220 protein-coding genes, 4 tRNA genes and 1 pseudogene (2 of these 225 cut by a window edge) are annotated in these 230,686 nt (G+C 55.0%); 90 read left to right on the top strand and 135 right to left on the bottom strand.

Features of this window, described 5'->3' with window-relative positions; all coding sequences use genetic code 11:
* From A11S_RS05895 to A11S_RS05935, 9 genes are all read right to left on the bottom strand, one after another.
* On the bottom strand, positions 1 to 368 hold the 5' portion of the coding sequence (locus tag A11S_RS05895; protein ID WP_015467583.1) for a deoxynucleoside kinase. 313 nt of this gene lie to the left of the window's left edge; the window shows 368 of its 681 coding nt (coding positions 1-368); the start codon lies at positions 366 to 368; its stop codon lies off the left edge, out of view.
* Between the two features lie 180 nt (positions 369 to 548).
* Entirely contained in the window at positions 549 to 1,049 is a 501-nt protein-coding gene (locus tag A11S_RS05900) for a hypothetical protein (RefSeq protein ID WP_015467584.1), read from the bottom strand.
* Positions 1,050 to 1,122: 73 nt separating this feature from the next.
* Complete coding sequence (locus tag A11S_RS05905) at positions 1,123 to 2,286, bottom strand: class I SAM-dependent methyltransferase (RefSeq protein ID WP_015467585.1); 1,164 nt, start codon at positions 2,284 to 2,286, stop codon at positions 1,123 to 1,125.
* Position 2,287: 1 nt separating this feature from the next.
* Positions 2,288 to 2,710: an acyl-CoA thioesterase gene (locus A11S_RS05910; protein WP_015467586.1), complete on the bottom strand. Its 423-nt coding sequence runs from the start codon at positions 2,708 to 2,710 to the stop codon at positions 2,288 to 2,290.
* On the bottom strand, positions 2,707 to 3,312 hold the full coding sequence (locus A11S_RS05915) for a deoxynucleoside kinase (RefSeq protein ID WP_015467587.1): 606 nt from the start codon (positions 3,310 to 3,312) through the stop codon (positions 2,707 to 2,709). Before A11S_RS05915 ends, A11S_RS05910 begins: the two co-directional genes overlap by 4 nt.
* Before the next feature lie 9 nt (positions 3,313 to 3,321).
* Complete coding sequence (locus A11S_RS05920; RefSeq protein ID WP_015467588.1) at positions 3,322 to 4,590, bottom strand: pyruvate dehydrogenase complex dihydrolipoamide acetyltransferase; 1,269 nt, start codon at positions 4,588 to 4,590, stop codon at positions 3,322 to 3,324.
* Between the two features lie 15 nt (positions 4,591 to 4,605).
* The gene (locus tag A11S_RS05925) at positions 4,606 to 6,018 is read right to left on the bottom strand and encodes a pyruvate dehydrogenase complex E1 component subunit beta (protein ID WP_015467589.1); all 1,413 of its coding nucleotides are present in this window, start codon (positions 6,016 to 6,018) and stop codon (positions 4,606 to 4,608) included.
* Positions 6,019 to 6,045: 27 nt separating this feature from the next.
* Complete coding sequence (gene pdhA / locus A11S_RS05930; RefSeq protein WP_015467590.1) at positions 6,046 to 7,074, bottom strand: pyruvate dehydrogenase (acetyl-transferring) E1 component subunit alpha; 1,029 nt, start codon at positions 7,072 to 7,074, stop codon at positions 6,046 to 6,048.
* Positions 7,075 to 7,199: 125 nt separating this feature from the next.
* Positions 7,200 to 7,514, bottom strand: a complete 315-nt coding sequence (locus tag A11S_RS05935; protein WP_051054887.1) for an FtsB family cell division protein — start codon at positions 7,512 to 7,514, stop codon at positions 7,200 to 7,202.
* A gap of 276 nt (positions 7,515 to 7,790) precedes the next feature.
* Between A11S_RS05935 and A11S_RS05940 the strand changes: the two genes are divergently transcribed.
* Positions 7,791 to 8,246: a DMT family transporter gene (locus tag A11S_RS05940; RefSeq protein WP_015467592.1), complete on the top strand. Its 456-nt coding sequence runs from the start codon at positions 7,791 to 7,793 to the stop codon at positions 8,244 to 8,246.
* 102 nt (positions 8,247 to 8,348) lie between these two features.
* Here A11S_RS05940 and eno read toward each other — a convergent pair whose 3' ends face one another.
* Together eno and kdsA are read right to left on the bottom strand one after the other, a co-directional pair.
* The gene (gene eno / locus A11S_RS05945; RefSeq protein WP_015467593.1) at positions 8,349 to 9,662 is read right to left on the bottom strand and encodes a phosphopyruvate hydratase; all 1,314 of its coding nucleotides are present in this window, start codon (positions 9,660 to 9,662) and stop codon (positions 8,349 to 8,351) included.
* A 10-nt stretch (positions 9,663 to 9,672) separates the two neighbouring features.
* Complete coding sequence (kdsA, locus tag A11S_RS05950) at positions 9,673 to 10,518, bottom strand: 3-deoxy-8-phosphooctulonate synthase (RefSeq protein ID WP_015467594.1); 846 nt, start codon at positions 10,516 to 10,518, stop codon at positions 9,673 to 9,675.
* A gap of 407 nt (positions 10,519 to 10,925) precedes the next feature.
* On the opposite strand from kdsA, the gene A11S_RS05960 reads away from it, so the two are divergent.
* Positions 10,926 to 11,699, top strand: a complete 774-nt coding sequence (locus tag A11S_RS05960) for an N-acetyltransferase (protein ID WP_235067405.1) — start codon at positions 10,926 to 10,928, stop codon at positions 11,697 to 11,699.
* Between the two features lie 38 nt (positions 11,700 to 11,737).
* Here the strand turns inward: A11S_RS05960 and A11S_RS05965 are convergent, their stop codons facing one another.
* Genes A11S_RS05965 through tpiA form a run of 3 tightly spaced genes read right to left on the bottom strand, consistent with a single transcriptional unit; the run spans position 11,738 to position 14,561 of the window.
* Positions 11,738 to 13,363 (bottom strand): CTP synthase, encoded by a 1,626-nt coding sequence (locus tag A11S_RS05965; protein WP_015467596.1) that lies wholly within the window; start codon positions 13,361 to 13,363, stop codon positions 11,738 to 11,740.
* Positions 13,364 to 13,367: 4 nt separating this feature from the next.
* Positions 13,368 to 13,742 (bottom strand): preprotein translocase subunit SecG, encoded by a 375-nt coding sequence (gene secG / locus A11S_RS05970; RefSeq protein WP_015467597.1) that lies wholly within the window; start codon positions 13,740 to 13,742, stop codon positions 13,368 to 13,370.
* Positions 13,743 to 13,796: 54 nt separating this feature from the next.
* Complete coding sequence (gene tpiA, locus A11S_RS05975) at positions 13,797 to 14,561, bottom strand: triose-phosphate isomerase (RefSeq protein WP_015467598.1); 765 nt, start codon at positions 14,559 to 14,561, stop codon at positions 13,797 to 13,799.
* Between the two features lie 436 nt (positions 14,562 to 14,997).
* Between tpiA and A11S_RS05980 the strand changes: the two genes are divergently transcribed.
* Positions 14,998 to 16,920 (top strand): peptidylprolyl isomerase, encoded by a 1,923-nt coding sequence (locus tag A11S_RS05980; RefSeq protein WP_015467600.1) that lies wholly within the window; start codon positions 14,998 to 15,000, stop codon positions 16,918 to 16,920.
* 57 nt (positions 16,921 to 16,977) lie between these two features.
* Here A11S_RS05980 and A11S_RS05985 read toward each other — a convergent pair whose 3' ends face one another.
* Positions 16,978 to 17,964 (bottom strand): divergent polysaccharide deacetylase family protein, encoded by a 987-nt coding sequence (locus A11S_RS05985; protein ID WP_235067407.1) that lies wholly within the window; start codon positions 17,962 to 17,964, stop codon positions 16,978 to 16,980.
* 262 nt (positions 17,965 to 18,226) lie between these two features.
* Between A11S_RS05985 and lexA the strand changes: the two genes are divergently transcribed.
* Complete coding sequence (gene lexA / locus A11S_RS05990) at positions 18,227 to 18,931, top strand: transcriptional repressor LexA (RefSeq protein ID WP_015467603.1); 705 nt, start codon at positions 18,227 to 18,229, stop codon at positions 18,929 to 18,931.
* A 112-nt stretch (positions 18,932 to 19,043) separates the two neighbouring features.
* Here the strand turns inward: lexA and A11S_RS05995 are convergent, their stop codons facing one another.
* Complete coding sequence (locus tag A11S_RS05995; protein ID WP_235067410.1) at positions 19,044 to 21,179, bottom strand: ComEC/Rec2 family competence protein; 2,136 nt, start codon at positions 21,177 to 21,179, stop codon at positions 19,044 to 19,046.
* 72 nt (positions 21,180 to 21,251) lie between these two features.
* Between A11S_RS05995 and gltX the strand changes: the two genes are divergently transcribed.
* From gltX to A11S_RS06010, 3 genes are all read left to right on the top strand, one after another.
* A complete protein-coding gene (gene gltX, locus A11S_RS06000; protein WP_015467605.1) occupies positions 21,252 to 22,643 on the top strand; it encodes a glutamate--tRNA ligase in 1,392 nt (463 codons plus the stop codon).
* Positions 22,644 to 22,704: 61 nt separating this feature from the next.
* On the top strand, positions 22,705 to 23,943 hold the full coding sequence (locus A11S_RS06005) for a M48 family metalloprotease (protein ID WP_148285112.1): 1,239 nt from the start codon (positions 22,705 to 22,707) through the stop codon (positions 23,941 to 23,943).
* A gap of 166 nt (positions 23,944 to 24,109) precedes the next feature.
* Positions 24,110 to 25,414, top strand: coding sequence for a citrate synthase (locus tag A11S_RS06010; protein ID WP_041803016.1), 1,305 nt, complete (start codon positions 24,110 to 24,112; stop codon positions 25,412 to 25,414).
* Between the two features lie 35 nt (positions 25,415 to 25,449).
* Here the strand turns inward: A11S_RS06010 and lpxB are convergent, their stop codons facing one another.
* The 30 genes from lpxB to A11S_RS06160 all read right to left on the bottom strand — a co-directional run bounded on the left by lpxB (position 25,450) and on the right by A11S_RS06160 (position 58,899).
* Positions 25,450 to 26,706, bottom strand: coding sequence for a lipid-A-disaccharide synthase (gene lpxB / locus A11S_RS06015; RefSeq protein ID WP_015467608.1), 1,257 nt, complete (start codon positions 26,704 to 26,706; stop codon positions 25,450 to 25,452).
* On the bottom strand, positions 26,703 to 27,545 hold the full coding sequence (locus A11S_RS06020; protein ID WP_015467609.1) for an LpxI family protein: 843 nt from the start codon (positions 27,543 to 27,545) through the stop codon (positions 26,703 to 26,705). Before A11S_RS06020 ends, lpxB begins: the two co-directional genes overlap by 4 nt.
* A gap of 2 nt (positions 27,546 to 27,547) precedes the next feature.
* Entirely contained in the window at positions 27,548 to 28,354 is an 807-nt protein-coding gene (lpxA, locus tag A11S_RS06025) for an acyl-ACP--UDP-N-acetylglucosamine O-acyltransferase (protein ID WP_041803018.1), read from the bottom strand.
* A gap of 126 nt (positions 28,355 to 28,480) precedes the next feature.
* On the bottom strand, positions 28,481 to 28,945 hold the full coding sequence (gene fabZ, locus A11S_RS06030; RefSeq protein ID WP_015467611.1) for a 3-hydroxyacyl-ACP dehydratase FabZ: 465 nt from the start codon (positions 28,943 to 28,945) through the stop codon (positions 28,481 to 28,483).
* A 15-nt stretch (positions 28,946 to 28,960) separates the two neighbouring features.
* The gene (gene lpxD / locus A11S_RS06035) at positions 28,961 to 29,977 is read right to left on the bottom strand and encodes a UDP-3-O-(3-hydroxymyristoyl)glucosamine N-acyltransferase (RefSeq protein ID WP_015467612.1); all 1,017 of its coding nucleotides are present in this window, start codon (positions 29,975 to 29,977) and stop codon (positions 28,961 to 28,963) included.
* Positions 29,978 to 29,983: 6 nt separating this feature from the next.
* Positions 29,984 to 30,652 carry an OmpH family outer membrane protein gene (locus A11S_RS06040; protein ID WP_015467613.1) on the bottom strand — a complete coding sequence of 223 codons (669 nt, stop codon included), beginning with the start codon at positions 30,650 to 30,652 and terminating at the stop codon, positions 29,984 to 29,986.
* A 27-nt stretch (positions 30,653 to 30,679) separates the two neighbouring features.
* Positions 30,680 to 33,001, bottom strand: a complete 2,322-nt coding sequence (gene bamA / locus A11S_RS06045; protein ID WP_015467614.1) for an outer membrane protein assembly factor BamA — start codon at positions 32,999 to 33,001, stop codon at positions 30,680 to 30,682.
* Positions 33,002 to 33,024: 23 nt separating this feature from the next.
* On the bottom strand, positions 33,025 to 34,416 hold the full coding sequence (rseP, locus tag A11S_RS06050) for an RIP metalloprotease RseP (protein ID WP_015467615.1): 1,392 nt from the start codon (positions 34,414 to 34,416) through the stop codon (positions 33,025 to 33,027).
* A 24-nt stretch (positions 34,417 to 34,440) separates the two neighbouring features.
* The gene (gene dxr / locus A11S_RS06055; RefSeq protein ID WP_015467616.1) at positions 34,441 to 35,613 is read right to left on the bottom strand and encodes a 1-deoxy-D-xylulose-5-phosphate reductoisomerase; all 1,173 of its coding nucleotides are present in this window, start codon (positions 35,611 to 35,613) and stop codon (positions 34,441 to 34,443) included.
* The gene (locus A11S_RS06060) at positions 35,610 to 36,302 is read right to left on the bottom strand and encodes a phosphatidate cytidylyltransferase (RefSeq protein ID WP_041803020.1); all 693 of its coding nucleotides are present in this window, start codon (positions 36,300 to 36,302) and stop codon (positions 35,610 to 35,612) included. The genes dxr and A11S_RS06060 overlap by 4 nt, the downstream gene beginning before the upstream one ends.
* 69 nt (positions 36,303 to 36,371) lie before the next feature.
* The gene (locus tag A11S_RS06065) at positions 36,372 to 37,091 is read right to left on the bottom strand and encodes an isoprenyl transferase (RefSeq protein ID WP_015467618.1); all 720 of its coding nucleotides are present in this window, start codon (positions 37,089 to 37,091) and stop codon (positions 36,372 to 36,374) included.
* A gap of 16 nt (positions 37,092 to 37,107) precedes the next feature.
* On the bottom strand, positions 37,108 to 37,656 hold the full coding sequence (frr, locus tag A11S_RS06070) for a ribosome recycling factor (protein WP_015467619.1): 549 nt from the start codon (positions 37,654 to 37,656) through the stop codon (positions 37,108 to 37,110).
* 28 nt (positions 37,657 to 37,684) lie between these two features.
* Entirely contained in the window at positions 37,685 to 38,443 is a 759-nt protein-coding gene (gene pyrH / locus A11S_RS06075) for a UMP kinase (RefSeq protein WP_200860105.1), read from the bottom strand.
* Between the two features lie 239 nt (positions 38,444 to 38,682).
* Positions 38,683 to 39,606: a translation elongation factor Ts gene (gene tsf, locus A11S_RS06080; RefSeq protein ID WP_014102883.1), complete on the bottom strand. Its 924-nt coding sequence runs from the start codon at positions 39,604 to 39,606 to the stop codon at positions 38,683 to 38,685.
* An 83-nt stretch (positions 39,607 to 39,689) separates the two neighbouring features.
* Positions 39,690 to 40,475, bottom strand: a complete 786-nt coding sequence (gene rpsB, locus A11S_RS06085; protein ID WP_015467621.1) for a 30S ribosomal protein S2 — start codon at positions 40,473 to 40,475, stop codon at positions 39,690 to 39,692.
* Positions 40,476 to 40,736: 261 nt separating this feature from the next.
* The gene (ung, locus tag A11S_RS06090) at positions 40,737 to 41,408 is read right to left on the bottom strand and encodes a uracil-DNA glycosylase (protein WP_015467622.1); all 672 of its coding nucleotides are present in this window, start codon (positions 41,406 to 41,408) and stop codon (positions 40,737 to 40,739) included.
* A 3-nt stretch (positions 41,409 to 41,411) separates the two neighbouring features.
* Entirely contained in the window at positions 41,412 to 44,861 is a 3,450-nt protein-coding gene (dnaE, locus tag A11S_RS06095; RefSeq protein ID WP_321162772.1) for a DNA polymerase III subunit alpha, read from the bottom strand.
* 70 nt (positions 44,862 to 44,931) lie between these two features.
* A complete protein-coding gene (locus A11S_RS06100) occupies positions 44,932 to 45,612 on the bottom strand; it encodes an ABC transporter ATP-binding protein (RefSeq protein ID WP_015467624.1) in 681 nt (226 codons plus the stop codon).
* The gene (locus A11S_RS06105; protein WP_015467625.1) at positions 45,605 to 46,846 is read right to left on the bottom strand and encodes a lipoprotein-releasing ABC transporter permease subunit; all 1,242 of its coding nucleotides are present in this window, start codon (positions 46,844 to 46,846) and stop codon (positions 45,605 to 45,607) included. The genes A11S_RS06100 and A11S_RS06105 overlap by 8 nt, the downstream gene beginning before the upstream one ends.
* 27 nt (positions 46,847 to 46,873) lie before the next feature.
* Entirely contained in the window at positions 46,874 to 47,476 is a 603-nt protein-coding gene (locus tag A11S_RS06110; RefSeq protein ID WP_015467626.1) for a hypothetical protein, read from the bottom strand.
* Positions 47,477 to 47,548: 72 nt separating this feature from the next.
* Positions 47,549 to 49,036 (bottom strand): proline--tRNA ligase, encoded by a 1,488-nt coding sequence (gene proS / locus A11S_RS06115; RefSeq protein ID WP_015467627.1) that lies wholly within the window; start codon positions 49,034 to 49,036, stop codon positions 47,549 to 47,551.
* 61 nt (positions 49,037 to 49,097) lie between these two features.
* Positions 49,098 to 50,048, bottom strand: coding sequence for a hypothetical protein (locus A11S_RS06120; protein WP_015467628.1), 951 nt, complete (start codon positions 50,046 to 50,048; stop codon positions 49,098 to 49,100).
* Between the two features lie 15 nt (positions 50,049 to 50,063).
* Positions 50,064 to 50,315, bottom strand: a complete 252-nt coding sequence (locus A11S_RS06125) for a DUF1467 family protein (protein WP_015467629.1) — start codon at positions 50,313 to 50,315, stop codon at positions 50,064 to 50,066.
* Between the two features lie 44 nt (positions 50,316 to 50,359).
* Positions 50,360 to 52,069, bottom strand: coding sequence for a ribonuclease J (locus A11S_RS06130; protein WP_015467630.1), 1,710 nt, complete (start codon positions 52,067 to 52,069; stop codon positions 50,360 to 50,362).
* Between the two features lie 40 nt (positions 52,070 to 52,109).
* Complete coding sequence (locus A11S_RS06135; RefSeq protein ID WP_015467631.1) at positions 52,110 to 52,844, bottom strand: biotin--[acetyl-CoA-carboxylase] ligase; 735 nt, start codon at positions 52,842 to 52,844, stop codon at positions 52,110 to 52,112.
* 3 nt (positions 52,845 to 52,847) lie between these two features.
* Positions 52,848 to 54,296, bottom strand: coding sequence for an NADH-quinone oxidoreductase subunit NuoN (gene nuoN, locus A11S_RS06140; RefSeq protein WP_200860118.1), 1,449 nt, complete (start codon positions 54,294 to 54,296; stop codon positions 52,848 to 52,850).
* A 98-nt stretch (positions 54,297 to 54,394) separates the two neighbouring features.
* On the bottom strand, positions 54,395 to 55,933 hold the full coding sequence (locus A11S_RS06145) for an NADH-quinone oxidoreductase subunit M (RefSeq protein ID WP_015467633.1): 1,539 nt from the start codon (positions 55,931 to 55,933) through the stop codon (positions 54,395 to 54,397).
* 26 nt (positions 55,934 to 55,959) lie between these two features.
* Entirely contained in the window at positions 55,960 to 57,957 is a 1,998-nt protein-coding gene (gene nuoL, locus A11S_RS06150) for an NADH-quinone oxidoreductase subunit L (RefSeq protein WP_015467634.1), read from the bottom strand.
* A 6-nt stretch (positions 57,958 to 57,963) separates the two neighbouring features.
* Positions 57,964 to 58,272 carry an NADH-quinone oxidoreductase subunit NuoK gene (nuoK, locus tag A11S_RS06155; RefSeq protein WP_041803022.1) on the bottom strand — a complete coding sequence of 103 codons (309 nt, stop codon included), beginning with the start codon at positions 58,270 to 58,272 and terminating at the stop codon, positions 57,964 to 57,966.
* A gap of 21 nt (positions 58,273 to 58,293) precedes the next feature.
* Positions 58,294 to 58,899 carry an NADH-quinone oxidoreductase subunit J gene (locus A11S_RS06160; RefSeq protein WP_015467636.1) on the bottom strand — a complete coding sequence of 202 codons (606 nt, stop codon included), beginning with the start codon at positions 58,897 to 58,899 and terminating at the stop codon, positions 58,294 to 58,296.
* 215 nt (positions 58,900 to 59,114) lie between these two features.
* Between A11S_RS06160 and A11S_RS06165 the strand changes: the two genes are divergently transcribed.
* On the top strand, positions 59,115 to 59,627 hold the full coding sequence (locus A11S_RS06165; protein ID WP_015467637.1) for an acyloxyacyl hydrolase: 513 nt from the start codon (positions 59,115 to 59,117) through the stop codon (positions 59,625 to 59,627).
* Positions 59,628 to 59,686: 59 nt separating this feature from the next.
* Here the strand turns inward: A11S_RS06165 and A11S_RS06170 are convergent, their stop codons facing one another.
* The 30 genes from A11S_RS06170 to A11S_RS06315 form a co-directional block, all read right to left on the bottom strand.
* Positions 59,687 to 60,400, bottom strand: a complete 714-nt coding sequence (locus A11S_RS06170) for an RluA family pseudouridine synthase (RefSeq protein WP_015467638.1) — start codon at positions 60,398 to 60,400, stop codon at positions 59,687 to 59,689.
* A 32-nt stretch (positions 60,401 to 60,432) separates the two neighbouring features.
* Complete coding sequence (locus tag A11S_RS12055; RefSeq protein WP_015467639.1) at positions 60,433 to 60,894, bottom strand: hypothetical protein; 462 nt, start codon at positions 60,892 to 60,894, stop codon at positions 60,433 to 60,435.
* 163 nt (positions 60,895 to 61,057) lie between these two features.
* Positions 61,058 to 61,543, bottom strand: a complete 486-nt coding sequence (nuoI, locus tag A11S_RS06180) for an NADH-quinone oxidoreductase subunit NuoI (protein WP_014102905.1) — start codon at positions 61,541 to 61,543, stop codon at positions 61,058 to 61,060.
* A gap of 12 nt (positions 61,544 to 61,555) precedes the next feature.
* Complete coding sequence (gene nuoH / locus A11S_RS06185) at positions 61,556 to 62,563, bottom strand: NADH-quinone oxidoreductase subunit NuoH (RefSeq protein WP_041803028.1); 1,008 nt, start codon at positions 62,561 to 62,563, stop codon at positions 61,556 to 61,558.
* 18 nt (positions 62,564 to 62,581) lie between these two features.
* Entirely contained in the window at positions 62,582 to 62,941 is a 360-nt protein-coding gene (locus tag A11S_RS06190) for a hypothetical protein (RefSeq protein WP_015467641.1), read from the bottom strand.
* Between the two features lie 10 nt (positions 62,942 to 62,951).
* Entirely contained in the window at positions 62,952 to 65,009 is a 2,058-nt protein-coding gene (gene nuoG / locus A11S_RS06195; protein ID WP_015467642.1) for an NADH-quinone oxidoreductase subunit NuoG, read from the bottom strand.
* Positions 64,997 to 65,740, bottom strand: coding sequence for a hypothetical protein (locus A11S_RS06200; RefSeq protein ID WP_015467643.1), 744 nt, complete (start codon positions 65,738 to 65,740; stop codon positions 64,997 to 64,999). Before A11S_RS06200 ends, nuoG begins: the two co-directional genes overlap by 13 nt.
* The gene (gene nuoF / locus A11S_RS06205) at positions 65,737 to 67,029 is read right to left on the bottom strand and encodes an NADH-quinone oxidoreductase subunit NuoF (RefSeq protein WP_015467644.1); all 1,293 of its coding nucleotides are present in this window, start codon (positions 67,027 to 67,029) and stop codon (positions 65,737 to 65,739) included. The genes A11S_RS06200 and nuoF overlap by 4 nt, the downstream gene beginning before the upstream one ends.
* Positions 67,029 to 67,682: an NADH-quinone oxidoreductase subunit NuoE gene (gene nuoE, locus A11S_RS06210; RefSeq protein WP_015467645.1), complete on the bottom strand. Its 654-nt coding sequence runs from the start codon at positions 67,680 to 67,682 to the stop codon at positions 67,029 to 67,031. The genes nuoF and nuoE overlap by 1 nt, the downstream gene beginning before the upstream one ends.
* Before the next feature lie 20 nt (positions 67,683 to 67,702).
* Positions 67,703 to 68,137, bottom strand: coding sequence for a hypothetical protein (locus A11S_RS06215; protein WP_015467646.1), 435 nt, complete (start codon positions 68,135 to 68,137; stop codon positions 67,703 to 67,705).
* Entirely contained in the window at positions 68,137 to 69,357 is a 1,221-nt protein-coding gene (locus A11S_RS06220) for an NADH-quinone oxidoreductase subunit D (protein ID WP_015467647.1), read from the bottom strand. The genes A11S_RS06215 and A11S_RS06220 overlap by 1 nt, the downstream gene beginning before the upstream one ends.
* Entirely contained in the window at positions 69,357 to 70,028 is a 672-nt protein-coding gene (locus A11S_RS06225; protein WP_015467648.1) for an NADH-quinone oxidoreductase subunit C, read from the bottom strand. Before A11S_RS06225 ends, A11S_RS06220 begins: the two co-directional genes overlap by 1 nt.
* A 21-nt stretch (positions 70,029 to 70,049) precedes the next feature.
* On the bottom strand, positions 70,050 to 70,625 hold the full coding sequence (locus A11S_RS06230) for a NuoB/complex I 20 kDa subunit family protein (protein WP_015467649.1): 576 nt from the start codon (positions 70,623 to 70,625) through the stop codon (positions 70,050 to 70,052).
* 6 nt (positions 70,626 to 70,631) lie between these two features.
* Positions 70,632 to 71,003 carry an NADH-quinone oxidoreductase subunit A gene (locus tag A11S_RS06235; protein WP_041802527.1) on the bottom strand — a complete coding sequence of 124 codons (372 nt, stop codon included), beginning with the start codon at positions 71,001 to 71,003 and terminating at the stop codon, positions 70,632 to 70,634.
* 226 nt (positions 71,004 to 71,229) lie between these two features.
* Complete coding sequence (locus A11S_RS06240; RefSeq protein WP_015467651.1) at positions 71,230 to 74,307, bottom strand: inverse autotransporter beta-barrel domain-containing protein; 3,078 nt, start codon at positions 74,305 to 74,307, stop codon at positions 71,230 to 71,232.
* 169 nt (positions 74,308 to 74,476) lie between these two features.
* A tRNA-Asp gene (locus A11S_RS06245) sits at positions 74,477 to 74,553 on the bottom strand.
* A 126-nt stretch (positions 74,554 to 74,679) separates the two neighbouring features.
* Positions 74,680 to 76,053, bottom strand: coding sequence for a hypothetical protein (locus tag A11S_RS06250; RefSeq protein WP_235067414.1), 1,374 nt, complete (start codon positions 76,051 to 76,053; stop codon positions 74,680 to 74,682).
* A 228-nt stretch (positions 76,054 to 76,281) separates the two neighbouring features.
* Positions 76,282 to 77,766 (bottom strand): hypothetical protein, encoded by a 1,485-nt coding sequence (locus tag A11S_RS06255; RefSeq protein WP_015467653.1) that lies wholly within the window; start codon positions 77,764 to 77,766, stop codon positions 76,282 to 76,284.
* Positions 77,767 to 77,924: 158 nt separating this feature from the next.
* Positions 77,925 to 79,397, bottom strand: a complete 1,473-nt coding sequence (locus tag A11S_RS06260; RefSeq protein WP_081604764.1) for a hypothetical protein — start codon at positions 79,395 to 79,397, stop codon at positions 77,925 to 77,927.
* Positions 79,398 to 79,534: 137 nt separating this feature from the next.
* Positions 79,535 to 80,656 carry an alanine dehydrogenase gene (gene ald, locus A11S_RS06265; RefSeq protein WP_015467655.1) on the bottom strand — a complete coding sequence of 374 codons (1,122 nt, stop codon included), beginning with the start codon at positions 80,654 to 80,656 and terminating at the stop codon, positions 79,535 to 79,537.
* A gap of 110 nt (positions 80,657 to 80,766) precedes the next feature.
* On the bottom strand, positions 80,767 to 81,486 hold the full coding sequence (locus tag A11S_RS06270) for an Lcl domain-containing protein (RefSeq protein WP_148285113.1): 720 nt from the start codon (positions 81,484 to 81,486) through the stop codon (positions 80,767 to 80,769).
* 92 nt (positions 81,487 to 81,578) lie between these two features.
* Complete coding sequence (locus tag A11S_RS06275; protein WP_015467657.1) at positions 81,579 to 83,540, bottom strand: hypothetical protein; 1,962 nt, start codon at positions 83,538 to 83,540, stop codon at positions 81,579 to 81,581.
* Positions 83,541 to 83,723: 183 nt separating this feature from the next.
* Positions 83,724 to 83,798 (bottom strand) — tRNA-Val (locus A11S_RS06280).
* 147 nt (positions 83,799 to 83,945) lie between these two features.
* The gene (locus A11S_RS06285) at positions 83,946 to 84,221 is read right to left on the bottom strand and encodes an HU family DNA-binding protein (protein ID WP_014102923.1); all 276 of its coding nucleotides are present in this window, start codon (positions 84,219 to 84,221) and stop codon (positions 83,946 to 83,948) included.
* Positions 84,222 to 84,405: 184 nt separating this feature from the next.
* A complete protein-coding gene (lon, locus tag A11S_RS06290; protein WP_041802530.1) occupies positions 84,406 to 86,829 on the bottom strand; it encodes an endopeptidase La in 2,424 nt (807 codons plus the stop codon).
* A 237-nt stretch (positions 86,830 to 87,066) separates the two neighbouring features.
* On the bottom strand, positions 87,067 to 87,717 hold the full coding sequence (gene clpP / locus A11S_RS06295) for an ATP-dependent Clp endopeptidase proteolytic subunit ClpP (RefSeq protein ID WP_014102925.1): 651 nt from the start codon (positions 87,715 to 87,717) through the stop codon (positions 87,067 to 87,069).
* Between the two features lie 168 nt (positions 87,718 to 87,885).
* Entirely contained in the window at positions 87,886 to 89,250 is a 1,365-nt protein-coding gene (tig, locus tag A11S_RS06300) for a trigger factor (RefSeq protein ID WP_041802532.1), read from the bottom strand.
* Positions 89,251 to 89,350: 100 nt separating this feature from the next.
* A tRNA-Leu gene (locus A11S_RS06305) sits at positions 89,351 to 89,435 on the bottom strand.
* Between the two features lie 65 nt (positions 89,436 to 89,500).
* The gene (locus A11S_RS06310) at positions 89,501 to 91,006 is read right to left on the bottom strand and encodes an NAD(P)H-hydrate dehydratase (RefSeq protein WP_015467661.1); all 1,506 of its coding nucleotides are present in this window, start codon (positions 91,004 to 91,006) and stop codon (positions 89,501 to 89,503) included.
* Positions 91,007 to 91,042: 36 nt separating this feature from the next.
* Positions 91,043 to 91,118: transfer RNA gene (locus tag A11S_RS06315), tRNA-His, on the bottom strand.
* A gap of 299 nt (positions 91,119 to 91,417) precedes the next feature.
* Here A11S_RS06315 and glnA point away from each other — a divergent pair.
* Entirely contained in the window at positions 91,418 to 92,848 is a 1,431-nt protein-coding gene (gene glnA / locus A11S_RS06320; RefSeq protein WP_015467662.1) for a type I glutamate--ammonia ligase, read from the top strand.
* A gap of 74 nt (positions 92,849 to 92,922) precedes the next feature.
* On the opposite strand, the gene A11S_RS06325 is transcribed toward glnA, so the two are convergent.
* Positions 92,923 to 94,056 carry a hypothetical protein gene (locus tag A11S_RS06325; RefSeq protein ID WP_015467663.1) on the bottom strand — a complete coding sequence of 378 codons (1,134 nt, stop codon included), beginning with the start codon at positions 94,054 to 94,056 and terminating at the stop codon, positions 92,923 to 92,925.
* Complete coding sequence (locus tag A11S_RS06330) at positions 94,053 to 94,436, bottom strand: acyl-CoA thioesterase (RefSeq protein ID WP_015467664.1); 384 nt, start codon at positions 94,434 to 94,436, stop codon at positions 94,053 to 94,055. The genes A11S_RS06325 and A11S_RS06330 overlap by 4 nt, the downstream gene beginning before the upstream one ends.
* 123 nt (positions 94,437 to 94,559) lie before the next feature.
* On the opposite strand from A11S_RS06330, the gene parE reads away from it, so the two are divergent.
* The 3 genes from parE (at position 94,560) to A11S_RS06345 (ending at position 99,022) form a co-directional block, all read left to right on the top strand.
* Positions 94,560 to 96,599 carry a DNA topoisomerase IV subunit B gene (gene parE, locus A11S_RS06335; RefSeq protein WP_015467666.1) on the top strand — a complete coding sequence of 680 codons (2,040 nt, stop codon included), beginning with the start codon at positions 94,560 to 94,562 and terminating at the stop codon, positions 96,597 to 96,599.
* A gap of 177 nt (positions 96,600 to 96,776) precedes the next feature.
* The gene (locus A11S_RS06340) at positions 96,777 to 97,364 is read left to right on the top strand and encodes a hypothetical protein (RefSeq protein WP_148285114.1); all 588 of its coding nucleotides are present in this window, start codon (positions 96,777 to 96,779) and stop codon (positions 97,362 to 97,364) included.
* An 80-nt stretch (positions 97,365 to 97,444) separates the two neighbouring features.
* Positions 97,445 to 99,022 (top strand): intermembrane phospholipid transport protein YdbH family protein, encoded by a 1,578-nt coding sequence (locus A11S_RS06345; RefSeq protein ID WP_015467669.1) that lies wholly within the window; start codon positions 97,445 to 97,447, stop codon positions 99,020 to 99,022.
* 7 nt (positions 99,023 to 99,029) lie between these two features.
* On the opposite strand, the gene A11S_RS06350 is transcribed toward A11S_RS06345, so the two are convergent.
* Positions 99,030 to 101,270 (bottom strand): LPS-assembly protein LptD, encoded by a 2,241-nt coding sequence (locus A11S_RS06350; protein WP_081604765.1) that lies wholly within the window; start codon positions 101,268 to 101,270, stop codon positions 99,030 to 99,032.
* 142 nt (positions 101,271 to 101,412) lie between these two features.
* Positions 101,413 to 102,903, bottom strand: a complete 1,491-nt coding sequence (locus A11S_RS06355) for a DEAD/DEAH box helicase (protein ID WP_015467672.1) — start codon at positions 102,901 to 102,903, stop codon at positions 101,413 to 101,415.
* Positions 102,904 to 103,174: 271 nt separating this feature from the next.
* Between A11S_RS06355 and A11S_RS06360 the strand changes: the two genes are divergently transcribed.
* Together A11S_RS06360 and A11S_RS06365 are read left to right on the top strand one after the other, a co-directional pair.
* On the top strand, positions 103,175 to 103,450 hold the full coding sequence (locus A11S_RS06360; RefSeq protein WP_015467673.1) for a hypothetical protein: 276 nt from the start codon (positions 103,175 to 103,177) through the stop codon (positions 103,448 to 103,450).
* Positions 103,451 to 103,558: 108 nt separating this feature from the next.
* On the top strand, positions 103,559 to 103,798 hold the full coding sequence (locus A11S_RS06365; RefSeq protein WP_015467674.1) for a hypothetical protein: 240 nt from the start codon (positions 103,559 to 103,561) through the stop codon (positions 103,796 to 103,798).
* Positions 103,799 to 103,810: 12 nt separating this feature from the next.
* On the opposite strand, the gene A11S_RS06370 is transcribed toward A11S_RS06365, so the two are convergent.
* Complete coding sequence (locus tag A11S_RS06370; RefSeq protein ID WP_015467675.1) at positions 103,811 to 104,773, bottom strand: small ribosomal subunit Rsm22 family protein; 963 nt, start codon at positions 104,771 to 104,773, stop codon at positions 103,811 to 103,813.
* Positions 104,774 to 104,961: 188 nt separating this feature from the next.
* Here A11S_RS06370 and A11S_RS06375 point away from each other — a divergent pair, with 188 nt between their 5' ends.
* The 3 genes from A11S_RS06375 to mprF are packed head-to-tail and all read left to right on the top strand — an operon-like array spanning position 104,962 to position 108,826.
* On the top strand, positions 104,962 to 106,167 hold the full coding sequence (locus A11S_RS06375; RefSeq protein ID WP_015467676.1) for a glycine C-acetyltransferase: 1,206 nt from the start codon (positions 104,962 to 104,964) through the stop codon (positions 106,165 to 106,167).
* A gap of 2 nt (positions 106,168 to 106,169) precedes the next feature.
* Complete coding sequence (gene tdh, locus A11S_RS06380; protein WP_015467677.1) at positions 106,170 to 107,198, top strand: L-threonine 3-dehydrogenase; 1,029 nt, start codon at positions 106,170 to 106,172, stop codon at positions 107,196 to 107,198.
* On the top strand, positions 107,189 to 108,826 hold the full coding sequence (gene mprF / locus A11S_RS06385) for a bifunctional lysylphosphatidylglycerol flippase/synthetase MprF (RefSeq protein ID WP_158497193.1): 1,638 nt from the start codon (positions 107,189 to 107,191) through the stop codon (positions 108,824 to 108,826). Before tdh ends, mprF begins: the two co-directional genes overlap by 10 nt.
* A gap of 68 nt (positions 108,827 to 108,894) precedes the next feature.
* On the opposite strand, the gene A11S_RS06390 is transcribed toward mprF, so the two are convergent.
* Positions 108,895 to 109,464: a hypothetical protein gene (locus tag A11S_RS06390; RefSeq protein WP_015467679.1), complete on the bottom strand. Its 570-nt coding sequence runs from the start codon at positions 109,462 to 109,464 to the stop codon at positions 108,895 to 108,897.
* Positions 109,465 to 109,649: 185 nt separating this feature from the next.
* Between A11S_RS06390 and hmgA the strand changes: the two genes are divergently transcribed.
* Both hmgA and A11S_RS06400 read left to right on the top strand, forming a co-directional pair.
* Positions 109,650 to 110,963 (top strand): homogentisate 1,2-dioxygenase, encoded by a 1,314-nt coding sequence (gene hmgA / locus A11S_RS06395; protein WP_015467681.1) that lies wholly within the window; start codon positions 109,650 to 109,652, stop codon positions 110,961 to 110,963.
* Positions 110,964 to 110,974: 11 nt separating this feature from the next.
* Positions 110,975 to 113,080 (top strand): hypothetical protein, encoded by a 2,106-nt coding sequence (locus A11S_RS06400; RefSeq protein ID WP_015467682.1) that lies wholly within the window; start codon positions 110,975 to 110,977, stop codon positions 113,078 to 113,080.
* A 54-nt stretch (positions 113,081 to 113,134) separates the two neighbouring features.
* Here the strand turns inward: A11S_RS06400 and A11S_RS06405 are convergent, their stop codons facing one another.
* From A11S_RS06405 to A11S_RS06435, 7 genes are all read right to left on the bottom strand, one after another.
* Entirely contained in the window at positions 113,135 to 114,565 is a 1,431-nt protein-coding gene (locus tag A11S_RS06405) for a sodium:solute symporter family protein (RefSeq protein WP_015467683.1), read from the bottom strand.
* Between the two features lie 78 nt (positions 114,566 to 114,643).
* On the bottom strand, positions 114,644 to 115,639 hold the full coding sequence (locus A11S_RS06410) for an extracellular catalytic domain type 1 short-chain-length polyhydroxyalkanoate depolymerase (RefSeq protein ID WP_041803034.1): 996 nt from the start codon (positions 115,637 to 115,639) through the stop codon (positions 114,644 to 114,646).
* A 60-nt stretch (positions 115,640 to 115,699) separates the two neighbouring features.
* Positions 115,700 to 117,187: an aminomethyl-transferring glycine dehydrogenase subunit GcvPB gene (gene gcvPB / locus A11S_RS06415; RefSeq protein WP_407716441.1), complete on the bottom strand. Its 1,488-nt coding sequence runs from the start codon at positions 117,185 to 117,187 to the stop codon at positions 115,700 to 115,702.
* A gap of 38 nt (positions 117,188 to 117,225) precedes the next feature.
* The gene (gcvPA, locus tag A11S_RS06420) at positions 117,226 to 118,509 is read right to left on the bottom strand and encodes an aminomethyl-transferring glycine dehydrogenase subunit GcvPA (protein WP_015467686.1); all 1,284 of its coding nucleotides are present in this window, start codon (positions 118,507 to 118,509) and stop codon (positions 117,226 to 117,228) included.
* Positions 118,510 to 118,535: 26 nt separating this feature from the next.
* Positions 118,536 to 118,910 carry a glycine cleavage system protein GcvH gene (gene gcvH, locus A11S_RS06425; protein WP_015467687.1) on the bottom strand — a complete coding sequence of 125 codons (375 nt, stop codon included), beginning with the start codon at positions 118,908 to 118,910 and terminating at the stop codon, positions 118,536 to 118,538.
* Complete coding sequence (gene gcvT, locus A11S_RS06430) at positions 118,910 to 120,004, bottom strand: glycine cleavage system aminomethyltransferase GcvT (protein ID WP_015467688.1); 1,095 nt, start codon at positions 120,002 to 120,004, stop codon at positions 118,910 to 118,912. Before gcvT ends, gcvH begins: the two co-directional genes overlap by 1 nt.
* 137 nt (positions 120,005 to 120,141) lie before the next feature.
* Positions 120,142 to 120,705 carry an NADPH-dependent FMN reductase gene (locus A11S_RS06435; RefSeq protein WP_015467689.1) on the bottom strand — a complete coding sequence of 188 codons (564 nt, stop codon included), beginning with the start codon at positions 120,703 to 120,705 and terminating at the stop codon, positions 120,142 to 120,144.
* Between the two features lie 295 nt (positions 120,706 to 121,000).
* Here A11S_RS06435 and A11S_RS06440 point away from each other — a divergent pair, with 295 nt between their 5' ends.
* From A11S_RS06440 to A11S_RS06450, 3 genes are all read left to right on the top strand, one after another.
* On the top strand, positions 121,001 to 121,207 hold the full coding sequence (locus A11S_RS06440; RefSeq protein ID WP_014102955.1) for a cold-shock protein: 207 nt from the start codon (positions 121,001 to 121,003) through the stop codon (positions 121,205 to 121,207).
* 137 nt (positions 121,208 to 121,344) lie between these two features.
* Complete coding sequence (locus A11S_RS11685; RefSeq protein ID WP_235067416.1) at positions 121,345 to 123,333, top strand: DEAD/DEAH box helicase; 1,989 nt, start codon at positions 121,345 to 121,347, stop codon at positions 123,331 to 123,333.
* A gap of 95 nt (positions 123,334 to 123,428) precedes the next feature.
* Entirely contained in the window at positions 123,429 to 124,244 is an 816-nt protein-coding gene (locus A11S_RS06450) for a C40 family peptidase (protein WP_041802536.1), read from the top strand.
* Here the strand turns inward: A11S_RS06450 and A11S_RS06455 are convergent.
* On the bottom strand, positions 124,195 to 125,622 hold the full coding sequence (locus tag A11S_RS06455; protein ID WP_015467692.1) for a UDP-N-acetylmuramate--L-alanine ligase: 1,428 nt from the start codon (positions 125,620 to 125,622) through the stop codon (positions 124,195 to 124,197). The genes A11S_RS06450 and A11S_RS06455 overlap by 50 nt on opposite strands.
* Positions 125,623 to 125,633: 11 nt before the next feature.
* Complete coding sequence (locus tag A11S_RS06460) at positions 125,634 to 126,464, bottom strand: hypothetical protein (RefSeq protein ID WP_148285116.1); 831 nt, start codon at positions 126,462 to 126,464, stop codon at positions 125,634 to 125,636.
* Between the two features lie 208 nt (positions 126,465 to 126,672).
* Between A11S_RS06460 and A11S_RS06465 the strand changes: the two genes are divergently transcribed.
* On the top strand, positions 126,673 to 127,020 hold the full coding sequence (locus tag A11S_RS06465) for a hypothetical protein (protein WP_015467694.1): 348 nt from the start codon (positions 126,673 to 126,675) through the stop codon (positions 127,018 to 127,020).
* A 33-nt stretch (positions 127,021 to 127,053) separates the two neighbouring features.
* The gene (locus tag A11S_RS06470; RefSeq protein ID WP_015467695.1) at positions 127,054 to 127,365 is read left to right on the top strand and encodes a hypothetical protein; all 312 of its coding nucleotides are present in this window, start codon (positions 127,054 to 127,056) and stop codon (positions 127,363 to 127,365) included.
* Positions 127,366 to 127,414: 49 nt separating this feature from the next.
* Here A11S_RS06470 and A11S_RS06475 read toward each other — a convergent pair whose 3' ends face one another.
* The 5 genes from A11S_RS06475 to prmC form a co-directional block, all read right to left on the bottom strand.
* Entirely contained in the window at positions 127,415 to 127,954 is a 540-nt protein-coding gene (locus A11S_RS06475; RefSeq protein ID WP_015467696.1) for a hypothetical protein, read from the bottom strand.
* Between the two features lie 81 nt (positions 127,955 to 128,035).
* The gene (locus A11S_RS06480) at positions 128,036 to 128,422 is read right to left on the bottom strand and encodes a hypothetical protein (protein WP_015467698.1); all 387 of its coding nucleotides are present in this window, start codon (positions 128,420 to 128,422) and stop codon (positions 128,036 to 128,038) included.
* Between the two features lie 76 nt (positions 128,423 to 128,498).
* The gene (gene clpB, locus A11S_RS06485; protein ID WP_015467699.1) at positions 128,499 to 131,111 is read right to left on the bottom strand and encodes an ATP-dependent chaperone ClpB; all 2,613 of its coding nucleotides are present in this window, start codon (positions 131,109 to 131,111) and stop codon (positions 128,499 to 128,501) included.
* A 335-nt stretch (positions 131,112 to 131,446) separates the two neighbouring features.
* Positions 131,447 to 131,917 (bottom strand): DUF4167 domain-containing protein, encoded by a 471-nt coding sequence (locus A11S_RS11690; protein WP_235067419.1) that lies wholly within the window; start codon positions 131,915 to 131,917, stop codon positions 131,447 to 131,449.
* Between the two features lie 208 nt (positions 131,918 to 132,125).
* The gene (gene prmC / locus A11S_RS06495; RefSeq protein WP_041803040.1) at positions 132,126 to 132,992 is read right to left on the bottom strand and encodes a peptide chain release factor N(5)-glutamine methyltransferase; all 867 of its coding nucleotides are present in this window, start codon (positions 132,990 to 132,992) and stop codon (positions 132,126 to 132,128) included.
* A gap of 209 nt (positions 132,993 to 133,201) precedes the next feature.
* Between prmC and A11S_RS06500 the strand changes: the two genes are divergently transcribed.
* Entirely contained in the window at positions 133,202 to 134,542 is a 1,341-nt protein-coding gene (locus tag A11S_RS06500) for a hypothetical protein (RefSeq protein WP_148285117.1), read from the top strand.
* 83 nt (positions 134,543 to 134,625) lie between these two features.
* Here A11S_RS06500 and prfA read toward each other — a convergent pair whose 3' ends face one another.
* The gene (gene prfA / locus A11S_RS06505; protein ID WP_015467704.1) at positions 134,626 to 135,687 is read right to left on the bottom strand and encodes a peptide chain release factor 1; all 1,062 of its coding nucleotides are present in this window, start codon (positions 135,685 to 135,687) and stop codon (positions 134,626 to 134,628) included.
* Positions 135,688 to 135,822: 135 nt separating this feature from the next.
* Here prfA and A11S_RS06510 point away from each other — a divergent pair, with 135 nt between their 5' ends.
* Complete coding sequence (locus A11S_RS06510) at positions 135,823 to 137,088, top strand: hypothetical protein (RefSeq protein WP_015467706.1); 1,266 nt, start codon at positions 135,823 to 135,825, stop codon at positions 137,086 to 137,088.
* 8 nt (positions 137,089 to 137,096) lie between these two features.
* On the opposite strand, the gene A11S_RS06515 is transcribed toward A11S_RS06510, so the two are convergent.
* Both A11S_RS06515 and ispG read right to left on the bottom strand, forming a co-directional pair.
* Positions 137,097 to 137,519: a hypothetical protein gene (locus A11S_RS06515; protein WP_015467707.1), complete on the bottom strand. Its 423-nt coding sequence runs from the start codon at positions 137,517 to 137,519 to the stop codon at positions 137,097 to 137,099.
* Positions 137,520 to 137,629: 110 nt separating this feature from the next.
* Positions 137,630 to 138,772: a flavodoxin-dependent (E)-4-hydroxy-3-methylbut-2-enyl-diphosphate synthase gene (gene ispG / locus A11S_RS06520; protein WP_015467708.1), complete on the bottom strand. Its 1,143-nt coding sequence runs from the start codon at positions 138,770 to 138,772 to the stop codon at positions 137,630 to 137,632.
* A gap of 124 nt (positions 138,773 to 138,896) precedes the next feature.
* Here ispG and A11S_RS12190 point away from each other — a divergent pair, with 124 nt between their 5' ends.
* Positions 138,897 to 139,646, top strand: coding sequence for a DnaJ domain-containing protein (locus tag A11S_RS12190; RefSeq protein ID WP_015467709.1), 750 nt, complete (start codon positions 138,897 to 138,899; stop codon positions 139,644 to 139,646).
* Between the two features lie 9 nt (positions 139,647 to 139,655).
* Here A11S_RS12190 and A11S_RS06530 read toward each other — a convergent pair whose 3' ends face one another.
* The gene (locus tag A11S_RS06530) at positions 139,656 to 140,822 is read right to left on the bottom strand and encodes a helix-turn-helix domain-containing protein (RefSeq protein ID WP_015467710.1); all 1,167 of its coding nucleotides are present in this window, start codon (positions 140,820 to 140,822) and stop codon (positions 139,656 to 139,658) included.
* Between the two features lie 198 nt (positions 140,823 to 141,020).
* On the opposite strand from A11S_RS06530, the gene A11S_RS06535 reads away from it, so the two are divergent.
* Positions 141,021 to 142,109: a hypothetical protein gene (locus A11S_RS06535; protein WP_015467711.1), complete on the top strand. Its 1,089-nt coding sequence runs from the start codon at positions 141,021 to 141,023 to the stop codon at positions 142,107 to 142,109.
* Positions 142,110 to 142,112: 3 nt separating this feature from the next.
* On the opposite strand, the gene A11S_RS06540 is transcribed toward A11S_RS06535, so the two are convergent.
* A complete protein-coding gene (locus A11S_RS06540) occupies positions 142,113 to 143,339 on the bottom strand; it encodes an aspartate kinase (protein WP_015467712.1) in 1,227 nt (408 codons plus the stop codon).
* Positions 143,340 to 143,433: 94 nt separating this feature from the next.
* On the opposite strand from A11S_RS06540, the gene ubiG reads away from it, so the two are divergent.
* Both ubiG and A11S_RS06550 read left to right on the top strand, forming a co-directional pair.
* Entirely contained in the window at positions 143,434 to 144,189 is a 756-nt protein-coding gene (ubiG, locus tag A11S_RS06545; RefSeq protein WP_015467713.1) for a bifunctional 2-polyprenyl-6-hydroxyphenol methylase/3-demethylubiquinol 3-O-methyltransferase UbiG, read from the top strand.
* Positions 144,186 to 144,386, top strand: coding sequence for a twin transmembrane helix small protein (locus tag A11S_RS06550; protein WP_015467714.1), 201 nt, complete (start codon positions 144,186 to 144,188; stop codon positions 144,384 to 144,386). Before ubiG ends, A11S_RS06550 begins: the two co-directional genes overlap by 4 nt.
* A gap of 19 nt (positions 144,387 to 144,405) precedes the next feature.
* Here the strand turns inward: A11S_RS06550 and A11S_RS06555 are convergent, their stop codons facing one another.
* The 3 genes from A11S_RS06555 to A11S_RS12150 form a co-directional block, all read right to left on the bottom strand.
* Positions 144,406 to 144,939: a hypothetical protein gene (locus A11S_RS06555; RefSeq protein WP_015467715.1), complete on the bottom strand. Its 534-nt coding sequence runs from the start codon at positions 144,937 to 144,939 to the stop codon at positions 144,406 to 144,408.
* Positions 144,940 to 145,050: 111 nt separating this feature from the next.
* Complete coding sequence (locus A11S_RS06560; RefSeq protein WP_235067426.1) at positions 145,051 to 146,343, bottom strand: pentapeptide repeat-containing protein; 1,293 nt, start codon at positions 146,341 to 146,343, stop codon at positions 145,051 to 145,053.
* A gap of 89 nt (positions 146,344 to 146,432) precedes the next feature.
* Positions 146,433 to 146,564 (bottom strand): hypothetical protein, encoded by a 132-nt coding sequence (locus A11S_RS12150; protein WP_268744261.1) that lies wholly within the window; start codon positions 146,562 to 146,564, stop codon positions 146,433 to 146,435.
* 49 nt (positions 146,565 to 146,613) lie between these two features.
* Here A11S_RS12150 and A11S_RS06570 point away from each other — a divergent pair, with 49 nt between their 5' ends.
* The gene (locus A11S_RS06570; RefSeq protein ID WP_015467717.1) at positions 146,614 to 147,363 is read left to right on the top strand and encodes a hypothetical protein; all 750 of its coding nucleotides are present in this window, start codon (positions 146,614 to 146,616) and stop codon (positions 147,361 to 147,363) included.
* On the opposite strand, the gene A11S_RS06575 is transcribed toward A11S_RS06570, so the two are convergent.
* Positions 147,360 to 147,941 carry a TlpA family protein disulfide reductase gene (locus tag A11S_RS06575; RefSeq protein ID WP_015467718.1) on the bottom strand — a complete coding sequence of 194 codons (582 nt, stop codon included), beginning with the start codon at positions 147,939 to 147,941 and terminating at the stop codon, positions 147,360 to 147,362. The two genes, A11S_RS06570 and A11S_RS06575, sit on opposite strands and share 4 nt — an antisense overlap.
* 82 nt (positions 147,942 to 148,023) lie before the next feature.
* Between A11S_RS06575 and A11S_RS06580 the strand changes: the two genes are divergently transcribed.
* The 3 genes from A11S_RS06580 to A11S_RS06590 are packed head-to-tail and all read left to right on the top strand — an operon-like array spanning position 148,024 to position 152,032.
* The gene (locus A11S_RS06580) at positions 148,024 to 148,254 is read left to right on the top strand and encodes a hypothetical protein (protein WP_015467719.1); all 231 of its coding nucleotides are present in this window, start codon (positions 148,024 to 148,026) and stop codon (positions 148,252 to 148,254) included.
* Positions 148,254 to 149,549 (top strand): diaminopimelate decarboxylase, encoded by a 1,296-nt coding sequence (gene lysA / locus A11S_RS06585; protein ID WP_015467720.1) that lies wholly within the window; start codon positions 148,254 to 148,256, stop codon positions 149,547 to 149,549. Before A11S_RS06580 ends, lysA begins: the two co-directional genes overlap by 1 nt.
* A complete protein-coding gene (locus A11S_RS06590; protein WP_015467721.1) occupies positions 149,546 to 152,032 on the top strand; it encodes a DUF4175 domain-containing protein in 2,487 nt (828 codons plus the stop codon). Before lysA ends, A11S_RS06590 begins: the two co-directional genes overlap by 4 nt.
* Positions 152,033 to 152,038: 6 nt before the next feature.
* Here the strand turns inward: A11S_RS06590 and A11S_RS06595 are convergent, their stop codons facing one another.
* Entirely contained in the window at positions 152,039 to 152,797 is a 759-nt protein-coding gene (locus A11S_RS06595; protein WP_081604766.1) for an MJ0042-type zinc finger domain-containing protein, read from the bottom strand.
* A 110-nt stretch (positions 152,798 to 152,907) separates the two neighbouring features.
* Here A11S_RS06595 and A11S_RS06600 point away from each other — a divergent pair, with 110 nt between their 5' ends.
* Genes A11S_RS06600 through A11S_RS06625 form a run of 6 tightly spaced genes read left to right on the top strand, consistent with a single transcriptional unit; the run spans position 152,908 to position 157,518 of the window.
* Positions 152,908 to 153,657: a hypothetical protein gene (locus tag A11S_RS06600; RefSeq protein ID WP_015467723.1), complete on the top strand. Its 750-nt coding sequence runs from the start codon at positions 152,908 to 152,910 to the stop codon at positions 153,655 to 153,657.
* Between the two features lie 19 nt (positions 153,658 to 153,676).
* A complete protein-coding gene (gene ftsE / locus A11S_RS06605; protein ID WP_015467724.1) occupies positions 153,677 to 154,390 on the top strand; it encodes a cell division ATP-binding protein FtsE in 714 nt (237 codons plus the stop codon).
* Positions 154,390 to 155,361 carry a cell division protein FtsX gene (locus A11S_RS06610; protein ID WP_015467725.1) on the top strand — a complete coding sequence of 324 codons (972 nt, stop codon included), beginning with the start codon at positions 154,390 to 154,392 and terminating at the stop codon, positions 155,359 to 155,361. The genes ftsE and A11S_RS06610 overlap by 1 nt, the downstream gene beginning before the upstream one ends.
* A complete protein-coding gene (locus A11S_RS06615) occupies positions 155,358 to 156,005 on the top strand; it encodes a YdcF family protein (protein WP_015467726.1) in 648 nt (215 codons plus the stop codon). Before A11S_RS06610 ends, A11S_RS06615 begins: the two co-directional genes overlap by 4 nt.
* Complete coding sequence (locus A11S_RS06620) at positions 156,002 to 156,763, top strand: lysophospholipid acyltransferase family protein (protein WP_015467727.1); 762 nt, start codon at positions 156,002 to 156,004, stop codon at positions 156,761 to 156,763. The genes A11S_RS06615 and A11S_RS06620 overlap by 4 nt, the downstream gene beginning before the upstream one ends.
* Complete coding sequence (locus A11S_RS06625) at positions 156,760 to 157,518, top strand: DUF2125 domain-containing protein (protein ID WP_041803042.1); 759 nt, start codon at positions 156,760 to 156,762, stop codon at positions 157,516 to 157,518. The genes A11S_RS06620 and A11S_RS06625 overlap by 4 nt, the downstream gene beginning before the upstream one ends.
* Here A11S_RS06625 and A11S_RS06630 read toward each other — a convergent pair whose 3' ends face one another.
* From A11S_RS06630 to A11S_RS06645, 4 genes are all read right to left on the bottom strand, one after another.
* Positions 157,519 to 158,379, bottom strand: coding sequence for a chorismate mutase (locus A11S_RS06630; protein WP_015467729.1), 861 nt, complete (start codon positions 158,377 to 158,379; stop codon positions 157,519 to 157,521). It abuts the gene before it with no gap.
* Between the two features lie 91 nt (positions 158,380 to 158,470).
* Positions 158,471 to 159,223 carry a class I SAM-dependent methyltransferase gene (locus A11S_RS06635; RefSeq protein ID WP_015467730.1) on the bottom strand — a complete coding sequence of 251 codons (753 nt, stop codon included), beginning with the start codon at positions 159,221 to 159,223 and terminating at the stop codon, positions 158,471 to 158,473.
* Entirely contained in the window at positions 159,220 to 159,699 is a 480-nt protein-coding gene (locus A11S_RS06640) for a (deoxy)nucleoside triphosphate pyrophosphohydrolase (RefSeq protein WP_015467731.1), read from the bottom strand. Before A11S_RS06640 ends, A11S_RS06635 begins: the two co-directional genes overlap by 4 nt.
* A gap of 78 nt (positions 159,700 to 159,777) precedes the next feature.
* Positions 159,778 to 160,881 (bottom strand): peptidylprolyl isomerase, encoded by a 1,104-nt coding sequence (locus tag A11S_RS06645; RefSeq protein ID WP_015467732.1) that lies wholly within the window; start codon positions 160,879 to 160,881, stop codon positions 159,778 to 159,780.
* Positions 160,882 to 161,190: 309 nt separating this feature from the next.
* Here A11S_RS06645 and secA point away from each other — a divergent pair, with 309 nt between their 5' ends.
* The gene (gene secA / locus A11S_RS06650) at positions 161,191 to 163,926 is read left to right on the top strand and encodes a preprotein translocase subunit SecA (protein ID WP_015467733.1); all 2,736 of its coding nucleotides are present in this window, start codon (positions 161,191 to 161,193) and stop codon (positions 163,924 to 163,926) included.
* Positions 163,927 to 163,935: 9 nt separating this feature from the next.
* Positions 163,936 to 164,745 (top strand): FkbM family methyltransferase, encoded by an 810-nt coding sequence (locus A11S_RS06655; RefSeq protein WP_041802545.1) that lies wholly within the window; start codon positions 163,936 to 163,938, stop codon positions 164,743 to 164,745.
* 2 nt (positions 164,746 to 164,747) lie between these two features.
* Here A11S_RS06655 and A11S_RS06660 read toward each other — a convergent pair whose 3' ends face one another.
* Genes A11S_RS06660 through A11S_RS06670 form a run of 3 tightly spaced genes read right to left on the bottom strand, consistent with a single transcriptional unit; the run spans position 164,748 to position 167,624 of the window.
* Positions 164,748 to 166,022 (bottom strand): HlyC/CorC family transporter, encoded by a 1,275-nt coding sequence (locus A11S_RS06660; RefSeq protein WP_015467735.1) that lies wholly within the window; start codon positions 166,020 to 166,022, stop codon positions 164,748 to 164,750.
* A 10-nt stretch (positions 166,023 to 166,032) separates the two neighbouring features.
* Positions 166,033 to 167,133 carry a 3-dehydroquinate synthase gene (gene aroB, locus A11S_RS06665; protein ID WP_015467736.1) on the bottom strand — a complete coding sequence of 367 codons (1,101 nt, stop codon included), beginning with the start codon at positions 167,131 to 167,133 and terminating at the stop codon, positions 166,033 to 166,035.
* A complete protein-coding gene (locus tag A11S_RS06670) occupies positions 167,130 to 167,624 on the bottom strand; it encodes a shikimate kinase (RefSeq protein ID WP_015467737.1) in 495 nt (164 codons plus the stop codon). Before A11S_RS06670 ends, aroB begins: the two co-directional genes overlap by 4 nt.
* A gap of 222 nt (positions 167,625 to 167,846) precedes the next feature.
* On the opposite strand from A11S_RS06670, the gene A11S_RS12155 reads away from it, so the two are divergent.
* From A11S_RS12155 to A11S_RS06690, 5 genes are all read left to right on the top strand, one after another.
* Positions 167,847 to 167,978: a hypothetical protein gene (locus tag A11S_RS12155; protein WP_015467738.1), complete on the top strand. Its 132-nt coding sequence runs from the start codon at positions 167,847 to 167,849 to the stop codon at positions 167,976 to 167,978.
* A gap of 24 nt (positions 167,979 to 168,002) precedes the next feature.
* Positions 168,003 to 169,823, top strand: coding sequence for a hypothetical protein (locus A11S_RS06675; protein ID WP_015467739.1), 1,821 nt, complete (start codon positions 168,003 to 168,005; stop codon positions 169,821 to 169,823).
* Positions 169,824 to 169,836: 13 nt separating this feature from the next.
* Positions 169,837 to 170,829 carry a site-specific tyrosine recombinase XerD gene (gene xerD / locus A11S_RS06680; RefSeq protein ID WP_081604767.1) on the top strand — a complete coding sequence of 331 codons (993 nt, stop codon included), beginning with the start codon at positions 169,837 to 169,839 and terminating at the stop codon, positions 170,827 to 170,829.
* Between the two features lie 136 nt (positions 170,830 to 170,965).
* A complete protein-coding gene (locus A11S_RS06685) occupies positions 170,966 to 171,910 on the top strand; it encodes an acetyl-CoA carboxylase carboxyltransferase subunit alpha (protein WP_015467741.1) in 945 nt (314 codons plus the stop codon).
* Complete coding sequence (locus A11S_RS06690) at positions 171,910 to 172,362, top strand: hypothetical protein (protein WP_015467742.1); 453 nt, start codon at positions 171,910 to 171,912, stop codon at positions 172,360 to 172,362. The genes A11S_RS06685 and A11S_RS06690 overlap by 1 nt, the downstream gene beginning before the upstream one ends.
* Positions 172,363 to 172,436: 74 nt before the next feature.
* Here A11S_RS06690 and A11S_RS06695 read toward each other — a convergent pair whose 3' ends face one another.
* The 5 genes and pseudogenes from A11S_RS06695 to A11S_RS12195 all read right to left on the bottom strand — a co-directional run bounded on the left by A11S_RS06695 (position 172,437) and on the right by A11S_RS12195 (position 176,855).
* Positions 172,437 to 173,972: an RCC1 domain-containing protein gene (locus A11S_RS06695; RefSeq protein ID WP_235067428.1), complete on the bottom strand. Its 1,536-nt coding sequence runs from the start codon at positions 173,970 to 173,972 to the stop codon at positions 172,437 to 172,439.
* 26 nt (positions 173,973 to 173,998) lie between these two features.
* A complete protein-coding gene (locus tag A11S_RS12065; protein ID WP_235068404.1) occupies positions 173,999 to 174,622 on the bottom strand; it encodes an RCC1 domain-containing protein in 624 nt (207 codons plus the stop codon).
* Between the two features lie 66 nt (positions 174,623 to 174,688).
* A pseudogene (locus tag A11S_RS12070) lies at positions 174,689 to 175,357 on the bottom strand (RCC1 domain-containing protein); the annotation flags it as partial.
* 433 nt (positions 175,358 to 175,790) lie between these two features.
* The gene (locus A11S_RS06705) at positions 175,791 to 176,285 is read right to left on the bottom strand and encodes a ribbon-helix-helix domain-containing protein (protein WP_051054889.1); all 495 of its coding nucleotides are present in this window, start codon (positions 176,283 to 176,285) and stop codon (positions 175,791 to 175,793) included.
* A 105-nt stretch (positions 176,286 to 176,390) separates the two neighbouring features.
* Positions 176,391 to 176,855, bottom strand: coding sequence for a BolA family protein (locus A11S_RS12195; RefSeq protein ID WP_321162776.1), 465 nt, complete (start codon positions 176,853 to 176,855; stop codon positions 176,391 to 176,393).
* Between A11S_RS12195 and A11S_RS06715 the strand changes: the two genes are divergently transcribed.
* From A11S_RS06715 to A11S_RS06770, 12 genes are all read left to right on the top strand, one after another.
* Positions 176,835 to 177,389 carry a J domain-containing protein gene (locus tag A11S_RS06715; protein ID WP_015467748.1) on the top strand — a complete coding sequence of 185 codons (555 nt, stop codon included), beginning with the start codon at positions 176,835 to 176,837 and terminating at the stop codon, positions 177,387 to 177,389. The two genes, A11S_RS12195 and A11S_RS06715, sit on opposite strands and share 21 nt — an antisense overlap.
* Positions 177,390 to 177,498: 109 nt before the next feature.
* Positions 177,499 to 178,461, top strand: coding sequence for an AAA family ATPase (locus A11S_RS06720; protein WP_041803056.1), 963 nt, complete (start codon positions 177,499 to 177,501; stop codon positions 178,459 to 178,461).
* A gap of 89 nt (positions 178,462 to 178,550) precedes the next feature.
* The gene (locus tag A11S_RS06725; RefSeq protein WP_041802547.1) at positions 178,551 to 178,835 is read left to right on the top strand and encodes a GIY-YIG nuclease family protein; all 285 of its coding nucleotides are present in this window, start codon (positions 178,551 to 178,553) and stop codon (positions 178,833 to 178,835) included.
* The gene (gene cobT, locus A11S_RS06730) at positions 178,820 to 180,736 is read left to right on the top strand and encodes a cobaltochelatase subunit CobT (RefSeq protein WP_200860119.1); all 1,917 of its coding nucleotides are present in this window, start codon (positions 178,820 to 178,822) and stop codon (positions 180,734 to 180,736) included. The genes A11S_RS06725 and cobT overlap by 16 nt, the downstream gene beginning before the upstream one ends.
* A 148-nt stretch (positions 180,737 to 180,884) precedes the next feature.
* Positions 180,885 to 182,243, top strand: a complete 1,359-nt coding sequence (gene hisS / locus A11S_RS06735; RefSeq protein ID WP_015467752.1) for a histidine--tRNA ligase — start codon at positions 180,885 to 180,887, stop codon at positions 182,241 to 182,243.
* Positions 182,230 to 182,862 carry a hypothetical protein gene (locus tag A11S_RS06740; RefSeq protein ID WP_015467753.1) on the top strand — a complete coding sequence of 211 codons (633 nt, stop codon included), beginning with the start codon at positions 182,230 to 182,232 and terminating at the stop codon, positions 182,860 to 182,862. The genes hisS and A11S_RS06740 overlap by 14 nt, the downstream gene beginning before the upstream one ends.
* Before the next feature lie 78 nt (positions 182,863 to 182,940).
* Positions 182,941 to 183,951, top strand: coding sequence for a deoxyribose-phosphate aldolase (gene deoC, locus A11S_RS06745; protein ID WP_015467754.1), 1,011 nt, complete (start codon positions 182,941 to 182,943; stop codon positions 183,949 to 183,951).
* Between the two features lie 18 nt (positions 183,952 to 183,969).
* Positions 183,970 to 186,384 carry an aldehyde dehydrogenase family protein gene (locus A11S_RS06750; RefSeq protein ID WP_015467755.1) on the top strand — a complete coding sequence of 805 codons (2,415 nt, stop codon included), beginning with the start codon at positions 183,970 to 183,972 and terminating at the stop codon, positions 186,382 to 186,384.
* Between the two features lie 198 nt (positions 186,385 to 186,582).
* Positions 186,583 to 186,930, top strand: a complete 348-nt coding sequence (locus A11S_RS06755; RefSeq protein ID WP_015467756.1) for a hypothetical protein — start codon at positions 186,583 to 186,585, stop codon at positions 186,928 to 186,930.
* A 13-nt stretch (positions 186,931 to 186,943) separates the two neighbouring features.
* Positions 186,944 to 187,390 (top strand): hypothetical protein, encoded by a 447-nt coding sequence (locus tag A11S_RS06760; protein ID WP_015467757.1) that lies wholly within the window; start codon positions 186,944 to 186,946, stop codon positions 187,388 to 187,390.
* A 106-nt stretch (positions 187,391 to 187,496) separates the two neighbouring features.
* Positions 187,497 to 187,772, top strand: a complete 276-nt coding sequence (locus A11S_RS06765) for a hypothetical protein (RefSeq protein WP_015467758.1) — start codon at positions 187,497 to 187,499, stop codon at positions 187,770 to 187,772.
* Positions 187,769 to 188,356 (top strand): AAA family ATPase, encoded by a 588-nt coding sequence (locus A11S_RS06770; protein WP_015467759.1) that lies wholly within the window; start codon positions 187,769 to 187,771, stop codon positions 188,354 to 188,356. Before A11S_RS06765 ends, A11S_RS06770 begins: the two co-directional genes overlap by 4 nt.
* Here A11S_RS06770 and A11S_RS06775 read toward each other — a convergent pair.
* Entirely contained in the window at positions 188,353 to 188,760 is a 408-nt protein-coding gene (locus A11S_RS06775) for a SufE family protein (protein WP_015467760.1), read from the bottom strand. The genes A11S_RS06770 and A11S_RS06775 overlap by 4 nt on opposite strands.
* Before the next feature lie 232 nt (positions 188,761 to 188,992).
* Between A11S_RS06775 and clpX the strand changes: the two genes are divergently transcribed.
* From clpX to A11S_RS06820, 9 genes are all read left to right on the top strand, one after another.
* Positions 188,993 to 190,288 (top strand): ATP-dependent Clp protease ATP-binding subunit ClpX, encoded by a 1,296-nt coding sequence (clpX, locus tag A11S_RS06780; protein ID WP_015467761.1) that lies wholly within the window; start codon positions 188,993 to 188,995, stop codon positions 190,286 to 190,288.
* Between the two features lie 199 nt (positions 190,289 to 190,487).
* Positions 190,488 to 191,450, top strand: coding sequence for a DHH family phosphoesterase (locus A11S_RS06785; RefSeq protein WP_015467762.1), 963 nt, complete (start codon positions 190,488 to 190,490; stop codon positions 191,448 to 191,450).
* A 6-nt stretch (positions 191,451 to 191,456) separates the two neighbouring features.
* Positions 191,457 to 192,887 carry a cryptochrome/photolyase family protein gene (locus A11S_RS06790; protein WP_015467763.1) on the top strand — a complete coding sequence of 477 codons (1,431 nt, stop codon included), beginning with the start codon at positions 191,457 to 191,459 and terminating at the stop codon, positions 192,885 to 192,887.
* Positions 192,887 to 193,825: a S66 peptidase family protein gene (locus tag A11S_RS06795; protein WP_015467764.1), complete on the top strand. Its 939-nt coding sequence runs from the start codon at positions 192,887 to 192,889 to the stop codon at positions 193,823 to 193,825. The genes A11S_RS06790 and A11S_RS06795 overlap by 1 nt, the downstream gene beginning before the upstream one ends.
* Positions 193,826 to 193,947: 122 nt before the next feature.
* Positions 193,948 to 194,898, top strand: coding sequence for a DMT family transporter (locus tag A11S_RS06800; RefSeq protein ID WP_015467765.1), 951 nt, complete (start codon positions 193,948 to 193,950; stop codon positions 194,896 to 194,898).
* 65 nt (positions 194,899 to 194,963) lie between these two features.
* Positions 194,964 to 195,302 (top strand): ferredoxin FdxA, encoded by a 339-nt coding sequence (gene fdxA, locus A11S_RS06805; RefSeq protein WP_015467766.1) that lies wholly within the window; start codon positions 194,964 to 194,966, stop codon positions 195,300 to 195,302.
* 237 nt (positions 195,303 to 195,539) lie between these two features.
* A complete protein-coding gene (locus tag A11S_RS06810; RefSeq protein WP_015467767.1) occupies positions 195,540 to 196,115 on the top strand; it encodes a CarD family transcriptional regulator in 576 nt (191 codons plus the stop codon).
* 422 nt (positions 196,116 to 196,537) lie between these two features.
* Positions 196,538 to 197,431, top strand: a complete 894-nt coding sequence (locus A11S_RS06815; RefSeq protein ID WP_041803064.1) for a hypothetical protein — start codon at positions 196,538 to 196,540, stop codon at positions 197,429 to 197,431.
* Positions 197,432 to 197,615: 184 nt separating this feature from the next.
* Positions 197,616 to 198,503, top strand: coding sequence for an RNA polymerase factor sigma-32 (locus A11S_RS06820; protein ID WP_015467769.1), 888 nt, complete (start codon positions 197,616 to 197,618; stop codon positions 198,501 to 198,503).
* 61 nt (positions 198,504 to 198,564) lie between these two features.
* Here A11S_RS06820 and A11S_RS06825 read toward each other — a convergent pair whose 3' ends face one another.
* Positions 198,565 to 199,002 carry a GNAT family N-acetyltransferase gene (locus tag A11S_RS06825; protein WP_015467770.1) on the bottom strand — a complete coding sequence of 146 codons (438 nt, stop codon included), beginning with the start codon at positions 199,000 to 199,002 and terminating at the stop codon, positions 198,565 to 198,567.
* A 1-nt stretch (position 199,003) separates the two neighbouring features.
* Entirely contained in the window at positions 199,004 to 200,491 is a 1,488-nt protein-coding gene (locus tag A11S_RS06830) for a M48 family metalloprotease (protein ID WP_015467771.1), read from the bottom strand.
* A gap of 19 nt (positions 200,492 to 200,510) precedes the next feature.
* Here A11S_RS06830 and A11S_RS06835 point away from each other — a divergent pair, with 19 nt between their 5' ends.
* The 3 genes from A11S_RS06835 to A11S_RS06845 are packed head-to-tail and all read left to right on the top strand — an operon-like array spanning position 200,511 to position 203,732.
* Complete coding sequence (locus tag A11S_RS06835; RefSeq protein ID WP_015467772.1) at positions 200,511 to 201,548, top strand: thermonuclease family protein; 1,038 nt, start codon at positions 200,511 to 200,513, stop codon at positions 201,546 to 201,548.
* The gene (pip, locus tag A11S_RS06840) at positions 201,478 to 202,509 is read left to right on the top strand and encodes a prolyl aminopeptidase (RefSeq protein ID WP_235067430.1); all 1,032 of its coding nucleotides are present in this window, start codon (positions 201,478 to 201,480) and stop codon (positions 202,507 to 202,509) included. The genes A11S_RS06835 and pip overlap by 71 nt, the downstream gene beginning before the upstream one ends.
* Positions 202,510 to 202,529: 20 nt before the next feature.
* Positions 202,530 to 203,732 carry a phosphoglycerate kinase gene (locus tag A11S_RS06845; RefSeq protein ID WP_015467774.1) on the top strand — a complete coding sequence of 401 codons (1,203 nt, stop codon included), beginning with the start codon at positions 202,530 to 202,532 and terminating at the stop codon, positions 203,730 to 203,732.
* Positions 203,733 to 203,792: 60 nt separating this feature from the next.
* Here the strand turns inward: A11S_RS06845 and A11S_RS06850 are convergent, their stop codons facing one another.
* Positions 203,793 to 204,926 carry a DUF2336 domain-containing protein gene (locus tag A11S_RS06850; RefSeq protein ID WP_015467775.1) on the bottom strand — a complete coding sequence of 378 codons (1,134 nt, stop codon included), beginning with the start codon at positions 204,924 to 204,926 and terminating at the stop codon, positions 203,793 to 203,795.
* Between the two features lie 322 nt (positions 204,927 to 205,248).
* On the opposite strand from A11S_RS06850, the gene A11S_RS06855 reads away from it, so the two are divergent.
* The 3 genes from A11S_RS06855 (at position 205,249) to A11S_RS06865 (ending at position 207,924) form a co-directional block, all read left to right on the top strand.
* Positions 205,249 to 205,539: a hypothetical protein gene (locus tag A11S_RS06855; RefSeq protein ID WP_015467776.1), complete on the top strand. Its 291-nt coding sequence runs from the start codon at positions 205,249 to 205,251 to the stop codon at positions 205,537 to 205,539.
* A gap of 125 nt (positions 205,540 to 205,664) precedes the next feature.
* Complete coding sequence (locus A11S_RS06860) at positions 205,665 to 206,768, top strand: tryptophan 2,3-dioxygenase family protein (RefSeq protein WP_015467777.1); 1,104 nt, start codon at positions 205,665 to 205,667, stop codon at positions 206,766 to 206,768.
* A 4-nt stretch (positions 206,769 to 206,772) separates the two neighbouring features.
* Positions 206,773 to 207,924: an aminotransferase class V-fold PLP-dependent enzyme gene (locus tag A11S_RS06865; protein WP_051054918.1), complete on the top strand. Its 1,152-nt coding sequence runs from the start codon at positions 206,773 to 206,775 to the stop codon at positions 207,922 to 207,924.
* Positions 207,925 to 207,928: 4 nt separating this feature from the next.
* Here A11S_RS06865 and A11S_RS06870 read toward each other — a convergent pair whose 3' ends face one another.
* From A11S_RS06870 to mtaB, 7 genes are all read right to left on the bottom strand, one after another.
* A complete protein-coding gene (locus A11S_RS06870) occupies positions 207,929 to 209,437 on the bottom strand; it encodes an AMP nucleosidase (protein ID WP_015467779.1) in 1,509 nt (502 codons plus the stop codon).
* Positions 209,438 to 209,507: 70 nt separating this feature from the next.
* Entirely contained in the window at positions 209,508 to 210,575 is a 1,068-nt protein-coding gene (gene ftsY, locus A11S_RS06875; protein ID WP_081604790.1) for a signal recognition particle-docking protein FtsY, read from the bottom strand.
* 103 nt (positions 210,576 to 210,678) lie between these two features.
* The gene (locus tag A11S_RS06880; RefSeq protein WP_235067432.1) at positions 210,679 to 211,413 is read right to left on the bottom strand and encodes a hypothetical protein; all 735 of its coding nucleotides are present in this window, start codon (positions 211,411 to 211,413) and stop codon (positions 210,679 to 210,681) included.
* A gap of 140 nt (positions 211,414 to 211,553) precedes the next feature.
* Positions 211,554 to 211,823, bottom strand: coding sequence for a hypothetical protein (locus tag A11S_RS06885; protein ID WP_015467782.1), 270 nt, complete (start codon positions 211,821 to 211,823; stop codon positions 211,554 to 211,556).
* A 35-nt stretch (positions 211,824 to 211,858) separates the two neighbouring features.
* Positions 211,859 to 212,245 (bottom strand): hypothetical protein, encoded by a 387-nt coding sequence (locus A11S_RS06890; protein WP_015467783.1) that lies wholly within the window; start codon positions 212,243 to 212,245, stop codon positions 211,859 to 211,861.
* 169 nt (positions 212,246 to 212,414) lie between these two features.
* On the bottom strand, positions 212,415 to 213,062 hold the full coding sequence (locus A11S_RS06895; RefSeq protein WP_015467784.1) for a histidine phosphatase family protein: 648 nt from the start codon (positions 213,060 to 213,062) through the stop codon (positions 212,415 to 212,417).
* Between the two features lie 20 nt (positions 213,063 to 213,082).
* Positions 213,083 to 214,339, bottom strand: a complete 1,257-nt coding sequence (mtaB, locus tag A11S_RS06900; RefSeq protein ID WP_015467785.1) for a tRNA (N(6)-L-threonylcarbamoyladenosine(37)-C(2))-methylthiotransferase MtaB — start codon at positions 214,337 to 214,339, stop codon at positions 213,083 to 213,085.
* 130 nt (positions 214,340 to 214,469) lie between these two features.
* Here mtaB and A11S_RS06905 point away from each other — a divergent pair, with 130 nt between their 5' ends.
* The 3 genes from A11S_RS06905 to A11S_RS06915 all read left to right on the top strand — a co-directional run bounded on the left by A11S_RS06905 (position 214,470) and on the right by A11S_RS06915 (position 216,114).
* The gene (locus A11S_RS06905; protein ID WP_015467786.1) at positions 214,470 to 214,733 is read left to right on the top strand and encodes a hypothetical protein; all 264 of its coding nucleotides are present in this window, start codon (positions 214,470 to 214,472) and stop codon (positions 214,731 to 214,733) included.
* 194 nt (positions 214,734 to 214,927) lie between these two features.
* Positions 214,928 to 215,515, top strand: coding sequence for a hypothetical protein (locus tag A11S_RS06910; protein ID WP_015467787.1), 588 nt, complete (start codon positions 214,928 to 214,930; stop codon positions 215,513 to 215,515).
* A 5-nt stretch (positions 215,516 to 215,520) separates the two neighbouring features.
* Positions 215,521 to 216,114 carry a hypothetical protein gene (locus A11S_RS06915; protein ID WP_015467788.1) on the top strand — a complete coding sequence of 198 codons (594 nt, stop codon included), beginning with the start codon at positions 215,521 to 215,523 and terminating at the stop codon, positions 216,112 to 216,114.
* On the opposite strand, the gene dapF is transcribed toward A11S_RS06915, so the two are convergent.
* On the bottom strand, positions 216,111 to 216,935 hold the full coding sequence (dapF, locus tag A11S_RS06920; protein WP_015467789.1) for a diaminopimelate epimerase: 825 nt from the start codon (positions 216,933 to 216,935) through the stop codon (positions 216,111 to 216,113). The genes A11S_RS06915 and dapF overlap by 4 nt on opposite strands.
* Positions 216,936 to 217,046: 111 nt before the next feature.
* On the opposite strand from dapF, the gene A11S_RS06925 reads away from it, so the two are divergent.
* Both A11S_RS06925 and A11S_RS06930 read left to right on the top strand, forming a co-directional pair.
* Entirely contained in the window at positions 217,047 to 217,547 is a 501-nt protein-coding gene (locus tag A11S_RS06925) for a hypothetical protein (RefSeq protein ID WP_041802551.1), read from the top strand.
* Positions 217,548 to 217,699: 152 nt separating this feature from the next.
* Positions 217,700 to 217,909 (top strand): hypothetical protein, encoded by a 210-nt coding sequence (locus A11S_RS06930; RefSeq protein ID WP_041802553.1) that lies wholly within the window; start codon positions 217,700 to 217,702, stop codon positions 217,907 to 217,909.
* Here A11S_RS06930 and A11S_RS06935 read toward each other — a convergent pair.
* Positions 217,901 to 218,689: a DUF3800 domain-containing protein gene (locus A11S_RS06935; RefSeq protein WP_015467792.1), complete on the bottom strand. Its 789-nt coding sequence runs from the start codon at positions 218,687 to 218,689 to the stop codon at positions 217,901 to 217,903. The two genes, A11S_RS06930 and A11S_RS06935, sit on opposite strands and share 9 nt — an antisense overlap.
* Positions 218,690 to 219,116: 427 nt before the next feature.
* Between A11S_RS06935 and ffh the strand changes: the two genes are divergently transcribed.
* The 4 genes from ffh to trmD all read left to right on the top strand — a co-directional run bounded on the left by ffh (position 219,117) and on the right by trmD (position 222,429).
* Positions 219,117 to 220,595, top strand: a complete 1,479-nt coding sequence (ffh, locus tag A11S_RS06940; RefSeq protein WP_015467793.1) for a signal recognition particle protein — start codon at positions 219,117 to 219,119, stop codon at positions 220,593 to 220,595.
* A 47-nt stretch (positions 220,596 to 220,642) separates the two neighbouring features.
* Positions 220,643 to 221,083: a 30S ribosomal protein S16 gene (gene rpsP, locus A11S_RS06945; RefSeq protein WP_015467794.1), complete on the top strand. Its 441-nt coding sequence runs from the start codon at positions 220,643 to 220,645 to the stop codon at positions 221,081 to 221,083.
* Between the two features lie 96 nt (positions 221,084 to 221,179).
* Positions 221,180 to 221,713, top strand: a complete 534-nt coding sequence (rimM, locus tag A11S_RS06950) for a ribosome maturation factor RimM (RefSeq protein WP_235067525.1) — start codon at positions 221,180 to 221,182, stop codon at positions 221,711 to 221,713.
* A complete protein-coding gene (gene trmD, locus A11S_RS06955) occupies positions 221,710 to 222,429 on the top strand; it encodes a tRNA (guanosine(37)-N1)-methyltransferase TrmD (protein WP_015467796.1) in 720 nt (239 codons plus the stop codon). The genes rimM and trmD overlap by 4 nt, the downstream gene beginning before the upstream one ends.
* On the opposite strand, the gene A11S_RS06960 is transcribed toward trmD, so the two are convergent.
* Positions 222,426 to 222,956 (bottom strand): hypothetical protein, encoded by a 531-nt coding sequence (locus A11S_RS06960; protein WP_015467797.1) that lies wholly within the window; start codon positions 222,954 to 222,956, stop codon positions 222,426 to 222,428. The two genes, trmD and A11S_RS06960, sit on opposite strands and share 4 nt — an antisense overlap.
* 273 nt (positions 222,957 to 223,229) lie before the next feature.
* On the opposite strand from A11S_RS06960, the gene rplS reads away from it, so the two are divergent.
* Positions 223,230 to 223,727: a 50S ribosomal protein L19 gene (gene rplS / locus A11S_RS06965; protein ID WP_015467798.1), complete on the top strand. Its 498-nt coding sequence runs from the start codon at positions 223,230 to 223,232 to the stop codon at positions 223,725 to 223,727.
* An 82-nt stretch (positions 223,728 to 223,809) separates the two neighbouring features.
* On the opposite strand, the gene A11S_RS06970 is transcribed toward rplS, so the two are convergent.
* Both A11S_RS06970 and A11S_RS06975 read right to left on the bottom strand, forming a co-directional pair.
* A complete protein-coding gene (locus tag A11S_RS06970; RefSeq protein WP_041802556.1) occupies positions 223,810 to 224,022 on the bottom strand; it encodes a hypothetical protein in 213 nt (70 codons plus the stop codon).
* A gap of 43 nt (positions 224,023 to 224,065) precedes the next feature.
* Complete coding sequence (locus A11S_RS06975; protein ID WP_015467800.1) at positions 224,066 to 224,413, bottom strand: hypothetical protein; 348 nt, start codon at positions 224,411 to 224,413, stop codon at positions 224,066 to 224,068.
* A 245-nt stretch (positions 224,414 to 224,658) separates the two neighbouring features.
* Here A11S_RS06975 and leuC point away from each other — a divergent pair, with 245 nt between their 5' ends.
* The 6 genes from leuC to leuB all read left to right on the top strand — a co-directional run bounded on the left by leuC (position 224,659) and on the right by leuB (position 229,664).
* Positions 224,659 to 226,074: a 3-isopropylmalate dehydratase large subunit gene (leuC, locus tag A11S_RS06980; RefSeq protein WP_015467801.1), complete on the top strand. Its 1,416-nt coding sequence runs from the start codon at positions 224,659 to 224,661 to the stop codon at positions 226,072 to 226,074.
* Positions 226,075 to 226,086: 12 nt separating this feature from the next.
* On the top strand, positions 226,087 to 226,614 hold the full coding sequence (locus tag A11S_RS06985; RefSeq protein WP_015467802.1) for a hypothetical protein: 528 nt from the start codon (positions 226,087 to 226,089) through the stop codon (positions 226,612 to 226,614).
* A gap of 2 nt (positions 226,615 to 226,616) precedes the next feature.
* Positions 226,617 to 227,360, top strand: coding sequence for an HD-GYP domain-containing protein (locus tag A11S_RS06990; protein WP_015467803.1), 744 nt, complete (start codon positions 226,617 to 226,619; stop codon positions 227,358 to 227,360).
* A 20-nt stretch (positions 227,361 to 227,380) separates the two neighbouring features.
* The gene (locus A11S_RS06995; protein ID WP_041802558.1) at positions 227,381 to 227,764 is read left to right on the top strand and encodes a GxxExxY protein; all 384 of its coding nucleotides are present in this window, start codon (positions 227,381 to 227,383) and stop codon (positions 227,762 to 227,764) included.
* 58 nt (positions 227,765 to 227,822) lie between these two features.
* Positions 227,823 to 228,425: a 3-isopropylmalate dehydratase small subunit gene (gene leuD / locus A11S_RS07000; protein ID WP_015467805.1), complete on the top strand. Its 603-nt coding sequence runs from the start codon at positions 227,823 to 227,825 to the stop codon at positions 228,423 to 228,425.
* A gap of 117 nt (positions 228,426 to 228,542) precedes the next feature.
* On the top strand, positions 228,543 to 229,664 hold the full coding sequence (leuB, locus tag A11S_RS07005) for a 3-isopropylmalate dehydrogenase (RefSeq protein WP_015467806.1): 1,122 nt from the start codon (positions 228,543 to 228,545) through the stop codon (positions 229,662 to 229,664).
* A 496-nt stretch (positions 229,665 to 230,160) separates the two neighbouring features.
* Here the strand turns inward: leuB and A11S_RS07010 are convergent, their stop codons facing one another.
* Positions 230,161 to 230,686, bottom strand: partial view of a type II secretion system protein gene (locus A11S_RS07010; protein ID WP_041802560.1) — the 3' portion only. The gene runs 206 nt beyond the window's last position; 526 of the gene's 732 nt are visible here — the last part of the coding sequence; the start codon falls outside the window, past its right edge — the gene reads right to left on this strand; it ends in the stop codon at positions 230,161 to 230,163.

Raw genomic sequence — 230,686 nt, forward strand, 5'->3', positions numbered from 1 at the left:
TGCAGGTTGATATACAGATCCGGCCGGCCCAGACGGCCATCCAGATAATCAAAGCACTGGTCGATCACGCCGAGTGCTTCCGGGTCTTCATCCCGGAACAGCATGTTGGTATAAGCCCGGACGTTCAAAACGCCCTGGTCCAGAACGTTGACGCATCCCGGCTTTTCGAATTTCTTGATTTCGTGGAATTTCGATAAAACGAACCACATTTGCGACGGGAACCGGAAATTGACCGGATCAACGAAGCAATCCGCCAGAAACGGATTGGTCGACAAATTTTCATAAATGCAGTTAAACCCGACTTTTTCGAGCGCCTGACACAGCGTTGACTTGCCTACACCCAAACCGCCGACAAGCTCGATCCGCATATGGTTACTCTCCCCGCAACTTTTTTGATTACGGGACTAACGGTACCAAGCATAGGGGATCAGGGGCACCCGGAAATGGGTTAATGTCCACAGATAACCGCACGGGAAAATTGGGTTTTTAGGCATCCGGGCCAATATCGCCCAGAGGTCACAAACGCCAGAACATACAACCAATACCCCCTAGATAGGGATCAGGTGATCATACCGCGGGCGTGTCGCTTCAATTTTGCTGGAAAGGGTTTTGCCCATGGCCTCGATCTGCTCGGCCACGGCATCAGCACTTTTGTGGCGCAGATCATTCCGCAGACCATCGGGCAGATAGCGCATGAAATGAATTTTCATCACTTCTTTTTCGACCGGAATTTTTTGTGTTTCCAGGACATTCAACTGCGCGCGCGTTATATCCGCCGTGCCCTTGAAATAATCGCACAGGCGCGTGCCCATGGATTTACAATCCTGAACCTTTGCCAGATGCGCATTCAAAATTTGGGCATTGCCAATCAAAACATCCAAAACCATGCGGGCGGCATGGTCGGTAATGTCGTTTGCGTAAACCGGATAATATTGACGCATGATGTCCGGGAAAATTTTTTCGGCTTGGATTTTTTCTTCTTTAGCCAACTGCGTGAAAAAAGCGCTGGAGCCATCCGTTGAAAATGTCGGGAAATGAAATCGTTCCATGGCTTTATCCTTTCAAGCCAACTGCGAAAATACGGGCCTTTTTACCGCACCCAACGTAATTATGTCAATAAATTCAAACTATTGTTTCTAAATAATGGGTTGTCACGCCAAATTGCTGTTTAAAGGCGTCAATATCCGCCGCAATTTTAGCCTGACCGGCCTTTCCGCCCTTTTTCTTCTGCGCCACGATCATGACGTTTTTGGCGGTGTGTTCGGCGGAAATAAATTCAAAAATCTTCACGTCATAACCGTGATATTCCAGGATCATACCGCGCAGCGTGTCGGTGACCATTTCGGCCTGACGTTCCATGAAAATGCCATGGCGGGTCAGCAGACCGAGCGTGTCGCCCGCCCCGTTCTTCTCCATCTCTCGGCGGATTTGTTTGTGGCAGCACGGGGCAACGATAATGAATTCAGAGCCCGCCTTGATCCCCTTGGCGATTGCATCATCCGTCGCCGTATCGCACGCATGCAGGGCGATCAGCATATTCACGCCATCGGCATTGAAATTATCAATCGCGCCTTGGGCAAAGGACAGGCCATCAAACGATGAATTCTTCGCAATCTGGTTGCACAACATGACCAGATCGGGTCGATATTCAACACCCATAACCCGCACATCAATATTGCGGATATTTTTCAAATAATCATACAGGGCGAAGGTCAGATACCCCTTGCCCGCACCCATATCGACAATGTTTTTAAACGTATCGGGGGATGCGTTTTTGGTCAGACCGTCGATGATTTCGATGTATTTATTAATCTGGCGGAACTTGTCCTGCGCCTTGTCAAACACACGGCCATTCGGATCCGTGATTTTCAGGTCACGCAGATAATGGCTGCCATCCGACGGAACCAGGCGGTTTTTATTGCGGTCATGATCGGCGGAGGGCACTTCGCTATGGCTGGCCGGTTTTTCCTTCACAGTATTTTTGTCCAACACCAGATCATATTGCGTTGTGAACAACGTCCCGGCCTTGAAATCCGACAGGACGGCCTTCTGGATCATACCAACGGCGACCGGGATGTCGTAATTTTTGACGATGTCGCGGGTTTTGTAGTGATAGGTGAAGCTGAGTTTTTCCTCACGCTTCACAATGATTTTTCGAACGTCGATTTTCTTCAGGTCTTTTTCCGTGCCCACATAATGGCTCAGGGACATTTTAACAAAAGTCCCCTGCCCCAAAGCAGATTTCAGGGACACAACAAAATCAGACTGTCCGGTGTTTGATGCCATGTTACACGGACTCGCTCACGCCAATGGCATAGAGCCATTCCGGCGTTGGTAAAACCAGCTTGCGGGCCTTCAGGTCGAATAAAGCGATGGTGAACACGGCTTCGGCGCACGCTTCGTTGTTATCGTTGTAAATCACCTGTTTCAACGTGGCGATTTTTCCTGCGCATGATGTGGTTTGCGTTTCAATCACCACATTTTGGTGCAGGCGCAATTCCTTCATAAACTTGATATTGCATTCCAAAATGGTGGGGCCCAATGCGCTTTCGCGGATTTTCGCCATGCCGTAACCACGTTGATTGATAAAATCCCACCGCGCTTCTTCCAGAACCTCAAGATAGGTCGCATTATTCATGTGACCGAACGTATCCAGATGACGTTCGATGATTTTCAGCGGGTATTTAAATTTTACAAATTGTTCCGTCACGGCGACACCATCCCCATAATTTTACGAATGGCATGGCCATCGATTTCGGGCAAGCCCTTGGTCGTATCAATTTCCCATACGGGTACGGAACCATCCGCCTTTAACGCATCCAAGTAATATTTTATTTTTTCACCCAACGCGTCCAGAAACTCAATCGTGTGAGCCTGTTCAAAATCGCGTCCGCGATGTTTTATACGCCGCAACAATTCGTCGCTGTCACAATGCAGGTGAATGACCAGATCGGGATTGCCATTGGCCTTGTACATGCGATCAATGGCGCGGTGTGTTTTGGCCATATCCGAGGGCGCGGTACGGCTCAAATAAAAATCGGCATAGGCTTTATCAACGGCCAGACAATAATCAATCACATACGGAATGGGTGATGGGGATGATACTGCGTTGGCCACTTCGGCAAAACGTTGTTTCAAAATCCACTTTTGCAACAACAGTTCATATCGTGCAGGGTCTTTCTGGGCCTTGATCCAGTATGGATTGTTTCGGACATCTTCACGCGCGACCGGAAAACCATGTTCTGCAAACACATCGCATAACGTTGATTTACCGGCGGCCAAAATGCCCGAAACTTCAATCCGCTTTGCCATGACTGATGATTACACCAGCATGGATACAGGATTTTCAATATAGCGCTTAAACACCTGCAGATATTCCGCACCCACGGCCCCATCCACCGCACGGTGGTCAACCGACAGCGTAACAGACATGACCGTACCCACTTCCAGCTTGCCGTTCACGACAACCGGTTGCTGAATCCCTGCGCCAACAGCCAGAATGCAGGCCTGCGGCGGGTTGATGATGGCGGCAAAGTCCTTGATGCCATACATGCCCAGGTTCGAGATCGAGAACGTCCCGCCCTGAAATTCAACCGGCTTCAATTTGCCATCACGGGCACGCGCGGCCAGATCCTTCACTTCCTCAGAAATTGCGCGCAGACCTTTGGTCTCTGCGGACTTAACGATCGGCGTAATCAAACCGTTCGGCGTGGCCACGGCCACAGAGATATCGGAGCTGTGATATTGCAAAATCGCATCATCCGTCCACGACACGTTCGCCGCCGGGTAGGCTTTCAAAGCCATGGCCGATGCCTTGATCACGAAATCGTTCACCGACAATTTGAATGCGCCCTTGGCTTCGGCATTCAAACGCTCACGCGCGGCCAGCAAATCATCAATCCGGCAATCAATGGTCAGATAGAAATGCGGAACCGTTTGTTTGGATTCCAACAAGCGGGATGCAACCACCTTGCGGATATTGTTGTTCGGCAGTTCCGTGTATTCCATACCCAACAGGTCGGCCAGTTGCTTGGCGTTCGGACCAGCCGATGCCGTGCGCGATGCGCCCGCAGAAGCCGGAGCCTTTGCCGCGCCACCTTTAAAGTTCAGCACGTCATCCTTCACGATACGGCCATGCGGGCCCGTGCCGGATACAGCGGACAGGTCAATGCCCTTCTCACCCGCCAAACGACGCGCCAACGGCGATGCAAAAACGCGGGAACCTTTGTCCATCTGCACGGCAACAGGCGCAGCCTTTTGCGCGACAGGGGCCGCAGCCGGAGCAGCGGATGGCGCCATCGGAGCGGCCTTCGGTGCGGCAGCCTTACCCAGATCCGCCGCACTTTCACCATCTTCCAGCAACATGGCAATCGGCGTATTCACAGCCACACCTTCGGTGCCATCAGCCACCAGAATTTTACCCAGCGTGCCTTCATCCACGGCTTCGACTTCCATCGTCGCCTTGTCGGTTTCGATTTCGGCGATGACGTCACCAGCCTTGATCTTGTCGCCTTCTTTCTTGGTCCATTTGGCCAATTTCCCTTCGGTCATCGTCGGGGACAAGGCGGGCATTGTGATTTGAATAGGCATCTTTGTTCTCTCTACTTAGCGATAGCAAACCTGTTTCGCCACATGGACAATCTCATCCACCTGCGGCAGGGCCAGGGCCTCAAGATTTGCGGCATACGGCAACGGCACATCCGCCGCGCATACACGACGCACCGGCGCATCCAGGTAATCAAACGCATGTTCGTTGACCAAAGCGGCGATTTCCGACCCCACGCCTGCAAACGGCCAGCTTTCTTCAACGCTGACAATGCGGTTGGTTTTCTTCACCGACTCAATGATCGTCCAGCGATCCAGCGGGCGGATCGTGCGCAGGTTGATGACCTCGGCGCTAATGCCCTGCTCGGCCAGTTTCTCGGCCGCCTGCAACGCTTTGCCAACCATGATGGAATAGGCAACCAGTGTCACATCGGTGCCTTCGCGTTCGATTTTCGCGCGGCCCATCGGGATCACGAAATCTTCATCTGTCGGCACTTCAAAGCTCTGGCCGTACATGATTTCGTTTTCCAGGATCACAACCGGGTTCGGGTCACGAATGGCGGCCTTCATCAGACCTTTCGCATCGGCGGCGGACCACGGCGCAACAACTTTCAGCCCCGGAATATGGCCATACCAGCTGGCATAATCCTGGCTGTGCTGGGCGCCAACGCGGGCGGCGGCACCGTTCGGGCCACGGAACACGATCGGGCAACCCAATTGGCCACCCGCCATATACAGCGTTTTGGCGGCCGAGTTGATGATGTGGTCAATCGCCTGCATCGCGAAGTTCATGGTCATGAATTCGACAATCGGCTTCAGGCCACTGAACGCGGCCCCGGTTGCGATACCGGCAAAACCGTATTCGGTGATCGGCGTATCAATCACGCGTTTCGCACCAAATTCATCCAACAGACCTTGGGATACTTTGTACGCGCCGTTATATTCGGCAACCTCTTCACCCATCAGGAAGACCGTATTATCACGGCGCATTTCCTCGGCCATGGCGTTACGCAAAGCTTCGCGCACCGTCATGGTTTGCATTTCGGTGAAAGCAGATTCGTCGAACATCGGCGGTTCGATAATCACACCCTGTGCATACAGGATGTCGCGGTTATCAACGCGCGCACCAGCAGGCTGGCTTGCCGAACCACCGGACACAACCGGCGCAGCAGCAGGAGCCGCTGCGGCTTTCGGTGCCGGGCCGGACGACACCGCCCCAACGGATGTTTCACCATCTTCCAGCAAAACGGCAATCGGTGTGTTCACCGCGACACCTTCGGTGCCTTCGGCGATCAGCAGCTTGCCCAACTTGCCTTCATCCACGGCTTCGACTTCCATGGTGGCTTTATCGGTTTCAATCTCGGCGATCACATCACCGGGCTTCACCATATCGCCTTCTTTTTTCGTCCACTTGGCCAGTTTCCCTTCGGTCATCGTCGGGGACAGCGCGGGCATCAAAACTTCAATCGACATTTTCTTCTCTTCACTCTCAATGGGTGATTAGTCTTTGACTTCGACCAGAACATCGGTCCACAGCTCGGCAACATCCGGCTCCGGTGACTCTTGCGCAAATTGTGCGGCTTCGTTCACGATGTCTTTGATCTCTTTTTCAATCGGCTTCAGATCGTCCTCGGTCACACCCTCGGCCTCCAGAAGCTTGCGGATGCGTTCAATCGGATCGCTTTCCGTCTTGAACTTCTCCACCTCTTCCTTGGAACGGTATTTGCCCGGGTCGGACATAGAGTGGCCGCGATAGCGATAGGTCATCATTTCCAGCAGGTATGGGCCATTGCCGGAACGGATATGGTCCAGCGCCTGACGCGCAGCGGCCTGAACGGCCAGAACATCCATACCGTCCACCTGTTCACCCGGAATGCCATAGGCCTCGCCCCGGCGGTACAGATCACCGGCGGCGTGGCGGGAAATGCTGGTCCCCATGCCGTATTTGTTGTTTTCAATGATGTACAGAACCGGCAGTTTCCACAGGGCGGCCATGTTCATGGCTTCATAAAACTGCCCCTGGTTGGATGAACCATCGCCCATATAGGCCACAGCCACGCCGTTATCGCCCTTGTATTTGTGCGCGAAGGCCAGACCGGTGCCGAGCGAGGAGCTGGCACCAACAATACCGTGGCCGCCGAAGAAGTTCGCTTCCTTGCTGAACATGTGCATCGAACCGCCCTTGCCGCGGGAATATCCGCCGCGACGCCCGGTCAGTTCCGCCATAACCCCTTTCGGGTCCATGTTACAGGCCAGCATGTGGCCGTGATCGCGGTATGCGGTGATCACCGTATCCTGCGGCTCCTGCATCGACTGGATGCCTGTGACGACGGCTTCCTGCCCGATATACAGGTGGCAGAACCCACCGATCAGGCCCATGCCGTACAGCTGGCCGGATTTCTCTTCAAAACGGCGGATCAGCAACATGTCGCGGAAGAGCTTTTTCATCTCTTCAACGGTCGGCTTCGCCTGACTGTTCGATACGGATTTCAACTTTGAATCTTTGCTTGTCTTGGCGGATGTGGCCACGAAAAGCCTCCTGCAGAAAACGTTGGAAATGTGCGATTTTTCGCCCCGCACAACTACACCATTTCCCGGCGCGTTTCCACCCAAAACAGGATGGGAACCCCCGAAATGGTGCGTCGCAATAATTTTTATTGGCTCAGAACAACGGCTTGCTCATTGGCATAGCCAAACCCCAGAACGGCCCGCGCCCGCTCCTCCAGCAAATCCGGGTCCAATGAACCGGGACGCAGGCGGGTCACGCGGGCTTCCAGTTCAACACGCTGCACGGTTGTTTTTTCAACCTGCACCGTGGTCTTTGCAATGGATTGCTCCAGCGTCATCAGGCGGATGATCGACCGCTCCCCCTGCACCAGATGGTACGAGAAGTACAGCGTCAGACAAATCCCGATGATACCCAGGACATTGCGCTGTTTCGTTTTACGCTGTGAAAGGGAAGCTCTCATACTCACTATGGAATCACAAAGACCGTTCGGCGGCAAGAGGAAAGTATAACGGAGTCAAATAGTTAAGGCGGGAAGGTCCAGTGAACGGCGAGGCGCTAAGTGATTCAAAAGACTCACTATTTTTAGCATAACTCCGTATGAAGTCCCGCATGAAAAGCATAATTTTTTATGCCCGACCGGAATATCGGCACCGCAGCACAGTGAACAGCTTGCCCACAGCGCGGCTCCACCTATTATGATTGAAGCGTCACCATTCCCTCCCCGGAGTTTCTGATTATGCCATCCGCTCTTCTTATCCCCCTGACCATGTCGATTCTGGCCGGGTCCATGATCGTGTTACAGGCCCCCATCAATGCACGGCTGGGTGAACATATGGGCGGGCCATTGGTGGCGGCCTTCTTCTCATTCTTTACGGGAACAATTTTGCTGGGATGTGTTTTGCTCGCCCTGCGCAAACCCGTCTTGCTGGACAATATCGGCCAGACATCGCCATGGATGTGGTTGGGCGGGACATTGGGGGCCATGTTCGTGTTCACAACCATCTTCGTCGTACCGAAGCTGGGCGCGGCGGGCATGATTGCCCTGATCATCTGTGGCCAGATTTTGTTTTCACTTGTCGTGGATCACTATGGCTTCCTTCTGCCCGATGCCACACCGCTATCCCCCATTCGTATTGCTGGCGCGGTTCTTCTGGTGATCAGTGTCGCCATGATCATGGCCCCAAAATTCTAAAAAAAATGCCCCAAAAATGCGTCACCCCGGCGAAAGCCGGGGTCTTCATCCTTTATGGCTGGAAGATCCCGGCTTTCGCCGGGATGACGTCTCGATATTAAATTAAGCGGCCTTCGTTTTCTTGCCCGTTACGCTCGGCTCCGCGCGCAGAACGGAACGGCCAGCGAATACGGCCTGTGGGCCCAGCATATCTTCGATACGCAATAACTGGTTGTACTTCGCCATGCGGTCGGACCGGGACAGGGACCCCGTCTTGATCTGGCCCGCATTGGTGGCCACGGCAATATCGGCAATCGTGGAATCTTCGGTTTCGCCCGAACGGTGGGACAGGATCACGCCATATCCGGCCTTCTGCGCCATCTGAACCGTTTGCAATGTTTCGGACAGCGTGCCGATCTGGTTCACTTTCACCAGAATGGCGTTGGCGCACCCCTCTTCAATGCCCTGACGCAGGCGTTCCGGATTGGTCACGAACAGATCATCACCAACCAACTGGACTTTATCGCCCAACGCATCGGTCAGCATTTTCCAGCCCGCCCAGTCATCTTCGCTCATGCCATCTTCGATGGATACGATCGGGTAACGGGCGCACAGATCTTCGTAGAACTTGACCATGCCAGCGGAGTCGAGCGTTTTACCCTCGCCCTCCATCACGTATTTGCCACCCTTGTAAAATTCGGTCGAGGCGCAATCCAGCGCCAGAACCACATCTTCACCCGGCACGTAACCAGCGGCTTCGATAGCCTTCATGATGTAATCCAGGGCTTCCGTCGCCGATTTCACAGCCGGAGCAAAACCACCTTCATCACCAACGTTGGTGTTCAGGCCAGCTTTGGACAATTCCTTCTTCAGCGCATGGAAAATTTCAGCACCGCAACGCAGGGCCTCGGAAAAATCCGGAGCACCAACCGGCATGATCATGAATTCCTGAATATCAACCGGGTTGTCGGCATGTGCGCCACCATTGATGATATTCATCATCGGCACCGGCAATTCATGGGCATGAACGCCGCCCAGATAACGGTACAGCGGCACATCCAATTCATCCGCCATAGCTTTGGATACGGCCAGCGATACACCCAGAATGGCGTTAGCGCCCAGACGGCCTTTGTTCTCCGTCCCGTCCAGCTCCATCATGGTCTGGTCGATGTGCAATTGTTCTTCGGCATCCATGCCGGACAGGGCTTCGAAGATTTCCGTGTTCACGTTTTCAACGGCATTCAAAACGCTTTTCCCGTTGTAAAAACCCGCCTCGCCATCACGCAATTCAACGGCCTCATGCGCCCCCGTGGACGCACCGGACGGAACCGCCGCACGGCCCGTGGCCCCGCTTTCCAGCGTTACATCAACCTCAACCGTCGGGTTACCACGGCTGTCCAGAATTTGGCGGGCATAAATGTCGATAATTGCGGTCATGTCTATCTCCTTATTGGATATTTACCAGTTTCATGGATTTCACCAGATCGTCGATGGCCTTCGCCTGGCTCAAGAACTCTTCCAGCTTGTTAAACGGCAGAGCCGATGGGCCGTCGCATTTGGCTTTGTCAGGGTCTTCGTACGCTTCGATAAAGATACCGGCCAGACCAATCGCCAAAACCGCACGGGTCAGATCGGGCACCAATGCACGGCGACCGCCCGAAGCTTCACTGCCCGGCAGGCGCATTTGGGAGGCGTGAACCGTATCGCAAATAATCGGCGTGTTGTCTGTGGCTTGCTTCATCACGCCAAACGCCATCGGGTCAACGACCAGATTGTCATACCCAAAGCAGTGGCCGCGTTCGCACAGGATCACCTTGTCATTGCCGCATTCGGCGAATTTATCGACGATGTTTTTCATCTGATACGGCGACAGGAATTGCGGTTTTTTCACGTTGATCACCGCCCCCGTTCTCGCCATAGCCTCGACAAGATCGGTCTGACGGGCAAGAAAGGCCGGAAGCTGGATCACATCCACAACCTCGGCCACGGGCTGGCATTGGTCGATTTCATGCACATCGGTGATGATGGCGACACCGAATTCTTCCTTCACCTTGCGGAAGATGCGCAACCCTTCATCCAGCCCGGCCCCGCGATAGCTATGGATGCTGGACCGGTTGGCCTTGTCGAAACTGGCCTTGAACACATAAGGAATGCCCAATTTGTCGGTAATGGTCTTATAAACCTCGACCGCCTTCAGGGTGATTGTTTCGTTTTCCAGGACGTTCAAGCCGCCAAACAGGACAAAGGGCTTGTCGTTGGCAACATCAATCGAACCGATTTTAACTGTTTTCATGGGAGCTCATATCTCAAGGGGGCTACGCGTGCCCCGTATATATAGGGCAAACGGCCAAAAACGGCCAACGAAAACATGAGGATTCCCCCTCTCCAGCAGGACCGAATCCCCTCTCAGCCTCAAAAGCCCCCTTCAGGGGCCCAGCAAAGGTCGCTTTAGGGTAAAACACCCCTGCCAGACCCGCAGAAAGGCAGGTTTTTTGAAAAAAATTTCACGGAAAATTATGGAATAAGCGACCAAAAAATGAACAAAAACAAACCCAAAATTTTGACCAGGGGAAACCTGAGGCAAGCCCTTGAGCCCAAAGGCAAAAAAAATGATTTTCAGGGGCGATTTTTTATTGCATATAAGCGCCCGTTGTATGTATACAACAATTTCCGTAACAACCCATTGGGAGGACCCATGCATTGACAACGCTCGAGCTGACACGTGTTACTCAGGACAACCCTGTACTTCTCGCCCTTTTTGAAAGGGCATACCGCCAGATTTTGGCACCTGCCTTCCCCGATACCAATCAAGCCGAAACGCTGGATAAATTCCTAGCCGGCATGAACGGTGAAATTAAGAACTTCGATGTCGTGGTCAATTTAATTGGCCAAAATTTACGCGATATCGACAGGGCTGAATTAGCCGGGATCAGTGTGGCCTATTACTATCCTGAACATAACGTCGGCAATCTTGCGTACAATGCAATTGATCCGAATATCCGCCAGGGCGGCCTTGGTAAAGCCATGGTCCAATGCCGGATTGAATCACTGAAAGAAAAAGCTGCGGAACGTGGGAAAACCCTGCGCGCTGTCTTTCTGGAGGTGAACAACCCGGAACGCGCCCCCAAAGAATTGGACACCATGGATGCAAACAAGCGTGTAGCCATTTTTGAAAAATGGGGCGCCCGCAAGGTTGGCATCGATTACGTCCAGCCGCCCGTCTATGAAGACGGCACGTTCTGCGACTACATGGATTTGTACAGCTATCCGGTCGATGGCCGTTATGCCAACCGTAAGGACGTCAGCGCGTTTCTCATGGCATCTTACTGCCTGAGCTACGGCACGACAGGCGACCGCCAGATGGCCTTGCGCACCATGTACAACCAGCTGTCCGAATGGAAACCAGAACCCCAATTACCACGCGGTGTTCTGGCTGGATATGAAATGGGTAAGGCCGAACTGCGCCCGGTCTAAATCCTAGAAGAAATCAAAACGGCAAAGCCGGTTGGTGATCAAACCAACCGGCTTTGTTTTATTGCTGCATCGACGAACGCAACAAACAGAGGATGCGGGTCGAAGGGTTTGGATTTTAGTTCCGGGTGGAACTGGACGCCGACGAACCAAGGGTGGTCGGCGTATTCGACGATCTCTGGCAGGCGGCCATCCGGGGACAGGCCGGAGAAGATCAGGCCCTGTTGTTCCAGACGGTCTTTATACGCCATGTTCACCTCATACCGGTGGCGATGGCGCTCGGAAATTTCGGTGGTGCCGTAGGCATCGGCAACCTTGCTTCCCTTTTTCAGGACAGCCGGATACGCGCCCAGACGCATCGTGCCACCCATATCGTTGGAGGCGCTGCGCTGTTCAGTCTGGTTGCCCTTGACCCATTCGGTCATCAGACCAACCACGGATTCTTCGCACGGGCCAAATTCGGTGGAACTGGCTTTTTCAAGACCCAGCAGATTACGCGTCGCTTCGATCACGGCCAGTTGCATGCCAAAGCAAATCCCGAAATACGGCACCGCGCGTTCGCGCGCGAACCGGGCCGCGTTGATTTTGCCCTGCGCCCCACGCTCACCAAAGCCGCCGGGGACCAGAATGCCGTTGATATTGTGCAAATGGTCCGCTGGGTTTTCGGCTTCGAAAATCGTCGATTCAATGAATTTCAGATTCACGCGGGCATTGTTGGCAATGCCGCCATGGATCAACGCTTCGTTCAGCGATTTATAGCTGTCGTTCAGGCCGGTATATTTTCCGACAACGGCGATATTCACCTCGCCTTCCGGGTCCTTGATCCGGTGGACAATATTCTTCCACACGGACAGATCCGGTTCCTTGGTATCCAACCCGAAGAAGGCCAGAACCTGCGTATCCAGACCCTCGGCATGATAGGTCAACGGCACTTCGTAAATCGTCTTTACGTCGAGCGCCGGAATCACCCGTTCAAACGGAATGTTACAGAACAGGGAAATTTTGCGACGGTCATCATCTTCAATATGGCGATCGGCGCGACAGAGCAGGATGTGCGGGCGAATGCCGGCGCTCATCAGCTCCTTCACCGAATGCTGGGTCGGTTTGGTTTTCAGCTCGCCCGCCGCCGGGATATAAGGCAGCAGCGTCACATGGGTGTACAGCGCACGCGCGTCGCCCAATTCATTGCCCAATTGGCGAATGGCTTCCAGGAATGGCAGGCTTTCAATATCGCCCACGGTTCCACCAATTTCGCACAGGATGAAATCGGCTGTGCCGTCCTTTTCCATCACGAATGATTTAATTTCATTGGTGATGTGGGGAATAACCTGAATCGTGGCGCCCAGATATTCGCCCTTACGTTCCTTTTGCAGAACGTTGGTGTAAATCTGGCCGGTGGTGATGTTGTCGTTCTTCTGCGCCGGGCGCCCCGTGAAGCGTTCATAGTGGCCCAGATCAAGGTCGGTTTCCGCACCATCATCGGTCACGAACACTTCGCCATGCTGGAACGGGCTCATCGTGCCCGGATCGACGTTCAGGTAAGGATCAAGCTTGATCAGACGAACCGTGTAACCGCGCGATTGTAACAATGCGCCCAAAGCGGCGGATCCGAGGCCCTTCCCAAGGGAAGAAACCACGCCGCCGGTAATAAAGATAAATCGTGACATTTTTCTATTGAGCGACCGGAACAGAAGGTTCAGTAGGAGGCGTTTCTTTGTCGGCTTTCTTGTCCGCCTTTTCATCCGTACCCGCGTCGGCCGGGGCCGTTACGGCGGTGGGTTCATCAAGACGATCGAGAATGCTGCCCTTGCTGGTCGAAGCATTCGCCAGAATACCCAGCACCAAGCTGGTGGCAAAGAAGCAACCGGCACAGATCGCCGTTGCGCGGCTCAGCGCGTTGGCTGTTGCGCCCGGGCTGGCCAATCCACCAAGACCACCGCCGCCACCGCCAATGCCCAAACCGCCCCCTTCGGAACGCTGGATCAACACCAGGCCAATAATGGCCACGGCAAGGATAAGGTGAATGACAAGAACGACCTGAATCATTGGTTTTCCCGTTAAGAGAATGAATCTGTTACTTCTACCCCGGCGTTTTACGCTTTATTGCACCGCTTTGGCAATAGCAAGATATTGGTCGGCCTTTAAACTGGCCCCACCGATCAGGGCCCCGTCCACGTCCGGAATGGCCAGCAATTCCGCCGCATTTTCTGGCTTTACCGACCCACCATACAGAATACGCACCCCGGCCCCGTCCGCCATTTTCTCCACCAAAATCTGGCGGATAAAGGCATGCATAGCCGCAACATCCGCCGGAGTGGCCGTTTTACCCGTGCCAATGGCCCAGACCGGTTCATAGGCGATGACCATATTGGCCGCCATTGCCCCGGCCGGGATCGATCCATCAAGCTGTTGTTTTACAATATATTTTTCCTGCCCTGCCGTCCGTTGCCCCTCGGTTTCGCCAACGCAGATAATGGTCATCAACCCGGCCTGATGCGCCTGCCCGGCTTTGGCGGCGACAATTTGGTCGCTCTCACCATGGTGCTGGCGGCGCTCGGAATGGCCCAGAATAACCGCGGAACAGCCCACGTCTTTCAACATCGGTGCTGCAATATCCCCGGTAAAGGCTCCGGTATCATGGGTCGAACAATCTTGTCCCCCAACACGCAAGGCACCGCGATTATGGTCAATAACCGCCCGCACAGCCGGAATATGGATAAAGGTAGGGCACACTAGAAAATCGCACCGATCCAGCAAACTGGAGTCTTTTTCCACGCCATCAATCACGGCCTCGGCCAGTTGACGAACGCTGACCAGCGTTCCGTGCATCTTCCAGTTTCCAGCAATCAGCTTTTTCGTCGTCATGGCATCGCCCCATCAAAAAATAAGACCGACAGAATACATACAACCCGGCATTAAAAAAAGCCGCCCGAAGGCGGCTTTTCTGAATTGATCAATTCAAAATGATTAAATGGCCGGTTTCGGCTCGTTCACTGGTGTGCGAACAGCAGCTTCCGGGACCTTGGCGACCGGCGCTTCGTTCTTTGTTGCGGTTGTAAATTCAGCAGCAGCTTCTTTTTTCATATTACACTCCTCTTATTGTTAGGGTTTTTAGCTACAGGACGTATCGTAATAATGCTTGAGAAAAACACAACCGGAAACAAACATTCTCCTCATTTATACACAGATCAAAAAACTGCGGACATAAAGGCCGAAACGCGGCAGGCGGTTGCACAAAGATCGCTTCGTTTCTATAGTTCCCGCCAGATTCTTTAAAACTTACGAAGGGTTATAGTCCATCATGATGCGGTCCATGCGCGAAGGCGTTCATTCCAAGATCATCAAAATTGTTCTGTTCGGCCTGCTCACCATGGCAGTGTTCGGATTGGTCTTGATGGATGTTGGCGGATTTTTCCGTGGCGGTATGGGCAACACCAATGTCGCCACCGTAGCCGGATCGTCTATCTCCAGCACAGAATTCCAACGCCATGTGCAACGCGTTTTGTCCAATCAGGGCATTACCCCCGCGGATGCGTATAACTTCGGATATATTGATCAAATCCTGGACAATGAAATCGCCCGCACGGTGATTTCAAATGCAACGGTTGATCAGGGTGTTTTGGTCGGTGACGACGCCGTCGCCCAACAAATCAACACGATGATCGCCCCGCTGTTGCAAAGCAACCCGGAAGCATCGAAGAAAGACATTTTGCAACGTGTATTGATGAATCAGGGCATTTCTGAAACAGAATTCGTCAACGCCATCCGCCACGAAATCGCCAACAGCACCCTGCAATCCGCCATTCAGGCCGGTGGCGCGCTGGTCACACGCGATGAACTGGTTGCCTTGTATCAATTGCGCAACGAAAGCCGCAGCATCAATGCCGTTATACTGAAAAACGCGGACATGACGGATATTAAACCCGCTGATGAAGCGGTTCTGACCGTGTTTTACGATGCCGCCCGCGTCCGCTACGCAAAACCGGAAACCCGCACCATGACCATCGCCGTCCTCAGCGAAAAACAGGTGCGCGATACGATGGATATTTCCGATGAAGAATTGCGGACCGAATATGACCGCAACATCGCCCAATACCGCACGGCGGAAAAGCGCGTCCTGCAACAGGCCGTCCTGACCGATCAGGCCGATGCCGAGGCCGTGAAGGCCAAAATGGATGCAGGCGCGACGTTGAAAGACGCCGTCAAATCACACACGGGTAAAACCGATGCCTATTTGGGCGAAAGCGAATTTGAACGCGCCGGATTGATCGAAAATATTGCTGATGGCGCATTTGGTGCGAATGTTGGTGATGTCGTCGGTCCGCTGCAAACCCCGCTCGGCTGGCATATTTTGGTCCTGACCAAAATCAACGCACCCGATACAACACCGTTTGAAAAGGTCAAAGCCGATCTGAAAAAAGAAATGTTACAGATCCGCCTGTCCGATGAAATCCTGGCCACCGCGAACCAGATTGATGATCGTCTGGCCGCTGGTGAATCGCTGGACGACATTGTCAAATCGATGAATCTGGACGTCACCAAGATTGGGGCCGTTCACAATGACGGATCGACGCCGGATAAAAAAGACGGCATGGCCGCCTTTGACAAGGACCGCGGCGCAATCCTCGAAACCGCATTCAGCGTCGAATCCGGCGAAACGGCCCCGGTCATGGAAATCTCCGGCGGTCGTTTCGCGGCCGTACGGGTTGATAGCGTAACCCCGCTGTCCTACACCCCGTATGAAGAGGTCAAGGACGAAATCGCCAAGGGCTGGATGGATGACCAACGCGCCACCGCCAACCGCGACCGCGCCCAGAAACTGCAACAGGCCGTTGCCGGCGGTGAAAAGACCCTTGAACAAGCGGCCAAAGATCTGGGCCTGAGCGTGCAGTCATTCAACGGCATCAAGGCCGGAGCAGAACCAAAAGCGCCGATGAACACCGCGACATTGGCCGCCGTGTTTGATGGCGTTCAAGGAGAAACCATGATGGCCCCGGTTGATGGCGGATTTCTGGTTGGAACCATCACCGCCATCAATATCCCAACGGCGGATAAAATCAGCGACCAGGATCTGCGCCCGATTTCGGATTCCATCACACGCACAGCCGGAAATGAATTCATGGCCGTGTACGTGAACCATCTGGAAGATAAATACGGCGTCAAAATCAACCGCCGGATGCTGGATTTAATGTTCGGCCCGGAAAGCGGCACAGTGGCGCAGTAACCTATAAATCCCCATAAACAAAAAACCCCGGGATAGTCATCCGGGGTTTTTTATGGGCTATTTCACAGCCTGTGACGCTGGCACCAATTCGATGCCCTTATCCTTGAGCGTCGGCAACCACGCCCGCAGCCCCTCAATCGTCACATCTTTCGGATGGCCGATGGCGATGGCCAGACCGTCTTTCAACGCCTTGCGTTCAACCTGCGCCAAAGATTTGGAAACAAACTCTGCCGTATTTTCGTGGTCCAGAAAGACATCACGGCTCGCATGGGGAACGCCCGCTTCGCGCGCCATATCACCTGCGACCGAATTTTGAATCGTGCGGCTGTCGATGAAATACAGATTGCGTGATTTCAATTCGGTCATCACGCGCGCCATGGCGGTTTTATCCTGCGTCAGCTTGCTCCCCATATGATTGTTGATACCGACATAACCATCAAACGCATTCAAACCATCCTGCAGAATTTGCGCAAAAGCGGCTTCGTCCTGCCCCACGCGCAAAACCTCCGGCCCTGGGTCTTTGGTCTGGCTCATCGGCTCCATGGGCACATGCACCATCAATTCATGGCCCGCTTCTTTCGCCTTGGCGGTTTGCGCTTTGATGTTACTGGCGTAAGGCAGATAGGCCAACGTTAGACCTGCGGGTAAATCCACCACGGCGGCGGATCGTTTAACATCCACGCCCATATCATCAATGATAATCACGACACGCGGGTTAGTGGCCGCGTGGTGTACAGGCGCGGACAATAATTCATCCACCACATCATCGACCGTTTCCGGTTCATGCGGAATAATGTCTTCGTCAACGACGACAGCGGGATCAACCGTCTGCAATGGCTCGGTTGAGAGCGGCAATGACGGTGCAAAATCCGGTGTAGGAATAACGTCGCGCTCAACCGCAACAATGGCCTCGGTCACATCATGGGACGGAGGTGGCGCATAATCACGTTTCACCACCAGTTGATCCAACACGATCACCAGAGCAACAACAGCGAGAACAATGGAGGCCGCACGCAGCGGCGTCAGGACTTTGAAGATTTTCATGGCGCGCACCATACCGCATTCGCCCCCTGTGGAAAAGTCACTGGACGAAACGGGAAAAAAACGGCAATATCCGCCGCCTCACCCCGGGAAACCCCCAGTAAATCAGAACATTCGCAGTCATTTCTTGACACAAACCATGAACTAAACTAGAACAAAAAGGGTATATAGAATCACGATTCTGTAGACCCTATCCGGCAAAAATGACGGATTTGCATCCAAAAAGCCCCAAAAAGCGGGCAAAACAAAGGGAATACAACGCCAAATGCTGACCAGAAAACAACGTGACCTTCTTGTTCTCATTCACGAGCGTATGCAGACGGGCGAAGTGGCCCCCTCTTTTGATGAGATGAAGGATGCGCTGGGCCTGAAATCCAAATCGGGCGTCCACCGTTTGATCAGCGCGCTGGTGGAACGTGGTTATCTGGAACGCCTGCCCCACCGCGCCCGCGCGCTGGAAGTGAAAAAATTACCGGAAGGGTACAAACCCGATGGCGCGGATTCATCCGCCGCCGCGGCCCAGACCCGCGCCATTGCCAGCGTGTACGAAGATGCCCGCATGGCCGCCCCGGCCCCCGCAAACAACTTCGCGCAAATTCCCCTGCACGGAAAAATCGCCGCCGGAACACCGATTGAGGCCATCCGTGACGAAGAAACATTGATCGACGTGCCGCCGCAAATGCTGGGGTCTGGTGAACATTACGCCCTGCGCGTTGATGGGGATTCCATGATCAAGGCGGGCATTAATGATCACGATATCGTTATCATCCGCAACACCACGACCGCCGAAAACGGTACGATTGTTGTGGCGTTGATTGATGACAGCGAAGTGACTCTGAAACGTTTCCGCAAATCCGGGAACAAAGTCATTCTCGAACCGGAGAACGACGATTACGAACCCCGCGTTCTGGAACCCGAGCGCGTGAAGATTCAAGGGCGGTTGGTCAGTTTGTACCGCACGTACCACTAAGCAATACCAACACCAAAATATATGATGTCACCCCGGCGAAAGCCGGGGTCTTCGTCCGTTATGGCTGGAAGATTCCGGCTTTCGCCGGAATGACGGCCTCAAGATTGGGTTTTTACCGTCCGTTATTCATCGCCCATGGACGATCACCGCGCAGGTCACGGACAGTGCGGATCGTGGGTTTTTCACCTTCTCGCACCCAGATCGCCACCGACCCATTTCGCCACACATCGAAACGGTCAATCACCACCCGGGCGGCACAATCTTTCTCCACCGACATACGGGCGACGACAACATCCGCCCACGCGCAATCGGCCGCCAATGCAACGGGCTGGTTGATAAAGGCGATTTTTGCCCCCTCCATCTCCATCCGGCAGGCATCGGCATCACACGACACCATGCCGTTTTCGCCCTGATATAATCCCTCATCCGGAATTTTTTCGGTTGCGCCTTCCGGCAATCCGGATTCCTGTGTCCAAACTTCGGCCGTAAATCGGTCGGCCACGCGGGATGAAATCATCATCCGGTCACCATCCATCCGCGCCGCCCATAATTTCCCGGTGGATGAGATCAATATATCCGGCGGCGTGGTGACAACAACCATCACCATGCCAACAACCAAAGGCAACACACCCAACCAGCGCGACCGCCCGGCCCAGAGCAACATAAACAACATGCCAAAAATCATGATGCCAAGCGCCGCGCCTGACCATACCGGCCAATGCACCACGGCATGCGGCCACCCGGCCACAATGCGGGCAATATCCAGCATGACATCCACACCCCATGCCATGCCCGCCAACGGCCAATCCGCCAACCCCAATGGCGCAAGGAAGTAAACCAGAATGGCCAACGGCATGATGATAAAGCTGGCCAGCGGCACCACGATGAAATTCGCGGCCACGCCATACGTCGCCACCTGTTGAAAATGATAAAGCGAAAACGGGGCCGTAACGATGGTGGCCAGAATGGTCGTCAAACACACCCCCGCCAAATAGATGATGGCCCGCTGCAACCACCCGGCTTTTGTATACGCCTCCACCCACCAATCCCGCGTGACGTCATAAAACCAGATCAGCCCGATCACGGCGGCAAACGACATCTGAAAACTCGCGCCCAGTAAAATGTCCGGATAGAACAGCAATAACGCCCCCGCACTGACCGCCGCCAACCGCATGGAAAACGGGCTGCGGTTCAGGCCAATGGCCAGCAGGAACAAACCCGTCATGATCAGGGCGCGGAATGTCGGTACACTCATCCCGACAATCAAGGCGTAAGCAAAGGCCGCAACAAACGCGATCACGGCGGCGTAGGATTTGATGGGGTGATACAGCGCCAAACGCGGGAACAGCGCCATCAGAAGACGGCTGAGGAAAAATGCCGCGCCTGCCGCCATACCAATATTCATGCCGGAAATGGCGATGATGTGGGCCAAACCGGCGACACGAACGTCATCCCATTGATCCTCGCTCATCGCCGCACGTTCGCCAGTCAGCAGGGCGATAACCACACCCGTCTCGCGTTCGCCGACATGGTCTTTCGCGGCCTGCGCCAGCATCAGGCGATAATTTTCCAGCGCCTGATAAAAACCGCCTTGTTGCTCCGACAAAATCTCCGGCGCTTTATACGCAAATCCCATCGCGCCCAGTTCGCGGAAATAGGCATAGCGCTGGAAATCAAAACTGCCCGGTGCCACAGGGGCCGATGGCGGGTTTAATCCACCCAGAACGCGAATACGCTGACCGGGACGAAGGCCTTCGTCCTTGCTGATCGTCATGCGGATGCGGCGCGGGGTTTTCTCCGGCGCAATCTCTTCGATCAACAGATCATCCAGAACCGCACGGCTGCCCCGCCCGCTTTCCAGCAATTCCAGTGACCGGATCGTGCCCGTCACGTTGGCAAAGCGCATTTGTTTTTCCAACACGGGGCCGCGCACCATTTCGGTGCGCACCTTGCCCGCGGCAAAGCCCGCCCCGAACGCCAAGGCAAGACCGAACAGCAACAGCAAAGCCACCGATCCGCCCGCCCGCGCCCGCCGCCATTGCCACAAAACAGCCAGCGCCGGAACCAGAAGGACAGCCAGCGCTCCCACCCATGACGGTTCAAATTTCAGTGAAAAATAGGCGCAAATCCCCGCCCCCAGAAGAACAGGCAGCCATAAAACATAGTGCGGGCGCTGCGCGGCGATCACCGCCGTCACGCCCCGCCACCCCGTCGCGCTAATACCTTGCTCCGAAACGCTGAAATCCACCTGCGAAACCTGTTTTCTGGCCTGTTTTCTTATGCTACCAAAGGCTTACAGAATTTAAAGGATAATACAACCATGACCATCATCACCCGTATCCCCCCGTCCCCCACCGGCCTGATGCATATCGGCACGGCCCGCACGGCTTTGTACAACTGGCTGTTTGCGCGGCGCCATAACGGCAAAATGCTGTTCCGGATCGAGGATACGGACCGCAAACGCTATGCCCCCGAATATGTGGATTCCATCAAGGACGGCCTGACCTGGCTGGGGCTGGATTGGGACGGGGATATCGTATCCCAATTTGAACGCACCGACCGCCACGCCGAGGTGGCCAATGAATTGATCAAGGCGGGCAAAGCCTATTACTGCTATTGCACGCCGGAAGAACTGGAAGACATGCGGGAAAAAGCCAAGGCAGAAGGCCGCGTGACATTCTATGACCGCCGTTGGCGCGATGCCGACCCGGCCACCGCTCCGAAGGACATCAAACCCGTCGTCCGTATCAAAGCCCCGTTGGATGGCAACAGCATCGTGCATGACAAGGTGCAGGGCGATGTGACCGTGGCGAATGAGCAGCTTGATGATTTCATCATCCTGCGCAGTGATGGCACGCCGACCTATATGCTGGCCGTTGTGGTCGATGACCATGATATGGGCGTGACCCATGTTATTCGCGGCGATGACCATTTGAACAACACGTTCCGCCAGAACATCATCTACACCGCCATGGGCTGGGATATTCCGGTTTATGCGCATTTACCGCTGATTTTGGGGCCGGATGGCGCAAAACTGTCCAAACGCCATGGCGCAACAGGCGTGAAGGAATACGAGAAAATGGGCTACCTGCCCGAAGCGATGCGCAACTATCTGCTGCGGCTCGGCTGGTCCCACGGCGATGATGAAATCATTTCCACCGAACAGGCGATTGAATGGTTCGATCTGGAACACATTGGCCAATCCGCCGCGCGGTTCGATTTTGCCAAGCTGGAAAACGTCAATGCTCACTATATCAAACTGGCCGACAATGCCCGTCTGGTTGACCTGGTCACGCCGTTCCTGATCGAACGCGGATACACCGTGGATGACACGGGCCGCGCCCGTTTGCTGGCCGGCATGGACGAATTGAAAAACCGCGCAAAAACCATCGTCCAAATCGCGGACGAAGGCGCGTTCTACGTCAAAACCGTTCCGTTTGAATTTGATGAAAAGGCCAAAGCCAATCTGGATAAAGCCATCCTGCAAACCTTGAAAGATACGCTGTCCGGTATCACTGAATTCAACGCCACGAATATCGAAGAGGCCTGCAAAACTGTGGCCAATGATTTGCGGGATGGGAAACTGGGCAAGGTCGCCATGCCCCTGCGCGCCGCCCTGACGGGAACCACGGTCTCCCCCTCAGTCTTCCACGCGGCCGAACTCCTTGGAAAATCAGAGGTTTTACAGCGCCTGGATTATTCTTTGACATAACAAATACTCTATGCAAAAGTCCGCCATTCCAACGAAATAACAGGGAATGGCGGATTTTTTTATGGCTCCCAATTTTTATCAGTTGCGCAATTACGGCGCACTCGCATTTTCCTATGCCACAACGGCGGGCATCGCCGCAGCAACCTATATGATCGGCATGCCAGCCATTCTGGGCGTTGCCGCGACTTTTGCAACGTGGAAAACAATCAAAGAAATTCGTGCAAACAAACACGTCTTTGAAAACAATCTGAAGAAACACGAAGACAACTATTCATATTCACCCAAGCTGCAACAAATCGTTCAGGATCTTTATAAGGCATCTGGCCTCAGCGCCGATAAATACCCAATCCACGATTTTGACATCGATGAAGCAAAGCCACAAAAGCAAGGGGCCAAATACGAGGAAATCCGCAAACACATCCGCAGCAAATACACAGCTATGCCGAACGCCGCCGCTATTAATCTGGGCAAGCCGGTGATTATGATTTCAAAATCATTGCTGGAAATTCTCAACGACCGCGAAGAAAAGGCGGTTCTGGCCCATGAATTTGCCCACATCGTTGCAAAGCATTCAATTATCGACCTGCCCCAGCAAGTCATTCATCGCACATCACGCAACGCAAACAGCATTCTTTATATTTTTAGCACTGCTGCAACAGGGGCTATAAACTTTGCGACCGGATGGTCGGCAACAATCGTCGCGCCAATTATCGCCGCGAAACTATCCGGGTTTGGCCGCCTGATTAAGAAGATGAACCGCGGCAATACAGACGAAAATGATCGCATGACCGATGCCGATGCAAAGCGCCTGACCAGAATTGCTTTGGGATGTTTTGCCTTTGGTGTTGCCACCAACGTTGCGTTCTTCAGCGCGATCAACCCGATGATTGCCGGGATCTTTCTGGCCACATGGGGACTTGGTAAAGCCGCAAGGATCACCAATGCCACACTATCGCGCAGTCAGGAATATCAGGCTGACCGCGGTGCGGTCTTGCTGGGTGCCGATCCGCTGGCGCTGGTCACGGCCTTGCGCAAGATCAACGAGATCAAAAATATTAAACTTGCCGAATTGGGCCATGATGCCACCAAACAACCCGGCAAACTGTCCCGCGTATGGGCAAACCTGCATGCCAGCCACCCGACAGTTGAACGCCGTATTGGCCGCCTGACCGCCATTGCCCGCCAATCCGGTTATGGCGAAGAACAAATCACTACGGCGACCACATGCGCGCTGGATTTGACTGGCCTGAATCATGTTCCACACCATGCGGCACAGGCTTATACAAACCACATGACCTAACGCCACGACAGTTTTCATAAAAAACACCAATTTACCGAAGTAACGATTTTTAAACGCGCTGCCTTTATCTTTACGCGGCGCAGGCCTATGATTGCGCGGTTGGTTTGGCATTCGCTGGGCCTTTCACACGTACACATTTTCGCTTTCCATTCCGTGGGGTAACACCATGTCCGCAGATACAGCACAAAAAACTTTCACCCTGACCAATGACCAGACCGGCGCATCAACGAAACTGCCCGTTCTGGACGGTGTTATGGGCCCGCCGGTGATTGATATTCGCAAGCTGTATGATGAAACCAGCCACTTCACATTCGACCCCAGCTTTATGGCGACGGGCAGCTGCAAATCCCGCATTACCTTTATTGATGGCGACAAGGGCATTCTGCTCCACCGCGGTTACACCATTCAGGATCTGGCCGAAAAAAGCACCTTTATGGAAGTGTGCTACGCCCTGCTCTATGGTGATTTGCCGAATGCCAAGGAATTGAAAGAATTTGAACACAACATCACCTATCACACGATGGTGCATGAACAACTGCACTTCTTCTTCCGTGGTTTCCGCCGTGACGCGCACCCGATGGCCATTATGTGCGGCGTGGTTGGCGCGTTGTCCGCGTTCTATCATGACTCGCTGGACATTCATGATCCGAAACAACGCGAAATTTCCGCACACCGTTTGATCGCAAAATTGCCGACACTGGCCGCGATGTCATACAAATATTCCGTGGGCCAACCGTTTATGTACCCGCGCAATGATTTGTCGTTCGCGGAAAACTTCCTGTATATGTGCTTTGCCGTTCCGGCGGAACCGTACACTGTGAACCCGGTTCTGGCCCGCGCCATGGACCGCATTTTCACCCTGCACGCCGACCACGAACAAAACGCATCAACATCCACCGTGCGTTTGGCTGGGTCATCCCAAGCCAACCCGTTTGCGTGCATTGCCGCCGGCATTGCATGCCTGTGGGGCCCGGCCCATGGTGGCGCGAACCAGGCCGTGCTGGAAATGCTGGAAGAAATCGGGCACAAGGACAACATCCCCGAATTCCTGGCCAAGGTAAAAGACAAGGGCGATAACACCCGCCTGATGGGCTTTGGCCACCGCGTTTACAAAAACTATGACCCGCGCGCCGAAGTATTGAAAAAATCCTGTGACGAGGTTCTGGCCGAACTGGGCATTGACGACCCGCTGCTGGAACTGGCGCAGGAATTGGAACGCATCGCCCTGTCCGATCCGTATTTCATCGAACGCAAATTGTTCCCGAACGTCGATTTCTATTCCGGCATTATCCTGAAAGCCATGGGCTTCCCCACATCCATGTTCACGGTGCTGTTCGCCGTGGCCCGGACGGTGGGCTGGATTTCCCAATGGAAAGAAATGATGGAAGAACCATCCCTGAAAATCGGCCGCCCGCGCCAACTTTATACCGGCCCGGCGCAACGCGAATATGTCCCGGTGGACAAGCGATAGAAATAAAAAAGGGCGGTTCAAACCGCCCTTTTCTTTTATGCCCCGGATGCCGCCATGCGCGCCGTTACACCGGCCGGGCGACTGAGCGTTTCCATGCGGGTTTGGGCCAACCCCAGTACAAACTGCGCCGCTTCGACCGATGGTGTTTCATCACCACGACCACGCAACAATTTTCGCATGGTGGCAAAGGATGCACGTTGTTCTTCGCTTTCAAACCCTTCATCCAAAATGCCACTGACGGCCTTGGCGATGATGTCGGGTTTGGCGGCGTCCTGAATAAATTCGGGAACACAGCGTTTGTTCAGCAGGATGTTCGCCAGATGCGCAAAGCGCACCCGCACCAGCATTTTCACCAACCACCACGTCAACGGGTTCATGGTATAGGTAATGACATGCGGAATATTGGCCACGCCCAATTCCAATCCCACCGTGCCGGACACCGCAACAGCCGCATCCAATGCCTTCAGGCTGTCGCTTTTCGCGTTCACGCCATCGGTGAAATGGACGTTGTCGATATCCTTTAACAAGGAACGCAATTCCGGTTCCAGATGCGGCAAGGTCGGCACCATAAACGATAAATCGCGCCGGTTTTTGCGCAGGGCCAAAGCGACATCGCGGATCAGCGTGCCCATGCGTTTGACTTCACCCATGCGGCTGCCAAAGAATAACCCTAAAACCTTACCGTCTTCCGGCACGCCCAATGCCGCACGTGCCTTTGCGCGATCACCGGATGTGGTCAACGCCAGTTTTGTTTCCATCACCGGGTGGCCGACAAACGCAGCATTCAGCCCATGACGCGTGAAATAATTCGGTTCAAACGGGAACAGACACATCAACCCGTCATACAGGGCCGCAACCTTCTGCGCCCGGCCCGGTCGCCACGCCCACACGGTCGGCGCGACATAATGAATAAAGACCGGTTTCTTCACGCCGCGTTCACGCAATTTCTTCACAACGCGGAAACAAAAATCCGGCGCATCAATGGTCACAACGACATCGGGTTCGCGTTTGGCAATATCATCAACCGTTTCGTTGATCCGACGGATCAGGGATTGCAGGCGCGGCAGAATTTCAGCCACCCCCATCAGGGACAGGTCAGACATCGGGAACAGGGATTTCAGCCCCTCGCCCTCCATCTGCGCGCCGCCGATACCGTGAAAATGCAGGTGCGGCATATCGTCATCCGCCGCACAAATGTCGCGCATTGTGTGCATCATCCGCGCACCCAGCGTATCGCCCGACGTTTCACCGGCGATCAGATAGATCGAAAGATCTTTATTACCTGTTGTCATAGACTATCGGGATCCACCCCAACCACGAACATTTTATATTGGTCCGCCAAATCGGCAACCTTCTGCGGGTCGAGAAGCAGGCTGCGATTGGCCTCAACCGCGATCCCGGCATAGCCAGCCAGCGCCGCATGGTGAATCGTATCCGGGCCAATGGTTGGCAAATCCAGCGATTCATCCTGTTGCGGTTTGGCCATCTTCACCAGAATGGGGCCACGCCCTTCGCGTTTCAGCAATCCGCAACGGCGGATCAATTCATCCGTCCCTTCGATCCCCTCAACGCCCAGAACCAGATCCTGTTGCATCACGACGCTTTGGCCAATATCCAGACGGCCCAGCGTATGCGCAACCTTGATGCCGTGGCGAATGGCGCTCATATCCTCCGGCGTTGGCTCGCGTGAGCCAATCCGGCCTGCTTTTGGCATGATATCTTCGATAAAATGCTGAACAGCGTGAATTTTGAACCCGTCGCGTTCCAGTTCACGGCGCAGGGCCTTCAATAACCCATCATCACCAATCGCGCGCAGGCCAAGACGCAGGAAGAATTTCAACGTGCGGAAATCTGGACGCAATTCTTTCAATGACGGGCGACGAATGGACCCGATCAGGACCAGGTCACGCACCTTATGCGCCTTCAGCGTGTTGATAATCTGCCCGGCTGCACCCAAACGGGTCAGCATGTAACGGCGATCTTTCAGGATCGCCAGATCGGTCTGGCGTTCAAAGCCAACGACAAAAGTATCAATCCCCTTGGTATCACACACACCCAACAGGCGCTCCGGCAGTAATCCACCACCGGCAATGATGCCCAATAATTTTACGTCTTCGACTTTATCCGTCATTGTTACGCACTCCGTTTTGCGGGTTGGCACAGCGGGAAGCGTGTTTTGGCGCGCGCGAATTCAACCATCTCCATGACCAGATTGTCGCTGGAATAATCGCTGGCCACCATTTCGATGCGCTGATCCATTGTACCTTCTTCGCCAAACATCTGGTTAAAGGCGCGTTGCATGGCCTTCACCTGGTCCTTGGTAAAGCCGCGGCGTTCCAGGCCGATCAGGTTCAGGCCCGCCAGTGATGCGCGCTCACCCTTCACACGGCCAAACGGAATCACGTCATTTTCAACGCCGGACATTCCACCAATCACCGCGTGCGCACCAATGCGCACAAACTGGTGCACGGCGGACAGGCCGCCAATCAATGCAAAATCACCCACAACCACATGGCCCGCCAGTGTTGCGTTGTTCGCCATGATCACGTTGTTGCCAACGATACAATCATGCGCAACGTGCGACGCCATCATGAACAGGCCGTTATCGCCCACGCGCGTTTCCATGCCACCACCTTCGGTGCCTGGGTTCATTGTCACGTGTTCGCGGATCTTGTTATTCTTGCCGATAATCAGACGGGATTTTTCACCGCCAAATTTCAAATCCTGTGGTGCAGACCCAATGGAAGCGAACGGAAAAATTTCCGTGCCCTCGCCAATCGTTGTGTAGCCATCCACAACGACATGCGAATGCAAAACAACATTGTCACCCAGCGTGACATTCTCACCCACGATGGAATACGGCCCAACCTTGACGCCCTGCCCCAGCGTGGCGCCGGCGGCAATAATGGCGGTGGGATGAATCAATGCAGCAGAGGACATGACAGACGACACTTTCGACAATGGGGGATACAGGTGCAAGCGCACCCATAGAGTATAGAAAAATGGCGGAATTCCGCCAAATCACGCTTTGTTGCGGGGTGTTACAGACGAACGGTTCAGTCGGCCTTAATTATCCATGATCATGGCACTGAATTCGGCTTCGGCACACAACGTGTCACCGACCATAGCCTCGCCCTTGAACTTCCAGACGGGGCCGCGTTGTTTCGTTTTCTGCACATGGATGTGCAGGGAATCCCCGGGCACGACCGGCTTGCGGAAACGGGCCTGGTCGATGGTCATGAAATAGACCAGCTTGCCTTCGGCTTCTTTCCCCAGCGTTTGCACGACCATAATGGCCGCCGTCTGGGCCATGGCCTCAACGATCAAAACGCCCGGCATAACCGGAAAACGGGGAAAGTGACCCTGGAAATGCGGTTCGTTGAACGTCACGTTTTTCAAACCAACGGCCCGCTCGTTCGGCACGAATTCCAGGATGCGATCCACCAAAAGGATAGGATAGCGGTGCGGGATCATTTCCATGATCCGGGTGATATCAATGTTCACAGCCGCAGAGGCGCTTTGTTCGCTCATGGTCGTCTCTTCTTCTTATTTCTGTTTTTTGATCAGGCGATTCAACATCGCAATTTGACGCATATATTGCTTGATTGGCAAGGCCGGGGAGCCCATTTGTTCTTCCCCTGCCGGAACATCCCGCATCAACCCCGATTGCGCCGCAATCCGCGCGCCACGGCCAATTCGTAAATGGCCGGCCACACCCACCTGGCCAGCCAGAACGACATAGTCCTCCAGCACCGTAGAGCCGGATACGCCAACCTGGGACACAATGACGCACCCACGGCCAATTTTTACGTTATGTCCAATTTGGACCAGATTGTCGATCCATGTCCCCGCACCAATCACGGTATCCGGGCCAGCCCCGCGGTCGATACAGGTGTTCGCCCCGATTTCCACGCGGTCTTCGATCACCACGCGGCCCAGTTGGGGCACTTTCACATGACCTGCCGGATCAATGGCGAAACCAAAGCCGTCCTGGCCAATCCGCACGCCGGGGTACAAACGCACGGCATTGCCGATCACACAATGCGTCACCGTTGCACCCGCGCCCACACGGCATTTTTGCCCCATGGTCACGTTACGGCCGATCACAGCATTAGATTCGATCCACGATCCATCGCCAATCGTTGCCCCGGCCTGCACCACGGCACCATCATCAATCACGCATCCGGCCCCAATCGAGGCCGATGGATCAATATGGGCACGCGGTGAAATGCGCGCATCCGGATAGGATTCCGGATAAAATTTCTGCGCGCACAAGGCGTACGCTTTGTAGGGGTTCTTGCTGACCAGCAAGGCCATACCCGCGGGTGCAAATTCCACCATCTGCGGTGCCACAAAACAGGCCCCGGCTTTGCTGGCACGGAACGCATCGCGATATTTTATATTATCAAGAAAGCTGATCTGATCCGCACCCGCCTGATCCAGCGCACCAACATCATGCACCATGTGCGCGGAATCGCCGCTTTGCAACTCCGCCCCGCATGACGCCGCGATATCGGCAAGACTGAACGGACCCAGCCGGGTGAAAAACGATTGATCAGCCACGGGAACTTACTCAGCCAACGACGTGTTGGATTTTTCGGCGCTGGACAACGCGGTATCAACCGCCTTTTCTGCCGCGCTGATATCCAGTTTCACATCCGGGAAATCCTTATTCAGCTTGTCCATAACCTGGCCGGTAATGTCCATTTCCTTTTCGGCCAGAACCACGTTCTGACGGGTCAGGACAATGTCATAACCGTTGGCCTGCGCCTGTTCCGCGACAATTTCGGTCATGCGGCCACGCAGTTTGTTATACGCATCCGCGGATGCCTTTTCCAACGACACGCGGCGGCGTTGCGCCAGGCGACGCGCATCCATCAATTTTTCTTCAAACGCGCGGCGTTTTTCGGCGAACTTTTCCGGGGTCAGCTTGTCACGCTCGGCCACCAGTTTCTTTTCTTCCTCCCCCAGATCGCGTTCCATCTTGGAAAATTCTTTCTGGAAGGCGTCACGCTGGGTCGCCAGTTGATCCTGAATCGACTTCCCGGCCTTGGAGCTGTTCAAAACGGCTTGCGCATCGATCACGGCAATAACGTGGCCGGACCCGGCAACGGCTTGCGCTTTGACCGCATCATTGGTCGCATGGCTCAACAGCGACGGCCCAACGATCAGGGCCAAGCCCGCCAATACAACAACACCAGCACCCGCCAGAACAGCCATTTTATTTACTTGCATCATCAAACCCTTTTGCTTGTCAGATGTATGTTAGAACCGCGTGCCGAAGCTGAAGCGGAAGTTTTCTTCCTTGTCGAAATCTTCCTTCATGAACGGTGCGGAGAAATCAACCCGAACCGGGCCAATCGGTGAGCGCCATGAAACGCCAACACCGGCACCGGCGCGCAGGGAATTGATGTCTTCGACATCGGAACCGACATCGTCAATTTCCCACAGCGAGCCGAAATCGGTAAACGCGTGGCCCTTGATTCCCATTTCATCGGGTAACCCGACCGGGAACGACAGTTCCACCGACCCACGATAGAACATATTCCCACCGAGGGAGTCATCGGTACCAATGTCACGCGGACCGACACCAGCCGGTTCAAACCCGCGCAAGGTACCACCACCCAGGAAGAAACGTTCGTTAATGGCAACATTTTCATCACCATAACCATGGATGGCTCCAACTTCACCCAGCACGTTCAGGACAACGCGGTCCGTGTCAAACAACGGGTAGAAGTGCGAAGCACCGAGCTTGGCCGAGATATATTGCGAATCCCCGCCCAGACCGGACATTTCAGTATCCAACCAGCCATAGGTCCCATCAGACGGGAACAATGTGCTGTTCCGTGAGTCATAGGTCAGCATCTGGCCGATAGCAGAGGTCGAACGTTCGCCGGCCTGTTCCTTAATGTAACGGGAGGCGTCGTCCTGGACTTCGGTGATTTCGTTTTGTTCGACACGATAGCGCAGTGATTGACGCCATTTTTCCGACAGCGGATAACCGAATTCAAAACCACCACCGGTCCGCTTTTGATCATAGGAGCTTTCGTCCTGCAAATCGCGGGTGATGTGGAAGGCGTTCACGCCCGCCGAGAAATCGCGGTCGAGGAAATACGGTTCGGTAAAGGCGAAATCAAATTCCGTCCGTTCACCCGCAATCGTGGCCCCGAGCAGCAAATCCTGCCCCTTACCCAGGAAGTTGCGTTCACGAATTTTGAAGTCAGCCAACGGACCATCAGCGGTCGAGAAACCGGCACCGATGGAGAGTTCACCCGTGGATTTTTCGGCCACCTCGATATCAACCACCGATTTATCCGGTGCGGTGCCCGGCTGCGGCGTCACGATCACGTTTTCAAAATAACCAAGGTCGCGGATTTTCTGTTCCGACTTGGCCACTTTTTCACGGTTGAACGGGTCCCCTTCGACCAAATCCATCTCACGACGGATGACCTTGTCCAGCGTGCGGACGTTGCCGCGAATATCAATACGCTCAACAAAAACTTTCGGCGTTTCGCGGATATTGAAGGTCAGGTCAACGGTGCGTTTTTCACGGTTGCGCTCAACACCCGGTTTGACATCCACGAATGCAAATTGGCGATTGCCCAATTCACGCGTGAAGGCATCGACCGTACGCTCAACTTCGTCGGCATTATACCAGTCGCCAGGCTTGAAGGTCAGGAACGGAACCAGATCGGCCTCGTTAAAGTCGCGCAGATTGGCATCAATCGTAACATTGCCAACGCGGTAACGCGGGCCTTCTTCAACAGTGAAGGTCAAGTAAAACGCGTCCTTGTCCTTGGACAGTTCGGCGTTAGAAGCCAAGATGCGGAAGTCGGCATAGCCCTGGGACAGATAGAAACGGCGCAACAATTCCTGATCATAGGACAAACGGTCCGGATCATAACGATCGTCGGCACCGAGGAAGCGGTACCAGCGGTCTTCCTTCGTGCTGATCTCACTGCGCAGCGTATCGTCGTCATACACTTCGTTACCGACGAAGCGAATGCCCTTCACCTTTGTCACCGGGCCCTCGTCAATTTCGAACACCAGATTGACGCGGTTTTGATCCAGCTCGATCACCTTCGGATCAATCTGGGCCGAGAAGCGGCCGGAGCGGGTATAAACCTGATACAGACGGTTCAGGTCGGATTGCACTTTCGTCCGTGTAAAGACCTGACGCGGGCGCAGGCTGATTTCAGCCAGCAGATCTTCGTCTTTCAGCTTGTCATTGCCTTCGAACGCAATCTCGCTGATGACCGGGTTTTCAACCACGGTGACTTCCAGCGTGCTGCCCTTCTGGCGCAATGTCACGTCGGCGAACAGGCCGGTGCCAAACAGGCTTTTCAACGCGCCGTCCAGCAAGTCCTGCGTCATCGGGTCGCCCACCTTGGCATCCAGATACGTCAGAACGGTCACGGGTTCGATACGCTGTGTCCCCAGCACTTCGATGTCTTTGATTTTCGTACCCGTTGCCTGTTCAGATGCATACCCTTGTGCGGATACGGTCGTCGGCACGGCCAGAATGGAGAAAGCGCAAAGCCCTGCTATGGCCAGAAGGCCAAGCCCTTTAACACGGATCATGTTCATTTACGTCCTGTAGAATCCGCCGGTCAGAGGACCAGCTGTACGATATCGTTCAGGTTAGCAAATAGCATGATTCCGACAAGTATGGCTAGTCCGAATCGGAAGGCATATTCCTGAAATTGTTCAGAAATCGGGCCACCTTTCACCGCTTCAACAGCATAGAAAGCCAGGTGCCCGCCATCCAGCATCGGGATTGGGAACAGGTTGATCAATCCAAGATTTATGGAAAGCAATGCTGTGAAGCTGATCAGGGCCAAAATCCCGACCTGTGCCATGTCACCGGCCAGCGCCCCGATGCGGATAATCCCGCCCAGTTCGGTCGCGCTGCGCGTTCCGGTAAACATCTGGCCGATGGCTTCCAGCGTGCTGGTGGTTACGGACCATGTTTCGGCCACGGCGGCACCTACGGCCCCAATCGGATTATGGCGAATGGTCTTTTGCGGTGCGCCCTGGGCGACGACCAGAACGTTATACCCCTCGGATTCCGGGTTTTTCAGGTCCTGGTTCTGCTCCAGCAACGGCTGGACCACCATGCCCTCTTCCTTCGCGCCACGATCCAGCATGATGGTGAAGGTTTTGCCCATATTGGCCAGCAAAGCCGCACGGATCGCCTCCGGTGTTTCGGTGCGCTGACCGTTGACGGCCACAATGTTGTCAATCGCCAGACCATCACCCGGGCTGATTACGCCCAGCATGCCGCGGGTGCTTTTGAACCCGTGACGGTCTTCGGTTTCCATCCGCTCCGGCGTCGCGGTCAGGGTAATCACCTCGCCCGCACGGTTAACGGTAAACTCCATCGGTGTATCCAGCTTCACCATGACGGAACGGCGCAGTTCGTCGAAGCGATCAATCGGTTGGCCATCAATGGTCAAAATGACGTCATGCGGCTGGAATCCGGCCTTATCAGCCGCAGACCCCGCAATCACGGCGGAGGATTCCGCCGGTGTAACATCCTGGCCATGGAACATGAACAGGCCCGCCAGCAAGACAATTGCGAACAGGTAGTTAATCGCCGGGCCCGCAAAAACGATGGCCGCCCGTTTACCGACGGATTTGGCAAAAAATGCCTCTTTGCGTTCGGCTTCGGTCATGGCGCGCGGCGCTTCGCCCGCCTCACCCTTAACCTTGTCGGTGTGTCCGGCGCTGGCCGGATCGGAATCGCCAAACATTTTGACGTAGCCGCCGAGCGGGATCAGCGAGAATTTCCAGCGCGTGCCGTGTTTATCGTTAAAACCCCAGATTTCCCGGCCAAACCCGATGGAAAAAACCTCCACCCGCACACCGCACAGGCGCGCAATGTAATAATGACCAAATTCATGGATAAACACCAAGATGCTCAAGACCAGCAGGAACGACCCGCCATAAAGCCAGATATTACCGGCAACCAGCTGAAACATTTCGGCCATGGACGTGGTCATTGCAACTCCGTAGGGTCTTGGTCGTTAAGCGCTTTTCAGCGCGTGATGAGAATTCATATAGGCGGTTGTATCGTCGCGCACAGCGGCATCAAAGTCCAGCACATCAGAAAGATTGGACATATCCACCTTTTCGACACGCTCGACCGCATATCTCACTGCGTCCATAATACCATAAAACCCGATCCGCCCGGCCAGAAATGCCGCAACGGCCACTTCATTTGCCGCGTTGAAGGCTATGCAATGGGCTGGCCCGGCGCGCAGGCAGTCATACGCCATTGGGATAGACGGAAAGCGCACCGGATCAATTTGTTCGAAATCCAGCCGCGAAAGCGTTTTCAAATCCAACCGCTGGCCGCTGGTTTTGATTCGGTTGGGCCAGCCCAAAGTATAGGCGATGGGCGTGCGCATATCCGGCGCACCCAGCTGGGCCAGAACCGATCCATCGGCATATTCAACCATGGAATGGATCACCGATTGCGGGTGAACCAATACGTCGATCTGTTCCGGCGGCATGGCAAACAGATAATGCGCCTCAATAATTTCCAGCGCTTTGTTCATCATGCTGGCGCTGTCGACCGAAATCTTCGCACCCATGGTCCAGTTCGGATGCGCCACGGCCTGGGCCGGGGTGGCGGCGCGCATTTGATCCATCGTCCATGTGCGGAACGGGCCGCCCGATGCGGTCAGGATAATGCGGTCAATCCCGGCACGGTTTTCATTTTCAAACACCTGAAACACGGCGTTGTGTTCACTGTCCACGGGCAACAATGTCGCACCGCTTGCGCGCGCCGCAGCCATCACCAACGGCCCGGCGGCGACCAGCGGTTCCTTGTTTGCAATCGCCACGCATTGCCCCTGCGCAATCGCGGCCAGGATGGGTTCCAGACCCGCCATGCCAACTATTGCCGCCATGGTCCAATCCGTTGGCATGCTGGCCGCTTCGATCACGGCAGCGCGCCCGGCGGCGCATTCAATACCCGTTCCGGCCAAGCGGTTTTTCAAAGCATCATAATGGGATTCATCACCGATGACGGCGCGTTTGGCTTTCAATTGAATCGCTTGATCGGCCAGACGGTCAACATTCGTCTGCGCGGTCAACGCCTGTACATCATACGCCTCGGGATTGCTGAGGATCAGATCAACCGTCGATGTCCCCACCGATCCAGTCGATCCCAAAATCGTTACGCGTTTACTCATCGCAACCACACCATATAGGCCAGCAAGAATACAGGCGAGACCAGCAACAATGAATCAATCCGGTCCAGCAACCCACCATGACCGGGGATCAGATTGCCCGTATCTTTCACACCAACGCGGCGTTTGAATGCGGAGATCAACAAATCCCCCGCCTGCCCCACGGCACCAAACCAGCACCCGGTTAAAAATACGACGAAGGAATGAATGGGGATCAAGCCACCGCTGACCACAGGCGTCCATTGCATCAAGCTGGGGCGCGCGGCAAACAGAATTGTCAGCACCGCACCACTGGACACCATCGCACCAATAAATCCGGCCCATGTTTTATTCGGGCTAACGCGCGGGGCCAATTTTGGACCACCAATCGCGCGGCCCGCAAAATACGCCCCAATATCGCTGGCCCACACGCACAGCAATAAGGTCGCAACCAAGAACAATCCTTCCAAAAATTGCGTCCGCAACCAGATAAAGGATGTATAGGCCACCACCATGTACAGCGCACCGATCAGAACATCGCGCATCGGATGTTCGCCCGCATCCGACATGCGCCACCATTCCCAAACGGAAATCATCGCCGCAACCAGCATGAAGATAAAGAAAGGCATTTGCCCCAGATAAATCAGGAACAGGGTCAACGGCCCCAAAATCACGCCCGATAAAATGCGGATTTGCAGGGAGGACAGTTTCATCTTTGCTTTAACCTGATCCGCGCCGTTCAAAATGCGCCTCTCCCTGATTTGATTTTGAAATTATTATTTTTATTGCTTGCCTGATTTGACACCACCGAAACGGCGGTCACGCGATTTGAAATCCGCGATCGCGGCTTCCAGATCAACTTTTGAAAAATCGGGCCAGAGCGTGTCACAATAAAACAATTCGGAATACGCACATTGCCACAGCAGGAAATTGCTGATCCGGCGTTCACCGCTGGTACGGATCAAAATATCCGGGTCTGGCGCGCCCGCGGTGGACAGGAATTGCGGCAGGTATTCCTCGGCCGATTCATAGGTCGGCTCAATCCCCTGTTCGGCCATTGCGCGGGCCATTTGCGTTGCCGCACACAAAATATCCTGCCGCCCGCCGTAATTCAGGGCGATCATCACGGTGATGGCAGTGTTATTGGCGGTCAGGTTTTCGGCCTGTTCGATCATCTTGACGATGTCGGGCTCCAGTTCTTCGCGGCGGCCGATGACTTTCAACCGGATATTATTCCGGTGCAGTTCGGCCGTCTCCGCACGCAAATACATGCGCAGAAGACGCATCAATTCCCGCACTTCATCAACCGGACGGCTCCAGTTCTCGGTCGAAAACCCGAACAGGGTCAGATATTCAACGCCCAGCTCAACCGCCGCTTCGACAACGCGCTTGACGGATTCAACGCCGCGCTGGTGCCCCGCCGTCCGCGGAAGGCCGCGCTGCGTTGCCCAACGGCCATTGCCGTCCATAATGATTGCGATGTGACGCGGTGATTGACTCATGTGCGAAATACCAGGATCAAACGGTCATGATGTCTTTTTCTTTATCGACCAGCATTTTGTCGATCTGTGCAATGTAACCATCGGTCAGTTTTTGCACTTCGTCGGACAAACGCTTTTGATCATCCTCGGACACTTCGCCCTTCATCGCCTTGATACTATCCATACCATCGCGGCGGATGTTGCGCACGGCCACACGGCACCCTTCGGCATATTTACCGGCCACTTTGGTCAATTCCTTGCGGCGCTCTTCGTTCAGCTGCGGCACCGGCACACGGATCACGTTGCCTTCGGCTTGCGGGTTCAAACCCAGACCGGATTCACGGATTGCCTTTTCCACATTTTTGGAAATGGTCGCATCCCATACGGTGACGGTCAGCATGCGAGGCTCCGGTACGCTGACCGAACCGCATTGGCTGATCGGCATGTGAGAGCCGTACGCTTCAACCTGAACGGTTTCCAGCATGCTGGTCGCGGCACGACCGGTGCGCAGACCCGTAAATTCGGTTTTCAACTGTTCCATCGCGCCATCCATACGGCGTTTCAGGTCGTTTTTATCAAAAGCCATTGTGATTTCTCCTTGGTCTTCTTCGTACTTATTGATCAGTTACGATCGTAAACTTGCCTTCGCCACGAACAACCTTGGCGAAATTTCCTGCTTCCAACACCGAAAACACCACGATTGGAATGTGGTTTTCACGGGCCAGCGAAATCGCCGTTGCATCCATGACTTTCAAATCCTTGGTCAACACATCCATGTACGAGAGCGTGTCGTAATGGGTTGCGGACGGGTCCTTGTGCGGATCGGCGGAATAAACACCATCAACCTTGGTGCCCTTGAACAAGGCATCACAGCCCATTTCCGTGGCGCGCAAGGCCGCCGGCGTGTCGGTGGTAAAGAACGGGTTGCCCGAACCGGCGGCGAAAATGACAACGCGTCCCTTCTCCATGTGGCGCAGGGCGCGGCGGCGGATAAACGGTTCGCACACAGCCTGCATCGGGATGGCGGATTGCACGCGGGTCGGTACGCCCACCTTTTCAAAGGCGGATTGCAAGGCCAAGGCATTCATGACCGTGCCCAGCATACCGATATAATCCCCGGTAACACGCTCCAGCCCGTTTTCGGCCCCGGATACGCCGCGGAAAATGTTCCCGGCCCCGACGACGACACACACCTGAACCCCCAGATCAATCGCCTGCTTCACATCGGCGGCGATGCGGTCAATGGTGGCCGGGTCGATGCCGTATTCGCGATCGCCCATCAAAACCTCACCCGACATTTTCAGCAAGACACGCTTAAAGCGGACAGACGGGTCAACGGTCGGAGCGGAGGAATCACAGGATTGTGCAGACATCGGGACGGCCTTCATCTTTGATCTCTTTGTTTCTTCGGGCTTTTCGGCGTTTTCAAATCGGCCTTACTCTAATGATCCGATGCGGCGGAAACAAGGCAATTTTCCGGGGATTTGGGGGTTTTACAAGGGGGACTGCCCCTTCCCCAGCCACCTGCACCGGGATGACAAAAAATGGAGAGGTCGACCATGAAAAAACCCCGCCAAATGGCGGGGTTTTTGTCATTCTTTGAAGAAACGGATTAACCGTTAACAACTTTTGCCACTTCAGCGGCGAAGTCGGTTTCTTCTTTCTCGATCCCTTCACCCAGTTGAAAGCGTGCGAAGCCAGCCAGTTTGACCGGAGCGCCAACATCCTTGGATGCGTTTTCGATAACTTTTGAGATTTTGGTTTCGCCGTCCATGATAAAGATCTGCTCAATCAGGCAAACTTCTTCATAGTACTTGCGAACGCGGCCTTCCAACATTTTTTCGATAATGTCGGCAGCTTTGCCTTGCTCTTTGGCGGTTTCGCGGATCACGTTCTTTTCGCGTTCCAAAACGTCCGGATCAACGGACGAGCTGTCCAGATAAGCCGGGTTGGCCGCAGCAACGTGCATTGCAATTTGCTTGCCCAGAGCTTCCAGCTTGGCTTTATCGCCCGTGGATTCCAGCGCAACCAGAACACCGATTTTGCCCAAGCCATCACCGATGGCATTGTGCACATAGGTCGCAACAATACCGTCGTTTACAGCCAGTTTGGCCGAACGGCGCAGGCTCATGTTCTCACCGATCGTGGCGATCAGGGTGGTCAGCGTGTCTTTCACAGACTTGCCGCCTTCGATCACAACTTCAGCCACTTCCTCAACTTTACCAGCGCCTTTCAGGGCAGCCTTGGCAACGTTGCGAACCAGAGCCTGGAACTGATCGTTACGGGCAACGAAGTCGGTTTCGGCGTTGACTTCAACGATGGCCGCGCTGGTGCCTTCGGCAACCACAGCAACCAGACCTTCAGCCGTTGTACGACCGGATTTCTTCGCGGCCTTGGACAGACCTTTCGTGCGCAGCCAGTCCATAGCGGCTTCGATATCGCCGTTGTTTTCGACCAGGGCTTGTTTGGCATCCATCATGCCAGCGCCGGATTTTTCGCGGAGTTCTTTCACCATAGAGGCGGTAATATCAGCCATTTTTCAGTCCTTTATTCGTGAATCTTCAGGTTAAGCTTAAAGAACAATCGGGGCACTTGGGCCCCGATTGCCAGATCGGTTGATTAGGCCGTTGCCTGTTTCTTTTCAGCAACCGGAGCCGCCGGCAGCGTTTCCGTGATATCCGCACGGGCGCCGATATCGGCACCGGAGGATTTCAGTTCGGCTTGCAGACCATCCAGAACCGAAGCCGCAACCAGGTCGCAGTACAGTTCAATGGCGCGCAGAGCGTCGTCGTTACCCGGGATCGGGAAATCAACGCCAGCCGGATCGCTGTTGGAGTCCAGAATGGCGAATACCGGAATACCCAGCATGTTCGCTTCTTTAATCGCGATGTCTTCCATGTTGGTGTCGATCACGAACAAAGCGTCCGGTACACCGCCCATTTCTTTGATCCCGCCGATGGATTTTTCGAGCTTTTCACGCTCGCGTGCCATCATCAGCAGTTCTTTTTTCGTGTATTTGCTGGCCATATCGCTGGACATGATGCTGTCCAGTTCGCGCAGACGGTTGATGGAACCGGAAACGGTTTTCCAGTTGGTCATCATGCCACCCAACCAGCGGTGGTTTACATAGTACTGGCCGCATTTTTTCGCGGCTTCAGCCACTTTTTCTTGTGCTTGGCGTTTCGTGCCAACGAACAGAACACGACCACCTTTGGACACGATATCGCGGATGCCTTTCAGGCCAGCGTCCAGCATCGGAACCGTTTGTTGCAGGTCCATGATGTGGATGCCGTTACGCACACCGAAGATAAACGGGCGCATTTTCGGGTTCCAGCGACGGGTGTGGTGACCAAAGTGAACGCCAGCTTCCAGCAGTTGACGCATAGTGAATGTCGGCATAGCCATTGTATTTACTTCCTTTTTCCGGTTGAACCTCTGCGGGGCACGTGATTTTTGAACCATTCAAAAACACCGGAGGGAGCGCCAAAATGGCGAATCCCAATCCCCGCATGTGGATTTAAGTGCGTGTGATATACCCGTATCAGCCGCAGTTTTCAAGCAGTTTCGCCGGAAAAGAAGGCACCAGAGTACGCAGTCGCAGACCTATTTTATCGCAGGTGCAGCATAAAGTGGGAGGAATTTGGTTAATGTATTGATTTTATTGCATTAAATCCACTGCACCACAGCGCGCCCTTGCTCCGCCAGATAATCATTCGCCGCACGGAAATGACCACAGCCGATAAACCCGCGATGGGCAGACAGCGGTGAAGGGTGTGGGGCGGTCAGGACCAGGTGGCGGGTCCGGTCGATAAAGGCCCCCTTTTTCTGGGCATACGATCCCCACAGCAAGAAGGCCACATGGTCACGCCCGTCATTGACGGCGCGGATCACCGCATCCGTAAAATCTTCCCAGCCTTTGTTCTGATGCGACCCCGCCTTGTCCGCCTGAACGGTCAGGGTGGCGTTCAGCAACAAAACCCCCTGCTCCGCCCACCGAGTCAGATTACCGTGGGCGGGCGGCGTCACGCCGAAATCGCGTTCCAGTTCCTTGTACATGTTGCGCAGGCTGGGGGGGATTTTGACGCCATCGGGAACGGAAAATGACAGGCCATGCGCCTGCCCTTCACCGTGATACGGGTCCTGCCCCAGAATAACCACGCGCACATCATCAAATTTCGTGTGGTTCAGGGCATTGAAAACATGGTCTTCACGTGGATAAACCGCATTGCCGTTGGCGCGTTCAGATTCCAGAAATGTTTTTAAATGCGCAATATACGGCCGATCAAATTCAGCACCGATATGGGCCAACCAGCTTGGGTCGATTTGGTTTTTGTTCATGCGTTATAATTCCTGAACTTCACCCACACCGTGGGTTTTTTGCAGGGCTTGGCGGGCCTGGGCCGAGAAGGACCACGAGCCGGGCAATGCAACCTCGGCATACTCGGCACCATCCAGCGGCACATGAACATACACGCGCGCCGGGCCGCGGCCTTCGACATCCAGAAGGTCTTTCAATTTCTGCACAGGGGCCGGGTCGGTCAGGGTGATGCGCACCTCACGTATTTTTCCGGCCAGCGCATCATCCAGCGGGCGTAAATCATGCACGGTCAGGCGAACCTGATCATCCTGCATTTCCGCTGCGGCCTTTAACAGCAGGGCCTCACCCGGTTCCAGGAAATCTTTCGACCGCGCCAGCGTTTCCGAGAAGATCACAACTTCATACACGCCAGAGGAGTCAGACAGTTGCAGGAACGCAAATTTGTTGCCCGATTTTTGCGACACCTTGATCTGTTTTTTCAACAGCACCCCAGCCATGTCGACGGACACGGCATGGCGCGTGGCCAATTGTTCCTCGACATTCGCCATTGTAACGATTTTCATGCGTTCCAGTTGTGCCGCCTTGGTATCCAGCGGGTGGGCGGACAGGTAAAAACCAACCGCATCAAATTCGTGTTTCAGCTTTTCCAGCGGGTCCCACGGATCAACCTTTGGAAATTCTGGCAAGCCCAGCCCCGATCCGCCGCCCGCAGGACCACCGCCAAACAGGCTGGCCTGTCCCGCAGCTTTTTCCTGCGCCAGCGACTGGGCATAACGCATGATGATTTCGGCCCCGCCATAGACGCTGGCGCGGTCGGGATGCAGATTATCAAACGCCCCCGCGCTGGCCATTTGTTCGATCTGGCGTTTATTCATACCGCCCGCATCCATCCGCGTTGCGAAATCGGCCAGCGTTTTATATTTACCGTTGGTGTCGCGTTCAACGACAATCCGTTCCATCGCCTGCGCGCCCACGCCCTTCAGCGCGGCCAGCGCATAACGCACGGCATCACCCTCGACCGAGAACATGGTTTTGGATTCATTCACATCCGGCGGCAACAGCGACAGGCCCATTTTGTCGATTTCCTGTTTGAAAATCGCCAGTTTGTCAGTGTTGCCCGCATCCAGCGTCATCGACGCCGCCATAAATTCGGTCGGATAATTCGCCTTCAGCCAGCCAGTCCAATATGCAATCAGCGCATAGGCGGCGGCGTGGGATTTGTTGAAACCATATCCGGCGAATTTGTCGATCTGGTCGAAAATATATCCGGCCTGTTCGGGATCGACGTTGTTATGTTCCTTCGCACCATCGACGAATTTTTGCCGCTGCGCGTCCATTTCCGCCTTGATCTTCTTACCCATAGCGCGGCGGAGCAAGTCAGCGCCACCGAGCGAGTAACCGGACAACGCCTGTGCCGCCTGCATCACCTGTTCCTGATAGATCATGATGCCGTATGTTTCTTCCAGATACGGCTTCAGCAACGGGTGCATGTAATCGGGGTCTTCCTTGCCTTCCTTAATGGAAATATAGCGCGGAATGTTGTCCATCGGGCCGGGACGGTACAGGGACACGAGGGCGATAATATCTTCCAACCGGTTCGGCTTCATCCCCGTCAGGGTGGACCGCATGCCGGAACTTTCAAGCTGGAACACACCGACCGTCTTGCCCTCGGCCAGCATTTTGTATGTCTTTTGGTCGTCCAACGGCACCTGCAGGATATTGATATCCTCGCCCTTGGACTCCTTAATCAGCTCCACCGCCTTTTGAATCACCGTCATGGTTTTCAGGCCGAGGAAGTCGAATTTGACCAAGCCTGCCTGTTCAACATATTTCATGTTGAACTGCGTCACCGGCATGTCTGTGCCCGGTTCGCGATACAGCGGCACCAATTCATGCAACGGGCGATCACCAATCACCACACCGGCGGCGTGGGTTGAGGCGTGGCGGTATAACCCCTCCAACTGCAAGGCGATGTCAACCAGTTTCGATGTCGTTTCGTCCTTGTACAATTCGTTTTTCAGGTCCGGGTCCTGTTCCAGCGCCTCTTCCAGCGTGATGGGGTTGGCCGGGTTGTTCGGGATCATCTTCGCGATCCGGTCCACCTGACCATACGACATTTGCAGGACACGGCCCACGTCACGCACAACGGCGCGCGCTTTCAACTGACCGAACGTAATGATCTGGGCCACGTGGTCGTAACCGTAACGGTTTTGCACGTAACGGATCACTTCGTCCCGGCGATCCTGGCAAAAGTCGACGTCAAAGTCGGGCATGGATACACGTTCGGGGTTCAGGAAACGTTCGAACAGCAACCCGAAGTGCAATGGATCAAGGTCGGTAATTTTCAACGACCAGGCCACAACGGAACCCGCGCCCGACCCCCGTCCCGGCCCAACGGGAATGTTATTGTCCTTCGCCCATTTGATAAAATCGGAAACGATCAGGAAGTAACCGGGGAACCCCATTTGCACGATCACGTTTAATTCAAACGCCAATCGGTCGTGATAGGGTTTGGCCACTTCGGCCCGTTCGGCTTCGTCCATTGTTTCGGTGAAGACGAAGTTTTGCAAACGCCAGTTCAGCCCCTCTTCCGCCTGCGCCTTTAATTCCTCCACTTCCGTACGCCCGCCTTCGGTGGCAAAGGGTGGCAAGATCGGGTTGATCGGCTTCAACAGGAAGGAACACCGCTGCGCAATGCGCACCGTGTTTTCAATGGCTTCGGGCAGGTCGGAGAACAAGGCCTCCATTTCCGCTGCGCTTTTGAAATAATGCTCACGCGTTTCGCGGCGGCGGTCGGCTTCGGTGATATACCGCCCACCGGCGATACACAGCAGCGCATCATGCGCCTCGTACATATCCTCGGTCGCGAAGTAGCAATCGTTTGTGGCCACCAGAGGGATGTTGTGTTTATAAGCCAGATCGATCAATGCTTCTTCAATCTGGTTTTCTTCCGGCAAGTCGTGGCGTTGCAATTCGATGTAAAAACGCCCATCAAAAAGCTTGGCCAGACGCTTCAACGCGTCTTCCGCAGGCTTCGCCTGATTGTGCAGAAGATATTGCCCAATCGGTCCCTTGGTCCCACCGCTCAGGCAAATCAAGCCGCCGGAATGGCCGTCCAGATTTTCCCATGTGATGTGTGGTTCGTCGGTGGCGCTTTCAGCGGCCATAAATGACTGGCTGACTAGCCAGCTGATATTCTTGTACCCTTCCGTATTCTGCACCAGCAGGACCAGATGATGGCCCTCTACGCCCAGACGCATCTGGCACCCGATAATGGGTTGCACGCCACCCTTGGCGGCTTCCAGCGCGAATTCCATCGCCCCGAACAGGTTTCCCGTATCGGTAATGGCCGCCGCCGGCATGGATTTTTTCTGGCAGAGTTTGACGAGGTCCTTAACCTTGATCGCCCCTTCCGCCAGGGAATAGGCGGAATGGGTGTGCAAATGGACAAAATTTGCGTGTGGTTTGGACATGGCCGCCATTAAACCGAATTTATGGCGGATTTCCAAGGGCGAAAGCGATGGAATACACGGGTTTTAGCCCTTAACGAACTGTGATTTTTCCGTCTTTCAGCTCCAGCACCCGGTCCATACGTTTGGCCAGGTCCATATTGTGCGTGGCGATCAACGCCCCAATCCCGGCCGAACGGGTCAATTGGATCAGCATTTCAAACACATGGTCCGCCGTGTGCGGGTCCAAATTGCCCGTGGGTTCATCGGCCAGCAGGATACGCGGTTTATTGGCAATCGCGCGGGCAATGGCCACGCGTTGCTGTTCCCCGCCGGACAGGCGGGCCGGACGGTGATCCAACCGATGCGCCAGCCCCAGAGCGCCAAGCAATTTATCCGCCCGGGCCATGGCATCCGCGCGCGATTTCCCGGCAATCATCTGCGGGATCATCACGTTTTCACGCGCGCTGAACTCCGGTTGCAAATTGTGGAACTGGTACACAAAGCCGATTGAATCGCGGCGCAACGATGTGCGTGCGGAATCATTCAGGTCGCTGGCATCTTTATCGCCGACCATGATCGTGCCGCCCGTGGGCTTGTCCAGCAGACCAATCATTTGCAGCAAGGTCGACTTGCCCGCGCCCGATGGCCCCACCAAAGCGGCAATTTCGCCGCCGCGCAGTTGCAGATCGAGATCCTTGAGGATCGTCAGGCTTTGATCCGCCTGATGAAATGTTTTTTCGAGACCTTTAACGTCCAGCAGAATGTTACTCATAACGCAGAGCCTCCACCGGATCGAGACGTGCGGCGCGCCATGCCGGATACAATGTCGCCAGAATGGACAGGGTAAAGGCCATGGCAATCACGGCAATCACCTCGTTCCAGTCAATCACGGCGGGCAATTTCGACAGGAAATAGATTTCTTCGCTGAACAATTCCGTTCCGGTCAGGCCTTGCAAAAATTGGCGGATGGATTCGATATTCAGGGCAAAGGCAATTCCCAGTGCCGTTCCAACGAACGTCCCCACGACACCAATGCTGGCCCCGGTCAGGATGAAAATTTTCATCATACTGCGGCGCGTTGCCCCCATGGTGCGCATGATGGCGATATCCCGTCCCTTGTCCTTCACCAGCATGATCATGGATGAAATCACATTAAACGCGGCCACCAGAATGATCATGGTCAGGATCAGGAACATCACGTTCCGTTCCACCTGCAGCGCGTTCAGGAACGAACTGTTGTTATCGCGCCAGTCATAAACCCCGGCGACGCCATCGGTGATCAGGGAAATATCCTTCTTGACCGTATTCAAATGCTGCGGGTTCTTGGTGACGATTTCCAACGACGATACGGCCTTGCCCATCTGGTAAAAGGCCTGCGCGGCATCCAGCGGTACGAAAATGAAATTCGAGTCATATTCGTACATGCCGACATCAAAAATCATCGCAACGGTAAACGTCCGGCTGCTGGGCATACCGCCGAACGGTGTCACCTTGGCCTTGGGCGAAACCAGCGTAAACGTGCTGCCGATTTTCAAATTCAGCTTCTCGGACATCAGGCGGCCAATGGCGGCGCTGTATCCTGTAAAATCCGCCGGTTCGCCTTCGATGAAATGGTCGGACAAAACCGGCTTTTTCATCAGATCGTCACGGGTCATGCCACGGACCATCACACCGGTGGAATACCCGTTGATGGTCATCAGGGCCTGGCTCTCAATGATGCCGGAAACCGAAGTCACCCCCGGCACATCCCCGATCTGCAGCTTCATGATGCTGTAATCATCCAGCGGCGCGCTGAGGGAATAGACGTTGATATGGCCGTTCAGGCCCAGAATGCGGGTCACCAGTTCCTGCCGGAACCCGTTCATCACCGACATTACGATGATCAGCGTCGCAACGCCCAGCATGATGCCAGCAAACGAAAAACCGGCGATAACGGATACGAATCCTTCGGCTTTGCGCGCGCGCAAATATCGTCCGGCCACCATGCGTTCAAACGGAGAGAACATCGACTTCTTTACAACACCCGTACAAGGTTAAAAATCATTACGGGGCATATGCGCCCGCCAGTCCAGATCCGTCACGATATTCATGTGACGGTTTTGCATCAACGTAACACGGCCAATATGCCCCTGATCCAAACGGGGATGATTGGTGTCACCCCAAAACGCGGACCAGGCCTTGGCCTGTTCAATCTTCTTCGGCAACATGCGGTGCCCCATTAACGGATCATGGCGCGCGTTTTTCAACGCATCATCCATGGCGATAATGTTAAACAGCTTTGCCAGTTGCCGCGACTCAGCCTCCGCATTCGAACGAGCGCCCTCACGCGGCACAATGCCATGCTGGGCCATTTCCACCTGCAATGCGTGCCAATCAGTCAGAAAGGCCTGCATATACGGGCTGAAACCCGTTTTCACGTCTCCGGGTACACCGCCCATGTAAAGCCAGGCCAGGCTGGCTTTAATTTCGGCGTATCCGTCACCTTCGTGGAAGAATTCGGACAATGCGTTCATCACATCGTCCAAACGTTCCAACGATTGCGGATTGGTATAAATATGCCGCCCGACAATTTTTTCAAACGCGGCAACATCCTGGTTCCAATCCATATCCAGGAGCCATTTTTTATTCTGTCCCATGTCCCGTTCCCTGTTTTTATTTTTTTGTTTTTAAAGCCAGGGCGCTTTGAATTTTTAGAGATCAAAGCATCCCTAGTAGGATTTGCCGATCAGGACGGTTTTCCCTTCATCAGCAAATGGCAGGCATCGCGTAGTCAGCGACAAATCTTTCTTCAGGTCAGCCAGCCCGGCGTCATTGATAATCGACGACGGCGCACGCACGAAACCAAGGCCACCCCCTTCATAGAAGGAGCGGATATCGCCCAATGTTTGCACATCGGTAATATTGTCATTGGTGAATTTGCGGGCGCGGGCCAGCATATCGGCCTGCATCGTATCCAGAACGGATTGCAGCGTGCCGAAGAACTCTTCGACCTTCACCGTTTTCTTGGAATCCTTGCCCAGATCACGGCGAATGAAGGTCAATGTGCCCTCCTCCGCTTCGCGCTGGCCGATTTCGACACGGATTGGCACACCGCGTTTAATGCTGCCCCACATTTTATCGGGGGTGCGGGCATCGGAATTGTCGAAATGCACACGGAAACCGGCACGGCGCAGACCGTCGGTGATTTCCTTGCATCGTTCCATCACCATGGCGGCCCCGGCATCGTCGCGGACGATCGGGATAATGGTGACCTGGTGTGGCGCGATTTTCGGCGGCATGATCATGCCGTCATCATCACCATGCGTCATGATCAACCCACCGATGGAACGCGTGGAAAGACCCCATGACGTTGTGTAGGCATGGTGTTGTTGACCATCGCGGCCCTGGAATTGAATATTGCATGATTTGGCAAAATTCTGCCCCAGATCGTGCGACGTGCAGGCCTGCAACGCTTTACCATCCTGCATCATGGCTTCGATGGTGAAGGTGCGTACCGCGCCGGGGAAGCGTTCATCGGCGGTTTTTTCACCCATGATGCCCGGCATGGCCAGCCAGTTTTCATACAGTTCGTTATAAACGCGCAGCATCTTCATCGCATCGTCGTGCGCTTCCTCTGCCGTTTCAAAGGCGTTATGGCCTTCCTGCCACAGAAATTCGGATGTGCGCAGGAACAAACGCGTGCGCATTTCCCACCGCATGACGTTGCACCATTGGTTCAGCAGCAACGGCAGATCACGGTAAGACTGCACCCACCGCGACATCGCATCACCGATGATGGTTTCCGATGTCGGGCGAATAACGAACGGTTCTTCCAGTTCGGCGGACGGTGCCGGGATCAATTTCCCATCCGGGCCCGCTTCCAGACGGTGGTGCGTGACCACCGCGCATTCCTTGGCAAACCCTTCAACGTGTTCGGCTTCGCGGCTGATGAAGCTCAAAGGGATCAGCAACGGGAAGTAAGCGTTCTGCACACCTTCGGCCTTGATCATATCATCCAGCGCGCGCTGGATATTTTCCCACAGCGCAAAGCCGTAGGGTTTTATGATCATAGACCCGCGCACAGGCGAATTTTCCGCCATATCAGTCGCCTTGACGATCGCCTGATACCATTGCGGGAAATCTTCGGCCCGCGTGGGTGTAATGGCAGTTTTAACCTTCTGGCCCGAAGCAGATTGCTTCGCCTGAGCACCGGACATGGGCGTCCTTCCTTCTTCTTACTATCAAATGTCTAATATTCGCCCGAAACGGGCGGGTTGATTACAACCCGCCTGCGTTCGGTAATGTGTCACCTTCCGGACCACGCGGAGCCGGTGCCGGAGCGGGCGCCGGGGCTGGTGCAGGCGCAGGCATCGCCGCAGGTGGCGGAGCCATCTCTGCCTCTGGTGCAAGGATGGTGATATTTCCCTGCTCTGCCGGCGGTGCAGACAACGTTTCCGGGGCCTGCATTGCAGGGGCCAACGGCGCATCCGGAGCCGGAATGGTTTCAGCAGGAACAGGCAAGCTGCCTTCCGGCAACGGAGAAGCCGGCGGCGCGGACGGAACCTGTGCCGGGTCCATCATCTCACCGCTCATCTCATCACTGGTCACTGGAGCAGATTCAGGGGCCGGCACATCTTCAAAAGCCGGAGCCGTTTCCGTCGCCGGAGCAGGCGTTGATTCAACCACCGGGGCCGCTTGTTCTTCTACAACGGGGGTCGTTTCCTGAACAATCGGGGCCGGCTCTTCAACAACAGGCTCGGCAGTAACCGGCTCGGATTCAACAACCGGCGCCGCAACCTTCTTCACTTTTTTCTTCGGCGGCGCTTGTTCAACAACGGGCTTTTCACGGCACAGCGTGTTGGTCTGGGTCGTGATATCCATGCCGTTATACATCACGCGGCCATCGCGATAGATTTCAACCAATCCCGCATCGGCCTTCAACTCGGTACCGGCGGGCAGCATTTTTGACAAACGCTGTTCCAGATTGATCGACATCGGAACGCGGATCACCTCACCCATGCCCGGCATTTGCGGGGACAGGTCGGCAGGCGCAACAGATTTGCCATGGGCATCGACACCCGGTTTGTAATCTGCGGAACCATCGCCAACAAAACCGGCACGCGTACCGCAAACAATGCTGTCGTACGCGTTTGCGTTCGTAGCAAAAAATCCGATTGAACCCGCAACAATTGCGGCGGAAATCATCAATTTAAAAGTCATCGTTTTCATGGTGCCGGGCTCCCCTTACTGCATCTGGCTGGCGATATATCGATAATCTATTATCCCACTGTCAATCAACACATAAACGCAAATCCAGAGGAAGGCGGCTATGACCGTTGTGACAACGCATTTAATTCCCATATTGGCCGCAATCGGGGCGCTGGAGGCCATGCCCGGTTCCGGCCTGCGCGGCGGCTGGACTTTCCATGGCAAAACCACGAACAAAGTCACCCACCAAATCAGAAGATACACAACGATTCCGGTAAACCAGGTCATTGCAACCTCAATTCCATAATTTTGAAATGTTTAATCCGGATGGATCAAACACGAACAACGTGCACGGATGTTTTGGGCTTTAACCCCAGAATATCACTGATAAAACGGCGTGCAACGACCCGAACTTCTTCGGCGATGCTATCATCCGTCCTTTTTGCATCAATGTCCAGATCGACGAACAAATCCTCAATCTCGTCAACCAGGTCATGCTCCAGCTTCTTTTCCTCGGGGCTGTCATGGTCGATCAGGCCCATGGTCGACACCCGCGGATCGGAGATCAGATCACCCCGATCGTCAACAACCAGCGTCACATGCACCGTACCGGTAAATTGCAGTTTCCGGCGCGTGGCAATCGCCTGGTGGTCCGCCGGGATCAGGCGGGATGGTTCAACCGCCAGCGTGCCCGTGCGAACGTGATCGACAACCTCGGCCCCCTTTGGGTCCAGACGGATGACAGATCCGTTATTCGGCACAATCGCACTGGACACCTGTACGCCCAGAGCCAGCCGTGCCTGCGCCGCCAATTGCACGCGTTCACCGTGAACCGGAATGACGATCTTCGGGCGGACCCAACGATACATCTCCAAAATATCTTCGCGGTACGGGTGGCCGGAGACGTGGATCAGATGGTTCGTATCCATCGGGGTCACGATATGCACGCCTGTCGCGCTCAGGTTATTTTTGACGACGTTGATTTCTTCCTCGTTCCCCGGAATCGGGCGGGCAGAGAAAATCACCGTGTCGCCGCGATTAAAACGGATAAACGGGTGCTCGGCACGCGCAATGCGGGCCAGCATCGCACGGGCTTCGCCCTGCGATCCCGTCACGATCATCACCAGATTTTCGTCCGGGACGGAATCAATCTCATCCTCTTCCAAAAACGGGCGCACATCGTTCAGGTAACCACATTCGCGCGCCGCGCTGGTCATTCGGTGCAAGGACCGCCCCAACAGCGCGACAGACCGGCCATTGGCTTCTGCCGCTTTGCAGATGGAATGAACGCGGCCAATGTTGGATGCGAAAATCGTGATGGCAATACGCCCCTTCACTTCACCGAACAACGCGCTCAGGCCGCGCTGAACCTCCATTTCCGACAATGTATTGCCCGGAACTTCGGCGTTCGTGGAATCGCCGATATAGGCCAGAACCCCTTCATCGCCCAAACGTTTGAACGCGGCGGCATCGGTGTTGTCACCAATGACCGGTTCTGGATCGAGGTTCCAGTCACCACTATGCACGATATGGCCATGCGGCGATTTGATTGCAACGGCCACGGCCTGTGGGATGGAGTGCGCGACGTGGATAAATTCCATTTCAAACGGCGCAAGGTTCAGCATCTGCCCCGGCGACACCACATGAATTTTGGCATTGCTGCTGCCCGGCAGGTCGTTGAATTTCTGGCGCAGGACGCTGGCCGTAAACGCCGTGCAATAAATCGGGCACCGCAAACGCGACCACAGATGCGCGACGGCACCCACATGGTCTTCGTGCGCGTGCGTCACAATCAAGCCGACCAGATCATCGGCGCGCTCCGCAATAAATTCCGGATCGGGTAAAAGCAGATCAATGCCCGGGAAACGGTGCCCGGCAAAACCGATACCACAATCAATGGCCAGCCATTTGCCCTGATACCCGTATACGTTCAGGTTGACACCAAATTGCTCACTCCCCCCCAGCGGGATGAAGTGAACGAAATTCGGATCGATGGAAAAATCTGCGACGCTGCGCGTCTTTTTATTGTTCTTTTTTGTCATGGGGCGATTGTGCAGGTATTTGGCGGATTATCAATGTTTTTTAAGCGTTGTTTGGAAAATAGACCTCGCCCGCATGAACCGTTTGCACGGTTCCATCCGGGGTTTGGAGCAACAGGGCCCCGGTATCATCAATACCAAGGAATATGCCGGAGAGATCCCCGCCGTGCAGGCGCGCCGTAATCGGCGTGTTTAAACCGTGGGCCCGTGCCATCCACGTCTCTTTAACCCACGAAAACCCGTCGGTTTTCCAGCGTGTATAAAGGCGGCCCAGATGGTGCAGAACCCGGTCACGCACGGTGATGACATCCAGTTCATGCCCCGCCAATTGGGCCAGACCGATCCGATCCGCCGGGGCAGCGTTCACATTGATCCCCGTGCCGATAATCAGCGCATCAACGGTGCCCGTCGGGCCCAGATCGCTTTCCAGCAGGATGCCGGCACATTTCACACCATCGACCAGAACATCATTCGGCCATTTCAGGGTCAGGCCATCACCCTGCCCGGTCAATTCATCCGCCGCATCGGCCACGGCCAGCGCAACGACAAAGGCCATTTGCCCGGCCAGCGCAGGGGCGCAAGCCGGTTTCAACAAAATCGACATGTACAGATTGCCAACGGGTGATACCCATTGATTGCCCCGGCGTCCGCGGCCCGCGGTTTGCACCTCCGCCTGAACCACCAGCCCTTCGGATGCACCGACGGATAATTCCGCCCGCACAACATCCTGGGTTGATGGCAGACTGTCATAAACACGACAGTCCCAACGGATGGTCATGGCTTACAGGGCCTGCCCGAACAGGGCACTGGCCGCCGCACGCGTGGTTTCCACCAGCGTATCCGGCATCAAGACAAAACCGACCACCAGCGCAACACAAACGGTCAGAACCAGACGTTTGGTCGCGCCAATATCACCATCAAACGGATCGGCGGCTTCGTCAAAGAACATGACCTTGATCAAGCGCAGGTAATAGAACGCAGCCACAACCGATGCCACAACGCCCAGCACCGCCAGAACGTAGAACCCGGACGCCACAGCGGCCTTGAACACCAGAAACTTGCCAAAGAACCCGGCCAGAGGCGGAATACCGCTCATCGAGAACAGCAGCAAGGCCATGGCATAAGCCAGTGCCGGTTTATACCGGGACAACCCCGCCAGATCATTGATGGTTTCAACCGCAACATCATCACGGCGCATGACCAGAACGATCGCAAACACGCCCAGCGTCATCACCATGTAAATGGCGAGGTAGAACAGAACAGCGGCTACGCCCTCTTCCGTTCCGGCCAGCAGACCGAGCAGAACATAGCCCATGTTCCCGATCGAACTGTACGCCAGCAGGCGTTTAATGTTGTTCTGCGCCAGACCGGCCACAGCCCCGACCACCATACTGGCGGCGGACAGGATCCAGATGATCTGTTGCCAATCCGGCATCATCGCACCAAACGGACCAAACAGCAGACGGGTCAGCAAGGCCATGGCCGCAATTTTCGGCACAATGGCAAACAATGCCGTCACCGGGGTCGGAGCCCCTTCGTACACGTCCGGCGTCCACATGTGGAACGGAACGGCAGAGACCTTGAACGCCAAACCAACCAGAACGAACACCATGCCGACGATGGCCCCGGCGGTAATGCCGCCTTCGCTGGCATTGGCTTCGCCCAGAGTCGCGGCAATCGTATCAAAACTGAGCGACCCGGTATAACCGTAGATCAGCGAGATACCGAACAGCAGCATGCCCGACGCCAGCGCACCCAGGACGAAATACTTAATCCCGGCTTCGGCCGCGCGCGCATGGTCACGGCGGAACGCCGCCAGCACGTACAGGCTAAGTGATTGCAATTCGAGCGCGACATAGAGGGAGAGCATGTTATTCGCCGACACCATCAGCATCATGCCGAGGCCCGCAAACAACACCAGCACAGGGTATTCAAACCGCGCCATGCGTTCCTGGTACAGATACCGTACAGAAATCGCCAGCGCGCCGGACAAACCAGCCAGAATCAAGAATTTGGCAAAGATCGCGAAGCGGTCGGACACAAACATGCCATCAAACGCCAGCGCCCGGTCCCAATCCAGTCCCGTCAGGAACAAGGCCGTCACGATAAATGCCCCGATGGTGCCCCAGCACACAGCCCGCGTCCCGTCATTGCCGCGCAGGACGCCGAAGATCAACAGCATCATGCCCGCAACGGCCAGGAACATTTCCGGAATGGCCGCGCCAAACATGGACGATGTCACCAGATGCGTTTCCGCAATGGCCACAACATCGGCGGCCTTTTCGACAACCTGCTCTACGGCCTGTTCAACCGCAATTACTTCATTACTCATTGATTTTCTCCCGCAACAACGCTGCCGGTATTTGTGGTGGCCACATTTGTCGTCGTCAGCGCGGCTTCATACCGGCTGATCAAATTATCGACGGAGGGTTGAACCTTGTTCAAAACCATATTCGGGAACACGCCCAGCCAGATGGTCAGGATCGCCAGCGGCACCAGACAAACAATCTCACGCCAGTTCATGTCCAGCATTTCGGCCGCATCCTCGTTCACCTGCGGACCAAAGATCACGCGGCGATACAGGATCAGCATATAAGGCGCGCCCAAAATCAGACCCGTGGTCGCCAGCAACGCCACCAAAGTATCCACGCGGTACGCCCCCAGCAACGCCAGGAATTCCCCAACGAACCCGGATGTTCCTGGCAGACCAACAGACCCCAGCATAAAGATCATGAACACAACGGCGTATTTCGGCATGTTTTTAACCACGCCGCCATAACGGGAAATTTCCCGTGTGTGCAGCCGGTCATAAACGACACCAACGCAGAGGAACAGCGCGGCGGATACGATCCCGTGGCTGATCATCTGGAAGATACCGCCCTGAATCCCCTGCGCCGTCATGGTGAACAGACCGAGGGTCACATATCCCATGTGCGCAACGGATGAATAGGCAATCAGCTTCTTCATATCATCCTGCACCAACGCGACCAGCGAGGTGTAGATGATGGCGATGATCGACAGGCCGAAGACCATCGGAGCAAAGAATTCTGTCGCCTCCGGCAGCATCGGGATGGAGAATCGCAGGAAGCCGTACCCACCCATTTTCAGCAGGACACCGGCCAGAATGACCGAACCCGCCGTCGGCGCTTCAACGTGGGCATCCGGCAACCATGTATGGACCGGCCACATCGGCATCTTGACCGCGAAGCTGGCGAAGAAAGCCAGCCACAGCCAGAATTGGACATCACGCGGGAACCCATGCTCCATCAGGGTCGGAATATCGGTCGTGCCCGCTTGGAAATACATATACAGCAGGGCCACCAGCATCAAAACCGAGCCCAGCAGCGTGTAGAGGAAGAATTTATAAGCGGAATACACCCGGCGCTTGCCGCCCCAGATCCCGATAATCAGGAACATCGGGATCAGCACACCTTCGAAGAAGGCATAGAACAGCACAGCATCCAAAGCGCAGAACGTGCCGATCATAAAGGTTTCGAGCACGAGGAAGGCGACCATATATTCCTTCACCCGCGACGTGATCGATGTCCAGCTGGCCAGAATACAAATCGGGGTCAGAAACGCCGACAACACGACAAAGAACATGGACAAACCGTCAACGCCCATGTGGTACCCGATATTCAACCCCGGGAACCATGTCGATTTTTCAACGAACTGGTACGACGCCGTTGACCCGTCGAAATTGTTCATCATGTACAGGGACAGCGCAAAGGTGAACAGGCTGGTATACAGCGCCGCAAACCGCGCATTGCGCGCAACGACCAGCGCATCCCCCCGGATCGTCAGGATAAAGAGCGCCCCCACCAACGGCAGGAAGGTCAGAAGCGAAAGGATCGGAAAATCAATCATCTTAGATTACACCTTTATCCGGGTCTTTACTGTCCCATTGTCGCGCGGAAGACGAACCACGACACCAGGCCGATCAGTCCGATCATCATCACGAATGCGTATTGGAAGACATATCCGGTCTGGAACCGGCTCAGCACACCCGCGAAACGGGCATACACACTGGCCACGCCATCCGGGCCATAACCGTCGATGACCGCCTTGTCCCCTTTTTGCCAGAAGAACTGGCCCAAACGGAACGCGTTACGGGTGAACACGCGGTCATAGAGTTCATCAAAGAACCATTTGTTGTAGAACAACGCATGGATCGGTTTGAAAACCTTCACCATGACCGACGGCATTTTCGGCGCAAACATATAGAAGATGTAGGCCAGAATAATCCCGGCGCTGGCGACGAAGATCGGCAGCAATTTGACCCATGTTGGCACATGGTGCGCGGCCTCGACCGTGTCATTTTCCGGCAGGACGAAGATCGAGCTACCCCAGAAATGCATTTTGTCCCAAACATTGACCAACCCGGTCATGTTCAGAATATCGTTTGCATGACCCGCCGCGTTCGGTGAACCAACGAACCCGCCATAGAATACCGACCCCGCCAAAATCGCCCCGGCGGCCAGAACCGTCAGCGGCAACAGCATGATCAGCGGTGATTCATGGACATGGGCCATGACTTTTTCATCCGCGCGCGGTTTTCCGTGGAAGGTCATCAGGATCAAACGCCAGCTATAGAACGCGGTCAGCAACGCCGCCACGATCCCGAACCAGTACGCCATCGTCCCGAACCATGTGTGGTCGGCGAAGGCCGTTTCCAAAATCATGTCCTTGGAATAATACCCGGCAAAGAACGGCATCCCGGCCAACGCCAGCGACCCCACCCACATCAGGATATAGGTGGACGGAATCAGGTGCCAGATACCACCCATTTTGCGCATATCCTGTTCATCGGACATGGCATGGATCACCGAACCTGCACCCAGGAACAGCAAAGCCTTAAAGAACGCGTGGGTCGTCAAGTGGAACATGGCCGCCGGATAGGCCGAAACGCCCAGGGCAAAGAACATGTACCCCAGCTGGCTCATCGTCGAATAGGCGATCACGCGTTTAATATCGAACTGCGTCAAACCGATGGTGGCCGCGACCAGAGCCGTCACCGCACCAAAGATGCAAACAACCATCAACGCCGTCGGCGCATATTCGAAGACGGGCGAGAATCGGGACACCAGGAACACGCCCGCCGTCACCATCGTCGCCGCGTGAATCAGGGCGGATACAGGCGTCGGGCCCTCCATCGCATCGGGCAGCCAAGTGTGCAGCCCCAACTGCGCCGATTTACCGACCGCACCCATAAAGAGCAGCAGGCAGGCCAGCGTCAGGGCATGAACCTCATAGCCTAAGAACATGAACATCGTGTCCTTGTGCTGGGCCGCTTGGTCAAACACGCCTTGGAATTGCACGGTTCCAAACACCATGAAGATGGTGAAAATGCCCAGAGCCAGACCAAAGTCACCCACACGGTTCACCACAAACGCCTTCACGGCGGCCGCGTTGGCGGAATGTTTATGGTTCCAGAACCCGATCAGCAGATAAGACGCCAGACCGACGCCCTCCCAACCGAAGAACAGTTGGACCAGGTTATCGGCACTGACCAGCATCAGCATCGCAAAGGTAAACAGCGACAGATACGACATAAACCGCGCTTTGCACGGATCGTGGCTCATATACCCGACGGAATAAACGTGGACGCAGGCCGAAACAATGTTGATGACGCACATCATCACCACGGAAAGCTGGTCAAACCGCAACGCCCAATCAACCGTGAAATCACCCACGGTGATCCAGTTTTCAAGGCTGACCACATGCGGCTGTGATTGAATAATCACGCTGTAGAACAAGGAACATGACGCAACCGCCGCCATGATCAAACCGGTGCAGGTTACAAACTGCGCCCCCTTGTCACCGATCTGTTTCCCGAACAGAAAGGCGATAACGAACCCCAGAAGCGGCGCAAAAACGGCAATCAGTTCCATTTGCTTTTAGCCCTTAAGCGTAGAGATGTCCTCAACCGCGATGGTGCCGCGGTTGCGGAAGAACACGACCAGAATGGCCAGACCGATGGCGGCTTCCGCCGCGGCAACGGTCAGGATGAACATGGCGAAAACCTGCCCCGCCAAATCGCCCATCATGGATGAAAATGCGACAAAGTTGACATTCACCGCCAACAACATCAATTCAATCGACATCAGGATAACGATCACGTTTTTACGGTTCAGGAAAATCCCGAACACACCCAGCGTGAACAAGATGCCCGCCAGTGTCAGGTAATGGACCAAACCAATATTCAATAATGTTTCCATCATCATGGCTTAAACCCCCGTACCCGGCGTTACTTTTACAATTTCCATGGAATCATCGACGGTCCGCGCGTTTTGTGCGGCGATTTTCTGTTTCCGCACGCCCGGGCGAACACGGTGCGTCAGAACAATCGCACCAATCATCGCGACCAGCAGAACCAGGCCCGACATCTGGAACACCATGACATAGTTGGTGTAAAGGATATGGCCCAACGCTTCGGAGTTCGTGATTTCGCCCGCTTTATCAAACGGGTTGGCATGGTTGGCCTGCGGTGCCGCACCCCATGCCGTATACATCATCACCAATTCGGCCAGAAGAACGACGCCCAGCAACAAGCCCAGCGGAACATACTGCATCGCGCCCTTGCGTAGGTCGGAGAAGCTGATGTCCAGCATCATCACGACGAACAGGAACAAAACCGCGACCGCCCCGACATAAACAATCACCAAAATCATGGCGATAAATTCGGCCCCCAACAGGATGAACAATCCCGCCGCGTTGAAAAACGCGAGGATCAGGAACAGGACAGAATGCACAGGGTTGCGGGCCGTAATAACCATGATGGCGCTTAGGACCAGAACAGCGGCAAAAAGATAGAAGGCGAGAGCTTGAATCATGATGTATCAAACAGCACTTTTTTGTTTTGCACCAAACAGATGGACCCGTTTAGCGGCGTTGCCCCTTTCTAGTATGACCAGCGCCGCACCGCAAGGTCCGTATCTGTGCAAATCCACTAATATTTCTATTGATTTTTCCCCTCTGCCGGAGAAGAATGCGTTCAGACCCGCGTATGCTATTTCTTCTTTTTAATCAAATCACTAGGATAAAAACCGTGAAAAACCTCGTTTTGCCGCTCATGGCGCTCTGCGTATTCCTGACCACCGCCATGGCTGGCCCGTCCGCCCACGCCGGTGATTATGACAAGATCAGTCTGTCCGTCGGCTATTTTGACGTTTTCGACGATGAAGATGCCGTCGATATGCGTGCCGAATACCGCTGGGATTCGCCGTTGATCTGGCAGATCAAACCCTTCGCCGCCCTTGAATACACCACGGATGGCAGTGGTTGGGTTGGTGCCGGCGTTTATTATGACTATCACGTTGGTAACGGTTTTGTGATTACCCCCAGCTTTGCCCCGGGCCTGTACAACGATGGCGGCGGCAAGGATCTGGGTCACGTGATTGAATTCCGCAGCCAGATCGAAGTTGGTTATGAATTTGAAAACGCCTCCCGCGTCAGCGTTGGCCTGTCCCACCTGTCGAACGCCAGCCTGGACGACCACAACCCGGGTACGGAAGTGCTGAGCCTGTATTACCACATGCCCGTTGGCATGCTGTTCCCGTAAGCGGACCAGATATACGAATCAAAAAGGCGGCCAGGCAGGCCGCCTTTTTTCTTGGCCCGTTAAAAGGGGCATTCTGCAATAAATGTACATTCTTGCCCGGTGGAAGGATGAACAAACCGCAATTCTTCCGCATGCAATTGCAAACGGTCCGCCGCCGCCAAGGCATCGCCATCGGCATAAAACACATCGCCCAACATCGGATGACCAATGGCCCGCATATGAACGCGCAATTGATGGGTGCGGCCCGTGCGTGGGAATAATCGCACGCGCGTTGCGTTATCTTCACGCCCGATCACTTCCCAATCCGTTTGGGCCGGGCGACCATTTTCAAAATCAACACGGTGGCGCGGTTTGTTTTCAACATCACTGGCCAGCGGCAAATCAATATGACCGCCCTCGCCCTCCATCACCCCCCAGACGCGGGCGACATAGGTTTTCCGGGCTGTTTTGTTTTCAAATTGCGCCGCCACAAACGCATGCGCGCGTTTGTTTAACCCCATCACAACAACACCGGATGTATCGCGGTCAAGGCGATGAATAATCGATGCCTTTGGGAACAGCTTCTTAACACGCAGATCCAGACAATCCCACAAACGCGGATCCCTGCCCGCCACATGCAACAAACCGCTGGGCTTGTCCACGACCAGAAGGTCGTCATCCTGATACAGAATGACGATAGGATCGTTCGGCGGGTTATAAACCGGATCGTCGAGATCACCCGGATTTTCTGGCGGTTCGATTGACTGCATGTTCATGCCGTTAAAGTAAGGCATTTCACCTTACTCTGGCAATCTTTACAGACGGATTAAACCTTCGCTAGGCCACCATTCTCCATGGCATCTTCGATCTTTTCGCGAATTTTTTCCTCGATCTTCGCCCGTTCCTCAGGCGGCAGGCTGGCCAGCTCTTCCTCGGTCACACCCATGCCTTTTAACAACAAGGCGCGCATTTTTTCTTCGGTGGATTTGGACATGAAATCCAGAAACTCATCCACGGCGGCATCACCGCCAACTTCACTTTCGGTCTGTACGTTCTGGTTGGCGATGATTTGGGTTTGAACCAGTGTCTGGGCCGATGCCTGCCGCACTTCGGCGCTTTGACGCTCCGCGGCGGCGACAGAATCATCCGTGATGGCCTCTGCCGCGTCACTTGTTTTTGTGGGGTCGGTAAATACACCATCATTGCTGGCGCGACCAATTTTGACCTTGTCCGGATCAAACTGGAACGACCGCATGGAATCGATCAGGTTCCCGTATATGCTTGTCATGCTCATACCCCTCGGCAAAAATTGAATTGTGCCCGGGGTATTTGCAATTTTTATGCCATTCAAAAATTATTCCAACATCTTGATTTTCAATGACTGCATAAATCAAAACACCCCGGAAGAATCTTCCGGGGTGTTAAAATCTGCCGGGTCATGCGCCCCGTTATTAACGATACGGCGCATCCGCCGCCAGGTTTGCGGCGATCTGCGCTTCCCAACGGTCGCCGTTGGCCAACAAGCGATCCTTGTTGTAATACAGTTCTTCACGCGTTTCGGTGGCGAATTCGAAATTCGGCCCTTCAACAATCGCATCAACCGGGCATGCTTCGGCGCACAGGCCGCAATAAATGCACTTGGTCATGTCGATATCGTAACGCGTCGTGCGGCGGGAACCGTCATCGCGCGGTTCAGCTTCGATCGTAATGGCCAACGCCGGGCAAATCGCTTCGCACAATTTGCAGGCGATGCAACGTTCTTCCCCGTTCGGGTAACGACGCAGCGCGTGTTCACCACGGAAACGCGGGCTGATCGGGCCCTTTTCATACGGGTAGTTGATCGTCACCCGGGGCTTGAACATATATTTAAACGTCAGCGCCATGCCCTTGACGATTTCAGACAGCAGGAAACTGCGTGCGATATAATCGAGTGTCATACTCATTACCCCTTACGGCAAAGCGTCAAAAGCCAGCAGCGTACCCGCTACCACAACGACCCAGATCAGACTGAACGGCAGGAAGATTTTCCAGCCCAGGCGCATCAATTGGTCGTAACGGTAACGCGGGAATGTGCCACGAACCCAGATAAAGAAGAACAGAACGGCACAAACTTTCGCAATGAACCAGACAACGCCCGGAACAATGGCCAGTTCCGTAATGCCAAACGGTGGCAACCAGCCCCCCAGAAACAGAACCGTCGTCATTGCAGACATCAGGATCATGTTGGCATATTCACCCAGGAAAAACAGCGCGTACGCCATCGATGAATATTCAACCATAAACCCGCCGGACAATTCCGATTCACCTTCCGGCAAATCGAACGGCGCGCGGTTGGTTTCGGCCAGAATGGAGACCAAAAACACGATCAACATCGGGAACAACAACACCTGCATCCACACCGGACGCGGCGCCATTACAATGTCGGTCAGGTTCAAAGACCCAACGCACAGCAATACGGTGACAATCACCAGACCCATGGATACTTCGTACGACACCATTTGCGATGCGGAACGCAGACCACCAAGAAACGCGTATTTCGAGTTCGACGCCCAACCGGCCATGATCACACCGTAAACGCCCATCGACGAAATGGCGAACAGATACAGGATGCCGACGTTAATATCGGCAATCACCCATTTCAAATTCACCGGAATAACCGCCCACGCGACCAAGGCCAGTGTAAACAGCAACATCGGCGCCAGCAGGAACACCGGGCCGTTGGCTTGTGACGGGATAATGGTTTCCTTGGACAGCAATTTCACGCCATCGGCGATCGGTTGCAACAACCCGAACGGACCCACGGTCATCGGCCCCTGACGGCGCTGAATCGCGCCCAGAATTTTACGTTCCGCATAGGTCAGATAAGCCACGGTCAGAACAACCACCACGATCATCAACAAGATCTGGCCCACCATAATCGCGCCAGGCAGTCCGTATGTCGTCCAAAGTGCAAGCATATCCATTTGCATTTACCCTTATTTTGGATAGGTACGAGCGTGCATACGCGCGCCGTAATGAGGTTGTTTTGCCCTGATCATCCGGTCATCAAAGGGACGATGGGCCGCAAAGGCCGGGTCACTGTGATGATTGAATGTATAAGTCGGCGTGTCCAGTTTCGGCAGGATCAGCGGCTCAATATGGCTCAGGCGATCCAGAAGATGCGGACTCGACAGAATGATGGATTCAAGATCACGATCTTGCTTCCGTTCATTTGCCTTGCCATCCAGAACAACCACGCCGACATTATGTTCGGCCAACACACGGGCCATGGCCATGGCGGCCACATGGGCCCCCAATACCAAAACGATCCGTCTGTTGTTCGTGGTTTCGGTCATGGTTTACACCTTATTCCGCCGCGATCTGTTGTTCCGCCGCAAAACCGTTGCGGGCGAATGTTGTCGCGCATTTGGCCATGGTCAGCGACGCCTTCGTCACTACGTTCGTGATGTAGAAATTTTTCACCGCCGGAACAAATGCACCGGAATTGACCATGCCGGATGCGCCAAAGCTGCGCCACGGCGACGCCACAAGCGTATCCACCTGACCCAGATGCGGCCATTCATGCACGATGCGTGAACGCAAACCCGCCAGATCATCATACGGCAGCGGATGGTCCATCCATGCGGACAACGCACGAATGACTTTCCAGTCTTCACGCGCTTCGCCCACCGGCCATACGGCCGCGCGGCCCATCTGCACACGACCTTCCGTATTCACATACAGGCCGTCTTTTTCGGTATAGGCAGCCCCCGGCAAGATGATATCGGCGCGTGCGGCACCGGCATCGCCATGGTGGCCTTGATAGACAACGAATGCCGATTGCGGAATGGAATCCACCACCGCCGCATCATCGCAGCCCAGCAGGTAAACCAGTTCCATGCCGGATACATCCAGCAGGTTCTTGCCCGCAACGAACCCGATGTCCAGCGCACCAACACGGGATGCCGCGCTGTGCAGAACGTTGAACCCGTTCCAATCATCACGCACCATGTTGAAGGTTTCGGCAACCTCGCGGCACAAGGCATGCACAGCCAGACCGTCGGCCCGACGGAATGCCCCCATACCGACGATAATCATCGGATTTTTGGCGCTCTTCAGAACATCCGCAAAAGCACCCTTGCCCGCTGCAATATCCTTCAACGTATCGGCCCCGGCACCCAGATAGGTGGTCGGATAGGACAGATCATGGTTTTCACCAATCACACCGACCTTCACCTTGGTCTTGCGCCATGTTTTGCGAATACGCGCATTGATCATGGCGGCTTCGGCGCGCGGGTTGGTGCCGACCAACAGGATCGCATCGGCCTGTTCAATCCCAGTAATGCCGGTGTTGAACACATAACCGGCACGGACCGTCGGATCAAACGCGGCACCGTCGGTGCGGCATTCCAGATTACGGCCGCCGATCACACCCATCAGGTCTTTCAGCGCGACCATGGATTCCAGATCACACAGATCACCCGCCAGAGCGGCCACAGCACTCGGGTTCGTCGCACGCATACGGTGGGCGAGGATCGCAAACGCCTCGTCCCATTCCGCCGCGCGCAGGCGGCCCGTGTTTTCATCACGCACGAACGGACGATCCAGACGCTGGCGCTTCAACCCGTCATAGGCAAAGCGTGTACGGTCATCGATCCACTCTTCGTTCACATCTTCGTGCAGGCGCGGCAGAACGCGCATGACTTCCGTACCACGGCTGTCCACGCGGATGTTCGCACCCACCGCATCCATCACGTCGATGGTTTCGGTTTTCTTCAATTCCCACGGACGAGCCTGGAACGCATAGGGCTTGGACGTCAGCGCACCAACCGGGCACACATCAATCATGTTGCCGGACAGTTCAGTGGACACCGCCGCCTGAACGAACGTGGTGATTTCAACATCTTCGCCACGGTTCAGCAGACCCAGTTCCGGAACACCGCCAATTTCTTCACCAAAACGAACACACCGCGTGCATTGAATGCAACGGGTCATCACGGTTTTGATCAGCGGACCGAAATCCTTGTCCTTCACCGCGCGTTTGCTTTCGTAATAACGCGAACGGTCGTAACCATAGCCAACGGCTTGGTCTTGCAAATCGCATTCACCACCCTGGTCGCAAATCGGGCAATCCAGCGGGTGGTTGATCAGCAACATTTCCATCACGCCCTTGCGTGCCTTTTTCACCATGTCGGTTTCGGTGAAAACCTCCATGTTGTCGGCGCAGGCCAGCGCGCACGATGCCTGCGGCTTCGGCGGCCCGCCTTTCACCTCGACCAGACACATACGGCAGTTGGCCGGAACGGTCAGACGGTCGTGATAGCAGAAACGCGGAATTTCAATTCCCAGCATTTCAGCGGCCTGAAGGATCGACGTGCCTTTTTCGACTTCGACTTCGATGTCATTGATCTTTAGTTTTGGCATGGTTTTGCTTCCTGCTTACTCATCCGCTGTGTCCAGTTGCGGGCTTCAACGATTACCGGTCGGTTTTCCCACGACATTTGCAACCAATCCTGGGTCGGAACATGCAATGTCTGGCGGAAAATCTCATTCCAACCGATTTTCTCAACTTTTTCCGGCCCGAAATCCAGCGCGCCCTGCCACTCGATTTCACCGTCACGAACATTTTTATAAACGGTCAGCTTGTCGCCCTCTTCAAGGCAGTTCAAACCGTCATAGCTGATTTTGCCGTATTCATGCACGGACCAGACAACGCCTTCCGTCCCGGTCTCGCAAAATGGCTCCAATGCGCCAAACAAAACCGTTCCATCCTTGCGCTCCAACCGCGCTGGCAGGCGTGCGTAGAACATATTTTGCCACGCATCGGGTTTCATGCCTTTTTGCAGGCCATGGTGGTATTCACTGCGATCGTAATCGACCGTGCCTTCCCACTGAACATCGCCATCGGTGACGGTTTTAAAAACCTTCACCAGATCGCCAGTTTCAAATTTGATTTTATCCGCCTTCGGCTTGTTGAAAAGCGTCATGCCCCAGTCATACGCCGAACGCGCGGTCCGCACACCCAAATGCTTGATCTCCGCATTCAGCTTGTCCGCCTTGGCTTGATCTTCCGCGGTCGCATACGGCAACTCGACCCGCATCGTGGTCAACATGCCGGCTTTTTTCACACGACGTAAGGGCGCGACGTTGCTCATGCTGCCCTCGCCGCGATTTTACGGTATTCCATGATGCGCTTTTCCATTTCCGGGCGGAAATGGCGGATCAGGCCTTGGATCGGCCAGGCCGCAGCATCACCGAGGGCGCAAATGGTGTGGCCTTCGACCTGTTTGGTCACATCCCACAGCATGTCGATTTCCTCAACCGTTGCGTTGCCCTTGACCATGCGAGTCATAACGCGCCACATCCACCCCGTGCCTTCACGGCACGGGGTACATTGGCCGCAGGATTCGTGTTTATAGAATTCGGACAAACGGGCAATCGCGTAAACGATGTCAGTCGATTTATCCATGACGATCACGCCAGCGGTCCCCAGACCAGATCCAGCGGCGCGCAGGGAATCAAAATCCATCACAACCGTATCACACACCTCACGTGGCAATAACGGCGTGGACGAACCACCCGGAATCACGGCCAGCAGATTGTCCCAACCACCGCGAACACCGCCGCAATGCTTATCAATCAGCTCCTTCAGCGTGATGCCCATGGCTTCTTCGACGTTGCACGGGTTGTTCACGTGACCGGATACACAAAACAATTTCGTGCCCGTGTTTTTTTCATCCCGGCCAATGCCCGCAAACCATGAACCACCACGACGCAGAATGGTCGGCGCAACGGCAATGGTTTCCACATTGTTCACCGTCGTCGGGCAGGAATACAGACCCGCCATTGCCGGGAACGGCGGCTTGTTCCGCGGCTCGCCTTTTTTGCCTTCAAGGCTGTTCAGCAATGCGGTTTCTTCGCCGCAAATATACGCGCCCGCACCACGGTGCAAAACAACGTCAAAATCCCATCCCGAACCGGCGGCATTTTTACCCAGCAGACCGGCAGCATAAGCCTCTTTAATCGCCTTAACGACGGCGGAGCCTTCGTTATAAAACTCACCACGGATGTAGATGTAAGCCGCATGCGCATTCATCGCAAAACCGGCAATCAACGCACCTTCGATCAATTTATGCGGTTCATTGCGCAGGATATCGCGGTCCTTGCATGTACCGGGTTCGGATTCGTCGGCGTTGATGACCAGATAGCTCGGGCGGCCATCCGGGTTTTCCTTCGGCATAAACGACCATTTCATACCCGTCGGGAAACCGGCACCGCCACGGCCACGCAGACCGGATTTTTTCATCTCGTCGATGATCCAGTCGCGGCCCTTCGCGATAATGTCCTTGGTATTATCCCAATCGCCGCGTGCTTTCGCGTACTCCAGCGAATACGGTTCCCAGCCATAGATGTTCGTAAAAATACGGTCTTTATCGTCCAACATCACACAACTCCAACTTTCTTCGCCAGATCTTCCAACGATGTCGGCCCTGCGGCGGACATGGAGCATTTACGGCCCGTCTGCGACCCAACCGGAACATCTTTCCCGTCCTTCAGCGCGCTCAGGATATCCTTCATGCGCAACGGGCTGAGATCTTCGTAAAAATCATCGTTAATCTGGATCATCGGCGCATTCACGCACGCGCCCAGGCATTCCACTTCCACCACCGTGAACATGCCGTCCTTGGTGTTCTCGCCGGTTTTGATGCCCAGATGATCTTCGCAAGCCTTTTTAATATCGCCTGCACCGCACAGCCAGCACGGCGTGGTCGTGCAAACCTGCACCAGATATTTCCCAACCGGGGCCAGATTGTACATGGAGTAAAAGGTCGCAACCTCATACACCTTGATCTTCGGCAGATCCAGAATGCGGGCAATTTCATCCATCGCCGCGCGCGGGATCCAGCCACCGAACGGCGGCGTTGCTTTCGCGCCATCTTCGGCCATCTGGCGCTGCGCCAGATCCAGCAACGGCATCGTTGCGCTGCGCTGGCGGCCTTCCGGATAGCGGGAAATGATTTCCTCTACCTGCGCGGTGTCGCGGAAGGTAAAGCTCTCCGGCTGATAATCTGCATTCAGGTCGACGTGCTTTTTCACGGCGATACTCCGTTCGTTTTTTACTTCTTCAAATCGTCAATTTTTTCTGGTTTTCCGGTCGGTGCGGCAATCTGGTTGCGGCGCAGGGCTTCGGATAATTGCTCCTTGCTGCATCCGGCAACGCGTTTGCCCATCAAGATGTCATCACCTTCCGTGCCAAAAACGCTCAGGCGCTTCGACGGGGTCAGAACAAACGCGCCTGTTTCCGTCAATTCAACAACCGTGCCTTCGTCATCCGTATAACGCCCCGGGGTCAACGCCATCACTTTTTCATCGGCAATACGGCCATTAGGTTGACGCCCTTCCTTACCGAAATTGCGACCTTCCTTGTCTTCACAGAAGGCTTCGATGGTATCCCATCCCATTTCGGCATGGGCCGGGGTTGTCACGAAACACGTAACGCCCAGACCAATCACGGCCGATACCGCCAAAATGATTGCATGAATAAATGGCATTATCGGTCAATCTCCCCGAACACGATATCCATCGACCCAATGTTGGCCACAACGTCGGCCAGCATGTGGCCACGGCTCATGAAATCCAGACCTTGCAGGTGCAGGAAACCCGGCGCACGGATGCGGCAACGATACGGGCGGTTTCCACCATCGGACACCAGATACACGCCAAACTCACCTTTCGGCGCTTCCACAGCGGCGTAGGTTTCGCCCGCCGGAACGTGATAGCCCTCGGTATAAAGTTTGAAATGGTGGATCAATGCCTCCATCGAGGATTTCATTTCACCACGCGGCGGCGGTGCGATCTTGCGATCATCAACTTTCACCGGGCCACCCGGCATTTGCTGAATCGCCTGCTTCATAATTTTCAGCGACTGGCGCATTTCTTCCATGCGGACCAGATAACGGGCATAGCAATCACCCGTTTTACCAACCGGGATATCGAAATCCATATCGGCATACACTTCGTACGGCTGGGATTTACGCAAATCCCACGCAACGCCCGACCCGCGCAGCATCGGACCGGTAAAGCCCCAGTTCAGGGCTTCTTCCTTCGTCACAACGCCGATATCCACGGTCCGTTGTTTGAAAATACGGTTGCCGGTCATCAGATCGTCGAGGTCGTCAATGACCGCCGGAACGGATTTCTCAACCCAATCCATCATGTCATCCAGCAGACCCGCCGGAAGATCCTGGGACACGCCACCCGGACGGAAATAGTTCGCGTGCAAACGGGCACCGCACACGCGCTCATAGAACTCCATGCCCTTTTCACGCTCTTCAAATCCCCACAGGGCCGGCGTGATCGCACCAACGTCCAGCGCAAACGTGGTAATGTTCAAGAGGTGGTTCAGAATACGGCCCAGTTCGCTATACAGAACGCGGATATATTGCGCCCGTGTCGGAACCGTAATGCCCAGCAATTTTTCCGTGGCCAGCGCGAACGCATGTTCCTGGTTCATCGGCGCGACGTAATCCAGACGGTCGAAATACGGCACCGCCTGCATATAGGTCTTGTATTCGATCAGCTTTTCCGTCCCACGGTGCAACAGGCCGATATGCGGATCGGCGCGCTCAACCACTTCGCCTTCCATCTCTAGCACCAGACGCAACACACCGTGCGCGGCCGGGTGTTGCGGACCAAAGTTCATCGTGTACGGACGGATTTGTGTTTCTTCGCCAATATCCAGCGCGGCGCTGTCGTTCTTCACGGAGCCCATTACGCGTCTCCTCCTACGGATTTCTGCTTCGGATCACGGTAACCAAAGCTTGGCTTTACCGCCTTTTCATCCCCCGGCAATTGTACGTCAACCATACCTTCCCACGGGCTGGTATAATCGAACCGGCGGAAATCCTGGGTCAATTTTACGGGTTCATAAACTACGCGCTTCAACTCTTCGTCATAGCGCAGTTCAACATAGCCGGTCAGCGGGAAATCTTTACGTTGCGGGTGACCTTCGAAACCATAGTCGGTCAAGATACGACGCAGGTCCGGGTTGCCCGTGAAATACACGCCATACATGTCCCAGACTTCGCGTTCTAGCCAACCTGCACCACTGAACACGCTGACAACGGACGGCACCGGCGTGTCCTCCGCCGCGGTCAGTTTCACGCGCACGCGCTGGTTCTGGGTAATGGACAACAGGTTGTAAACAACCTCAAAACGCTCCGGACGATCCGGGAAATCGACGCCACAAATGTCGATGATCGTCGTGAACTGGCACTCCATATCATCGCGCAGGAATTGCAGCACCGGGATAATATGATCGCGTTTCACCGTGAACACGGGCGTGCCGCGCTCGACCGTGTGTTCAATCACCGCACGGTCCAGGCTTTCGTGAATATGTTCGGCCAGATCCATGATGGATTCGAGGGCGCCTTCATCGGACATGATCTTCTCGCTCCTCTTCGCTTATCGGACGATCCGCGTGTCTTCACGCTGGATTTTCTTTTGCAATTGCATCAAGCCGTAAACCAGCGCTTCGGCGGTCGGCGGGCATCCGGGCACGTAAATATCAACCGGAACAATCCGGTCGCATCCGCGCACAACGGAATAAGAATAATGGTAATACCCGCCACCGTTTGCGCACGACCCCATCGAAACAACCCAGCGGGGTTCCGGCATCTGGTCATACACACGGCGCAGCGCCGGGGCCATTTTGTTGGTCAGCGTCCCCGCAACGATCATCACGTCGGATTGACGCGGGCTCGGGCGCGGAATGATACCGAAACGGTCGAGGTCATAACGGCTCATATACGCATGGATCATCTCCACCGCACAGCACGCCAAACCGAACGTCATCGGCCACAGCGACCCGGTGCGGGCCCAGTCGAACAGATTATCGGCCTGCGTCAGCAGAAAGCCTTTTTCATTCAAATGCTTTGAAATCGCGGCGGGCACAACGTCCTGCTGCGCGGCGGGCGGCATGGCCAATCCAGATTCAAGCGGCGCAGGCGGCGCGGTAAAGACGTGACGATCATGTGACATTGTTGATTACTCCCAATCCAACGCGCCTTTTTTCCATTCATAAATGAATCCAACAGTCAGAATTCCAAGGAATGTGACCATGGACCAGAACCCGAAAACGCCAATGTCGCCCAGCGTAATGGCCCAGGGGAACAGGAACGCAACTTCCAGGTCGAAGATGATGAACAGGATGGCGACCAGATAAAACCGCACATCAAATTTGTGCCGCGCATCGTCGAACGCATCAAAACCGCATTCATACGCGGACAGCTTGTTCACGTCGGGATTGCGTTTACCGGCCAGCAGTGATGCCACGATCATGGCAACCGACATGCCGCCCGCAATGACGATAAAAACAAGGATCGGAAGATAGTTCAGAAGGAGGTCTGAAGGGGCCATGGTTCCCGCCTGATTCCAGAGGGTTAGAATACTTACGCGCCATTCATAAACCACTGAATCCCGCCCCACAAGCCCTAGAACAAGACTTTCCAGATGGGTTTTTTGACAATTCACACGCAAATGACATGGCAAGATTGAGAATCACTCTCAATCTCAACCGCAGGCACATTGAATCCCGCGTATTATTTTTCATAAATATCACATGGGGTTTTATTATATCAGTGACTTACGGTGCCGTTCCCAACCTTGGTGACGCATCAATCGTGGATCCACCTGTACTGCCAAACTCATTGGCACCATCACTATCCGATGCCTCATCAAATGTGGATGGGTCGGCATCTTGCCCCCACCAGTTGTTTTCAGCCTTGAGCACCGAAGCGGCAATGTCCGGATTATAGTAAACGTTAATTCCGGCATTGTCGTAAATCTGGTTGCCGCCGGTGCTGGCAAATGCCCCGCCGCCCATATCAACGACCAGATTGTTTGTGCCCGCCGTGCTGTCAAATTCCTGAATCTCGATGCCGCGTTGCGCCGACCCGGTCAGGATGTTGTCAAACATACTGATATAGACAAAGGGCGCAGCCCCCGCCGCGGTCCGGATATACATATTGGACAGATCATTGTTGCGGATCGTATTGCCAGACATGGTATAGGCCGTTCCAACCGTCCCCATACGCCCACTGGCATCGCGCGCCGTGACGAAGACACCATATTCAGTATTATCCTCAATCACGTTATCCGTCATTGAACCTGTCACGGCGGAATCTCCCTGAATATTAAACTCGACGCCATCACCGCCAGCATCGCTGATCCGGTTGGATGTCAAAATAATATTCGCGGTCGACGTATTGCGCGTATCAAAATACAAATTCTGCGCCGTTGATGTTGTCACATCATTGTCATCGACAGTCAGATCAAGCGCGCCGGTATTCGCCGTCCGCACATCCATGCCGTTGCTGTTGTTACCGGTAATGGTGTTTCCCTGAACGGTCGCCGTCAGGCTGTTCGCCGTGCCGCTGGCCTCCAGGTAAATGCCGTCCGTCGTGTTGTCATAAATCTGGTTATTGCGGATAATTGTGTGGATTTCACTGGCATTCCCAACACCCGCGGCGGCACCAATACCGATGCCGTTGTTGTATGAAGTATTATTCTCCAGAATGACGGGATTGGCGACCGATCCCACCGTGACAGAATCTTCCAATGTCGCAACATACAGGCCACGACCCGCGTTATCGTATGTTGTGTTTCCATCAAAATGCGCATAGCTCTGCGACGAGCCGGATCGTGCATCAATCTGAATCCCGTTTTCAGAATGACCGCTGGCCGTGTTGCGATAGATGTTTACGTCCATCAATCCGTCGACGACGCCGTTATTCTGTGCCCGGATTTCGGCACCATCATCCTGGTTATCCTGCATGGTGTTATCGGACAGCTCCGCATACACCGTGCCACCAAACGCCCACAGCCCGAAACCATCCTCCGAGTTATCGGACATCGTGTTGTTATGAATCACCAATCGGTTGGCAAGGCTGCCCGCCGTCATGTTCTGGTCCATCCGAATGACCAGGCCTGATGTATCAATGTCCGGCTCAATAACATTGTCGGTCAGGGCATTGCTGAAATTATTATTTTCAATACGTCCGTTCAACACAACGTTTGTGACGCCGCCTGTGGCATTGCCAATCCGGAACCCGTCACCGACGTTATTATTGACGTCATTGTCATGAACATCGATATCAACGGTCGCATCACCCGCAAGATCCATATGAATCCCGCGATAGTTATTTCCTGTGACTTCGTTTCCACTGACATTAAAATCAATGTCCGACGTACCCGATGTATAGATACGAATGGTATCATTCCCCGCCGCCGTACCGTTAGCGGTCAGAAGATTGTCCGTTAATGTATAAGATCCGGTCACGTTGGTGGCATCAATAAACACGCCATGCGCGCCGGAATTCTGGATCGTTGAATCGTGCAGGGTAAAATTCGCAACACTATCAACCCGAACACCCGCCCCCGTCGCACCATCCACCGTCACGCCCGATACCGAAACATTATCGGCCGTGACCGTAATGCCAACCCCGGCCCCGTTGGTCAGCGTTGGCGCGGCATTCGCGGCAATCAAAACAGCGTTGTTAAAACGGCCTGCCCCTGATGCGCTGAATCGGTCGGTGTCATAAACAAAATCGGTTCCGGCCCCAACGATCTGAACGCCTTCATTGCTGATGGCCAATCCGGTATCCATGCCGTTTGATCCAACACCTGTATAGATGTAGACAACGTCATGATCCTGTAACGCGGCCTGTACATCGGCCAGATTATTGAACGGATTTTCCATTGATCCGTCACCACCGCCCGCGGCCTGGTTATCAATATAAATAATCCGTTGGGCCGTACCCGTTGTCGCATTCAAAACCGCAACAGCCTGCGGTGCACCGGATGTTTCGGCCTTGCTGGACGTCACGACATCAACATCACGCACAGGCGACGCCGTCATGCGCGCTTTCAACCCGGTCAGATCCCTGCCCGACCCGCCAAATGGCAATGTAAATCGTGCCCCGACCCAGCCATCCCGGCCCCGTTCATCGTCATACTGCCCTTCGGCAGTTAAGGCGACATGCTCGGTAATCTCATACCGCGCCCGCGCCCGCACCCCAACCATGGTTGGGGAATCATCGCCGCTAAAGCTATAGCCAGCCAAATACATCCATAAATCTGTTTTCGGGATCTTGGCGCCGGCCTCAACATCACCGCCATAAAGCGGTTGCTCACGAATGACCATAGATTGAGAATCAACGAACAGCCCCGTGCCGGACAAATACGGATCACTGAGCGTCGCAGCCGTATCGACCAAAACATCATCGGTCAACGGCGCATAACCATTGGCGCGCACTTCCCATTCTTCCGCCAGCCATTCCGCCCCGGCCGTTAATTGGGAATGCATTTCCTCGCTAAAACCGGATCGTTTCCGGTCAAAATACACGTACCCGCCCAGAACCCCGCTTTCCTTCAAAAAGCGAGTCCCAAGGCCTAGGTTGATTTCACGGTTGCTCTGATCATCAGCCTTCAGGCGAATATCAGAAAAAAGCAGCGTATCGGGCGAACACGCCACAGGCAGGAAGATCGCGGTTTCGCCAATCTTGCGGTCCCCGTATTTCCCTTCGACATCAATATGCCCCGGGTAATAGCGACACGGCGCAGAGGTAAAGGCTGGGACGTCGCGTGTGCTTTGCGCCGACGCGATATCCGCCCCACTCAACACAAGACATGCAACAGAAGACAGCAAAAACGCTTTTTTCATGAGAGACCCCTTTTCGAGAAGGCATCGAAAGTCACGGAGAAATAAATATGAAAATAAAACTTGAAGACGCCCGTAGGATACGGACAAGAAAATGATGCATCACAACATATCGCGATGCAATAATAAAAAAACCGGCTCAAAAAGAGCCGGTTCTTTATTTTACCCTGAATGGCGCGAGCGACGGGACTTGAACCCGCGACCTCCTGCGTGACAGGCAGGCGTTCTAACCAACTGAACTACGCCCGCAATTCAGCGTGGGCGTATAGTTATCGGAACGGCCACAGGATTTCAATACCTTTTTCAGATTTCTTGCACAAACCAGCCGTTTTTTTCACAGCGCCGATTTGAGAATATAAATTCTTTTAAAATCAATTAGTTAACTTCAACCCCAACCAACCCCTCGCGCCACATGCGGAAGAAGCTGCCTTTGTGAAAGTCCAAACTGGCCTCTGGTTCGGCGACGCAGGCGTGAATTGCATCCCCGGCGATGAATCGAACATCGGCGGCAGCGGCGGCCAATGCCACTTTCGGATCATCCGCCCCCAGCAGGAAGGTCCGGCTGATCAGATGACGGCGTGTGCGCTTCACAAAATTCTGAATATCGCTTTCCATCATCCGATAGGCCCGCCCGCCATTACCAGTAGAAGAGCCATTCACCATAACACCCAGCACATCAAAACCGGCCATACGCAAGGCTTCGTAATCCGCCTCCCCAACGCTGGTCAACGACACACGACCACACAAAACGCGCCCGAATGTTTTCAATGGCGAAATCATCCGGTGCAATGTCATCCACGGCGTATGTGCCGGAACATCCATCACCATAAACAGCATATAGGCCTTCATGCGCTCATCAATCTTCTGGCACAATGCGCGGTAACGCTGCTGTCCGTCCATGCTGGACAAGGTGTAATGATGCACCGGACAAATAATACCGAAATCCGGGATCATGTCGGGATTGGCCTGGAACCAAGCAATCACGGTCCGTAAAACCAGCATATCCATGGCAATCACCATGGCCCCCGGCGCGTTGGCATAGAACGCTTCATGGGCCCGAATGGCCTGCCCACCCGCATCCGGATAATCAGCCACGGCCATCTGGGCCACTTTACGACCCTTGTAATGGTCCCACACCGGCATATAGCGCACCGCAGTAAAGGGCAACTCATGAACATCGTCCATCGCTCCGGTTTCTTTTTTATGCGGCGCCGTCATTTCGTGGTGCAACCGTGCCGCACGATCGTGGCCAGCATGCAAAACAGATGAAAAATTGGGTGATCGCGACGCGGTCAGCTGAATTTGGCCATTCACGCGCCCCTTTTCAAACAACATCACGATGGATTGCACCAATGGCATATTGTGATCCAGATCCGTCATCTGGATCAGGGACACATCCTTTTTGACCGTAATTTGGTCAACACCGTCCAAGGCCTGCAAACCGCGTTTCATTTCTTCGACAATCAGAGTGATTTTCAAATCGCTTTCAACAATTGTGCTTTCGGTAAAAAGAATGATGAAAGCATCATCGCGAAATTCGACACACATATCATCATCACTGATGTACTTTCCAATCACGTTTTTGCAGACATCTGAAATTTTGCTGTGCAGATTGTCCCATCGCGCACCGCTGTTATTGCGGATCGTGCGCAGGCCCAGGATTTCCATTCGTCCCGCGGCAACAACGCCATTCTTATTGAAGAAACTCGACAACGCATTACCAAGAACAGCATGATTTTTAAACGACATGAAATTCTGTTCTTGATTCACATTCCCCTGGCCAACCATCACCCATTCTCCCGAATTTTTATTTTATATACCCGTTGTATTTCGAGTATGCCCCCCTAGACTGAAGAATGAATTGCGAGGCAAGACCACTTAGGGTTATATCGGGAACATTATTTTGACAGACAAAACGCATCCAAAAACGACCGCGTTTTAAACAAACCCAACAAAGACAACATCCATCACAAAATACTAATGCACACCACCGGATCGCGCCGGATCACTGCGCCACAATCTGAAGAATTCGTTGATTGAAAAATCCTGTTCCGATTCAGGTTTCGGAACGCACGGATGAATGGCATCGCCCGCCATAAACCGAACATCCGCCATCGCCGCCGCCACCGCCGTATCGGCATCATCCGCGCCCATAATGAATGTACGGTTGATAATATGTTTTCGTGCGCGATGGACAAAATTTTCGAGATCAGGCTGTAACGATTTGTGCGTTCGCCCCGCTGCAGAGTCACCGACGAACACACCCAAAACATCAAACCCGGCCATACGCAGCGCTTCTATGTCTGTATCGGTAATATCAAGCGGAACCTGACCGCATAGAAACCGACTATATGTTTTTAATGGCGACACCAGGTGCTCCATACTTAACCACGGCATATGGACTGGTAAATCCATAACCAGAAACAGCATGAATTGCTTCATACGGTCATCAATCTGCTGACACAGGGACCGATACCGTTCCTTCCCTTCTCTGCTGGATAATGTTCTGAAATTCACCGGGCAGATCAACCCAAATTCCGGCAAGGCATTCGAGTTGCTTCGCAGCCAATTGATAATCGCCTGCAAAATAAACATATCCATCTCGACAATTTCATGATCACTGCGGCCAATGTAAAAATTCCGATGCGACTGCATTGCATTTGGCCCCGCCCCCGGATAATCGGCCACAGCAACCAACGACACACGACGACCGCGATACTGATCCCATGCAGGCATAAACCGTACACCGCTAAACGGCATGATCACGGGGTCTGGCTTCGGCGCATGCTTTAACCTGCCAAAGCGTCGCGGGTGATGCCTGTGATGGACGAACTCAACTTCCGTCCTTGGGATGGGGGTAAAGTCGGGCGTTTTATGCCCCTGCTCTGCCATTTCCATGGTCGCCCGCATACGCCCCTTATCAAAGGCCAACGGCACAGACTGGATAAACGGCAAATTCCGGTCCACTTCATGGGCCGATATATGTGACATCTCTTTTTCCATTGTGATGGAGTCCAAACCCAACTCATCAAACAAACGGCGTCTGATTTCTTCGGCCATCAACGCAGCCTTCATGTCGCTTTCCACTAGCGTGCTGCTCATAAACAGCAGGATATAGCTATCATCCTCATAACGGATATAGATATCACCGCGCTCCAGATATTTGCTGATTGTTTCTTCGCAGATCACGAAAACCTGATCCTGCATCCCGGTCCAGCGGCGTCCCATTTGTGCCTTGACCGCGCGCAACCCCAGAATCTGCAATCGCCCGGACGCGACCAGATCGCGTTTTTCAAACAGCTTCGTACACAGAACTTCCAGCTCTGCGTGCTGGCTTTCTGTTAATCGCATTGGTTTTTTTGAATATGACCGCGCCGAAAACGCACGATCGTCGGAATGCGTCCAAAACGCCAATTTCGACACATACCCACGGATCCGTCCAGCCACACCGCGCACACGCATAGGCCCCTCCGCAATAAGTCACAAAATATGGATTAAGTATGTCCCCTTACATTCATTGTCGCACTGAAACCCGCAGAAAAGCGACAAAAAACGGATATTTTGTGATTCACGGGAAATGCAAAATGCGAAACGCAGATTTTCGCAACCGCGCCACGATCTTAATGCGGGCGCGAACCATCCTTAAGATGGTTATTCCATAGCTGCAAAAATCCATTGTCTGGAAAATGTAATTTTTCATCGGGATTTTGCACGCTTTGATGCACAGCGGTTCCGGCGATATAACGCACACCAGCCTTGATCGCCGCAGTGACAAGCTCTGGACTATCCACATCAAGGACAAACGTTTGGTTGATCAAATATCGTTTGGCCTTGTTGACAAGGGATTGGATATTCAAAATTTCCGCATCTTTCCCACCGCCCGACACAGACCGGGCGATGATCCCGATATTATCAAACCCGGCAATGCGCAACAAAGACAGATCGGAATTTAATCCCGGCGTGGAAATATGCCCGCACAAAACGCGGCCATAGGCTTTCAAAGGCGAAACAACTTCGCTTAACCGCGCACTGGACATATGAACGACGGGAACACCCATAACCATGAAAAGGATATGGCTTTTCATGCTCTCATTCATCTTCTGGCACAGAACACGGTATTTTTCGGCCCCCTCGACACTTGAAATCGTACTGAAATTTACAGGGCAGATAATACCAAAATTACGTGTCGCATTATCATGTTCGCCAAACCACTGAATCAATCCCGCAAGAATATCGGTATCGATTGCCGCAATGGCGGAAGCGGAACGTCCCCGGAAAAACCGCTGATGCGTTTCCGCGGCTCCCGGCTCATCATCACGACCGGCCACGCACATAAATGCAATTAATCGTCCCTTGAATACATCCCAAACGGGCATATACCGTACCGCATGCCGCGGGGCCATCTTTTCGGCAATAACGGGTTTAGCCACTGCCGCATCATCCTCGGCAATGGACACATCAACACGCTTCACCAACGCCAGATCAATTTCGTTTTTATTGGACACTGAGGGAACGACGACGGCGCCTTTCTTCTTGCGCGACAACCGGCTTTCAAATGTTTCCGAGATGGATTGTTTGGAAAAACCGCCCGCACCCAGACTGTCGCGACTAAGGACGGAAACGTCTTTGCGCACGCCGACATTCTCAATCCCATGGTTTTCAAACAGGCAGCGGCGTATCTCCGATGCAATCAGGGTCATTCTTGCATCGCTTTCTTCAGCGGAACTTGTTCCGAACAGGATAATGAAATCTTTTTCCTTATAACGGAAAAAAACATCGCTGGAATTGGTGTATTTTTTTATGACATCTTCGCAGGTTTCGTAAATGATATCCCGTAACCCCGCCCAACGCCGGCCCATTTTTTTCCTGACCTCATCAAGACCCAACACCTGAATGCGGCCGGACGCGATCAACTCTTTTTTCATGAACAACGCTTCGCACAACGACTCAAGCTTTACTTGACGGCGTTGTGCTGCGGCTGGATCAACGTTTTCCGCTTTGCGCTTTATGACATTGGTACGGGTGTGCCCCTTGCGAAACACAAGTCCTGCAACATAATCACGAACATGGCTCATAATACCGTGTGCTTGCATTCTTAATCAGCCCACAAATAAAATTTGCCCCCTCCCGGTACCTAATTGATCTTTTCGCTTTTGGGAAAAAGTAAAGAGGGATGGCACGATACCATCCCTCTTTTGCAAATTCGGACGCAGCACTATCCCAAAGAATTTCAGGCGGCCAGAGCCTTGGGCTCCGGGTTGAACGGCAAATTCAGCGATTCCGCTACGCTGCGGTACGTGATTTCCCCGCGGCAGACATTGAGACCGTTTCGCAAATTGGGATCTTCCAACACGGCACGTTTCCACCCCTTATCCGCCAACGCCAGCGCATAGGGCAAAACAGCGTGGTTCAGGGCCAATGCAGACGACAGCGGCACAGCCCCCGGCATGTTTGCCACGCAATAATGCACGACGCCATCAACGACATAGGTCGGGTCCTTGTGCGTGGTGGCATGGCTGGTTTCGAAACACCCACCCTGGTCAATCGCGATGTCGACAATCACCGATCCAGGAATCATGGTTTTCAACATCGGCTTGGTCACCAATTTCGGTGCCGCCGCACCGGGGATCAGCACCGCGCCAATGACCAGGTCACAAACCTGAACATATTGTTCAACGGAATCCATGCTGGAATAAATCACGTTGGCCTGGCCACGGAAATAATCGTCCAGCGTGCGCAGGCGATCATGGTCACGTTCCAGAATGGTGACATTTGCCCCCATGCCAACGGCCACGCGTGCCGCGTTAAACCCGGCTACACCGCCGCCAATCACCAGAACATTGCCGGGGCGAACGCCCGGAACGCCGGAAATCAAACGCCCAACGCCGCCCATATGTTTCATCATGTTGTTCGCACCGACCAGAACGGACAGGCGACCCGCAATTTCCGACATCGGAGCCAGCAACGGCAAACCACGGCCATCACGCCCCGTCACCGTTTCATAGGCAATGGCGACACAGCCGGATTCCATCAAACCCTTGGCCTGTTCCGGGTCCGGGGCCAGGTGCAGATAGGTGAACAGCAATTGATCTTCGCGCAACATCTGGCATTCAACCGGCTGCGGTTCTTTCACCTTCACGATCATGTCGGCTTCGGCGAAGATTTCTTTGGCGGTGCCTTTAATCGTCGCACCGGCCTTTTTGTAATCTTCGTCACTGAAATTAATTCCGGCCCCTGCTCCGGTTTCAACGATCACCTGATGACCGCGCGCGATAAATTCCTTCACCGATGATGGCACCAGACCAACGCGATGTTCCTGAGCCTTGATTTCCTTTGGCACGCCGATTTTCATGTAACACTCCATGATGTGAAAACGCGGCCTATTCTTGCCTGAAACCCGGCCCGCATTCAACACGCAGCGCAGCATAGAAAACAAGGATCTGAGTTATGTCCACTCACCCCTTATTTGCGCATGCAGCGGACATAAAACGACGTGTTTTTTAACACAATAAAGTTTGTTCCATCGCTAAAACGAAAACGCGTCGCCTGGGTTGAAGATGAGTTTTGCGAAGTCCAGTGTGTGAAACCATAATTCATGCCCAACGCCACACGATTGGTATGAAGATGTGTATACTCCGCCAATGCTGGCAAATACCAATCATTATGACCATGCGCCGTCGAATTTGCACAAATCGACGCCGCTGCACTGGGGCACGCCAGCATAATCTGATCGGTATTCGCTTCCCCATCCGTTGTGCTGTTCGCTGCAGGAATGTTGGTTCCGGAACATCCCCAAACCACCCCGGTACTGTCATCAGCTGGTGTAATATAACGATCCGTCCCAGACAGATTCCCCGCATAAAGCGTCCCATCGGCACAGGTATCACCAATATTAGGCGTACCCGCACAAGGATCAACAACACCACCAGGTTTGTGAAATGCCACCCACCCATTCACGGTGGTACAGCCTTGGAATGCATCATGCGTACTGTTGTACACAATATCGCCAATAGATCCGGCTGGATTAGCGCATTGTGCATTCGCATGCGAAGTTTTTAAAAGAAGGGCAAACGATAAAATAATAAAAGCCGTAAAAAAATGAAACATGACACACCTCGCATGATTTTTCGATTTATCAGGTTTGGTTATTACGCGAGAATAAAAACAGAGGTGAATTGTCACACGAAATTCCCTACACACTCAATACGCAGTGCAGCATGCTCGGGTATATATGGGATTTCCGGGCATTCATTGTATTGTTCTAATATGATGGATCAGTGGCTACTGGACTGCCCCGTCCCCAAAATAGCAACCACACCGCGATCAACAACTTTGGATACACGCCGTAGGCGCATCAGCTCTTCGTCTTTAACTGCGGGTGACAACATATAGGGAATAACAGGCGTGGTCCGCATAACGTCCCATATTTTCATTTGGCGCCATGACGGCTCGCGCCCCTCACGGCCCAGAATATTGATCCCCGCATGGCGGTAATTGCGCACGGCACGATATGCCAGCGTCGGGCCAGCCGGATCGTCAAGGACACCGCGCACCACCTGCCGTCGCAAACCATCAAAATGAATCACGCCCAAACGATGGATATTCGATTCAAAATCCGGGGCGTGCGGATGGCGATGCAGGTAGCTTTGCAAGGACCGGAACATCGCCCCCACCACGGCATTGCGGGTCTGCTTCATTTTATTCAAGACACCGATACGCATAGCGTCAGGCATATCGGGCCGGGGCCAGATGGGTGCCGCCGCCTGCTGGAACCGATCCGCGGGATCATTCCCCTCGCCCGCCTGGCCCAAGGCCGGATCGCGCAAACGGGCTTCTTCATCAAAACGCACATGCGCCAAAGCACGGGCATAGGCCTTGATACTTTCCTGAATACCAACAGGCTGGGTCTCAAATTGCCGCAGGCCGCCAATCGCACTTGCGCCCCACAAAACACGGTTTTGGGCATCTGCTGGCTTTTCGCATTCATACTGCAAACACGCCGACAATGCCGTATTCAAATCCGACAGAACATCGTCCGTCATAAAACCGGGCCGTTCCAGAAATTCCAGATACATGGCCCCCAGATGATCCAAATTCACCTGTTCGGGGTAACGTGTTTTCGGATTGCGCCAGCGATCATGCATATATTGCACCAGATCGGACCCATCCGGGCGGGTCAGCGTTTCCATACGCGTCAATGCACGCCCCATCAACGGATCATCCACCGGCAACACCCGCACCAGCGAAAACAGGGCCACGGTGCCAAAATAATCCATGTAATGGTGGCGCACATTCGGGGATACGCCATCATCCTCTAACGCGCGATCAATGCGCTCCAACGCGTCGCAATATTTTTCAACCTGCACATCCAAATCACGATCATCGCCATTCGTACGCATTTCGCGATACGTATCCGCATGGCTGGCCAGCGCCCAGCCCTCATAACTGTTCGGGGCATCGCTCCCCTCGCGGTCCGCCATACTGAACGACAGATAGGATTTGAGAAATTCGCCCAACGCCGGGCCATAAGATGGTTTGCGGAACGCGTGTGAAATTTCATCGGTTAAGACGGGGCTAGTGAGGCCGTGTAAAACATCATGGTTCCCAATCGTTGCCATGGCCGCCAGAGATTCAAGAAGGTCGGATGGGTTATACGGCGCAATGCGGTCCATCACCGTTTTGTCGAGAACCATGACCGGGAACGCAATGGACGCCTGTTCCGCATGGCGCAAACATTGAATGAAACCTAAATGATATTGACGTCCGGCAATATCGGAGGGGCGGCTGAATGACGTAAGCGCTTTGTCCTTTGTAACCTGTTCCCACACATCGCTTGGCACAATTGCAACTTCGGACAACACGATATTCCCGGTATCCGCCGCCATCTTGTTGAACAATCCGCTCAACCGCTCCGGCGCGAAATGGGTTTTGGGTGACGTATCATCTGCAATCATCCGGTGATACGCCACAATCCCATGTTTGGCATTAAACGGATTTGGCTCCGTTGCGGTCACAAGACCATCATTCATCAACCGCGCCCCAAGCGCCGTCATATAGGGGGACAGACGATCAGCCTCATAGGCCGCCACCCCGGACTCGGAATCGGCATATAAACGGCTGATATAGGTTTGCAGGATATGCGCGCCCTCTGCCCCGGTCTGCGCCGTCACGGGCGGGCGATAGGATAATCCGGCCTTACCGGGCTGGTTTTCGGTCGTCGTCTTACGCTGCGCCAAAGCGCCTCTCTTCCCCGTTATTTTATCAGGCTTACGCGGGGTCTGACCCCAGCCTGTACTGTACGGCGGAGATGTTAATATTCCCTTTTAAACAGGATGGCAAATTTGGGGCAGAACCACCCCCCTAACAGGCTGAAAATAAACATTAAAAAACCCCGCCAAAGCGGGGGTTTTTAGAGAGAATGGTGCGCGCTGAGAGGATTGAACTCCCGACCCACTCGGTGTAAACGAGTTGCTCTACCGCTGAGCTAAGCGCGCGCCGTCGTCAGGGGCGTAGATTTACGCAAAAACGAAGGCACTTTCAAGCCCTATTTTCTCGTTTTTCTTCATTTTCATCACCGGAAATAAGAAACCCCCGCAGGATCGCTCCCACGGGGGTTTAAAACCTGAAATCAGGCCGAAGGATTAGCCGTTAACGGCGTCTTTCAGCTCTTTACCGGCTTTGAATTTCGGCTGTTTGGAGGCCGGAATTGCAATGGCTTCGCCCGTACGCGGGTTACGGCCCGTGGTGGCGGCACGTGCGGATACCGTGAAGGTGCCGAAACCAACCAGACGAACGTCGTCGCCGCCTTGCAGGGTTTCTTTGATGCCTTCGAACGTGGCTTCAACAGCTTCTTGAGCTTGTGCTTTGGCCAGGCCGGTCACTTTTGCAACGTGGTTGATCAGATCTTGTTTGTTCACGGGTTTTCCCCCTCTGTGATCGTGTTAAAGACAAAATGCCAGAAACCACATCATTCGCATTCAGCCAGAAATACACACGGCCAGAAAAAGAATGTGGGGCCCGAACCCGCGCTGTCCTTGGTCAAAACCCAAGGGAATCTGCGCCTTTCGGACCCCACATTTTTACGCCCATTTTAGGGGGGCATCAATGGCGAATCACGCCTTCCCCCTTATTTTCTGCGGTTTTTGCCGTAACCGGGTCGATTTCGCCCTCTTCTTTCCCTAATATCGGCTCTGGAAGCCGGATCAGGGCATGGGCCAGCACGTCCTCAATGGCATTCACCGGGATAATCTCCAGCATTTTCTTCACGTTGGCCGGGATATCGGCCAGGTCTTTTTCGTTTTCCTGCGGGATCAGGACCTTCTTGATTCCGCCGCGCGATGCCGCCAGCAATTTTTCTTTCAGGCCGCCAATGCCGGTCACATAACCGCGCAAATTGATCTCGCCCGTCATCGCCACATCCTTGCGCACTTCGATGCCGGTCAGCGCCGAAATGATCGCCGTGGTCATCGCCGCACCGGCGGACGGACCGTCTTTCGGTGTAGCCCCTTCCGGCACGTGGACGTGGATGCTGGTTTCATTCAGCTGTTTATAATCAATGCCGAATTTCGCCGCGCGTGATTTGATCAACATTTCCGCCACGGTGATGGATTCACGCATCACTTCTTTCAGGTTCCCGGTGGTGGACACCTTGCCATCCTTGCCCGGCATGGTCACAGCCTCGATCGACAGCAGATCGCCGCCAAATTCGGTGTAGGCCAAACCGTTCACGATACCAACGCGATCTTGTTCATCAATCTCACCGAAGCGGTATTTGCGAACACCCGCATATTTCTCAAGGTTTTTCGGTGTAACCGATACGCCGCCATCTTTGCCACGCATCAAGATTTCTTTGATCGCTTTGCGGCACAGGTTCGCAATCTCACGCTCCAAATTCCGCACACCCGCTTCACGCGTGTAATACCGGATCAAATCGCGGATCGCCGCATCCGACACCTTGAACTCGCTCGGCTTCAAGCCCGCCGCCTTGATCTGCTTTTTCAGCAGGTGGCGCTTCACGATCTCCAGCTTCTCGTCCTCGGTATAACCGGCCACACGGATGATTTCCATACGGTCCAGCAACGGTTGCGGCATGTTCAGGCTGTTGGCCGTGCAAATGAACATGACATCGGACAGATCATAATCCAATTCCAGATAGTGATCATTGAAAGTCGAGTTTTGTTCCGGGTCCAAAACCTCCAGCAAAGCACTGGACGGATCACCGCGCCAATCCTGGCCCAGCTTGTCCACTTCATCCAGCAGGAACAGCGGGTTGGATGATTTGGCTTTCTTCATCCCCTGAATGACTTTACCCGGCATGGCGCCGATATAGGTCCGGCGGTGACCGCGAATTTCGCTTTCATCACGCACGCCGCCCATGGACATACGCACGAAATTACGGTTCGTCGCACGCGCAATGGATTGACCCAGCGATGTTTTACCAACACCCGGGGGACCAACCAGGCACAGGATCGGACCCTTCACCTTGTTCGCGCGTTGCTGTACGGCCAGATATTCAAGGATGCGTTCCTTGACCTTCTCCAGACCATAATGTTCTTTGTCCAGAATGTGCTGGGCTTCCTTGATGTCTTTCTTCACGCGGGTGCGTTTGTTCCATGGCACCGACAGTATCCAGTCGAGATAGTTGCGCACAACGGTGGCTTCCGCCGACATCGGGCTCATCTGACGCAGTTTTTTCAACTCGCCTTTCGCCTTGTCGCGGGCGTCTTTCGACATTTTGGATTCTTCGATCTTGCGTTCCAGCTCGGTCAGCTCGTCAACGCCTTCGCCATTGTCGCCCAGCTCTTTCTGAATGGCCTTCATTTGCTCGTTCAGATAATACTCGCGCTGGGTTTTTTCCATTTGGCGCTTCACGCGGTTACGGATGCGTTTTTCAACCTGCAAGACGCCGATTTCGCCTTCCATGTAACCAAAGATTTTTTCCAGACGATCGATGGTCAGCGGAATTTCCAACAACTCCTGCTTCTCTTCGATCTTCAGTGCCAGATGTGCGGCAATCGTATCGGCCAGTTTCGAGATGTTCTCGATCTGGTTCACGGACACGATGACTTCCGGCGGAATTTTTTTGTTCAGCTTCACATACTGTTCAAACTGGTTCACGACGGCACGAGCCAGCGCTTCGCTTTCCTCGTCTTCCTTCACATCGTCGATCACATCCGTAACGGATGCTTCCAGATAATCCATGTGCGCGGTGTAGGTGTTGATCTTCACACGGCGGCTGCCCTCGACCAGAACCTTCACCGTTCCGTCGGGCAGTTTCAGCAATTGCAAAATGGTCCCGATCGTCCCGACCATGTACAGGTCGTCCGGACCCGGATCATCAACGGACGGCGATTTTTGCGTGGCCAGCAAAATCTGCTTGTCTTCACGCATCACGTTTTCCAGCGCCTTCACCGACTTTTCACGCCCCACGAACAGCGGGACAATCATGTGCGGAAACACGACAATGTCACGCAAAGGCAGAACAGGAAGAACAGCGTCTTTGGAAGAAGACTGGAAACCGATCATATTCACTCGCTTGTGCTATATGTTACGTAAAAAGCAGGTTTCGCCAGAACGGGCATTGACCCACTATAGTACCACAATTCTTAACAGGAGATTGCCGGATTTATTGTGTTTTTGAATAATCCAACGGGCCCGGCCCCGCCTGTTTCAATCAAATGTTAATGCAATGCCCAAAAATCAAGCCCGCCGGATCGGATGATCCATAGCGGGCTTGAATAAAAGGATATTTTGAAAAAGCCCCTATTCTTTCGGCTTTTCCGTCTCCAAAGCTTTCGGGCGGGTTTCGACAACATGGTCGATCAGGCCGAAGGCCTTGGCTTCGTCGGCGGACATGAAATTATCACGCTCCATCGACACTTCGATTTCGTTCAGCTTGCGGCCCGTGTGCTTCACATAGATCTGGTTCAGACGTTCACGCAGACGCAGAATTTCGCGGGCATGAATTTCGATGTCCGTTGCCTGACCACGCGCACCACCCGACGGCTGGTGAATCATGATACGGGAGTTCGGCAGAGAGAAACGCTTGCCTGCTTCACCAGCGGTCAGCAGCAGAGAGCCCATGGACGCAGCCTGACCGATACAAACGGTGGCCACCGGGCATTTGATGTATTGCATCGTGTCGTACATCGCCAGACCGGAGGTTACAACACCACCCGGGGAGTTAATGTAGAACGAGATTTCTTTTTTCGGGTTTTCCGATTCCAGGAACAGCAACTGGGCACAGATCAGAGCGGACCCATGGTCTTCCACTTCGCCGGTCAGGAAAATAATGCGCTCTTTCAACAGGCGCGAATAAATGTCAAACGAACGCTCCCCACGGGCGGTCTGCTCGATAACCATCGGCACCAGCGTGTTCGTGAAAAGGTCTACTGGATCGCGTTCTCTAATCATTGTCTGGACTCTCGGCGTGAATAAGGTGGATGCAGGACATGGCGAGATTCGCCATAAGCCAACCGTATCGCCTGAATCCTGATTGTTCAAGGGGGTTTGGATGATCCGAAAGAAAATGACCGGAACCCCTTTCGGAATTCCGGTCATCCAATCATCTGATAATCCGAATTAAGCCTTTTTCTTGGATTTTTCGGCTTTTTTGCCCGTGTACGGGGTGTCGTCTTCTTTGGTCAGCTCTTCAACTGTGACGACTTTCTCGCTCACATCAGCCAGTTCGAACAGGAAATCGACAACTTTGTCTTCGAATACCGGCGCGCGCAGAGCTTCCAGAGCCTGGCGGTTTTTGCGGTAATATTCGAACACTTCGCCTTCCTGACCCGGGAAGCGCTGGGCTTCCATAATCACGGCGCGTTGCATTTCCTGATCGGTGATCTGGATGTTGTTTTCACGACCGATTTCGGACAGAACCAGACCCAGGCGCACACGGCGTGCGGCAATCGCGCGCAGCTCGTCTTCTTCCTCGGTGGTCAGCTCCAGTTTACCGTCTTTCAAGTCGCCCTGACGCTCGATACGAACCTGGCTCAGAATATTGTTGTATTCCAGGTCCAGCATACCCTGCGGCAGTTCGAAATCATGGGCTTCGTCCAGCGCATCCAGCAAAGAACGCTTCAGCTTCATGCGGCTGACATCGTCATATTGGCTCTGGATTTGCTTTTCGACCAGGTCGCGCAGTGCTTGTTCGCTGTCCAGGCCCAGTTTCTTGGCGAAATCATCATCAACTTTCGCATCTTTGGCCACTTGGATTTCGTGGATTTCAACGTCGAAAATCGCGTCCTGACCCGACAATTCGGCAGCGTGATACGCTTCCGGGAAGGTCACTTTCACTTCAACCTTGTCGCCAACATTCTTGCCGATCAACTGATCTTCAAAGCCCGGAATGAACTGGCCACTGCCCAGTTCCAGTTTCGCGCCGTGGGCATGCATGCCCGGGTGCGGTTTGTTGTCCTTGGCGGTGCGGCCGTGGAAGTCCATCACGATGACGTCGCCCTTTTTCGTCGGGCGGGATTCGGTGATGGTTTCGTATTCGGCGTTGGATTTCGCGATACGCTCCAGCGTTTCGTCGATCTCCTTTTTGTCGGCTTTCACAACCGGCTTCACCAGTTTGATGGCCTTTACGTCCGTAACCTTAAATTCCGGCAGCAATTCAACAGCCATCGTGTAGGTCAGGTCTTTGCCTTCGTCAAAAGACGTTACTTCAAATTTCGGTTGAAGAGCCGGGCGCAGGTTCTTCTCGGTAATCAGTTTTTGCGCACCGTCATTGACCACTTTCTCAATGACTTCAGCCATAACCGAACGGCCATATTTCTGCTTCAGCAGTTTCAGCGGCACCTTGCCCTTGCGGAAACCCGGCAGGCTGATCGTTTCACCAACTTCCTGCAGGCGCACATCAACCTGTGCATCGATATCCTGGGCCGTGACCGTCACTTCATATTGGCAGCTCAGGCCTTCTTTTTTCAGTTCTTTAACCTGCATCTTAAGTTCTCTTTGCAAGATGTTGATATCAAAATGTAAAACTTGTTCGCCAATGGTCGTGGCGTCAGCCACCCGAAGCCGCGCGAAGCGCGACGAAGGGTGGTGCGGATGAAGGGACTCGAACCCCCACGGGTCACCCCGCTGGAACCTAAATCCAGTGCGTCTACCAATTCCGCCACATCCGCATCCCAGAGCCACACTGGAGCGGCCTGAAATTCAACCCTTCACAAACCAGAAAAGCGCGGCAAATTCAAGCCCAATCCCTCAATATTCCCGGGATTCCTTCGGCCAAATCGGCCGCGACCAGCCCCGGACCCAAGCGCCACGCGGTTTCCCCGTGCATCCAGGCCGCCATACAGGCGGCTGTGAACGGGGCCACGCCCTGCGCCACCAGCCCGGCAATCATACCCGCCAGCACATCCCCGGCCCCCGCCGTGGCCAGCCAGGACGGGCCATGGGTGCTGACCACACACGTTCCATCCGGGGCCGCAATCACTGTATCCGCCCCCTTGAGCAGGATCACCGCCCCGCTCCGTCTGGCGGCCTCTTTCACCCGGTCAATCTTCGATCCCGGAATATCGCCAAACAAACGCACAAATTCACCCTCATGCGGGGTCAGGATGCAATGATCATGCGTCACGTGAAACAATTCATCGGCCCGGCCCGCAAAGGCACTGATCGCATCGGCATCCAGCACAACACTGCGCCCTGCCAATCCGCAGGCCCCCAGCACAATGGCGCGCAAATCATCCGCGCGGTCCAGCCCCGCCCCGGGACCGATCAATAAAGCATTGCGCCGCGTATCATTGGCCAGATCCAAAAACGCCGCTGGTGTATCCGCAACCGCACTCATTATATGGGCCGGTCCGGTTTGATAAATGCGCTGCACATCCGCGGGGGCCGCAATGGTGCAAACCCCGGCCCCAATCCGCATGGAGGCCGCGCCCGCCAGCCGCGCCGCGCCGGTCAGACGTGCACCGCCCAGAACCAGCACATGGCCCCGGTCGTATTTATGCTGACCGCGATGCGTTGTGGGAACGGCATTCACCCATAAAGACGGGGTATTCTCAGCAGCCACAGACCCGGTTTGTTCAATCGCTTCATCGGGAATGCCAATATCCGCCACGCTCACCAAACCGCATTGATCCATCCCCGGCATCAACACATGCGCCGGTTTTTTGCGGAAAAACGTCACCGTTCCCAGACATTTGGGAGCCGCGTCATCGACGACCCCTGTATCGCCCTGCACCCCGCTGGGGACATCCACGGCAATCACAGGCAAATCCAATGCGCGGATTTTGGCGAATGCGTCCTTGACCGGAAATTCCAGCGCACGCGACAACCCGGCACCAAACACGGCATCAATCACGCCAGTGCGGTCCGGATCGAAATCCCCATGTTCCAGATTATTCAGAAGTTCGGAAAAATTACGCACCGGCCCGGTCCATCCGGCAACAGCCTTGGCCGCATCCCCTGCCATTTGCGCAGGCGGAACCAGCGCGTAAAGCCGCACATCCAGCCCCTCAGCCCGCAGGTTCATGGCCGCAATATAACCATCCCCGCCATTATTGCCCGGACCGCACAGCACCAGAAAAGTCCGCCGCCCCAGAAGCCGCTTTGCCTCCTCCGCCACGGCCAGACCCGCTGCCTGCATCAGGGCAAACCCGTCCTGTCCCGCCAACGGCAAAGCCAAATGATCGGCCTGTGCCATCTGCGACACGCTCAGGATCTGGTGATGATCGGGAAATTCAGCCATGGAATGAAACCCAGTGAATTGATTCGAAAGGGAAAATGGGGCGACTGACGGGGCTCGAACCCGCGACAACCCGGACCACAACCGAGTGCTCTACCAGCTGAGCTACAGTCGCCACATAAAAAGGCCGAAGGCCCCTGTAGATGCAGGATTTGCAAAATATAGTCAAGAGTTTCTCTTACATATTTCCACCGTCTCCGCACCCCACCCTTCGGCTTGCAGTTTCAACCTGTGGCCCAATCCCCAAAAACCCTAAAAATATTTGTGCTTTGCGATAGACAGGGGCACACTGTCGTGATACTTAAAAGAGATAGCATAAAATTGCATGACAGCATTGCTCAAAAAGCATAACTAAAATGCAATGAATACAAAAACTTAGCTTAAAACCCCCATTCGGAAGCATTAGAGGAACCCATGTCCGACGCAGAGCTGAACATCAAAAGCGTGGCCGATTTACTGAAGGCCATTACCGATCGCAACATTGAATATGTTGATTTTATTTTCACCGATCTGCGCGGGAAACAGCAACACACGACTCAGCACGTCGATACGGTTGATAAAGACCTGCTGACCGATGGGATCTTTTTTGACGGATCCTCCATCGCCGGATGGAAGGCCATCAACGAATCCGACATGGTTTTGATGCCGGATGTAAACCGCGTCACCATCGACCCGTTCACCGCACAACCGACGCTGAAAATTTTCTGCGACGTGTATGACCCGGTGACGAAAAAACCGTACATCCGCGATCCCCGTTCCATTGCCAAGGCTGCCGAAGCCTACCTGCAAACCACGGGCCTGGCGGATGTGGCCTATTTCGGGCCAGAAGCTGAATTCTTCGTCTTCGACGATGTGAAATTCGCCGTGCGCGGAAACAAGGTCGCCTATGAACTGGACGGCATTGAAGAGCCAAGCAACACCGACCGCGCCTACGCCGACGGCAACATGGGCCACCGCCCGCGCGTCAAGGGCGGCTATTTCCCGGATGCTCCGGTCGATAGCGGCGTTGACCTGCGTGCAGAAATGCTCTCCGTTATGCGCTCGATGGGCGTGCCGGTTGAAAAACACCACCACGAAGTGGCCGCCAGCCAGCACGAACTGGGCATCAAATTCTCCACGCTGGTCGATTGCGCCGACAACATGCAGATTTACAAGCATGTCGTTTTCAACGTCGCCCACGCCTATGGCAAAACCGCGACCTTTATGCCGAAACCGGTTTACGGCGATAACGGGTCGGGCATGCACGTCCACCAATCTTTGTCCAAGGGCGGCAAGCCTTTGTTCGCGGGTGATGGCTATGCCGGCCTGTCAGAAATGTGCCTGTTCTATATCGGCGGCATTATCAAACATGCCCGCGCGCTGAACGCGTTCACCAACCCGACGACCAACAGCTATAAACGCCTGGTCCCGGGGTATGAAGCGCCGGTCCTGCTGGCCTATTCCGCCCGCAACCGGTCCGCGTCCTGCCGCATTCCGCATTCGGTTTCACCGAAAGGCAAACGCGTGGAAGTCCGCTTCCCCGACCCGCTGGCCAACCCGTATCTGGCCTACTCCGCCATGCTGATGGCCGGTCTGGACGGCATCAAAAACAAAATCCATCCGGGCGAAGCGATGGATAAAAACCTCTACGACCTGCCGGACGAAGAACTGCGCCGCGTCCCCACCGTGTGCGGTTCCCTGCGCGAAGCCCTCGAGTCCCTGAAACAGGACCACAGCTTCCTGCTGGAAGGCGACGTCTTCACCCGCGACATGATCGCCGGTTACATCGAACTCAAAATGGAAGAAGTCATGGCCTTCGAAACCATGCCGCACCCGATTGAATTCCAGATGTATTATTCGTCGTAAGTTTTATGATCAGCTTGAATATAAAAAACCGGGGCCAGTGCCCCGGTTTTTCTTTGTCCTTTGTTTCGCAAAAATTACGGCCGCATCGACTGAATCACACGCCCAAACGCTTCCGTATTCCCCGCCCATGTGTAGAAATCCACGTTCCGGGATGGGGTCAGCATGGTGATGATGTAGTAGTAGCGGTCTTCGATCAACACGGCGATCCAGTATTCGTGGTCTTGAATCGTTTTTTCCTTGTTGGTCATTTCATAGACTTCAACGCGGTTATAGGACACTTGCGGCTGGAATTGGTAATCGGTCGGCTGTTCGATCATCGCACCGATGACCATGCCGCGTTCTTCCAATTCTTTTTGCAGGGCCTTGACCTCTTCGGCCAGCGTCGTATCCAGTTCGGTGGAGATGATGTTGATATCAATTTCACCATTCAGCGTTTTTTCATCGCGCGTGTTGATGACGCTGGCTTCCATCACGTCGATGGATTGGATGCTGGGCGCGCGCAACCGCCATGATGTCGGGTAGTCAAAACGCAGCAGGTCGAGGAACGCGAATGTTTGAATAGCGCTGAGGCGGGAATCTTCGGGTGCGATGAAACTGAATGAATCAATAATCGCATCCTGCATCCCTTCCTGCCCTTTCCACAGGGCTTCGGGGATATACACCATGCTCAAAATCATACGGGGGCCGTTGATTTCGGCAGTCGCCCGAACGACGAAGGGCGTATCCTTTTCCATCTGGATATAAAGGGCTTCGACCCGACGGTCAGAGAGGACCTTCATGCCCTGCAACGTGTAACCACGCGAGAGAATATAATGCAGGAACCAGTTCCGGGCCGTGATTTCGTGGTCCAGTTCCAACGCCATAATCACAAAACGGCTGCGCACATCGCCGGTAATCGGGCCGTAATAGCGCGCAACCTCGCCCAGAAGCCGCTTGCTCAGATCCTGAGAGCGCAAATTATCATCGGCGGATTTTTTCCAATCCTTGGGCAAACGGATTTTGTAGGCGAGAAATTTATCACCCAGCGGTGTGTCTTCGTGCAGGGTCGTGGCGGCTTCAAATTTGGCCGGGTCCATGGGGTAATCCGGTAATTCGCTGATCTTTTTGACATCAAAGGCCTGGGCCCAGGCCTTTGGCGCGGCCAGCGCCACAACGCCGACCATCATCAGCAGACACAGCACAGAAGATACGCGGAGCGGGTTCATCATGATTTTCTGATCTCCACAGGCTGGCGGTCGTCACCGATGGCGACGAAGGTGTACAGCCCCTCCGTCACCTTGACGTAATTGCGTGTATCACGGCGGCGGCACCAGCTGTCAATTTTCACGGTCACCGACGTCCGGCCCACACGGGCGATTTCGGTGTAAAAGCTGATTTCATCGCCGATAAAGACGGGCTTATGGAATTTCATAGCCTCAATCCCGACGGTCACAACGCGGCCCCCGACATAGTCATAAGCCCGGGCCGCCCCGGCCAAGTCCATATGGGACAGGATCCAGCCCCCGAAAATATCGCCATTGGCGTTGGAATCGGCGGGCATGGGAAAAGTCCGCAAACTGGGCACCTTGCCCTCGATTTCCGCGGGCATGGAAAGAGATTCCTGTGCTGAACCGTGCTTATTCATGGGTTTTCACTTGCAACAAGGGTTTGGGCGGTTAAGTATTCCATTCCACCGTACCGAAACAAAATACACACCGAATGCGTTCATTTTATGGCTGATCTCTTTGCTAACCAAATGAAAAAACCGTCAAATTCCGCAAAAGACACATCTTATGGCGCCTCGGATATCGAGGTGCTGGAAGGTCTGGAGCCTGTCCGCCGCCGCCCCGGCATGTATATCGGGGGCACGGATGAGCGCGCTTTGCACCATTTGGTCGTCGAAATCCTCGATAACTCGATGGACGAGGCCGTGGCCGGCCACGCCGACAAGATTTATCTGACCCTGAAAGCCGATGGATCGGTGGAAATCAGCGATAACGGCCGGGGTATCCCGGTCGATGAACACCCCAAATACCCCGGGAAATCCGCGCTGGAGGTCATCATGACCACCCTGCACTCCGGCGGGAAGTTCAGCGGCAAGAACTATGAAACATCCGGCGGCCTGCACGGTGTGGGCTCATCCGTCGTCAACGCCCTGTCCGAATGGATGGTGATTGACGTCGCCCGCGACAAAACCCTGTATCGTCAGAGCTTTGCCCGCGGCCTTCCGACCTCGAAATTGCAGAAAATCGGCCCGGCCAGCCACCGCGGGACCAAAGTGTCCTTCCTGCCCGACCATGAAATTTTCGGCAAAGCCGCCAAACTGCACCCGTCCATGCTTTACCAGATCGCCCGGTCCAAGGCGTATTTGTATCGTGGCGTGGAAATTTTGTGGGAATGCGACCCGGCCTGCCTGCCCGAAGGGGCCAAAACCCCGGCCAAGGCCACGTTCCACTTCCCCAATGGCTTGCTCGACTTCCTGACCGCATCCCTGCAGGGCCGCCCGACGGTCACGCCCATGGCTTTTGCGGGTCAGGCAAAATTGCCCGATGATGCGGGCCGTGTGGAATTTGCCGTCGCCTGGCCGGATGATGGCGAAGGGTTCAGCCATACATATTGTAACACCGTCCCGACACCGCTGGGCGGCACGCATGAAAGCGGCCTGCGCACCGCGCTGGCCCGTGGCCTGCGGTCCTATGGCGACATGGTGGGGAATAAAAAGGCGGGCATGATTACCGCCGATGATGTGATGGGTGGGGCCGCGATCCTGCTCTCCGTCTTTATCCGCGACCCACAATTCCAAGGCCAGACCAAAGAGAAACTGGTCACCGCCGAAGCCACCCGTTGGGTCGATTCCGCGATCAAGGACCATTTCGATCACTGGCTGTCGGGCGATCCGGCATCGGCAAAACTGTTGCTGGATACGCTGATTGAACGCGCCGAGGAACGTCAGCGCCGCAAAGACGACAAGGACATGGCCCGCAAATCCGCCACGCGGAAACTGCGCCTGCCCGGTAAATTGTCGGATTGCAGCCGCACCAACGCCATCGACACCGAATTGTTCCTGGTCGAGGGTGACTCCGCCGGTGGGTCCGCCAAACAAGCCCGCCGCCGCGATACCCAGGCCGTTTTGCCCCTGCGTGGTAAGATCCTGAACGTCGTTAGCGCAACCAAAGACAAAATGCGCGCGAACCAGGAAATTCAGGACCTGATCCTGGCCATGGGCACGGGGATTGGCAAGGATTGCAAGATCGACAATCTGCGCTATGAACGCATCATCATCATGACCGATGCCGACGTGGACGGTGCGCACATTGCGTCATTGCTGGTCACGTTCTTCTATACGCAAATGCGCCCGCTGATTGAAAAGGGTCATTTGTATCTGGCCCAGCCGCCGCTCTATCGCTTGTCCGCCGGAACGCTCAGCGCCTATGCCCGCGATGACGCGCACAAGGATGAATTGCTGGCGACCCAGTTCAAAAACCGCAAGGTGGACATCAGCCGCTTTAAAGGTCTGGGTGAAATGCCCGCCGCGCAGTTGAAGGAAACCACGATGGATCCGGACAAGCGCACGCTGATCCGTGTCACCATTCCCGACGCCCGCGCGGCGCTGGGCCTGACCGCCGAAACGATGGATGATGACACCGGCCCGACCATCGCCGCATCCGCCGACATCGACGATCTGGTGGAGCGCCTGATGGGTCGGAATGCCGAAGCGCGGTTTAACTTTATTCAGGACAACGCCGAGTTTGTGCGGGATTTGGATATTTAGATAAATTTTACATAGAAATCAAAGCGTTAGCCAAAAACCGATCCGTTCTTGGCCGCATGCCCACGCACCGATTTTTGGTTATGTAAAATTTTATTGACAAAAGCGCACATATCCCGTAATTTCACTGTTATTCCGCGCATAAACCAACCAAGCGCGATCAAAAAAGAGGGTGTTAAAATGAAAAAACAACTGTCCAAATATTTCGCTGGTGCCTTGCTGTCCACCGCCGCTGTGCTGAGCACCGGCTGTGCATCGAACCCATATGGCGGTCTGCCGCAATATGGCAGCACACAGGCCCCGGAACGCATGCAAAACACGCAAGTCGCGCCGAATGGCGTTCGCATGGATCCGTATGGTGCCCCGGTGCGCGTTCACTACAACGCTTGCGGTGCATTGAACCAAGCCATCCGTAACACCCAACCGTCCAACGGTACGCAACGCGCCATTACATCCAGCGTGGGCATGGCCGCCGGTGCCATCCGCAGTGGCCGCAGCAACCGCCTGGGCGACATCGCCGGTGGCGCCGCCGTCGGCATCATTGGTTCCATCGTTGGCGACCGCGTCAACCAAGCCGTGAACCAACCCCGCGTGAATCAACTGGAAGCCGATTGCAACCAGCAACGCGCTTACGAAGACTGGAACCGCGTAAACCGCCAGTACCAACAAATTCAGATGCAGCAAATGCGCCGCAACGGGTACAACAACACGTACCAAAACGCGCAGCCGTACCCGGCCCCGCAGCCGACCTATCGCTACGGCCAATAATCTTAATCGCATCACCAGGTTAAAAAGCGCCGGAGACACCCTCCCGGCGCTTTTTTTTGATGGGGCCCGGCGCTTTTTTCATGATGGACAAAACGCCTATTCCGCTTATCCTGAAGCCAATGAAAAAAACCGTTTTAAGCATGACCGCCCTTCTGTTCATCGTCTGCGCCGGATTGGCGTTTGGCGGGTCCGGGGTGCTAGCCAAATGGCGCGTGCATCAGGCACTGGGGGCCCTTGGCTTCCCCCATGCCCATGGCGGCCACGCCGAATGGGCGGTCGGCGGCATCATCCTGCGCGATATCAAAATTGATAAAGATGCGTTCAGCACCATCGAACAAATGCGCATCAACGGCCCGCTGGCCATGCTGATGCCTTTTCTGGGCGGCATGCCATCCATCTCTATTGATCGCGCAACATTGACGCTGGATGCGGCGGCATTGTTATTGCCTTTTCGTGGTGACATGAAATTCCCGCAACAATCCCTGCCCGCGCTTTTTAAAAAGCACAATATTCAAAACATCACGCTGAACGCTGTGCAAATTGATATGAACAGCCCAGCAGGCGCGATCCGTGTTGAGGCCAAGGGACAAGCCACGGCCCTGCCCGATGGCGGTGTGCGCTTGCAGGGTGTTGTCTGGGGCTCGCAATATCAATTGACCACCACCATCTCGGCCAATGGCGAAGTCGCGGCGGATGGAACACTCTCCGCCGATTTTGAAATTCAGGACGGCAAGGCCAACATGAAAACCATCATGGCCAGCCGCATGGGCGGATGGGCCATTCTGAACGCCGCACCAAACCAGCCCGTCACGATCAGCGCGCAACTGGCCGCGGGGCAATTCGTTTATCACGGCATTGCCATGAACGGCATGACCGCCACAGTCAACGGCCCAGCCACAGCCATGAAAGCCACAATGCAAGCCGCCCTGGCTGGCACAAAGGGCACCAATATCACCGCGGATTGGGCCGGATCCATTGGCAAAACCGAAAGCACCACCATCCGCGCCCAAGTGGATAACGCCGCCGACCTTTTCGCCGCACTGGGCAACGGCGTTTTGAAACAAAACGGCCACCCCATACCGGCATTAAGTGATGATGTCCGCGAAAAACAATCTCGCCCCGGCATGATCGTAACCGCAACGGCCCGCACAACAGCCCCGCAAAAGACCTATGACCTGAGCGTTACCGGATTGGACAATGCGGAATGGATGCGTGGCGAATGGCGGCACATGCCAAGCATGATTGAACTGGACATCCACAATCTGGACATGGACGAATTTACATCGGTCGCGGGATGGAAAAACACACGGCTGTCGGGCACATTAACCGGACTGGCCGGAATTATTTTCACGCCGAATGATGGGTTGAATGTTCAAGACGCCCTGTTCCGCACGGCCTCATCCGGCACACTGAAATTTTCCGGCGATGATTTCCCCGATCACATCACAATTGAAGATGCGGGTGCCAAACAAACCCGCACATTGATGAAAAATTTCGATTACGGATTGATTGAAATTTATATTGACGGGCCGGGCGCTGGCCCCATGGATACCGACATTACCATCGGCGGACGCACGGCGGGCAATCAATCAAAGCCGGATATTATCCAGTTACACAGCAAGGCCGGGTTGATGGAACTTGTCGGGTTAAAGCCGTAACCGCTGGTTAGTCATCATCGTCATCGCTGGAACTGGACAGATTCACGCCCGACGTCGAAAACTCACCAATCTGTTTCAAGCCGATCCGGAACATAATTTCCGTCCCGCTTTCACCCGATGAATCACGGGTCAGATTACGCTCCAGCGTACTGGACAGGGTGAAACACTGACCGAGATAATCCAGACCAAAGGTTGCTTCGCGCATACCTTTTTCTTCGTCATTGCTCATGTCGTACAGGATACCGGTACGGGCCTGCCATTCTTCACTGAAGCGGTAAGCCAGTGCGCCACGGATCTGCTCACGATCCTCGCTCAGCTCCGCGCCCTCAATCTCTTTGGTGTATAAATACTGGCTCCCCAGCGTAACTGGCCCCAGATAGGCGATGGCATCCACCTCGTGACGGCGTGATGACATGTCATCCTGATCCAACTGGAAGCGATAATTGACATCCATCATATCTTTGTAGCTAGCAATAACCTGCCCCACCAGATCAGAGGTATCTTCGGACAACCCCGATCCCTCCGGGAACGGCGTGGTGTTATCGTCCAGACGATAGCTCTGGCCGAGGAAGATTTCACCCTTGCTGCCATCATAGCCATAGACACCCGTGCGCACGCCATATGTCGCATGCGATCCGTCTTCAATCCGGTCATAACCGGGGAAACGGTCGCTGGAAAACAGATTGCTGGCATCCAGTTGCACGTCCTGGCTGTCTTCGTTCGGAATGTTACTGCTTTCCGAACTGATGTTCGGGGAAACGGTCAGTGCCGCCTCGGGCGCGATTACCAGTTGGGAACGTTCGAAATCCTTGACCACGGGGTACGTCGTCACAATATGGGCGCTGGCGAAGCCACGTGTTTCCTTGCCCTCATTACTGCGTCCCGGTTCACTATCCGCAATATCGCGATCCGATGTGTAATACCCATCACCACGCAACTTCAGATCAACCGTGGTCAACAACCCGGTATCACTGGTCAGGCGACGCTGCCACCCCAGTTCCGCGACGACACGATCCATATCCTGTCCACTGCCTTCGCGGTGCAGGTTCAGAACGGACAGATCCGCACTCCACCGCCCGCCCAGCATCTGGCCCGGCTCGCCCAGCATCGACACCTGCATTTCCGGCAAAATATTCGGCTGGTCGCGTTGTTCTTCGCGGATACGAATATCCTGGAACGACAGTAATCGGCCCACGGCATAGTTACGGCCCGAGAAGCGCTCAACATAAATCTGGTTTTCCAGCACGTCATCGTCGCTGAAATCATACTGGCGCATATACTGGTCATCGGATGCCAATTCCAACCCAATGCCCGCGCGCCATTTTTCGTTGATATTCCACAACCCATCAACAATCAAATGCCCGCGCGCTTCGTCATCCTGTTCCACATCTTCGCCACCAACATCTTCGGTCCGGCTGGAATAGGTCGCGCCGCCACTCATCTCCAGATACGCGTTGTTGAAACGGTGACGGTATTCACCGAATACCAACGGCAATTGATCGGTCATGGCCGTCACGCCAATCGTGGCATCACGGTGCGGGTCAATGGCGTAGTAATAACTGTTGCTGATTTGCAGACCCAAATCACTGCTATACCCAAAACTGGGCGTCAACAGACCGCTTTTCTGATTCACCGTTCCATCGGCGTGGGACACATACGGAGTCCAAAACACCGGCACGCCAAAAACATCAAACGTCGCATTGCGGTAAACGATACGCTGTTCTTCCTTGTTGTGAACAACTTCGCTGGCCCGAATTTGCCAAACCGGTTCAGCATCCGGATTTGTTTCGCACGCTTCGCACGGCGTATACGCCGCTTCGGTCAACGTCGTAACATTCCCACCTTCACGCACACCACGGTCGGCCCACAAGCGCGATCCATCTTCCAGCGTGGAATAAACGTGATCGACATACCCTTCCGTCATTTGCTTGGACAATTCCAATTCATCCGCACGGTGTACGTCACCATTGGCTTCGGTCAAAACAACATTGCCGACGGCCTTGGCCTTGTCTGTTGTCAGGTTATAAATAACCTTGTCCGCCTTCAACGTGCGGCCGCCCTGCACCATCTCCACATTGCCCGTGGCGGTGACGGTTTGGGTTTGATCGTCATGGACCAGATTGTCCGCGACAAAATCCACCGGGCCCTTTTCCGGTTCCAGCGTTTGCGCCAAGACAGGAGTTCCCGCCAGACAGATCAGGCAGGAACACAACAAAGCGGCTTTACGCAAACGGAAAAGGCTGGACATGCCATCCCCAAAGAGAATTTAGAAAACGAAAAAGGCCTGCGCGAACGCCAGACCAAACCCCGCACCCATGATCATGGATGCCCCGGGACAAGTCAAGTCAAAGGACTGAAAAAACAGCAGATTTTGTAGGATTTTGGCCCGATTATTTCCGCAGGAACGCCGGCAGATCATCACCAAAGCTGGCCGGACCGTCATCATCATGGTCGCGGCGCGGGCGTTTATTGTGTTGCGGGTTTTGCTGCTGCGGACGCGGCTGTTCGCTACGTTGCTCACGGGCCTGCGGCGGGCGTTGTTCACGCGGCTGGCGCGGCTGATCATCCCGGCGCGGGGCCTGACCCTCTTCACGGCGCCCATCCTCACGACGGGGTCCACGGGCCTGTTGCGGGCCGCGATCATTGCGCCCGCCAGCTTTATTGTCACGGCCGCCGCGGCCACGACCGCCCCGATCACGACCACCTTCGCGGCCGCCGTCTCTGCGACCTTCGCTGGCCTCACCCGGCTGGGGCGCATCAAATCCTTCGACCGTTTCAACCGGGATCGGTTTTTGAATGCGCTGTTCAATGGCGGCGACATATTTCGTGTCATCCGGCGTGGCCATGGTCCAGGCCCGCCCGGTCATGCCGGCGCGGCCCGTGCGGCCAATACGGTGAACGTAATCATCGGCATGCATCGGCACATCAAAGTTGAACACGTGCGATACCGCATCCACATCCAGACCACGCGCGGCCACATCACTGCACACCAGCAAACTGACCAAGCCTTCTTTGAAATCCAGCAACGTTTTTGTACGTGCGGATTGCACCATGTCGCCATGCAACGGCGCGGCGGCATAATTGTGGTTTTGCAGGAATTTCGCCAGACCCGCGATATCCTTTTTCCGGTTGCAGAAAATGAACGCGTTTTTCACGTCTTCCTGCTGGATCAGCGCGTCCAGCAATTCCATTTTCTGACGTTCCTTCACCCACACCAAGGCTTGACGCACATTGGCGTTGGTTGATGCCGGAGCCGCAACCGCAATGGTTTTCGGGTTGCTGAGGAATTTGTCGGCTAGACGCTTAATTTCCGGCGGCATTGTCGCCGAAAACAGCAATGTTTGGCGCATCGGCGGAATCTTGGACACGATCTTCTCAATATCGGGAATGAACCCCATATCGAGCATGCGGTCGGCCTCGTCGATCACCAGAACCTTGATATCGTTCAGCAGGATATTCCCGCGTTCGAACAGGTCCAGCAAACGCCCCGGCGTTGCGATCAGAACATCCACACCGCGATCCAGCAATTTAATCTGGTCGCCCATGGATTCACCACCGACCAGCAAAGCTTTCGTCAGCGCGTTATACTTGCCATAGGTGTCAAAATTTTCGGCAACCTGTGCCGCCAGTTCGCGTGTCGGAACCAGCACCAGTGAACGCGGCATGCGCGCCTTGGCCCGGCCACCGGACAGGATTTCAATCATCGGTAATGTAAAACTGGCCGTCTTGCCCGTGCCTGTCTGCGCCAGACCAACAATGTCGCGCATCATCAAAACCACGGGAATGGCTTGTTCTTGAATGGGGGTCGGTGTGGTGTAGCCGCATTCTTCAACGGCTTTCAGAACTTCAGGGCTCAGGCCCAAATCTTCAAAGGTGGTCATGCAATCGTTTCAATCTGATGGTTCATCTGGCGGACCCGGATGGCCGGCCAATACGTGTAAAGATCCTTGAATTTGTGGGCTTTTCATAGCGTATGGGCCGCCTTAAAGCAAGCTTTACAGGCACAACGCCGTGATCCGGCAGGTTTTTCGCCCCCAATCTTAATAATATGAAAAATATATTGACGTCCGCTTAAAAACGGCGCAAATTCCCCCTCGAAATCAGCCCGAATGGGCACACCCCCACGGAATAGAATAATAGAGGAATAGTACAATGAGCGCACAACACACTTACACCGTGACCCTGGCCGATCAAAACCAGGTATCCCCGCACAGCCATCTGGAAGGAATGGAAAACGCCATCAGCGATATGGCTTTCGTATTCAACTTTCAAGCTGACGTCACCAAAAACCCGGTCAATGCCGAAGGCAAGCTGAGCCTGAAACTGGTTGCGAACGAAGAATTTGCCGCCTTGGTTGAAAACACCGCTGGTGTAGAATCCATCAAAAAACACCCGCACACGCCGTGCTGTGGCGGTTGCAAACCGTAAGCGGTTTTTGATAGATACAATTTAGAAAAAGCCGGGCCATCAACACGCGCCCGGCTTTTTTAACCAACGATAAAAAAATAAAAACTGCGGTATAGAGGAATAGAAACGATGTCTGACAAATACATTGTCACACTGCACAGCCACGATGTTCAGCAACAGGACACGATGCGCGATAAACTGCTGGATCTCGGCTGTGAATTCAATCAGGCCGTGTTGGTTCTCAAACGCGGCCCCTCGCACGAAGGCCAGCAACTGACCCTGATCTGCAAAGAAAACTTCGCGGAGAAGATCGAAAGTACGGACGGGATTAAATCCATCGTCAAAACCGGGCCATCGTACCAGATGTAGAATTTTTCGCTGTTACAGTGAAAAATCGACCGCATCGCCCCAATCAAGATGCTTGATATCCTTGTACCGCGGATCGCTTTTGGCGATCTGCGCCGTGCCAAAATCACCATTATCGTCGCACATTTCCACCTGCATCACCTTGGCTCCGGCGACATGGCCCAGAACGCGTCCCTGTGGCAACGCCACGGGCGTGCGGGAAAACGCGATGTAGGAGAATTTTTCATCCTCATACCCAAGCGCCCCGCCCTTTAATGACCGGTGCAGCTTGCTGCGCTCCACCCGTTGGGAAAAATGGCACCAGCGCTTGACCGCATCATGCAACGGGCACGCCCCCATTTGCGGGCAAGGCGCGGCAATGGACCCGCCTTTTTCCAGCAATTGGTCGCGCACGTCCTGCACGACGGCGCTGCCCTCTGGCGTGCCTGGCTCGATAATCACCAACATGCCGGAACACGCGGCCCAGAGCTTATCAACCACCGCCGCCCTTGCCCGGGCGTTCAATTCGTTCAGGACATACCCCGCCGTGATCAGGTCAAAATCCTTCCCCGGCATATCAACCGTGGCCAGATCGCCGTTGATCCAGGTGCCGTTGGGCACCAAACTGGCCCCAATACCGCGCAAATGGGCGTTGGGCTCGATCAACGTCACCTGACGCAAGCTGTCAAAATGATCCAGCGCGGCCAGCGCCACCGTTCCCGGCCCGGCCCCAACATCCAACATCGTGCGGGGCGCAAAATCATCCGGTAACCGGCCCAGTACGTGTTCCGCCGCGCCGTATGTGGCGGGCAGGCGCGTGCAGACATAGGCCAAGGCCTCGGCCCCGTCGCGGATTTGCAGATTGGCGCCTTCCCTGGCGAAACTGCCTTCACGGCGATAGCGCGTCGAAACGGCCTCGGCGGCATCCCGAACGGCATTGAGGCCCGTTCCGGCCATTAAATTATCAATTTTTTCGCGCAAATCTACGGGGATGGGCATGGGTTCAGGTCCTTTCGCAGCCGCATCATACAGACCCGCACCCGGTCCTTCAATTCCGGCCTTTGCGGTGGTATTGTGACCCCCGCATTGACAAGCCGTCATCCCGGCGAAAGCCGGGATCTTCCCGCCATAATGGACGAAGACTCCGGCTTTCGCCGGAGTGACGTAAAAAGAAAAGGATTATGCCCATGAAAACCGCCCTGCTCGCCCATCTGGAGAAAGAAATCGCCGCCGTCCGTGCCGCCGGATTGTACAAAGGTGAACGTGTTATCACGTCTCCACAAAGCGCGGATATCACGGTGGCGGGCGGTGATCATGTTTTGAATTTCTGCGCCAACAATTATCTGGGGCTTGCCAATGATCAGGATTTGATCGACACGGCCAAGGATACGCTGGATTCCCACGGCTTTGGCATGGCGTCCGTCCGCTTTATCTGCGGCACGCAGGACATTCACAAAACACTGGAACGCGCCATCAGCGAATTTTTGGGGACCGAAGACACGATCCTCTACTCCTCCTGCTTTGACGCCAATGGCGGTTTGTTCGAAACGCTGCTGGGCGAAGACGACGCGATTATCAGCGATGAACTGAACCACGCCAGCATCATCGACGGCATCCGCCTGTGCAAGGCGAAACGCTGGCGTTACAAAAACAATGACATGGCCGATCTGGAAAAAGCCTTGATCGAAGCCAAGGATTGCCGCCACCGCCTGATCGCCACCGACGGCGTGTTTTCCATGGATGGTTACATCGCCAACCTGCCCGCCATTTGCGATCTGGCCGAAAAATATGACGCCATGGTGATGGTCGATGACAGCCACGCGGTTGGTTTCACTGGCCCGAATGGCAAAGGCACCCCGGAATATTGGGGTGTGCAGGACCGGGTCGATATTATCACCGGCACGCTGGGCAAGGCCCTGGGCGGCGCATCGGGTGGGTACACATCCGGCCCGAAACAGGTGATTGAATGGCTGCGCCAACGCTCCCGCCCGTATCTGTTTTCCAACACGCTGGCCCCGGTGATTACCGCCACGGCCATCGCCACACTGGATAAACTCTCCGGCAAGGGCGGTGCCGATCTGCGCCAACGCCTGAAAGACAACAGCCAGTATTTCCGCGCCGAAATGACCAAACTGGGCTTCGATCTCGCCCCCGGCGACCACCCGATCATCCCGGTGATGATTTACGACGCCGCGCTGGCCAGCCGTTTCGCCGATGAAATGCTAAAACGCGGCGTCTACGTCGTCGGCTTCTCCTACCCCGTCGTGCCCCAAGGCAAAGCCCGCATCCGCACCCAAATGTCCGCCGCCCACACCCGCGCGCAATTGGATAAGGCGATTGCGGCGTTTGCGGAGGTTGGTAAAGAATTAGGCATCCTGAAGAAAGCAGCATAACCATGAAATCCCTGATGAAATCCAAATCGGAACCCGGCATTTGGATGGCGGACAGCCTGAAGCCGGATATTGGTCCGAATGATGTTCTGATCCGTATTAAAAAATCCGCCATCTGCGGTACGGATCTGCATATTTACAAATGGGACCAGTGGGCACAGAAAACTATTCCCGTGCCGATGGTTGTCGGTCATGAATATGTCGGCGTGATTGAAAAAGTCGGGTCCGAAGTCAAACACCTGAAGCAAGGCCAGCGCGTGTCCGGCGAAGGGCATATCGTGTGCGGTCATTGCCGCAATTGCCGCGCGGGCAAACGCCATTTGTGCCCGAATACGTTGGGTGTCGGCGTTAACCGCCCGGGCAGCTTTGCCGAATTTTTATCCATTCCCGCCGACAACGTCTTCCCCATTCCGGATGACATTGACGACGAATTGGCCGCCATTTTCGACCCGTTCGGCAATGCGGTTCACACCGCTTTGTCCTTCGATCTTGTGGGCGAAGATGTGTTGATTACGGGCGCTGGTCCGATTGGGTGCATGGCCGTGCCCATTTGCAAACATGCGGGCGCGCGCCATGTGGTGATTACCGATGTGAACCCGTACCGCCTGCAACTGGCCGAAAAAATGGGGGCAACCCGCGCGGTGAATGTCGCCACGGAAAAATTATCCGACGTCATGGCCGATCTGGGCATGAAGGAAGGGTTCGATGTCGGCCTGGAAATGTCCGGCGTTGAAAGCGCGTTCCAGCAGATGATCGGCAACATGATGAATGGTGGTAAAATCGCCCTGCTGGGTATTCCGCCCGGCGGAAAAATGGATATCGACTGGAACCAGGTGATTTTCAAAGGGCTGATTATCAAGGGCATCTATGGCCGTGAAATGTATGAAACATGGTACAAAATGGTCTCCATGCTGCAATCCGGCCTGAACATCCGCGATGTGATTACCCACCGCCTGCCCATCGACCAGTATATCGACGGGTTCGAGGCGATGAAGTCCGGCCAGTGTGGGAAGGTTATTCTCAATTGGGACTAATCCTGAAAAACTTCGCGTACTCTACGTTACAACATGTTGTCCCGCTGATCTTTTCGATCTTGCTGTTCTGCGGCGGAGCCATGTTGCTTGTATCCGCCGCCCTGCCCATCGTGCCGGAAAATTTGAAATGGATCAGCCAGGTTGAACCGCTGACCTTTATCGAACTCTCCCACATTGTCAGCGTGTTGTCGGGCCTGTTCCTGCTGTTCCTTGCACGCGGGGTGCGGTTGCGGTTGGACGCGGCCTATTACGCCTGTATCGCTGTTCTGGCGATCGCCATTCTGGCCTTGACCTTTAAGGGGCTTGAATGGAAACAGGCGATGATGCTGGGCGCGATGTTGTTGCTGTTTATTCCCACGCGGAAATACTTCAACCGCAAGGCCTCGCTGTTCACCATGCAATTCCCGCCGGAATGGATCGCGTTGATTGCGCTGGTTCTGGCCTTGGCCACATGGCTGGGGTTCGAGGCGTATAAGCACGTCGAATACGCCCATGATCTGTGGTGGCGGTTTTCGTACCGCGAAGACGCGCCGCGATTCCTGCGCATGGTTCTGGTCACGGGTGCCTTTATCTTTGCCTATGGCCTGTACAATATTTTCAAGGTCGCCCGGCCCGAACAATCGCCCGTTTTATCCGCCGATGACCGCGCCCGCCTCCACGCCATTGCCACCGCATCGAACGATTGCACCAGTTTCCTGTCGCTGATGGGCGATAAAGCCGTTTTGTGGAGCGACAGCGGCAAGGCCTTTATCATGTATGCCATGACACCGCGTTACTGGGTTGCCATGGGTGATCCTGTTGGCGATGCCGCTGAATTCCCGGCCCTGTTGTGGAAGTTCCGCGAAAACGCCGATCTGCACAACGCGCTGGCCGTTTATTATCAGGTTTCCGACCGGCATTTGCCGCTCTATCTCGATCGCGGCCTGATCCTGCTGAAAATCGGGGAAGAGGCCCGTATTTTCCTGCCAACCTTCCACACCGATGGCGGCAAGCGGGAAAACCAGCGCAAATTACGCAACCGCATGCACCGCGATGGGTACAGCCTGCATATCATTGAAGGGGCCGAGCTGGACGCCGCCATGCCCGCCTTGCGCGTCATTTCGGATTCATGGCTGGCCACGAAGAAGGTCAAGGAAAAAGGCTTTTCCCTTGGCTTCTTCGATGAATCTTATATCCGCTCCACCCGTGTCGCCGTGGTGAAAAAAGACGGGCGTATTTACGCCTTTGCCAATATCTGGGATCTGCAGAACCGCGAACAAATCTCGCTCGATTTGATGCGCTATGACCCGGAAGATTCACCACCGGGCATGATGGAATATCTGTTCCTCGACACCATCTTCTGGGCCAAGGATCAGGGGTACCAATGGTTCGGGTTGGGCATGTCGCCCCTGTCCGGGTTGGAAGAACACGCCCTCGCCCCGCTGTGGCATAAAATTGGCCGCACCATCTATAAACACGGTGAAGACCTTTATAATTTCGAAGGATTGCGGGCTTATAAATCGAAATTTGATCCCGTCTGGCGTCCGCGTTATATCGCCGTGCCGCCAACACCGCGTATTCCCATGGTTTTACTGACCGTGGCCCGAATTATTTCCGGTGGATTCCGTGGGATGTTTCAAAAACGCTAACGCCGCCAGACATTCACACTGGAGCATAAAACAAAACCCCCGAGAACAGGGGGTTTTGTTTTTATTGATCAGGCATGAAAACATCCATCGCCGGATGATGGCGGGCGCGGTGATACACCCCGTTCGGCCAAGGCCTTCACAACATCCTTCATCCCTGCCTGCGCCGCCATTTCATGCAATGTCGGGCCATAGGTTTTCATGACACTGAACGCCGTGCAGATATCAAATTCAATACGCGCCGAAATATTGGTCCGCGTATTATTCACCAAAGCCAACGCAATTTGATCGGCACCATTTTGAATGGCATAGGCCACGATGGGCGTTCGCGCCGTGGTGCTGGTCCCGCCGCTATAGGGCGCATGCGGAATTTGAACATCAGACAGGGAATAATTCACGTTATAGCCCAGCATTCTGCCCATCGCCACGTTGAATACGGCCAGATCGTTTCGGCGAATAATGGCCCGCACAAAATCATCTTTCTGAAATTCGTCCAGCTCGATCGTATCCAGAATTTTGGACAATCCCTGAGCATCAGCGTTTTCAATCGTCGTGCGCATCGCGCCCATCATGGCACGATGGGTTTTCGCGTCCTTATAGGACTGAACCAGACTGTTAAACACCTCACGAAGAATATTCATGGAAACATCTCCTCTGCCTGTTATGACCTTCAAAGGCCTGAATTTATGGCTCAATATTCCATAAAGCACATAACACCCCCCGTCAAACAAGATGAATATGTTAAACATATCAACGGATTAGAGCCATATCCGTTTTTGCTGTATCCTGTTCCCCGAACAAAAACGACCAACAGGAAGGCCCGCAAATGACCGCACACGACCCGCAATACATGTCCGGTTTTGGCAATGAATTCGCAACGGAATCCCTGCCCGGCGCGTTGCCCGTGGGCCAAAATTCGCCGCAGAAGCCACCCTATGGCCTGTATGCCGAACAATTGACGGGCGCGCCCTTTACCGCGCCGCGCGCGACGAACAAGCGCAGCTGGCTGTACCGCATCCTGCCCTCTGTCTGTCACAAACCGTATGAGGCATATAAACACCCGACTTTGTTCAGCACCCCGTTCAACGGCACCGACACACCGTCCAGCCAGCTGCGATGGGACCCGCACCCGATCCCGGCCAAGGGTGTGGATTGGGTCGACAGCCTGTTCACCGTTGCGGGCAATGGTGATGCGGATGCGTGGGCGGGTTTGGCCGTTCATTTGTATGCGTGCAACGCGGCCATGCACAATCGCTTCTTCTATAACGCCGATGGTGAAATGTTGATCGTGCCGCAACAGGGTACGCTGCGTCTGAAAACCGAAATGGGCATTATCGACTGCGCCCCCGGTGAAATTGCTGTGATCCCGCGCGGCATTAAATTCGCGGTCGACCTGCCCACCGGCGCGGCGCGCGGTTATGTGTGCGAAAACTATGGTCAACCGTTCCAATTGCCGGACCTCGGCCCGATTGGCGCCAATGGCCTGGCCAACCCGCGCGATTTCCTGACACCCACCGCGTGGTACGAGGATAAAGAAGGCGACTACGAAGTCATCGCCAAATTCTGCGGCAAGACATGGCGCGCCGATTACACTCACTCGGTCCTGAACGTCGTGGCATGGCATGGTAATTACGCCCCGTATAAATATGATTTGAAAAATTTCAACACCATCAATTCGGTGTCGTTCGACCATCCGGACCCGTCCATCTTCACCGTATTGACGTCCCCATCCCATCCGGCAGGGACAGCAAATGTTGATTTCGTCATTTTCCCACCGCGCTGGATGGTGGCCGAAAACACGTTCCGCCCGCCGTATTTCCATCGCAATTTGATGAGCGAATTTATGGGCCTGATCTTCGGCGTTTATGACGGCAAAGAATCCGAAGAAGGCGGCGAATTCGCCCCCGGCGGTTGCTCCCTGCACAATTGCATGTGCGGCCATGGGCCGGATGCCGATGTGGTGGAAAAGGCCAGCAACGCCACCCTGAACCCCGTCAAGCTGGATGGCACATTGGCCTTTATGTTCGAAAGCAAATACACCATGCGCCCAACCGAACAGGCCCTGAAATCCAAAACCCTGCAAAAAGAATATTACAAAGCCTGGGCCACCATTCCGAAACTCTTCACCGGTTCGAAATAAGGATAATTGTCATGACCAAATTGCGCTTCGCCCTGCTCGCTTCGGCCCTGTTTATGGCCACGCCTGCGTTTGCGGATGAATTGCCGCTGAAACGCGCTGTGATTTCGACCAGCGGCGTGGCCCTGTACGAACATGCGGGCACGATTGAGGGCAATGCCGATATCGCCCTGCCCGTGCGGTTGGATCAGGTGGATGATGCGCTGAAAAGCCTGGTTGTCTTTGACACGCTGGGCACCATTGGCGGCGTGAATTTGCCGGGTCGACAGCCTTTGGCCGAAGCCTTCCGCGATTTGCCGTTTACACAGGCTGATTTGCAATCCCCCGTTACATTGCTGAACGCGCTGAAGGGCGCACAGGTCAGCATCGACGGCGGCATTACGGGCCGTTTGATTGGCGTCACCACAGAAGCCGAAAAGACGGATGCCGGAACCATCACGCGCCACCGCGTCACGGTGATGGGTGACACGGGTATGAAATCCGCCATCATGGAAAATTTGAACGCCGTGCAATTCACGGAAAAAGCCGTACAGGATCAAATCAATCGCGCCCTGGAAGCTGTCTACACCAACCGTGTGAAGGACCAACGCACACTGAACGTGACATTGAACGGCGAAGGCAAACGTGATGTGGCGTTGGCCTATCTGCAAGCTGCCCCCTTGTGGAAAAGCACCTATCGCCTGGTCCTGCCGAACGAAGGGGGCGAAGATCAAACGGCCCTGATCCAGGGATGGGCCGTGTTGGAAAACACCACCGGACAGGATTGGAATGACGTGGCCGTCACCATCACATCCGGGTCCCCCGTCACCTATACGCAGGCCTTGTACGAAAGCTATTACATTCCGCGCACGGCCCTGCCCGTCAAGGTCATTGACCGCGTTATGCCGCGTGTGGATGACGGAACGGTCGGCACCGCGAACATTGCCGAAGGCAAAAGCGAACAATGGCAAAAGAAAGCCATGCGCGCAGGGTCTGACACTATGATGGAAAGCCACATGCTGGCCACCGCTGCCGCACCGGCCCCCGCCATGGCGGAAATGGCGATGGACAGTGCCGCGGGATATGGCGGTGCCGGTGAATCCTATGTTCCTGCCATCTCGACCCCAGACATGGCCGCCACGCAAACCGCGTTGGCGGCGGAAACGGCGACGCAAATGCTGTTTACCTTTCCCACGCCGGTCACCTTGCCCGCCGGGGACAGTTTGATGGTGCCGTTTATCAGCGAAAAAATGGATGCCCAACGCCTCTACGTCTATCAACCCGAAACCAATGCCGCCCACCCGCTGGCCGCGGTGAAGGTGAAGAATGACGGCGATACGGGCCTTCCCCCCGGCATCCTGACCTTGTTCGATGGTGGCGCGCCCAATCTGGTGCATGTTGGCGATGCGGAAATGCCGTTGATCCCGGCGGGTGAAGATCGTTTCATCTCCTTCGCGCTGGATACCAAAACCAATATTGAGCAGAAGACCGAAGATGACCGCCAACTAGGCCTGATTACCATTTCCAATGGCACGTTCACGCAAAAAGTATCATGGCGCAACACCACGACCTACACGGCGAAGGCCCCAGCGAACGAAGACCGCGAAATCGTGATTGAACACCCGCGCCGCGATGGTTGGGACTTGATCATGCCGGACGGGTATGACGGCAAGCCGGATGTGACATCCACCCATTACCGTCTGGTCCTGAACGTGAAAAAGGGCGAAAGCGAGTCATTGGAGGTTACGTTACGCCGCGATGACGCGGAAACCATGGCTCTGACCTATGTGAACGAAGCGGATCTGGATGCCCGCATGGCCGCCATGGGCAAGGATCTGCCCGACGATCTGCGCAAGGCCATGGATCAGGTGAAAACCCTGCGCGCCGCCGTGGCGGAACAGGAAACCGCCCTGCGCCAAATCGAAAACACGCGGAACCAGATTTACACGGACCAGGAACGCCTCCGCCAGAACCTGGAAACCGTGGCCCCGAACAACAAATTGGGCAAACGGTACCTGAAACAACTGGAAGAACAGGAAAACGCGCTGGATAAACTGGCCAGCAGCGAGGCCGCGATCGAAATCAAGCTGAACGATGCACGCAAAGCGTTGAACGATTATATCGCGACATTAAAATTCTAAATGCATCCAATAAAAAACCCCGGCACATCGCCGGGGTTTTTCTTTTGTCTTTTCTTAAACCGCTTCGGCGGGACGGGCCGATTGTTTGGTGACCAGACTGCCGACAATCATACCGATTGAGGATGCCACGAAACCGGCCAATTGCGGCGGACAAACGCCCTCACCCTCGGGCGAAATGAACTCCATGATAATCCATGTGCCAATCCCCAGAATGATGGCCGCCATGGCCCCCGGCGTATTCGCGCGTTTCCAGTAAATACCGGCAAACAAGGGCACAATGGCCCCGGCCAGCGTGACTTTGTACGCATTTTCAACCATCTCGAAAATGGACAATTCGCTGTTTAACGCGATGACCAGAACGATCCCCGCAAACCCCACAACACTGCTCCGGATCAGGGTCAGGAAATGGCGGTCATCCATGTTTTTCAGAAACCCCCGCGCAATGTTTTCCGCAAAGGTCACCGACGGGGCCAGCAATGTTCCCGACGCCGTCGACATAATCGCCGACAACACCGCGCCAAAGAACATGACCTGAACCCAGATCGGCGTATGTTCCAAAATCAGGGACGGCAGAATGATCTGGCTATCCTGTTCCAGTTGCAGGGCCACGATCTCAGGCTGGATCACAAAGGCGGAATAAGCCAGATAGATCGGAATAAACGCAAACAGCAGGTACAGCACACCACCGGTCACCGTACCGCCAATGGCCGCCTTCTCGCTTTTTGCCGACATCACGCGCTGGAACACGTCCTGTTGCGGGATGGACCCAAACCCCATGGTCATCCACGCGGCAAGGAACGCCAGAATGCCCGGCAATGTCATTTCCGGCCAGAAATTGTCAAATTTCCCGGCATCAACGGCCGCGGTGACAACCACATCAACCCCACCGGCCATATTGCTGATGAAGAAGGAAATGATAAACAAGCCCACGACAATCATGATCATCTGCAGGAAGTCGGTCATGGCCACGGACCACATACCACCGAAAATCGTGTAGATCAGAACGATCCCCAGCCCCAGAACCATGCCCCATTCCTGGGTAATACCACCATGGGTCAACAGGTTGAACACCAGACCCAACGCCATAATCTGCGCCGCGACCCAGCCGAGATAGCTGATACAGATACAAATCGACACCAGCAATTCCACAGACCGGCCATAGGTCCGCTTATAAAAATCACCAATGGTCAGCAGTTTCATGCGGTACAGCGGCCCGGCGAAAATCAAACCGACCAAAATCAGGCACAACGCCGCCCCGAACGGGTCGGACACAACGCCGCCAATCCCTTCCTCAATAAACGTCGCAGGGATGCCCAGAACCGTTTCCGATCCGAACCACGTCGCAAACACGGTGGCAATGGTGATGTAAACAGGCAAAGACCGTCCGGCCAGAACATAGTCACTGGATGAATGCACCCGGCGGGCCGCATACAAACCAATGCAAATGGACACCAGCATGTAAAAGAAAACAAATCCGATCAGCACCCGCGTATCTCCCTGTCAGGCGTTGTTGTGCACGATTCTAAAAATCATAACGAAATTGGAAAATCTGTATAGATGGAATTATGGCCGTTCCCACCGTTTAAAGAAGGTCCACATCATATCGTTTAACGGAATATCGTCATTATAGGGGCCTGTGGCCCGCATCCATTTCCGGCACAAAACCCCGTTCGGGCGGCTTTCGCACAGTTTCAGGCCCGTGGCCCCGCCCGGCCAGTTATGCCCGCCTCCGGCCACACTGCACAATGTCACCTCGCCTTCATACACCGTGCATCCAGCCCAGCGTTCACAGGTCATGTTCCGGCGCTTATCTGTAATCTCTGTTTTACGGGTACAGCCATAATCGCGCGCCCGCCGCCACATGGATTCACGAACACCCAGACATTCCCAACTTTCGCCCCCTTCATCCCCGCCGCCAAGGAAATCGGAAAAACATCCGCCGCATGTTCCGCCACCATACAACGCGCATTTATCCGCTGTGCCATGAATGTGCATCACCGGCATGGGCCGTGCATCGGGGCAGGCATGGAATACATTCTGCCCCGCATTGGGCGCAACCGCCGCGACACGTTCGGACAGGGCACAGGCCAGACGATACACCATCATCGCCCCGTTGGAATGCCCGGTCAGGTAAATGCGTTTGGGGTCAGCGCGGAACTGATCACGCAATTCATCCATGATCGCGGATGAATAGGCCACATCGTCAACCTTTTTCTCCATTGCGGTTCCGCAACATGTGCCCGCATTCCACGTACGAAAACGGTTTTTACCCTCCGGCGCCGTGCCTTCCGGGTATACGGCAATAAAGCCATATTTGTCAGCCGTATCGTTCAGGCGCGTCATATCCGCCATGCCCTCCGCCGTGCCGCCGCCACCATGATACGCCATCACGACCGGATAGGGCCCGGCCTTTGGCTTGAATCCAGCGGGCAGGTGGATGAGATAATCCCGTTCCACACCATTCACGGTCACGGATTGTTTGAGCAACCCATCAGCCGCTTGCGCGCTGAATGGCAACACAAAAAGAACACAGAAAATACCAAGTAAAACACGGATCATTTTCGATTTCTCCATGAATGAAAATGATTATCCCGGGATCACCCCGGGATAATAAAAGATTTATTCTTTGGTCCAGCGCAATTTCGGGAACCGGGCCGCTTTGACCTCGTCCAATCGACGACGCGGGGTGCTGCGCGGATATTCGTGCAATTCATCGCCCTGCCCGGTTTCAACCATATCGGCGATATGGCGCATAACGCCGATAAAGCGATCCAGGCTGTCCTTGCTTTCCGTTTCGGTCGGTTCGATCAACATCGCGCCCTGTACCACCAACGGGAAATACACGGTCATCGGGTGGAACCCGTATTCGACCAGAGCCTTGGCAATATCCAGCGTAGATACGCCTTTTTCCTTCTGGATTTTTTCGGTCAGCAGGCATTCATGCATGCAAGGCCCGTCGAACGGCACGTTATAAACGTCCTTCAACTGGCTGAGGATATAGTTTGCGTTCAAAACAGCATCGTCCGACACCTGACGCAAACCATCACCGCCGTGCGACATCATATAGGCCAACGCCCGCACATGCATACCGAACTGCCCATGGAAGCCCTTCAAGCGGCCCAGCGTGGTCGGGCGCATGTCTTCAGTTTCCAGCACGTATGTTTCGCCCTGCTTCACCACGGTCGGCACGGGCATATACGGGGCTAATTCATCGGTCACGCAAATCGGACCCGACCCCGGCCCACCGCCGCCATGCGGGGTGGAGAAGGTTTTGTGCAAATTGATATGCATCACATCAACGCCGAAATCCGCCGGACGCACGCGCCCGACCAGCGCGTTAAAGTTCGCCCCATCGCAATAGAAATACCCGCCCGCCTTGTGCAGCAAATCGGCAATTTCAACAATTTCACGTTCAAACAGCCCGCACGTATTCGGGTTGGTCACCATCATCCCGGCCACATCATGGCCATCGCCAAGCGCTTCTTTAAACGCCTCGACGCTCATGCGGCCGGTGTCCTTCGTCGGAATAACGCGGATCGTATAGCCGCACATCGCCGCCGTCGCCGGGTTCGTGCCGTGCGCGGAATCCGGGATCAGCATGACGGTTTTATGGGCATTTCCCTTTTGTTCATGCGCGCGACGGATGGTCATGACCCCCGCCAGTTCGCCATGCGCACCCGCCGCCGGGGACAGGCATACGCCCGGCAATCCGGTCAGCGTCGCCAGCCAGTGCTGTAAATCATGCATCACACGCAACGCGCCCTGAATGGTTTGTTGCGGCTGTAACGGGTGGACATGCGCAAAACCGGGCAAACGCGCCATGCGTTCATTCAAGCGCGGGTTATGCTTCATCGTGCAGGACCCCAACGGGAAGAACCCGCTGTCGATCGAGTAGTTCAGCGTGGACAGGCGCACGAAATGGCGCACCGCCTGTGGCTCGGACACTTGCGGCAAACCAATATCACCGCGTTCCGCCTGACCGGTACGGTTTTTGAAGTTTTTTACGTCCGGGAAATCAACACCGGAATGATCGCTCCGCTCTTTTTCCCAGAGCAGGCTCTCTTCGTAATGCAATCCGCGCGATCCGCCGTTCAATTCTTTTGTCATCATGGTGCTTACCTGACTTTCAATTTTCCGTTCGGCGCTCATTTCAACACCTCAGCCAAAGCGTTACAGAACGCATCAATGTCGGATGCTTCGGTCATTTCCGTTGCGGCGACCAGCAAACGGTTCCCATCCAGCGCCAGCCCCGCAATAATGCCCTTGGCCGCCAATTGGTCGACGACGCCCGCAGATGGCTTCGACAATTCAACAACAAATTCGTTGAAGAACGTCTCATTCACCACTTTCACGCCCGGCACTTTCGCCAGCGCATCGGCCAGCATCCCGGCGCGTTCATGGTTGATGCGGGCCAGTTGCTTGAACCCGCCCTCGCCCAGCAACCCCATATGAACGGTGAACGCCAGCGCGCACAGCCCCTGGTTCGTGCAGATGTTCGACGTCGCCTTTTCCCGGCGGATATGTTGTTCCCGCGTGTTCAGGGTCAGGACGAAGGCGCGTTTTCCATCCGCGTCCACCGTTTCCCCGACCAAGCGGCCCGGCATTTGGCGGACATATTCGGTGCGGCAAGCAAAGAAGCCCAAATGCGGTCCACCAAAGCCCATGGCCAGACCGATGGACTGCGCTTCGCCACAAACAATATCCGCCATGCTCGGCGCGGGCAGAAGGCCCAGCGATACGATTTCGTTAATCACAACAACCAGTTTCGCGCCTAGACGATCACACAGCGCGCGCCAATCCGCATATTGCACCGGCTGGCCCAGGAAATCCGGGCACTGCACGATGATACAGGCCACATCGGACTCATCATCCGTAATGGTCTTAAACGTTTTTTGTTCGCAACCCCGCACACCGGATTTCAGCACATCCCAATAATGCGGATGCAGGTCATTGCCCACGATCACGCGGCCCCGCCCGGTCAGGCGCATCGCCATCAATGCGGCCTCGGTACAGGATGTCGCGCCGTCATACATGGATGCGTTGGCAATATCCTGTCCGGTCAATTGCGCGATAAAGGTTTGAAATTCAAAAATCGCGGTCAATGTGCCTTGCGCGATTTCCGGCTGGTACGGCGTATAGGCGGTCAGAAATTCCGAGCGTTGGATAATATAATCCACACTGGCCGGAACATGGTGGTAATAACACCCAGCCCCGAGGAAGAACGGCCCCGCACCCGCCGCACGGTTCTGGTTCGCGTAAGCGGACAAGGCACGCTCCACCGCCAACTCACCCATATGCGGGGGTAGATCAACCGCCCCCTTCATCCGCGCCTTCGCCGGAACGTCAACGAACAGATCATCCACGCTTGCGACGCCAATGGCATCCAGCATGGCTTTACGGGCATTTTGTGTCTGGGGCAGATAGCGCATGGGTGTAACCCCTTCCTTTTTGTCTCTTACAGAGTCTTCACAAACGCGTCATACGCCGCCTGATCCATCAGGCCGGCCATTTCATCGGCATTGGTCATTTTGATTTTGGCGATCCAGCCTTCTTCCAAAGACTTTTTGATCAGTTCCGGATCGGTCGACAAATCATCATTCACCGCGACGATTTCCCCGGTCACCGGCGTGTACACTTCGGCGGCGGTTTTCACGGATTCAACAACGGCAAAATGCTCGCCCTTCTTCACGCCTTTACCAATCGACGGCAATTCAACATAAACCAGATCGCCCAACGCGTTCTGCGCGTAATCGGTAATGCCCAGCACCGCCGTATCATCACCTTCGATTTTCAGCCATTCATGGTCTTTGGTAAATTTCAGACTGCTCATCACGCTGCTTCCTTCTTTTTCATGGATTTTGTTTTTGCGGACACGAACGGCAGAGCGCAAACCTCTGCCGCAATATTGCGTCCACGGACATTGACGAAAATTTTATGGCCAGTTTCGGCATATTCGGCCTGAATATACCCCATGCCGATGGAGGCCTGCGTGCTGGGGGAATATCCACCGCTGCTCAACATCCCAATCACCTCATCCGCCTCGTTACGGATTTCGGCCCCTTCGCGGGCCACGCCCTTGTCGGTCAGGCGTACGCCCACGCGCACATGCTCCGTGCCATTGGCCAGATGCGCGCGAATGACCTCCGCCCCGATATAATCGGTATGATCCTTGGCGATGATCCAGTTCAGGCCCGCTTCCACGGCGCTGATATCTTCGTCCAATTCATGCCCGTATAATGGGTAGCCCATTTCAAGGCGCAGGGAATCCCGCGCGGCCAATCCAACGGGCTTCACCGCTTCATGCGCCATAAACGCGTTCCACACCTTTTCGGCATTGCGTTCGGGGATGCTGATTTCAAAGCCATCTTCGCCCGTGTAGCCCAGACGGCTGATCAGCAGGTCATTATGCTCCGCCATCCACATATACGGCATCAATGACGCATCAAACCCCAGCACATCGCGGATCACGCGTTCGGAATCTGGCCCCTGCAGCGCAATCAAGGCGCGGTCCGTAATAATGTCCATCTGCGCATTCGACGGCAGGTGCGATTGCAGCCACGGGAAATCCTTGTCCTTGCATCCGGCATTCACGACGGCGAAGAATTTGTCCGGTCCCATGCGGGTCACGATCAAATCATCGACCGTGCCGCCGCGTTCGTTGGTCAGGACGGAATATTTCGCGCGCCCGCCGGGAATATTGGCGAATGATGACGGCGTCACATGTTCCCAAAATGCGGTTGCGCCCGCACCGGTCACAAACATCTGGCCCATATGCGACACATCGAACAAACCCGCATGCGTGCGCGTCCATTCATGTTCCTTGATCACCCCTTCACCGTAGTAAAGCGGCATATCATATCCGGCGAATTCGCCCATTTTCGCGCCCAGGGCAATATGGGCGGCGTGTAGCGGTGTGGTTTTCATGGCTTTATTCCTTTGCCATGAAATCTAAAGGACACACCCGCCCCACGCCACCCCATGCGCAGCGCAAAACCCAATAGATCACAGGCATTTTTATGATGCCCCGCGATATGAATATGTTTTGGAAAATGGCGAAAGTCTTACGCCGCCTTCGCCTTTGCGGTCCCGCCAACATGGCTCAGGAACCGGTCCACGAACCCTGTCAGGAACTTGGCCGTATCCGGGTTGCTGACATTGCCATCACTGTCGATCAGCCCTTCTTTAAAGGTCAGGTACAGCTCCGGCTGCGCCATCATCGCCATATCCAGGAAACCGGCGGTGACAGACCGCAAATGCGCCTGCGCCACCGCGGTACCAATTGCACCCGGCGACGTGCCGCAAATGGCCCCCGGCTTGCCCGCGAACGAGTTTTTGCCATAAGGACGAGATGCCCAATCAATCGCGTTTTTCAGAACACCGGGGATAGAGCGGTTATATTCCGGGGTGATAAACAAAACCCCATCCGCGCCCTCAATCTCACTTTTCAGGCGCGTGACCGATGCCGGCACGTTGCCCTCCAGATCCTGGTTAAACAGCGGCAAATCATCAATCCGCACGTGAATCGCGCTAAAACGGCCCGCGCCCAGCTTTTCCAGTGCTTTGGCCAGTTTCAGATTGGACGAATCTTTACGAATGCTGCCGACGATAATCGCGATTTTGGTCATGGATGGCCCCCAAAGAATGAAAGAAAGGAATATTGGCGTTTGAATCTAAACCTTTTTTCCCCGATTTCCAGTCTGTAAATAAATGCATGCCCCGCAACAATTTACTTGTTTTCTGTAAATATTTGTGGTTAATAGCGGGCATTGAGTTCTGTAATAACTCTTCGTCCTGTCAGCCTTGTGACCAAAATCATCAAGCGTGAACCAAAGAGTTTTACCAGCCACCTACCGGAAACGGACGGCTGGATACGAAACTCTTTATTTTAAAAACGACTTCTTGATAAAGGAAACTACGACTATGGCTACAGGTACCGTTAAATGGTTCAACACCACCAAAGGCTTCGGCTTCATTCAACCTGACCAAGGCGGCGCGGACGTTTTCGTTCACATCTCCGCTGTTCAACAGGCTGGCTGGTCCACCCTGAACGAAGGTCAAAAAGTAAGCTATGAGCTGGTGACAAGCCGCGGTAAAACCGCAGCCGCTGACCTGCGCGACGCAGCCTAATCTTAGGCTAATCGACGACGTCCCTCTCTTTTTGTGTAGGGACCAACACGGTTAAATCTTCGACTGAAGAATAACAGGACCTTCTCCGGCACATGTCGTGCCGGAGGTGTTGGTCCCGACATACACGACAAAAAGAGATGATGATGCAGAATTTCCATGAAATGGGTCTGCCAGACGCGCTCGTGCGCGCTCTGGACTATATGAAGTTTGAAACGCCGACGCCGATTCAGGCCCAGGCTATCCCCCTCGCCCTTGCTGGCAACGACATTCTGGGTTCCGCCCAGACAGGCACAGGTAAAACCGGTGCTTTCGCAATCCCAATCATTGCCAAACTGATCGAGTTCCCGGAGTCGGGCGCGTTGATCATGACGCCGACTCGCGAACTGGCTGTTCAGGTTGCTGACATCGTCCGCAAAATGCTGGGCTCCCAACCGACGATGACGCTGGCCGTTCTGATCGGTGGCGAACCGATGGACAAACAAATGCGCCAATTGCGCACCCACCCGCGCATCATTATCGGCACACCGGGCCGTATCAATGACCACCTGCAACGCGGCACCGTGAATTTTGAAAAATCCAACTTCCTGGTTCTGGATGAAACCGACCGGATGCTGGACATGGGCTTTGGCATCCAGATCGAAAAGATCATCCGGACCATGCCGAAAGAACGCCAGACCATGATGTTCTCGGCCACCATTCCGCCGTACATCAGTAAGCTGTCGGCCCAATATCTGAAAAACCCGCAGCGTATTTCGATTGGCGAAGAGTCAACCGCAGCGCCGAAGATTAAACAGGAACTGGTTCACACCAACCACTCCGAAAAATACAATGCGCTGGTTGGGCAACTGGATCAACGCGAAGGGTCCGTAATCATTTTCGTGAAAACGAAACATGGTGCCGACCGTTTGGCCCGTAAACTGACCCAGGATGATTTCCGGTCCGAAGCCCTGCACGGTGACTTGCGCCAGAACAAGCGTGACCGCGTGATCCGCAGCTTCCGCGACAAGAAATACCGTATCCTGGTTGCCACCGACGTGGCCGCCCGCGGCCTGGATATTCCGCACATCGAACACGTCGTCAACTACGACCTGCCCCAATGTGCAGAAGACTACATCCACCGTATCGGTCGTACGGGCCGCGCCGGTGCCGAAGGCAACGCCGTATGCCTGCTGACATCCGAAGATGGCGGCAAGTGGAAAGCTATTCACAAGCTGATGAACCCGCCTGCCAATGGCGACAAGCACGAAGCCCGCGATGAAAATGGCGGTCGCCCGTCATTCGGACGCAAATCCGGCGGCTTTAAGCAAGGCGGATTCAAGCGTGATGGTTTCAAACGTGATGGATTCAGAAAAGAAGAAGGTGGCCGCGATGGTTACAAAAAAGAAGGCTTCAAACCGCGCCGTGATTTTGACGACCGCCCACGGCAAGACCGTCCTCGGAGCGAACGGCCGTTCGGCGACCGTCCGTTCAACAACGACCGTCCCCGTGGTGATCGCCCGTTCAATGATCGTCCCCGCGAAGATCGTCCCCGTCAAGATCGTCAGGGCCGCGATTATAACGACCGCCCGTCTTTCCGCGATGGTCGCGGCGGCGATCGGCCGTTCCAAAAGCGTGACGACGACCGTGGGAACCGTTTCAATCGTGACGAGCGCCCGAACACATGGAAAAAAGACCGCCCGTACAGCAACGACCGGTCCTTCGATGAACAGCGCCCCCGCCGTGATTTTGCGGACCGCCCGCAAAACAACGAACGCGGAACCCGCCCGTTCAATGACCGCCCCCGCGACGATCGTCCGCGCGAAGACCGCCCACGTCGCGAATTCTCCGACCGCCCGCGTCAAGATGCCGCGCCGCGCCGGAACGACGATTCCTTCGGCAACCGCAAACCAAAATTCCAAGGTGACCGTGACGGAAACCGTCCGGAGCGCGGAAACCGTGACGCGGACGGCAATCGCCGCGATTTTGCCAAGCGTGATGGTGACCGCCCGTTCGGTCGCCGCCCGGGCGGCAATGGCGGAAACGGCAGCGGAAAGCCTGCGGGCCGACCAATGGGCGGCCAACGCCCGGCTGAGGGCGGAAAAGTGCGCACCGCATCCAGCAGCGGAAAACGCTATTACTCTGCATAATTCCTGAAGATTTCAGGACATTAAGGTTTGACGGGGTGCCCCATCTTTGCAAAGGTGGGGCACCTTTGATTTTGATACATAAAGCCCGATTGCCCATGACCGAAACCTACATTGTCAACACCCCAGCCACATGGATCCGCACCCGCCCCGCCCATGAACCGATGATCGGGCGGCGGGACTCGCAGGTGTTGTTCGGCGAAACGGTACGCGGCGATAACAATCTGTATCAACACTGGATCGCGGCCACATCGGCGCAGGATGGATACGAAGGCTGGATGTCCACCAACGACGTTCGCACAAAATCTTTTCTGTCAGAACCGACCCATATCATCGCGACCCGGATGGCGAATTTATACCCCTCGCCCACGTTCAAAATTCGCCCCAGCCTAACCCTGACCTTTATGGCGCAGGTCAAACCGAAATCCGACAATCTGGTTGTCGATGGATTTGTCGCTGTCCGCTTTAATGATGGCCTGTTATGGGTGCCGCAAAATCACATCATGACCAAAGCGGATGCGCTGGCCAACCCGGTGGACATTGTTGAAACGGCCAAAATGTTCCTGGGTGATCCGTATTTGTATGGCGGGCGTGGCCATGGCGGGATTGATTGTTCCGGGCTGGTTCAAATCGCCCTGCAACGCAACGGCATTTCCTGTCCCCGTGACGCAGACATGCAGGAAAACGTGGTCGGCGAAGCCGTGCCTGTATCCTTAAAAAACCTGCGCCGTGGTGATTTGGTCTATTTCCCCGGCCATGTCGGCATCATGATCAACCGCACACACATGATCAACGCCACCGCCCGCTTTATGCAGGTGGTGATTGAGCCCGTCCGCGATGTGAAAAAAGCGTGTAACGATACGATTACGGCTGTACGCCGTTTGCCGCCTTTGGTGCCGGGCGTAGCGCTTTAAGCAACCCACGGCCGAAATCTGTCAGTGTATCATCCCGCGCGCCCATAATGACCAGACGGTCCCCCGGCTTCGCCAGCGACAGCATCAACGCCCCGGCATCGTCCCGATTGTTGCAGAACTGCGCATCAACGCCGCGTCCCACCATATCGCCGATCAGATCCGCGGATGAGATATTGCGGTTCACCGTCCCGCCAGCATAAAAAATCTCCGGCATGATCACGACATCGCCATCACGCGTTCCGGCGGCAAAGGCGCTGACGATCCCGTCGCGCATCATCTTCATCGGGCCGAACCCGTGCGGCTGGAACATCACAATGACGCGCCCCGGATGATCCGCCAACGTTGCCAGCGATGCCGCAATTTTATCCGGGTTGTGCCCGAAATCATCAATCACCGTCACACCGTTTTCGGTGCCCAGCACCTCCATACGGCGGCGAATGCCGGAAAATTTTGACAGGGCCGCAACAGCATTGGCAAAATCCAACCCCAACGCCCGCGCAACCCCAAGGGCCGCCAACGCGTTTGATACGTTATGCCGCCCCGGAACCTTCATATTGCAGTGATACGCTGTGCCATCCGCATGCACATCAAATGCAACCCCACCGGCGGTCGGCGTGACGTTGCGGGCCACGATCATCGCGGCGTCATTATCAATGCCGACGGTCACCGTGTTCGGATTAACCCCGGCCATGGCCGCGGCATGCACATCGTCCAGATTGACCACGGCCCCATCCCGCGCACGGGTCAGAAAGTCATGAAACAACGGTTCCAATTCCGCAATCGGCTTGTGATCCAGTGTAATATTGTTCAACACGGCCACGGCCGGTTGGTACAGCACGATGGATCCGTCGCTTTCATCCATTTCGGCGGCGAACAGATCGCCCGAGCCAGACACGGCATTGCCCATCAAACTGTTTGGATGTCCGACAAAATCCGGCATGATCCCGCCGTTAAAAATCGTCGGCCCCTGCCCCATTTCATGCAGCATAAAACCGGTCATGCCTGTGGTGGTCGTTTTCCCACTGGTACCGGCCAGCCCGATACCGCGTGCGGCATTAAACAATTCGGCCAACACCTCGGCCCGCTTTTTAATCGCAACCCCATGGGCTTTCGCGGCCTGCACATCGGGGATTGTATCCTCCACCGCGCTGGACACGACCAAAACATCCACGTCGGATGTCACGCCCGATCCGTCCTGCGGACACAACGTAATGCCCGCATCGGTCAGTGTTTTGGCTTTATCCGGGCTTTTGCCCTGATCAAACCCGCGATCCGATCCGGATACACGGTGCCCATGGCCACGGACAAGATCAGCCAGCGGGGCCATGCCGCTGCCGCCAATACCAACAAAGAAATAATGCAGGGGTTTATGGGTCACGATGGTTTAAATCAAAACGATCCCGGGTTGGCCTGACGCGTCAAGCTGTCCGCCGATGTCGTGCCACCTGTGCTTGGTGCACGGGCCGGTACGCTGGCAACCCCGCCGGATGTCGTCGGGTTGGTGGCGCTCGACCCGCCAACAAATTCCGCCGGCGGTGTGCCGTATTCCGGCGACGCCGTCATCACTTGCGAATGGCTGGGCACGCGGGCGGCCATAGAGCCCTCCGGCGCGACAACCTTGCCGCCAACGCTCTTCATGCCACTTTCGTCGGATGTCGTAAATTCACCCAGACTTTCTTCAGCCCCTTCACGACGATTCAATGTCGGAACCGGGGTCGTGTAATCGCTGATCAACACGGCCCGGCCCGGACGGAATTCTTCCAACCCGATCAGACCCGGGTTCTGGTTCAGGACACGCTGATATTCCGGCAACGGCATGGGCTGGGCCGGGACGCCGGTGAAATCAACCGTAATCACATTCGGAAATGCGTGTGCCGCACCGGATGCAACATCCCACGCCACGCCGGGCACAAACCCGTTGCTGAAATTGGCCGCGATCATGTCGCTGACTTCCGGTTCAATCGTCGCTATACGCTCACGATTGCCCGTTGCGACACAGCGCAGATTGATCGCCTTACGCGTTTTCTGAATCCGGATCGTGGATGGGGCATAGATTTTGTAATTATAATCGTCGTTTTTGAAATGGCACAACGCCGTGTCCGCACCGACAACGCGGAACTCCACTTCCTGTGATGAATCCTCAATCGCGGTGGCACATCCGGCCAGCAGGACCGCAGAAACAGCGGCGATGGATACAGCATTAAGCAAGCGACGGGTCATACCGGCATCATCCTGAAAAAACATGGTCAAAACGGCAAAAACGCGGGAGAATCCCCGCACCAAGGACATAACCTCAACAGGTTAATGGAATTCCCCAGCCATGACAATCTCTTACGGCACCCCGGCCCTGGACCTTTTTCCTTGACCCCACGGTTTCCGTAACCTACGATCTTGTTATAAAATATAAAAAAAGAACAGGGATGCCACCATGAATACCACCACACAGGAAACCGAAATCCTTCGCCTGTGCTGCCGCTTTACCGAAGCGGCCTGCAACAAGATTGACGCCATGGGCGTTCAGGTCGCGGACAAGGATTGGGTTGAATTTCAACGCGCCGTGGCCCCGTTTATCGCCCAGCGCAAAATCCCGGTTGAACACCTGATGGGGGCGATCGATGCCCTCGTCCCGTTATGCCGCAAGATTTTTGGCCCCACGGAACTGGCCGCCATGGTCCCGGACGGGCTGAAAACCCCCACCGCCATCACTTACCTCACCACGCACAAGGCCCATAATCTGGCCCGGATGTGTGGCGTAAAACCCGCTTTACCGTTTTAGTTGAACCCCAGCGCCCTGACAGGACACCCCAGCATGAAACAGAAAAAATCATCGACCGTCTCCGCCAAGCAAGCCATCGAAGCGCTGACCGCTGTGGGATACAGCACCCGCCCGCTGGATCAGGATCATCGCATCCGCCCGACCGAACGCGCCAATTACCAAAAAAACCCGGGCATCGACCTGTCCAACTCGGGCAAATCCATCAACCTGTACTTCAACGGCAGCGCCGATGAAGGCCGCGCCCCGCAGGTCTTCGTCCCGGCCAAGGGCATGCTCTCCATCGGCCAGGCCGAAACGCTGGAAAAACAGGCCAAGATCAAATTTAACGATTTCAAACAGCGCTAAATAAAAAACGGAGCCCTAAAGGCTCCGTTTTTGTTCTGGTATTCCGTTTTTATTGCGGCTGGCGGCGCGCTGCCTCTACCGCACGGGCGGCATTCAGACGATCGCGATAGGATTGAACCAACCCATCGCCCATCAAGGCCGGACCGTCTTCGTGGATGACGGCGTCAATAAACGTCCCCATCAGGCTTCTGTCCAGCGCCCGGCGCAAACGCACCAGATCACCAATACGGCGGTGTTGCATCACAGCCTGAACCACAGGTCCAATCACCTGTCCCGGTATGGCCAGTTGCAAAGATGCGCACCCATCGATCATGCGACAAACCTCAATAAACCGATCCAGGCTTTTTTGCGCCCCCAACGGCATTGTGGGTTGGGACAGGCTGGGCGCAATATCACGCACCAGACATTTTGACACCGTTTCGACCATCTGTGGGGTCACCACGTTTTTGACGCGGCCATGTTGATGGGCCAAATTCATCAGCCGCATAAATTCATCCGTATCCCCATTGGTCATGGCCGATTCCGCATACATGCGGTTGATACCGGACAGGCAGTTAAACTGATGGATGGCGTTGCGCAAACGGTTCATGGCGGTTTCCTTACACAGATAAAAAAGATGGCGGACCATACGCCCGCCATTTGCGATATGTCAAATAAAAAGCGTGGAGTTTTATAACCCCGGGGCCGCTTTTATCCCCGCCGCAACCGCCTGCCCCACGCGCACCATCCCAGCAGACGATGATGACAAAGCCACCTCCAGATCACGCGCCCCGCTGACAACCTGACGCAGGGATGCAAATTGTTCAAATGCCCGCCCCACATCCGCCGGAGACCGGGTCCCGTACAGGGCATTCAGCCCATCACACCCCATTTTCAAGGCCACCGCACGCACCATCTGCGGGGTCAGGACAACATCCACCCACCCACACCCGCGCGCCGTTTGCGCAACCCGCAAGAACCGATCCACATCGTTATCCGCCGCAGCCGACAGCGCCCGCAAACGGTTGATGCCGGACAGGCAGTTGAAATGATCAATAGCTTTGGAAAAATAACCCATCACGGCCTCACCCCATTCATTTGAAAGAATGGGGTGAGCTTAATGCCCATATCGGAAATATGTCAAACTTAAAGCACTACGCCGCGACCTTCGCCGGGCCGGATTTCGTGACCTTGAAATCCAGCTGGTCACCCTTGCCGACGCTCACCGCCACGGTGGACCCGTCGCGGATATCGCCCTGCAGGATCATCCCGGCCAGCGGGTTTTGCATGGTGTTCTGGATCACCCGTTTCAGCGGGCGGGCACCATAGGCCGGATCGTAACCCTTATCGGCCAGCCACTGGATCGCCTTGGCATCCATCTCCAGCGTGATGCGTTTATCAGCCAGAAGTTTACGCAGGTACCCCAGCTGGATCTCCACAATCCCGGCCATCTGATCCCGGCCCAAACGGCGGAACAGCAGGATTTCGTCCAGACGGTTCAGGAATTCCGGGCGGAACGCCTTGCGAACGGCTTCCATCACCTTGTCGCGGACCTTCTCCACATCCTCGCCATCCTTCTGGTTCACTAGATGGTCAGCGCCGAGGTTCGAGGTCATGATCAAAACAGTGTTCGAGAAATCGACTGTCCGGCCCTGACCATCGGTCAGACGACCATCATCCAGAACCTGCAGCAGGACGTTGAAAACATCCGGGTGGGCTTTTTCAACTTCGTCAAATAAAACAACCTGATACGGGCGTCTCCTCACCGCTTCGGTCAGGGCTCCGCCCTCCTCATACCCGACATAGCCCGGGGGGGCACCGATCATGCGGGCGACCGAATGTTTTTCCATGTATTCGGACATGTCCAACCGGACCAGGGCCGTATCATCATCAAACAGGAATTCGGCCAAGGCCTTGGTCAATTCCGTTTTCCCGACCCCTGTGGGGCCGAGGAACAGGAACGACCCAATGGGACGGCGTGGGTCCTGCAGACCCGCCCGTGCGCGGCGCACGGCGTTGGATACGGCGTGAACAGCGGCTTCTTGGCCGACCACACGCTCCATCAGTTTTTCATCCATTTTCAGGAGCTTATCCCGTTCACCTTCAAGCATTTTATCAACGGGAATTCCGGTCCATTTGCTGACCACGGCGGCGATGTCATCAGCCTCAACCTGCTCCTTGATCATAGAGCCCGTTGCGCCGTTGGCTTGCCCGGCTTTTTCCAGCAACCGCTCCAATTCCGGGATGCGGCCATAGAGCAGCTCGGACGCTTTCTCCAGATTGCCCTCGCGCTGGGCCCGCTCCAATTCGGTCCGGGCCTTGTCCAGCTCTTCGGTCAGGCGCTGGGCCGCGCCCAACTTGTCCTTCTCCGCCTTCCACGCCCCCGTCAGATCGGCGGATTTTTTCTCCAGCTCGGTCAGCTCGGCTTCCAACTTTTCCAGCCGATCCAGAGAGGCAGAATCTTTTTCTTTTTGAAGGGCTTGGCGCTCGATCTTCAACTGAATTATCCGGCGATCCAGCTCATCCACCGCTTCGGGTTTGGAATCCACCTGCATCCGCAAACGGCTGGACGCTTCATCCACCAAGTCAATCGCCTTGTCCGGCAAGAACCGGTCGGTGATATAGCGATGCGACAAGGTCGCCGCCGCAACAATCGCGGAATCCGTGATGCGCACCCCGTGGTGCATTTCGTATTTTTCCTTTAATCCCCGCAGGATAGAGATGGTATCTTCAACCGTTGGCTCTGACACGAAAACGGGCTGGAAGCGCCGCGCCAGCGCCGCGTCTTTTTCGATATGCTTGCGGTATTCATCCAGCGTGGTGGCCCCGACCATATGCAGCTCACCCCGGGCAAGCGCAGGCTTCAGCATGTTGCCGGCATCCATGGACCCTTCGGCCTTTCCGGCCCCGACCACGGTGTGCAATTCGTCCAGAAACAGGACGATTTCCCCGGCATGGGATTTAATCTCATCCATCACGGCCTTCAGCCGCTCTTCAAACTCGCCCCGGAATTTGGCCCCGGCCAGAAGCGCACCCAGATCCAGCGCCATCAGGCGCTTATCCTTCAAACTTTCCGGCACATCGCCATTCACGATCCGCAGGGCCAGCCCCTCGATAATCGCGGTTTTACCCACGCCCGGCTCCCCGATCAAAACCGGGTTGTTCTTGGTCCGGCGGGACAGAACCTGGATGGTGCGACGAATTTCCTCATCCCGGCCAATCACCGGGTCCAATTTGCCCTCACGGGCCACTTCGGTCAGATCGCGAGCATAACGGCGCAGGGCATCGAAACCGCCCTCAGCGCTCGCCGTATCGGCCGTACGCCCCTTGCGCATATCGTTGATCGCCTGATTGAGCTTGGCAGCATTGACACCGCACGCCTCGATCAGCCCCGCAACATCCGCGGATCGCGCCAGCAGGAAGGCCTGCAAAATCCGCTCTGCTGTGATAAACTTGTCACCTGATTTTTCAGCCAAATTCAAACTGTTATCAAGGATTTTTGCGAGATCGGTTGAAATACGCAAACCACCTGCGCCACCACCCGTAACGGACGGAATTTTGGCCAGCGCACCCTCAACTTCGCGCATCAAACGGTTCACATCCCCGCCCGCCGAACCGATCAGGCGCTGGACCATGCCATCCTCATCCTGCAGCATCACTTTCAGCAGGTGCTCCGGCTCCAGCGACTGGTGATCCGATCGCATGGCCAGCGTCTGAGCCTTTTGCAGGAAAGAGCGGGTTTTCTCGGTAAATTTTTCAAAATCCATGGGCGTAGAACCGATCCGAACAGGTTGATTTTAATGAAGAATACGCAGAGGGGAGGCCCCGCGGGGGCCATACAGTTTAGATGGTGGAAACACCCCCAAAAATCAAGAGGTTCCCACAAGGACATTATACCTTACCCGCCCCAATAACCCCACATCCGTCATTCCGGCGCAGGCCGGAATCCAGTGGATAGACCGTACGGATTCCAGCCGGAGGTTATCCTCCGCGTAGGCGGGGGGCCGAAATGACGGATGAAAGAAACGAAAAACGGACCGCGACGCGATCCGTTTTTTCATTTTATTAACAATGCGATAAATCAAATTGTTAAGGTAAAATATTAAGCATCAGCCATTTCTGAACCAACATCAACACGGGCCCCCACGATGCTGCTCGGCAGGCCCAGATCGGCCTCCTGGGCTTTCTGCGGCTGGTGGCGCGGCTGCACGCTTGGCTGCGGCTGGGCGGACAGATCAACGGCGTCCATGCTTTGCGCTTCGTTCACAACCGGAGCGTAATCGTTCCAGCTGCTGATGATGCGCTGATAATGTTCGGCATGTTGCAGGTAGCTTTCGGCCAGAACCCGGTCACCCATCGCATTGGCATCCTTGGCCAGCGTCTGGTACTTCTCCACGATCTGGTGCGCGGTGCCACGGATGCGGACTTCTGGACCGTTGCTGTCAAAGACCTGCATCCGGTTCGGGGCGCGGCCATGACCGCCACCATTGCCACGGTTGTTATGACCGCGATGACCGCCACCATTGCCGTTATTGTTATTGCGGGAGCGTCTGCCAGCGTTGCCGTGTCTCATAAAGTACCTGCGTCCTTCTTAACCCGTTGATTCGGTTATACGTACATCGTATCTGATTCACATACACCTGACCAGACCGGAGCGTTGCGAAACACCCCGTTTTGAAAACGATGTTTCGATTCCGTCAAACTGACCCGTGTTCTTGTGAACTGTTGTAAGTGTACAGGGGGCCTTGAATCCGCCACAAGGCAGGCGCGCAAGCTTTTTTTTATTTATCCCCATACGAGATTTCCACAACCCGCGGAATTCCGCCCAAATCGGCCCATACCCGGCCCCGAGTCGCGCCAATAATTTCAACGAGTCGCGTGATGTCGTTGACCTGATTTATGCCAATTTCCCACAGCATCACCCCACCCGGCTTTAAACGCGATTTTCCCTGTTCAAGGATCGCCCGATAGGCATCCAGCCCGTCATTCCCCCCATCCAGAGCCAGAATCGGGTCGAATCTGCGGACATTTTCATCCAATGATTCGATATCTTTGGACGGGATATAGGGTGGATTTGACACAATCAGGTCGAATTTTTCGTCGATTCCATCGGCCCAGCGCGTCTGCACCACCTGAATCCTGTCCGCCACGCCGTTATTGTGAGCATTCAGCCGCGCCATCTCCACCGCCCCGGCGGCCAGATCGGTCGCCACGCCGGTGGCCCCCGGCCATTCAGCCAGCAATGTGATGATAATGCACCCGGTTCCAGTACCAATATCCAGAATCCGCTGCGGGGCCGCCCGGCCCTTGAAACATTCCAACGCGACCTCGATCAAGGTTTCGGTATCGGCGCGGGGGTCCAGTGTATCGGGCGACAGGACAAAATCCCGCCCCCAGAATTCACGACTGCCCAAAATCCGCGATGGCGGTTCCCCGGCCAGCCGACGGGCCACCATCCCCTCCAACCGGTCCAGATCAGCCTGTGGATAAGTCTGTGCAGAACCTGTGATCAAATCGGCATCCGCCACCCCCAGCGCCGCCTTGACCAAAATACGCGCCTCCAACCCCGGGTTTTCAATCCCGGCGGCGCGGAAGCGGGTCTGGATGGTTTTGTACAGGATGGTCAACAATGCCTTAAACCTTTTCATGATAACGCCCGTCCCCAGTGGCCACAGGGACGAAGCCGCCATCAACATACAACCTCCCCTCCCGAAAACCACAGGGAAAAACACACCCCTTAATGAGGACCCCGCCCCACACGAATAAGCTGTATCTTATTAAAAACATCGCGTTAAAATTACGCGTGGTTATTTCAATAAAAATCCAGTCCCTTTGGACCGTCATAAAGGCAAATGGCATGAAGAAGTTTTTATTTATGATGTTTGTAGCTGTGGCCCCACTTTCACTGACTGTTCTTGCCGGGTGTAAATCAGATAAGGCCGACGGGTACGATTTTGTTACGAAAGATTTCATGGCGGCGCTTCAGGCCATTAATGCCGATGATTTTTTGGAGGCAGGGGCGGCTATCCCGGGGGCTGAGAAAGATCATGAAATCATTCCTCCCCATTTGATTGATGTTAAGCGTGCGGAATATGAGGCGCTTTGGAGTCTATCCGAACGGAAATCTGAAGCGTATCGGAAGGTTGGGGATGGTTTTTGCTCCTCCGTTTCTGATGCTTATGTGGCTATGGTGGGAGACGGGATATCTGGGCGTTCTGCTTATGCTTTTGATGAAGAGCTCTTGCGCGCAATGCGCGCTATTGGAGCATTTCCGGTACCGCTGCGCTTTGTAAAAGGCAACGTATCAGCTCGCTATTTTAACCCAAATTCTGTTCAGGCCGTTCTTTCTCGGGCGGATTCTCGTCCTGCGCCAATTACGCATGGAGGCAATAAGGAGTTTGCAGAGTTTTACTCTAGTAAAACTCGTTTAAGTGGCCCCCCCCTGCAGTATGAGGACAAGGGGTTCATCTCTTTTCAGTCAAAAATTGGTAGTATGTATGGATTTCTTAACGTCTCGCAAGCGCATGATTTAATGCTTGGCGATCCTTGGAAATTTTCACTCCAATCTTTTTCTTTTGATCGAGAATTTATCGTTCCGGTTTTTTATGATCTAAATAATTTAGGCGCTGAAAAAATTCTTATGTATGTGAATTTTCCTTTCGTTGTTACTGGGGATGAGTTCGGAAAAATTTCGACGGTGGTTTTACCGCAAGCAGGGCAAGTGCAGATTCATGAACCACAACATAAGATGAAATGTTCTATTATTTCAAAAACTGGCCTTTGGGATGCAGGGATGAGGAGTAGGAAAAAATTTATAGATAGGAGTGAGGGGTTGGCGATGGTTGGTTCTTATGAGCCGCTAACTTGGCCGCTCGATGATGAATATAGAAGTCGTGTAGATGGTCGTTTCCGTGCGAACGCTTATGAGATCAATCCTCAATCAATTGTTGATCCCTCCCTTAAGTGCTGGATGAGTGTTTTTGGCTATGGAGACGCAGATCCTGCGATGTGTCTAAGTGAGAACTATGCCGTTGAGTTTTTAACTTTGCTAAAGAGCAATATTTGCGTGGGATATAATTATGTTGATCGGCGCCCTCGCTATAATACGGACATCTATGTCAATCCTAGATCTGCCATAGGCAATCCAGAGTCTTTTAATAACATTTGCCAATCGAACCCTGTTACAAAATCTAAATAGAAGTCAAAAAACGATCAAAGGGACAAATTAAATTAAAAAACATTTCCTTTAATTCAATCTGTCCCCCCTTCTTTTTCCACGGGTTATTCCAACTCCGCCAGTTTTTCCGCATTTTCCTCGGAAATCAGGGCGTCGATGAATTTGTCGAGGTCTTTGCCGCTTAAGACATCGTCCAGCGCATACAACGTCATATTGATGCGGTGGTCGGTCACGCGGCCTTGGGGGAAGTTATAGGTGCGGATGCGTTCGGATCGGTCGCCGGACCCCACCTGGGATTTGCGGTTCGCGCTCCGTTCCTCGGCCTGTTTCCGCCATTGGGCTTCGTACAGTTTGGATCGCAGCATCTTCATCGCCGTATCGCGGTTTTTGTGCTGGGACTTGCCCTCTTGGCATGCGGCCACGGTTCCGGTGGGAATATGGGTAATCCGCACCGCGCTCTCGGTCTTGTTTACGTGCTGGCCACCCGCGCCTTGCGCTCGGTATACGTCGATACGCAGGTCTTTCTCATCTATATGGATGTCGACATCTTCGGCTTCGGGCATCACGGCCACGGTGGCGGCGGATGTATGGATGCGCCCGCCCGCTTCCGTCACCGGAATACGTTGGACCCGGTGGCCGCCGGATTCATATTTCAGCCGGGAGAACACGTCGGCGCCCTGGACCTCGACGATAATTTCCTTATACCCGCCCAGATCGTTCTCGCTCATCTCGGCGACTTCAAAACGCCAGCCCCGCGTGGCGGCATAGCCCCGGTACATGGCAAACAGGTCGGCGGCGAACAAAGCGGCTTCGTCCCCCCCGGTCCCGGCACGGATTTCCAGAATGGCATTGCGGGAGTCGGCCTCGTCTTTCGGGATCAGGGCCAGCTTGACCTGCTCCTCCAGAAGCGGCAGACGGTCCTTCAGGGCATAGAGTTCTTCCTGGGCCATTTCGGCCATGTCCTTGTCGGACAGCATGGCTTCCAGATCGGCCATTTCCCGCACGGCGGCATCATACGCATCGATGGTTTCCACCACCGGGCCGAGTTCGGCATATTCGCGCGACAGCTTCACATACGCTTCGCCGCTCAAATTGCCTTCCCCCATCAGGGCGGCCAGTTCGCTGTGCCGGGCCTTAATGGGGCCCATTTTGTCCTTCAGTGCCATGGAATGCCTTATATATCCTTGTCTTCGGAGGGTCTTTTACCACCAAAGCCGGATTTTGCAAAAGCCCTTGCGTCTGGTTTGAGGCACGGCTAAGACTTTCCCATATTCAAAAAACATTGGGCCGGGGGCTTGGGCATGTCATTTTCTTCCATCGAAGGTGTTCACTATATTCTTGATCGCTACACCATCCTGAACGCCATGATGGCCGATGGCGATTTCAAGGAGCGCATTACCCCGGATAGTTCCACGCAAGACATTGCCAAGGTCGTGAAACTGGCCCGGGCCCTGTACCACCCCGACCGTCAGGCCCGCAGCGGCAAGGCCATGCAGGAAAAGGCCGAACGCGCGACCCATTTGGTCGAAGAATGCGCCCGGTTCCTGTGCGTTGCGGATATCAAACCGCTTTATGATGCCAAGCTGGCCCAGTTCCAGGCGGAAAAGCCCGATCTGGTCAGCACGGATGGCACACCGATCATTGATCTGTCCGCCCCGGTGCTGGATATGGACGGCCTGCTCTCGGACGAAATCCGCGACACCTCCGCGTTCGAAGACTACGTCAAAACCATGTCCGGTTATGACGAAGGCAAAACGGCCCAGATGAAAAGCCTGTATGACAGCATGCCGGATAACGTCCAAATCAAAATTGTGTATCGCGATATGCTGGGGCAAAAGCTGGCGTACCTTGACCTGTTGGAAGATGCGGCGTGGACGAAGCTGGGCTACATCAACCGGAAAAACAAAACCGACGGGCACGTTACCAGCAGCGATCTGTACGCCGCGAAGGTGGAAGAAGCCCTGCAAAACGCCGCCGCGCGTGACATTGAACCGGGCATTGAACAACGCGGCGATGCCGCCCGCATCGGCCTGGCCACCCTGCCCTTGCTGCTGACCTTTAACCCGGCATCCGGTGCGGCCCCCGGCACGGCCCTGATGGACCCGGCGCAGATGCAGGCGATGATGCAGAATTTAAAAGACCGCGCCCGCAAGAATTTTGAAATCCGCGCCGATTATGTGCGTGATGTTGCCCGCCAAAAACAGGCCATGATGGAAGAGCTGGTCACGCTCAGCACCGTTTACCCCATCAACACGCACAAGAAGACAAGCCCGTTCTACGATTTCTACCTTGTCAGCGCGCAAGATGAGAAAAATGTGATGTTCCGTCTGGAGTTAAACGCCAAGACGGGACAATCCACCGTGGCCGAAGGGTATGATGAAACATTCACGCTGGATGATTTGAAAGCCCAAAAGAAAACCCGCAACAGTTTTGTTGTCGAACACAACGCGGATATTTCGGATATTCTGATTGAAACAACCGCCGCGGCAGAACGCGTGTTTCAGGCGGTCAAAGACACATTCAACAAACCGCGCAAACCCCGCGCCCCGAAAGCACCCCAGCCTTAGACTCAGACCTAGAATGTCAGTTTTTTCACGCCCAGCATCTCCGCACGCTCGCATCGGCGGCGGTGCAGGTTGGATTGGCAATCAAATTGATAGGTTTTTTGCAAGACATCAATCCAGCCATTGATCGTCATGCGGGCCGCGCGGGCATTCATATTGGATGACGCCGAAAAGTCCATCGCGCCCGTGTGTGTGACCGCGTATTGACCCTGATCATCCATGGTCACGCGCAATTTATTGTATGCGCGGTCTTGTAAATCGCGGTCAGTGAATTGAATTTCAAAATCGCGCAGTGAATTATATTCAACGCGGAACGTATGGCGTGTCCCCACAACGCCATCCAGCAAGGTCACAAATTCAAGCAGCCGTTTATCAATGGATGGTTTCGGACGCCCATCGGCATCAAACGCGGATTTCGCGGACACATCACTCATGGCTCAGACCCTCTACAGCCTTCATTCATTTTTGTTATTATGGGAATGAATATAGCTGTTTTCCGGACCTGCCCGCAAGGGTTTTGCGTGTTTTGGCGGTTTTACGAACCTTACGCCGCCTTATCCTTTGATTTGGCGTCGATTTCGGCGGCTTTTTCTTCGACCATTTTCACCAAATGATCGACGATTGTTTCATCGCCTTCGCGCAGGCGGTGGGCGGTCTGGCCGCCGATATAGATCTGGTGCGTGCCCTTGCCGCCACCGGTCAAACCAATATCGGTCATCAACGCTTCACCCGGGCCGTTCACGACACAGCCGATCACGGAAATGGTCATCGGCGTGGTGATGTGGGCCAAACGGTCTTCCAATGTGGATACGGTTTTAATCACATCAAATTGCTGACGCGCGCAGGACGGGCACGCAATCACGTTGACGCCACGGTGGCGCAGGCCGAGGGCTTTGAGCATTTCAAACCCAACCTTCACCTCCTCCACCGGATCGGCGGACAGGGACACGCGGATCGTATCGCCAATCCCGGCCCACAGCAGGGACCCAATACCGATGGATGATTTCACCGTGCCGGTGCGCAGGCCGCCGGCCTCGGTAATGCCCAGATGGATCGGGCAATCGGTTTGTTCGGCCAGCATTTGATACGCGGCCACGGCCATGAACACGTCGGATGCCTTGCATGAAATTTTGAAATTGTGAAAATCCAGATCCTGCAAAATCTTGATATGGCGCAGGCCCGATTCAACCATCGCATCCGGGCATGGCTCGCCATATTTTTCCAGCAGGTCACGTTCCAGCGACCCGGCATTCACGCCAATGCGGATGGAGCAATTGTAATCGCGCGCGGCCTTAATCACTTCTTTCACGCGCTCTTCCGACCCGATATTGCCCGGGTTGATGCGCAGACATGCCGCGCCGTTCTGGGCCGCTTCGACCCCGCGTTTATAGTGGAAGTGAATATCGGCCACGATGGGCACATTCACCTGCTTCACAATGTCTTTCAGCGCGGCCGAGGATTCCGGGTCCGGACAGGACACGCGGACAATATCAACACCGGCGGCTTCGCACGCCTTGATCTGCGCCACGGTCGCCGCCACATCGTGCGTCAGCGTGTTGGTCATCGTCTGCACCGTAATCGGCGCGTCCCCGCCCACGGGAACGTTGCCCACCATGATCTGGCGGGATTTACGGCGCGGAATATGCCGCCACGGGCGGACATGTGTGTGATCGTCGTGCGTGCTCATACGTCATTCAATGCCCGGTTTCCGGGATTTTTTCAACGATTTTACCAGTTTTGCTTGAAACCACCCCTTTGTATATGTTATGTAAATATACTACTGGTTACTGCGTATACGTAAGGGGGCCCCAATGACCACATATCAACCCGATTATTATGCCGCTCTGGGCGTTCCGCGCCATGCGTCGGAGGCCGAGATCAAGCTGGGCTATCGCCGCGCGGCGTTTAAGACACACCCGGACCGCGATGGTGGAAGCGAACCCCGGTTCAAATTGGTTGGTGAGGCCTATGACACATTATCCGACACCACCAAACGGGCCGCCTATGACCGGGACAACCCGCTGGCCGGTTTGAAGGGCGCGCAACAGAACGCAACGCCCCCGTCCGAACAATCAACGCCAGAACCGCAAAACGACAATCTGGTCGATCGCGTCAATGCGATTGTGGATCACTGGAATGATTATCTGGATACGCTGGAAAATCTGGGGTCATTGCGCAAAACCGCCAACCTGCATTTCCAACAGACGCATTCCGATTTGTTTATGCAGGGCGCCGTGTGGGACAACGACCTGATCCGCCCGCAATTCAACGCCCATGCCGACGCCGCCCGCACAACATTGCGGACGCAAGCCAATTTTTTTTATATGGCAGTGAATAAATTTTCGTCCGAGGATCGTGGACTGGGACCCTATATCCTGGATGTGAAGCGCGTTGTGAAATCCCACGCCGAAACCGGGAACATGATCAACACGGCGGGCATTCGCGGCGCCTTTGCCGCGATTGAGGAAAAACTGGCCAAGCGTCAGGATGTGATTCAAAACACGCTGGACGTGATCGGCGGAAAGACCACCGACCTGCGCTATAAACCGCAAACATTGTAAGAAGATTATTTATTCCCGCAGGCCGAGAGCGCGGATCGCTTCCTCATCCTCGCGCGAGGTGGCGCGTGATGGGGCCGTTCGGGCCGGAGCGGCGGCGCGCTCCTCAACAGCCGGACGGTTTTTCAACGATTCTTCATCCAGCGTAATGCCACGCAGAATATCACCCGGACGCCCAAGGGCCGGAATAACTTCACCGTTGATGCTCAGCTCCAGACCACCGGCATTGCCCGTATCCAGACGCAGGCCGTAATTTTCTTCCGGCACAACAATCGTCTCGCCCGGCTTCAGAATGCGGGACACCAGGGCCTTGCCCTTCTTGTCACGGATTTCAACCCATGAACGGTCCTTCACACTGATGACAATTTGACGCCCCGGCGGTGCGGGAGGAACGGCCAGAGATTCCGTCGGTGACGGTGCGGTGGCCGCACCCGTTGCCGGATCAACCGGTTGACCCGCAACAACCGAAGCCGTTGCAGCCGTCGCCGCAGCAGCAGGATCTGTAACCACAGCGCCAGTCGCTGCCGTCGCTGCATCGGCAGCATCAGCCGCCGCGCCATCAGCCGGAACCGTCGCAGTGGTCGTGGCATCTTGCGGTGTCGCAACCGCCAAAGCGCCCGGCACTGTCGCCCCAGGAAGAGACGCTGCCGTGCTGGCCGCAACGGTTTCTTGGACCGGCGGCGGAATATCGGTTGTCGCCGTGTCGGCGCGCATGTCGGCGGGAACATTCGGAATGGCGGCCATCGTCGCCTCCTTCGTCCCGGCATTCATAATGACCCAGCCACCACCGATCACGGTCATAACCAGCAAAGACGCAATCACCAGCATCGTGCCCGGCACTTTACTGTCGGAAGCCGGTGCGGGGAAATGCAGTTCGGGCAATTCTTCTTTGCTGCCCACGGATTGCATCTTGAACAGCTGGACCATCTTGTCGCCGTCCAGCCCGAGATATTCGGAATAGGTCCGCACATAACCGATCGCGTACACGCGCCCCGGCAGTTGCGACACATCACCGCTTTCCAATGCTTCCAGTTGAGATGCGCGAATGCGCAGATAGCCCGCGACTTCGTCCAGCGACTGTTCAAAATGAACGCGCGTGCGACGCAGGATCTCACCCACAGGCAGATCCGTGTAAAATTCCCAGCCTTGCTCGCCCTCGCGGCGTTGCTGCTCAGTCATGCGGGTGTATTAACCTTTGCTTCAGGATTGGCTTTAAAGCTCTATAATCATTACACGATATGACGGGCGGCGGAAAGGGCGAATGTATGGCAGTCCGACGTATGCGGATGCCATAGCAAAGCAAATCATTGCCTTGGTTTTCATAACAATATACAGTCCCCCGTCATTACCCAACCAAATGACGGGCGAGGCTTTGCAATGAACGCACTCTCTAAAAAATTTGCCGGACTGACTTTGGGCCCCCTGCTTTTAACTGGCTGCTTTCAAAGCCCTACGGATTATGTCCGGGAAGAATACGACCCGACAGCCAGTTGCGCCCAGACGGAAAGCGCCGCCCTCAACAAAATCCGCACCTTGTCCGGCCAGAGCGCCCTGCTGAACGATTTTCAAAAATCATTGCGCTCACAGGATTTGGTTTTATGTCAGGCCGATCTTAAAAGCGGAGCATCTCATGCCCTTCATTCATGGCGCGACATTTTGGTTATTAACCGCAACAGCACCCCGGATAAAGTCATCGCGACCGAGCTTTACAAACAAATGTTCGACCATGACGTATCCACATCAAAACAAAGTGACCGGGAACGCCGGGCCGCAGAATCTGCGAAGAAAAACGAATTATCGTTGAGCCACCCGCAACGTCTGTGGAGTGCTTTCCTTGTCCCGGAAGACGCCCTCGCCTTTTCCCGGCTTTTGGATGCACACGCCCTGACCAGCTTTGTTTCTCACGTGCAAAAGCACTACGGCGAACATTCTGAAGTCTGGAGCACCCTGAGCCAGACAAAAAGGAACGCCCTCGACGAAACAATGATTGCGTTTAAAACCGCCCTGGACGATGGCAAAAGCTTTGAAGAAGCGCAAAAAATATCGTTTAAAACAGCCCTTACTGGTCGCATAAACGATACGCGTAAAGACGCAGAATTTTTAACCTGGTACGCCAATCAGCTAAAACCCCATGAAGAGTTGAGCATGAGCCTTTGCTATGATTTCCAGGATGGAAGCATGGACCCCTGCATAACCAGCAAAACAATCTATCCCAGTGTAAATTTAGGCAAACAAACATTGAGTGCTGAATCCGTTATAGAGATCAGCAAATTGTTTTCCGCCAACGGCAATGGGTATTTAAACGACCAGGATGCGCGGGATATCCTCCAACACGCAAACGAAGGTCAGCCCACGCAAAACCTGACTACATTGAATAACACGCTGAAAGATTGCTGCGACGGATCAAAACGCGGCGGCACCTTTGGTTTTTCATCCAAAGGCCGGATTGGTTTTTCACTATTCTAAAACTTAATCCAGCCCGTACGCCGTATGCAGGGCGCGGATGGCCAATTCGGTGTAATCTTCGGAAATCAGAACGCTGATTTTGATCTCCGACGTGGAAATGGCCTGAATATTGATGCCCTTCTCCGCCAGCGCCGCGAACATGGTCTGGGCCACGCCAGCGTGGCTTTTCATACCGATGCCGACAACCGATACTTTTGCCACGCGGGCGTCGGTGTGGATTTTCAGATCTTTCAACGACGCCACGTTTTTCAACGTTTCCAGCGCACGATCCAGATCGGCGCGCGTCACGGTAAACGTCATGTCGGTCAGCTTGCCATCATGCGACACGTTCTGCACGATCATGTCGACATTGATGTTGGCGTTGCTCAACGGACCGAAGACCGAGGCCGCAATGCCCGGAATATCCGGCACGTTGATGAGGGTGATTTTCGCTTCATCGCGGCTGTAGGTAATGCCGTTGACGATATGCTGTTCCACGATGTCTTCCTCTCTGGTGACAAGGGTTCCGGGCAGATCACTGCCGATCGACGGTTCAAAGGTGGACAACACCTGAACCGGAACATTCTGTTTCATCGCCATTTCGACGGAGCGTGTTTGCAACACCTTCGCCCCCAATGACGCCATTTCAACCATTTCTTCGTATGACACGCGCGCCAGTTTGCGGGCGTTGGGCACGATGCGCGGATCGGTCGTGTACACGCCGTTCACATCGGTATAGATATCGCACCGATCCGCCTTCAACGCGGCGGCCAGCGCCACGGCGGTCGTATCGGACCCGCCACGGCCCAACGTGGAAATGCGGTTCATGGGCGTTACGCCCTGAAACCCGGCCAGTACGGCAACTTCGCCCGCGCTCAGGCGTTTATCAAATTCAGCGGTGCGGATTTCTTCGATCCGGGCCTTGCCATGCATGTCGTTGGTGACCAGCGGCACCTGCCACCCTTGCCACGACCGCGCCATGACCCCGCGTTTTTGCAAAGCCAGCGCCATCAGCCCTGCGGTAATGTTTTCACCGCTGGACACGACCGCATCATATTCCCGCGCATCGTGCAGCGGGCTGATACCCCGACAATAATCAACCAGTTGATTTGTAACCCCGGCCATGGCGGACACAACCACCGCCACCTGATGCCCGCGCGCGACCTCGGCCACCACTTTTTCGGCGGCGTTTTCAATCTGGGGGATACCGGCAACGGACGTACCCCCGAATTTCAGGACAAGGCGGGCCATAAAGACACCAAAACCGGGTAAGAATTGACTTTAACCGCTTTTACCCATACTTAGAAAACAGTCAGAAATCAAAGGGAAAACAGGTTTTTCACCCGTGGCCGCACACAAATCCAGAACAACCGATCCGGACGAAATCCGCCATTTTGCCAAGGACTCCGCCCATTGGTGGGACGAAACCGGGCCGTTTGCGCCGCTGCACCGCCTCAACCCGGTGCGGATGGGCTTTATCCGCGATGTTCTGGCCCCGGATGCGGGCGGATCACTGCGCCCCCTCGCCGGCCTGAAAATTCTGGATATTGGCTGTGGCGGCGGGCTGGTGTCCGAACCGCTGGCCCGGATGGGCGCGGATGTTACGGGGCTGGATGCCGATGACGTCGCCATTGGCGTGGCCCGTGACCATGCGGACGCCAACGGGCTGGATATCCGCTACCTGAACGACAATGCCGAAGATCTGGCTGGACGCGAACCGGGCGCGTTTGATTGTGTCGTGGCCCTCGAAATCGTCGAGCATGTTGCCGACATTGATTTATTTATCGCCGCCATCGGCCGCCTGTGCCGCCCCGGTGGCAAGGTCATCATGTCCACGCTGAACCGCACGCCGAAATCCTTCGCCCTTGGGATTGTCGCGGCGGAATATATTCTGCGGTGGGTTCCAACCGGAACGCATGATTGGAAAAAATTTGTGAAACCCGCCGAACTGGCCGCCGCCATGCGCCGCCATGGCCTGAGCCCAGAGCGCAGCAGCGGTTTGATTTTTAACCCGCTGACCAATTCATTCAGCCTGTCCAAGCGCGATCTGGACGTGAACTACCTGATGGTCGCCCACAAACCGGAGACGAAAAAGAAATGAACGCGATTGCCGTTGCCCTGATGTTGATTGCCATGGTTGCCGTTGCGGCATCATTGTTTATCGGCGTGTTCTACATGACCCGCGGCCGCGAAGCCGACCATGCCAAAAGCAACAAGATGATGCAGGTTCGCGTTTATTTGCAGGGCTTTGCGATTGCAATGTTCGCGCTGGCCATGTTGACCGGGATGAAGCATTAAGCCTTTTTCCCTTGGCCCGTCACGCCCCTGCCTCAGAATTTTTAAGGCAATATTTTTTCTTGACGCTCGAGCTATTTATAACCCCCGCGCCGCTAACCCTATCGACATACAAGTGAATTTTATCACCCACCCTATAAAGCGCCTTCGAGTATGCACGGCTATGATGTACGGCAATGGTATCATCAACACCATCCACAGCGCAGATGTATCCAACACTGGATGGCCAATATATTGATCGTTCCAAAATTGTTCCGGAGAGTTTCTCTCCATACAAATAAATTGCAAATCTGGAACCAAACCCAGACAAAAAATCCCGCCTTACAACAAACAGGGACAGTCCCAAAGACAGAGGAAAGCCAATAACAAAGCCCAAAAATTCAGAGGAAATAAACATTGCAACAAAAAAAATCAAAACTACCGCCAACAAATTTTGCACCCCCATATGCAAAAAGGCGCCTTCATTTAAGTCGCCGCTCGCTAGCAATAGGCGAATATTTTTTTGCACGGCATTCGGAAAAACCTGTAATAAAACCCTTCTAATTAACGGCTTCAAAAATCGAATCCTTTTTAAAAACTTCAATCAAAAGGGGCCGTTTTAATTTGGTTTTTCATTCGCAACTCCGGCACAGATCCGAGTCTTCGTCCGGCCTACAGGGCTTTAAAACTACCCCATCAGCTTCTTCAGCGCATCCGGCAGATTGCCGTCAAAAATTGCGCCTTCGATCCGCACGCCTTCGACGATGGCATTGTCCAGCTTCGCGCCCGTAAAATCGGCACCGGCCAGATCACAGCCCGTCAAATCGGCATAGGACAAATCGGTGCCCTGGAACGACGATCCGGCGAAACGCGCGCCCGCGCAATTGGCGTAACGCATGTTGGCCCCATCCAGAATGCACGGGCTGGATTTTTTCGAGCCGTCCGGGTTGTCAAACACCAGCGCCCGGAAGTCGGAATTGCGCAGATCGGCATGGCCCAGTTTCACGTTTCGCAGGGACGACCCACGGAAGTCGCCGCCGCGCAGGAAACAACTGCGGAAATCGCAATCATCCAGCATAGCGCTTTGCAATTGAATATCGGTCAAATCCATACCGCAGAAGCGGGCCTTAATCGCCTTCACCGCCGTCAGACGCTCACCCGCCAGCGAGAGCAGGATGCGCAAATCATAACCGGACAGGTCCAGCTGCCGCCCCTGACGCCCAACGGTGGCAACCCAGTTGCGGTGTTCCTTGATCAGCTTGGCCAGCGGTTCATCCAGTGCGGAAATGGGTTTGCCCACGTTCTCATCCGTCACCGCGCCGGTTAAATCGGCACCGCTGTTGGAAATTTCCTTGATCTCCACCCCGGTCAGGATGGTGGATTTCAGGTTCGCGCCCATCAATTGCGCGCCTTTAATTTCGGCTTCGGTCAGGTCTGCGCCTTCGAACCGCGCACCACGCAGATCGGCGCCAGTCAAATCAACCTTGGCCATGATCGCGTCAGAGAAATCAGCATTCGACGCCAGCGTGCCGGAGAGTTTCGCCCCCGCAAGGTTAGCACCACGGAAGTTCACGTTCTGCCCCTGCCCGAAACTGCCGTCCACCGACATGCCACCCGCGCGCAGGTCGGCGTTATCGAGGTTGGCGCCCGCAAGGTTCGCGCTTTCAATCCGCGCGCCCCGCAAATCCGCGCGCACGAACGTTGTCTTGTTCAAATTCGCATTGGTCAGGTCACAGGCATACAACGATGCTTCACGGAAATTCGCACCAGCCAGATCCATGCCGGTCATGATGCTGCCGCTGAAATCCGCCTGACGCAGGTCACGCTCGCGTAAGGACAGGCCGGACAAATCCATCCGCTTTAACACCGCACGCCGCCCGCCCAGCCGCCCGGCCATAAAACGGCCATGCAACTCAACCGCTTCATCCAGTTGGGTCTGAGTCATCTTTTGGAAGGCTGAGGCTGCGGTATCTGCTGTCATCAAAGAACGCTTGGTTAAATACGGTGGTGTGAATCGGGTCGTGGCCGGGAATCCCCGTCTATCTTGTATAGATCATATTCCTTTATTTTTCATTGCCGATCAGCCTTTTGCACAAGGTTTTTATTTGCCAGAACAAGGACTTCACCTTTTCCCCGGCCAAAACCCTTAATTTCTTGCTCTTGCATTTTTATTATGTTAAATAATCCCATGCTAAAAAACATGCTTACACAATCATTCAACCGGGCTAGTCGAGAAAGCGGAAAAGACTGCTTGATCAACTATATCTGGATCAATAAATCCCCTGACAGCCAGTTTCGCCATGTTGAATGCACGGTCTCATTCAAACACATTGATTGCGCCCACGACGTCGCGCGCGACTACCCCGACGCCCGGATCAAAATCTGGCTGGACTACAAATTTTTGGATAAACGCTCGGTCAATTGCCTGAATGAACACCACAAACGCTTCGCCCCGCCGAATGTTGAATTGTGTGACCTCAACACCATCCCCCAATATGGCCGCGACCCTGATTTATTTGGTCCGAATGCAAACAAGAACATTTGGGCCCGCGTTGATGTGGCACGCCTGATCGTGTTGAAACACGTGTTAAAAAAGGAACCGGAGCCATACGCCATCTACGCCGACTTTGATGTGCAGGACCCGAAACTTGCGAAAGCAAAAGCCTTGATGGACAAAAACGGTCTGGCCCTGGCCACAACCGGGGCGCATATCAATCTGGCCCATATGTTGGTGAATTTCCTGCCGGGAATTTTGGAGAATGGCTATTTTGCGTTCAAAAAAGATCCAAAGGGCCGCAAATTTTTGCACACACTGCTCAGCCGAACATTCACGTGCGCCACACGGGATTCATCCGGCTATACCCCCTTTGTCACGTTGGCCAGCCAGTGGGCCGTAAAGCATGACACAACCCCGAAACAAATGGCCGTGAAACGGGTTCTTTTTTCCATGGGGTATCACATTCCGCACCAGCAGAAATATTTCGACTGGAAATGGAATTAATCCCCCGTCGGGATCAGCCCATCAATCAAGTCCAGCGCCCCCGGTGACGCCCAGTCGGCCGCACCCGTCAGTTTGTACAGCACGCGCCCATCCGCCCCGATGATGAACGTCGTTGGCAGGGCCAGCCCGATATAATGTCCCCACCCGGTTTGGTCATCGGGGTTCAGGACATAATGCGGACCATCCGCTGAAAATCCGGATTTTTCCAGAAGCTGGCGGATTTTATCCGATTTCGGATTTACATCGGTGGACAGGGTCATAAGGGTGAAATGGTCCCCCTGACGGGCCTGCTGCAACGCCTGCAAAGTCGGCAGTTCGGTCACGCATGGGGCGCACCACGTCGCCCAGAAATTGACCAGCAGAATCCTGCCCTTGAAATCCGCGGGAAACGACGCAGATTGTCCATCAAATACACCCACCAGATCCGCCGGAGCGGCCCCGCGCGGCGCTTCGGTGTCATAGGTATGCACGGCCGCAAATTGGGCGAGGAAATCCGCCTTTGTTTGCGGGGTGGCTGTTGCCTTTGTGGCCGCGTTGGCGCTTAATAGTGGGCACAGAGTCACCAGTGCCAAAACCAACAAAAACAACCCGTTAAGGGATGTTATCCGGCACAGATTATAATATGTCATAACCCTATTCAGCCTTGTGGGATGTTTGAAGATGAACCGACTGTCTGCTTTTACCCTGTGTCTTCTGGCTCTGTCCATGCCCCTGGTGGCGTGCGGGGTGAAACCCGGCCATGTGGACGCCCCCGCGACAGCGCAAAGCCCCGATACATTCCCGCAAACCTATCCGGCCCCGGCCACCGACCCGGAACCGACATACCGCAAACGCGCCCCGGCCCCAAAACCGGCCAACGCGGATCAAGCCGGTAGCGGGTTGCAATTCTGATGTTCACCACCGGACCCGATGGCAGGTTGATGGCCGATCATGTTGCCGTGACCGATTTGGTCCGGGATCATGGCACACCCCTTTATGTGTATAGCGCATCGCGCATGCGCGACAATGTAAACGCATTGAAAGATGCGTGCGCATCCGCCCTGCCCGCCGATCGTCAACCGTTGATCGCGTTCGCGACCAAGGCCAATTCCAATCTGGCCGTTCTCAACCTGTTTGCACAAATGGGATTGGGGGCCGATGTGGTCAGCGGTGGCGAATTGCACCGCGCCATTCGCGCCGGGATTGACCCAGCCAAGATTGTATTTTCCGGCGTGGGCAAAAACGACGATGAAATTGCCGCCGCATTAGACCACGGCATTTTTCAAATCAATGTGGAGTCCGAACCGGAACTCAACCGCATTGCGGACATCGCCCGCCACAAAAACAAACGTGCACGCGTGGCCTTCCGCCTGAACCCCGATGTGGATGCGGGCACACATGAAAAAATCACCACGGGACGCGACGATAATAAATTCGGACTGCCCGCCGCGCGTGTGGCCGCGTTGTACCAGCAGGCACAATCCGACATGTTCCTGGACCCCGTGGGGATCAGCCTGCATATCGGATCACAATTGACCTCGCTGGAACCCTATGCCGAAGCGTTCCAGAAATTGTCCGACTTCGTTTACGACTTGCGCAACAATGGCATGGATGTCCGCCGCACCGATCTGGGTGGTGGATTGGGCATTGTGTATGAAGACGAGGATGCGCCCTGCCTGGATTCCTATGCCGCGCTGATCCGCGATATGATCCTGCCTCTGGGCACTGAGATTATTCTGGAACCGGGGCGCTTGCTGGTCGGCAAGGCGGGCCTTCTGGCCAGCCGTGTTTTGTATGTGAAGGAAACCGAAACACGCCGTTATCTGGTTTTGGACGCGGGGATGAATGATTTGATGCGCCCGGCCTTGTATGATGCATTCCACGCCATTCGCCCGGCTGGCAAGCACCGCGAAGGGGCCTATATGACTTACGACGTGGTTGGCCCCGTTTGTGAAACCAGCGACACGTTCGCCCGCGCCCGATCCCTGCCCCCGTTACAGCATGATGACGTGGTGGCCATCATGGATACAGGCGCGTATGGGGCATCAATGGGGTCCACTTATAATACGCGCCCACGCGCGGCGGAAATTCTGGTCGATGGGTCGAATGTCGCCGTTATCCGCACGCGTGAAACGCTGGAATCCATGTTGGATGCCGAACAGATTCCGGCATGGACGGCGCATAAACCGGATAAAACAGGGACATGACCCACACGCCGCGCCATGACGAGCAACAGGACCCATCCCGCCGCCCGATGACATTATCGGCACGGCTGGGTTTTCTGCGCGCTCTGTCGGCGTGGATCATTACGGCGGAACGCGGCACGGCATCGATCTGGCGCATTATTGTCTGGATCATGGCCTTTGCCGGATTGTGGATGTTACAAATCCCGCAAATATTCGGCATGGCGGGATCGGTCATTGCGCTGATCATTTTCGTGGTCGGATTGATTTATATTCCGTGGCGCTACAGCCCCCGCTTCCAAATGCCACGCGCCAGTGACATTGACCGCCGACTGGAAATTGACAGCGACCTGTCCCATCGCCCGTTGAGCCAATCCCATGACCGTCTGGCCAACCCACAGAAGGATGATACGCGCCGCCTGTGGGATGTTGCACGCGGCCAACAGCAAAAATTATTGGCGCGCCTGCGTGTTCCCCGTCCACGCCCGGTTCTGGCCCCGGCGGACCCGATGGCGTTGCGTATTTTGGTCGCATTGGTTGTGATTTGCGGGCTGGCCATTGCCGGGCCATCATGGCATGCGCGCGTGCATGACGGGCTGGTGCCATTTTCATGGCCAAAGGCCGTAGCGAAGGCAGACACCATCACCGTATGGATCACACCCCCGGCCTATACCGGTGTGCCAGAAATGGTGTTCAGCGAAAAAACAAAATTCGATCCCGCAAAACCGATTGCCGTGCCGATGGGCAGTGACATCAAGGTCCGCGTCCGCAGCAACTGGCATAATCTGGGTGGTGATATTGCCGCCCCGGTTCTGGCCGCCGATGGGCAAAGCTTCGCCATGGATAATCTGGGCGATGGAAATTACGGGCTGGTCCGTCCATTCCCACAGGCCAATCATTTCCGCATCCGCCAATTGGTCTTCAACCGTATGGAATGGATGGCAACAATCATCCCGGATACGCCGCCAACAATTACAATTGCCGGTGAATCGGATATTGGGCCGCATGCCGATGTCAAAATTCCCGTCAAACTGCACGATGATTATGGCGTTGAAACGCTGGATATGACGGTCACGTTAGCCGCCGATGCGGAATCCGTACCACTGGGTGCCGACTACACGGCAACGCAAACCATCATGTCGCCCCCGGGTCAGGATTATGAAACGGCGCCATCTTTTGATCTGGCATGGCACCCATGGGCGGGATTGCCGGTGCAGATCACCATGACCGCCACCGACCATCGCGGCCAGACAGCCAGCCTGAGCGAACCCGTCACCATCACATTGCCGGAACGCACATTCCGTCACCCGTTGGCGCGGCAATTGGTGACGATGCGCAAACGCCTGATCCGCACGCCGGATGAAGCGGCATCGAACGTCGCCTATGACCTTGAAACCATCGTCATGTCACCATCCACATACCAAGGCGATCCGGTTATTTTTCTGGCGCTGCGCTCCGCCGCCGTGCGGTTGCTGACCTATCCGGGGAACCGGGATGAAATGGCCGCCGTCGTGGCCTTGCTGTGGGATGTAGCCCTGCGTGTTGAAGATGGCAACATGACCATGGCCTACCGCGGCTTGAAAGATGCGCAACAGGCCCTGCAAAACGCCCTGCGCGACCCCACCACAACGCCGGAACAATTGGCCCAGCTTGTCGAAGAACTGCGCCAGGCGATGGCGGAATACATGCAGGAAATGGTCAGGGAGATGCAAAAGAATATGGACCAAAGCGGCGCGGAACAATTGATGACCGCCGAAGCATTGGAACAGGCCATGAATACCATGGATCTGTCCGCCTATATCGACCAAATGATGGCCCGTGCCATGTCCGGTGATCGGAACGCGGCCCAGCAAATGTTGAATGATTTGCAAAAAATGATGGAATCCATGGATCCGTCCGCCGACATGCAATTGCCGGAGGATGTGAAGAAGATGATGGAATCCCTGGGCGGATTGCAGGACATTATTGAACAACAGGAAAAATTATTGGCCGCAACAAAAGAAGCCAAAACAGACGAAGCGGAAACCGCCGCTGAAAAAAGCACACAGGATTCTATTCGCAATGACATGGGCGAATTGATGATAAAAATGGACGAAGCGTTGGGCCAAATCCCCGAAAAGATCGGTGAAGCCGAACAATTCATGCGCAAATCCGCCGACGAATTGGCCACCAATAACCCTGGCGGGTCCATCCCGCATCAGGAAGATGCGCTGGACCGGCTGCGGAACCAGCAAAAGCAAATGTCGGAAAAACTGCAGCAACGCTTGCAACAAATGACCATGTTGTCCTTTGGCGGTGGCGGTATGCGCACCGACCCGCTGGGCCGCCCGATCGAAGATGGAGACGGCGGACAAAACCCGTGGAGCAAATCAAAGGTCGAAGTGCCGGATGAGGCCGAACGCCGCCGCATCTATGACATCATGCAGGAACTGCGCAAAAAATCCGGCGAGCTGACGCGGCCGGATTATGAGCTGGATTATTTCCATCGCCTGATGCGGCAGTTTTAGAGACGTTTACTTCCCAGCCAGCGTGAACTGCACGTTCACTTCCTTGGCTTCCACCGGAATATCCGGATAGGTCGTATCAAACGCCAGCGTTTCTTCCGGGCCGATAATATCGGATGGTGGATCGATGACCCAGTCACGCAATGTTTCCTCGCCCGACACCCGCAACGATACACGGATGGGAGCCAGATTTTGCTGTTGGGCGCGCAGATTGATGATCTGTCCCGTAACGCTCAGGACCTCAACGCCCTGATCGTTATATTGGGTTTTGGCCTCAACCTGATCAAAGATTACACCCGCCATCGGCGGAAGAATGGTCACGCCGGCCATTTCGTACACGACCTTGGACGGCGGGAATTGTTCCATCACCGCATCACGGAATGTATAGATCCCCCCCATGATCAGAACGAATACAGCCGCCGCGGCGACGTATCCGCCAATCCGGCCACGCAATTCATAAACATCGCCGCCGACATGGGCCGGAACGGACGATCCCTCCGGAATCGGGCGCACACCTTCGGGGATGGGCTCACCCGCCGGGCCGTCATCAGGAATATCTGCCATAGGGGCAGTTGCAACATCATCCATCGCACCCGCAAAGGTGTCGATGGCGTCATCAGCATCATCCCCCCCGACCAATTCCGTTTCGGGGAAGTTTTCATGCCATGTATGGCCGCAATTACCACACCGCACCGTCCGGCCGTTCGGGGCCAGAGAGTGGACAGGAACCAGATAGCGGGCGTGGCACTCTTCGCACGTCAAAATCATGGGAAGCAGTCCAAAAAGGAGGGATATTTCACTTCACAAACTTGATTCAGTATATAGAGTCTAGACGTGTTCCGTAAAGCACCGTTTCACGCCACCAAGGGATTTTCCAGATGATCGCCCGTTTTGCCATTCTGCTCGCCACCCTCACCCTGCTCTCCAGCGGGCCTGCCCGCGCACAGGATGCGACCTGCGCCGGGGCGGACACGGCGTGCATTCTGGGCACACTGGACAAAACCGCCGACACGATCACGGACAAAAAATGGCGGGACCAAACATTGCGCGAAGTTGCCAAACTCTACGCCGCCAAGGGCGATACGGATCAGGCCATCGCAGTGATTGGGAAAATTGAAAACCCGGACACGCGCGCCCTCACCATTCGCGGGATTGGCATGGCCTTAGCGCGGCTGAACTGGACCGCCGACAAATACGGCCCGGTTTTCACCGCCCTGCAAGCCGAGGCCGGTAAAATTGACCATGCCGCATCACACGCCATCGCACTCACCTACATCGCCATGTCCCAGGCCTATGCCGGGGATGATGCGGGCGCAACCGCGACGGCACAATCCATGACCAATGTGGCCCTGCGCAACAAGGCCTTTGGTGAAAACGCGGAAATTCAGGCCGCACGGGGCGATGTAGACACCGCCCTGACCAGCCTGGCCGCGGTGGAGGATGCGCAATATCGCGATAAACAGGCCCAGATCGTTGCCAAAATTCTGACCGATTCCGGGGCCTATGATAAGGCCATTCGGATCGCCAACAGCATTGCGACCCCCTATGCCCAGGCGCAGGCGATGCTGTATATCGCCGCCAAACAAATCACGCCCCATGAATCCGATCTGGGGCAAAAGGACGAGTAAAGAAGGACGTGCGTAAACTATGATCCGTTTTGAACATGTCGGGTTGCGATATGGCATAGGGCCGGAAGTGCTGAGCGATATTTCGTTCGCGCTTGAACCCGGCTCATTCCATTTTTTAAGTGGCCCCAGCGGTTCGGGTAAAACCTCGCTGATGAACCTGCTCTATCTTGGCCGTCGTCCGACACGTGGCCTGATCAACATGTTCGGCCAGAATATCGGCAGCCTGTCGCGCCAGCAGACCAGCCCCCTGCGTCAACGCATCGGCGTGGTGTTTCAGGATTTCCGTTTGCTGAACCATATGTCCGCGTTTGATAACGTGGCCCTGCCCCTGCGCATTATGGGGCAGCCGGAAAAAGAAATCCGGAATAATCTTGAGGAATTATTGAACTGGGTCGGCCTGGGCGACCAGATGCGCACCCTGCCCAATACCATGTCGGGCGGACAGCAGCAGCGTGTGGCCATTGCACGCGCCGTCATTACCCGCCCGCGCCTGTTGCTGGCTGACGAACCGACCGGGAACCTGGACGATGAAATCGGCTATCGCTTGATGAACCTGTTCGAACAATTGAACCGCATGGGCACCACCATCGTGATCGCGACCCACAACCAGCAAATGATGGATCAATTCGGCCATAACCGCATGATCCTTGAACGCGGATCATTGCGCATTGAACCGGGCACCCGCACACCGCAACACTGGCCCTCTGCCAGTGTCATGGAAGGGGCCGTATAATGACCGCTCCCGCAAAACCGAAAAAGAAACCGTTCAACCTGCGCCGCGAACGCATGCTGGGCCGCGCAACGGAAAAACGCCGCTATGATTTGCCGCTGAACAAGGGGGCAGGATCTGGATTCCTGATGGTCCTGATCGCGTTGATGACATTTCTGGCCATGATGGCCGTGGCGGCGTCCTTTACCCTGTCGGCCATGACGCATCGCTGGTCATCCGGGCTTGAAAACCGTGTGACGGTTGAAATTCCGGCAACGGACATGGATGGCAATTTGCGTGATGCCGACGCCATCAATGACATTGCAGCCAAAGCGCTCAGCATTCTCCACACCCACCCGGCCGTTATCGACAGCCAACGCATGGATGATGCGGAGATTCGCAAACTGGTCGAACCGTGGCTGGGCACAAACCTGTTGAACGATACCATTCCCCTGCCCGCGTTGATTACCGTGGCCCTGCGCCCGGATACGGATGCACCGACCATGGGCCAATTGACCATCAGCCTGCGCAGCGCCGCATCGAATATCCGCGTTGATACACATGAAGAATGGCTGACCGACCTGCTCCGTTTCACGGGTGCCATGCAATTGGGCGCATTGATGATCTCGCTGGTTATTGGCGTAACAACCGTGACCGCCGTGGCCGGGGCCGTGCGTGCGCGTATGGCGGTACACCGGGCCGATGTTGAATTGCTCCACATCATGGGGGCCAGCGATGGATACATCACCAAACAATTCCAGCGCCACGCGCTGATCCTCGCCCTAAAAGGCGGTTTGGCGGGCGCCTTGGCCGGCGCACTGGCAATGGCAATGACGGGATGGGTATCAGGTGAAATGGGTGCGGCCATCCTGCCCGATTTCACGCTAAGCGGTGGGCAGATTGCACTGCTGTGCCTGACCCCGTTGCTGGCCGCCGCCATTGCCACGACAACGGCGCGTTTTACGGTTTTGCGGGTGCTATCAACATTCCCATGACCCACTATACCCCCAGCCCCGTTCCCGTACGCCTGATGAAACTGGCCGGATATAGTCTGGCCGCGGCGTTCTGGTTGTGGATCAGCGGGTATCTCCTGTTCCTTGCGTCTGTATCCCTCACCCGCCCGCATGATCCGGACCGCGCAACCGATGCGATTATTGTCCTGACCGGGGGGCAGAACCGCATTCACACCGGGCTTGAATTGCTGGAACAGGGAAAAGCGGAATATCTGTTTATCTCTGGCGTGAACCCGGATGTATCCATCATGCAGATCGTGCGTCAATGGAAACCGGATATATCCCCCATTCCTTGCTGCATCGTTCTGGGGCACGCCGCCGCCAACACCGAAGAAAACGCGCATGAAAGCAGCCAATGGGTGCGCGGCATGGATATTCAGAGTGTCCGGCTGGTCACGTCGACCTATCATTTACCGCGGGCATGGCTGGAATTTAATCACGCTTTGCCGCGCCACGAAATTCTGGCCCACCCGATCAAATCCCCCGTACTGGAGGATGGCAGCCGCGATTTTCTGAAGCTGGGGTTCAGCGAATATAACAAAACCCTGATGACATGGGTGCGGCAGAATATTTTCGATATGGATCTCTGGCGCGCACAGAAAAACAAAAAAGAACAACAGCAATGAAAAATCTCGAAATTTTCCTGCGCTCCACGGTCTTTAATATTTTATTTTTTGGCGTCACCGCCGTGATGGCGCTGAGCCTTTTGCCAACCGCGCTCTTACCGCGCCGCGTGTTTATGGGCGTTGTCTGGTTGTGGGTTCGCGTTGTTCATGGCCTGGAACGCGTGATCCTGAATCTGGATTACGAAGTGCGCGGTCTGGAACATTTTCCCCGCGACCGTACAGTGATTATCGCCGCCAAACACCAATCGGCATATGAAACATTCAAACTGCACATCCTGTTCAATGACCCGGCGATTGTTCTGAAGCGTGAACTGCTCCGCATTCCGGTCTGGGGGCTGTATTTGTCTAAAATCGACCCGATTGCGATTAACCGGGCCGAACGCGGCGATGCCCTGCGGTCATTGATCGCCGCGCTGGACCATGTGAAGGACCAGCACCGCCCGATCATCATTTTCCCGCAAGGCACACGCGTGAAATATAACGCGACAACCACGGACAAGCCGTACAAAGCCGGCGTCGCCCGCATGGCGTTACAGGGAAACATTCCGATTGTTCCGCTGGCCATGAATACGGGTTTGTTCTGGCCAAAACTCAGCTGGATCAAACGCCCGGGGCGGGTCATTTTTGAATTCCTGCCCCCGATCGCACCAGACGGCTCCGCCGCCGATATCATGCAAAAATTGCAACATGACATTGAGGCCCGTTCAAACGCATTGATGGACGAAGCCCGCGAACAATCCCCATGGTTGCCGCGATGAACAGGCGCATCACACGCTGGACGACACGTATCATCTACGCGCTGTCTGGCCTCATCGTACTTGGTTTTATTGCCTATTGGGCCGCCTTCTATATGATGGCCGGAAAAATCATTGCCCGTACCGTCGCTGACTTAACATTACGCGGATATGATATCACCGCCCACGCCCAACCTGGCGGCTTTCCTGTTATTCCGACACTGACCGGATTCGTCAAACTGACCACGCCCGACGGCATGGTCAGCGTCAGCATTCCCAGCCTGCGCCTGCGCGGATTCTTTATGCCGTACACACGCCTGCGAATTGATGCGGAACTGGGCGTGTATTTAACCGGCCCTGGAACCGATGCCATGTGGCCAACGTGGCGACAAATGGAAAAAGTCCATCTGTCCCTCGACATTCCGCCATCGATTCACGCGGGAATGAATTCCGTTCCCATCCACAATCTTGATATATCGGTGGACCAGTCACGTTTTATTGGCAATGGATTGTTACAATTGGACAGCGCGGGCCAACCCGCCGGCATGATGAATATGCGCATTGTCGGAATTGATCACGTCATTGAGCAGGTTCGCAAGGACGGCACCATAGACAAGCAAAAGGCAATGATGATCAGCACCCTGATGCGCGGATTTGAACAACCCGATCCGGAAACCGGCGCCATGGCGGTCTCTGTGCCGCTGACCCTGCGCGATCGCTGGCTTTATGCCGGGCCGATCATGCTGTGGCAAATCCCGCCCGTTGCACTCGGGCTTTGATCAGGATTCCAACGCCGGTATAACCGGATATCCACCCAGACAGATGCAATTGCCGTCCGTGTTTTCCAGTTTGACCAGAATTTGATCCGTCATTTCGCCATTGGCGATATACCGATCAACCTCGACAAAATGCTGGGTTCGCTCCAGACCTGGATGCCCTTTGCGCGACAACAGGCTGAGCGGTGTAAGCCCCATCGCCTTCAGGCGATCGACAATTCGCGCCCGGCTTATACTGTCATCCAAATCGAGGAACAGGAAGGAATGGTCATTGCCACTGTCATTGAATTTCAGGCATCCGACCACCAGCGCCTTAAATCCCGGACGGGTGCGGCTGTCCACCCCGCTGCCATAGGGCAGGCTGGCCACAATATGGGCGATTTTTTCGGGCGATTCCCCGCGCATATAGGCCCACCACGGCTTCGGATCCTGATCATCCGGCCAGGGCAGGACGGCGAATGTCACCTCCCCCTCCTTCACCATCGACAGGGCGTTCATCGGGTTGGTCATTTTTTGCATTGGCACAACACTGCCAAAATAATTCTTGGCCATGTCCCAGGCTTCGGTCATCTGCTCATCCGGGGCGCAGACAATCACCTTCACATCGGTTTGCAAAAGCGACACAGCCCCGACCAATTCACGCCAGATCCGCACCACGGCATGGCGCGGTAATGCACCATGATGGCGGTCCATCAAACGACGGATCATGACCGCCTCACGATCGGGTTGGATCACCTGAATCTTGTTTCGCCGTTTTTCCTCGCCGATTTTTTTCACCAAATCGGCCCGCTTCATCAGCAGGTCATGCAGATTATTATCGAGATCATCGATTTCACGCCGTAAATCATCAACGCTATCGACCATGGGGAACTCCGGGAGAGAATAAAAACTGGAAGGGATTAACCATAGCAAGGCACATGACGCCCCGCAAGATAAACCGGATTACGGGACGGGCTTATCCCTGCTCTCGCCGCCCGCCGCTCAAGGCATTGGGCACAAGGATGCGCCGACCACGGATTTTAACCTTGGCCGTTTGGGAAACGGTCGTACCCGCATAAAGCTGTTTGCTGAATTCCGCAATATGCAGGCCACATAACCCCGGCATGATCCGCGCCCCGATCCGTTCCATGAACCAGAAGGTCCGCAACATCAGGAATGTGCGCACCGGCGGCAGGAACAATGCCCGCTCGGTCCGTTCATGCACAAAGGAATGATCGCGGAACAATTGCACGATTTGTGATGCCGAAAATGGTTGCCCCTGGCCAAAGGGGGACCAATCCGCCCGCGCCCAGAAGCCCAAACGATTGGGCACAACAACAATAATGCGCCCACTGCTTTTCAGCACGCGCCACAACTCCTGGAGGTTTGGGGACAGGATTTCGGCATGTTCAACGCTGTGCACCAACAAGATGCGATCCACTGATTCCGTTTCCAGTGGCAATTCGGATTCCTCGGCCAGGCACACCAGATTTTTTTCATGGCGCGGCCAGACACGGGCCCCCAGCCGGGCGGGCATGACCGCGATGACACGTTCGGCATCCTTCATATACGGGCGCAGATAGGGTGTGGCATAGCCGCACCCGACAACGCGCAAACCCTTTACATCCGGCCACATGGGAATCAAATGATCGAGCAAAATCCGCCGCACCAGCCGCCCGGATCGGCTGTCGTAAAACGCTTTTAGATCATAGATTGATCCCGTGCTCATCCGCGCCCCAGATAGGTTTCAAGTTGCGGGATCAGTGGCAAGTCGGCCTCCGGCATTGGCAAGGCATACATTTCATGCGGGAACACCCATTTCAAACCCGCATGTTCGTGCATTTGCGGTTCGCCCCGCCACACACGGCACGCATAAAGCGGCATGATCAAATGAAAATCATCGTACCCATGCGACGCCATGCCAATCGGCGTGTAACAGCACGGGCGTGTTTCAACACCCAATTCTTCTTCAATTTCCCGCATCAGGGCGAATTCCGGGGTTTCCCCCTGCTCCATTTTGCCGCCGGGAAATTCCCACAGGCCCGCCATGGATTTGCCCTCGGGCCGTTGTGCCATCAACACGCGCCCATCCGCATCAATCAACGCCGCCGCAACGACAAACACCGTGCGTTTGGGCGCACAGGTCGGGCGCGGTAAGTCCAGCGCCTCTTCACACGAAATCGATTTTTTAACAAAACGGACCATGAACTTCTCTTTCAGACAAACCCCCTCACCATTTTTTGGTGAGGGGGTTTTGTATCGTTTAAACCATCACACCAGAGATTACGGTGTTGCCGGAGCCGGAGTTTCAGCCGGAGTTTCAGCAGGCGCTTCAACCGGGGCCGCCTCAGCAGGTGCGGCTTCAGCAGGCGCGGTGTCCGTCGGTGCCGGGGCAGAATCTGCCTTCGGCGCATCGGCGACAATCGGCTTGCCGTTAATATCGAAGCGTTCAATTTTCGCTTCTTTCTGCCATTCCTGAACCATACGGCCCAGCTCTTCCTGACGCAGCTTGGCTTCGACCTGCGGCTTTACGTCTTCAAAGGCCGGAGCCGGACGGTTGCGTTTGTCCTCCAGCTTGATCACGTGCCAGCCGAATTGGGTTTTCACCGGTGCTTTGGTGTATTCGCCGACTTTCAGAGCGAAGGCCGCATCGGAAAATTCCGGGATCATGTCACCCTTGGTGAAATAACCCAGATCGCCGCCGTTTTCAGCCGTCGGACCCGTGGAGTTTTCGCGGGACAGGGTTTCGAAATCAGCACCGCCATCCAGCTTGGTGATCAGTTCCTTCGCCTTGTCTTCGCTGTCGACCAGGATGTGGCGGGCTTTTACTTCTTCCACTTTGCCCATCTGTTTGACCAGCGAGTCATATTCGGCTTTCAGCTTTGCTTCGCTGATGCCTTTATCCAGTTGGCGTTGGACGTAGATATTACGGACGATCTGCCCCTTGGCCATTTCCATCATTTTTACAACTTCGGGATCTTGCTCCAGCGAAGCGCCAGCGGCCTTCTGGTCAACGATCTTGTTGTTGATGACTTGTTCCTGTGCCATCGGGAATAATTGGTCCAGCGGCATGGCGCGCATGTTTTCCGGCAGAGCGGCAATGAAGCCCAGCACGTCACTGCGGGTCACATCTTCGCCCGCAACTTTGGCAACAACCGGGTTGCCTTGAATGATTTCGCCCGCTGGGGTCTGGATCGTTTCGCCATCAGCCGGTGTCGCCGCGGCGGTATCAGCCGGGGTTTCAGCGGCAGCCGCTGCCGGCTTATCGGTTTCGTTCACACCTTTGCCGGACAGGAATACAAACCCGCCCGCACCAATCGCCAGAACAGCCACAGCCGCCAGTGCGATCACGGTTTTAGATTGGCCTTGTTTGTTTTCAGCAGTCATAAAAGACTCTCCTTGATAGCATTTTTCGTATTACATGAACCATGTACCCGGTCAGACTGACCATGAAAAAGGGCGTAAATATGGTGTGGTGATTCTGGACTCTATAGGGGGTTCAACACAGAATAAAGCCGCCATGTCCGGGTTGTCCCCATCCTATGGGCTAGAAACGAGGTGAAGTTATCCACCGCCCCTCTAGCCTTTCCGTTGACGTGGACGGGGCGGAGTTCTATATCTTCAGTCGTAAAAATGGCGAAAATCCCGTGTTATTGAGGGGTTTCCTCTTATTTTCCATACATCACAAAGGATACGATGTTGCTCGCCCTCGCCCAGAAAATTTTTGGTTCCAGTAATGACCGTATGGTCCGCTCCGTCGCCCGCCATGTTGAGCCGATCAACGCGCTGGAAGCCAAGTACCAAGCCATGTCCGATTCCGAATTGCGGAATCAAACCGCTTTGTTCCGCGACCGATTGGCCAGCGGTGAAAAGCTGGACAATCTTTTGCACGACGCCTTCGCCGTTGTGCGCGAAGCCGCGAAACGTACATTGGGTCAACGCCACTTCGATGTGCAGTTGATGGGTGGCGCGGTTTTGCATTCCGGTAAAATTGCCGAAATGCGTACGGGTGAAGGGAAAACATTGGTGGCCACGCTGGCCGCGTATCTGAACGCCCTGCCCGGCAAAGGCGTGCATGTTGTTACGGTCAACGATTATCTGGCCAAACGTGACGCGGAATGGATGGGCCAGGTTTACCGCTTCCTCGGCCTGACCGTGGGCTGCATCGTGCATGACATGAAGGATCAGGAACGCAAGGCCGCCTACGCCGCCGACATTACCTACGGCACGAACAACGAATTCGGCTTTGACTATCTGCGCGACAACATGAAATACCGCCTGGACGCGATGGTCCAGCGCCCGTTCCATTTCGCCATCGTCGACGAAGTGGACTCCATTCTGGTGGACGAAGCGCGGACACCGTTGATCATCTCCGGCCCAGCCGAAGATTCATCGGAGATGTATACGGCGATCAACAAAATCATTCCGAAACTGGTCGCCGAAGATTTCGACCTGGACGAAAAACAGCGCAGTGTCGCCCTGACCGACCAGGGGACCGAGCATGTTGAAGATTTGTTGCGTCAGGCCGGCATGCTGGAAGAAGGCAGCACAATGTACGACGCCGGGAACGTCACGCTGGTCCACCATGTGAACCAGGCCCTGCGCGCCCATAAACTGTTCGCCCGCGACCGCGATTACATCGTGAAGGATGACAAGGTCATCATCATCGACGAATTCACGGGCCGCATGATGGAAGGCCGCCGCTTCTCCGAAGGTCTGCACCAGGCGCTGGAAGCACGCGAAGGCGTGAAGATCCAGAACGAAAACCAGACGCTGGCCTCCATCACGTTCCAGAACTATTTCCGCATGTATCCCAAACTGGCGGGCATGACCGGTACGGCCATGACCGAAGCGGCGGAATTTGAAGAGATTTACAAACTGGGCGTCGTGGATATTCCCACCAACAATCCGGTGGCCCGTATCGACCACAACGATAAAATCTATAAATCCCTGCGGGAAAAAGAAGATGCCGTTGTGAAGCTGGTTCAGGAATGCCGCGAGCGCAACCAACCGGTTCTGGTCGGCACCGTGTCGATTGAAAAATCGGAACAGCTGTCCGAAAAACTGAAGAAAGCCGGCATCCCGCACAACGTGCTGAACGCCCGCCACCACGAACAGGAAGCGTATATCATTTCCCAAGCCGGTCGCCCCGGCGCGGTGACGATTGCCACCAACATGGCCGGTCGAGGAACCGACATTCAGCTGGGCGGTAACCTGCAAATGCGCATCGCCGCCGAAATTGACGATACATTGCCAGATGATCAGAAACAGGCCCGCATTGCCACCCTCACCGCCGAAATTGAACGCGACCGCGAGATCGTGCGAGCCGCAGGTGGTTTGTATGTGATCGGCACGGAACGTCACGAATCCCGCCGGATTGATAACCAGCTGCGCGGCCGTTCGGGCCGTCAGGGCGACCCCGGTGCCACCATGTTCTTCCTGTCGCTGGAAGATGACCTGATGCGCATTTTCGGCTCCGAAAAAATGGAAATGCTGCTGGGGAACAAGCAAATCGGCCTGCGCGAAGGCGAAGCGCTGGTTCACCCGTGGATTTCCAAGGCGCTGGAACGCGCCCAGGCCCGCGTGGAACAGCAGAACTTCGAAATTCGTAAAAACCTGCTGAAATTCGACAACGTCATGAATGACCAGCGGAAAGTGATTTACGAACAACGCCGCGAAATCATGGATGCCGATGATGTCGAAGACATTGTCGCCGGTATGCGCCATGAAGTGATCGAAGATATGGTTATGCGCCAGATCCCGGCGCAATCCTATGCCGAGCAATGGGACACGGCGACCTTGAAAGCCGAAGTCCTGCGCGTTCTCTCCCTCGACCTGCCGATTGCGGATTGGGCGAAGGAAGAAGGCATTGCCGACAATGAAATCATCGACCGCCTGATCGACGCGTCGGACAAGAAAATGGCCGCCAAGGCCGCCAATGCCGGACCGAAAGTCTGGCGCCAGATGGAGAAAGCCTTCCTGCTCCAACTGCTGGACCAGAATTGGAAGGAGCACCTGCTCAACCTCGACCATTTGCGTCAGGGCATCAATCTGCGCGCCTTCGGCCAGCGTGACCCGCTGAACGAATACAAAACCGAAGCGTTCACGATGTTTGAAATGATGCTGGTGCAATTGCGTGAGAACGTCACCGCGACGCTCAGCCTGCTGGAAATCCGTTCACCGGACGACCTGCAACAAATGGCCCGCGGCCCGCAGGAACCGGACCCGTCCAAATTGCACGAAACACGGGTTGATCCGGCCTCCGCCGAGACATCGGTACCGGATGACAGTGCGGACCAAGCCCAACAAAGACCGATCCGCAATGCCACGTTTAATGCACAGGACCCGTCCACGTGGGGCCAGACCCAACGCAACGCGCCCTGCCCCTGTGGGTCCGGCAAGAAATTCAAGCATTGCCACGGTCAACTCTAAAAACTGACCATGCTGCAACAGGTACCGCGCCCCCTCGACCTCACTTACCGTATGGTGATTGCGGTGGCGCGGCGTACGCCTTTGTCCCGTGGCGGGTTTCGCCGCGCGATCCTCAACTTCATAAAGAGCCGTGTGGACCATCCGATTATCACGGACTTTCGCGGCGTGCCCTTCATCCTGAATCTGGACAACACGACCGAAGCCAAGGCCCTGTTCGGGTATTACAATCTCGATGAACTGAACTTCCTGAATGCCGGGCTGCCGGATACGGGGGCCGTGTTCGTTGATATGGGGGCCAATTCCGGGTTCTTTACCCAGAATTTCCTGGCCCGGACCGAGGGAACGGGCCATGCGCTGGCCATCGAACCCAACCCGAAAATGTGCGCCCGCATCCGTGCCAACTACGACATTCTAAAAGCCCAGAGCAAGACAGGCATGTCCAAACTCAGCCTCGAGCAATGCGCCGTTGGCGATGTCAGCGCTGTGATGGAGCTGGATCTGTCCACCGGTTATGGCGGCGCGCATGTCACGAACGAAAAATCCGCCCATTCCATTACGGTTCAGATTGAACCCTTTGAAACGCTTCTCCGCCGCAATGGAATTGAAAAAATTGACGTGATGAAGGTGGATGTCGAGGGATTTGAAGACCGCGCCCTGATCCCGTTTTTCAAAACGGCACCGCAAAGCCTGTTCCCGAAACATATCATTATCGAACACACATGCCAGGACCGGTGGGTCGGTGATTTGTTTGGCGTAATGACGGATGCCGGGTATCGCACAGTGAAAACAACACGCGGCAATATGTTTTTATCGCGATAATATTACGCGACCTCACCCTTTTTCTTCGGCGGCGTCACACGCACCAGCGTGATCTGGTTCCGGTGTCGGCGAACGATATCAAAGCGGAATCCGTAAAAATTGAACACCTGGCCGATTTCAGGAATTTTCTGCGCCTCGTGCAGGACAAGCCCCGCCAGCGTTGAATAATCTTCGTCTGGCAAATTCCAGTCAAATTCCCGGTTCAGGTCACGAATTGTCACCGTCCCATCAATCAGCAGCGTGCCATTGGGTTGTTTACGCACACCGGCAACACTGATGTCATGTTCATCATCAATATCGCCCACGATTTCTTCCAGAATGTCTTCCAGCGTGATAATCCCCATCAACGACCCATATTCGTCGACAACCAATGCAAAATGCTCCCGGCGTTTGCGGAACTCCTGCAACTGATCAAACAGGGTCGTACTGTTTGGGATAAACCACGGATCGGCGGCCAGCCGCTCGACATCAATGCGGTCAATATTACCGCCTTCGCTTTGCATTTCACGCAACAAAGCCTTGGCATGGATCACACCGACAATATTATCCGCACTGTCCCGCCAGACAGGAATACGGGTATAGGGGCTTTCCAATACCTGCTGGACAATGGCGGCGGATGGCTGGTCCAGGTCAATCGTCATCACATTGCGGCGGTGAATCATAATTTCTTCCACCTCGACATCAGCCAGATCGAGAATAGACCGCAACATGGCGCGTTGTTCCTGCACCTCTTTGTCTTCGCCACTGTGCATTTCAATTGCACCGCGTAGTTCTTCGATATTATTCCCGACATTCACCTGCGTGATATCATGGCCGAACAGACGCAATAATCCACGCACAATCCACGCCACCGCTTCGGTAATCGGTGCCAGAATTTTAATCAATACGTTGATGATTGGGGCAATCGTCATGGCCATGCCGTCGGCATGATAAAACGCATAGGTTTTCGGCAACACTTCAGAGCAGATCAAAACGATCAGCGTCATGGCAATGGTGGCATAGAAAACCCCGGCATCACCGAACAGAACGATTAAAACGCTGGTCGCCAGCGCCGAGGCCATAATGTTGACCAGGTTGTTCCCCAGCAACAGCGCTCCAATCATCCGGTCTTTTTTATCGCGCACATTATTCACCATAATGGCGCGCTTATTGCCTTCCTTGGCCAACGCCGCCATACGCGCCTTGGATGCCGCAGTCAGCGCCGTTTCCGAACCGGAAAAGAACGCCGACAGGCACAACAGGATAAAAATCGCGAAACAGGACAAACCCACAGACATTGTATTTTTCCTACAAAGATTGATTTAAAACAGACAATACATCGTGATCGTCAACGCCACCCCGGACAAAGGCCTGCCCAATCCCGTGCGTCAGTATAAACTGAATCCCCTGATCATTGGCTTTTTTATCGCCGCGCATCCGCTCAAGCAAACTTTTTTCATCCAAGGATAAAGGCAAATCCATATCACGCAGGGTCACAGGCAATTCTACGGTCTGTAAATGCGCGCGCGTACGCGTCACCGTATCATGCGAACAGAGCGACAAGCGCGCCGATAATTCCGTGGCCAGCATCATTCCCACGGCCACCGCCTCGCCATGCAAAACCCGGCCATCATACCCACAGGCGGATTCAATCGCATGGGCGAACGTATGACCAAAATTCAACAAGGCCCGGCGGCCGCCCGCGCGTTCATGCTCATCCTCGGCGACAATCGCGGCCTTGTGCGCGCAGGATGTTTCAACGGCATGGGTAATCGCTTCGGGATCGCGGGTTAAAACCCGTACGCCGTTTTGTTCCAGCCACGCAAAAAATTCCGCATCGCCCAGAAGGCCGTATTTGACAATTTCCGCATACCCCGCGCGCAATTCACGGGCCGGTAACGTATCCAAAACATTAGTGTCACAAAACACCGCCGCAGGTTGATGAAACGCCCCAACCAGATTTTTACCCGCATGCATATTAATTCCGGTTTTCCCACCAACAGAGCTGTCAACCTGCGCCAGCAAGGTCGTCGGCACCTGAACAAAGGGAATGCCGCGCATGATCGTGGCCGCACAGAACCCGGCCAGATCGCCGACAACACCACCACCGACCGCAATCAATACGGACCCGCGATTGACACCGTTTTCCAGCAACCAATCCTGCACCCGTTCAAACCATGCGATCGATTTTGTTGCCTCCCCCGGCGGAAGAGTCATGATGACACCGCCACAAGAACCCGCAACCTGCACCCCGTAGGCTTCGGCATTTTCATCGGTAATGATAAAAAATCGTTTTGCCGCACCGATGGCAGGGGGCAATGAATCCATGATGCTGTTCAGCGCGCCCTGCCCGACATGAATATCGTAGGCGCGATCCCCCAACGGGACATGAACCACACGGTTATTCATTGCACATCCTCCAAAACAGTCTGCAACCCGCGCAAGGTCTGCATCATAATGGCATCATCATCGCCGGACCCGGTATCCACCTGCATCATTGCGCGCGCATAGATGGGATCGCGGATCAGGGATAAGTCCTGTAGAACCTGCTCCGGGTCCCTGCCCGCCAATAACGGGCGTGGACGGCCATTCCGTGTGCGCGCGGCCAGAATGGTTAAATCGGCCCGGACCCAGATGGATATCGACCGGGCCCAGATCATATCCGCCGTTTCGGTTCGCATAATGGCACCGCCCCCGGTGGAAATCACCTGCGCCCCTTGATCCAGCAAACGACGGATCACCCGGGCCTCGCCATCGCGGAAGGCCGGCTCGCCCAACGTTTCAAATATTTCCGGAATGCGCATACCCGCCGCCCGCTCGACCTCGTCATCAGAATCGACGAATGGCAGGCCCAAAACATGGCCCAGACGGCGGCCCAGACGTGATTTTCCGGCCCCCATGGGCCCCACCAGCACGATGGGGCGGTTATTTTTTTTTGTACCGCCGCGATCAGGGCCTCAGGCCCCGTCCTGTCCTGTGGGATAGTATCCATCCCACTCTTATGCCATGGCAGGAATAAAATGAAAATATGGCCCCCACCCTGTTGAATTCAGGCCCCCCTTTGCTACATTGCCCGTATTATGTCGATTCGGGGCTCATCCCCTCAGGTAAGGAGTTTGACCATGCTGAAATGGATTTCACTGGCCGTGTTGCTGATGATCATTGGCGGTTTCGGGTTTGTTGCGTTTACGGATGTCAACGTGCCGCAAACGGAAATCAGCAAGACCGTTCCAAACGACCGTTTTTATAACTGATCCGGTATCGGGGACTGGCGTATCATGATCATCTCGCGAACATTGAAAATTTTCATGCTGGGCGTTGCGGCAATGACCGTCATGGCGGTGCCCGCTTTCGCGAATGACCGCATGGCCGGAACGCAGGGCGGTACCAACCGCCCCGCGCCGGTCAAAACAGAAAAGCCAGAGACCGAAACCGCGAAAAAGCAGGATCAGGCCCAGACCGTCAAATTCACGCCACCGGCAACGTCGTTGCCAAAGTTCAGCTATAAGGTGCTGGAAAGTTACGGCACGCTCAGCGACCCGCTGGGCCCCACGCTGGGCGTTGATATGTGGGCGGGATCGTCACGATCCACCATCGTCAAGGAAATCCCCAACCTGCCCAATGGCCACACCGTGGCCACGATGCAGGATATGACGTTACGCCTGTTACTGACACAGGCCGACAGCACGTTTATTCGCGCCGATGTTGCCCCGGAAAAGGGCAACGACCTGATGACGTTGCGCCTGCAAAAGCTGCTGGATATTGGCGCGTATAAATCGGCGATGGATTTATATACACAGATTGCGGGCGAGCCTTATCACGAAAAACTGGCCCGCGCGGGCATTACCGCCATGCTGTATAATGGCGAGACGGGCTTGGCCTGCCTTGAATTTCGCGCCGTCCAAAAACGCATGATGGACAACCCCGACGACATGTCCGCCGATGACATGACGTGGTGGACCGCCATGGCCCCGATTTGTGACGCCATTCAGGCCCGCATGATCAACCCAAAGGCCGATGATTTCAAAATTGATGAAGCCGCATTGGGTGAGAGCAAAATTCTCAATCAATTGCTCTCCCGCAAAGATTTCAAACTGGGCATCAGCGACGTTGAAGATTTCGCCGCACTGAATGGCCTTGAGCGTTCCGTTCTGGCAGGCCTGCGCCGTTATGATTTCAACCGCCTGAAACTGCGCGATGTGGGTGCGGTGGATGGTTCCGTTTTGATGATTATGGTCGAAGACCCGACAATGCCGGCCCGCCTGCGCGCACCGCTGATGGTTGAGACCCTGCACCGCGGGTTGGTCCACACGGACCGCCTGATCGCATTGTACGAGGACACAGCCGTCGACAGCGGATCGCTGGGCGATGTCGCCCAATCGTGGCGGTCATTAAAAGACGCATCCAAAGCCACGCTGGATTCAAGCCTGCCTGGCCTGATGAATTTTGACACCCGCACACCCATGGCCGCCTACTATCCGTTTGCCGAGGCGTTAAGCAAGGCCAGCCCGGAGGGCTTCTCTGGCCGGGCGCTGGATAACGGCCTGCGAGTCATGATGTTGGCCGGAGTAACCCCGCCGGAACGCTGGGTTAAGGCCTGGAATGCCCGCGAATCAGTGTCCGAATCACCCTCCACCGAATCATATGAATTGGGGGCCGGAATTGCCGTTTTGGGAAATAATTCACGCCTTTTGGATATTTTTAATAGTGACGCCGCCAAGGCCCATTTCGCCACCCCGGAAAGCCAAAAAGACAAGGAAATCCTTGCTGTTTTTAGTGGACTTGGGCTGGAAAATGTATTACATAACACGGACAACTCCGATGCTTATGAAAAATTGTTTGACTTGACAGCCCCTAACGATTATGTAATGCCGTTAGGTGGCTTGTTAGAACAGCTCGGCAGAGCCGCCGAAGATCAGCGGCTTGGTGAGACAGTACTGCTAGCCTCTGTGATCCTGAACGATATGGCCCGGGCCCCGGACAAGGTCCACCCCGGCGTTATCCGCGAGGTTCTCAGAAGTTTAGTAACAGTGGGGTTCAAAAAAGAAGCACATGATCTGGCTCTTGCAGTCATTCTGGGCTTAGACGAATTAAAATAGGAGATATATTAAAATGGCTCGTCCTGGTCGTCCGGCAATGCCGAAACCGAAACTTCACCCGCTCGTGGACTCGTTCCTCGACATGCTCACGACTGAGCGCGGGGCCGCAATGAACACACGCCAGGCCTACTGGCGCGATCTGGCTGACTTCAGCCTGTATCTGCGCGACAAAGCCAGCAAAGAGATCGTCGATGCCAGCAACGACGAAATCAAATCCTATTTGAGAGACCTCGGTGACAAGATGCACGTGAAGGGCCAGAACACGGCTCAGATCGCAACCCGTACGGTTGCCCGTCGCCTGTCCGCCCTGCGCCAGTTCTACCGCTATCTGGTATCGGAAAACATCCGCAAGGATGACCCGACCTCCGCGATCGAAAGCCCGAAACAAGGCCGTACGCTGCCGAAGACTCTGTCCGAGTCCGAAGTCAGCAACCTGATCAAAGCGGCTGCCATTGGCGGCGGTGCGGACAGCCTGCGCCTGGTTTGCCTGCTGGAAATGCTGTATGCCACCGGCCTGCGCGTTTCTGAACTGGTTGGCCTGCCGCTGTCGTCCATCAACGATGACCGTCAGTTCCTGATGGTTGAAGGTAAAGGCGGTCGTGAACGTATGGTTCCGCTGTCCGAACCGGCACAAAAATCTCTGGAAAAATATCTGGATGTCCGTCAGCAATTCGTTGCCTCCGACGACAAAGGCACCCAGGGCCAGTGGCTGTTCCCGTCCCGTACGTCGGAAAGCGGTCACCTGACCCGTCAGCGCTTCGCGCAACTGTTGAAAGATCTGGCTGATACAGCCGGTATCGATGCAGACCGCGTCAGCCCGCACATCCTGCGCCACGCTTTCGCGACGCACTTGTTGAACAACGGTGCCGACCTGCGCGCGGTACAGAAAATGCTGGGCCACGCCGACATTGCCACGACCCAGATCTACACGCACATTGTGGGTGAAAAGGCCAAGAAAACGGTCGAAGAAAAGCACCCGCTGGGCCAAAAGGTCGTCGGCGCCTAATTGACCCGGGTTAGAGTTTTATACTCTCCTTTGGCATCAATAGGTTAAGCAAGAATATAGAACAGGCTGACAATTGAATTTGTCAGCCTGTTCTGCTATCACAATGGACCTTCTAACCTGTATGTAAGGAAGACCTATGAGCAGACTTGATTTCGAAAAACCGGTTCTGGAACTGGAGGCAAAGATTGCGGAACTGCGCAACACCAGCAGCAGCACATCCGTCAATGTCGCCGAAGAAATCAAACGCATGCAGGACAAGTCCGCGCGTTTGCTGCAACAAACCTATGGCAAGCTGACCCCCGTGCAAAAGGTGCAGGTCGCCCGTCATCAGGACCGCCCGCACTTCCTGGATTACGTCGACTCCATGATCGACGATTTCACGCCGCTGGCCGGTGACCGTCGCTTTGCCGAAGATCAGGCGCTGATCGGTGGCCTGGGTCGCTTCCGTGGCCGCTCCGTTGTTGTGATGGGCCAGGAAAAAGGCAACACGACCGAAGCCCGCATTCGCCACAATTTCGGCATGGCCCGCCCCGAAGGCTACCGCAAGGCCCAACGCCTGATGGAAATGGCCGATCAATTCCAATTGCCGATCATCACGCTGGTTGATACCGCTGGCGCGTATCCGGGCGTGGGCGCGGAAGAACGCGGCCAGGCCGAAGCCATCGCAAAATCCATTGAGACCTGCCTGCGCGTACGCACCCCGATCGTATCGGTTGTGATTGGCGAAGGTGGTTCAGGTGGCGCGATTGCCATCGCAACGGCAGACAAAGTCTACATGCTGGAACATTCCATCTATTCCGTGATTTCACCGGAAGGATGCGCGTCCATCCTGTGGCGCAGTGCCGAACACGCACAGGACGCCGCAACCGCCCTGAAACTGACGTCGGAAGACATGCTGGGCCTGAAACTGATCGATGGCATTATCGGCGAACCTGTGGGCGGCGCACACCGTCACAAGGACGAAACGATTGAAAGCGTCGCCAGCCAGATCGACAAAGCCCTGAACACCATGACCCCGTGGGATGGTGACAAGCTGATCAAATCCCGCCGCGCCAAATATCTGGCGATGGGCCGGGCATAATGACATTCGGCGTAATGACACCGGACGATATCAAAAAGACCGTTCAGGACACGTTCGAACAATACGGAACGATGGGGCTGGATGCGTTTAAAAACCGCTTCCCGGCCAAAGCCGTGCCGGGTATCAGCCATCTGTGCGTTGAATTTACGGATGAGGAAACCTACGCCGCTTGCGCCGCGCAGGCCCAGGAATGGGGTTCGGTCTCCGTTCGCCCGTATAATGGGCGTGACATCACGTGGTGCCGATTGAAACAACCCTTCGTGCATGGCGATTTGACGCTGTACTGGCTGGAACTGCTCCAGCCCGTGAACGAACCGAATGATTTTAACGGTGTAACATCCATCGTCTATGCCGGCGACCACATGGAACGGGTTGAAAAACTCCCCGGACCGAAGAACGCCCCCATTCGTTTCCGCTACCAGAAATTCAGCGCCGAGACACTGGCCCGATAAAAAGCACATAAACAAAAACCGGATCAAACGATCCGGTTTTTTAACGCCAGCGCCACATGTTTTAAACGCTCTGCCTAGAACGCCGGGGCCACATGGTGCCACCCGGTCCCATTGCAATATTGCACTTTGTTGTGCGTGGTGTTGAAAATGATATCCCCTTCAACCCCCGCCGGGTTTGCACACCCGGCCCCGGTCGCCCCCAATGTCGGCCCCACCGCATGCCACACGGCCCCATCGCAATATTGCAGAACATGATGGGTTGCGTTGTAAACAATATCCCCAACCACACCGTCCGGCGCCGTGCACGGGCCGGAACCACCGGAGCCACCGCCGCCGGAGCCAAAAGATCCCCAAGACGCCTCGACCAGCGCAGGCGTCAATTGATTCCCTGATGTTGTTCCAATCCCAGTCGCACCATTTGTATTGGTACCCCAACAATAAAGATCAGATCCACGCAACCCGCAGGCATTACTGATGGCAAGTGCGACAGTGTTCCAATCTGTGTTTGTGCCGACTTGGGTGGGAACATTCGTACTGCCAGATATTAGTCCCTGCCCTGTAACACCGCTGTTATTCGCACCCCAACAATACAGCGCTCCATCCCGTAAACCACAAGAGGCCAATATCCCTGTTGCAACAAAATCCCAATTCGTTTCTGTTCCTATTTTTGTTGGGGTTGTGGTGTTCCCCGATGTTGTTCCCCGCCCCGTCATGCCGTTTCCATTGCTTCCCCAACAATAAAGTTCGCCCGCACGGATTCCGCAACTAAACTGATTTCCTGCCGTAATTTTTTCCCAATCTGTATCTGTTCCCACTTTTGTGGGCACCAGCGTTTCGCCCGATGTCAATCCGCGCCCCGTAGCCGCGCCACCATTACTTCCCCAGCAATAAAGCTCTCCTGTGCCGCGCAAGCCACATGTATGGGCCGTGCCACCTGCAACATCGGTCCAGTCTGTTGCCGTTCCGATCTGTGTCGGAGTTGTTATATTCCCCGCAGAAACATAGCCAACACCGATTTGCCCGTATCCATTATAGCCCCAGCAATAAAGAGCTCCGCCACGAATAGCACATGCATGATACGTCCCGGAATGTACAAGGTCCCAGTCTGTAAAACTTCCAACCTGAATGGGTGTTGTCTGAACCCCTGATGTTGAGCTTGGGCTGGGAATATTACGCGCACGCGACCCCCAACAATACAGAACTTTGTCACGCAACCCACATGTGGAAAATTCTAACAATCCCCGGGTCGATGAAACTTGTGTCCAGTCGCTTTCAATGCCCACTTGAGCAGGCGTTGATTGTATGCCTGATGTCGTTCCCAACCCGGTCGAGCCATCAGCGTTGCTGCCCCAGCAATATAATTCTCCGCCTGGCTTGCGCGCACAGGCAGAGTTCCCGCCCACCGTTATCGCATTAACGCCGGAAGACGCCGCATTTTCCTTCAAAAAATTCCGCCAGTTCGTCCCATCGCAATACGCTGGCCGCTCCGCCGTTTCATTCCAAATGACATCACCCGCCACGCCCGCAGGGCTGGCGCAATCGGCATAGGCCGGAGCCAATGGCCAGAACAAAAACAGCAAAACCGTTAAAAGCTGAATGATACGCATCATATACACTGTCTTGGTTTACACAAAACTCAATTAATCATCGCGACACCACGCCACGCGGTGCCATTGCAATATTGCAATGTGCTATACGTCGAATTGAAAATGATCTCGCCTTCAACGCCCGTTGGACCGGTGCAACCGGGCCCGGTTGAATCCAAAATCGGCCCCGCTCCATGCCAGGCGACGCCATCGCAATATTGCAGAACGTGATGGGTTGAATTGTAAATAATCTGCCCGGAAACACCGTCCGGCGCAGTACACGCGCCGGAACCGCCACCGCTACCACCGAAGGAGCCAAAGGATCCCCAATTTGCATCAACCAATCCCGGCGTTGTCTGTATCCCCGATGTAGTTCCCAGCCCCGTTGCACCACTTCCATTGCTACCCCAGCAATACAAAGCGCTCCCTCGAATGCCGCAATGTGAAAAATCTCCGCTTCCGACAAAAGACCAGTCCGTCTCCACGCCGACTTGCGCAGGCGTTGTTTGTGTTCCTGTTGTTGTCCCAAGACCTGTGTATCCACCCGCCCCCCAGCAATACAGAGCTCCACCACGAATGCCGCAGGTAGCGGAGCCAGCACCGGATACAATGCTCCAATCCGTATATGACCCAACCTGTGCAGGGGTTAACTGAACACCCGAAGTTGTTCCCAACCCCGTCGCACCTTGCGTATTCTCACCCCAGCAATATAAAGCGCCCGAACGTATAGCGCACGCAGCCGCACCGCCGGCCGTCACCATTTCCCAGTCGGTAAAACTACCGACCTGGGCCGGTGTAAGTTGAGTACCTGAAGATGTTCCCAACCCTGTCCTGCCAGACATATTATTTCCCCAGCAATACAGAGATCCGGCACGAATACCACATGCATACGGACCTATCACCCCACCTGTGACAACAGACACGCTTGTCCAATCGGTAAAACTACCCACTTGGGCGGGCGTTAATTGGCTCCCTGATGATGTCCCCAGTCCCGTTGCTCCCGTGCCATTTTGCCCCCAGCAATACAAAGCACCTGAGCGTATTCCGCACGCAACGTAATACCCAGCAGAAACAGTTTCCCAATCGGTAAAGCTACCCACTTGGGCGGGCGTTAATTGGCTCCCCGACGTAGTGCCCAACCCTGTTTGTCCCAAGTAATTTCGCCCCCAGCAATACAGCGCGCCTGAGCGAATGCCACAGCTATAGGAAATTGGATTGTTCATAAAAATATCATCAATCCACCCACCGCCAGAAATAACGGACCAACCAGTTTCCGTGCCCACGCGCGTTGGCGTCGTCTGGTTCCCCGAAGTTGTGCCTTGACCTGTTGCGCCCTGCGCATTCGCACCCCAGCAATAAGCTTCTCCATTCGGCTTCAAACCACATGTGTGAAAGGCTCCACCGCTCATAAGCTCGGTGGTTATGCGCGAAGAATTCTTTTTCAAAAAATTCCGCCAATTCGTCCCATCGCAATATGCTGGACGTTTTGCGGTTTCATTCCAGATGAGATCGCCAGCCACGCCCGCAGGGCTGGCGCAGGCCGCGTAGGCCGGGACCGAAGGAGCAAGGAAGAGCAGAAATAAAAAACACAGAATAAATAAACGCACGCAGACCCCGGTTTTTCGCGACCGTTTGAAGTAATAGCGGGACCAAAGTTAAAGGGCGGTCCCTGTTTAACCAATATCTGACTGAACTAGGTTAAAAAACCGCAAAATCAAGTCATCCGCACCACAACCTTATAGCCCAAAGCATAGAAAAACCGGGGTTGGTGATGACAACCCCGGTTTGCTCTATGTGTGGAATAAGGCTTTGTTTTTTATAAATGCCTGCTTAAAAAACGACTTACAGGCCCTGCATGGAATGGAAAGATGGTGTTTGTGCCGGTTTGATGGATGACATGTGCGTCGCACCGCCATTCATGCCATTGCGTCCGCGTTTGCGCATATGCAACGCATCCGGCGTGGCCTGGGCCCGGGTCATCATGGTGTTGAAATCGCCGTGGCCGGCGCGCACATGCCCCTGCTCCGTCGTGGCGGCACGGTAATACAGCATCAGGAAAACGCGGATCGCAGCCGTCAACGATGTGTTCGGGTTTTTGCGCAATTGGATCAATGAACATACATCATGAATGCGGCACCGTTCGCGTTTCGCGATATCGCGCAATGCGCCCCACATTTCCGGTTCCAGACGCACGGATGTGCGGCGGCCCAGAACGGTGATGTTGCGGCTGACCAGCGTGCTGCGCCCCCCATCACGGGCCTCATCCAGCCCATCCATGGCATCCATTAGTTTTGAATCGGAAAAAGAAACGGCCCCCGTAGAAATGTTACTAGTCATAAAATGTCCCCCTGGATCGACAGATCACACTTTTTAAAATGCACGTTACAACCCGCACTAACGTACGGACGAAACCAATTTTAAGGGGTAAAAATTAAAATGCAACTATGAATTGTTTTTGCAATTTGCCACACTATATTCTTCTAATGTACGCAATTCCATGGCAAGAGCATGAATTTGTTGTGAAATCTCCACCTGCAGCAGGTCATAGACCCGTCTTTGACGGTCCACACGCGTCATACCCCTGAATGCATCGGATACAACCAAAACCCGAAAATGGCTCTCCCCCGCCCCATCATGCCCGGCATGGCCCGCATGGAGGGCAGATTCGTTGACCACCTCCAAAACCTCCGGGTTCAGGGCGGATCGCAGTTTTTCTTCAATAATTTCAGTCATTCCCATGGATTTTCGTCCCTTTTGATATGTCAAAATCTTGTAAAAAGCCGCGGCCCGCAACATAATAATGGAATGCCGCGTATACATTTGAAACCCAACTCCCCGGAATTTGCCGATTCGGACGCCCCAAAGCCCCGAAGCCAGAGTTGTGACATGCCGGGATGTGACCGCCATGGCGAGCACAAAGCCCCCAAAAACCGTGGTTTGAATGATTATTACCATTTCTGCTTCGACCATGTGCAGGAATATAACAAGGCATGGGACTTCTTCTCCGGCATGACCCAGTCGGATATCGAAGCCCATATCATGCAGGCCATGTTGTGGGACCGCCCGACCAAGCGATATGACCCCGCCGCAGCCGCCGCGATGGAAGATGAATTGCTGAAAAAGGCGCACGAGGCCCGCTTCTTCCACAAACGCCCGCACGACCATGAAAACCAGCAAAAAGCCCGCCAGGAACATTTCCGGTCGATGGACGATATCCGCCCGGCCCCGGAAATCGAAGCCATGGCGATTATGGGATTGGAACCACCCGTCGATCTGGCCGGGATCAAGGCGAAGTACAAAGAGCTGGTTAAAAAATACCACCCGGACGTCAACCGTGACGACCCGAAGGCCGAGGAGCTTCTCAAAAGCATCAACATGGCCTATACAATTTTAAAGGCGGCTTTTGAAAGCTACGAGAAAATGATGACAGGCCGCGCGTAATAAAAATCTTCAGTTCTCTCCCCACCCCCTCCAAAGCGCACACACCATGACAACCAAAAAAACCAAGACTGGAACCTCCGCGTCTGCATCCACGGGCGGCGCGTACGAGATGGAGAGCCTGACGGCCAACCACCCGCATTACACCACTATTCCCGATGCATGGTTCGATGTGCGCGAAACATTCGGGCTGGATATTGACTGGCAGGTGCCGGGTTTTTCCGTCGAGCACCCGAACGTGCCCGCGCGCGATGAAACCTATCAATTCGACCATGACACCACGCTGGCCATTCTGGCCGGGTTTGCACATAACCGCCGCGTGATGATTCAGGGCTATCACGGCACCGGGAAATCCACCCATATTGAACAGGTCGCCGCGCGCCTGAACTGGCCGTGCGTGCGCATCAACCTGGATTCCCACGTCAGCCGCCTCGATTTGCTGGGCAAAGACATGATCGTCCTGAAAGACGGGCAACAGGTCACCGAATTTAAACAAGGCATTTTGCCGTGGGCATTGCAAAACCCCGTCGCCTTGGTGTTCGACGAATATGACGCGGGCCGCCCGGACGTAATGTTCGTGATCCAGCGCGTGCTGGAAGCCGAGGGCAAGCTGACCCTGCTCGACCAGAATACGGTGATCCGCCCGCACCCGGCCTTCCGCCTGTTTTCCACGGCCAATACGATTGGGCTGGGTGACACCACGGGGCTGTATCACGGCACACAACAGATCAACCAGGGCCAGATGGACCGTTGGAACGTCATCGTCACACTGAACTACCTGCCGCATGATGATGAGGTCAAAATCGTCCTCGCCAAAATGCCTGGACTCGACAAGGACGAAGTTGGCTCCATGGTTCGTCTGGCCGATATGACGCGGCAAGGATTCATCAACGGCGATCTGTCCACCCTGATGTCCCCGCGCACGGTTTTAAGCTGGGCCGAAAACAACAAAATTTTCAAGGACCGCGAGCTGGCCTTCCGCCTGTCATTCCTGAACAAATGCGATGAAACCGAACGTGGAACGGTAGCGGAATATTACCAACGGTGTTTTGGCGTTGACATCATTCAAAGATAATATCCCTCACTCCGTCTGGGATGACACACCAGATATTGTCATCCCGACAGAGCGTAGCGACGAGGGATCTCACCTTAAAAGTAACGATAATGAAAACTTATTACGTCTATATGCTTACAAATAACAATCACAATGTTTTGTATATCGGCGTAACAAACAGTCTGGAACGGCGCATCGAAGAACATCGCCAAGGCATTGCAGATGGGTTTACGAAAAAATACAACGTGCGCAAACTGATTTACATTGAATCCACAGAATCCATAGACGCTGCCATTGCGCGCGAAAAACAACTCAAGGGCTGGCGCAGGGAGAAGAAGGACGCGTTGGTAAACAGTAACAATCCGGAATGGAAAGATTTATCACTGGAATGGTAGAGGAGATCCCTCACTCCGTTCGGGATGACAATAAAAAAACAATGACCCTCGACAAAGACAAACAACGCGAACTGGATAAATTTAAAAACGCCACCGCATCCACCCTGCGAGCGATGGCGAAGGTTGCGGATGTTGAAGTGGCCTTTACCCCTGTTGAGGGCAGCGCCAAATCGTTGAGTCTGCCCAAGGCTGGAACGATGCGCCTGCCCTTGCCCGATGCCGCTATGTCGGTTCCATCGGTTGGGGTTACGCGGGGTCAGGCGGATGCCCGCGCCCTGCACTTACGCCACCACGATGCCGCCATTCACCGCCGTAATGCCCCACTGGATTTATCGGCACAGGCCGCGTTTGATGCGCTGGAACAGGCCCGGTTGGAATCCATCGGCATCCGCACCATGGCGGGTGTGGCGAAAAACCTGTCCGCATCATTGGAGGACACATGCCGCCGTCTGGGGTATGCCAATGCCCAAGCCCGCGAAAACACCAATCAGGCCGATGCCCTGCATATTCTGGCCCGCGCGGCCATGACAGGGGAAACATTGCCGCCCACCGCCGCGCACGTTGCCAGCCTGTGGCGGGATTGGGTGCAGGACCGGCTGGGGCCGGATGGCCTGAACACACTGGCCGCCGCCATGGATGACCAGAAAACATTCGCGCGCGAAGTCAAACATCTGCTCGACCAACTGGACATGGATGCGGGCGATACGCCGCCAGACGACGACGACACCGACAGCGAGGATAACGAAGCCAACATGCCGTTATCCGGTGAAGAGGATGGCGACGCCGACGACGATCAATCCGATGCCGACGCCGAGGGATCAGACGCCCAGGAAGCGGGCGATGATTCCAGCGCCAAGGACGATGCCCAAGCCGCCTTTGACGATCTGGATACCGAAAGCGCGCAAGCCGAAACAGAAGCCGAAAACCCCGGCCAAACCCGCACCAACCGGGATCAGGGATATCAGCCGGGACCGGAAAACCCGTATCATATTTACACCGCCGCCTTCGATGAAATCGTCCGCGCCACGGAACTGGCGGATGATGAGGAACTGGATCGCCTGCGCGATATGCTGGATCGGCAATTGGCGCATTTACAGGGCGTGGTGACAAAACTGGCCAACCGCCTGCAACGCAAATTGATGGCCCGCCAACAACGCAGCTGGTTGTTCGATCAGGAAGAAGGCCAACTGGACGCCGCGCGTCTGGCCCGCATTGTCGCCAACCCCACCGTTCCGCTGTCGTTCAAGCAGGAAAAGGAAACCGATTTCCGCGATACGGTCGTCACGTTGTTGATCGACAATTCCGGGTCGATGCGGGGCCGCCCGATTGCCATTGCCGCCATCTGCACCGATATTCTGGCCCGCACGCTGGAACGCTGCGGCGTGAAGACGGAAATTCTGGGCTTCACCACCCGCGCGTGGAAGGGCGGGAAATCCCGTGATGCGTGGGTGCAAAATGGCCGCCCGCCGCACCCCGGCCGCCTGAACGATTTGCGCCATATTATTTACAAGGCCGCCGATGAACCATGGCGCCGCACACGGAAAAATCTGGGCCTGATGTTGAAGGAAGGGCTGCTGAAAGAAAACATTGATGGCGAGGCCATCGTCTGGGCGCATAACCGTCTGGCCAAACGCCCGGAACAACGCAAAATCCTGATGGTGATTTCCGATGGTGCGCCGGTGGATGACTCCACTTTGTCCGTCAACCCGTCCAACATTCTGGAACAGGATTTGCGCAGCGTCATTTTCTGGATCGAAAACGCATCCCCGGTCAAACTGACCGCCATCGGGATCGGGCACGATGTCACCCGGTATTACAAAACCGCCATGACCATCGCCGACGCCGACGAACTGGCCGCCGCTCTGATCCAACGGCTGGACCAGTTGTTTGACGAGAAATAACAGCCCCCGCCCTTCCATTCGTCACCCCGGCGCAGGCCGGGGTCTTCGTCCATTATGGCTGGAAGATCCCGGCTTTCGCCGGGATGACGGTTGTGTTTTGGGCTTCGCCCCCTAGCCATTCCCCGCCAAATCGTCTAAAAATACCACTATGAGCACAGATACAAAAAAACAGATTTATAAACCCCGCCCCGTCACCGGATTCCCCGAATGGCTTCCCGAAGTCCGTTTGGTGGAACAGCAATGGTTCGACCATATCCGCCGGGTGTTTGAATCCTATGGCTTCTGCTCCATCGAAACGCCGAGCGTGGAGGAACTGGACGTCCTGCGCGCCAAGGGCGAAGTGGACAAGGAAATTTACGTCATCGAACGCCTGCACAAGGATGACAACGAAAAATCCGACGCGCGTCTGGCCCTGCACTTTGACCAGACGGTCCCGCTGGCGCGTTACGTCGCGCAGAATTTCAATGAACTGGTTTTCCCGTTCAAACGGTACCAGATGCAACGCGTCTGGCGCGGCGAACGCCCCCAGGCCGGACGCTTCCGCGAATTTTACCAATGCGATATCGATGTGATCGGCATCGACACCCTGCCCCTGCATTTCGACGCCGAAATGCCCGCCATTATGTGGGAGGTCATGAACGGCCTGCCGGGGATGGAGAATGAGAAAATTCAGGTCCGCGTCAACAACCGCAAAATCTGGCTGGGCATGCTGGACGGTATTCAAACCAGCGATGCGGCCCAAGTCATGCGCACCATCGACAAGTTGGAAAAAATCGGCGTCGACGCCGTTCGCAAAATTTTGATGACCGAATTGGGTGTGTCCGATGCACACGCCGATGCCGTTTTGAAACTGGCGCAATTCAAAGCCACACCGAAAACCATCGCCACGCTGGCCCAAACCGTTCCGGCGGCCAACGCCCTGATGGAAGAAGGCATTAACGAGCTGACAGCGGTGATGAATAATCTGTCCCACCTGCCCGATGGCGCAGTGGTGGCCGATATGGCCATTGTGCGCGGCCTCGATTACTACACCGGCACCGTGTACGAAACCGTGTTCGTTGATGATCCGGGGTATGGGTCCATCTGCTCCGGCGGGCGGTATGATGATCTGGCGGGGTCGTATATCAACAAAAACCTGCCGGGCGTGGGTATTTCGGTTGGGTTCTCCCGCCTGTTTGCCCGCATGGTGGATCAGAAGAAAATTGATATCACCCGCAAATCCCCGGCACATATCCTGCTGGTGATGAATGCGGAGGAACGCCGTGGTGAGATTGCCAAGACGGCGCAAGCCCTGCGTGCCCGTGGGTTCAACGTTGAAATGTACCACGCCGCAAAAAAAATTCCGGACCAGTTGAAATACGCCAGCCGCAAGGGCATTCCCTTCGTCTGGTTCGCGGAAGAAGACGGAACCCATCAGGTGAAAAACATGTCATCCGGTGAACAAACCAAAACCGACCCGCAAAGCTGGGTCCTGCCGGAAGGATATGCACGTCATGAAGCGGCTTAAATTCGCACTGTTGTCACTGGGTATCCTGCCTGCTCTGCACAGTGCGGCCATCGCCGCCGATTACACATTCGCGCCCAACGGCTGCGAATTCGCCATGAATTTCCCCGAACAACCGACCAGCGCCGAACGCTGCGATCCCGCCGCGCCGACGCAATGCACACATTCATCCGTGTTTGTGAAAGTCTACGGCATGGATTCATCCATGCGCATCACCGCCACGTGCAGCCCGGCCGAAGACGACATGCTGAAACGCTATAGCGGCGATGTCATGCGCTTCACGCTGGAAAGCATGGCCAAGGGCAACGCCAAGACATACGAAACCGGGTTCAACGACCTGGGCACGGCGAAGCAAGCCATCCTGCTGGGCAGCACCCCGAATGACCATGACGGCGAAGACGTGTATATGGCCCAACTCTGGATCGGCGAAAAATCGGTCCTGACGGTCGAGGGCGTCTTAACCGGCGTACAAACCCCGGACAGCGACAGCATATTCACCGGAATTATGAAAAGCATTAAGCGCGCCGCCGCCGAAGCGCCCGCAGCAAAAGCAGACGAAGAGTCTGAAAAGAAAGATAAAAAAGAAGACGAAACAAAAACGGACGAAACCGCGGAAGAATAACCCGGCCTTTGCCCCGCTTTTTGGCCTGTGCTACTCTCTCCCTGCTTTCAAAAACAATGAAACAGGAGAGGACGCACCATGAGCGCGGACCCCGTACAATTAAAGCCCGTTGCCCAACAAAAGGGCAAAACCATTCCCAACACCCATCCGCGCAATGACGGCATGAAACTCGATCTGTCGGTGATCGAGGACATCCGCATGAATTTGAGCGCGATTGAACAGCGCACCGCCACATTGTCGGGCCGCCGCAGTGTGAAGAAGGACTGGCAAGCCGCCTGGCTGCTGAAATCCATCACCTGTATGGACTTGACCACCCTGTCGGGTGATGACACGCCGGACCGCGTCAAACGCCTGTGCGCCAAGGCCGCCAACCCGGTGCGCGCCGATTTGCTGGACGCTATTGGTTTTACCAAACCGCTGCACACCGGTGCCGTGTGCGTGTATCACGCCATGGTGCCCACCGCCGTGAAGGCATTGGAAGGCACAGATATTCCCGTGGCCGCCGTATCCACCGGCTTCCCGCACGGCCTGTCGCCGATGTCGACGAAGTTGCAGGAAATTCGCGAAAGCGTGGCGGCTGGCGCAAAAGAAATTGATATCGTTATCACGCGCCAATACGTCCTGACCCAGAATTGGGACGCGTTGTATGATGAAATGAAACAATACCGCGATGCGTGCGGTGATGCGCGGATCAAGGCCATTCTGGCCGTTGGTGAATTGGCCACCATGCGCAACATCGCCAAAGCCAGCATGGTGTGCATGATGGCGGGTGCCGATTTCATCAAAACATCCACGGGCAAGGAAGCCACCAACGCCAATTTGAACAACACCCTGGCCATGATACGCATGATCCGCCAGTACCAAACCATGACCGGGTTCAAGGTCGGTTATAAACCGGCGGGCGGCATTTCCAAGGCAAAGGATGCCTTGATGTATCAAGCCCTGATGAAAGACGAACTGGGCCGCGAATGGTTGGAACCCGAATTGTTCCGCTTTGGCGTATCTTCCCTACTGGGCGATGTTGAACGCCAGATCGAACATTTCGTCACCGGGCATTACAGCGCGTCAAACCGCCACCCCATCGGTTAATTCACAAGGATTTACATCATGACCAAAGTTGCAGAGATTTTTGAAACCATGGAATACGGCCCGGCCCCGGAAGATGACAAACCCGCCCGCGCGTGGATTGACCAACGTGGCGGAAAATTCGTGTCGTTCATCAACGGGAAATTCGTTTCACCGGAGAAAGCGACATGGTTCCCCTCCGAAAACCCGGCCACGGGCGAGAAATTGGGCCAAGTTTACCAATCAACGCAGAAAGATGTGGATGCCGCGGTTCGGTGCGCCCGCGCCGCGCAAGAAGGTTGGGCCGCCCTGCCCGGTTTTGAACGGGCGAAATATCTATATGCCATCACACGCCTGATGCAGAAACATGCGCGCCTGTTCGCTGTGCTGGAAACACTGGACAACGGCAAACCCATCCGCGAAAGCCGCGATGTCGATGTGCCCGCCGCCACCGCCCATTTCCATCACCATGCCGGATGGGCGCAGATCATGGATGATGAGTTTGACGGGTACGAACCCTATGGCGTCGCCGGGCAGATTATTCCGTGGAACTTCCCGTTATTGATGTTGGCATGGAAAGTGGCCCCGGCCCTGGCCACCGGGAACACGGTTGTTTTGAAACCCGCCGAACAAACCAACCTGACCGCGCAATTATTCGCGGACATCTGTGTTGAGGCTGGATTGCCCAAAGGCGTATTCAACCTGGTCACCGGTGATGGCAAAGTGGGCGCGATGATCGTGGCCCATGACGGTATCGACAAACTGGCCTTCACCGGGTCCACCGACATTGGTCGTTTGATCCGCAAAGAATCCGCCGGATCGGGCAAAGCCCTGACGCTGGAGCTGGGCGGCAAATCCCCCTATATCGTGTTTGACGATGCCGATATTGACTCCGCGGTTGAGGGGCTGGTCGATGCCATCTGGTTCAACCAGGGCGAGGTCTGCTGCGCGGGCTCTCGCCTGTTGGTGCAGGAAAGCATTTATGCCAGCTTCGTTGAAAAACTGAAACGCCGCATGCAGAATTTGCGCGTGGGCAACCCGATGGATAAATGCGTCGATCTGGGCGCCGTGGTGGACAAAACCCAACTGGACCGCATCACCACACTGGTGGACAAGGCCGTGAAAGATGGTGCCGAGATTTATCAGGTCAAGGATGCGTGCCCGACAAAGGGGTGTTTCTATCCCCCCACCATCCTGACCAACGTGGAACCAAGCGACGAGATTGCACAGATCGAAGTCTTCGGTCCGGTCCTGTCCGTCATTTCCTTCCGCAATCAACAAGACGCGGTGGCGATTGCCAACAACACCCGCTTCGGCCTTGCCGCCACGGTGTGGACGGAAAACATCAACATGGCGCTGGAAATGGCCCCGGCGATCAAGGCCGGGGTGGTCTGGATCAACTCCTCCAACCGTTTCTATGCCGGATGTGGATTTGGCGGATACCGTGAATCCGGTTATGGCCGCGAAGGTGGGAAAGAGGGGCTGTATGCCTATCTGAAGCCATCCTACATCAACGACCTGTCCGAACCCGCGCCGCGCAAAGCCGTGAAGGCCAAAGCCGCCGCACACAGTGAGGGCGTCGCCACCATCGACCGCACCGCCAAAAACTATATCGGCGGCAAGCAAAAACGCCCCGACGGCAATTATTCGATGAAAATCGTGTCCCCGTCTGGCGTCATGGTGGGCGAAGTTGGCGAAGGCAACCGGAAAGACATCCGTGACGCGGTGGAAGCCGCCAGCGGTGCCGCCGCCGGATGGGCCAAGGCCACGCCGTTTAATCGCGGCCAAATCCTGTACTACATCGCCGAGAATTTGAGCGCGCGCGCCGATGAATTTGTCGCTCGCATCAAATCTATGACCGATTGCACACCGGCCGCGGCGAAGAAAGAAGTCGAACTGGCCATCCAACGCCTGTTCTACTACGCCGGATGGACGGACAAGCATGATGGCGCGGTTCATACCCCACCGCTGCGTGGTGTCACGCTGGCGATGAACGAACCGATTGGCGTGATGGGTCTTGTCTGCCCGGATGACCAGCCGTTCCTGTCCTTTATCTCGCTGGTCGCTCCGGCGATTGCGATGGGCAATGCGTGCGTTGTGGTTCCGTCCAGCCTTTACCCGCTGGCCGCGAGCGATTTTTATCAGGTGCTGGAAACATCGGACGTACCGGGCGGCGTGATCAACATCGTTACGGGCGACCGTGCCACGCTGACCAAAACAATCGCCGAACATGACGGCGTGGATGCGATTTGGTATTTCGGTGCGGATGACGGGTCGGAATTTGTCGAAGCCGCATCGGTCAGCAACCTGAAACAAACATGGTGCGATTACGGCCTGGCCCGCGACTGGACCAAATCGGCACAGGCCCAGGGCCGCGAATATTTACGCCGCGCAACACAGGTGAAAAACATCTGGGTGCCCTATGGCGAAAGCAGTGGCGGCGGCGGCGGGTACTAACCCTCAACCTCTATTGTCATCCCGAATGAACATGAGGGATCTCACCTTTGCCCAAGGTGAGATCCCTCGTCGCTTTGCTCTGTCGGGATGACAATAAGGACTGGAATCCACCATTTCCCATATCCTAAACTCAAAATTAACCCTTTTCAGGTGTAATGGGGGCACGGAACACAGGGGCTTCGGGGGAACGCAACGGCCATGGCGACAGATTTCGACTTTATCACAGGCGACGCCCACCCACGGCCCACGGCCATGCCCTACCCGTCTTTGGTTGAAAGCATGAACGTCAATCTGGTCGTCAACGACACCGGAAAAATCTTCATCCTGCACGACAAAAAATTTCCATGCGTCATGAACTGGGTCGAATACGACACCGACAGTGGCCAGCTGGCGCTGGTCGCCCATGACGGCACCATGATTGATTTCGGCATGATCATTCAGGCCCCCATCCGCAAACGCATGATGAACGCAACGGATATCAGCACTTTGCTGGTTGGCGACAACCGGATTGATGATTTCTACATTATGCCGCTGATTATTCGATAAAACAGGTGATGTGATGACAACGCTTTCCCCCGCAACAGTGACCCAAGCCCCCGGTGCCGCCACCACGGTTGGATCAATCGTGCACGGCGATCCGAACAGTCTGTTCCAGGACGCCGGCATGGACACACCCGCCGTCGATACCGACCCGAATGCACAGGGCGGTTTGCAAAATATGATGTCCGCGCTTGGGGATGCGATTCCGCAACTGGGCCAAATGCTGAACCAGATTTTTGAAACCCTGATGGGTGCCTTCAAACAATCCGGATCCTTTCTGGATCAGGGCAACAACAACACCCTGACGCAAAAGGTTATGGCGATGGAGGGTGTGTCCGCCAAGCTGGGTTTCGTGAACCCGCAAAATGGCGAAATCACCGTGGCCCAGCCACAGGCCCAAGGTCCGCAAAACCAAGCCCCGCAACTGGCCACACCTGCCCCGCAACAGCCGGGCCCCGGTATGTAATATAACCTGCTCATCACCGCCATATTCACGCCGCTTTTTTGTTTGACAGTGAAGCCTGCCGGGGATTATCCCTGCGCTTGAAACACCCCGTTGCAAAGAGCCCGTGATGAGCCGCTACACCCTGACCCCCAAGGACACAGCCACCACCCGTGAACAGATGGAACATGCTGTTGTGGCCCATGGGCATATGCGCGTGGTCGAAACCACCGACCGTCATATCGTTGTTGACGCCGACGGGGACACCATGCACGCCTTTGAAAAACGTAACCCGAACTGGTCAGTCTCCCGCGGGGCAGCGGTCTATGCCGAAATTTCCCCACCCCGCATGACCTCCAGCATGTTGAAACGCATGCGTGACCGCCTGACCCGCAAGCCGGAATGACCCACGCAATCCCCGAACACATGATCGCCCTGCTACGCGACCGGTTCATTGGAAACCGGGCCGCATCCGATACGCCGACGGTGTATTGCATGGCGGGTATTCCGGGGTCGGGGAAAAGCACCTATGTCGATGCCGCCATCGCGCGCGGCGATTTCCCACGTGATGCCTTTATCCTGAATCCCGACCGCGTGATGGAGGCCCTGCCCGCCTACCATGACGATGTGGCCGCACTGGGCGCAATGGCTGCGTTCGAAAAATGGGAAATGCCCTGCCGCGAACTGGCCTATGATTTGCTGGATCAGGCCGCCGCCTTACGGTTGAACGTCATCAAGGACATGGGCTGCGCCCGGCAGGAAAATTACGACATGCTGGCCCGGCTGAAATCATCGGGCTATCGCCTGCATATGATTCATCTGGATTGCCCGGTCGATCTGGCCCTGGCCCGCGTTCAAACCCGCGATCGCCATACCCCGGCAACCATGGTGAATGACCGCGCTGCATCCCTGTCCGCCTTGCTGCCCCTTTACCGGGAACTGGCGGATCATTTTATGTCAATTTCCATATCGCAAAAACAGGCCGCCTAACCCAGGCGAGCCAAGGCCATAATCTTCTCCACCATGGCAAAGAAGCCATTGCGGCGGTTGGGCGATAAATGCTGGTCCAGCTCCAGATCGCTGAAAACCTGTTGAATATCCACAGATTCCACCCCGGCCCGGTCTTTGCCCTCATAGGCCAGCATCAGGATGTAAATCAGGCCCCGGATGATCTGGGCGTCGCTGTCGGCCTCAAAATGGAACCGCCCGTCCCGCCACCCGGCAATCATCCAGACCTTGGACGTGCACCCCTTCACGAAGTGCTCATCCACCTTCAGCGCCGGATCCATCACTGGAACACGACGGCCCAAATCAATGATATAGCGGTATTTATCCTCCCAGTCGTCAAACAGGGAAAAGCTGCCAATCAGGCCATCCAGCGTGGTTTCGGACATGAAAACTTCACTATTCTTTAAGGGCTTGGGTCCATTGATTATAATATAAGCCTAAGGATGGCAACTGGGCAGTCCCCGCCCTAGAGCGCATTCGAGCCTTGGCAAGACCTTGTCCGGCTTGAAAAAATGCACAAACTCTATTGCAAAGGGGCTTGCGCCACTTCCAGCCAGTTGGCTAAATTGAAAGAAGACTGATTCTCACCCTCTCTATTTAAGAACGGACCTCCCGACAATGAGTAAAGCCGGATCAAGCGATACCAAAAATACCCTGTACTGCTCCTTCTGCGGAAAGAGCCAGCACGAGGTCCGCAAGCTGATTGCTGGCCCGAACGTGTTCATTTGTAATGAATGCGTCGAGCTGTGCACCGATATCATTCGCGAGGAAGACAAGACCTCCATCGTCCGTTCCGGCGAAGGCGTCCCGACCCCGAGCGAGATCAAAGCCGTTCTGGATGATTACGTCATCGGCCAGGAACGCGCGAAGCGCATTCTGTCCGTGGCTGTTCACAACCACTATAAACGGATTGAATCCAACACGGCGTCCGATGTTGAAATTGCGAAATCCAACATCCTGCTGGTTGGTCCGACCGGTTGCGGTAAGACCCTGCTGGCTCAATCCATGGCCCGTATTCTGGACGTGCCGTTCACCATGGCTGACGCCACCACCCTGACCGAAGCCGGTTATGTTGGCGAAGACGTTGAGAACATCGTCCTGAAACTGTTGCAGGCATGCGATTACAACGTTGAACGCGCACAACGCGGCATCGTGTATATCGACGAGATCGACAAAATTTCCCGCAAGGGCGACAACCCGTCCATCACCCGCGACGTGTCGGGCGAAGGTGTTCAGCAGGCTTTGCTGAAACTGATGGAAGGCACCGTGGCTTCTGTTCCGCCGCAAGGTGGCCGTAAACACCCGCAACAGGAATTCCTGCAGGTGGACACGACCAACATCCTGTTCATCTGTGGTGGCGCATTCGCCGGGATCGAGCGTATCATCGCATCCCGCGGCAAGGGAACGGGGATTGGCTTTGGTGCCGATGTCCGTGACCCGGAAGACACCAAGGACCCGCAAATCCTGCGCGGGCTGGAGCCGGAAGATCTGATGAAATTCGGTTTGATCCCGGAATTCATTGGCCGTCTGCCCGTTATTGCCACGCTGGACGATCTGGACGAAGCCGCATTGATCCAAATTTTGACCGAACCGAAAAACGCGCTGGTCAAACAATATGCCCGCCTGTTCGATATGGAGGGCGTCAACCTGCGCTTTACCGACGGTGCCCTGAAAGCCATCGCCCAACAAGCGATTGAGCGTAAAACCGGCGCCCGTGGTCTGCGGTCCATTCTGGAATCCATGTTGCTGGATACCATGTTCGAAATGCCGGACAAGGAAGATCTGGAAGAAGTGGTGATCGAAGAAAAAACCGTCACCGAGAAAAAAGCGCCGACCCTGGTCATGGCCGACAAAAAGAAGAAAAAGGCCAAGGACAAGGACGACGCCAAGGAATCCGAAGCCGCCGAGGCGTAAGCCAAGGATATTCGATAAAGTTCAAAAGACGGGGCCCAAACGCCCCGTCTTTTTTATCTTCTACGGCACGCGCACTCCCACATATGTCAAACCCCTGATTAACTTGATCTTATTCTTTGCTGATTTATAGTTTTGGGTGGCGTTTACGCACTGCAACGGTGCCGCCGCGTTGTATTCTAATTCGGGGGGTGACCACACCATGCAACATCAGGCCAAAATCCAGTTTGACCCAAGCCGCACCTATCGCCTGATCACACGATCCGATATGGACGGTCTGGTCTGCGCCATTTTGTTGAAGGAACTGAACCTGATCGACGACATCATGTTCGTCCACCCCAAAGACATGCAGGACGGAAAGATTGAGGTCACCGACCGCGATATTTCCACCAACTTGCCCTATGTCCCCGGCATTTACATGGCGTTCGACCACCATTCCAGCGAAGCCGAACGCCTGGACGGGATCAGCCCGGACAATCACATCATTGACATTCACGCCCCATCCGCCGCGCGCGTAGTTTACAATTATTTCGGCGGCCCCGCGACCTTCCCGCGCATCGGCCAAGATATGATGGCCGCCGTGGACAAGGCGGACTCCGCCGGGTTTACGCGCGATGATATTTTGAACCCACAGGGCTGGGAACTGCTCAGCTTCCTGATGGATGCACGCACGGGCCTTGGCCGGTTCCGCGATTTCGGCATTTCCAACTATCAATTGATGATGGAATTGATTGATTATTGCCGCGACCACACGATTGAACAAATTCTGGAACTGCCGCACGTCAAGGAGCGCGTTGATCTGTACGAAGCTCACAAGCTGAAAGCGCGTGAGCAGTTGGAAAAATGTTCCACCATCAATAAAAACCTGATCGTTCTGGATTTGCGCAACGAACCGCAAATCTGGGCGACCAACCGTTTCATGCTGTACGCCCTGTTCCCCCAGTGCAACATTTCCATCCATGTGATGTGGGGCAAGAATGACCAGAACACCGTGTTCGCCACGGGTAAATCCATCCTGAACCGCACCAGCAAAACCCATGTCGGCAATCTGATGCTGCGTTATGGCGGTGGCGGACACGATGCCGCCGGAACATGCCAGGTGGATAATGCCCGCGCCAATCAGGTTCTGGCCGAACTGATCGCAACAATCACAAAAGACGGTTAAGCCCCCATGCTCGACTTTCCTGTCATCCTCTGGTTTCGGCAGGATCTGCGTCTGCAGGATAATCCCGCGTATCACGCTGCTCTGGAATCCGGCTCGCCTATTCTGCCCGTCTTCATTCTTGATGACGACAATGCAGGCCCGTGGAAACGCGGCGCGGCCAGCCGGTGGTGGCTGTACCATTCTTTGTCGTCCCTGAACAAAAGCCTGCACGGTACGCTGGCGGTTTTTCGCGGGGATGCCACGAAAATTATTCCCGAACTGGTCGATGCCGCATGCGCTCACGCCGTGTTCTGGAACCGGTGTTACGAACCGTGGCGCATCGCGCGGGATTCAAAAATAAAAACCGCGCTGGAACAATCCAGCATTGCCGTGAAAAGCAGCAATGCCAGCCTGCTCTATGAACCATGGACGATCAGCAAGGATGACGGCACACCGTATAAGGTCTTTACCCCCTTCTTCCGCAAGGGGTGCCTGGGCCACGGGGAACCGCCGCAACCGCTGGGCCTGCCGCATCATGTGCCCACATTTTTCCCGCGCCTGAAGCAATCGCTGCATATCGATGATCTGGATTTGCTGCCCTCAATCAAATGGGACAAGGGCTTCCACGATGTCTGGACCCCCGGTGAACACGGCGCGCGCGAACGGCTTGGACAATTCCTGGACCACGGGTTAAAGGGCTATAAAGAAGGCCGCAATCACCCGGACCGTGAGAACGTATCGCGCCTGTCACCACATTTGCATTTTGGCGAAATATCACCGCGCACCGTATGGCACGCCGTGCGTCACATGATGGAGGCCGACCCGGCCGTTGAAACGGACGGGGATTGCTTCCTGTCCGAATTGGGCTGGCGGGAATTTTCTTATTCCCTGCTCTACACCCATCCCGATTTGCCGACACAACCGCTGCAACAAAAATTCGCGGACTTTCCGTGGGACAAAAATAACAAGGCGTTGCGGGCATGGCAAATGGGCCAAACCGGATACCCGATTGTGGATGCCGGGATGCGTCAGCTTTGGCAAACCGGGTGGATGCACAACCGCGTGCGTATGATTGTCGCGTCATTCCTGATCAAGGATTTGATGTTGCCGTGGACGGTGGGTGAGGAATGGTTCTGGGACACGCTGGTCGATGCCGATCTGGCCAACAATGCCGCCAGTTGGCAATGGGTGGCCGGATGCGGGGCCGATGCCGCGCCCTATTTCCGCATTTTCAATCCTGTGACGCAGGGCACAAAATTCGACCCGGATGGTGATTATATTCGCGCATTCGTCCCCGAATTGGCCGCCCTGCCCGCCAAATATATCCATGAACCATGGACGGCCCCCGACAATGTGCTAAAACAAGCAGGTGTGCAGATGGGCAAAACCTATCCCATGCCGATTGTCGATCACAAAGCCGCCCGCGACCACGCGCTGGCTGTGTTTAAAGGATTATAATGATGGCCCCCAAAAAACCGATTTTACCGCCCGCGCTCAACCCCGGCGATACAATCGGCATCATGGCCCCATCATCCCGCCGCGAAAAAGCGGAAGTCACCGAATTTGAATCCATCCTGACCGCGCGCGGGTTTAATGTGTACGTCCACCCGCAAACATTGGCCCGCCACCACCAGACCGCCGGAACAACCGCACAGCGTGTCGATGCGTTGCATGATTTGTTCCGTGATAAAGCCATCAATGCCATTTTCACCGCCGGCGGCGGCAACCGTGCCACCACGATGTTGCAACATCTGGATATGGACTTGATCCGCAAGAACCCCAAAATCCTGATCGGCTACAGCGACGTGACATCCCTGCTGGGTGCCATTAACAAGGACACCGGGTTGGTCACATTCCACGGCCCCGTTGCCTCCCGCCTGCGCCGCCCGATGCCAAAGGCGCAACTGGATCAATGTTTCAACATGCTGGCCGGACAATCCGACCCCATCCCCATGAACCGCGCCGCAGTGTTAAAGGGGGGATCGGTAACCGGGCGCTTGGTGGGCGGAAATCTCAGCCTGATGACCTGCCTGCTCGGCACGCCGTGGCAACCGAACTTCAAGGGCGCGATCCTGTTTCTGGAAGATTGCTTCGAAGAAACATCGCGCATCGACCGCATGCTGGTCCATTTGGATAATGCGGGTGCGTTTGATGATATTGCCGGGCTGGTCATGGGCAAGTTTTCGGATCTGCAGGACACCGGAAAAACAAAATTTGGATACCCCCTGAAAGAAATCATCACCGAACGGCTGGACGGACGCAAAATCCCCGCCATCATGAACGCCCCGTTCGGCCATGCGAAGGATTTGTACACCATCCCCTTTGGCGCCAGCGCAACACTGACCGCGCGCGAGGGCAAAAGCACCCTGTCCTTCCCAGCGCCTGTTGTGAAGTAAACCCTCATCATCCCTGACCCAATCAACGCGCCTTGCCCCCCCCTCTTGTCGTACTGGGCAAGTTCTGTCACGCTCCTATATCATTAAGACCTGCGTAACCCCTTGCCCCGTCCCGGTGCGCCATGACCGAAACACCCGTGAACCATCCGATCCGCGTCGCCCTGTTCATTTCCGGCAGCGTCCTGTTTTTTGCCATCATGAACATGTTTGTCAAACTGGCGGCCGAAACCGGGTTGCCGGTGCCACAAATCCTGTTTTTCCGCAGTGTCATCGGCCTTCTGCCCATCCTGTTCCTGATGGCCCAGCGCCGGAATCTGGACCTGTTTAAAACCACGCGGCACAGCGGCCATTTTGTCCGCAGCTTTGTCGGTTTCTTCTCGATGTGCTGTTTCTTCTGGTCCTTTGCCCTGTTGCCGCTGGCCAATGCGACGGCCATTCACTTTGCGTCCCCGTTGATCCTGACGGCTCTGGCCGTGTTACTGCTGGATGAAAAGGTTGGCCCCCATCGCTGGGCGGCCGTTATTATCGGCTTGTGTGCGGTTCTGTTCATGTTGCAACCCGCCGGAAATGGCGACCCGATTGGCTCGCTGGTCGCCATGTGCGCGGCCATCCTTGGGGCCTTTGCCATGATCGCCGTGCGGAAACTGGGCGATACGGAACATGCGTTGACCATCGCGTTTTACTTCACCCTTTATTGCGTGTTTTTAAGCGGGGTTTGGACCCTCTTCATCTGGCAGACGCCAACCCTGCCCGGATTGGCCTATATGGTCGCCACCGGGCTGCTGGGCGGGCTGGGGCAAGTCTGGCTGACCTACGCCTATGCCAAGGCCCCGGCGGCCTTTGTCAGCGTCTTTTCCTATCTGTCGATTGTCTTCGTCACCGTGCTGGACATCGCCGTCTGGGGCCATGTGCCGCCATGGCAGGTTGGTGTGGGCAGTGTGGTTGTGATGGGGTGCGGTATGTACATCGTCTACCGCGAAACCCGCAAACGCGCCCCGCTGGCCTCGGAAACCATGCCCTGCACCGAGGGCGAAGCCGCCCCGACCGAAGCCGATCGGCAAAATCCGGTTTAAGGGGTCTTTATTTCCCGCCCCGCCCATGGCATAAAACCCCCGCGTAAAGTTAGGGAATTGCCGCCATGACCTTTGTTGTCACCGATGTCTGCATCATGTGCAAACACACTGATTGCGTCGAAGTCTGCCCCGTAGATTGCTTCTACGAGGGGGAAAACACATTGGTTATCCACCCCGACGAATGCATTGATTGCGGCGTGTGCGAGCCGGAATGCCCCATTGACGCAATCAAGCCGGATTCCGACCCGGAAGCCGATAAGTGGCTGGAAATGAACAGAAAATATTCTGAACTCTGGCCCGTCCTGACCCGGAAGAAGGATGCGATGCCCGACGCCGAAAAATATAAGGACGTAAAAAATAAATATCAGGACTGGTTTAGCCCGAATCCGGGCGACGGCGACTAAGATCGCGTTTAAAACCCCTGTGTTTCTGCGGAATATGCCCTGCATACGCCGTTATTTTTCATATAAATATAAACCTTGAAATTTTACCTTTTTTTCACTATATTGGCCGACATGCTCAACGGCGGGCGCGTGCGGGACGCTACTTCATCCCCTGCCTCAGCTTCCTTTTATAAGGATCTGAAACACCTCGCTTTCGCCGTTTTGCAGCCTGCCGGAGTACCGGCCAGAATTTGAGTAATGGACCCCTATCAGACGGAGAAGGTGCAGACCATGGCGAATGATAATGTTGACTTCCGCAAAGGTGACTACGTTGTATACCCGGCCCACGGTGTTGGTCAGGTCGAAGGGATTGAAACCCAGACGATCGGTGGGATGGAAGTCAAACTGTATGCCGTGACGTTCGAGAAGGACCGCATGCGCCTGAAGATTCCAGTTTTCAAAGCGAAGACGGCTGGCCTGCGCAAACTCAGCTCCAGCGACCGCCTGAAAGACGCGATGAAAACCCTGCAAGGCCGCGCCCGCGTGCGCCGCACCATGTGGAGCCGCCGCGCCCAGGAATACGAAACCAAAATCAATTCCGGTGATCCGGTTGCGATTGCCGAAGTTCTGCGCGACCTGAAACGCAGCAACGACGAAACCGAACAATCCTACAGCGAACGCCAAATCTATCAGAGCGCGTTGGAGCGCCTGGCCCGCGAAGTCGCCGCCGTTCAGAAAATCACGGAAGTGAAAGCCGCTGAACAGCTGGAAGACATGCTGGGCAAAAAGAAAGATAAAGCCGTGAAAGACGACGTGGAAAAAGAAGCCGCGTAATTCACCGCACAGACTTTATCCCCCCAAGGATAACCAAGGGAGCGCGAACGCAGGTTCGCGCTTCTTTGCTTTTGTATTGCACCATCGTCATCCCCACCCCCAATAGTCATCCCCGCCTTGTGCGGGGATCCGGGGACACATGGTCAATATTATCCCAACCCATTCCGGATCCCCGCACAAGGCGGGGATGACGCATTAAAAATCCAGATAACTCATTTTTACTCAAGCCCATATACAAAATTCCTCACCCACAACATCATCACAACCCCACACAACAACGCACTGATTCTGTGCAGCTTTTCGCGGTGTGACATAAAAATACTCTTGTGTGCCACAGGCCCCCTCCTATACTAGGAATTGATTCTGCACCTGTGGAATCAGCGTTTTGCCCATCACCCTTTTTATTTTGGTTCGCTTCCATCGTGTCCGTCTGCGACCTTGTCAAAGATCAACGCTTCGCCGCCCTGGGCAACCCCCGGCGTATTTGGGCTATCTCGGCTATTCATTCGGAAGCAGACCGGTTGATCGCCCTGCACGATTCCATCTATCCGCAATTGGAAGCTGGCGACCGCATTGTGTATCTGGGCAACTATTTCGGTCATGGGACCGAGGCCACCCGGACGATTGATGAAATTCTCACCTTCCGCCGCAACGTTCTGGCCATGCCGGGATGGATGCCATCCGATATCGCGTATTTGCGCGGCGGTCAGGAAGAAATGTGGGAAAAGCTGGTCCAACTGCAATTCGCACCCAACCCGCGCGAAGTTCTGGAATGGATGCTGGACCACGGCCTGTCGGCCACACTTGAATCCTATGGCATGAACCCGACGCACGGGCTGGTCTCCACCCGCGAGGGCGCCATGTCCATTACGCGCTGGACCGCCGGGGTCCGTGCCGCTATTCGCCGCCACCGCGGCCATGACATGTTTATCACCCATTTGCGCCGCGCGGCCTTTATCCCGCCGCAGGTGATGGAACTGGCGGCCACCGGCACCCATGGCGGAATGGGCGGAGCCTATGCCCGGCCCATGAATGATCACGCCGCCCCGATGCTGTTCGTCCATGCCGGGTTGAACCCCAACCGCCCGTTACAGGACCAGGGCGACGCCCTGTGGTGGGGTGGCCGGTCATTTGACGCGATTCATACGCCTTATGACCCCTTTGAAAAAGTGATCCGGGGGTTTGACCCGAACCAGGGTGGGCTCCATATCAATGGGGTAACAGCCACATTGGATGGCGGTTGCGGTTTCGGCGGGGCCTTGGTCTGCGCCGGGTTTGATCGCTACGGCGAGCTATTTTCTTTAATCGAATCATAAGGTTAGAGAAACGGGTGCATTTACCCAATTCTGCCCACTTCTCCGCCACAATCCTGCCCATATTTTAGAAGATACTAAACTATGCGGTTCGATTCCCATATTCTTTGTAAGAATCCCGCAAGTTTGACCCTATACCCTTTGAGAGTAGACAGACGACAAGCCTGTTACCAGAAAGGACGCCCCCATGGCCCATATAGATGATCAAGGCACGCAGAAAGCCAATCTAAGCTATATCCGGACCTCAATGAACGAGCCGTTGCTGGAACGCGACCATGAACTCGACCTCGCCCGCCGCTGGCGCGAGGACGGGGACGAGCGCGCGTTGCACGAGCTGGTCCGCTCCTATACCCGCCTGGTGATTGCGATGGCGTCCCGCTTCCGCAATTACGGCCTGCCCCTGGGCGATTTGATCCAGGAAGGCAATATCGGCCTGATGCAAGCCGCCAACCGCTTCGAGCATGATCGCGGCGTACGGTTTTCGACCTATGCCACATGGTGGATCCGCTCCGCCATGCAGGATTACGTCCTGCGCAACTGGTCGATTGTCCGCACCGGGACAACGGCTGCGCAAAAGTCCCTGTTCTTCAACCTGCGCCGTCTGCGCTCCAAGATTGAAGCCGCCACTGAGCGTGAGGGCCTGACCACCGAAGGTCGCACCCAGATCGCCAAAGAGCTGAAAGTCAATCTGAAGGACGTGGAAGATATGGAAGGCCGCCTGTCCGCATCCGACCATTCCCTGAATGCCCGTATCGGCATGGATGGTGAGGATGAGTGGCAAAGCCTGCTGTCCGATGAGCGCCCGAACCCCGAAGAAATCGTTATCGGGATGAAGGACGCGCAAACCCGGTCCCAATGGCTGAACGAGGCATTGTCCGAACTGAGCGACCGCGAACGCACCATCATCACCGAACGTCATCTGGGCCACGAGGCCGTGACGCTGGAAGATCTGGGCAAAGAGCTGGGCGTCAGCAAGGAACGCGTGCGCCAATTGGAACAGCGCGCGATGAGCAAACTGCGCCAGTCCATGACCCGTCACATTGACGATACGGACGACATCCTGCTCGAAGGCTAAGAACGATTTATACAGTTAACTACCGAAAATCCCGGCATTCCCCCAATGTCGGGATTTTCTTTTATATAGTCTTGAACATCACGATATGGGGAATGTTTTGTTCATCAAAAGGCGCACCATCGGTTACATACCCCAGAGATTCATAAAACCCCTGCGCCGTTCCGCGCGCGTGCATTGTAATGGTGCGAACATTATTTCCACGCGCATAATTTTCCGCGGCAAGAACAAGAACACGGCCAATCCCTTTTTTCTGCGCCCTTTCGGCAACAGCCATGCGTTTTAACTGGACCGTTGTTGGGTTGATCGGGTGCAATAGCAAGGTTCCAACAACATCATCCCCCTCCAGCGCGGCAAAATGAATGTCGTCAATTTCGGCGGCCAACTCATCCACCGTAAAATCCAACCCCAGCGGGGTTCGTAGAATAGCACGCCGCAAATCCGTAACGGCGTCGTAAAGCGGCGTGCCATGTTCAACAATCCTGACGGATATATCGGCCATTCTATTCAACGATAATCTTATACGCCTGCCCCGCGACAACTTTCGCTTCGCCATCCAGCCCGTTCAGGGTCAGGAAGCGTTCGACGGTGAAAGCGTCGGTTTTGGCCATTCTGGCCGACAGGCTGGCGATTGTGTCGCCGGATTTGGCCGTGACGGTTTTAATACGCAGCGGTTTGATGGATGATTTTTCGGCCTTGGTCATGGACCGCAGGCTGTAGCTTAGCTGCTTCATCCCATCGACCGTTGCAGAATCCGCCTTGGGCGGCCATGCCATTTGGAAACGATAGACGCGATTGGGCGACCATTGCACGGCCAGCAATTGCACCGTCATGATCTGATTGCCAATGCGGCCAGAAAATTGCCCCGTCGCGGCCGGTTTACCACCGATGCTGAGCGTTTCAACATTGGCCAATTGTTCCCCCCGCATCCATGACGTGGTCAGGAAGGTCAGCGGATCAACCCCCGCCGCATTCGCCGCCACATCAAACACAGCCACGGACCCCGCGGACGGATTGCGTACAATCACGGAATCCGGATTGTTGATGATGCTGTATCCATCCGGAGCCGTGAACGTCATGTCCAGATCCGGATGCCAGAACGTTGTCCCGCGAACAAAACCCTGCGATGCACTGTCACCATAGATGACATTATTGATGGCATTCATATAGGCATCGCGGTTGGTCAGCCCTTCATTGGGCGCATATTGCATGGCGATGTTTCGTGCATTCGCCACACGCTCCGCCGTTTGCGGGTGGGTGGAGAAATAGCTGAAGCTTTCGCCATTGCCGCCCTTGCCGTGCAGGCGCGCATCCAGCGCGGAATCCATCTGCAGGCTGGTCAGGAAGCGTGCCATGGCCCCGGTGTCATACCCGGCACGGTGCAGATAGCGAATACCCAGATCATCGGCCTGGCTTTCCTGCCCGCGGGAATAGGACGACAGATAAAGCTGGCTGCCAACATTCGCGGCATCGGCGGCGGTCTGGCTGTCTAGGGCAGCGGCCAGAACGGCGGCCCCCAGCGATGTGACAACGCCATGCGAATAACGTTCCGCCGTGTGGCGGCCCGTAATGTGTCCAACTTCGTGCGCCAGAACAGCAGCCAGTTCCGCCTCGGAATTGGCCAGTGCCAGAATGCCGCGTGTCACATACACGTACCCGCCCGGCAATGCGAACGCATTGACCACAGGCGTATCAAGGACAAAGAATTTATATTGAACGTCCGGGCGTTCGGTGTTGGCAGCCACTTTCTGGCCGACGCGGTTGACGTAAGCGCTCAATGCGGAATCGGACACCGTGCCGCCATATTGTTTCATGACCTTTTCATGTTCCTGCGCCCCGACGGATGCTTCCTGTTGCGGGGACATCAGCGCCGTGAACTGGCTTTCGCCCGTGGCCGGATTGGTGGAACAACCGGACATCATCGCCCCCAGCCCGATCATCAGGGCCACAGCACAGACAGACATAAAAACGGGCTTGAATTGCATCCGCATTGGGGCCACTCTCCTCATCATGAAAAACGCCGTTATTTTAGCCCTTTTGATCACGATTGCCACCCTGTTTACGGGGGCATCCGCCTGGGCCCAGACCGTCACGAAAATGGCGGATAATATGGGCAAAAATATGAACCAGAATGGGGCATCGTCCGCCCTGCCCCCGCAATCGTTCAGCCCGCTGGTCGAAACCGGTGCGGGCACGGTCGCGCTGGCCGTGGATGGCCTGCGCCTGACGCTGACCGATGGGCGGATTGTGGAATTATCCGGCATTGAAATTCCCGGCATGAATGAGATGGGGAATGCAGAACCCGGTAATTTTCCACTGCAGGCCAAGCAGGCGCTGGACCAGCTTTTCGGAAAAGATAAAGATATCATCCTGTACCAGACACGGGACAAGGACACGGGCCGCGTGAACCGCATGGGACACGTGTTGGCCCATGTCGTGCAGAAACCGGGCAATGTGTGGATTCAATCCTATCTGGTGCGACAGGGTTTGGCCCGCGTGGCCCCGACCCTGCGCAATCCGGAGCAAGCCGACGCGCTTTATAAAGCCGAACAACTGGCCCGTGACGAAAAGCGCGGGATCTGGGCTGACGGCTCAGCCTATGCCGTTTTGAAGACAACCGACCCCATCAACACCACGCCGCGTTTTATCGTGGCGGAAGGTCCCGTGGTGAAGGCCGCGATTGTCAATAACCGCGTCTATCTGAATTTCGGCGATGATTGGAAAAAGGATTTTTCCGTCGGGGTGGAACCGGATGTGCGCCGCGCCCTGGCCCGCGCCGGGATCGACCCGCTCCAGCTTCAGGGCAAGACTTTGCGCATACGTGGGTGGGTCCGGGACTATAACGGTCCCTTTATCGACCTTGAAACCCCCGCCCAAATTGAATTTCCGGACGGTTCAAAACCATTGCCTGCCCCCGGCGGGGCCTTTACAGTAGACGCACCGAAAAAACCCGAAACGGATACGGACAAAAACGCCCATGCCGGGATGGACCAAGATAGGCAAAACGACCAGCAAGCCCCCGCGCGTTCCGGCTCCATCCGCGAATGAGCGGCAGCCTCCGCCGCTGTTCGACCTCTATCCGCCGATTGCACCGTACTCCAGCGGTTTTCTGGCGGTGGATGACACGCACAATCTGTATTGGGAACAAAGCGGCAATCCCGATGGCGTGCCCATCGTTCTTCTGCATGGTGGTCCCGGCGCGGGCGCCACGCCGACACACCGCCGGTTTTTCGACCCGGCCCATTATCGCATTATAATTTTCGATCAACGCGGCGCGGGCCGATCCACGCCGCTGGGATGTACGCAGGACAACACCCTGTCCCACCTGGTCGACGATATTGAAAAACTGCGCGCGCGATTGAACATTGAACGCTGGCATATTTTCGGCGGGTCGTGGGGCAGCACGCTGGCCATGGCCTATGCCGCCGCCCATCCGAAACGCTGTATCAGCCTAATCCTGCGCGGCATCTTCCTGATGGAAGCGGATGAGGTGGAATGGTTTCTGTACGGCATGCGCATGATTTTCCCGGAAGCGTGGGAACGGTTTGTTTCGATCATTCCAGAGCATGAGCGCGGTGATTTGCTGAACGCCTATCACAGACGCCTGAACGGCGATGACAAAACCGTGCAGATGGAAGCGGCCTTGCGGTGGGCGTTGTATGAGGGAGCCTGCGCATCCCTGCTCCCACACCATGAAACATTGACCAGCGATGATCAGCGCAATCATGCGCTGGCGCTGGCCATACTGGAATGCCACTATTTCAAGCACAATGTCATTCCGCCGGATCAAAGCCTGATGAAATCGGTTTCCATCCTGCGCAACATTCCGACCACCATTGTGCATGGGCGGTATGATGTAATTTGCCCGATCCGCAAGGCGTATGATTTACATCTGATCTGGCCCGAAGCCGATTATGTCGTGGTGCCCGATGGCGGGCACTCGGCCATGGACCCCGCCATCCGATCCCGTTTGATCGAGGCGGTCGAACATGCAAAAACACTGCGTTAACCGTGATAGAGGAAAACAAAATGACATTTAAAACCATTCGCAACATTGATGTTAAAAACAAACGCGTATTATTGCGCGCCGATTTGAACGTGCCCGCCAAGGATGGTGTTGTGACCGACACCACCCGCATTGATCGTTTGAAACCCACCATTGATGCCCTGACCGCCGCAGGCGCAAAAGTCATCGTGCTGTCCCACTTTGGCCGCCCCAAAGGGGTCACACCGGAACTTTCCCTGCGCTTCCTTGTTCCCGCGCTGGAAAAATCATGGGGCCATGATGTGGATTTTGCCGATGATTGCATTGGCGCGAGCGTTGAAAAAATCATCGCTGATTTGCAGGCCGGGGAAATCCTGTTGCTGGAAAACGTACGGTTCCATGCGGGTGAGGAAAAGAACGATCCGGCCTTCACTGCCGCGCTGGCCAAGCTGGGCGATATCTATGTGAATGATGCGTTTTCCGCGGCCCACCGCGCCCACTCCTCAACCGAAGGGTTGGCGCACCATTTGCCCACTGCGGCCGGGTTGTTGATGGAAGCGGAACTGAACGCCCTGAACGCCGCGCTGGAAAGCCCGGAACGCCCCGTCGCCGCGATTGTCGGTGGCGCAAAGATTTCAACGAAGCTGGAATTGCTGGGCAATCTGGTGGAGAAAGCCGATCTGTTGATCCTCGGCGGCGGCATGGCGAACACATTCCTGCACGCTATGGGCGTCGACATGAAAAAATCACTGTGCGAACACGACATGGCGGAACAGGCCCGCGAAATTATCGAGAAAGCGGTGGATCGCCGTTGCGACCTGATCCTGCCCGTTGATGGCGTCTGGGCCACGGCCTTTGCCGCCAATGCCGAACACGGCACATGCGACATGGAATCCATCCCCGATGGCACCATGATTCTGGATGTGGGCCCGGCCAGTGTGGACATGCTGAAAAAACGCCTGCTGGATGTAAAAACCATCGTCTGGAACGGTCCGCTGGGCGCGTTCGAGGTTGAACCGTTTGACGCCGGCACGGTAGCGCTGGCCAAATTCGTTGCCGACCACACGGATCTGGGAACATTCATTTCCGTGGCCGGTGGCGGCGATACCGTTGCCGCACTGGAACATGCGGGCGTGACGGATAATTTCACCTATATCTCGACCGCTGGCGGTGCCTTCCTGGAGTGGATGGAGGGCAAGACGTTGCCCGGTGTTGCGGCCTTGAGCGCGAACAAGAAAGCGGCATAAAGAACAAAAAACCCCGGACATTCATCCGGGGTTTTTCATTTCCGTTTCAAGAGAAAATTGTTAGCGGCTCATGCCCATCATGCCCTGTGCCGATGTCACCGTCACTTTATCATAGGCACGAATGGCCGAGAGCAATTCGCTTTGATCAATAATGCGGTCCGCACTGCGTACACGCTGGGTCAGCATGTAAAAACGTGTCATGTCGGTTTTCTGCACACCCAAGGCCTTGCATGCAACGGCCAGACGATGGCCGCCCGCCTCGGACACCATGCCATGGATAGTCCGCACATCCATGCCTGCATATTCGGCAAACATGGCAATAAACGACGCATATTGGCCACGTTGCAGCGTGTCCATCATCGTATTGACGCTTAAACGGCCCTTTTCTTTATACGCCTTGGCCGCCGCAATCATGCTGGCACCGGGCATAAAGGCCGGCATATCCACCGGACGCGTGGCGGACGCAATCGCTTCGCCAAATTCCAGCATCACATCATCCACCGCATCCGCCGCCGGGCCGGCAAAGGCCCCGAAATAATCGCGGATGTAATGTTTCAGTTCGGCCCCAACAACGCTGTACAAACGGCGCGCAATATCTTCGGGCAATTCCTGACGCATCAGAAGTGGCTTGGCCAATTCTTCATGATCCGGCACCATTTCGCCGATCACGCTCATCGCATGAACGGGCAGATGGATCGCATCATTGCGCACCAGAACACCCGCCGTCGGCACATCACGCGTATCGGCCAGAACGTTGATCAATTGCTCGCTCATCCCCCGACGGCCCGCAATGGCCTGCCAGTAAGCGGATGTTTTCGCCTTGATGATGTACAGCAAATCCATATCGCTTAAGACGTTGCTTTTTTTCAGCACCGGGGCCGCGACAGAAATATCATCATTCGCCAAATGCAACGCAACACGCAACGGAACGCTGTCGATCACGGACAGGCGTTCGGACAATGCTTCGCGCAGGTCCTTTTCCGCCTGACGCATCAGGCTGATCAAAACATCGGAAATCAGTTCTTTTTCCCGCGGGGCCAATTCGGCCTCCAACAGGTCAGCGACCGCGCTGGTCAGCTCGGCCCGCGCCAGCGGCGTATCATCCGTGGCCAGTTCATAAAGCTTGTGGCTGTCATACAGGCGCACCAGAAGCGGCGCCACTTTTGGCGATTTTTCGAACAAACGCGAATCCATGAGTTCCCTCAACCCGATCATCACAAACACCTGCCTAAACGGCCTTTTCCGCCATGGAAAAAGCCTGTTTCACCGCCAAAAAACCAAGTATTTGTTTTGATTAACATTTTTGACTTGGCTGCCTGTTCCAACCTCTATCGGGCCGGATTCGGGCAACACACCCCACAGCCCCCAATCTGCGCCCAAAAGGTTTAGATTAGGTTAAATTGCGAATCCGCCCTGCCCTAAAGGATGTGGGCCAAAAAGGACATGCTTTCTTAAGCAATTCGGCTTAAGATAAGAGAGATTTGTATTTTCAATATTTAGGATTTGGGGACGCCTTATGGCCATTAACCCGCTCGGCAATTATGCCAGCCAACAGATCAACAACCCGTTCACCGCCCGCAGCGATGAACAGGCCCGGATCAATGACCGGGATCAGGACCGTCAGCGCGAAGCCACCGAAACCCGTCGTTCGGGGACCGAAGCCGCAGAAACGCAACAGTCCGAGGCCCGGAATAACGGGTCGAGCCAGAATCGGGATAACGAGGTGCGCCAAGCCGCAGACACACGGAGCGAAAGCACCCCACCCCGAAGCCAGGAACGCGGGAGTGTCCTGGACATCTCTGTCTAAGTGTCTTTCAAGTCTTAACTTGGGCTTTTACGCGGCGTCCTCTTCTGGACGCCGTTTTGTTTTCCCCTTTTTGTGCAACGCCACAGCCCTAGACACACCCAAACGGGCGCGGCACACTGCCCCGTATGACACAGGACAAGACAAAACACTGGGACCAGTACGGGGACTACCTCGCCCTCGATACACTGCTCGACATTCAAAAACCGTGGAGCGCGGATAAAGCCACGGGCGCATTCGCGCATGATGAAATGTTGTTCATCATTTTCCACCAGACCTATGAACTCTGGTTCAAACAAATCCTGTTTGAACTGGACGATGTTCAGGAACGGCTGGGCCGTCCGGTGGTGGATGATTGCGACATGCAGCCGATCGTCAAACATTTGCACCGCGTTGTTGAAATTCTGCGCTTGCTGGTGCGTCAACTGGATATCCTCGAAACCATGACGCCGCAGGATTTCACCGATTTCCGTGATCATTTGAAAACCGCGTCCGGGTTCCAGAGTTTGCAATTCCGCCTGATTGAAACGCGCCTCGGCCTGCGCCGTGAGGACCGGCTGCTGTTCAATCAATGCCAATATGATACGGGCTACTGCCCCGCATCCCAAACCGCCATTCATACGGCGGAACATGAAACCACCCTGTTCGACCAGATTGACAAATGGCTGGCCCGCACGCCGTTTGTCGACCGGGATGATTATAAATTCTGGGATTCATACCGTGCCGCCGTTCACACCATGCTGGATGGCCGTGAAGCCATGGCCCGTCAGAGCATTGATGGCGAATTGCTCGACCGCGAACTGGCCGCCATTGCCCGCAACCGGACAAAATTCGACAGCATCTTTAACAAGGATGCGGATACATCATCCTCCCAATCTTCTTCGTGGCGCTTGTCATGGCGCGCGTTACAGGCGGCGTTGTTCATAACCGTTTATAAAACCGAACCCGCATTGCAGGGCCCGGCCAGCCTGTTGGGCCATATCATGGATATTGACGCCGCCATGTCGCAATGGCGGTACCGCCATGCGTTGATGGTTCAGCGCATGGTCGGCATGAATGTCGGCACCGGCGGGTCGGCCGGATATGGGTATTTGATGCAGACATTGGAAAAGCACCGCATTTTCACGGATCTTTTCGCCCTCTCCACCTACCTGATCCCCAGCCACGCGCGTCCGCCGTTGCCGCAAACGATCAGCAACCAGATGGGATATCGCTATGGCACCACGGGATAACATCATGATGTCCGATTTTCGCAAATTATTCGGCACCGCCTTGGCCATGAACGCCAACAAGCTGCATTTCGCGGCACACAGCCACCATCTCTGGCCCGATTGCACCCGCACCGCGCAAACGCGCTATTGGGGTTTATCGGCATCCATGGCCGATAATAAATGGGACGTGATTTTCAACACGGTCATTCCAACGGCGCAGGGGCATGTGGCCCGCATCCTGAACCTGCCCGATCCGCGCACGATTGGCTTTGCGCCCAACACGCATGAATTTATCAATCGGTTGATCTCGGCCCTGCCATCACACCCGCATATCATCACAACGGACAGCGAATTTCACAGCCTGACCCGGCAATTAAAACGGCTGGAAGAAGATGGGTTGATTACCGTCACCCGCGTTCCATCCGAGCCGTTCCATTCTTTCACCGACCGCATGATTGAGGCCGTGAAATCAACACCCGCCGCCATGGTGTTTTTCAGCCATGTGTTTTTCAATTCTGCCTACGCCGTGCCCGACTTAAAAAAGATTGTCGATGCCGTGCCGGACAAAGACACGCTGGTGGTGATTGACGGCTATCACGGCTTTATGGCCCTGCCCACCGACCTGTCGATGATCGCGGACCGCGCGTTCTATCTGGCGGGCGGGTATAAATATGCGATGGCGGGCGAAGGATGCTGTTTCCTGCATTGCCCGCCGGGCTATGCCATGCGCCCGCGCAATACCGGATGGTTTGCGGATATGGGATCGTTGGAAGCGCGTCAGGGCGATGATGTCCCCTATTCCACCGACGGATTCCGGTTCTGGGGCGCGACGTTTGATCCGTCGGGCCTATACCGTTTGAATGCGGTGATGGAGATGCTGAATGATCTGAATGTTGGCGTCGCCGATATTCACGCCCATGTCATGGCATTGCAGGACCAGTTTCTGGAATCGTTGAAGAAACGTCCCGGCACACTGATTTCGCCGGTGGATACACCAACGCGCGGACACTTCCTGACCTTTGAAACCGACCGCGCCGCGGATTTTGCACAAAAACTGCAAGATTTGGGCGTCGTCACCGACCATCGCGGCACGCGTTTGCGCTTTGGATTTGGGCTGTATCATGTGGCGGATGATGTTGAACGGCTGGTCACCGTTCTGAACACCGTTATCCGTTAATATCCTACTGGAACGCCACTTCGTTGAACGAGCGTAATTTCCGGCTGTGTAACCGCTCTGGCCCGTATTCCCGCAGCATCGCCATGGCCAGAAGGCCAATCTGCAAATGTTGGTCCACGCGGTCGCGGTAGAACTTGTCGGCCATGCCCGGCAATTTTAATTGCCCATGCAACGGACGATCCGATACGCACAGCAAGGTGCCATACGGCACACGGAAACGGAAACCGTTGGCGGCAATGGTGCCGGATTCCATATCCAGCGCAATCGCGCGGCTCTGGCTCAGGCGCAAATTCTGGCGCAAGGTCGGACGCAATTCCCAGTTCCGGTCATCGACCGTGGCCACGGTGCCCGTGCGCATGATTTTCTTCAGATCATAACCCTGCAACCCCGTGACATGTTCCACGGCGCGTTCCAGCGAAATCTGAATTTCCGACAGGGCCGGAATTGGAATGGACGGGTGCAAATCGCGATACAGAACATTGTCTTCGCGCAGATAACCGTGCGCCAGAACATAATCGCCCAGCGATTGCGAATTTCGCAGACCCGCACAATGCCCCAGCATCAGCCACGCATGCGGACGCAACACGGCCACATGGTCGGTGATGGTTTTAGCGTTGGACGGACCAACACCAATATTGATCATGGTGATCCCCGAACCGTCTTTGCGTTTCAGGTGATAGGCCGGCATTTGCGGCATGCGCGTCAACGGCAGGCCCGGATCATCGCTTTCACCCGGATCGGCCATGTTTTTATTGGTGGTGATGCGGTTGCCCGGTTCAACGAACGATGAATATTCCAACCGTTCGGCGCGCAATTCCGGATTATCCGTCGGTGCCATGATGTCACGGCAAATGCGTACGAACTGATCAATGTAGAATTGATAGTTGGTGTAGATCACATAGTTTTGAAAGTGCCGTGCATTCGTGCCCGTGTAGTGGCGCAGGCGCATAATGCTGAGATCGATGCGCGGCGCGTTAAACAGCGACAGCGGCGCGTCATGCCCCGGTTTTGTTTCGTGGGTGCCGTTGGCAACCTCGTCATCCATCAAATCCAGATTGGGCTGGTCGAACAGATTGGACATCGCATTGATCTGCTCCGCCGACAAATCGCGTTCCAGGTGGAAATCTTCACCCAGGGCGAAGTGAATTGGAATGGGCGTATCACTGACACCGATTTCAATCGGTTCATGATGGTTCAGGAACAACAGGCGCAATTGTTCCATCAGGTAATGATCGAAAATATCCGGGCGCGTGATGGTGGTTGAATAATGCCCGGGGCGCGGCACAAAACCGTAAGACAGGCGCGTATCCGCCCGCGTCGCCGTTTCGGTCGTCACCCGAATATACGGGTAGCACGCCGAAATGCGATGCTTCGGCATATGGCCATCCGCAAAAGCGAAGAAACTTTCCCGCAACCATGTGACGTTGGCGTCATAAATCTCACAAATCGCGGCAAACGCGCTTTGTGCATCATTGAATTTGCGGGGCTTAAAAGAACGAGGACCTTTTGACATGCTTAATTCTTACTCATTTTTATTGTTTTTTCAAGGGACTAGCCAGAAACACCACGGTTTCCGCCGTTCTTTATACCCCAACCCCCACCAATGACCGCGCATAGGCATCCGGGTGGAAGGGTTGCAAATCCTCCGCCTGCTCGCCCACACCCACGGCAATGATCGGCAAGCCGAAGCGGTCGGCCAGACCGACAACCACGCCACCTTTGGCGGACCCATCCAGTTTCGTCACCACCAGTGCATTCACATCAACCATATCGCGGAACGTTTCCACCTGCGCATGCGCGTTCTGACCCGTCGTGGCATCCAGAACCAGAATGACCGCATGCGGCAGATTTTCATCGTGCTTGCGCAAGACGCGAATAATCTTCTGCAACTCATCCATCAAGTTTTTCTTGTTGTGCAAACGGCCTGCGGTGTCGATGAACAAAACATCGGCCCCTTCCGCCTTCGCCGTCGCATACGCCTCATACGCCACAGCGGCAGAATCCGCACCAATATCGCGGGCAACAATACCGCCGCCTGCACGCTCCGCCCAGATTTTCAGCTGTTCCGTCGCCGCCGCGCGGAACGTATCGCCCGCGGCCAGCATCACGCGCTTGCCTTCACGTTTATGCAGGTTATAAGCCAGCTTTCCGATGGTTGTGGTTTTACCAACACCGTTCACACCGCAGACCAGAACGGTAAACGGCCCCGTATCGCGACGGGAAAAATCAATCGGTTTATTCACGGGTTCCAAAATACGGGCGATCACATCGGCCAGCGCCGCGCGAATTTCATCGCCGTCCATATCCTTGCCAAAACGCCCCTCGGCAAATTCGGTCACAATGCGTGATGCGGTTTTGGGCCCCAGATCGGCGGTGATCAACACCTCCTCCAGCTGGTCGATCATATCCTGATCCAGCTTGCGCTTGGTCACCAGATCGGTCAGCCCTTGCGTAATCTTGCTGGTGGATTTGCCCAGCCCGCCGACCAGACGGCTCACCCAGCCACCGGAAGATTGATCTTCGGCACCAACCGGCTCAACGACGTGTGCGGGTTGAGGTTCTACAGGCGCAACAGGAACCGGAGCATCAGCCTGCGGCTGCGCTTCATCGGTTACGTGCGTTTCGTCTTTCTTCTTCCGCCAGAAAATCATGGTTTTTTCCGTTGTTTTTGATGCCAACGGTTTACCGCATCCATGGCCGGACAGCAAGAATAGGACGCTTTTATTTTTCGTAATAATAGCCGGGCGTTTGGCGCTATTTTTCCAACTGCGCCACTTTATCCCGCACCCGGCAATCCCGCAGCGCCTTGCCGGAGCGCTCATATTCCGCCGGGGTATCGACCAGATGGTTGCGGCGGTCCATTTCCTCGCTGGCCAGTTCGGTGAAATACACCTGAATAAAATCATCTATCCCCGTCTTCATCGTTTCAAAATGCGGGCGGATTTTATCATGGGGCAGATAGGCATTCCCCTCCATCTCGCGGATGATGGCGGGTAAATCCCTGCGCATTTTTTCAACGGCGGCCTTGACCACATCAACATTGGTTGTGTGATGTTTTAATTCGTGCATTTGAATTTCATTAAACGCACATGTTCCGATCTGGTAGTCAGACGGAATATAAATCAGCGTGCGATAGAAAATATTGACTTCAATTTGCCTGAAATACGGGCATTGGTACCCGCCATAGGGGCCGTATGATTTGCTGAACATTGACGCGCGGCTGGTCATGGCCAAGCCACCATGCGCCTGCCCCTTGGTTACAAATTGCGACGGCTTGTAAACCGAAGTTAAACCGTTGCGGGCCAACCATTCCGCCGTTGATTTTCCGCCATCACGATTCAGCCACGCAATCGAACGGGACAAATCGTAAATTGGTTCTTCTTCCAGTGTGAGATTGATTTTAATGGCGGTCTGCCCGGGTTTGTTGGCGTGGCATCCCTTGCGGTCGGAAAACACCTCCTGCGCCGATGCGGGCGGCGCGACCATCATGGCCGCGCACACACACGCCAAAATCGACAACCCCCGAAAGATCAAAACGTGCCCCCATCAATCAATACAATCGAAAGTATTGCCCGACAGGGATGAACGAACCGTTAAAGCACCCAGATCAAAGAAAAACCACCATGCCATTACGGCTCCGGCGTATATCCCATTTTCACGCACAACTCACCAACGACCTGCTCGCGTACTTCGCCCTCTTTGTCCTCTACTTCGCTGGCGCGGATTTCGCCATTCTGAACCATCTGGCGCAAACGCTGATCCGAAATCCGGATCGCATCATAAGATGACCAGTTCGCAACAACACATCCAACATGGCTGCCAAATTCCAGGTCGTCGGCCAGAGCCGACACACCAACAACATTTCCAGCCATTACAAACGCACACATCAGTTTTTTCATTTTATACTCCATCATTAACGCAACATGTTTTGGTCTTACGGCTTGTATCCCATACCCATGCACACTTCGCGCACAACATTGGTATGAACATCGTCTTTCATATCGTTTTTCTGACTATCGCGAATGACGCCCTGGCGGACCATGTCATTCAAACGATTTTGCGTCATTTTCAGAACCTTGTCTGAACCGCTTTCACCAAAGGTGCAGGACAGGAAATTTCCGTTGTACTTGTCAACTGGCGCTTTTGGCTTGGCATTAAATTCTTCCGTGCACATAACGGAAATCACCTTATTGCGCGCGCGACTTTCTAGCCCCGGAACAGTTTCCGGCGTCGCGCCCTGTTCAGCCAGATCGTCCATCAGATACGACAATTGCAAGTCAACTTCATCGCTGTGATAAATGCGGTTAAAGCATGCATTCATAAAATCATGGCTCGTTTTTTTTCCATCGCCATATTCGTTGCGCCAACAAAGCCTACCAGCGCAAACGCACCAACCAATTTTTTCATCGTATATCACTCCATATAAACAAAGGTCGCGCTTGATACACCAGCGCGACCCCGTTATGCAAACTTAAAATCTATGCTTAAGCCTATCGTGGGCTGAACGGCGCACGACGCAGGATGGCATCCCCTTGTTCTACAAGGACTTGCTGCACCTGGAACAGGCGCTTGTCCCCGATCTGGCACGGGCCAAACCGATACAGGCTGCAATTGCCGATTTCCTTCATGCCATGGAATGTCTTTGTGATCTGCGCCAGGGCATAGAACAATCCACCATGGGCCACCACCAGCGGCGGGGATTGAACGTCCAGGGCACTGGCCTCATCCTGCATTTGTCCCAACGCCATCAGAACGCGGCGCATATAGGCCTGTTGCGTTTCGCCATCCTGCGGTTCGTCCCCGCGTTCAAACTGTTCGCGCAGGACGTAATATTTCTGCTTGTTCCACGACCCCAACCCCTGCTCGCGCAGATCATAGATCATGTGAACATCGGCACCGATTTCCGCAGCAACAATGCTGGCGGTTTTAAACGCGCGCTGCAGCGGGCTTGAAAAAATAACGGTCGGCTTGTTATCCATCGTCAGAATGGTCTGCGCCAGCGCATACGCCTGCTCGCACCCCTTATCGGTCAGCGGCACATCCCATTCACATCCGGCGACGCGGTTAAAACGGTTGGCTTTGCTTTCGCCGTGGCGGGCCATGTAAAATGGTGCGGAAAACGCACGATCCAGTTTCATTGATTCACTTCCTCTATTTTTTACGCAACGCGACCGATGAGATATTGCCCATCGACACGTTCGATTTTTACGGTGACCAGTGTCCCTGCATCAAATGAACCATCCGCCAGCTTAACCTCGGCGAATTGTTCGGTGCGGCCCATATTATCTTTTTCCATCAGGACAGTGCGCACCGTGCCCACCTGATGTTGTAAAAATTTCTGCATCTGGCGCTCACCCGCTTCGCGCAATTGCGCGGCACGGTCTTTACGCACCTGCTTGTCCACCTGCGGCATCTTGGCCGCCGGGGTGCCGGGGCGTTCCGAATACGGGAAGACGTGCAGGAACGTCAGATCGCATTCATCAACAATGCGCAGCGTATTCGCAAACATCTCATCCGTTTCGGTCGGGAAACCGGCGATAATATCCGCGCCGAACACCATATCAGGGCGCAAGGTCCGCGCGCGGTTGCACATATCAATGGCATCGGCACGCAAATGGCGACGTTTCATGCGTTTCAAAACCATGTCATCCCCCGCCTGCAAACTAACATGCAGATGCGGCATCAAACGCGGTTCTTCGGCAATCAAACGCCACAAATCATCGTCAATTTCCACCGGGTCCAGTGACGACAAACGCAAGCGCGGCAAATCCGGCACCAGGGCCAGAACGCGGCGGATCATCTGCCCCAACGTGGGCGACCCCGGAAGGTCGGGACCATAGGACGTCACATCCACCCCGGTCAAAACGATTTCGCGAAACCCTGCTTTGACCAAATGGCGGGTCTGCTCAACGATTTCGCCAATGGGCACGGAGCGGGAATTGCCGCGTCCATAAGGGATAATGCAAAACGTGCAGCGGTGGTCACAGCCATTTTGCACCTGCAGGAACGCGCGCGTCTGTCCCTCGAACCCATCGACCAGATGGCTGGCGGTTTCGCGCACGGCCATGATGTCGTTCACCACAACCTTCTCCGCCGGCGGCGCGCCCCATGTTTCGGCTTGCAGTTTCAGGTCGTTGCCGATGACTTGATCCACCTCGGGCATGCCGCCGAAACTGGCCGGATCAATCTGCGCGGCACAGCCGGTGACAATAATGCGGGCATTCGGGTTATCGCGCCGGGCGCGGCGAATGGCTTGGCGGGCCTGACGTTCGGCCTCTTTGGTCACGGCACAGGTATTAAAGATAATTGCGTCTTCAATCCCGGCATTTTTGGCATGGGTGCGCATCACCTCGCTCTCGTAAGTATTGAGGCGACAGCCAAAAGTGACGATTTCCGGGTCTTTTTTACCGTGCATGATTACTTTGCATTTTATGAAGTTGCCCCCTTTTGACCATAGATGACCCCCGAATTTCAATAAAATTCCATATCTTCCCCACATTTGGGGGAGATAATGGAATCATGGGCAAATCCCAAGGGAGATCGCGATGATTTTTGACAACCCGTATATCAAGGACGCGCATCTGGCTTTTGTGGTCGATCATTTTGGCCGCACGGTGCCTGTGCTGGTGATTGAAACGACTGTGGACCTGCCTGAGTCCATGGATGAGGTCAAGGATCATCCGACCCTGGAGCTCATTGAAATGCTGGCAGAATTACAAAGTTTTGCCACCTATGACGACCGGGCCGAATTTCGGCAGGTCCGTGTGATCAGCCCCCATATGATCCACCCGGATGCCGGTCATGCGTAACCCTCTCCTTTCCTAGGTTTCTGCGTACCCGAATACCCGAACCCCCCGTTTCCGGGCCAGCCACCCCACCCGATCCGATCCCCGTTGGCTGGCCCGGGCTTTTTTTCAAAAAAAACCGGATAAGCGCCCCCTTTTATTTGACATATTACCAACCCCCTGCTAGGCTCCCCATGAAAAATGAGTGAGGAGCCATCTTGGGCGCGTTTCGGGAATTTCATCCTTCGCTGGATCATCTTCTGGTCCGTCCGGTTTTTATCACCGAGGCGGCCCCGATCCGCACGGCCCCCCGCCGCCTGAACCTGGCCTTTAACGGCGCCGCGTGGAACACGCACGGTTTCTTACAAGATCAAACCAACTGTTACGCCTATGCCCTGAACTGCCCAGAGGCCGGATGGGCCATCCCCGGGCAACTGGCCGGACACAAACGCAACGCACCCGCGAATATGCACGTATCCGTTCGCACCATTCGCAACCGTCTGGTAAAAGACGGGTTGATCGCGATCAGCGAACAACAGGCCCTGTCCGGAAAATTTCACGCCATTGCCGTCGTCATTACGCCGAACCGCGATTGTCATTTTTACCGCCGCGACATTGATGGGACTTGGTCGGACAAAGGCGGACGCGACATGGCCGCCCGCAACCCCACCATCACCATTCCATCGCGCGACGCACTGAACCAGAAACATTTGAAATTTGGCGGATATTACGCCGTGCCGCCACACGGCATTCAATACCGCCCACGTTTGCGTATCCCTGAACCTTTATTACAGCTTTTCGGGTAACACACATGCCATATGATGGATATAACGACCGCGAACTGAACGATATGATCCGCCCGATCCACCATCTGGATTCGGATTTAACGAATGTGTGTTTCCCCACACCCCATCGCGCCTTTAACGGCGCCGCGTGGGTGGCCTATCCAAAACTGCAACAGAATACGAATTGTTATTGCTACGCGCTTGGCGTACCCGATATGGGCAACGCACAGCCCGGCGACCTGATTTATTCCGAGCCCAGCTATAGCGACGTTGGCGAAGGATTCACCATCTTTAATGAAGAAGATATCCGCGACCGCATCGCATCCGACGGATTGATTATGATTTCAGAAGAAGAAGCCCTGTCCGGCAACGTTCACGCCATTGCCATGACCGTGGCCACAGATGATGATTTTCATTTCTTCCTGCGCGATGCGGACGGCACATGGTCGGATAAAATGGGGTGCAAGGCGGTACAGAAAAACCCGCACATCACCATTCCGTCCAAGCACGCCTTAACCGACCGCTACAGAAAATTCGCCGGGTATTATACGATTCCCGCGCAAGGAATTGATTACACGCCGCGCTTGTCGATACCGGCCCCGATTTTACGGTTGTTTTAGGCCGCCATTTCGCCCGCAAACACATCCGTCGCGGCTCCGGTCATCAGGATATGACCGTCATCTTCGCGGATATGGAAGAACAGCGACCCACCATCCAGCACGACCTCAACATCGCGCCCGATCAGACCACGGCGCAAGGCAGCGGCCGCCGTTGCGCACGCCCCGGACCCACAGGCCTGCGTCACACCCGTGCCGCGTTCCCATACACGCATGCGGATCTTGGTGGGGGAAATCACTTGCGCAAATTCAACGTTGGTTCGCTGCGGGAACATGGCGTGGCGCTCGACCGACGGGCCCAGATGTTCGATGCTCAATTCCTCGACATTGTTCACAAAGAACACACAGTGCGGGTTGCCCATGTTAATCGCCACCGGATCGGACAGCGTATCGCCATCACCAATCCCCAGATGCAGCGTGTCACGTTCCTCCGATAACGGAATTTCATTCCATGCCGTGCGCGGCGCGCCCATATCCACGGTGACCAGACCGCCATCGGCCATATGCGCGGGCAAAATGCCGGACACGGTTTCGATGACGCAAGCCCCCTTGCCGCTTTCATCCATCAGCACCTTGGCCACACACCGCGTACCATTGCCGCACGCCCCGGCCTCGGACCCATCGGGGTTATAGATGCGCATGAAAATATCGGTGCCCGGCGTTTTGGGCGACTCCATCACCATCACCTGATCGCACCCGATCCCCCGGCGGCGATCCGCCAGCGTCCGCGCCAAATCCGGGCCAACAGTCATTTTCCCGTCCCGAACATCCAGAACGACAAAATCATTACCCAGACCGTGCATTTTGCGGAATTTTAAAGCCATGAAGGGACCCCGTGATTATTCAAAAGACTTCAAAGGTCATAGCACAAACAGACGGGGGAAAGGAAGGCGCCGCCTTATTGATATACCCTCCACATCTGGATATGATCCAGCATGGAACTTTGGTCTATTTATTTAAAAATTTGGCATTGGGCATATCTTTTCAGCGTGCCGATCATTATTTTTTCGGCGGGCAAAGAATCGCCAGCATGGTTGAAATCAGGGCGCTTGCTATTTTCAATCGCCCTTTTACCTATCCTGACAATTCCCGCTAATTACGCCAGAACGCAAACAACACAAAATTTCAGCAGCCACGATTACAATTGCTGGATTTACGATCTTTACGCGCTCCTCCTTATTGCAGGAATTTCTGTCATTTATACAGGCTGGTGGGAATTGGTATGGCGCATTTTGAACAAACAGATGCACTGGACCAGTAAAAATGACTTTACGCATAACATCACCAGCAACATCGTAATTTTTATATCAGGCTTTATAACACTTAATTTTGCACTGATCGCGTTGGGTTATAAACACAGCGCCAATCTGGCGTTTGATGTTTTTTGGGCCATCCGAAAATTTATTTACTTTGAAATTGTACCCTCAGTTTGCTGATCTAATCATGCCCGCACCAGATCAGGCCCCACGGTCACTTTACCGTCCCACACATCTATATTGATGGGGGAGAGGAAGGTGCTGATCGATTTGCTGTTACGCACCTATATACACCTTCAGCCACACGCTGAATACTTGGCAGGCGCTTCACCATGTCATCATCCGACAAGCCAAAGCTATTCTTCCAGATCAATGAAATTATGGCTGCTACGACATCGGCACGCACCTCGCCTTCGACAGAATCAATCGCCACTTTTATCGCCTCGGCCTCAGACATATATGCAAAATCGATGGAAGCGGAGAAATCCGGCGAGACATTTGAGCAAACATTGAAAAAGATCGTCAAAAGGAAGCTAGAATGACGCTGGCGGGTTTTCTTCCATATACCTCACCAAATTTCCTATGTTTTCGTCAGACATAAGAGCATTTAGTTCATTTAAAAAATATGGAGCATTTAAATACATATACAAAGTATGTATGGGTTTTTTGATAACCCACGGGAATGGGTTATTTTTTCTTAAGTCTACTCCTTCAAGATGATATTTACGCACCCATCCCGCATAAAGATCGGCGGCTTGTAGAGGTAAAACTTCGTGATCTTTTCTGAAACTTGGGACACCTCCCATTTTCTTTAAAAATTCTCCTGGAGCCGTATATTTTAAAAAATCGTAGCCGCTAAGAACCGCCATTGATTCCGTTTTTTCATCAAAGATCATATCTATTGGAGTGAATAAATTCAGGGTTTCTTGATTTTCAACAAGCGTCCTGACGATATTTTTAAAGGCGAAATGATAGGGATTCCGCATATTCCTTTTAATTCTAACGGGATCAAAAAATATATTGGGGAGGTCGAAATCATCTACGGTTTTTACCAATTCGCGCATATCCACTATGCAGTAGACCCCAGCATCAACGTATTGCTCTAGAATACGAAAATATCGCTCGCTTTTTTTAATGCTTTTTTTGGTCTTCAGCTTTCCGGCTTTATAAAGCTCTAGGCCATCTTCATCCAAAGCCTGCTGCCATTTCTCGGAAAACGCAGCCCATTTTTCAGCCGTGGATACAAAGCCAGCCACCACAAAGGTCGTGGGCGGCGTATTGTGACTATCAGAGCTTTCATCAAAGAACGCCTGCAAAACCATAATGGCTTTTCTCTTTCCTTTTTTTAGGAAAGCCACTGACCAGTGACATGATCCTATCGGAAGCTGCGGATTTTTCCCAAATGTGGTTACAGGGATCAGAGGCTACCATAATTCAGCATCCTTGGGTACGGGAAGCACAATAATAGGATAATATTCCTATACTTGGGCGCAATTGTCAAGCCCCACACCTCACCACCCGTCATACCGGCGAAGGCCGGTATCCATAGGGTGCATTGCATGGACCCCGGCCTTCGCCGGGGTGACGAGGAAGAAATAGGGGTCAAAATCCTTGACATCCCACCCCCAACCCCTTAGTTTCCGGTCAAATTCTTCCGGTCACTGTAAGTTTTGCAGTGCCTACGGGTACACCGCAGTCGGCGAAATTACGCTCACTGCGGCCAAATTGTTTTGGGATTAAAGGCTACTGATGTTTGAATCGCTTGGTGACAGGCTCGGGAAAGTGTTCGGCAAGCTGCGCGGTAAGGGCAGCTTGAACGAAACCGACGTATCCGACGCGTTGCGCGAAATTCGCGTGGCGTTGCTGGAGGCTGACGTCGCCCTGCCCGTCGTCAAACAATTCGTTGAAACCGTGCGCGAACGCGCCGTCGGTCAAGAAGTCATCCGCTCCGTCACCCCGGCCCAGCAAGTTGTGAAGATCGTTCACGATGCGCTGGTCGATATGCTGGGCAGCGATACGACCGATCTGAATTTCGCCACGCCGCCTTGTGCCTATCTGATGGTGGGTTTGCAGGGTTCGGGTAAAACCACGACCTCTGCCAAGATCGGTAAATTCCTGACCGATAAACAGCGCAAGAAAGTGCTGATGGCATCGCTGGACGTGTACCGTCCGGCGGCGCAGGAACAATTGGCCCAATTGGGTCGCCAGACGGGTGTGGCCACCCTGCCCGTTGTTGAAGGACAAAAGCCCGTCGACATCGCCCTGCGCGCCATGGATACCGCGCGCAAGGAAGGTTACGACGTTGTCATTCTGGACACCGCCGGCCGCCTGAGCATTGACGAAGCCATGATGGCCGAAGCCAAAGCCGTACGTGACACGATTGGCCCGGTGGAAACATTGCTGGTCGTCGATGCGATGACCGGGCAAGACGCGGTCAACACCGCATCCGCATTCGATGCACAGGTTGCCATTACGGGCATCGTGCTGACCCGTGTGGATGGTGACGCGCGCGGCGGTGCCGCTTTGTCGATGAAGGCCGTGACCGGCAAGCCGATCAAGTTGATTGGCGTTGGCGAAAAATGGGACGCGCTGGAACAATTCCACCCGGACCGGATCGCGGGCCGCATTCTGGGCATGGGCGATGTTGTTTCGCTGGTAGAAAAAGCCGTCGAAACGATCGATCAGGAAGACGCCATGAAAATGGCGCAGAAATTCCAGAAGGGCGATTTCGATTTCAACGACCTGCTGTCGCAAATGCGCCAGATGCAGAAGATGGGCGGTGTTTCCAGCCTCGTCAAAATGCTGCCCGGTCTGGGCCAAATGGCCAGCCAGCTGGAAAACGCCAATATTGATGATGGCGCGTTGAAGAAACAGGAAGCCATCATCCTGTCCATGACCCCGGCGGAACGATCCCGCCCGGAATTGCTGAACGGGTCGCGCAAGCGCCGCATCGCAACCGGGTCCGGCACCACGGTGCAGGACATCAACAAGCTGTATAAACAGCTGCAACAAATGCAAACCGTCATGAAGCGCATGAAGAAAATGGGCATGGGCAAAATGATGGGCATGATGAAGGGCATGATGGGCGAAAAAGACGCCGCCCTGATGACCGAGAATATGAAGAATTTGGACCCGTCTATGCTGAACAAGTTCGGCGGTTCCATGCCCGGCTTTGGTAACCCGGCCGACATACTGGGTTCCAATCCCTTCCTGAAAGGGAAGAAATAAATTTTAACCGACTACAAACTGAAGTAACGCCAAAAGGAGAAAGAACTATGGCACTGAAAATTCGTATGGCCCGTGGTGGTCGCCGTCACCTGCCGTCCTACAAAATCGTTGTGGCCGACAGCCGCGCCGCACGCGATGGCAAATTCATTGAGAAACTGGGCACCTACAACCCGTTGCTGCCGACCGACCACGCACAGCGTCTGGTTCTGAACACGGACCGGATCAAGCATTGGTTGGGTGAAGGCGCACAGCCGAGCGACCGCGTTGCACTGTTCCTGGGCAAAGCCGGCCTGATCGACATGCCGAAATGGAACGAATCCCCGAAGAAATCCGCTCCGAAAGCAAAAGCTCAAGAGCGCGTTCGTGAAAAAGAAGCCAAAGCTGCTGAAAAAGCTGAAGCTGAAGCCGCTGCAAAAGCAGAAGCTGAAGCTGCCGCTGCTGCTCCGAAAGAAGAAGCCGCCGCTGAAGAAGCTCCGGCTGCTGAGTAATCTTTCGCGACTTTCTCCTTCTTCCCTCACTCCAATACCCCTCTCCCACCGGGAGAGGGTTGGAGTGAGGGGATGAAGGGACGCGATATATCAAACATGACAGACAAACGTATCTGCATCGGTGAAATCACGACAGCCCACGGCATTCGCGGCCAGGTCCGCGTCCGTTGCTTTGGTGATGACCACGAGAGCCTGCAAAAATACGGTCCGCTTTACACATCCGAAACCGGGACCGAAACCGTTACCATCACGCTGCAATCCCCGAATAAAGGCGCATGGGTCGCCCGTGTCAAAACCAAAAACGGTGTGGTCGATGACCGCAACGTTGCGGAAACATTGCGTGGGACGATGCTCTGGATCGATCGATCCGCCCTGCCCGCCATTGAATCGGACGATGAATTTTATCACACAGATTTGATCGACATGAATGTGGTGGACGAAAACGGCAATGCCATTGGCACCGTTGCGGATGTCCAGAATTTTGGTGCCAGCGACTTGCTGGAAATCAAACCGGTCGAGGGTGGCCCGACATTTTACGTGCCCTTCGCCGATGATTTTATCCATGACGTGGATATGGATGCCCGCCGCATCGTCGTTGAAATGGTCGAAGGACTGCGCGGCGACAAATGAACACAGCTCCCGCGCCATGGCACATCAATTTAATGACCCTGTTCCCGGACATGTTCCCGGGGCCGTTGGGGCAATCCTTAAGCGGGCGGGCGCTGGATAAAAAAATCTGGTCCTGGAACGCGATCAATATTCGCGATTTTGCCACCGACAATCACAAAACCGTTGACGACACGCCCTTTGGCGGCGGGGCCGGCATGGTCATGCGTGCGGATATTCTGGAACGCGCGTTCCTGTCCATTCCCAATCCCGGAAAACGCATTTACATGAGTCCGCGCGGCCGCGTTTTAAACCAACGCATGGCCGAAGACTTCATCACCGCGCCGTCCCTGACCATCCTGTGCGGACGGTATGAGGGCGTGGATCAACGCTTCCTCGACGCCTATGATTTTGAAGAAGTCAGCATTGGCGATTACGTTTTATCCGGCGGTGAACCGGCGGCGATGATTTTGATGGATGCGTGCATCCGCCTGTTGCCCGGCGTGATGGGCAATGTTGAAACAGCGGGCGAAGAAAGCTTCGCCGAATCCACGGGCGGATTGTTGGAATACCCGCATTACACCCGTCCCGCAACATGGACGACAGCCGATGGCCGCGCGTTGGATGTGCCCGACATCCTGACCAGCGGGAACCATGGCAAGGTGGCCCAATGGCGCCGCGATCAAGCCCTTGCCCTGACCCGCGAACGCCGCCCCGATCTCCTGAAAAACAACGATTAAGGCTTCGGTTTCAGCCGTTGCGCCAACGCCCGCATATCCGATGCCGCCGCACGGTGTGATGCCGCCGCATCCTTTAACGGATCATACGCTTTCATCCACATCGCCGTCTTGGCATGGCATTCCGCCCCGAACGATGCATAGCCGTGCAAGCGTTCACGCGTCATGGATTCCACCGCAACCCCGGCGGACGTTTGATCCGCGGTATTGTCCCTGGCCCAACCAGAGGCTTCGAAAACCAAAAATGCCTTGAACAGCGCCTGCTTCTTACAATCAGCATCCAGCCGGCGTTTATATTCGAGCGCTTGCAGGTTTTTCGGGTTTACGGCACCCGTCACCCCGTCCATCACGGTCTTCAGTGTGGACTGCCCGGATTGCAGGGCGTTGAAACATTGGAGCAGATCGGCCCGGCCATCGGCCTTCTGGCAAGGGTCATCGCCCGCTGCGGCGGGTTGTGCGGCAAAGACGGCGCCAGCCATCGCAAAAGTCAGCCCCAGAGCGATCAGGCCCTTTTTCATATTATTTCCCATAATTCGACCCCATTGTTTTCGTTTTTTATATGTTAAGCCCAAACCCTAGCCCGCCACCCCCGCCTTTTCAAGGAACCGCCCCGTTCTGCCCGGAACTATCTGCGCGGCGGCGCAAAAAAGTGCCTGAAAAGCCACGGTTTCCCTTGCAACAGCCCCATAAAATCTGTAAAAACCCGCCTTGAGTAAACCCATGAAAACGACAAGTGGGCCGCCGTCAGGTTTGTGTCTGGCGATATCGGGCCCCGATAAGGGTCAATTGAAAGGAACGAAACGATGAATATCCTGCAGAAATTTGAAGCCAAACACTTGGCTCAGCTGAAAGCAAACAGCAAAGCAATTCCGGCATTTTCCCCGGGCGACACCGTAAAAGTAAACATGAAGATCAGCGAAGGCACCGGTAAAGATGCCCGCGAGCGTATTCAGGCTTACGAAGGTGTTTGCATCGCCCGTAAAGGCACAGGCAGCGACGCCAACTCCAGCTTCACCGTTCGCAAGATCAGCTATGGCGAAGGTGTAGAGCGCGTATTCCCGCTGTTCAGCCCGCGTATCGACAGCATCGAACTGGTCCGTCGTGGTTCCGTTCGTCGCGCGAAACTGTACTATCTGCGTGACCGTCAGGGTAAATCCGCTCGTATCGCCGAGCGCACCACCGGCCACAGCCTGGTTGAGGACGAAGCAACATTGGCCGCCGCAACGGAAGCCAAAGCCGCTAAGAAGTCCAACAAGAAAACCAAAGCGGAAAAAGACGCCCGCAAAGCCGCAAAGAAATAATCTTCGGCTTTATGCACGAATACAAAAAGGCGCGAGGGTTATCCTTCGCGCCTTTTTCGTTTCATCTTTTCGCTATATCAGCTCACGCCGCTGTCCGCGCCATCATAATCCCGATCGCCGCACCCCCGCCGCCCGCGACGGGCTGGTTCAAATGCGGAACCGCCCGCGACCCCGCCGACGATGGTGGTGAAATTGTTTGCGCGACATCCTGAACCGGGCGCAGGACATCGACGTCTCCTTCCACACTCAGCGGCCCTTGATTTAAAAATGTTGCTGTTCTTGATCCATCGGACATTTACACCCCTCCATTACGCAACGCAGTGAAAAATTTTCTTGCCTCACGCTCGTCCAACCTTCATCGGTGTCGAGCTTTCTAAAATCGAACCATCGGGCCGCAACGCCGACAGCAACACATGATCGTTCTTCGCAAACGATGTCGCCATCGCGCGCGACAGGTTGCCAAGGTAATGCGCGCGTTCATGCAGGATCGCGTAAACAGCACTGCTGTCCTCATCGATCACTATGGTTTCGGCGCGCACATAGGTGGGATCAGAAAATGTGATGCAGACATCCCCGGTATTGTTGCGAATAAAAGCCGCGCGGGTGTCGGGGTCCATGGCGCACAGCGTATCCGGCATCGCAATTGCAACATCCTCCCGCGGAAAACAGCGTTTGGGGTGTGACATAGCGCATCCTTCTCTCTTGTTTATGCGGGTCGGTTCCTGCTCTCCGATGTTGTTGCATCGCACAAGTTCCGATATACCATTATAGAAATCATATAGTTACGGAAAAATTAAAGACCCAACCCTAAAATAAAGACGGGATTCATCGGTGTTTGACAGGCGGGCTTGCAGATTTGCCTCGATCTGCCCTACTCTAATCAAGGATTTCCGCCAGTTTATGGCCTTTAGGATAGCAGGAAAAAACCATCATGACCAACGCCGCCCCCAAAACCTTGTATCAAAAAATCTGGGATCACCATGTGGTTGACCGTGGTGATGATGGCACATGCGTTTTGTATATCGACCGTCATCTGGTGCATGAAGTCACATCACCGCAAGCGTTCGAAGGCTTGCGCATGTCGGGCCGCACAGTGCGCCGCCCCGAAGCCACATTGGCCACCGCCGACCACAACGTTCCCACCGCACACCGCGATCAAGGCATCAGCGATCCGGAAAGCCGGTTGCAGGTGAATACACTGGAACAAAACTGCAAGGATTTTGGTATTCGATATTTTGGGTTAAGCGATCACCGTCAGGGCATCGTACATATCGTCGGCCCGGAACAGGGTTTAACCCAACCGGGCATGACCATCGTGTGCGGCGATTCCCACACATCAACACACGGTGCATTCGGTGCGCTGGCCTTTGGCATTGGCACGTCCGAAGTCGAACACGTTCTGGCCACGCAGACATTGATCACAAAGCCCGCGAAGACGATGCGCATCACGGTGGATGGCACCCTGCCCGCTGGCGTCACGGCGAAAGACATGATTTTGGCCATCATCGGCAAGATCGGTACCGCGGGTGGAACCGGCCACGTCATTGAATATGCGGGCGACGCCGTGCGCGCGCTGAACATGGCGGGCCGCATGACCATGTGCAACATGTCGATCGAGGCCGGCGCACGCGCCGGATTGATCGCACCGGATGAAACCACCTTCACCTTTATCAAGGGCCGCCCGATGGCGCCGAAGGGTGAAGATTGGGACAAAGCCGTCGCATGGTGGAAAACTCTGCCGTCCGACCCCGGCGCAACATATGACACCGAAGTGGTCCTGCGCGCCGAAGACATCACCCCCACCGTAACATGGGGCACCAGCCCGGAAGATGTCGTTTCCATCACCGGCAACGTCCCCGACCCGGCGAAGGAAAACGACCCGCATAAACGCGCCGCGATGGAACGCGCGCTGGATTATATGGGTCTGAAAGCCGGGATGCGGATGCAGGATGTCAGGGTCGACAAAATCTTCATCGGGTCGTGCACCAACGCCCGGATCGAAGATTTACGCGCCGTGGCCGATGTGGTGCGCGGCAAACATGTCGCCAGCAGCGTGTACGCTATGATCGTTCCCGGATCCGGTTTGGTGAAGGAACAGGCCGAAGAAGAAGGTCTGGACAAAATCTTTATCGAAGCCGGTTTCGATTGGCGTGAACCGGGATGTTCCATGTGCCTGGGCATGAACGAAGACCGCCTGGCCCCGGGTGAGCGTTGCGCATCGACATCGAACCGCAACTTCGAAGGGCGTCAGGGCCGCGGGGGCCGCACCCATTTGATGAGCCCCGCCATGGCCGCCGCCGCCGCCATTACCGGCCACTTAACCGACATTCGTGAATTTCAAAAATAAGGAGCGGGTATCATGAGCAACCCATATTACGCCGTTTATGAATTACAGGGACAATCCCTGGCCGCCGCCAAGGCGCTGGACGCCGAAGTGCAAAAAGATCTGGCCAAGCATACAAACAATCCTAACCCTCAAAACCTGCGTTCCGTTTTTCTGGATCGTATGAATCAGGATCATCCTGATCTGGTCGCGCAAACGGGTATTGAACACCGCGCCATTTGCGTGCGCGTGGAACATGATGGATCGCAATCGGCCTATACCGAAACACCGGTCATTTACAAAACTCCGAACGCCGAACCACGTTTCATTATGTATGCGCCGATTGATTACAAGGGCCACCATTTCGAACCGGACGATGCCATCCTTCTGGATGACCACATGCAAAGCATTTATGCCAGTGGCATCTTCGCTGGGGGGCATAGCAATGGCGACCCCGTATTCCCCGGGTCCCGCCGGATCACCCCCGTGCCGGATGATTTCGATGCCAAAACCCATCGCAAAAACCCCGGCATCAAACCCAGATCTCCAAAGCTGGAACCATAAGCATGAGCGACATTGCGCAAGCCTGGCTGGATTTTGATATCCGCAACGACCCGGAATTTGAAAACATCATCAAACCCTTCATCGAAAATCAGTTGAAGGAGCTGGAGCTGTATGACCGCCAGCGGCTGGCCCGCAACCCGGACATTCAATACATCTTTCACAAACATGCCTATGACGTATCCGATGACGTGCGCAAAACCGCGGCCCATCTGGGCCAACCGGAACAGGTGCAGGAAGCGCTGTATTGGGCCATGCTGGCCCACGACATCGGCAAACGCATGGTGCCCGTGGAGGCATGGGACAAACCCGGCAAACCCACACCAGAGGAAAAAGCGCTGACACGCCAGCACCCCGATCTGGGCCTCGCCCTGCTGGACGATCATCTGGGCGATCTGGATCATCCGTTTGTGGATTTGATGCGCGATGTTATCAAATACCACCACGCCCACATGGACGGCAGCGGCACACCCCCGGGCATTACCGGCGATATGCTGTCCAAACCCGTGCGCCTGTGCGCGATTGTTGAGGCGTTTGACGGGTACACCAAACCCCGCCCCGACCGCCCCACCCCGCGCAGCGCGGCCGAAGCGTTGGACAAAATGCACCACGACCCGGACAAGGGCGCCAAAATGTACGACATGGAATTGCTGGCGGCCTTCACATCCGTAAAACTGGGAACACCATCGGGAAACGCCCCAACCCCACATAAGCCCGCAAGCAAAGCGGTGAGTGTGGGGAGTGTTTAATTTTTTGATGTGAACCACGAATGGACACGAATAAACACGAATTAATAATGAAAGATGAGGTTTATGATGTTGTGGGATGCGCCATGACCGTCATAAACACGTTGGGCCATGGATTTTTAGAGAAAGTCTATGAAAACGCTTTATCCATAGAACTGCAAGATAAAGGCCTAAAAATAGAGCAGCAAAAACACATCTCTATATTTTACAAAGGTCAAAACGTTGGAGAATATATCCCCGATTTTATAGTGAATGAAAAAATGATCGTGGAACTTAAAACCACGGACAAAATCGGACCAGCTGAGAGAGGACAAGTTCTCAATTACCTCAAAGCATCCAATATACGGATCGGAATTATCCTGAACTTCAAAAACCCTAAACTCGAATGGGAAAGAATTATCTTATAACCCCTTATTCGTGTGAATTCGTGTCCATTCGTGGTTTATAAAAAAGAAAGAAAACCCCATGCAACCGTTTAAAACCCTGACCGCCATCGCCGCGCCGTTGCCGTTGATGAATGTCGATACCGACATGATTATTCCGAAACAATTCCTGCGCACCATCCTGCGCACGGGATTGGGCAAAAGCCTGTTTAACGATATGCGCTATAACGAAGATGGATCACCCAAGGCCGATTTTGTTTTGAACAAGGCCCCGTTTGACCGGGCCGAAATTTTGGTCGCCGGAGATAATTTCGGGTGCGGGTCATCGCGTGAACATGCGCCGTGGGCGTTGCTGGACTTTGGCATTCGCTGCGTCATCGCGCCCTCTTACGCCGATATTTTTTACAATAACTGTTTCAAGAATGGCATCCTGCCCGTCACGTTGCCATCGGAAACGGTGGATGCGCTGATGGAACGCATGACCACGCACCCCGGCGAAACCATTACGGTTGATCTTGAAAACTGCGTGGTCACTAGCGGCAATATCCGCGCGGAATTTACATTGGATAATTTCCGCCGCCATTGCCTGTTGAACGGGCTGGATGATATTGGCCTGACCATGGAAAAAGCCAAATCCATCGACAGTTTCGAAGAAAAACGCCACGCCACGCATCCGTGGCTGTAACCCCACATCTCCATCGTCATTCCCGTGAAAACGGGAATCCATACAAACGGTCGAACATCACCATGGATTCCCGCTTTTGCGGGAATGACAAATAGAAAAACAAAAAGGACAACAAAAATGACCAAACATTCTGTCGTAATCCTGCCCGGTGACGGCATTGGCCCGGAAGTGATGGGCGAAGTGGCAAAGATCATCCATTTCCTGAATGAAACCGGCGAAACCGATATCGCCATTACGGATGATTGCATCGGTGGTGCGGCCATTGATAAACACGGTGTTCCACTGGCGGACAGCACGCTGGATCAATGCCGGGGGGCCGATTGCGTCCTGCTCGGTGCCGTGGGTGGGCCGAAATGGGACAAGGTGGATTACAATATCCGCCCGGAAGCAGGTTTGCTGAAACTGCGCAAAGAATTGGAGCTGTTCGCCAATTTGCGCCCGGCAATTGTGTTTGATGCGCTGGTCGGGGCCTCCACGTTGAAGGAAGATATCGTGCGCGGGCTGGATATATTGATCGTGCGGGAATTGACCGGCGGCGTGTATTTCGGTGAACCGCGCGGCATTACCGATTTGGGCAACGGGCAACGCCGCGGCGTCAACACCCAAGTGTATACCACATCCGAAATCCACCGCGTGGGCCGCGTGGCCTTTGAACTGGCCCGCAAACGTGGAAACAAGGTGACATCATGCGAAAAGGCCAACGTGATGGAATCCGGTAAATTGTGGCGCGAGGATATCACCGCCCTGCATACGTCCGATTACAGCGATGTGACGTTGGAGCATATGTACGCCGATAACTGCGCCATGCAACTCCTGCGCAACCCGCGCCAGTTTGATGTGATCGTCACCGACAATCTGTTCGGCGATATTTTATCGGACGAAGCCGCGATGCTGACCGGGTCGCTGGGCATGTTGCCCTCGGCGTCCCTCGGCGCACGCGATGCGCATGGCAAACAACCGGCCTTGTACGAACCCGTTCACGGGTCCGCCCCGGACATTGCGGGCCAAGGCAAAGCCAACCCGCTGGCCGCGATCTTGTCGTTTGCGATGGCATTGCGCTATTCGTTTGATCGCGGCGATCTGGCCGATGCGTTGGAAGCATCAGTGCAATCCGTCCTGAACGCCGGAACCCGCACGGCGGACATCGCGGAGAAAACCAGCAAGACCGTAACGACATCGCAGATGGGCGATGCGGTCATCACCGCGTTTGAAAGCGCATTGAAACGCAAAGCGGCCTAACCGCCCGCCACCTTTCTTTTCCCTTCACTCCTCCCCCCTTCCAAGGGGGGAGGCCGGGTGGGGGGATGGGCGCACCAGCGCCACCCCGGCAGCATCCAGATATTTCCCCCTCACCCAGCTTCGGCTAAGGCGTCCCGCCTAAGCCTCCACATCCCTCTCCCCCCAGAGGGGGGCGAGGGAGATATTGTGTTTATGCACCGGTCCCCTCATCACCTTTTATCATTCCCGCGACTTCGTCGCTCGTAGCTTTATGCGAAGGGGGAAAGCAGGAAAGCGGGAATGACGAAGAGAATGGTGCACAAAAAAAGTACGGCCGGGTTTGACCCGGCCGCCTCTCTCTTCTCATTCACCTAGAAGATAACCCTACAATACCCCATTTCGCGGCCCCGCGTCAAAAAGTGCAAAACCCGCAGATTTCCAAGTTTTTCAAAACCATCCCAACAAAAAAGCCCCCGCGAACCGGGGGCTTTTCGTTTATTGGGATTATTAGGCGAGATTAGCCTTGGATGCGCAATTGCAGACCGCAAGCAATTTGAGCAGAGCGCTCATCATACGTGGTCCCCGTCAAGCAACCTGTACCAAAAGCACGAACAGATCCTGCCGTAGGGTTACCGTCATCAATTTTTGTATCAATGCGGAAAGCTTGGCTTGGGCTAACAGCACCCGTTCCTGCAGCCGCGTTTGCAACCAACTGGGTAAGAGTTAAATAGTGCCCGCCCATGGCGTTAGTTCCGTTTGCAACGAAATCAGCCGCAGCTCCGGTGCTGTATCCAGCAAAGAAACCACCACCGATTTTAGCAGCCGGATAGATTCCCCCCCAAGAGGCACCGCCATCAGGGTTCACACCACTGTATACATCTGCAGCAGCCATGTGCACAAAGAATCGGGCACCTTCAGCATTGGTTGGCAAAGTACTCGGATTGTTTGCAAGACGACCATCACCGTTCCCGGCTGAACTACAGCTACCAGTCGTCGTGCAATTCGGCAACCGTGTGCCCGGGCTCAACATATCGCCCGGTATG

The sequence above is a fragment of the Micavibrio aeruginosavorus EPB genome, from assembly GCF_000348745.1.
Classification (GTDB): domain Bacteria; phylum Pseudomonadota; class Alphaproteobacteria; order Micavibrionales; family Micavibrionaceae; genus Micavibrio; species Micavibrio aeruginosavorus_A.

Excerpts from the sequence above, each read along its gene's own strand:
- A11S_RS06350 (WP_081604765.1), bottom strand. The coding sequence starts at position 101,270 with ATGTCCAGCCTTTTCCGTTTGCGTAAAGCCGCTTTGTTGTGTTCCTGC.
- A11S_RS06670 (WP_015467737.1), bottom strand. The coding sequence starts at position 167,624 with ATGGGGGCCGGAAAATCACGTCTGGGCCGCCGTCTGGGCCATGTTTTG.
- A11S_RS05920 (WP_015467588.1), bottom strand. The coding sequence starts at position 4,590 with ATGCCTATTCAAATCACAATGCCCGCCTTGTCCCCGACGATGACCGAA.
- A11S_RS06125 (WP_015467629.1), bottom strand. The coding sequence starts at position 50,315 with ATGACCTGGTTTACCGGAATCGTTGTGTATCTTCTGATTTGGTGGGTG.
- A11S_RS06930 (WP_041802553.1), top strand. The coding sequence starts at position 217,700 with ATGTCATCATCCGACAAGCCAAAGCTATTCTTCCAGATCAATGAAATT.
- A11S_RS06220 (WP_015467647.1), bottom strand. The coding sequence starts at position 69,357 with ATGGGCTCCGTGAAGAACGACAGCGCCGCGCTGGATATTGGCGAAGAA.
- A11S_RS05925 (WP_015467589.1), bottom strand. The coding sequence starts at position 6,018 with ATGTCGATTGAAGTTTTGATGCCCGCGCTGTCCCCGACGATGACCGAA.
- A11S_RS06795 (WP_015467764.1), top strand. The coding sequence starts at position 192,887 with ATGATGGCCCCCAAAAAACCGATTTTACCGCCCGCGCTCAACCCCGGC.
- gcvT (WP_015467688.1), bottom strand. The coding sequence starts at position 120,004 with ATGAAAACCACACCGCTACACGCCGCCCATATTGCCCTGGGCGCGAAA.
- A11S_RS06190 (WP_015467641.1), bottom strand. The coding sequence starts at position 62,941 with ATGACCGAAACCACGAACAACAGACGGATCGTTTTGGTATTGGGGGCC.
- lpxB (WP_015467608.1), bottom strand. The coding sequence starts at position 26,706 with ATGACAACAGGTAATAAAGATCTTTCGATCTATCTGATCGCCGGTGAA.
- A11S_RS06595 (WP_081604766.1), bottom strand. The coding sequence starts at position 152,797 with ATGATTTTGACGTGCGAAGAGTGCCACGCCCGCTATCTGGTTCCTGTC.
- A11S_RS06835 (WP_015467772.1), top strand. The coding sequence starts at position 200,511 with ATGAAAAACGCCGTTATTTTAGCCCTTTTGATCACGATTGCCACCCTG.
- A11S_RS06390 (WP_015467679.1), bottom strand. The coding sequence starts at position 109,464 with ATGAATATTCTTCGTGAGGTGTTTAACAGTCTGGTTCAGTCCTATAAG.
- A11S_RS06620 (WP_015467727.1), top strand. The coding sequence starts at position 156,002 with ATGAAAAATCTCGAAATTTTCCTGCGCTCCACGGTCTTTAATATTTTA.
- fabZ (WP_015467611.1), bottom strand. The coding sequence starts at position 28,945 with ATGAGCGAACAAAGCGCCTCTGCGGCTGTGAACATTGATATCACCCGG.
- secA (WP_015467733.1), top strand. The coding sequence starts at position 161,191 with ATGTTGCTCGCCCTCGCCCAGAAAATTTTTGGTTCCAGTAATGACCGT.
- A11S_RS05915 (WP_015467587.1), bottom strand. The coding sequence starts at position 3,312 with ATGGCAAAGCGGATTGAAGTTTCGGGCATTTTGGCCGCCGGTAAATCA.
- A11S_RS06435 (WP_015467689.1), bottom strand. The coding sequence starts at position 120,705 with ATGACCAAAATCGCGATTATCGTCGGCAGCATTCGTAAAGATTCGTCC.
- A11S_RS11690 (WP_235067419.1), bottom strand. The coding sequence starts at position 131,917 with ATGAGACACGGCAACGCTGGCAGACGCTCCCGCAATAACAATAACGGC.
- nuoH (WP_041803028.1), bottom strand. The coding sequence starts at position 62,563 with ATGCTTGCACTTTGGACGACATACGGACTGCCTGGCGCGATTATGGTG.
- A11S_RS06535 (WP_015467711.1), top strand. The coding sequence starts at position 141,021 with ATGAACGCACTCTCTAAAAAATTTGCCGGACTGACTTTGGGCCCCCTG.
- A11S_RS06355 (WP_015467672.1), bottom strand. The coding sequence starts at position 102,903 with ATGACCACCTTTGAAGATTTGGGCCTGAGCCCTGAAGTTCTGAAAGCC.
- A11S_RS06690 (WP_015467742.1), top strand. The coding sequence starts at position 171,910 with ATGACATTCGGCGTAATGACACCGGACGATATCAAAAAGACCGTTCAG.
- clpB (WP_015467699.1), bottom strand. The coding sequence starts at position 131,111 with ATGGATTTTGAAAAATTTACCGAGAAAACCCGCTCTTTCCTGCAAAAG.
- A11S_RS06005 (WP_148285112.1), top strand. The coding sequence starts at position 22,705 with ATGGCTCCCAATTTTTATCAGTTGCGCAATTACGGCGCACTCGCATTT.
- A11S_RS06755 (WP_015467756.1), top strand. The coding sequence starts at position 186,583 with ATGGCGACAGATTTCGACTTTATCACAGGCGACGCCCACCCACGGCCC.
- nuoL (WP_015467634.1), bottom strand. The coding sequence starts at position 57,957 with ATGGAACTGATTGCCGTTTTTGCGCCGCTTCTGGGGTTCGTTATCGCC.
- kdsA (WP_015467594.1), bottom strand. The coding sequence starts at position 10,518 with ATGAAAACAGTTAAAATCGGTTCGATTGATGTTGCCAACGACAAGCCC.
- A11S_RS06530 (WP_015467710.1), bottom strand. The coding sequence starts at position 140,822 with ATGACTGAGCAGCAACGCCGCGAGGGCGAGCAAGGCTGGGAATTTTAC.
- A11S_RS06440 (WP_014102955.1), top strand. The coding sequence starts at position 121,001 with ATGGCTACAGGTACCGTTAAATGGTTCAACACCACCAAAGGCTTCGGC.
- A11S_RS05965 (WP_015467596.1), bottom strand. The coding sequence starts at position 13,363 with ATGTCACGATTTATCTTTATTACCGGCGGCGTGGTTTCTTCCCTTGGG.
- mtaB (WP_015467785.1), bottom strand. The coding sequence starts at position 214,339 with ATGCACGGTAAAAAAGACCCGGAAATCGTCACTTTTGGCTGTCGCCTC.
- A11S_RS06325 (WP_015467663.1), bottom strand. The coding sequence starts at position 94,056 with ATGATGAACCCGCTCCGCGTATCTTCTGTGCTGTGTCTGCTGATGATG.
- A11S_RS06225 (WP_015467648.1), bottom strand. The coding sequence starts at position 70,028 with ATGTCCGATGAAGGCGCCCTCGAATCCATCATGGATCTGGCCGAACAT.
- A11S_RS06590 (WP_015467721.1), top strand. The coding sequence starts at position 149,546 with ATGACCCACACGCCGCGCCATGACGAGCAACAGGACCCATCCCGCCGC.
- A11S_RS06340 (WP_148285114.1), top strand. The coding sequence starts at position 96,777 with ATGAAAAAACAACTGTCCAAATATTTCGCTGGTGCCTTGCTGTCCACC.
- A11S_RS06360 (WP_015467673.1), top strand. The coding sequence starts at position 103,175 with ATGAGCGCACAACACACTTACACCGTGACCCTGGCCGATCAAAACCAG.
- glnA (WP_015467662.1), top strand. The coding sequence starts at position 91,418 with ATGTCCGACGCAGAGCTGAACATCAAAAGCGTGGCCGATTTACTGAAG.
- A11S_RS06215 (WP_015467646.1), bottom strand. The coding sequence starts at position 68,137 with ATGCCATTTATTCATGCAATCATTTTGGCGGTATCGGCCGTGATTGGT.
- A11S_RS06020 (WP_015467609.1), bottom strand. The coding sequence starts at position 27,545 with ATGACGGATAAAGTCGAAGACGTAAAATTATTGGGCATCATTGCCGGT.
- A11S_RS06845 (WP_015467774.1), top strand. The coding sequence starts at position 202,530 with ATGACATTTAAAACCATTCGCAACATTGATGTTAAAAACAAACGCGTA.
- A11S_RS06235 (WP_041802527.1), bottom strand. The coding sequence starts at position 71,003 with ATGGCCCCTTCAGACCTCCTTCTGAACTATCTTCCGATCCTTGTTTTT.
- A11S_RS06330 (WP_015467664.1), bottom strand. The coding sequence starts at position 94,436 with ATGCCCGCGGAAATCGAGGGCAAGGTGCCCAGTTTGCGGACTTTTCCC.
- A11S_RS06705 (WP_051054889.1), bottom strand. The coding sequence starts at position 176,285 with ATGACTAGTAACATTTCTACGGGGGCCGTTTCTTTTTCCGATTCAAAA.
- A11S_RS06760 (WP_015467757.1), top strand. The coding sequence starts at position 186,944 with ATGACAACGCTTTCCCCCGCAACAGTGACCCAAGCCCCCGGTGCCGCC.
- A11S_RS06820 (WP_015467769.1), top strand. The coding sequence starts at position 197,616 with ATGGCCCATATAGATGATCAAGGCACGCAGAAAGCCAATCTAAGCTAT.
- A11S_RS06560 (WP_235067426.1), bottom strand. The coding sequence starts at position 146,343 with ATGACAGCAGATACCGCAGCCTCAGCCTTCCAAAAGATGACTCAGACC.
- A11S_RS06410 (WP_041803034.1), bottom strand. The coding sequence starts at position 115,639 with ATGATCCGTGTTTTACTTGGTATTTTCTGTGTTCTTTTTGTGTTGCCA.
- A11S_RS06255 (WP_015467653.1), bottom strand. The coding sequence starts at position 77,766 with ATGCGTGTGCGCGGTGTGGCTGGACGGATCCGTGGGTATGTGTCGAAA.
- ispG (WP_015467708.1), bottom strand. The coding sequence starts at position 138,772 with ATGAGCACGCACGACGATCACACACATGTCCGCCCGTGGCGGCATATT.
- nuoF (WP_015467644.1), bottom strand. The coding sequence starts at position 67,029 with ATGTTGGACGATAAAGACCGTATTTTTACGAACATCTATGGCTGGGAA.
- A11S_RS06475 (WP_015467696.1), bottom strand. The coding sequence starts at position 127,954 with ATGAACCGTTTGCGCAACGCCATCCATCAGTTTAACTGCCTGTCCGGT.
- A11S_RS06200 (WP_015467643.1), bottom strand. The coding sequence starts at position 65,740 with ATGAGCAACGTCGCGCCCTTACGTCGTGTGAAAAAAGCCGGCATGTTG.
- A11S_RS06540 (WP_015467712.1), bottom strand. The coding sequence starts at position 143,339 with ATGGCCCGCCTTGTCCTGAAATTCGGGGGTACGTCCGTTGCCGGTATC.
- lexA (WP_015467603.1), top strand. The coding sequence starts at position 18,227 with ATGCTGACCAGAAAACAACGTGACCTTCTTGTTCTCATTCACGAGCGT.
- A11S_RS06990 (WP_015467803.1), top strand. The coding sequence starts at position 226,617 with ATGAGCGACATTGCGCAAGCCTGGCTGGATTTTGATATCCGCAACGAC.
- rpsB (WP_015467621.1), bottom strand. The coding sequence starts at position 40,475 with ATGGCTATGCCGACATTCACTATGCGTCAACTGCTGGAAGCTGGCGTT.
- rimM (WP_235067525.1), top strand. The coding sequence starts at position 221,180 with ATGACAGACAAACGTATCTGCATCGGTGAAATCACGACAGCCCACGGC.
- A11S_RS06885 (WP_015467782.1), bottom strand. The coding sequence starts at position 211,823 with ATGAAAAAACTGATGTGTGCGTTTGTAATGGCTGGAAATGTTGTTGGT.
- A11S_RS06515 (WP_015467707.1), bottom strand. The coding sequence starts at position 137,519 with ATGAGTGATGTGTCCGCGAAATCCGCGTTTGATGCCGATGGGCGTCCG.
- A11S_RS06010 (WP_041803016.1), top strand. The coding sequence starts at position 24,110 with ATGTCCGCAGATACAGCACAAAAAACTTTCACCCTGACCAATGACCAG.
- A11S_RS06695 (WP_235067428.1), bottom strand. The coding sequence starts at position 173,972 with ATGATGCGTATCATTCAGCTTTTAACGGTTTTGCTGTTTTTGTTCTGG.
- ftsY (WP_081604790.1), bottom strand. The coding sequence starts at position 210,575 with ATGATTTTCTGGCGGAAGAAGAAAGACGAAACGCACGTAACCGATGAA.
- leuC (WP_015467801.1), top strand. The coding sequence starts at position 224,659 with ATGACCAACGCCGCCCCCAAAACCTTGTATCAAAAAATCTGGGATCAC.
- A11S_RS06985 (WP_015467802.1), top strand. The coding sequence starts at position 226,087 with ATGAGCAACCCATATTACGCCGTTTATGAATTACAGGGACAATCCCTG.
- eno (WP_015467593.1), bottom strand. The coding sequence starts at position 9,662 with ATGACCGCAATTATCGACATTTATGCCCGCCAAATTCTGGACAGCCGT.
- nuoI (WP_014102905.1), bottom strand. The coding sequence starts at position 61,543 with ATGACACTCGATTATATCGCACGCAGTTTCCTGCTGTCTGAAATCGTC.
- A11S_RS05900 (WP_015467584.1), bottom strand. The coding sequence starts at position 1,049 with ATGGAACGATTTCATTTCCCGACATTTTCAACGGATGGCTCCAGCGCT.
- A11S_RS06715 (WP_015467748.1), top strand. The coding sequence starts at position 176,835 with ATGCCGGGATGTGACCGCCATGGCGAGCACAAAGCCCCCAAAAACCGT.
- gltX (WP_015467605.1), top strand. The coding sequence starts at position 21,252 with ATGACCATCATCACCCGTATCCCCCCGTCCCCCACCGGCCTGATGCAT.
- A11S_RS06065 (WP_015467618.1), bottom strand. The coding sequence starts at position 37,091 with ATGAGTCAATCACCGCGTCACATCGCAATCATTATGGACGGCAATGGC.
- A11S_RS06615 (WP_015467726.1), top strand. The coding sequence starts at position 155,358 with ATGACCCACTATACCCCCAGCCCCGTTCCCGTACGCCTGATGAAACTG.
- A11S_RS12195 (WP_321162776.1), bottom strand. The coding sequence starts at position 176,855 with ATGGCGGTCACATCCCGGCATGTCACAACTCTGGCTTCGGGGCTTTGG.
- A11S_RS06145 (WP_015467633.1), bottom strand. The coding sequence starts at position 55,933 with ATGATTGATTTTCCGATCCTTTCGCTTCTGACCTTCCTGCCGTTGGTG.
- lysA (WP_015467720.1), top strand. The coding sequence starts at position 148,254 with ATGTTCACCACCGGACCCGATGGCAGGTTGATGGCCGATCATGTTGCC.
- A11S_RS06240 (WP_015467651.1), bottom strand. The coding sequence starts at position 74,307 with ATGAAAAAAGCGTTTTTGCTGTCTTCTGTTGCATGTCTTGTGTTGAGT.
- ffh (WP_015467793.1), top strand. The coding sequence starts at position 219,117 with ATGTTTGAATCGCTTGGTGACAGGCTCGGGAAAGTGTTCGGCAAGCTG.
- A11S_RS06170 (WP_015467638.1), bottom strand. The coding sequence starts at position 60,400 with ATGCCTTACTTTAACGGCATGAACATGCAGTCAATCGAACCGCCAGAA.
- pip (WP_235067430.1), top strand. The coding sequence starts at position 201,478 with ATGCCGGGATGGACCAAGATAGGCAAAACGACCAGCAAGCCCCCGCGC.
- A11S_RS06580 (WP_015467719.1), top strand. The coding sequence starts at position 148,024 with ATGAACCGACTGTCTGCTTTTACCCTGTGTCTTCTGGCTCTGTCCATG.
- A11S_RS06970 (WP_041802556.1), bottom strand. The coding sequence starts at position 224,022 with ATGTCCGATGGATCAAGAACAGCAACATTTTTAAATCAAGGGCCGCTG.
- hisS (WP_015467752.1), top strand. The coding sequence starts at position 180,885 with ATGAGCACAGATACAAAAAAACAGATTTATAAACCCCGCCCCGTCACC.
- A11S_RS06655 (WP_041802545.1), top strand. The coding sequence starts at position 163,936 with ATGCTGCAACAGGTACCGCGCCCCCTCGACCTCACTTACCGTATGGTG.
- rpsP (WP_015467794.1), top strand. The coding sequence starts at position 220,643 with ATGGCACTGAAAATTCGTATGGCCCGTGGTGGTCGCCGTCACCTGCCG.
- nuoN (WP_200860118.1), bottom strand. The coding sequence starts at position 54,296 with ATGTTTGGCGCGGCCATTCCGGAAATGTTCCTGGCCGTTGCGGGCATG.
- A11S_RS06230 (WP_015467649.1), bottom strand. The coding sequence starts at position 70,625 with ATGTCACATGATCGTCACGTCTTTACCGCGCCGCCTGCGCCGCTTGAA.
- A11S_RS06345 (WP_015467669.1), top strand. The coding sequence starts at position 97,445 with ATGATGGACAAAACGCCTATTCCGCTTATCCTGAAGCCAATGAAAAAA.
- A11S_RS06630 (WP_015467729.1), bottom strand. The coding sequence starts at position 158,379 with ATGGTCGATAGCGTTGATGATTTACGGCGTGAAATCGATGATCTCGAT.
- A11S_RS06925 (WP_041802551.1), top strand. The coding sequence starts at position 217,047 with ATGGAACTTTGGTCTATTTATTTAAAAATTTGGCATTGGGCATATCTT.
- leuD (WP_015467805.1), top strand. The coding sequence starts at position 227,823 with ATGCAACCGTTTAAAACCCTGACCGCCATCGCCGCGCCGTTGCCGTTG.
- A11S_RS06500 (WP_148285117.1), top strand. The coding sequence starts at position 133,202 with ATGAAGAAGTTTTTATTTATGATGTTTGTAGCTGTGGCCCCACTTTCA.
- A11S_RS06635 (WP_015467730.1), bottom strand. The coding sequence starts at position 159,223 with ATGAGCACGGGATCAATCTATGATCTAAAAGCGTTTTACGACAGCCGA.
- A11S_RS06600 (WP_015467723.1), top strand. The coding sequence starts at position 152,908 with ATGATCGCCCGTTTTGCCATTCTGCTCGCCACCCTCACCCTGCTCTCC.
- gcvPA (WP_015467686.1), bottom strand. The coding sequence starts at position 118,509 with ATGCGCTATCTGCCCCAGACACAAAATGCCCGTAAAGCCATGCTGGAT.
- nuoG (WP_015467642.1), bottom strand. The coding sequence starts at position 65,009 with ATGCCAAAACTAAAGATCAATGACATCGAAGTCGAAGTCGAAAAAGGC.
- prmC (WP_041803040.1), bottom strand. The coding sequence starts at position 132,992 with ATGAAAAGGTTTAAGGCATTGTTGACCATCCTGTACAAAACCATCCAG.
- A11S_RS06865 (WP_051054918.1), top strand. The coding sequence starts at position 206,773 with ATGATGTCCGATTTTCGCAAATTATTCGGCACCGCCTTGGCCATGAAC.
- gcvH (WP_015467687.1), bottom strand. The coding sequence starts at position 118,910 with ATGAGCAGTCTGAAATTTACCAAAGACCATGAATGGCTGAAAATCGAA.
- A11S_RS11685 (WP_235067416.1), top strand. The coding sequence starts at position 121,345 with ATGATGATGCAGAATTTCCATGAAATGGGTCTGCCAGACGCGCTCGTG.
- A11S_RS06460 (WP_148285116.1), bottom strand. The coding sequence starts at position 126,464 with ATGACCCGTCGCTTGCTTAATGCTGTATCCATCGCCGCTGTTTCTGCG.
- A11S_RS06120 (WP_015467628.1), bottom strand. The coding sequence starts at position 50,048 with ATGAAAACGATGACTTTTAAATTGATGATTTCCGCCGCAATTGTTGCG.
- ung (WP_015467622.1), bottom strand. The coding sequence starts at position 41,408 with ATGAACAAAAACCAAATCGACCCAAGCTGGTTGGCCCATATCGGTGCT.
- A11S_RS06510 (WP_015467706.1), top strand. The coding sequence starts at position 135,823 with ATGTCATTTTCTTCCATCGAAGGTGTTCACTATATTCTTGATCGCTAC.
- aroB (WP_015467736.1), bottom strand. The coding sequence starts at position 167,133 with ATGAATAACCGTGTGGTTCATGTCCCGTTGGGGGATCGCGCCTACGAT.
- ftsE (WP_015467724.1), top strand. The coding sequence starts at position 153,677 with ATGATCCGTTTTGAACATGTCGGGTTGCGATATGGCATAGGGCCGGAA.
- A11S_RS06480 (WP_015467698.1), bottom strand. The coding sequence starts at position 128,422 with ATGGGTTATTTTTCCAAAGCTATTGATCATTTCAACTGCCTGTCCGGC.
- A11S_RS12190 (WP_015467709.1), top strand. The coding sequence starts at position 138,897 with ATGACCACATATCAACCCGATTATTATGCCGCTCTGGGCGTTCCGCGC.
- A11S_RS06685 (WP_015467741.1), top strand. The coding sequence starts at position 170,966 with ATGAGCAGACTTGATTTCGAAAAACCGGTTCTGGAACTGGAGGCAAAG.
- xerD (WP_081604767.1), top strand. The coding sequence starts at position 169,837 with ATGGCTCGTCCTGGTCGTCCGGCAATGCCGAAACCGAAACTTCACCCG.
- A11S_RS05935 (WP_051054887.1), bottom strand. The coding sequence starts at position 7,514 with ATGAGAGCTTCCCTTTCACAGCGTAAAACGAAACAGCGCAATGTCCTG.
- A11S_RS06765 (WP_015467758.1), top strand. The coding sequence starts at position 187,497 with ATGAGCCGCTACACCCTGACCCCCAAGGACACAGCCACCACCCGTGAA.
- A11S_RS06450 (WP_041802536.1), top strand. The coding sequence starts at position 123,429 with ATGACCGAAACCTACATTGTCAACACCCCAGCCACATGGATCCGCACC.
- tdh (WP_015467677.1), top strand. The coding sequence starts at position 106,170 with ATGAAATCCCTGATGAAATCCAAATCGGAACCCGGCATTTGGATGGCG.
- dxr (WP_015467616.1), bottom strand. The coding sequence starts at position 35,613 with ATGAGTAAACGCGTAACGATTTTGGGATCGACTGGATCGGTGGGGACA.
- frr (WP_015467619.1), bottom strand. The coding sequence starts at position 37,656 with ATGGCTTTTGATAAAAACGACCTGAAACGCCGTATGGATGGCGCGATG.
- A11S_RS06470 (WP_015467695.1), top strand. The coding sequence starts at position 127,054 with ATGAAACAGAAAAAATCATCGACCGTCTCCGCCAAGCAAGCCATCGAA.
- leuB (WP_015467806.1), top strand. The coding sequence starts at position 228,543 with ATGACCAAACATTCTGTCGTAATCCTGCCCGGTGACGGCATTGGCCCG.
- A11S_RS06800 (WP_015467765.1), top strand. The coding sequence starts at position 193,948 with ATGACCGAAACACCCGTGAACCATCCGATCCGCGTCGCCCTGTTCATT.
- trmD (WP_015467796.1), top strand. The coding sequence starts at position 221,710 with ATGAACACAGCTCCCGCGCCATGGCACATCAATTTAATGACCCTGTTC.
- A11S_RS06135 (WP_015467631.1), bottom strand. The coding sequence starts at position 52,844 with ATGACCATCCGTTGGGACTGTCGTGTTTATGACAGTCTGCCATCAACC.
- pyrH (WP_200860105.1), bottom strand. The coding sequence starts at position 38,443 with ATGTCTGCACAATCCTGTGATTCCTCCGCTCCGACCGTTGACCCGTCT.
- A11S_RS06855 (WP_015467776.1), top strand. The coding sequence starts at position 205,249 with ATGGCCATTAACCCGCTCGGCAATTATGCCAGCCAACAGATCAACAAC.
- lon (WP_041802530.1), bottom strand. The coding sequence starts at position 86,829 with ATGATCGGTTTCCAGTCTTCTTCCAAAGACGCTGTTCTTCCTGTTCTG.
- parE (WP_015467666.1), top strand. The coding sequence starts at position 94,560 with ATGGCTGATCTCTTTGCTAACCAAATGAAAAAACCGTCAAATTCCGCA.
- prfA (WP_015467704.1), bottom strand. The coding sequence starts at position 135,687 with ATGGCACTGAAGGACAAAATGGGCCCCATTAAGGCCCGGCACAGCGAA.
- A11S_RS06850 (WP_015467775.1), bottom strand. The coding sequence starts at position 204,926 with ATGGATTCGCGTTTGTTCGAAAAATCGCCAAAAGTGGCGCCGCTTCTG.
- A11S_RS06660 (WP_015467735.1), bottom strand. The coding sequence starts at position 166,022 with ATGTCTGTGGGTTTGTCCTGTTTCGCGATTTTTATCCTGTTGTGCCTG.
- A11S_RS06725 (WP_041802547.1), top strand. The coding sequence starts at position 178,551 with ATGAAAACTTATTACGTCTATATGCTTACAAATAACAATCACAATGTT.
- A11S_RS12150 (WP_268744261.1), bottom strand. The coding sequence starts at position 146,564 with ATGTTTTTTAGCATGGGATTATTTAACATAATAAAAATGCAAGAGCAA.
- bamA (WP_015467614.1), bottom strand. The coding sequence starts at position 33,001 with ATGAACATGATCCGTGTTAAAGGGCTTGGCCTTCTGGCCATAGCAGGG.
- A11S_RS06250 (WP_235067414.1), bottom strand. The coding sequence starts at position 76,053 with ATGTCGTTTAAAAATCATGCTGTTCTTGGTAATGCGTTGTCGAGTTTC.
- A11S_RS06465 (WP_015467694.1), top strand. The coding sequence starts at position 126,673 with ATGAATACCACCACACAGGAAACCGAAATCCTTCGCCTGTGCTGCCGC.
- A11S_RS06750 (WP_015467755.1), top strand. The coding sequence starts at position 183,970 with ATGACCAAAGTTGCAGAGATTTTTGAAACCATGGAATACGGCCCGGCC.
- A11S_RS06975 (WP_015467800.1), bottom strand. The coding sequence starts at position 224,413 with ATGTCACACCCCAAACGCTGTTTTCCGCGGGAGGATGTTGCAATTGCG.
- A11S_RS06130 (WP_015467630.1), bottom strand. The coding sequence starts at position 52,069 with ATGACAAAAAAGAACAATAAAAAGACGCGCAGCGTCGCAGATTTTTCC.
- A11S_RS06610 (WP_015467725.1), top strand. The coding sequence starts at position 154,390 with ATGACCGCTCCCGCAAAACCGAAAAAGAAACCGTTCAACCTGCGCCGC.
- A11S_RS06740 (WP_015467753.1), top strand. The coding sequence starts at position 182,230 with ATGAAGCGGCTTAAATTCGCACTGTTGTCACTGGGTATCCTGCCTGCT.
- A11S_RS06720 (WP_041803056.1), top strand. The coding sequence starts at position 177,499 with ATGGAGAGCCTGACGGCCAACCACCCGCATTACACCACTATTCCCGAT.
- tpiA (WP_015467598.1), bottom strand. The coding sequence starts at position 14,561 with ATGACGACGAAAAAGCTGATTGCTGGAAACTGGAAGATGCACGGAACG.
- A11S_RS12155 (WP_015467738.1), top strand. The coding sequence starts at position 167,847 with ATGCTGAAATGGATTTCACTGGCCGTGTTGCTGATGATCATTGGCGGT.
- A11S_RS06790 (WP_015467763.1), top strand. The coding sequence starts at position 191,457 with ATGCTCGACTTTCCTGTCATCCTCTGGTTTCGGCAGGATCTGCGTCTG.
- secG (WP_015467597.1), bottom strand. The coding sequence starts at position 13,742 with ATGATTCAGGTCGTTCTTGTCATTCACCTTATCCTTGCCGTGGCCATT.
- A11S_RS06105 (WP_015467625.1), bottom strand. The coding sequence starts at position 46,846 with ATGTTCTCTCCGTTTGAACGCATGGTGGCCGGACGATATTTGCGCGCG.
- A11S_RS06640 (WP_015467731.1), bottom strand. The coding sequence starts at position 159,699 with ATGGTCCGTTTTGTTAAAAAATCGATTTCGTGTGAAGAGGCGCTGGAC.
- A11S_RS06960 (WP_015467797.1), bottom strand. The coding sequence starts at position 222,956 with ATGGGAAATAATATGAAAAAGGGCCTGATCGCTCTGGGGCTGACTTTT.
- A11S_RS06770 (WP_015467759.1), top strand. The coding sequence starts at position 187,769 with ATGACCCACGCAATCCCCGAACACATGATCGCCCTGCTACGCGACCGG.
- A11S_RS06935 (WP_015467792.1), bottom strand. The coding sequence starts at position 218,689 with ATGGTTTTGCAGGCGTTCTTTGATGAAAGCTCTGATAGTCACAATACG.
- A11S_RS05905 (WP_015467585.1), bottom strand. The coding sequence starts at position 2,286 with ATGGCATCAAACACCGGACAGTCTGATTTTGTTGTGTCCCTGAAATCT.
- A11S_RS06310 (WP_015467661.1), bottom strand. The coding sequence starts at position 91,006 with ATGGCTGAATTTCCCGATCATCACCAGATCCTGAGCGTGTCGCAGATG.
- A11S_RS06870 (WP_015467779.1), bottom strand. The coding sequence starts at position 209,437 with ATGTCAAAAGGTCCTCGTTCTTTTAAGCCCCGCAAATTCAATGATGCA.
- deoC (WP_015467754.1), top strand. The coding sequence starts at position 182,941 with ATGAGCGCGGACCCCGTACAATTAAAGCCCGTTGCCCAACAAAAGGGC.
- A11S_RS05985 (WP_235067407.1), bottom strand. The coding sequence starts at position 17,964 with ATGAAAATCTTCAAAGTCCTGACGCCGCTGCGTGCGGCCTCCATTGTT.
- rplS (WP_015467798.1), top strand. The coding sequence starts at position 223,230 with ATGAATATCCTGCAGAAATTTGAAGCCAAACACTTGGCTCAGCTGAAA.
- lpxA (WP_041803018.1), bottom strand. The coding sequence starts at position 28,354 with ATGTCCTCTGCTGCATTGATTCATCCCACCGCCATTATTGCCGCCGGC.
- clpP (WP_014102925.1), bottom strand. The coding sequence starts at position 87,717 with ATGATTAGAGAACGCGATCCAGTAGACCTTTTCACGAACACGCTGGTG.
- A11S_RS06365 (WP_015467674.1), top strand. The coding sequence starts at position 103,559 with ATGTCTGACAAATACATTGTCACACTGCACAGCCACGATGTTCAGCAA.
- A11S_RS06905 (WP_015467786.1), top strand. The coding sequence starts at position 214,470 with ATGATTTTTGACAACCCGTATATCAAGGACGCGCATCTGGCTTTTGTG.
- A11S_RS06100 (WP_015467624.1), bottom strand. The coding sequence starts at position 45,612 with ATGAGTAACATTCTGCTGGACGTTAAAGGTCTCGAAAAAACATTTCAT.
- A11S_RS06785 (WP_015467762.1), top strand. The coding sequence starts at position 190,488 with ATGCAACATCAGGCCAAAATCCAGTTTGACCCAAGCCGCACCTATCGC.
- A11S_RS06880 (WP_235067432.1), bottom strand. The coding sequence starts at position 211,413 with ATGATGGTCGCGCCGCCCGCATCGGCGCAGGAGGTGTTTTCCGACCGC.
- A11S_RS06775 (WP_015467760.1), bottom strand. The coding sequence starts at position 188,760 with ATGTCCGAAACCACGCTGGATGGCCTGATTGGCAGCTTTTCCCTGTTT.
- A11S_RS12055 (WP_015467639.1), bottom strand. The coding sequence starts at position 60,894 with ATGACAAGCATATACGGGAACCTGATCGATTCCATGCGGTCGTTCCAG.
- A11S_RS05980 (WP_015467600.1), top strand. The coding sequence starts at position 14,998 with ATGATGCGGTCCATGCGCGAAGGCGTTCATTCCAAGATCATCAAAATT.
- A11S_RS06040 (WP_015467613.1), bottom strand. The coding sequence starts at position 30,652 with ATGATGCAAGTAAATAAAATGGCTGTTCTGGCGGGTGCTGGTGTTGTT.
- A11S_RS06375 (WP_015467676.1), top strand. The coding sequence starts at position 104,962 with ATGAAAACCGCCCTGCTCGCCCATCTGGAGAAAGAAATCGCCGCCGTC.
- A11S_RS06625 (WP_041803042.1), top strand. The coding sequence starts at position 156,760 with ATGAACAGGCGCATCACACGCTGGACGACACGTATCATCTACGCGCTG.
- A11S_RS06860 (WP_015467777.1), top strand. The coding sequence starts at position 205,665 with ATGACACAGGACAAGACAAAACACTGGGACCAGTACGGGGACTACCTC.
- A11S_RS06645 (WP_015467732.1), bottom strand. The coding sequence starts at position 160,881 with ATGACTGCTGAAAACAAACAAGGCCAATCTAAAACCGTGATCGCACTG.
- tsf (WP_014102883.1), bottom strand. The coding sequence starts at position 39,606 with ATGGCTGATATTACCGCCTCTATGGTGAAAGAACTCCGCGAAAAATCC.
- gcvPB (WP_407716441.1), bottom strand. The coding sequence starts at position 117,187 with ATGACAAAAGAATTGAACGGCGGATCGCGCGGATTGCATTACGAAGAG.
- A11S_RS06260 (WP_081604764.1), bottom strand. The coding sequence starts at position 79,397 with ATGCAAGCACACGGTATTATGAGCCATGTTCGTGATTATGTTGCAGGA.
- A11S_RS06810 (WP_015467767.1), top strand. The coding sequence starts at position 195,540 with ATGGACCCCTATCAGACGGAGAAGGTGCAGACCATGGCGAATGATAAT.
- A11S_RS06895 (WP_015467784.1), bottom strand. The coding sequence starts at position 213,062 with ATGAAACTGGATCGTGCGTTTTCCGCACCATTTTACATGGCCCGCCAC.
- ald (WP_015467655.1), bottom strand. The coding sequence starts at position 80,656 with ATGAAAATCGGCGTGCCAAAGGAAATCAAGGCTCAGGAACATCGCGTT.
- hmgA (WP_015467681.1), top strand. The coding sequence starts at position 109,650 with ATGACCGCACACGACCCGCAATACATGTCCGGTTTTGGCAATGAATTC.
- proS (WP_015467627.1), bottom strand. The coding sequence starts at position 49,036 with ATGTCCGGTGCTCAGGCGAAGCAATCTGCTTCGGGCCAGAAGGTTAAA.
- rseP (WP_015467615.1), bottom strand. The coding sequence starts at position 34,416 with ATGACCACGTCCATGGCCGAAATGTTTCAGCTGGTTGCCGGTAATATC.
- A11S_RS05940 (WP_015467592.1), top strand. The coding sequence starts at position 7,791 with ATGCCATCCGCTCTTCTTATCCCCCTGACCATGTCGATTCTGGCCGGG.
- A11S_RS06060 (WP_041803020.1), bottom strand. The coding sequence starts at position 36,302 with ATGAAACTGTCCTCCCTGCAAATCCGCATTTTATCGGGCGTGATTTTG.
- A11S_RS06400 (WP_015467682.1), top strand. The coding sequence starts at position 110,975 with ATGACCAAATTGCGCTTCGCCCTGCTCGCTTCGGCCCTGTTTATGGCC.
- dnaE (WP_321162772.1), bottom strand. The coding sequence starts at position 44,861 with ATGTCCAAACCACACGCAAATTTTGTCCATTTGCACACCCATTCCGCC.
- fdxA (WP_015467766.1), top strand. The coding sequence starts at position 194,964 with ATGACCTTTGTTGTCACCGATGTCTGCATCATGTGCAAACACACTGAT.
- A11S_RS06830 (WP_015467771.1), bottom strand. The coding sequence starts at position 200,491 with ATGCGGATGCAATTCAAGCCCGTTTTTATGTCTGTCTGTGCTGTGGCC.
- A11S_RS06915 (WP_015467788.1), top strand. The coding sequence starts at position 215,521 with ATGCCATATGATGGATATAACGACCGCGAACTGAACGATATGATCCGC.
- A11S_RS06110 (WP_015467626.1), bottom strand. The coding sequence starts at position 47,476 with ATGGGACAGAATAAAAAATGGCTCCTGGATATGGATTGGAACCAGGAT.
- A11S_RS06890 (WP_015467783.1), bottom strand. The coding sequence starts at position 212,245 with ATGAATGCATGCTTTAACCGCATTTATCACAGCGATGAAGTTGACTTG.
- A11S_RS06160 (WP_015467636.1), bottom strand. The coding sequence starts at position 58,899 with ATGATTCAAGCTCTCGCCTTCTATCTTTTTGCCGCTGTTCTGGTCCTA.
- A11S_RS06675 (WP_015467739.1), top strand. The coding sequence starts at position 168,003 with ATGATCATCTCGCGAACATTGAAAATTTTCATGCTGGGCGTTGCGGCA.
- tig (WP_041802532.1), bottom strand. The coding sequence starts at position 89,250 with ATGCAGGTTAAAGAACTGAAAAAAGAAGGCCTGAGCTGCCAATATGAA.
- A11S_RS06995 (WP_041802558.1), top strand. The coding sequence starts at position 227,381 with ATGGACACGAATAAACACGAATTAATAATGAAAGATGAGGTTTATGAT.
- A11S_RS06825 (WP_015467770.1), bottom strand. The coding sequence starts at position 199,002 with ATGGCCGATATATCCGTCAGGATTGTTGAACATGGCACGCCGCTTTAC.
- A11S_RS06370 (WP_015467675.1), bottom strand. The coding sequence starts at position 104,773 with ATGCCCATCCCCGTAGATTTGCGCGAAAAAATTGATAATTTAATGGCC.
- dapF (WP_015467789.1), bottom strand. The coding sequence starts at position 216,935 with ATGGCTTTAAAATTCCGCAAAATGCACGGTCTGGGTAATGATTTTGTC.
- clpX (WP_015467761.1), top strand. The coding sequence starts at position 188,993 with ATGAGTAAAGCCGGATCAAGCGATACCAAAAATACCCTGTACTGCTCC.
- A11S_RS06550 (WP_015467714.1), top strand. The coding sequence starts at position 144,186 with ATGAACGCGATTGCCGTTGCCCTGATGTTGATTGCCATGGTTGCCGTT.